The organism is Pantoea sp. SJZ147 (genome assembly GCF_007828605.1).
GTDB classification, from domain to species: Bacteria; Pseudomonadota; Gammaproteobacteria; order Enterobacterales; family Enterobacteriaceae; genus Pantoea; species Pantoea allii.
The window spans coordinates 288,358-519,043 of record NZ_VIVB01000001.1 but is presented as its reverse complement, the minus strand read 5'-3'; the positions used below and the strand labels follow the sequence as shown (position 1 = coordinate 519,043).

Genomic DNA, 230,686 nt, shown 5'->3' with positions numbered 1-230,686 from the left:
CTGATGCGCAGTCACCTGAATTAAGATGTCGAAGTGGTTGTTTTCTGATCACTCCTTTTAATGTCGCTTATGCTGCCGCCGGTGGGCGTTTATCCACAGGGTTAGGTGCCGGATATGCACCCGGGCTGTGGACAACAGAGAACAAGGATGTTGCTGTGCGCCGCTTTATTCCGCCTCTCGCGGGAGAAGGCAGAAAACCCGGTCCGTGCGGTCTGCGGCCGTTGCCGTGCCTTCACTTTAGCCCGACCACTGCGTGATCAAGAGATCGCTTCGCTCGCCTCCTCCCCCGTTCGCACTCCCTCCACGGGGCTTACTCCCGTCGCGCTTCCGCTCAGTCTTCGCGTCATCGCGTGCATAATCACGGCTCCGCTCGATTGCGCTGCGGCCTCGTCGTCGCTCCTGATCACTCCGCTTTTCGTCGGGCTGTCATTCAGGCACGGCACAGGCCGTATCTGTCATCCCCTTAAGCGAGGCGTTTGTATGCAGGAAATGAATCAAGCCCGTTTCGTCGACGGGGACGCACGAATGCGCTTTTTACCCATGCTGTTTTCCAGCGACTTTTTGCGCTCAGAACTCAACGTTTATCACTAGGCAGAACGCTTTCTGGAAGGTTACAACGGCGGTTTCTGGGAGTTTGTGCAGTTACCCAATGGCGGAGGATTCATGCAGTCGCCTGGCGATGAGTACCGTTTCCGTAACCCTGAAAACTGGACGGATATGATCGTTTCAGCGGAGGTGGCGGGCATCATTCTGACTGCACTGGTGCTTAATCACCGTAGCTGGATGCACAGCCACCATGATCAGGAAGAACTCTGCGCCCACTTTTGTGAACGTTACGAGCAACTGATGGCGTATGCAGATACGCACACCGAGGGCGGCGCGCTGTTCCGCGCACTGGACTGATTGATCAGGGGCGGTGAGACCGTCCCTTACAGGAGAAAAAAACATGCATGGCAACGTAAATGAAGTCTGCGCCTGGCTGCTGGAAAACTATATCCCTGGGTGCACCCTGACCGTTCTGGTGTGGACAATCGAAGATGTGGAAGTCTGCAGCGAAGAAATGGGCATTACCGAACAAGAGTCTGTCGAGGTGCTCAGACGCATCTCACTGGATGAAAACTACATTGAGCACGGTATCAACGGACAGACCGTATGGGAGCATCTCAGTAATATTCGGGCGATGATGCATCAGGTACGCGAAGTCAGCTTTGATGCACGAAGCCTTCAGACGCTGGCCGAAGCAGCAGGGCGTTTAGTCCAGACCGGAGGAGAAGACGACCCCAGTACGATTTTGCAGGCTGTTGCTCAGGCGAGAATGGCACTGAACAGATAAGAAGAAAAATGAAACTGTCACCGCAGAACCGCGGCATCCTTTGCCAGTACAAAGCCCTGATAAACGAGCGCAGCCGTTTCTGTGGTCAGAGAGAACTCAGGACGGAAGAGATCATAGATGAAATCTGCCATTACATGACCTGTCAGTGTGCCGTATATATTAGCGGCCACTTTATTTTGCAGAGCGGCAAAGGTTAATCAGTAACGTTCAGGCGGTTGCGGCCCGCCTGTCAGCCTGCCAAAACCTGCGCCTTCGGCGGCGGAACGGCAGGGCGCGCGCCTGACGGCGCGATCACCGCACCGCCTCTGATAACGGTATTCTTCCGTGGTGCTTTTACCGCCATTCATTCCAGTTTTTTTGTCGTGGTGCGTGACCGGAATAGCCGGTTATGCGGGCGTGCTGTCGGCTGTCATGCTCCGCACAGAGCCGTCTCGCCGTCTCTGCCCGGGCCCGTTCCGGGGCAGCGGGTTTCCATCCTGACGCAACACCTTTCGCTTGCAGCAGCCGTCCTGGCCGCGCCGCGCAGTCGCGCCGTTTGCGGCGCTCCACGCACCCCGCCAGTACACACGGCGGGATGTAAGGGGCAACGCCGTTTCCGGGGCGCCTGTGTTTACACTGATCGGCCAGTAAACGTTCCCGCGTAATATTGAATATTTTTGACGAATTGAAGTTAGAACTGTTAATTTTCATATTGCATACATCTGTGCTGTTTCGTGCGGTTTTGCTGTTTGTTGCGTTATTACGCATGCGTGATTATTGAATTGAGCGAGTCATCAGCAAACGTGGATAAATACCGCAATCATGCCCGGCTTTCGTGAAGCGTATTTCTGGCTCAGCATGTACGGTGAATGTCGCAAAAAACACGGAGGCGGGTAACCATTTCATATTTATCAATTTTCATGTGTTTGCGTAAAATACGACGTGCTGTGTCTGTGCATAAAAATACCTTCTCAGGCATCCCGTGCAAGATAAGTTGTTACAGACGCGCACTATGCGCTTTGAGCATGTTGCCAGTACCTGTATGAGGTTATTTAAATTCCACTTAAGACACATATTCAACAAGCCACTTTTAGAGTTTCTCTTTCATCACACCTCGCGCAAGATTTTATCTTGCATTTTTATTTATTTAAAACATTGGAGTACAGGAACTGGTCGAAATGGAAGTTCAGAACGAGGCGACACACTGTGAGATAAATTTCTCGTCAATGGTCAATGAGCTTGTCGGATTCGGTCTGATGGTAAAGAAACATCAGGGTGAGAGCAGTAAGTTTGACACTGAGGGGTTTAACCGTGACCTCATACGTAAAGTTTCAGGAACAAGTATTTTAATGGCAATGGCCTAAGAAATCTACCTGAATATGCGCGGAGAAAAAAACGAAGAGGCGCTGGAGACAATTCTGGACAGAAATCTGTCAGAGGTTAATGATGCAAAAGACAAGGCGTCAACTAAACATTTCCTGCAAGAAGAGTGAATTAAAATTATCTTCACCGCCTATATCAGACGGTGTAATTTTCAGTAATCAGGTAAACCTTTTACAGGAAGGATGACTAAACATGTTGATCCTTTTTCAATAACTGATCTTATCCTGATATTGCCATGTAACGATTTAATATAGCTTTATGATGGTCAGGCCCAGTTCCAATCCCTGCAGTGTATCTTCCTTTACTCCCTGATTAAAAGGCCAGAAAAGTAAATCTAATTTCTTTATATCAAAACCCTGACTTGTATCGCTAACACGTATGAATAGAGTGTTGTTTAATAATTTTATATTTAAGTTAATAACGCCTTTGTTTATTTTTTTATTCGCATTATCAATGAGGTTGTGCACGATAGATATGAGATTTACTTCTCGGAAATTATTTGACTTTCGCCATTGGTAACTCTTACCAATAACTTATTCCTATTTCCTTCGTTAAAATCACCCTTTCACCAATAGTGGGGGGATTTCAATCGTTCCTGAAGATACTTCTCCGGTATCAATGATTTTAAAAACAGCATCCAGCATTGCCGGTACATCCTGACGAATCATAGAAATATTATGCCCAAGCAGTGATACAAACGGATCCCAGTCAAAACAGCCCAATGGCGGTTGTTTTTTGTTAATCAGTCCACGCTGCGCCAGCCAACCTACCACGCCTTCGAGAGAGATAGTTGAATTAATAAAGATACCCGGCAGGTGAATTTCACTATTATCAAAAGCATCTTCCAGGGTCAGGGCAATGTTGCCGAGAGAATAGCCTCTTACCAGCAGGTTTTCTTCCGGCACGCAGAGTCCATGGGCTGCATGAGCATCAATAAACCCCCTGAGACGCTCAGCAGTATTATGATCTTTTTTACGCCCCCCAATAAAGTACAGGGGTGATGTTGTACCGTAACGGGCAGTACTCTGAGCCAGAATGGTTTCAGTTAATTTTTTTGCGCCAGTATAATTATCAGAGATAATCGACGGAGCCAGTGTCCCGGGTAAGTCGAGATTAATTACAGGCACTCCTGCCTGCTGACAAAGCCCGGTGATTTTGTCCGGAAAGGTCGCCCCGGTAGCCACAATCCAGTCCACCTGCCACGAAAGCATAACCCGGGCTGCTTCCAGCTCCAGTTCTGGATCCCTGCGAGTACAGGTAATAATCGGCAGCATATTGCGCTCTCGTGCCATTTCTTCAAAGCGCTCGGCTATCGAACCAAAGTAGCGGTTATCGTACCTGGGAACCAGCATACCAATAACGTTGGATTTTTGGCTACGAAGCAGGCTTGCCTGCCGATTCAGCGCATAGCCCTGCTCTTCGGCAATTTTTTTTACCCTGTCCGCCAGTGATTTACTGATCCGCCGTTTTTCCCAGCTCCCGTTCAAAATTGCGCTCACGGCACTAGCCGATACGCCGGTAAGTTTCGCCAGATCATAGATAGTCGTTTTCTTGATTTTTTCTGTTCGTGTCACAAATCCAACCCCATTTTTTTGAAGACTCTTGCCCACTTTTTTTTAAAGTGATACCACAGCTTCATCGGTTGAGCGAGTAAAAAACAGTACGCCCCCGGTTTTTGCACCCTTAATGGGCGTACAGAAACCTGATTTTTGACATATAAAAGGATTATAAAATGACCTCATCAAATTCATCCATTACTACTTCCCTTGAAGGTAAGGTGGCTGCCATTACCGGTGCAGCTTCCGGCATCGGTCTGGCCTGTGCAAAAACATTGCTGGCCGCAGGTGCAAAAGTTGTTCTCATCGATCGCGACGGCGAAAAGCTGAGCAAGCTGGTTACTGAACTGGGCGACAACGCATTTGCCCTGCAGGTTGATTTAATGAAACCGGAGCAGATTGACAATATGCTTTCCGACATTATTAACCTGACTGGGCGTCTGGATATTTTCCATGCCAATGCAGGGGCCTATGTTGGCGGACCCGTAGCGGAAGGCGATCCTGATGTCTGGGATCGGGTGCTCTGTCTGAACATTAATGCTGCTTTCCGTTGCGTCCGCGCAGTCCTGCCTGAAATGATCAAACAAAAATCTGGTGACATCATCTTTACCAGTTCTATTGCCGGCGTTGTTCCTGTTATCTGGGAACCTATTTATGCCGCATCTAAATTTGCCGTGCAGGCGTTTGTGCACACCACGCGTCGTCAGGTTGCACAGTACGGCGTTCGTGTCGGGGCGGTGCTGCCGGGTCCTGTGGTAACGGCTCTGCTTGATGACTGGCCGAAAGCCAAAATGGACGAAGCACTAGCTAATGGCAGCCTGATGCAACCAACTGAAGTTGCAGAATCCGTATTGTTTATGGTGACACGCTCTAAAGGAGTCACCGTACGCGATTTAGTCATTCTGCCAAACAGTGTCGACCTCTGAGCCAGGCATAGCCGGCAAACAGCAACAATTTTTTCAGGTGAAGAAAGTATGAATAACGAGAATAAAGCGGTTATTGGCATCGATGTCGGTTCAGGTAGCGTTCGTGCAGGCATCTTCGATTTGGAGGGCAGGCTACTGACGCATGCTGTTCAGAAAATTAATGTCTTTCGCCGTTCAGGCAACCGCGTGGAGCAGTCCAGCACAGAAATCTGGCAGGCGATTTGCCATTGCGTCAGACAATCCCTTGAAACGACCGGAATACGCGCTGAAAACGTGGCAGGACTGGGTTTTGATGCGACCTGCTCTCTGGTTGTGGTCGGTGAAAATGGCCGCCCACTCGCCACCAGTGCTGACGGTAATGCCGATCAAAATGTCATCGTATGGATGGATCACCGGGCGACCCGGCAGGCAGAAAGAATCAATGCCACCCAACATTCTGTACTGAAATATGTGGGGGGGAAAATTTCACCGGAGATGGAAACACCCAAAATTCTCTGGCTGAAAGAAAATCGCCGCGAGGTTTACGATAACGCCTGGCAATTTTTCGACCTGGCAGACTATCTGACCTGGCGCGCTACAGGCGATCTGACGCGCTCCATTTGTACCGTCACCTGCAAATGGACATGGCTTGCCCATGAAAACCGATGGGACCCTGACTACTTCCGTACGATTGGACTGGGCGATTTGGCTGATGAAGATTTCAGACGTATCGGCCAAAAAATGTCCGCGCCAGGTATGCCTTGTGGTGATGGTCTGACTGAAGACGCGGCCCGTGAAATGGGACTGTTGGTCGGTACTCCGGTTGCCATTGGCATGATTGATGCGCATGCGGGAGGGATCGGTACGGTCGGCGTTGCTGGCGGGGCATTAAGCAATCTGGCCTATGTCTTCGGTACCTCTTCCTGCACCATGACCAGCACCCGGGAGGCGGTTGCCGTACCAGGCGTGTGGGGGCCTTACTACTCTGCAATGGTTCCCGGTTACTGGCTGAATGAAGGTGGTCAAAGCTCTGCGGGGGCAGCAATAGATCAACTAGTGGCGATGCACCCTATAGGGGCTAAAGCAACGGAAATGGCCGCGAAAGCAGGCATATCATTACCGGTATTTCTCGCCAATCTGGCGCAGGAGAAATCTGTGACGACTTCTGCTGCCGTTGAGCTGGCTGAAGGCATTTATGTTGTGCCTGAATTTCTGGGAAATCGCGCGCCGTTCGCCGACCCACATGCCCGCGCCATCATTGCCGGACTGGGGATGGAACGCGATCTGGATAGTCTGGTTGCGCTTTATGTCGCCGGCCTTTGTGGTATCGGCTATGGCCTGCGCCAGATCGTCGATACACAAGAAGCACAGGGCATAAAAACGGACAGCATCGTCATTAGCGGCGGGGCTGGACGTCATCCACTGGTGCGTCAGATTCTGGCAGATGCATGCGAATTACCGGTCATCTCAACCACGTGCAGCGAACCCGTTCTGCTTGGTTCTGCCATTCTGGGGGCCGTGGCAGCAAATATTGCACCATCCGTCGTAAGTGCGATGAAACAATTTACTCATAAAGATCAGTCTTATTTGGTAAGCGAAACGTACCGCGCAACCCATCAGCGTCGCTATGAAAAGTACCAGCGCTTACAGCAAACGGCCAGAATGCTTCAGACGTCATAATCAGTAATGACATCCTTATAACATCAGGGGCCGGAATAAACGGGACCCCTGCACCCTACAAACAGAGGTTATTATGTCCTAAAGTAATAAACAGTGGATGGGGTTACAAAATTGAATCGCCACGGATAATCTAGACACTTTCGAGTCGTTGGTAATACTGGTTTTCATATTCTGCCGGCGACATCTGATCGCCAGAACCATGCCGACGCTTACTGTTATAAAACATTTCGTAGTATTCAAAAATATTGCTGCGGGCTTCTTCCCGCGTTCCGTAGATCTTTTTCTTTATCCGTTCACGCTTCAGCAACTGGAAAAAGCTTTCTGCAACCGCATTATCATGGCAATTACCGCGATGGCTCATGCTGCTTTCCAGGCCGTGTGATTTCAGGAACGATTGTGTACTGACTGCCCTGACCCGAGCGAACCAGCACCTGTTTTTGGGGATTACGCCGCCATACAGCCATCAGCAATGCGTTCAGGACAATGTCCTTTGTCATCCGGGGTTGCATTGACCAGCCGATAATTTTGCGTGAGAACAGATCAACAACCACGGCAAGATACAGCCAGCCTTCGTGAGTCCTGATATAGGTTATGTCCGTTACGCAACGCTCATCCGGAGTACCCGGATTGAACTGTCGCTGGAGCCTGTTGGGCGACACGATACTGGCCTCGCTTTTACGTGCCTGCGGGCTTCGGTATCCGACCTGAGCTTTTATCCCGGCAGGTTTCATAAGTCGCCAGACTTTGTTGACTCCGCAATGTTGCCCGCTGTCCCGCACATCCAGGTGGATCTTGCGATAAACACAGACGCATCCCGATTCCAGCCAGAACTGTTTGATCTGTCCTGTCAGTCTCAGGTCTACCTGATAGCGTTGTGAATGCAGTTGCTGAAGCCAAGCGTAAAAGCCACTTGGATGAACATCCAGCAACCGACAGAGCAGGCGAACAGGCCAGCTACCGGTGTTGTCACGGATAAAGACGTACCTCAGTCGGACAGCTTTGCGAAGTACGTCGTGGTTTTTTTAATATGTCCCGTTCGTCGGTAACCTGCTTCAGTTCTTTCTGGAGACGGCGGATCCCGGCCTGAGCATCTGACGGTTCTTTATTAGTGGATGAGTCCGGAACATACTTCTTTATCCAGGCGTAAAGGCTGTGAGTGGTGATATCGAGACGTGTTGCAACGCTGGAAACAGAATGACCACTATCGACAACCTGTTTGACTGCTTCAATTTTAAACTCTTCGGGATAACGCTTACCACTCATGGGCACCTCTCTTTAAGCCATCTTAAATGACTCTGAGGTGTCTGTTAAACCTGTGGCGATTTATTGTGCCTCAATAGCATCAGGTCGATAACCCATTTCGTTCAAACGGGTACTGCCTGTGGTTCGTGTTGCATGTGGGCTATACGTTCCGCTCCAGCCGAGGTTTTTCAGTAGCTGGCGCAGTGAGTGCGGTGTCATCGGGCCACGCGGGTTATCTCGCCCCGGGAAGATATGCTGTTGATGCCCGGTTAATCCCTGTAGTGTTCTGAGCATGTTGACCGCTTGTGAGAGAAGGGGAATAACATGTTCTCTGCGAGCTTTCATGCGCGCAGCCGGAATGGTCCACAGTGCATTACCAAGATCGAATTCTGCCCATTCAACCTCGGTGGCTTCGGCTGGTCGCGCCAGCGTCCACCACATAAGCCACATGCAATAGTTAACCTGATACGAGCCACGTCTGTTATCAAAACAGCTTAATAGCTTCCCGATTTGCTGAGGATTTAGTGCCTGTTTGTGCTGTGTCTTATTAGCCGGAAGGGCCTTGCGCACAGGCCATACGGGATCGCTATCAGCTTTAAGCGTCGCGACTGCCAACTCAAAAACTGATGAAATGGTGCGACGGGCTTCAGCGGCAACAGTCGGTGCTCCTCGTTTAGCCGTTTCCTGAAGTATTTTTAGAATGTGGTGCGGGGTTATTTCCCTGACAGGGAGCTTACCGATTGCGGGGAAAACCACACGTTCAAGCATATCCAGTCGCCGCGTTTCGGTGATTTCGGCCCAGTCTTTCATCTGTAACCATTCTTTAGCAATAAGCTCAAAGGTATTGGATGCCTCGTTGTCCTTGCGGGTCTTATCTAACTGACGAGCCGAGTGTCAGGCTAACTCCATCTGCGACTTGCTTACGCGCTTGCTCGCATTTCTCGCGGGCTTCTGCAAGTTTGACCGTCGGGTATTCACCCAGCGCAAACATGCTGTATTTACCGTTGAGTTTACACCGATAACGCCATGCCTTTTTGCCATTGGGTTTCACTTCAAAGTGAAGGCCATTAATTTCATTGAGCCGATAGCGGCCTGGCAGTGCGGCAGTGCGTATCAGTGAGCATAGCGGGGCCTTGTTTATTTCTTATGCCGTTATTGGACCCACGTAAAATGAGATGGAAGAATGTTGTACTCATCCATGTACTCATATTTGAATGCGATGTTACGAGATGAATTGGGATCTTATGAAATGAAAAATCCACGCAACGGCGTGGATTTAAGGGTATTTGCGATGTTTATGAGATTCAATAAAACCTCATAAGGCAATAAGGGCGATTTTTAGACGTTAAACAGTGATTTTTGTGTTATGTTATTGATTTTTATGTATTATTTATTTAAGATAATTTTTTGTACTCATAATTGTACTCATTTTAAAGTCGGCTCGCATTCGTAATGCGAGGGTCGTAGGTTCGACTCCTATTATCGGCACCATTAAATCAATGGGTTACGAAATTATCTTTCATAAAATATTCCCATTTTTCTCTGGCGTACTTATTTAGCACGGTATAGCTCCTTACCATCATCCCCCATATGAAAGCATTAGCCTTTGACCGTTGGCTGAAATGTTGATGTTGCATATAGTGGTTGCCTGTCTGTTGATCATGAGATCGTTGATGCCAAAGATAACCCAAAAACAAAAGGTAGAGTTGACCAGGTGGTTTAAACCGGGCAACTATCTGGCGCTGAAAGACCTGACCCTCTGGGAACTGTACTATGAATTCGTTCTTAGGCGTGAAATGCATGAACGATATCAGGAAGCGGCTGAGTCCCCGGATGCTGAGTGGTTGCTGCCAGATGTGAACAAGAGTCAGGAAAAGCTGATTTTTGGTGGTAACCCGATACTTATCAAAAATGTCAATTTCATTGAGTCAGAGGATTTACTTGATGATTTTCATGTAAAACCGCTTACAGTTAAGCGGGTAAATTTGTTGATACGCAATATCAAAAAAGTGGCGGGTGTGCAATCCGACAAGCACAATAGCCTGGCACCAGAACAAACAGACATGCTTGAAATGTCATTTACTCGATTTAATCTGGAAAGTTTAACAAAAGGGGCTGAAAAATCAGCCAACACTGGTCGTGAGATTAATCCTGCGCTTAAAAACATGTGGGAACGCCGGATAAAGAAGGCCAGGGAACAGATCTACCTGCAAATCGATTTAGGAGCCTCAACGGATAACCAGATCATAGGTTCAATCACTCATTTGCTGCCACAATGGCGAAAGGTGATGGAAGTAGAATCACCAAAGCTCCCTTCCTATGGTTTTGGTGAAGTTATGATCCAAAAGCTGATCAACTTCAACGTGATCCCAATGCTTGACCTGATGTATTTTGCGAAGCGCAATGGCTTCAAGTATAGCGATAAGGACATAGAGCAACTCTTGTATCCCTGGGGAGTAGAAAATCCTCGTGACTATGTCCAAATCCGGGAAACCGACAGGCCGATGGCTGAAAGAGCGCTACTGGATGAATTTGATAACCTGTTTACGGCATTTATGTATAAAAAAACAGGACACACACACAAAACTATCAACGAAATCCTGCATGATATAGCTGTACAACAGGCAGCAGCCAGAGGCGACTCATCTACCACTATTGATTAAAAAAATCAAGGGATCGGCCAAAAAAACCATCCCTTGTAAACACACTAATCCCCCCATTCCACGGAAAATCTTTTTTGTCACGTCACAATTTTTAAACACTTCAAAACCGTAAACTTCTCCTCATCAACACAGCACAGGAGAAAAATATAATGAACAAAAACTGCACAACATTAATTCGCTTGCCAGAAGTAATAAAAAGAACAGGCGTAAGCAGGACAACGATTTACCGGTTGATAAATAAAAAAGCGTTTCCACTTCCAGTAAAAATAAGTGAGAAGACAATCGCCTTTGTTGAAAGTGAAGTGAATGACTGGATTGAAAACCTGATTAATTCTTCACGCAATAAAGCAGCATAATTTAAATTAACATAAAAATAAAAGAGGTATCTATGAGTACATTAATTAAAAAAGCAACAAGAGAAATGGATAAACTGGACTGGGGTTATTTGGATATACTAGCAGAGTACTTATACACTCCGCACTGGATTGCCGATTTCGACGATAAAAAGAGCAAGTTTTACAATATAATCATAATCTATCGTGATCTTGATCGATTTGGTCAGGAATCACTGAAAAGTTATCTGGCGTATAGAAAAAACAAAATCATTTCAGAGCGTTAATAATATAACAGCAGAATTTAAAAATGGTGAGTAAACGCCATATGGCTGGCGTTTGCCTGAAATAAACAATGGGAGAAACAAAGATGAAAACATTTTATATAAGAAGCTTATGTTTTAAAATTGAAGTAAATGTTTTAGATGAGTTTTATGAAGAGGAACTAAGACATGCAGTGAGACGGGGTTTGGATAAATGGGTTACGGATACAGGGATCTGGAAACGGACAAACAAACAGAAAAAAGCGTCTGACAAAATAACTTTGCAGGATTATTTAAATAAATATGCGATCAAGGAATCGCATGTTAACGCAGTAGAGATTAAAGTAAAGATCATTTGGGATATGCCGTGGGCTAGGCAATAATGTGGAACAGCCCGAGATGGCCTTTCTCACGCTTTCTATACCCAAAAGTACTATTGTATCTACTTCCCTAGCCATTTTAGTGTGGTTTTTAGAAAACATTAGATACGTCACTTCGAAGTGCACCTTATAAAGGGCGCACTTTTTCACTATTAAAAATTATTTATTATGTGATCAGCCAAGTTATCATATTCATCAGCCATTTCATTCATAAGATCTATTTGATTAACTGCCCATTGCCCTCTGCCACGAAGAGCATTCGTTGGTCTGACCCGAGACAGATAGCGAATAGGTATATTTTGGATAATACTATCAGGAGCCATAACGTTGAGATCCTCAATCTTTCCAACTGGCTCATAATCAGAAAAATCTGGAACAGCTTCGTAAGATGAAATTCGTGAAAGCTGAGGGATCATATTTTCTTCAATAGCTCTTCTTATTGAGCGATGATGGACAGCATCGGCACCAACCTCTTGTTTGATACCATTCTGCTTTCTTGTGTCGAAACCATTGAATATCCAGCCACCAAATTTAGGCATTCCTTTGTGGGACACAACATTATCGCGAGGATTACCAGTTAGATACCTTTCCTTACCCTGTTCCCAATCACGTATGAATGATGGCAACATCTCTCCAATAAGCCCTACACAATATGAAGAGAATAAATCAGGTGTGCATGGAACTAAGAAGTAATCCGAACAGTACAATGATGATCTGACAAGAGTATTAAATGAAGGGGGTAAATCTATTAGGACATAATCATAATCGATTTCATTTTCTTCTGATGCTTTCTTAGTGATCAATTCTGGCAAGATAAAACGATATAAGCCTGCACCACTTATAACATCAGTACCTACGTTTAAAATATCGGAAAAGGTGTTGAGCCAAAAATCGCCAGGAACAATATGTAAGATACCTGCATCTGTCTTAGTCTTTGGCTCAGTTGTATATACTTCACCTATAGTATTTTGTTGTATGTAAGGTAATGCAAATGCTTTAACTGTTTTACCAAAAGGGAAATCATCAGAAGCTACTAACAACTCAGAAAACTCTTCATCTCCAATACATGCAATCGAGAGATTACATTGAGGGTCAAAGTCTATTAATAAAACACTTTTTCCTTTATCTGCTAGTGATACAGCAAGATTCCAAATTATAGTTGTTTTACCAACGCCACCTTTGTTATTAAAAACTGATATGGTTTTTGCCATTTGTAGTCCTTATTTTCATTTCAATGAATTTCTACAGAAAATTTTAATTAATGAAAATCAGTCTCTGACATGTATATGTAAAAATCGAATATTTTCTAGACTAGCACAAAGCATATGGTTATTCATTAAATTTTTGGTCGATTGGAATCACTCATAAGCAAAAGTAAATTGTGCAAACTCAGAGCATCATACGTCCTGCCGATCCAACTTCCGCTTCGCTTAAAGCGATCGGTCAGCCTCAACAATCGTCAGGAGTGTAGTATACCGCTTTGTAGTTTGTTATTGGCTGATTATACTTAGAATCTGCCAATTATCAAAAAGCTCTACCAGAACCGCTTCCAGCGCTGCTGGTTGCAACATACTGGACAGGTAAAGCTCCTCCGTTCCGGTTTTGCCTGTAAGGTCTTCTCGAACTGCTACCATGACAGTGCTAAGGATCTGGTCTTTACATGACAGTAGTTTTTCTTTGTCTAAAAAGTGAAACTGACGACCGGAGAAAATCATTCTCAAGTAGTTTAGATAATTATTCTGAAACTGGTCATGGCTGATGCCATTAACCGAGTGATAACGAATAAGTGATTTTGTTATGACGTTGGCTATACCGTCTTCGTCGGTATGAATGTTTAGTATTTCGTTTATTTCATTTTTTAGCATTTTTATCTCCATTTTTTATTTTTATTTCTTCGATAAATCTGGCTCTGTCTCCATTAAACACCACCGCAGGATTGATATAGTAAATGTACTTTGATTTGCTTGGCGCTATGATCTGCTTCTCTATAAGTTCTTTTATTCCACGATAAAAAACAGGATTGGATAAGTTGAAATCACACTGACTTGCTATATCTTTTGCTGTTTCAAAATTCATATAAATCTGATCTTTACCAATCGCGTCTGAAATGGAAAAGAGAAATATGTAAAATAGCTTATTACCTGTCAGAGACAGATCAAAGAGAACACGGATTTTGGAAATGAAAAGCTTAACGAACTTCTCTTTATCAACTTCCTGTATAGAGTGAATGACACTTTCGTATCGTTCTCCCTCTGGTGATTCAAATTTTTCTCCACGAGCTACTGTTCTTCTTTTATCTTTCGTCTGGATCTCAATGCCGTTTTGCAATATAAATGGGTTCTTATCATAGGTGTTGTTATTCATCATAGTTCCTTTTTTGTTATTATAATATACATATATAACTATGGTTTTTGAAATGTCAAATATATTTTGAAGTGTTTTCTTCATTTTAATGATCAGGAATGAAGAGAAATACAACAAACCCGAAGAGAAAAAGAACAAACCCGAAGAAAGATCTACAAACCCGAAGAAAAATCAACAAACATGAAGAAGATTAATTTTTAATGCGTTGTTTTATATGAATATTTTTATCTTAAGAAGTATAAGAAATATAAGATCTAAGAGGACAACAGGAATCCTGTGTGATCTTAATATCGCCACAATGAGGTTCCGACTGGAATAAGTTTACTTAAACTGGACATCCCGCCAGTTTTTATTTATCAGGAAAACGTTTTCCTTAATTTTTTTATTAAACCCCTACACAACATGAGGTCGTGCCTGTGGGGGTCATGGTAGTTGAAGATCTTCTTTTATCCAGTAACAGAAGACAACAACAGAGCATTTGCTTCTTTGCCTTTTAGGGGCAACCAGCAATGCCTGTATGGGTTGTATGAGTAAAATAATAGTTTTACTGAGCTACATGCTCGCTTGCTCGCACTACGCAAAAATTAAAACCTTGGATAAATGGCTGGTCTTGATTGAGCTAATGCGCTCAATCGCTAAAACCTGGCTCTCGCCCTTTTTATTTAAATTGTGAGAACGTTTTTCTTCACCTGATAAAGTGATTTAGTTCATTTTTATAGTCAGAAATGAAGAAAAGTCTTCACGCGATGAAGAAAATGGTTTCAACAAAAAATCCATGCTATTTAAGTCGTCAGTGCGCGTGAGCGCATAGCGGTTTTGCTGACAGCAGGAAGCAAAAACAAGACAGCTTTCTTTATCAAAGGGTTTTGATTTTAAAGCAGTATATGAGCAAGAGAATGTGCTGCATAGAAAAACTAATTAAATAACAAACCATCAGTCCCTGGTCTGCTGGTTGCCCCTAAAAGGCAAATAAGCAGAGTCCAGGGTTTTGTGTTCTGAAAAGAGAGGTAATGAATATGAACCCCAATGAAACGGCGCAACAGCCGTGTTGGGTTACTTAAAACAAAAGAAAACCATCTTGTTTTTCACTTTATAAAATCAATAAAGAACATCTCTCGCTTCACTCTATATTAATAATGAAGAAGAAAACTGCTCTCAGGCCGCTTTAAATAAGGATCGTTACTGTCAGGTCTTGCAGATTAAACTGTCAGGATCAGTAATGTAATCTGTCATTATTTATTGTTTCCTGACAGATCGAAAATGAACTGTCAAAAACATTGCTATTGTTAGCATTTAAAGTATCGATAAAAAGAACTTGAATTGTCAGAAATAAATTTGATTTTGACACTTGACATATTTTATTATGTTTGCAATACATAACTAACCATCCGAATAAAAATAAAAAAGGTAGAAAAAATGAATGATTTTAATATTTCAGTAATAAAAGAAAAAGAAGATTCAAAGTTAAGAAAATCAAGAAGAGGATTGCCAAGATACAAAAGAAATCCATTCTTGCAAAACACCAGTAATAATACGAAGAGTGGATCACGAAGGATCACAACTGGTAAAGATAGATTGCTAGTTATTAATGAAAATACCGGAGAACAGTTAGCAGGTGCTGGCTTCTTTCAATGGCAGGAAGTGGATAAAACACAATTTTTAAAACTATACATAAACGGAGTAAAAGCGTTAACTGAACTTACCGGAGCCGGAACTAAGGTGTTTGAAATTTTGTATAGAACGGTTCAGGAGTTCAAAGATACGGACAGAGTTTTCCTTGCTTATGAACTTGTAGATCAAGACATAGTGAAGATTTCGGAGTCAACGTATTACCGAGGAATGAAAGAGCTTGTTAACAAAAGTTTTATTGCTGAAACAACTGTTCAGAACTCTTACTTTATTAATCCTGATTTCATATTTAATGGTGATCGTCTGTCATTCGTTAAATCATATATTTTAACAAAATCACCCTCGATAAAAGAATTAAAGTAGAATGATGGCTTCACTAAGATAACGAAATATTTGCTATTTGGATTGCAATTGATTGGCTTCGCGAGACTAACGTCTGTCTAAATCCTCAGTTAGTTTCTAGTACTGATGAGGCTGAACAAAGAGCAGTGAAAATTTTAATACAGCCTGCTACAATACATGATTACGCGCAGGCTGTCTGGATAAATTTCAGAAGTCTAAAAAATCATCATTTTCAAGATAATAGTTTAGAGCATCAATAAAATCCTGGTTACTGGCAGAAGGTTTTTGTTCAATTACTGATAAGATTACATCAGCAAATTGCTCACCAGAATAAATATATGATAAACCTCTGCTAGATGCATCTTGCGGATAGACTTCATTATCATTTTCATCTACCTGTGGATAACCGGAAGCCAAATATTCTTTGTCTCCGAATAACTCTCCATCTGCACCATAAATGCAAAAGTTATCATCTTCGCAACGAGTTTTGACCATGATGTCAATTATATCGTTCAATTTAATATGATTACCTTTAATCGACATAGTATCCTCTTTATATTTAGGTCTTAGCTACAAATTTTTCTACCAGTAGGACCATCAAGTTTTCCTTGTCGTCCAGGTTTTCCACCACCCCAAATATCACGTCCACCTTTACCAGTTGGATGATATAAAGCATGATTAGATCTATGATCTGCTCTGTCGACCAGAGTTAGTCTGTTTATATCTTCATGGTGATGCCATGTTAATCCCGAAGGGCTTCTGCTCATATCCCCATCTTTAAGCCAGTCATTCAGTTTTGGATATCTGTTAAGCATATCTTGTCGAAATTCCGGATTCGCCTCCATTTTTTGAACGAAATCTACATTAGCCCTGTTGAACTGGACTGCATCACTGGAATATCGATATTGAGGATCAAGTGAATAATCATGAAAAATATGATATTCACCATTATTTGGCCTATTAGCTAACCCTAACGGATCAATCCAACCCAGAGGATTAGGTGCATACTGATAAAGATTCCAGCCTCCCAGCAATCCTATCGGGTCCTGTACCGTAAACCGCCCAACCTGCGGATCGTAATACCGGAACAGATTATAGTGCAGTCCCGTTTCATTGTCAGCGTACTGCCCGGCATAGCGCAGAGGCTGATGAGCAAGGGCAGTTTGTTGCGTGAATCGGTGGAAACCTTCCGTCTGCCGGGTAACCTCACCAAAGCTCCCGTAATGACCGCTCCACCGAAGCTGTCCCTGTTCATCAGTAATATCCAGCGGTGCACCGTTCAGATCTGTACTGAACCAGAGAATATCTCCGCTATTTTCGTCACACAAGTGGTCAATACGCGCCAGCGGGCTGTATGTTTCGTTCGGGTCGTAAATATATGTCTGGCACTGTCCGTTCTGCTGCTGTTCCTGCAACAGTCGTAAGCGCTGCCAGAGGAAGCGGATTTCCGTGGTGCCGTGTTGTGTGGTAATCGTTTTGCGGGTGCGTCTCCCCAGCACGTCATAGTGGTAGCGTGCCGTAAACCGGCCTTCCGGGCCGGTGCCGTCTGCCTGTATCAACCGGTTTTCTGCGTCGTACTGGTAGTGCTGCTGATACAGGCCACTTCGGCGAAAGACCAGGTTACCCCACCAGTCGTATTTCATAAACAGGTTCTGCCAGTGCGTGAGACGGTTATCCGCGTGTGGCAGGGCAGGGAGGTCATTATCCGGCAGCAGGTTATCCGCAGCGTCGTAGCGGAACGTTCGGGTGCTGTGACCCGGACGGGCTTCGTAGTGCCTGAGAAGACGACCTTCCTCATCATAGCCATAAATTGTGTTGCCACGGAGGGTGTCACTGACGTCTGACAGTTCTCCCCGCCCGGTGTAGTTGAAGGCGCGTTCGAAGATTGTCTGTTCCGGCAGGTCGGGTGTGAAGCTGCGTTGCCGGGTACGTCTGCCCAGACTGTCATACTGGCGGGTCTGTTCACGGGTTCCCTGAGTGCGGGCCACCTCCCTGTGAAGGCGGTCGCGTGTAAATTCGGAGATGATTTGCTGACCGAAGCGGATGGCGCTGACGTGGCCGGAACCGTAATGCAGCCAGCTTATCTGCTGGCCGCCGGGCAGGGTCAGCGCAGTGAGATTACCCAGAACGTCATACGCAGAATGTAGTTCACCGTTGACTCCCTTTTCAGCGAGCAGGTTTCCTGCCGCGTCAAAGGTAAACTGAATTTCATCTTCTTCAATTCCCAGCGCCATGCCATCGGCGGTTGGCTTGCGAGTCAGGCCGGTAAGCTGCCCGCTGTTTTTACGCTGGTAATGGTACTGAGCATCGCGGGTAGTACGTGTGGTCAGCAGGCCGCTGCTGTCATAGCTGAACTGCTGAGCGCGTCGCGGGATGCCGCCATCGTCGTCAGGCCTGCCGCTTTCCATAAGCGTGGTGAGCAGTCCACGCGTGTTCCATTGCATCTGCCGGCAGGTGTCGTCCGGGCGGGTTTCGCTCAGTAGATGGCCTGTCGGGTCATAAGTAAAACGGTACTCGCCACCGTTGCCGTTTTCTAGACGCAGCAAATTGCCTCTCGGGTCATGGTGCCAGCGGCGGGTTCGTCCCGTGCGGTCGGTAACGCTTTCTGGCAGTCCAAGCGCGGAATACTGCCAGCGAACCTCACTTTCCAGCGGGTCTCGCCAGGCCGCAAGTTGCCCGTGCTCGTTCCATCGTAACGTTTCATTACTGCCATCTGCCCGAATTACGGCGGTAAGCTGGCCTGCATCGTTCCATTCGCGGCGTGTGAGGTTGCCTTCTGCGTCCTCACTGGTGATAAGCTGACCGAACCGGTCATACGTAAAGCGGGTCACGCTGCCGGAGCAGTCAGTGCGTTGCGTCAGCAATCCCTGACGGTTCCATTCCAGCATCACGTCACCGCCCCTCGCATCGGTGATGCGATCCGATAGCGTTTCTTCGTCGTCAGGGTAGTGATACGTGGTGGTGTGATTCAGTGCATCGGTTTCCGACAGCAGGCGACCGTTCAGGTCATACACAGACTGAGTGGCTGTTGAATCCGGGAAAACCGTGCGCGCGATGCGATCAGTGTTTCTGAACCAGTAGTACTCAGTGGTGCGTCCTGCCGGGTCAGTTTCTGACGTGAGGCGGCCATAACGGTCCCACTGACTGCGCCGCATGGCTCCATCGGGTAGAATAATGTCGCACAACTCGCCATCACGACAGACGAAGCCGGTCTGGCGACCGTCATAATCTGTGAAACGTGCAACATTGTCATCGTCGTCAAGCAGCCAGTGTGCCTGTGCGCCATCTTCGCGGGTAGCGCGGCGGGTGCCGTTTTCAAAATCGTAATCAAAAGTAAGCTGCTCACCCGCGCTGTTGCGGTAAGCCAGCACGCGGGGCAGTCCGTCAAGGCTCTGCCAGAGATACTCGTTCAGCAGACCGTTGCTGTCCTCATGGCTGCGCAGTAAATCCGTACCGTCCCCGTCGTCATACCAGCTGAAACGGCGGCGTAACTGACCGCCACGTCCGGTGACGCTAATCAGCCGGGCCTTGTCATCATAATCGTAGCTGACCAGACAAATCTCATCGTCCAGCCAGGCTCCGGCAAGGCGAACCTGTCCGCTGACGGTCTGATAACGGCAGACCACGCGCTGTCCGGCGCTGTCGGTGAGCGCATGCAGCATGTGGTCGTCGTTCCAGCCAAAAAGAATATCGTTACCACAGGGTTCGGTGAGTCGCAGCGGCAGGGAAGGGGAATCGTCCCGCAGGGATGAGTAATGCCAGCGTTCGCCACCGATGTCATACACTGACCAGGTATCATCCTGATGGTGTTCCAGCCAGCGTTTTTCTGTTTCGCAGAAGGTACGCTTCCCTTTCGGCACGAGAGGAAATGACACGTAATCGCCGGACGGTGCACGCCACACCAGCCCGTCCTGGTATTTTTCCAGTCGCGTTTCCCAGAAAAGTGACCAGCCACGGCCCAGTACGCTGTCGCCGGGATTGCCACTGCGCCAGTAACGCTGCCAGACAACCGGCAGACGGGACGGTAATACAAAGTCCAGATCGTTATCACCGGACAGGAATTTCTGCCCACTGACGATATCAACCGGGCGGGCGATGATGCCCACGGCGGCGGCGCTGGTCATCAGCACGCCAGCGCGGCAGGCGACGCGGGCCAGTTTGTTGATACCCGGGATTTTACTGAACAGTCTTCCCAGCGCACCGACTTTGCCTGCCGCTCCGCCCGCTCCACCAAGCAGTCCGGCAAATAACAGCGTCAGGTCAGAGGCTTTATAGAGCCATTCCGGGACTTCTGACTGTATTGGCAGTGTCTGTTGCGGCTCACCGCCGATAATCACATCTGCGGAACCGGTCATGACCTTTCCACCACAGGTGGTCTGATCGCCGAGACGGGCAGCAGGCAGGCCATTGATGTACACGCGTGAGGAGCCTTCGGCCATCTGCTGTGAGCCAGCATCTTTAGCGCATTCCACCATGCTGTCGGTGGCAAGGGCGGCAGGTCTGCCATTAATGAACACGTTGTGAGAGCCGGTGGCGATAATGCCTTCCTTCTCCATACTGGCGGCCCCGGCATCCGCAATGCTGTCCCTGGCCTTCGTTGCCAGTTCGCCCGTAAAATACCCCACCGCCAGGCTGGCTCCGACCAGAAGCACACCAATGCCCAGGCATGATGCACCGATACCGGCAATCATCAATGCCCCGGCGGCGATACCCCCTGCTGCGGCAATCAGTCCACCGACAATCGTTCCGGCAATCATCCCTGCCAGCGCATGAGAATGGCCGATATCATCACCCACGCGTGCCGCTTCGAACATAACAACGTTCCTTAATTGTCAGGTGTTAAAAGAAAAGCTGGCAAGCAGCGCATGGAACTGTTGACTGTCTCCGTCCGTCAGTATCGCGGTGCAAAACACAGTGAACACCAGAATATGGTTTGCAGACGTGTTAAATACCGCCTGTTGCTGGAAGACCCGTTTACCGTCACGCAGATAGCTTGCATGCACACATTCACCCTGCAAGAGGTTATTGCCGAGCACAGCAGGCACCCGTTTAGTTTGCTTCCAGTCTTTCAGATGCTTCTGCATCAGCGTTAACTGCCGGTCAATATAACCTGACAGCGTCTCGCCATCATTCATCGAATCGCGGGAGATGTTAAAGGCTGGCGTGTTCTCACCGGGCAGGGTAAAGACATTTACGGTGCGATCCTGATAGTGGTCAGGAAGGGTGATGTGGCCTTCGGTAAAAACGCAGAGTGGGAGATTATCAGACATTGAGCAGCTTCCATATGCATCAGGACGGTTTAAGTGTGCCACAGGGCCAGGCAGCTTGCTATACAGAGGTTTCATTTACTTACCAAAGGTAAATGTTCTGAGATAAGTATCGGTTCAGCAACAGGCTGATTCAGCCGATGCCCGCTTTCGGAGTGCAAAAGCAGTCAATTAATCACACATTTCATTAACTTATTGATCTGTAATATCGATCGATATTAACCTTTTTAATAGGTGATAACGATTAATAACTCTCTATCGATCGGTGATTAATTGTCTAAATCGATCGATATATTAATTTTGATAGCCTTTAACTATTATAAGTTATGTTTTTGATCGATAAAAACGATATGACAGGCCCTTTGTTCAGATCAATTATATCAATTACTTAGAGTTAATCTGGCGAGGAAAAGAGCATGTCAGAATGTCCATTTTGCGGTACAGAAGTCCAGGGGCATGTATCAGTGTGCAGGGGATGTGGTGCGGAAAGAGTAAAAGGTTATGTCAGCCAGCAGACTATGAAGGGGCTGGTAGTTGGTGGAACGATTATTGGCATTCCTGCGGGATTTGTCATGGCCTATCTCACCAAATCCACCCCAGTAATGGTGATAACTTTGCTCGCGTTAATGCTTGGCCCCTTACTGATTCTGAAATTTAAAACCAAAGATAAAGTCAGTTGGGTTCGTCCGACCGCACGTTAATGGCTTTGCCAACATCAGGGAAAAACACCACCACTCACTGTTCTGAATGAAAATATCAGTTCAGTGAGTTTTTTATAATCCTTTTCAGGCTACTTGAAATGAATAAAACGATCACCGCTTTGTTAGCATCTGCCGCTTTTACGCTCGCAGGTTGTCAACAGTTAAACGATGCAACAGGGAAAGTAGGGCAATCGATCAACTCGTCCTTATCTTCTCTGGGCAATGCGTTAAGTCCTTCCGGTAGTAAAGGTACTACAACAACAGCAGATAACCTTCCTGTTAACACCGTCAGCGGTCTGGGTGCTATCTGTCGCGATTATGAAGCAAATGCTATGGCCGGAAAGAAGAACTGGATTGGTAAGAAAGTCAGCATCAGCAATGCCACTGTTCTGGAAGCTCAGGAAGCTTACGACACGATGAAATACCTAGGTGCGCAGAGAGACCATAAAACTTACGCCATCATCTTCCAGACGCCTGATACAAACTACTGCGGTGGGGCTGTGCTGTTGTCTTACTATGCGGGTCAGGATGACGATATCCTGAAAATCAGGAAAGGACAGAAGATCACGATTACTGGCATTGTATACGATATTGGCGATAGGACATTTAACACGCATAATAACGGCAACATGGCAGGGAAAGTAATCAAGATGCGTGATGGTGTTGTGCGTTAACCTATGATCATTCTATATAAATGCCTTCATTGGGAAGGCTTTTATATGAGGTATGAACTATCGTTCTGACATTTTATTGATAAGCGTTAGTAGTGGTATATAAAATAGTATGGAGATAATAAAAAACGCCAGTTGGATAACATATGCACTTAGTGGTATTTTCAGCACTAGCTGAAAACTTGCATAAAACACAATTGAAAGGATTGATAAAACAAAAACAATCACCTGAAATAATTGGAAGTTGCCATCTTTCTTTTTTGATTCACTAATTAACAATGTTTTTCCAAGTAATTGGCAGTACATGATTGATGTTGCAAGAGAATAGTCAGGTAATTTTAACATATCACTAATATTGTTTTGCATGAATTTTATGACAAAAAGCACTAAAAAAGGCAATAGTACAAATAATGCATCTGCAATGGCACTTGAATAAATAGACTTATTCATTTGATAAATCCATCACAGCTTGCTCAACATTTCCCTGATGAATTACATTTAACACTTTAATAATTTCATCCTTGAAGATGACCATACCGTTAGTACTTTTAACAATTCTTTTTGTCACAATATCGACGAGTAATGCATCACCCGGCCAAAATTGTACATGGTGGTTCCTCCACTTACTAAGCCATGCTTCATCTAAAATTTTAGCACTTACAGGTTTTGATTTTCTCTTAACACTAAGGAAATCCCACTGAGCATTTCCAACATAGTCCGGGCGTCTTATTATTAATAAATCCTTTGAAGGAAACTCAATGATCTTATCATCAAATAATTCGTCTACACTCTTTGGAAATCGAAAGGATTTACTTACTGAACAAAATTTATCGTTTATCCCAAATTCAGTACTATCAGTTGTTGAGAGTTTCTGTGTCCCTTCATAAATCAGTTTTAAACTTTTTGCAATTTCATAATTACTGGCATCACATCCACAGATAGTATCATCGTTAGCAGGGATATTTTGATAAACATTCGCTGAGAAATTTTTTATATCTTCTTGAGTATTTATTTGTCCAATAGTTGATATGGAATTTTCCAATCCTTTAAAAATACCATCCCAGATGCGGAATATATTAAGAAGCTTTTTTTTGTCTGTTATCTTGTGGGTAATATCAGCAATAAGAGAACCTTCTCTTGTTTCCTCTAAACCCGATTCAATGATTAATTCCTCATCGAATCCTTTAATGAATGCTTCATATAATCCGTTAAATCCTCTGACATAGAAGCTCATGGCTTCGAACACCCTTTCTGGATTTTCCATGAGTGTTTTGTCGAAGTCTATCTTGATTGAATATTTTGATGTCATAAGTGAGCCTCAGCCTAAATCACGAAATATTAATTAACATCTAATGTCAAAGGTGAAATTTGTATATTTATGCGCAAAAAGTTTAAGACGTAAACTCTCCTGCTAACAACTCGGCCTGCTTCAAAACTGTTTCCGTAGCCAGCAATGACATATCAGGCGGATAGCCATATTTTTTGAGCAGACGTTTTACCACCACGCGAATTTTCGCTCTTGCCGCTTCTTTCACTGTCCAGTCCAGACTAACATTGTTGCGGATAGCCTCCGTCAGAACGACTGCCAGTTCTCGTAGTTTTTCCTTTTGCATCAGCTCACGAGCGCTGTCGTTATCCGCAACAGCAGAATAGAAGGCGTATTCGTAGGTACTTAGATTTAACTGGCTGGCAAGGCTGTCGAATTCTTGGATAGTCTTGGCAAGCTTGATAAGTTCATCGATCACTTCCGCAGCGGTCAGTACTTTGTTCTGGTAGCCATTGATTGCAGAGGTCAGCATATCAATCAGTTTTTTCCCTTGTGTGATACTCTGGTTCGAGCGAACCTTGATCTCATCAGCAAGCAACTTTTTAAGCGTTTCCAAAGCAATATTTCTATGCTGATAATCCTTCATTTCCTGGAGAAATTCATCAGAGAGCACAGAGATATCCGGCTTCTGTATTCCCGCTGCGTCAAAGATATCAACTACTTTATCTGTGACCAGTGCCTGATCGATAGTCTGTTTTACCCGCACTTCCAGACTGTCATTATGTTCCTCTTCTGAGCCGTCTGGGTTTTCAGTGAATTTATTCAGGCGAGCCTTCACTGCCTGAAAGAATGCGACTTCGGGGGCTGCTTCCATAGCTTTATCATGCGGCGTCGCCAGCGCAAATGCCTGGGACATGGCAGCAACAGCGGCAAGGAAACGCATTTTACCCTTGCCATTATCCAGCCCTAAAATGTGGTTTTCTGATTCAAGGATAATCGTCAGGCGCTGTGAAGTCGTTGCAGTAAAGTAGGCTTTGTAATCGTAGCCATGCATCATGCCTTCCAGAATTTCCAGTTTTTCCTGCATGAGCGTCACGGCTTCTTCCTGAACCTCAGCTGGATCACCCCGTCCTCCGGCATCGGAGTAGAACGACAGGGCTTCTTTTAAATCAGAAGCGATACCGAGATAGTCAACCACCAGACCACCGATTTTATCCTTGTAAACCCGGTTGACGCGGGCAATGGCCTGCATCAGATTATGGCCCTTCATCGGTTTGTCGATATACAGGGTATGCATACTTGGCGCATCAAAACCGGTCAGCCACATATCACGCACTATCACCAGTTTCAGCTTGTCGTCGTCCTCTTTCATTCGGTTAGCCAGAACCTGACGTTCTTTTTTTGTGGTGTGGTGTTTAGCGATTTCTGGCCCATCAGCAGCGGAAGAGGTCATGACGACTTTAATCACACCATCATTTAGATCATCGCTGTGCCACTCAGGTTTAAGGGCCACGATTTCCTTATACAATTCAGCGGCAATACGGCGGGACATGGATACAATCATACCCTTGCCATGATCGGCATTGGACTTTAAGCGTTGTTCGAAGTGCTGGACCATATCCGCCGCAATCGCTTTAATACGTTTTGAACTGCCAATCAGACCTTCGATTCTGGCCCATTTAGAACGTTCTTTCTGGGTAAGTGTCAGCTCGTCCTCATTAAACTCGTCGTCAAACTCTTCGATAAGCTGTCGACCTTCATCACTGATGGCAATTTTCGCTAAGCGGCTTTCATAGAAGATACGCACGGTGGCACCATCTTCTACGGCCTGTGACATATCGTAGATATCGACATAGTTACCAAAAACAGCAGGTGTGTTAACGTCCGTTTTTTCTATGGGGGTTCCGGTAAAACCCAGATAGGTCGCATGGGGTAAGGCATCACGCATATATTTGGCAAAGCCATAAACGGTGCGTTTACCCGTAACGTTGCCTTCGCTGTCTTTGACGTCAATTTCTTTGGCGCTGAATCCATACTGTGAGCGGTGGGCTTCATCAGCGATAACGACAATATTGGTTCTGCCTGACAGCAACTCATAGATATTGCTGCCATCATCAGGCTGGAATTTTTGAATAGTGGTAAACACCACGCCACCAGAGGCTACCCGCAAATATTCTTTGAGTTCCTCTCTGTTATCGGCCTGTTTGGGTGTCTGACGCAGTAGCTGGGTAGCGGAAGAAAACGTACCGAATAGCTGATCATCCAGATCATTGCGGTCAGTGATCACAACGATGGTCGGATTATCCAGAGCCAGCACAATCTTCCCGGTATAAAACACCATCGAAAGCGATTTACCGGACCCCTGGGTATGCCAGACTACGCCTGCTTTGCGATCTCCGGTTTTTTGTGCATTAACGAGATCTTTACTGTTACGTCCCTGTTGGCGGACTGCCACTTCGGCAGAGGGGGAGTCTGCATTTACCGCCGATGCACGAATAGTGGAAAGTACTGCTGCATTGACCGCGTAGTACTGGTGATAAGCCGCCATTTTTTTAACTGTACGGATACTGATAATCCCTTTGTTGTCTTCATGTTTGCTGGCTTCAAACACGATAAAGTGGCGTATCATATCCAGCAGCGTTACAGGATTAAGCAACCCTTGTAATAAAACTTCGAGCTGTGGCTGGGTACTGGTTGCTTGCGTTTTACCATTCGCGGTTTTCCATGTCATATAACGACTGAAATCAGCCGAAACTGTCCCCGCTTTGGCTTCCAGTCCGTCAGAAACCACATTAAAGGCATTGTACGTAAACAGGCCGGGAATCTGGTTCTGATAGGTTTTAATCTGGTTATAAGCGCCCGATACCGTAGCGTTTTCATCCGTTGCGTTTTTGAGTTCAATAACAACAAGCGGCAATCCATTAATAAACAGAATAATATCAGGGCGGCGGTTATGACGGTCTTCCCGGATGGTTATCTGGTTTGCCACCAGAAATTCGTTATTGGCTGGATCGTTAAAATCAATTAACCAGGCCAGTTCGCCCTGGGTATTACCGTCTTTGCTGACTTCGATATTGATTCCTTCGGTCAACAGACGGTGAAACGCCAGATTGTTTGCCATTATTTCAGGTGAACTGATTTGCATCACCTGTTTTAGAGCTTCCTCACACTTCTGTTTACTAAGGTGAGGATTCAGGCGTTGCAGGGCAGTCCGCACTGTATCTTCAAGGATAACCTGCTGATAGCTTCGTAATGGATTGATTCCACTAGGTTCAATGTCCGGGCCGTAAACATATTCATAGCCCAAACCTTGCAGGTGCTCAATTGCCATTACTTCAATATCGGATTCGGTCATCTTTGCCATGCGTACTGTCCTTATTGCCGCTTAATTATTTTATGCTACTGACGCGATTGCTTCTTCTGCATACTGAACCCGTACTTCACCACTCATCAGTTTGGGAAGAAGGGTACCGCGGAGATTTTCTAAATTTTTAATTTTATGAACATTAAAGTTTATTCTTCTCACCTGTATAGAAACGATTTTCTCAAAATCATTGAGTTTATCGTCTGGGGGTAAAGAGATCGGATAGTTTGCTAGTGAAGTCCAGTCAATGCGCGGCATTCTTGTGCCACCTGATGCTATGTTTGAAAATTCAATTACTTCATCTTGGAAAAATGCAAATAAACAAAAACACTGTAAATTATGATTTTTAGGTCTGATTACTAATATGTCTGTCGAGCAAATACCATCAAACGGGGCTGTACACACCTTATGAAAATAAGGACGTAACTTGCCGAACAAAATATCGCCAGTTGAAAACTTTGACTTATTGCTGTCTACATCACTTCCATTACCATTTTTCAGTAGAGCAATATTGCGGCGATCAATGTGTTCTAAGCCTACATACAGAGCTTCGGAAGAAATGTTCTGTTTGGTGACATTCTCTCTTACGTTGGAAGCAATACTGCTTAATGTTCCTTCCACCCAATCGTCTTGTGCTTCCTTAATAAACCACTGCCTAAACAGGGCGTTAGCCATAGATTCCAGCGTTTTATTCTGGCGATGAAGCAGGTCTATTTTGTTATCAAGAGAGGACAGCACAGATGCGATGGCTTTTTGCTCTATTACTGAAGGCACAAATAAATTTAAGTTTTCAAGCATGCTCTTAGTGAGAGCATTTCTAGTTCCACCAATTTCAGATAAGGATAACAACTCATCCTTAATTGAGATAAGGCTATATTTTAAGAATAAAGAGTCCAGGTGTTTTGGGTTGGCTCGGATAATGGCAACGTGTTGGTTTACTCTTGCTGGTAGCCATTCCTTGGGGGCACTACAACACCTTGTTACACTATCGCCTGTTATATTCAATAAAACATCTTGTGGTTCGACAATAACATTTCTTAATGCATGCGCTTGTTCTTCATCTATGAAAGCAAGTCCATTATTGGTAAAGCTGAAATCTAAAACATTTTGACTGCGAATTAAAGAAACACCAGTTTCTTTATAAGCACCACTTCCTCCAGTAGGAGTAGAACCACTACCAATTTTGACTGTTATTTCTTTCAGGGGGAGTTTCCGCCACTCACTCATAACACCACCTTCGCCAGATTATCAGTGATAGCTTTATTCAGACGTGCTTCTTCTTCCAGTTGTGCTTCAAACTCAGCTTTAAGAACCGTAAAACGTTCTTTAAAGTCAAAATCGTCTTCTTCGTCAGCAAGACCAACATAACGGCCCGGAGTAAGCACATAATCAAGTCGAGAGACTTCGTTGATATCGACAGATGCACAGAAACCAGCGACGTCTTCATAGTCGCCATTTTTATTACGCCAGTTATGGTAGGTGTCAGCAATAGTTTTGATATCTTCGTCAGAAAGCACTTTGCTACGACGGTTGATTAAATGACCAAGATTACGGGCATCAATAAACAGAATTTCTTTGCTGCGATCACGATACTGGCTGCTATTTTCACGATCACGACGCATAAACCATAATGCGGCAGGGATCTGGGTGTTCAGGAACAGTTTTGCAGGTAGGTTAACGATACAATCAATGACATTTGCATCTTTAACCAGCGCCGCACGGATATCACCTTCTCCAGAACTTTTCGAAGTCAAAGCCCCTTTTGCCAGCACCACGCCAGCCTGACCTTTTGGCGACAGGTGATAAAGAAAATGTTGCATCCAGGCAAAGTTAGCATTACCCGCAGGTGGAATACCATGTTGCCAGCGGGCATCCCCACGAAGTTGTTCGCCTGACCAGTCGGAAACGTTAAACGGTGGGTTAGCAATGATATAATCGGATTTTAAATCTTTATGGGCATCGTTAAGGAATGAACCTTCATTATTCCAGCGAACGTGTTCTGAGTTAATGCCACGAATTGCCAGGTTCATTTTTGCCAGACGCCAGGTGGTCTGGTTGGACTCCTGACCGTAAATAGAGATATCGTCGATATTGCCCTGATGAGCTTCAACAAATTTTTCTGACTGAACGAACATACCACCGGATCCACAGCAGGGGTCAAAGACACGTCCTTTGTAGGGTTCCAGCATGTTAACCAGCAGGCTTACAATGGATTTCGGTGTATAGAACTGACCGCCTTGCTTACCTTCTGCCAGTGCAAACTCACCAAGGAAGTATTCAAACACATGGCCTAAAACGTCAGCAGAACGCGCTTTGGCATCACCTAGTGCAATGTTGCCAATGAGATCAATCAGTTCGCCCAGCACTGTGGCATCAAGATTCTGGCGAGCATAGACTTTCGGCAACACACCTTTTAGCTGTGGGTTACCCGCTTCGATAAGCTCCATAGCATCGTCTACCAACTTACCGATTTCGGGGAGCTTGGCCTTAGATATCAGGTAACTCCATCGCGCCAGTTCAGGAACAAAGAACACATTATAAGCAGTGTATTCGTCTTTATCTTCCGGGTCGGCTCCCGCGTATTCGCCTTTCCCATCTTTTAGCAATTCGTAATGCGATTCAAAAGAATCTGAAATATATTTGAGGAAAATCAGGCCTAGTACGACATGCTTGTACTCGGCGGCATCAATGTTCTTACGCAGCTTGTCAGCCGCTTTCCACAGGATGACCTCTAACGGGTCTGTTTTGATTTGTTTGGGTTTTCTAGCCATTACGGTCATTTTCCAGATACGGACGATTGATCTATTTTGCCTTAAAGTTCCTGTTGTTACGAGCTTATCAAAGGATTATTAATCACTTTGAATTGATTGTTTTGATTAAAAATTATTCATATTTGCGCTTGCCCAAACCAAAACGAAGTTTTGGCAGCGTGAAACCATTTGATTTTGTGGAAACTTTCTTTTCCTTTGGTAAAGGTGGAAAGGAAATTGCTTCGCTTGTTTTGTCTGGCTTTTGTTTTTTCTCAGGCTCGTGGTTGTAGTTAGCGCCCGGAGGTACGGAAACGTCTGCTGATTTACTTGTAGCCCCCATCGACACCCACTGACTGCGGGTTATCTTCAATTTCGTAACAGGGTCAACCATGATCTCATTCAGCGAAGTATCCGTTAGGATTTTTGCGTCTTGCAGCGGATCGATAAAGCCCAGCGTGGCTACGGTAGTGATAGCTGGTTCTGGTACGGCTTTTTGAACAGGGTGCTTAACCAACACACTCATAAAGGTTTTGATAAAATCATACAGCGTGTGCAAATTGATCTTACGCTTACGTCTCAACAGAGTTGGTTTTGCTGTTTTTGGCGCAACACCATAGTAAAGGGACATATCCCTTTGCTTCGCTTGGACAGGCTTGAAGCGACGTTTTCTTTCGGGAACAACCAGCTCAGGTAGATGAGCAGATTCTGGCGAACGCTGTATCGGATGTTGTGGTGCTGGTTTCGCTTTTAGAGCTTCAATATGGAAGGTGTTGAGGTTAACGAGCATGAGATGACCTACATCACTATTAAACAACTGCCTGAAATCGTTAGCAGCTTGTTTGGTCTGTGCTGCCTGCACCTGTTCTGCGGCACGTAACGCTTTGGCTCTTTTGGTGTGCCATGATTTGCGGTCTATCCTGGTAAGCGCGGGGCGGTTAAGTTCAATGGCCTTAGCCAGTTGTTCATTAGCGATATCCTGTCTTCCTGTTTCCTTTGCTGCTTTCGCAAGAGCAATGGCTTCTTCACGCTGTGCAGCAAGGGAACGGTGATCCATGCGATTCGCAGAACCAGTACGTTCAAGCGCACGGTTAGACATTCTGGACCATGACGCTCGCCACTCGTCCATTAAATCATGCTCGTTCCAGCTTCTGTTCTTGTTGCCAAAACCTTGTGGTGTTATCTCACGCAAAGTAAGCATGACATGAGCATGGGGATTATGACCGTCAAGGTCATGGAAAGAGATATCGGCAATCATGCCCTTACTGACAAAATTACGTTTGCAGTAGTTTTTAACCAACGCGATTTTGGCAACGTTATCCAGTTCAACAGGAATAGCGATATCAAAATAACGTGAGAGCTGGGCGTCTTTCCTTTTTTCAACTTTTTCGATTTCATTCCACAACACAGCAGAGTTTTCAATAAAATTAAAAGGTGTGTGTTCTGGTGCAAGAATACAATGGTGGAACAGATCAGAACGATATGAATAATCGTACACGTCTCCTGTTCTCATGTCTTCTATTCTTTCTCTTGCGTTATATGCGGCAAGATAACAGGACGATTTTCCTGCGGATCTTTTTAGCATACTAAATGATAAATGAAATATTGTCATACTACAAAAATACTCCTTGCTATTTTTAATTTGTTTTAAGGTGTTGACCTTTGCTGCTTTTAGTTTTTCGCAAGAAAAACGCTGGTTTTGACTTTAAGGCCCCCGCCAGGCCCACACGTTGCGAAGCAATGTATAAGTGGGCATTGTATTTATTTTTTATTCAGCTAATCGCCGAATAACAATAAAACAATGGTCAGGTTTTTCTCTGGATTTAAGCGCCGAAAGAAGAGGCGCGTAAGTTTGGCGTAAAGGGATATAAATCGAAGAAGGGATGTTTCCTTATTGCTTACATTAATAATATAACCCGGTGTTTAATGTTTGTAAAATTTGCCAAATAAAAAAGATGTGATAATTGTTTTATTTAGGTTAAAACAACAATAGAGGTTGAAATGAATAAAATGATAAATGTGATTAACAATGAGAATGGAGATGGCGATCTGGAAACAAAATGGTTTCTGATTGATTACTGCGATAACAACGAAAGTATACGCATCAGATTAAAAGAAGACGCTGTAAGAGAATCTTTTACTGCTATCCACAGCGAGTATAAACCTCAACTGTTGGAAGCCAGCGAGCAAACCCGTTTCAGAACCCTGTCAGGACGATATGGTAACGCGGTTTCTTCTTTGAAAAGAAGCATCATGCAGGAGCTGATTATTATCATAACCGGGATTTTCCTGAATTATTTCAGTATCGACAGTACATATGCTACCGCCAGAGATGTTATCAGGCAGTTATTTGGCCTATCGGTTAAGCGAGAGGTGGTTTTATCATCCTTTGCATCAGGTGGAAGACAGGCAGACAGGAAAAGCGGGTGGTTCAGTATGCAAAAACACGAAAAATCAATGTTGTCCGACTGTTTTAATGGCGTGATTAATTCCGGACAACAATATGAAGCCATAAAAAGCCGCTTGGACGAGCTTGTTGCAGCCACTAAACGATAATACAAAACAAAAAGATATATCCCTTTGCTTTATTGATAGATGAATTGCTTAATAAGGAAGTTTATATAAAATTGAAGACTTCATTCATTGAATGGTTGATTGAAGCAAAAAATAATATTGCCGGGTCTTGATGCAATTTTTAACACCTGGTGATGTAATTTAATATTACAGGAGAAATTTAATGGAAAGAAAAGATTTACGTCAGCTAATTGCGTCAGCCCAACTGGAACTAAACAGATTAAGTACAAAAGAAAAAGCATTGGCACGAAAAGAAACAACACACAGAAAAATTGTATTAGGTGGAGAGGTGGCAAAGTATATGGGGCTGGATATCGATCATGATGTTTTAGTTGGTTTTCTTCTGACTTTCGCCAGTTCGACAGAAGTACAACGAAAAACCTGGTTAAGTAACGGGACCAGAGCCAGAGGAAATGAGAATCTGAGAAAAGAACAAAAAAATAAAAATTACATAAAAAAACCGGATCGTGAAGAAAATGATACTAAGGTACATCATGAATCGGAAAGTGTTTTACAACCTGATACAATGATAAAAAATACTGAGAAGTATAAAACAATGCAGCTTAATAACACTTTTTTCGCAATGCTTGAAAAGAAACTGACAGGGAAGAAAAACCAAAATGAATGAACTGACAACAGACGATATAGAAAGTAACGATGAGGTCATCGCGGCAGCAACAGACCACATGGCTTTTTTTCTGTTCTCTATTCTTTCAGATTGTTATCCGGAAATTGCGACATCTGAATTTGAAAAAATCTTCAATGATGAGTTTAAAGTGGACATTGAAAATTTCATTAAAAATTACAGAAAAAACATTGGAAGCAGAATGACGATGGCGAGTAAAGATATCGCTCAGGTTTATTCTAATCAGAGATTTTTTGAAAAACTATCAAGAGCACTTGAACAATGTAAAAAAGATAAGGGAGCTTTAACTACCAGAAATCAGGTACATACTGTTAAGTTTTAGCCTTTGATATAACGCTGAGCAGACTAAAACTTGTTTTTGGCTGTGAAGGGTTGGACAAACCCACCGGGTGCGGCAGTAACTTATATTGTATTTTGCATTGAAGAGGAATATATAATTCCTAGTGTGGGGGGTAATGTATATTATTTTTACTTCACTGTTTAGTACCTTTTTTCAAAAGTGCCTTCTAATTGGATGGTCTAATAATCGGTTTTCACATATGAGAAGGATAAATAAATGGAAATAATTAGCCCTCGACAAAGCCATTCATTTTCTTTTAGCACATAGCGGAGTATGAATAGCGATTTTTATCTGTATGATTTACTGAATGCAATAAGTACTAATCGTATTCTGCTACCCACTCGTCCAGCTTATCTGCCCATTCCTGCATCATCGCTTTTCGTTCATCAATGTAAGTTGCATGATTGTACGTGCGGCGAACATTGTTTGCATCAGCGTGCGCTAACTGAGCTTCGATAGCATCAGGTCGATAGCCCATCTCGTTTAAACGTGTACTACCCGTAGTTCTGGTGGCATGAGGGCTGTAAGTTCCACTCCAACTGAGGCTTTTGAGTAGCTGACGCAGAGAGTGCGATGTCATTGGGCCTAGCGGGTTATCCCTGCCCGGAAAAATATGCTGTCGGTGCCCGGTTAATCCTTGTAGTGTTTTGAGCATGTTGACGGCTTGGGAGGGAAGGGGAATAACATGTTTCCTGCGAGCTTTCATGCGCGTTGCCGGAATGATCCATAGTGCATTGTCAAGATCGAATTCTTCCCATTCTGCCTCGGTGACTTCGGCTGGTCGCGCCAATGTCCACCACATTAGCCACATGCAATAGTTAACCTGATATGAGCCGCGACTGTTATCAAAACTGCTTAATAGCTTACCGATTTGCTTCGTATTCAATGCTTGTTTGTGCTGTGTCTTATTCGCGGGAAGCGCCTTGCGCACAGACCAGACAGGATCACTATCAGCTCTAAGCGTTGCCACTGCTAACTCGAAAACCGATGATATGGTACGTCGAGCTTCTGCGGCAACAGTTGGTGCGCCGCGTTTGGCAGTTTCCTGAAGAATTTTAAGAATGTGGTGTGAGTTGATTTCTCTGACAGGAAGCTTACCGATTGAGGGAAATACCACACGTTCAAGCATATCCAGTCGGCGAGTTTTAGTTATTTCTGCCCAGTCTTTCATCTGTAACCATTCTTTGGCGACTAGCTCAAATGTGTTTAATGCATCATTGACCTTGCGGATCTTATCTAACTGACGAGCCTGTGCCGGGTTGATTCCATCTACAACTTGCTTTCTCGCTTGCTCGCATTTCACTCGTGCTTCGGCGAGCTTTACTGCTGGATACTCACCCAACGCAAACATGCTTGATTTACCGTTGAGTTTAAATCGATAACGCCATGCTTTTTTGCCGCTGGGTTTCACTTCCAGGTAGAGACCGTTGAAGTCGTTGAGTCGATAGAGTTTTTCTTTCGGCCTGGCAGTGCGGCATTGCGTATCAGTGAGCATAGCGGATCCATGTCTATTTACTAGATTATCATTGTACTCACCTAAAATGATAATGGAAACGATTTGTACTCATCTATGTACTCATTTTAGAATGCGCTTTCATGGAATAACATGGGACAATATGGAATGAAAAATCCACGCAATAGCGTGGATTTTAAGGGATTAGGTGGTTTTCATGGGATGTTATGACACCTCATGAGACGACACATTTTATTTAGACGTTAAACAAAAAGTTCATCACGTCGCCATCTTTAACAATGTACTCTTTCCCTTCTGAGCGCATTTTTCCAGCTTCTTTCGCACCTTGCTCGCCCTTATAGGCAATAAAGTCTTCAAACGCGATAGTCTGCGCGCGAATAAAGCCTTTCTCGAAGTCGGTGTGGATTTTACCGGCCGCCTGCGGCGCGGTGGCACCGACAGGGATAGTCCATGCGCGAACTTCTTTCACGCCAGCGGTGAAATAGGTTTGCAGGTTCAGCAGGGAATAACCGGCGCGAATCACGCGGTTCAGACCTGGCTCTTCGATGCCCAGCTCGGCCATAAACTCATCGCGATCTTCATCTTCCAGCTCGGCGATGTCGGACTCCACGGCGGCACAAACCGGCACGACCACTGAGCCTTCTTTCTCGGCGATTTCGCGCACTTTATCCAGGTACGGGTTATTCTCAAAACCGTCTTCGTTGACGTTGGCGATATACATGGTCGGCTTCAGCGTCAGAAAGCTCAGGTAGCGCAGGGCGGCTTTGTCTTCTTCCGTCAGATCCAGCGCACGCAGCATGCCAGCGTTTTCTAAATGCGGCAGGCATTTTTCCAGGGCGGCCTGTTCAGCCTTGGCGTCTTTGTCGCCGCCTTTGGCTTTTTTCTGTACGCGCTGTAAAGCACGTTCACAGGTATCCAGATCCGCCAGCGCCAGCTCGGTATTGATGGTCTCAATATCATCCGCCGGATCGACCTTATTATTTACGTGAATAATATTGTCGTTTTCAAAGCAGCGCACCACGTGACCAATCGCTTCGGTCTCACGGATGTTGGTCAGGAACTGGTTGCCCAGGCCTTCACCTTTGGATGCGCCTTTCACCAGACCGGCAATATCAACGAATTCCATGGTGGTCGGAACGACACGCTGCGGCTTAACGATCTCAGACAGCTGATCCAGACGCAGGTCTGGCATAGGGACGACGCCAGTGTTGGGTTCAATTGTGCAGAAGGGGAAGTTAGCCGCTTCAATACCCGCTTTCGTCAGCGCGTTGAAAAGAGTGGATTTACCGACATTTGGCAGGCCCACGATACCGCATTTGAATCCCATGGTTTAGTACCCTTTATAGCTGGATGGGCAGAGCCATTAGGCAGGCTCCACCGGAAACGTAAGATAATTTTCGCGCATTATACACAGATTCGCGACAATCTGGGCGATTAGACAGGCTTAAAGGCATGCAGGCGGTTCATCGCCTTGATGCGATCTTCTTTTAGCCACAGTTCGGTGCAGCGCGCGGCCTCATCAATGGCATCATCAATCAGTTTTTGCTCGCTGGCCGGGGGCTTGCCCAACACAAAACCGGTCACTTTATTTCGATCGCCAGGATGGCCGATGCCAATGCGCAGGCGATGAAAGTTGTTGTTGTTGCCGAGCTTGCTGATGATGTCTTTCAGGCCGTTGTGACCGCCATGACCGCCGCCTTGTTTGAATTTTGCAATGCCCGGTGGCAGATCGAGTTCATCATGGGCCACTAAAATTTCCTCGGGCGCAATGCGATAGAAGGTCGCCATGGCCGCCACGGCTTTGCCACTCAGGTTCATAAAGGTGGTCGGGACCAGCAAGCGCACGTCTTCACCGGCTAAAGCCAGTCGTGCAGTGTAGCCATAAAATTTGGCTTCTTCTTTTAACGACTGATTGTGACGCTCAGCCAGCAAATCCAGATACCAGGCACCCGCGTTGTGGCGCGTGGCGGCATATTCAGCGCCGGGATTCGCCAGGCCCACAATCAGTTTTATGCTGCTCACAAGGAATATCCTGCTGTTATAACCAAAGGGCGATAGTTTACTGTGCCGGGACGCGGATCACAAAGACTGTGCCAGAGAATTTATTAGTGTCAGTGATTAATTATTTTTCATCTAAATCAATAAGCTGGAATAACGTGTTGGTCACAAATCATCTGGTCTTTATGTGATTAAGTTCACAAATTAGCCTGACGGCATTGCCTACACTATCAGCAGTTTAACATTGTGTGCGCTCATCCGACCGCACACACAGGAGGTGAAAGATGAAACGTCATCACTCACGCATGGCAGGTAATGCCCTGATGGTCATAGGTTTATTGACCATGATTCTCGGCGTCGGTTTTTCGATTGTTAACCAACTGCCGTCGCTTAATCTGCCGCAGATACTTGCTCAAAGTGCAATGTTCGGCATTTTCTTTGGCGCACTACTGTGGCTGGTGGGTGCCTGTATCAGCGGTCGTGAAAAAGTCGAAGATCGCTATTACTGGGTCCGTCATTACGGCGATAAACGCTGCCGCCGAACCCATCATTCGTCACATTAGATTTTCTGACATAAGCTGGTAAGGTTCTGTTCGGTTTCTGCCTTTGGCTTTGGCGCGGTAAAGTGCTTTATCCGCCAGAGCCATCAGCTCGCCAAAATCAATATAACGCTCATCGGCGGTGGCAAAACCAATACTGACCGAATAGTCGATCTGACCAGGACGCGAAAGCTGAATGGTATGGCGCACCGCTTCGCACCAGTCTCTGGCCGGTTCAAAAGGTAAGGGCAGCAGCGCGGCAAACTCCTCACCGCCCAGTCGGGCAAAGTGACCTTCCTGTGGCAACATCCCTGAAACCCTCTGACAAAAATCAATTAATACCTGATCCCCTTGCTGATGCCCGTAGCGATCATTAATCCCTTTGAAATGATCAAGATCGAATAAGACGACCGTTAGTGCCTTATTTTGTTTCAGGCACTGCCGGGTCATATTATCCGCGCCAGAAAACAGCGCACGACGATTCCAGATATTGGTCAGCGGATCGTGAAGTGAGGCATTTTTTAATGCATTACGCGTGCGTTCATTCACCATCGCCAGAATGATCACGGTAAAGCCAATCACAAAGAGCATCGATTCGATAATCACATAGACCGAAAAATCAGAACCGCTGATCGCCCCCTGTAATCCAATGGGACGGGCGTTATCCAGAAATAAGCGGGCGACATGAAAAATCAGATGGGTCCAGAGCAATAATTGTGCAGGCCAGAAGGTGGCATCCATATCGCGGCGTGCCAGCCAGAGTAAGTAAATGAATGTAGCGGTGTAAGCGATACAGAGCAGGCAGAGCACCAGAACACGCAGGGATAAGCTGTCATAGAAGGCCGGGATCAGGCAGAGCAGTGACCATAAGGCTGCTCCAGCCAGGCCAGCCATCCCCGGTGATTTACCGCAAAATGTCCGAAAGGCGCTGAGTAATCCGCCGTAAGCCAGCATGACCAGCACATTGCTCACGGCCACCGGTAAGAAATGGTATCCCTGACTGCGCAGGCTACTGAGGAAAAAGGCGATCAGCGTTAGCACGATGGCGGCACAGACATAGCCCAGAATACGGTCATAGTGTGAACCGACCCAGGCAAAGACCATAATCAGACTCATAAACCCCAGTACGTAGAGTTCGCAAATAAATAACGTAAAGACGTCGAGGTTCATAGTGGACGGAGATCGCAATAAAAAGTGCGGGCAAATTACCACTCAACGTAAAAAGGCAAAAGGCCAGATAACATAATTTTAGCGAAAGAGTTTTTCGTAGTGAGCGTGACAATAACAGAGGTGACTCATAACGAAAATTTCTGTAAATCAAGCAGCTTTGTCGGAGGGGAACGGCGAGGGAAAAAGAAAAGGCCGGGCATGATGCCCGGCCTGCGAAGATTAATGTTCGAACATAGCCGAAATGGACTCTTCGTTACTGATGCGGCGAATGGCTTCGGCCAGCATACCTGACAGGGTCAGGGTACGAACGTTTGGCAGCGACTTCATCTCTTCAGATAACGGAATGGTGTCACACACGATAACCTGATCGATCACAGATTTACGCAGGTTTTCCACCGCATTGCCGGAGAAGATAGGATGCGTAGCGTAAGCGAAGACGCGCTTGGCACCGCGCTCTTTTAACGCTTCCGCGGCTTTGCACAGTGTGCCGCCGGTGTCGATCATGTCGTCGACCAGCACACAGTCACGGCCAGCAACGTCACCAATGATATGCATCACCTGAGAAACGTTCGCCCGTGGGCGACGCTTATCAATAATCGCCATATCGGTGTCGTTGAGCAGTTTGGCAATGGCGCGGGCGCGCACCACGCCGCCAATGTCCGGAGACACAACAATCGGGTTTTCCAGACCGATCTGTAACATATCTTCCAGCAGAATCGGGCTGCCGAATACGTTATCAACCGGGACGTCGAAGAAGCCCTGGATTTGCTCCGCGTGCAGGTCAACCGTCAGAACACGGTCAACGCCAACGCTGGAAAGGAAGTCAGCCACCACTTTGGCCGTGATAGGTACACGGGCAGAACGCACGCGGCGGTCCTGACGGGCATAGCCAAAGTAGGGGATAACAGCGGTAATACGACCAGCTGAAGCACGACGCAGCGCGTCGACCATCACGACCAGTTCCATCAAATTATCATTGGTGGGAGCACAGGTGGACTGGATGATGAAAATATCACCACCGCGTACATTTTCATTAATCTGTACGCTTACTTCGCCATCACTGAAACGACCAACGGCGGCGTCTCCCAGGCTGGTGTAAAGGCGGTTGGCAATACGTTGTGCTAGTTCCGGGGTGGCGTTACCAGCAAAAAGCTTCATATCAGGCACGAGAAGAACCTCAGGCTTTGCGTCCAGAGAATGAACGTCATGACAGTAACCGGCGAATACTGTCGTGAACGTTCACACGGGTATGTGAGTGCGAAACGTGCTGTGTCTGGAACGGGGTGACACAGTCACGCTATCGCTAATCGCCTTGCAGAGTGCGCTGTAACGGCGAGACGTTAAGGCCTCGGGCTACAAAACCGCGCACCCATGGTGGGGCAAGCTCCAGCACCTGGCGAGCAGCATGCTCGGTGTCGAATTCAGCAAACACACAAGCACCTGTACCCGTCAGGCGCGACGGCGCGTATTCTAGCAGCCATGAAACAAGCTCATCAACCTCACGAAAACGTTTTCTTACTACTGATTCGCAATCATTGATGAACGGAGCCTGTAAAAGTGCCGATAAAGTGCGCACGGGCGTGTCACGGGTGAGCGCCGGGTCATTAAAGACCAGCGGTGTTGCCACGCTAACGCCTGGATGTGCAACAAGATACCATTTTTCCGCAGGCAATGCTGGAGAAAGCACCTCACCGACGCCTTCGGCAAAGGCGGCATAGCCTTTCACAAAAACCGGCACGTCGGCACCCAGTTTCACGCCTATTTGCGCCAGCGCCTCGGGTGAAAAACCCGTTTGCCACAGGTGGTTCAGCGCCACCAGTACGGTAGCGGCGTTGGATGAGCCGCCGCCGAGCCCGCCGCCCATGGGGAGACGCTTTTCAATGGCAATGCGCGCACCGGCCCGGGCAGGCAGGCTGCCATTTTCGCGCGCCGCCGCCTTAAGCATCTCTGCCGCACGCACAATCAAATTCTGCGCATCCGGCACGCCTGGCACCGGCGTCAGTAACCTGATGTTGTCGCTCTGGTCGGGCGTGATGTCCAGGCTGTCGCCATAATCCAGAAACTGAAACAGGGTTTGTAGATTATGGTAACCATCTGGCCGACGCCCGGTGATGTACAAAAAAAGATTCAGTTTTGCCGGAGCAGGCCAGGTGGTGATCATTTCAGCGTCCAGTTATCCATGCGTAATTTAATACGTTGATCGCCTTCTTTTAATTCCAGGCTGGCGGGCAGCGGTGGGTTGACCTTGTTGTCATAGTCAGCAATGGTCACCTGCCAGTTCTGGCCGTCATGCTTATAGTTCAGACTGCGCAGCTGATACTGCTCGTTGAGCTGATAATCGGTCGCATCGCCCGGCAGGCCCATCATCCACTGGCGCAGGTTGGTCAGCGGGATATCCATACCGGTCAGCTGCGAGATCATCTTCTGCGCATCGTTGCTGACATAACGTTTGCCTTTATTGTCCACAATCTGCACCACCGAACCCTGAGCATCCAGCTGAAGCTCGGTGCTGCCTAATGGGTTCGTTAACAGCAGGCGATAGCGATCGGCTGCGGTCTGCTGCCAGTTAAAGCGGGCATAAACTTTCTGTTTATCCGACAGATAGGCGAACGCGCCGCGCGTCTGATACTGCGTGACGTGGCTGACGGCTTGCTGATGCTGTTGCCACTGCGGCGCGGTGACGCTTGGGCCAGGGCCTTGTGGTTTATTGATGCTACAGGCAGCCAGCAGAACGCTGGCAAGGGGTAAAAGGCGCAACAGGTTGCGTGTAGAAGTCAGCATCAAGTGGTCATCTCCTCGGACACATTTTTAATTGATAACAGGTAACGCTAACCATCCGCGTTTTAACCGTCAATGCTGTTATACGGCAAAAACGCTATGATCGGCTTAATCTTATTACAGTCATAGCCTTTGTATGGCTTTTCTTGATCTGCTGCATCTTGTAGAATGCGCTTCACAAAAACCTGACATTTATTGGGACAACCCAACTAAAACGCTATGACGCTGCTCGCACTCGGAATCAATCACAAAACTGCACCCATTGCTCTGCGCGAACGCGTTGCGTTCGGGCCGGAGTCGCTGGAGCAGGCCTTAAACAGCCTGTTATCTCAGCCTATGGTGCAGAGTGGCGTCGTGCTATCTACCTGTAACCGAACCGAGCTGTACCTGAGTGTAGAGCAACAGGTCGATCTCCAGGAGCGTCTGGTGCGCTGGCTGTGCGAATATCATCAGCTTGATGAAGCGGATGTGCGTAACAGCCTTTACTGGCATCAGGATAATGAGGCGGTGAGCCACCTGATGCGCGTTGCCAGCGGGCTGGACTCCCTGGTGTTAGGTGAGCCTCAGATTCTGGGCCAGGTGAAAAAAGCCTTTGCCGACTCGCAGCGCGGCCATGCGCTCAGCAGCGAGCTGGAACGCATGTTCCAGAAAACGTTCTCCGTTGCCAAACGCGTCCGTACCGAAACCGATATTGGCGCGAACGCCGTGTCTGTAGCTTTTGCCGCCTGTACGCTGGCGCGTCAAATCTTTGAATCGCTGTCCACGGTAAACGTGTTGCTGGTTGGCGCGGGAGAAACCATTGAGCTGGTGGCCCGTCATCTGAGCCAGCATCAGGTGAAAAAGCTGATCATCGCGAACCGTACCCGTGAACGGGCGGAAGTGCTGGCAAATGAAGTGGGCGCCGAAGTGATCAGTCTGGCCGATATCGATTCCCGTCTGGCCGACGCCGATATTGTGATTACCTCTACCTCCAGCCCGTTACCCATTATTGGTAAAGGGATGATGGAACGTGCGCTGAAAGCGCGCCGTAATCAGCCGATGCTGCTGGTCGATATTGCGGTTCCACGCGATGTGGAGCCGGAAGTGGGCAAGTTAGCCAACGCCTATCTCTACAGCGTCGATGACCTGCAGGCCATCATTGAGCAAAACCTCGCCCAGCGTAAAGCCGCTGCGGTGCAGGCAGAAAGCATTGTCGTGCAGGAATGCAGTGATTTTATGGCATGGCTGCGTTCGCAAGGCGCGGTCAACACCATTCGCGAGTATCGCTCTCAGGCAGAGGATATTCGCGCAGAGCTGGAAGGCCGTGCGTTACAGGCGCTACAGCAGGGTGCCGACCCGCAAAAAGTGATGCAGGAACTGGCCCATAAGCTGACCAATCGTTTAATTCATGCACCAACCAAATCTCTTCAGCAGGCCGCCCGCGACGGCGATAGCGAACGCCTGCAGATTTTACGCGACAGCCTGGGTCTCGATTAGGCACACTGCTGTCGTCATCTGTTACGGGAATCCCACAGTTAAATGAAAACCTCTATTGTTGCTAAACTGGAAGCGCTGCAGGAGCGCCACGAAGAAGTGGAAGCGATGCTGGGCGATGCCGGCGTGATTGCCGATCAGGACCGCTTTCGTGCTTTGTCGCGTGAATATGCTCAGTTGACCGATGTCACGCGCTGTTTCCGCGAGTGGCAGCAGAACCAGCAAGATATCGAAACCGCTAAAATGTTGCTCGACGATCCAGAGATGCGCGATATGGCGCAGGAAGAGCTGCTGGAAGCGCGCGAAAAAAGCGAATTGCTGGAGCAACAACTGCAGCTGTTACTGCTGCCGAAAGATCCCGACGATGAGCGCGACTGCTTTGTGGAAGTGCGCGCCGGTACCGGCGGCGATGAAGCGGCCATTTTTGCCGGTGATTTATTCCGCATGTACAGCCGTTACGCCGAAGCACGCCGCTGGCGGGTAGAAATCGTCAGTGCCAATGAGGGCGAACACGGCGGCTACAAAGAAGTGATCGCCCGCGTGATTGGCGACGGTGCCTATGGTCGGCTGAAGTTTGAGTCAGGCGGACACCGTGTTCAGCGTGTACCGGAAACCGAATCCCAGGGCCGTATCCACACCTCCGCCTGTACGGTGGCGGTGATGCCAGAACTGCCGGAAGCCGAGCTGCCGGAAATCAATCCGTCGGATTTAAAAATCGACACCTTCCGCTCCTCAGGTGCCGGTGGTCAGCACGTTAACACCACCGACTCCGCGATCCGTATTACCCACCTGCCAACCGGTATCGTGGTGGAGTGCCAGGACGAACGTTCCCAGCATAAAAACAAAGCCAAAGCCTTGTCCGTGCTGGGCGCACGTATTCATGCGGCTGAAATGGCAAAACGTCACGAAGTCGAAGCCAGCACGCGCCGTAATCTGCTCGGCAGCGGCGATCGTTCCGACCGTATTCGCACCTACAACTTCCCCCAGGGCCGCGTAACCGACCATCGTATCAACCTGACGATCTACCGTCTGGACGAAATCATGGAAGGCAAGCTGGACAGTCTGATTGAGCCTATCGTGCAGGAATATCAGGCTGACCAACTGGCAGCGTTGGCCGGTCAGGATTAATGGATATCCGTCACTGGCTCAAGCAGGCGGTCGCCACCTTATGCGGGGGCGACAGTCCGAAACGAGACGCCGAGATCCTGCTGGGGTTTGTCACCGGCAAATCCCGCAGCTGGCTGGTGGCCTTTGATGAAACCCTGCTCACGGATGCCCAGTTGCAACAGCTAGAGGTTCTGCTGGCGCGTCGCGCCCGGGGCGAACCCATTGCCCATCTGGTGGGCGAACGGGAGTTCTGGTCGCTGCCGCTAAAGGTGAACGACGCCACGCTGATCCCACGGCCCGACACGGAAATACTGGTGGAACAGGCGCTGGCGCATCTGCCCGCGTCACCTTCGCGGGTGCTGGATCTTGGCACCGGAAGCGGGGCGATTGCCCTGGCGATCGCCAGTGAACGTCCGGATTGTGACATTATTGGCATCGATCGCATTCCTGCGGCGGTAGAACTGGCAAAACGCAATGCCGATTATCTGGCCATCCCTAACGCCACTTTTTTACACAGCCACTGGTTTGCGCAGCTCACGCCTGACCGATTCGACCTGATCGTCAGTAATCCTCCCTATATCGACGCCAACGATCGTCATCTTAACGAGGGCGATGTGCGCTTCGAACCGCGCAGCGCTTTGGTGGCGGACGAGGCGGGCATGGCGGATTTACGGCTGCTAATTGAACAGGCGGTCAACTGGCTGCAGCCTGGCGGTTGGCTGCTGCTTGAGCACGGCTGGCAACAGGATGAAGCCGTGCGTCAGCTGATGCAACAGCACCATTATCTGTCCGTGGCGACGGCGAAGGATTATGGCGGTCATCCCCGGGTCACGTTTGGGCAGGCAGCCTCCGGTCCGGCTTAAGCGCGCGACTGAATACTGAAGAACAACATGGATGAACGATGTTTGCTTACTATCCGCTAATTAAGAATCTGCACCTGCTGACCGTGGCAGTCACCATTTCACTTTTTTTGCTGCGTTTTTACTGGCAACGCGTGGGCTCTGCCATGCTGCAACAGCGCTGGGTGCGCATTCTTCCCCATATTAATGACACGCTGTTGCTCCTGAGCGGCGCATCGCTGGTGATGATCACCCATTTCTATCCGTTTTCGCCTCAGGGAAGCTGGCTGACTGAGAAGCTGTTAGGCGTTATTATCTATATTGCCCTTGGGTCGGTGGCATTAAGTCGCCGCCCTCGTTCTGACCGCACCCGCTGGATCGCCTTTATCGTGGCATTGATTGCGCTGGTGACGATCATTAAGCTGGCACTGAGTAAAATGCCGTTACTGGGGATAGTATGAGCTCCACCGAACAACTTGATTACAGTGAGACGCCGCTGTGTGAGGCAGTGATTGGTGCCACGATGGCCATCCGCACTGACTTTCCGGCGCTGTCGGTTGAAGCACAGTTAGCTGCGTTAGTGGCGGAAGCCCGTGACTACGTCAGTCAGGAACAGGATGCCGATTTAAAGCTCGAAAAGCTGCTGGAGCTGTTTTACAAACAGTGGAAATTTGGCGGAGCCAGCGGGGTTTATAACCTGTCAGATGCACTCTGGCTGGATAAGGTCCTGAAAACCCGTCAGGGCACGGCCGTGTCGCTGGGCGTGATTTTGCTGCATATCGCGGCTGAACTCGAATTGCCCCTGATGCCGGTTATTTTCCCGACCCAGTTGATTCTGCGTGCCGACTGGCTCGACGGGGATAAATGGCTGATTAATCCCTTTAACGGGGACACGCTGGACACGCACACGCTGGAAGTGTGGCTAAAAGGCAATATCAGTCCGCTGGCGCGTCTGTATGATGACGATCTGGACGAAGCCAAAACCGAGAGCGTCATGCGCAAGATGCTGGATACGCTGAAAGCGGCGCTGATGGAAGAGAAGCAGATGGAACTGGCGCTAAACGTCAGCCAGGTGTTACTGCGGATTGATCCAGATGATCCCTATGAGATTCGCGACCGTGGTTTAATTTACGCTCAGCTTGAGTGCGAGCATATCGCGTTAAATGACTTAACCTACTTCGTTGAACAGTGTCCTGAAGACCCGGTCAGCGAGATGATCAAAGTTCAGATTCACGCAATCGAACAAAAACGCGTGACGCTGCATTAAGCGTCACCCCAGATAAGGAAAGGGCATGACACAGAAAGTCGTCAGTATCGGTGATATCAAGGTCGCAAACGATCTGCCATTTGTTCTCTTCGGCGGCATGAACGTACTGGAATCCTACGATCTCGCCATGCGCATCTGCGAGCACTATGTAAAAGTGACCGACAAACTCGGCATTCCTTACGTGTTCAAAGCGTCTTTTGACAAAGCTAACCGTTCCTCTATTCACTCTTACCGTGGTCCTGGCCTGGAAGAGGGCATGAAGATTTTCCAGGCGCTGAAGCAGGCGTTTGGCGTGAAAATCATCACGGACGTTCATGAAGCAGCGCAGGCGCAGCCCGTTGCTGATGTGGTTGATGTGATTCAGCTGCCAGCCTTCCTGGCGCGTCAGACCGATTTGGTTGAGGCGATGGCGAAAACCGGTGCGGTCATTAACGTGAAGAAGCCACAGTTTGTCAGCCCGAGCCAGATGGGCAACATCGTCGATAAGTTTGCCGAAGGCGGAAATGACAAAGTGATTCTGTGCGATCGCGGCAGTAACTTTGGCTATGACAATCTGGTTGTGGATATGCTGGGCTTTAACGTAATGAAGAACGTGACTCAGAATTCGCCGGTCATTTTCGACGTAACGCACGCGCTGCAAACCCGCGATCCCTTCGGTGCCGCCTCCGGTGGTCGCCGTGCTCAGGTGGCCGAACTGGCCCGTGCCGGTATGGCTGTGGGGATTGCAGGCTTGTTTATCGAAGCCCACCCGGAACCGAACAGTGCCAAGTGTGATGGCCCATCGGCGCTGCCACTGGATAAGCTGGAGCCTTTCCTGGTGCAGATGAAAGCCATTGATGATTTGGTCAAGAGCTTCCCGGCGCTCGACACCAGCAACTAAGCGACCGGCTGATAACAAAAAAGAGCGAAAATTCGCTCTTTTTTTTCGTCGCAGGTCAGCGGGTTACAGCATGATTGTCATCAGGTAACCGATAAACAGGGCCAGATGGGCCGCGCCGTTCAGGACATTGGTTCGGCCAGTCGAGAAGCTGAGCTGACACAGAATCAGTGACGCAATCATAATCACCATCTGCGGTGGCTCCAGGCCAAACACCAACTCTTGTCCGGTCAGGGTTGCGATGATCGAGACGGCAGGTACGGTGAGTGAAATGGTCGCCAGCACCGAGCCAAAGAACAGGTTCATGGCGCGCTGGACCTGGTTCATCAACACGGCTCTGATCGCCCCCAGTCCTTCTGGTGACAGAATCAATAACGCCACCAGAAAGCCGGTAAACTGCTTAGGCGCGTTCATCTCGCTCAGTAAATGCTCCAGCGGGTTGGCATTCATCTTGGTCACGGCAATGACCGCAATCAGATGGATAATCAACCAGATAGCGTGCCAGACGCTGCTGTGGGCAGAAGGTTTACCGTGATGGGGATCGCCATCATCGCTTTCATCTTCATGCTCATATACAAACAGGCTCTGATGGGTTTTGGTCTGGATTAACAAGAAAACGCCATACATTGCAGCGGAGATCGCGGCAATCAGCAGTGCCTGGGCCGTCGTGAAGTTCCCTCCGGGTAACGCATTCGGGAACACCAGCACCAGGATGGCCAGCGGAAAAATGGCAATCAGGTACTGTTTTACCCCGGCCAGATTCACGTACTGCGTAGCAAACTTATTCCCGCCCAGCAGTAGCGCAAAGCCGACCAGACCACCGGTCACGATCATGATGATGGAATAAAGCGTATCGCGCATCAGGGCGGGCGCGGCATCACCGGTTGCCATCAGCGCCGAGATTAAGCTGACTTCAAGAATGACCACCGACAGGCTGAGAATCAGCGAGCCATAGGGTTCACCGAGACGATGCGCCAGAACATCTGCATGGCGCACCACGCTGAAGGCGCTGCTAAGAATCGCCACCAGCGCGAGTAAGTTAATACCAACCACGATGGGCAGTGAGGTTTGTGCATTAAAAAAATAGAGTATGCCAAGGGCAATAAGGGGAAGTATCAGTGAAAACTCTTTGTGACGTGTTTTTTCATGTGAAGGCATTCACCATCCTCTCTGCTGAATAAAAGGGGTAATTCATTTACCCACCATTACATTGAAACTTATAGGTTACGCAGTTTAACTTTTCAATCGCACCTAATGTAAAAATTTACCGCTTTTTACTTTTAAAGGGATTTTGCCTGAAAGGCGGATAACTTTATCTTATTGGGGATTTTATTTACTAAATCAGTAACAAACATCAAGCGGCTGCGGCATTATCCTGGATTTTATCAAGATAAAAGTTCAGGGAAGGTTGTCGTTAAGCTGCCATTGAAGGCGAAACCCGTAAAGGCGGTAATAAGTGCGGGTTTGCATTTTCACTCATCTACGCCAGGCTTATAAATTCGCTTGTTAACTGAGGAGACATGATGCCTTACGCTAACCGAAACGACCTTCCCGAGAGTGTGAAAAACGTTTTGCCTGCACATGCTCAGGACATCTATCAGCAGGCTTTTAACCACGCCTGGACAGAGTACAAGCATCCCGATGACCGTCGCGGTGATGAATCCCGTGAAGAGGTGGCGCACAAGGTGGCCTGGTCGGCGGTAAAACATCAATACCAGAAAGGCGATGATGATAAATGGCATCCTAAAAAGTAGTGCCCAGCGCCATTATCACGCGAACGTCAGGTCACTCCGCGTCGTCCTGTAGTCTTTCCCATGGACGGGAAGGCATTTTTCTGTCTCGGTGCGTGCAGGTATTTACGGCTTTATTTCACGCCGAAACGGTCATTTAACGCAACAACCTTGCTCGTTAATCTGGCTATATACGGTCATTAGCGGGTAACCCTTTTTACGTTATTTTTCATCCGCTAAGCCATTCAGACGGCGCGCAAGCAACCTGTAATAACGGGCTGTTACATCTCCTGTTTTTTTAAAATATCCTTTTGGTGTGCAATTAACCTTTCTGTTAATACCGCAATATAGGCAAATTTTTACTTTCTACTCCGACTCTTTCTTGCAACTGATTGTGTTAATAATTAATGTCAGTTTAATGAACAGAGCGTAAATTAGTGAATGTTGAACATAACAGAGCAGAGGAGCCACTTACACAGGACGTGGTGAAAGTCGAGGAGGTCGCATTGCTAACCCGGGAATTCTTATTAAAAGCGGATTGTAAAACATCATTTGGTGATATTGAGGAGACACTCCTGTGGAGTTGTGAACAGCGCGCGGCATCGCTGGCGGCAACCCTGGCCTGTCGGCCCGATCACAGCCCGGTATGGATCTTCGGCTACGGTTCTCTGATGTGGAACCCGGTTTTTGAAGCTGATGAAGTTGCGTCGGCGTCGCTGGACGGCTGGCATCGCGCCTTTTGCTTACGCCTGACTGCCGGGCGCGGCACGGCTTCGCATCCGGGACGTATGCTGGCGTTGAAAGAGGGCGGTATTACCCGTGGGCTGGCGTTTCGCCTGCCGGAAGAACGTCTGCACGACGAACTGGAACTGCTGTGGAAACGTGAAATGATCACCGGGTGCTATTTGCCTACCTGGTGTGAGCTGACGCTGGAAGACGGACGTCGCGTTTCTGCCCTGGTGTTTATTATGGACCCCCGCCATCCGCTGTATGAGGATGATACCTGTCCGCAGGCGGTTGCGCCGTTAATTGCTGCGGCGACCGGGCCGCTGGGTTCAAATGCCCAGTATCTCTTCTCGCTGGAAGAAGAGCTGACCAAACGCGGAATGGAAGAGGACGATCTGATCCGCCTGGCGCATCAGGTACGTGCGCTGCAACAAGACTGGCTGAAGCAGGCCTGAACCATGCACCGATCCAGGCTGGCACCGAATTAATTGGTGGGATTAATCAGCCAGGTGCCGGGTTTATCAATCAGAAGTGACTGACTGCGAAGCCGGTTCCCGGCCCGCACGTCAATACGGTACTGACCGGCGGCCAGATTCAACACCGCAAAACCGTTGCTGCTGGCATGTACCGCAACGGGCTGACCGTTCAGCACCACCTGTTCGTCGCTGGTGAGCTTAAGATAGACCATCGCCAGACCGGCGGGTACCGTGCCGGTAGCCGGTAACGCATGGCTCTTATCAACGAGCGAAGCAGCAGGCGTACGCGTATTCTCAATCCAGACTACTACCGCCACCGCAATCATCGCGACGCCAGCCAGCGCGAGTAATCCCGGCGACAGGCGACGTACGTTGCGTCCGGTTAACGGCTCGGCCATCGTCGCACCGTGATTCATCGCTAACACGACCGGTGGCACGGTCTCGGCTGACGCGGCGTCGCTGATAGACTGCTCATCATTACGCTGTTGCAGGCTGTTCACCACCGCCTCAACGTCGCTGACGGGCAAATCAATCAGCGCGGCAAACTCATCAATGTTCTGCGGGCGATCGTGGGGCTTCATCGTCAGCGCGCAGTCAATCGCGTGCAGCAGCGGCAGCGAGTAGCCCTGCGGTTTACGTGCCACCAGCGGTTGGTAATTATCTTCAATGCAGCGCACCACGCTGACCGGCGGCGGAGAGCCTGTAATCAACGTATGCAACACGGCGCCCAGCGCATAAATGTCCGTCCACGGACCCTGTTCACTTTCGCCTTCTTCACTGTACTGCTCAATGGGCGCAAAACCCGGTTTGAGCATGATTTCAGTTTCGTCGGAAAGGTTGCCAATCTCTTTACGGGCGGAGCCAAAGTCGAGCAGCACCGGCAGCTGATTTTCCTGAATCTGGATGTTATCCAGCGAGATATCCCGATGCAGGTAGCCCGCCTGATGAATGGTGTTGATAGCGCCTAACAGCGGCGGCAGCAGACGACGTATCCAGGCTTCTGAAATCGCCTCATGGCTGGTGACCTGCCACTCTTTTAACGTCATGCCGTTGTAGTAGAGCGTGCCCATGTAGGCAGTGCCGTTCTGTTCCCAGAAGCGCAGGACGTGAAGTAAACCAGGATGGTTAAAACGCGCCAACAGTCGGGCTTCCTGAATAAAGCTGTTCAGGCCCGCGTTAAACAGCTTTTGAAACCGTTCACCGCGCAGCGCCAGTGATAAGTCTTCGGTTCTTACCGCCAGCGACACCGGCATGTACTCTTTAATCGCAATCGTGCGTTCGAGTTGGTGATCCCATGCACGGTAGACAATGCCGAAACCGCCGCCGCCAATCACCTCTTTAATTTCGAACTCGTTAAAACGATATCCGTCAGGCAAGGCATTCGGTATTGTTTTCTGACTGTCATTTGCCGACATAATAGACTCTCTGAACGGGGCCTGCTTGTCAGGCTACGCGGTAATTAATGGATGTTACGCCATGCACCTTCAGCAGGATCGACCCGATCCGCGCGTAAGGCGTCGACAAGTAACACATTCACTTTTTGCGACGATGTCATACCGGTCGCCCAGCGGCTGCGCAGAGCAGTAATGCGCGAGGTCAGCGCGCTGGCATTCTGCTGTGCCGCCGTTTTATCGGCTTTGATCAATAAGGTTCCGTCAAAACGCCACAGATGCTGCTGTACATCAAAGGGCAAGACCATCCAGCTGTCTGGCGCATCGGAACGGGCCAGAATCATGCGCTGGTTATTGACGTCCACAATTTGCAGATGCTGGTCGGATAGCGTCAGGTTGGCAATGGGATAGCCCTGATAAAAGCTGATCGCAAGCGTCTGTGGTTGCGCGCCACCGCTCAGGGTTATGTCACTTTTACCTTCCAGCCAGCCCTCGGCGGAGCACTGCTGTTTACCAATATCAGGCACAAACATAGCCAGCCCACGCGCGTCCCAGGCCGTGCGAAAACGACAGCCGTTTGGTAAGGCGAAATGCTGCAGCGGCGTGCCGTCTGCCGGACGCGACAGGCTGGGCGAGACCGCACTCTGTGCCGGGGCAGTGGCTTTGGCATCGGTATTCACAATCAGTCGCCAGTTCTGCAATTTGCTGGCGCTGCCGCTGGCCAGCACGTTGCCCTCGCTATTGGTCATTTGCCAGGGTAGCACGTCCAGATCGTTACACTGATTGGCTAACAGCGTGCCCACGCGCGGCAAAAACGTTTTTAAAACCTCAGCATCCTGGCCTTTACCCGACACAATACGCAGCGGCAGCGTTTCCTGGCACCACTCATCCGGCGTTTTGCCCGCAACGTTGTCGATATACACTTCCAGTTCAAGACTGGGTGAATACACCACGCGATAATTTTCCGCCTGCGCAGTAAAGGCCATAAACAACGTGGCTATAGCGGGCAACCACAATTTCATAGAATTCCTTTAATCAATAACCTGATGGCAGAAAACGCGCGGAATCGGCCAGCGTATAGAGCAGGGTGGCATCTTGCGGCTCACCAATCCATACGGCCAGTGCGCTAAGGTTGTCTTTCTTTACGTCGCGGCTCACCGCCTGTTCCATTAACATCAGCCACTCGTCACAGGCATTCACCATGCGCAGCGCCTGCTCCATTTCCGTGGTGGTCAGGTTGAGCCAGAAACCGTCGCTACAGACTAAAAACGCATCGCCATCTTCCAGCATGATTTCGTCAGAGAAGCTCACCGGATGGGCAGGTTCTATGCCGAGCGCATTATAGAGTAAATTACTGTTAATTCCGGTATTTTCATAGCCCGCATCGCTTAACTTTTGCGCCAGACTGTGGTCACGCGTGACCTCATTCAGCACCCCGTGACGGAAGTGATAAACCCTGCTGTCACCCGCGTGCGCCCACCATGCGCGCTGTCGCGTACGGTCGATAAACAGGCCTGCCAGCGTGGTGCACATGGTGGAAAAATTCGGATTATTACCCTGGGCTATTTCAAGTAATGATCGGCACTTTTCAACCGCCTGACGGGTAAGGGCTGGCGTCACCTGGTCGCAGGTGAGTAATTGTTCAATCAGAACATCGCACACCAGTTGCGCCGCCTGGTCGCCACCGGGCAAGCCAGCCACGCCGTCGCACACCACAAAGCAGGCTTTGCGTTCATCCAAAATGACGCCGGTTCGATCCTGATTCTCGGCGCGCAGCCCCTGCTGATACTGACTGGCAAAGGCGATATTCATGCGTCATCCGTGCGCGTCTGTGAGTCTTTGTACTGATTCACTTCCATGTCATAGGCATGAAGAAAGGCTTCCCCAAACAGCGTGTGAAAATCGTCTTCGATTTCCCCGGCGGTACGCTGGTAGCGGCGGGTAAAATAGTCCCACAGGGCAGCTTTTTTAAAGGGGGAAAAGGGGGGTTTCGACACCGCGCCGTCCGCGCGTGCCTGTTCTTCCAGCCCCTGAGGATTAAACGACTGCAGCATCGCGGCGATAATCGCGCGTATCCCGGCAATCATGCCCAACTGATGCGCCTGCAGATCGACCAACGCATCGCGCACGGCCTGTTCGGGCTGCATAAAGCCCGGCATCTGGCTTTGATACATCTGCATCAAGACGGTTTTGCCTGAGGGGAGAATTTTGAAGGGATTGTTGGCCTCGTTCAGGATCATCGTCATTTCGGCTTTGACGCCACGTTTCAGAATGGAACGCGACGACAGCAGGGCAACCGTACCTTGAGAAAACAGGCTTAGCATCCGGCCTGTAGTGCGCATTTGCTCTTCGCTGATTACCGTATTGTGGCCGTTTTTCAGCCCCATTCCGTCCAGCAGCGCCGCCACCAGCTTGTCCTGATCCAGCCCGGCGGCAAAAGGCGCATGAAAAGTTTCGCTAACCTGGGGATCGATCGCCAGCCTGGCGTCGCCGCGACGCTCAGGACGCTTCGGTACAGGCTCTTCCGTGACTTCCTCCACCTCCGCATGCTCGGGAATATCCAGCGGATTGCTACGCGTGGCGGCATGGGAAAAAAACGCCAGAGGATCGCTGTTCACGCCGTGGTACGCCGGATCGCGCACGTCGATGGCGTAGTCACCAATGCGCAGTGCGTCACCGTGCTTGAGGTGCACCTGCATGCCGCGCTTAAGCGGCACACCGTTGTGTTCGACAGGCGTAACGCTGCCCTGATTGGTCAAACGGCATTCGCCTTCGCCTGACAGGTGCACCAGCGCCTGCAGACGCGAAATAGAACGGGCTTCATCCGGTAACACCAGGTCGTTATCCTGGCTGCGGCCAATGGTGCCGCCCGGCGGATGAAAGGTGACGGTTTTCACCGGAATATCAGACGTGCATTGTACGATGGTAAATTGCATGAGTTATCCCGTCATGGAGGACAGTAGCAACGCCTCACTCAAACATCGGTGGATAGAGGCCATTGCGTCCCGGCTGTGCACCTGCCGCCGGATTAAACAGTAATGAGAACAGTTCCGCTGTGAGGTTGCCGCTATGCTTGTGTGTGGCATGAACGAAACCGTCACTGCGATTGCTCCACCAGTAACTAATGTGTTGCTGAGGGTCGAAACGTTCGGCGACTTCCTGCCAGCTCAGGGTGCAAGGCAAATCGTGGAAACCGATTACATCCATAATATCGGAGTGCTGCTGTACCGGGATCATCAGCGGCGTCAGCGCCTGAATCTGCTGCTCCAGCTGGGCCGGCGTAAGGCGCTGCGTCACGGCGTTCAGCAGCGTGGCACCCAGTTCCTGAAACCAGTCGCCAGAGATGGTCAGCTGCGCCGGATGCCACTGGGCCAGGGGAAAGCTCAGCAGCGCCAGAAGCGGCCAGGCGCGTCCTACCCGATCGCAGGAGGGCAGCAGACAACCCATCTGCACCTGATTGCGGGTTGGGGTGATCGGTAATACGAAATTCCATACCGGCGCGCGTAAAAAGTCGGCATTCACCGCACCGTCCTGGTGATGCCAGTGCACCAGGCCTTGCTGAAACCAGTGGTTCCAGGGGGCAATAAGTTGCTCGGTTAACCGATGATGCAAAAAGTCCCCCGTCGAGGGCAATTTGCCGTACCAGCCAGGGGCCAGAGATGCAGGCATGTTCACCTCGCCATTATGGGTTATGCGTCGTCAGGCGCTGTGCTTTACGGGGCGCGACGGCCAGCAGGGTATTTCTGTCACCTGCATGGTTTAAATTATCAGCCAGCTTGCCCAACATCAGCGCGTTATCGCGCGCATAAGGCGAAGACTGAATTTGCTGATCCAGCAACTGACTCAAATGCCAGTCCAGCTGCTGCAAATCACGGGCGCTGACCTTGTCCGGTAACGAACGCTGCAGATTCTGCAGCAGCCAGGCGCGGAGAAATTCCCCATCATAATTTCGTGGCTGGTACAGCATCTGATAGGCCCGCAGCGCGTTACGGCTGTATTCGTTATCATCACCTGGGTCGTTACGCAGCAGGTTGGTGATCTGCTGAGCAACGCGCGGCAGTAATAAAGACTTAAGCGCATTTTGATAAAGCGCCCAGGCCGCATCGCTGACCTGATTTCCCCGGTATAACCCCGCTCGCATAGTAAACGGCGGATTATCGAGAGAAAACTGGTCGGACACAGGCAACTTCACCAGGTTATTCAGAAAGGGTAGCAGATCAAAAATATTATCAGCAGGCTGATGTATCACCTGCTGACTTTGTTGTGAGATAACCGGCATTCGCGCCGAAACCTGCTGCAGATAATGTTGGTTTTGATAGTAGCTCACCAACCATAACCCACTCATGATCACCAGCGCACCGGCCAGCATGCCGTAGCCAATCCAGTGTAAAAGCTGATTACGGTATTCCCAGCGGCGGTTGCTGCCCGCCAGGCCGCTCTCTTTAAACACCAGATTACTCAGCAGATCGCGAATAAAAAAGCTCTGGCCTTTATTGCCGGGAATGGGGCTGTTGCGGTTAACGCGATCCCAGGCGGCAATAGAATGGGAACCGGCCTGGCGCAGCTGCAGTTTGCGGCTCAACTCGCCCATGACACGGTCAAAAGGTAATCCTTCCTGAGTGCCGCTGGTAAAAAACAGGCCGCGCGGATTCCAGGCAACGGTGTCAGCACGCTGAGAAAACACGATATCCAGATATTCGCTGAGCAGCGGGCGCAGAGACGAGAACTCCTGCGGAAACAGGAAACACTCTGCCCGCTCATTCAGATCGCGCTCGTGGGTCATCTGATCGGCCAGCTGTAACTGCAGCTTCTGGGCTAACTGCGTAAACTGCAGGTCAAAATGCGGATGCCAGTCCTGCTTATTCGGCTTGCCGGCGTCCCAGGGGAAGGTGAACCCCCAGATAGCATCGCGTCGGGCTTTATCCAGCGTGCCGAAGTAGCTCATGAAGCCTTTCAGCAGGTCGGTTTTGGTCAGCATGATATACACGGGGAAGTGAATGCCAGTGTGCTGATGCAGTTCGGTCAGGCGTTCGCGCAGGGCGTTGGCCTGCTCAAAACGCGCCTCGGCCGAATCGCTCAGCAAATCCGCCACGCTGATGGTCATGATGACGCCATTAATCGGCTGCCGGGCACGATAGCGTTTCAGCAAATTAATAAAGCTCTGCCACTCACTGGCGTCGCGGGCGCGCTGGCTTTCCTGAAGCGCATAGCGCCCGGCGGTATCGATCAGTACGGCACTGTCGGTAAACCACCAGTCGCAATGACGTGTGCCGCCGACGCCGCGCACCGCCTCGTGACCAAAGGTATCGGTAAGAGGGAACTTCAGTCCGGCATTCAGCAGCGCGGTGGTTTTACCGGCACCGGGCGCGCCAATCATCAGATACCAGGGCAACTGGTAGAGATAGTTGGCGTTGATGCGTGCCCACAGGCTGCCCTGACGGCGACCAAAATGGGTGCGTTTCAGGCGCATGGCCGCGTCGCTGAAACGCTGGCTCAGCAGCGCTTCAGTCGCCTGACGCTCGGCGGGATCGTCGCTTTCTACGACCTGCAGCCGATCCAGAAGACGGCTGTTATACCAGGCACGGTAAACCGCAGGGATCAGCTGAAGCACGATCCAAAGCAGATAAAGGATGCTCACCGCGATCTCGCGGTGCAGGGCAGGCTCAAGCGGACGGGTTTCATCCCACGCAATAAGCGGCCCCAGCATCCACAACAGGCAACTCAGTGCCGTGACGCCAATAAAGCTCCACAGCAGCCGATGCGTTAAAAATAAGCGAAATGAAGCGCGCATCAGTGTGTTCCTTGGTGAGTGCTCAGTGTTTCAGGGGCGGCAAACAGCGTGATTTCAACCCGTCGGTTACGGGTTCGGTTTTCGCTGCTGTCGTTGGGCAGCAGGGGATCGCTGTCACCGCGTCCTTCCGAGCGGATCACATGCGCATCGGCAAGCTGAACCTGCAGCAGCTGGCTGACGGCACGCGCCCGGGCAAAAGAAAATTCATAGCTGGAGGCAAAACGGCTGCCGTCCACGGGTTTATCATCGGTAAACACCGACACCAGAATCGTGCCCTTAACATCTTTCATCGCGCTGGAGACCCGCGCCAGAATGGCCCGGCCCACCGGGTTGATCACCGTGCCTTGCTCGGCAAACAGCTTGTCCGCAGGAATAATGACCTTGCTGCCAAAGGCACCGTCACTGACTTCCAGTTGACCGGCGGCGATCACATCATTGAGCCGCTGGCGCAAATCGAGCAGGGCCTGAGGCGAAGAAGGGCGGCGATTTACCGTGATTTGCGGCAACGGCATGTTATACAGGCTGCGCAGCAGCGGCTCGGCCGCATTGCCCAGCCGCCAGTTTAGCCCGCTGTAAATCAGGCAGCCAATCAGGGCGACGAGCATTGCACAGGCCCAGAGCGGCACCATCGGACGTGCAAGCGTGCTGACCAGCGGATGCACCTGCACCAGCGGAGGGGAATCGGTGCTCTGCTGGGCGCGGGTTTCATCGATGAGGACTTTTAACCGTGCCCGCAGGCTGTCGCACTGTGCCCGGCCTTTTTCACTGCCCCGGTAGCGACCTTCGTAACCTAATAACAGGCAGTAATGAATGATTTCCAGCAGCCAGAGATGCTGCTGCGGGCTTTGCGAGATACGGGACAGCAGCTGAAAGAATTTTTCACCGCCCCAGCTTTCATTGTGAAACGTAACCAGCATGCCGTTTCCAGACCAGACGCCGCGCGTGCCCCAGGGCGTTTGCGCGGCGGCCTCATCCAGAGCGCTGCAGATGCAGTAACGCGCACCAATGATCATTTCAAACGGCAGGCCCGCCTGCTTACAGCGTTGCTCAAATACCCGCACCTCATCCATCAGCGACTGACGTAAACCCGCCGGGTCATCATGAGTCGCGGCCTGACGAATTTGCACCACCGCATTCAGCAGTGGCGCGGCAGCGTTAAGTAAAAGATTTTCTGTACCCGAGGTCGTAACCTCTCGCGGTGATGATTCCACGCTCATTACTGTGTGTTTTTCCCGCGACAGGTAGCGTTTCTGGCAGAGTGCCCAGCACGGCAGGTGTTAAATTTCATTAGTTCAGAATCCAGGTCGCCGTCGCGGTATTACGGCAGGCTTTGCTGTCGCCCCCGACGTCAACGCACACTTGTTTTGTTTTCCGCGGACGCGGACTGTCATTGCGTAAGGTGTCATCGTAACGATGCGTTTCCACGCCCGCCTTTAACGGCACGTAACCGGTTAACATCCCGTCCGGTTTATCGGCAATGGCCAGCCAGTGGTTCTCGACGCTGCCGAGGACCTCAAAAGGTTTTCCAGCCTCAAGATAACGGACGACCTTGCCGCCGTAGTCAGGTTGGGTCATCACCGACGCGTTATACAGGGCGCGCCAGGTTTGATTAACGGGCGTAAAGGTTGTCGGGGCAGCTACCGCATGGCGGTGTACCAGCTTCACGCCTTGAATATCACTGGTGACCAGCGTGTCATCATTCACCGAGGGCGGTGGCGTTTTGCAGCCGGACAATAACAGTCCAACTGACAGGATAAACGCTAAATTATTTTTCACCATTTTCCTCACGATATTATCAATATACCTGCATGTTGTTCATCAGAACACGACCGTTCACCTTCACAGGGGAAGCGCAAAAGGGTAGGCAAGCCGGTAAGATAAACGGGCAAATGACATTCATTCTGTACCGCGCTCAGTCTACCTAAGACTTTTGAGAATTCAAACCATTGCACCCAATGATATAGCATGGTAAAGCGCGTTCATCATCTTCTTATCCCACCGCCCTGATGCGCCGGTTCCGCCGCCCCTGAATCGCAGAGAAAGCGGACGCTGTCAGGGCCGCCTGACAAGCCGGTTGCATAATGTCACATTCAGATGACAGGCAAAAAAAGAGTAAGCGTTCTTAACGACTTAATGGCACGCAATGCCTGGCCGGTGATGAATACGGTCATTGTTTACGCGTCACAATCTTTAGGGACGGTGAACCGGAAGCGGCATGGCTTTTGCTTTATTCTTTTTTTGCATTGAGAGAGATGAGCAATGGATGACGCACTGAGCTGGTTGCAGGCCTCACGGCAAAGCGATATCGCCAGTCTGGAGCGACTTCGCCAGACCGGTAAATTAATTACCACGGTGAGTGAATTAGTCCATCAGCTACAGCGCGAACGTGGTGCCAGCAACCTGTGGATTTGCTCACAGGGGCGGCTGTATGGCGAGGAGCGTGAGGCGAGTGAACAGGATGTCAGCCGCAGTCAGCTTGCCTTTTGTCAGGCATTACCCAGGGCGGAGGCACAGCCGGGATACAGCCGGTTCTGCAACCTGATAGCCGCCGCCTTGCAGGCACTGGCAGAATTGCCCGCGCTGCGCCAGCAGATCGCTGGTCTGAAGATTACCCACGCGCAGGCCATGATGGCGTTTAGCCCTGTTATCCGAAGTTTGCTCAATCTGGTCTTTGAAGCCGCCGACACATCCAGCCACCCGGAAATTACCCGGGCACTCATTGCCCTGTTTAGCTTTATGCAGGGCAAGGAGTTGACCGGACAGGAGCGGGCACAGGGAGCCGCCGGATTTGCGGCCGGGCAGTTTAGTGCCGAACAGCGCAGTACGATGGTGGCATTAATCGAAGCGCAGGAACAAAACTTCAAAACCTTTCAGCAGTTTGCGGATGAGGCGGTGCTTCTCAGCTGGCAGCCTCTGGCCCAGCCAGGTCGGGAAATCGAACGGCTACGGCGCATCGCCTGCACCGATGGCAGACGCGACGACAGCGGTGCACTGCACTGGTTCTCACTGCTTTCGGAGCGCCTCGATCAGATGAAGTCGCTGGAGGATCAACTCTCTGCCGTGCTGATGTCGCGCTGCCGTGACGCTATCGCCCTGGCACAGCATCAGGCCGGTGAACCCTTAAGTGTGGCGCAGTCAGGCTGCAATTTTACCCTCTATGTCTCAGGCGCAGACTGGCTGGAGAATCAGCCTGCTGCCCTCAACAGCGAGGGGCTCGCTCCCCAGCTCGGGCGATCGTTACTGTCGTTGATTGGTGAACAGTCCCAACGCCTGCAGCGCCAGGCTAACGAGCTGGCCGCGATGCGCGCCACGCTGGAAGAGCGCAAGTTACTCGACCAGGCTAAAAACTGGTTAATGCAGCAGCACGGCCTGAGCGAAGAAAACGCATGGCAAATGCTGCGCAAAAGCGCGATGGACCAGAACAAACGCTTACCGGAAATCGCCCAGGCGATCGTAACGGTTGCCGCCACGGTGAAGCGCTAACCCGAAAGTGTTAGCTGCACAACGCTTGTGCGTGATCTGCGTCACTACCGTGCAAAAACGGTTAAAAAACCATCGCGCAGGCCCGCGCAAGGCTGTTTGACCGCACTCCTCACTCTGGCACGCGGTTTGCTTTACCTTAATGAGTATGTGTATTTGCTTTGCCAACGGCGGTAGAGCGAGTGCTTTGGATAAAGGCGTCCATCCCTCTGTGAGAGCAGTGGGGAGGACGCCTTTTTTTTATCTCTTCAGGGTGGCAAAGATGAGCAAATCGCCAGTTTCACTTTCTCGTCGTCAACTGCTGTTATCCGGCGCAGCCGTCGGTGGACTCTGGCTATTGCCGGGATTGCGCAACGCAGTGTGGGCGGCGGGTTCCGATGCCCCAGAAAAACCGACCGTGCGCGTCGGCTTTATTCCCCTCACCGACTGTGCGCCGGTGGTGATGGCCTCGGTTAAAGGGTTTGACAAGAAATATGGTCTGACGCTGCAGGCCAGCAAAGAAGCCAGTTGGGCGGCAGTGCGCGACAAACTCACCTCGGGTGAGCTGGATGCCGCACACGTGCTCTACAGTCTGATCTATGGCCTGCAACTGGGCGTTGCCGGTCCCCAGCATGATATGGCGAACCTGATGACGTTGAACAACAACGGTCAGGCCATCTCTCTGTCGAACCAGCTTAAAGCCCAGCAGGTAACCGACGGTGCAAGCCTGAAAAAGGCCATCGACGGCCAGGCGAAAGGCAGCTTCACCTTCGCCCATACCTTTCCCACCAGCACTCACGCCATGTGGCTCTATTACTGGCTGGCCAATGCCGGAATCAACCCCTTTGACGATGTGCGCACCGTCGTGGTGCCGCCGCCGCAAATGGTGATGAATATGAAGATTGGCAACATGAGCGGCTTCTGTGTCGGCGAGCCGTGGAACCAACGCGCCATCAGCGACAATATCGGCTTTACTGCCGCCACCAGCCAGCAGATTTGGCCGGATCACCCTGAAAAAATCCTGGGCACCCGCGCTGAGTGGGTCAACGCCAACCCGAATACGGCCCGTGCGCTCACTGCCGCGGTGCTGGAGGCTGCCCGCTGGATCGATGCCTCGGACGATAACCGCCGTGAAACGGCCCAGGTGCTGGCCGGGCGGGCCTGGATCAACACCAAACCCGAAACGCTGGAAGGACGCATGTTGGGTCAGTACGAAAACGGGCTGGGTCAAAAATGGCAGGACCCCCACGCCATGCGCTTTTTCCACGACGGCAGCGTCAGCTTTCCTTATCTCTCTGATGGCATGTGGTTCCTGACTCAACTGAAGCGCTGGGGGATGGTGAACAACGATCCGGATTACCTGGCGGTCGCGAAGCAGATCAACCGTATTGATATCTACAAACAGGCTGCCAGCGCGGTCGGCAACGTCACGCTGCCCGGCAGCGACATGCGCAGCAGCACCTTAATCGATGGCAAAGTATGGGATGGCAGCGATCCAGCCGCCTACGCTGCCAGCTTCGCTATTAAACGTTAAGAGAGGCCGTGATGAAAACCCAGACTCGTCCACTGGCGCAGCCGGTAACCGCGCCCAGCCAGGCAACGGTAGTTCCCCTTCAGGTTACGCCTAAAAAAGTACGACCGCCTGCGCGCTTACGTCCGCTGTTACAGCGTGCGATTCCGGTGCTGTGCGGCGTTCTGCTCCTGCTTCTGGTGTGGCAGATCGCCGCGCTGTACAGCCAGGGCTTTCCCGGGCCTTACGCCACCTGGGAGGCGGCTAAAATTCTGTTCGCCGATCCCTTTTATAACAACGGCCCCAACGATCAGGGCATCGGCTGGAACGTCCTGGCCTCGCTGCAACGTGTGGCTGTTGGATTTGGTCTGGCGGCGCTGGTGGGCATTCCCGCTGGCTTTCTGCTGGGTCGCTTCACCTTTGTCGCGCGGATGTTCAATCCCATCATCGCCTTGCTGCGCCCGGTCAGCCCGCTGGCCTGGTTGCCTATCGGCCTGCTGCTGTTCCAGCGCGCGGAACCGGCCTCAAGCTGGACCATTTTTATCTGTTCGATCTGGCCGATGATCATCAACACCGCTGAAGGCGTGCAGCGCATCCCGCAGGATTACCTCAACGTGGCGCGCGTGCTGCAGCTCTCCGAATGGACCGTTATGCGCCGCATCCTGTTTCCTGCCGTGTTGCCTGCCGTGCTTACCGGCGTGCGCCTCTCCATTGGTATTGCCTGGCTGGTGATTGTTGCGGCCGAGATGCTGACCGGTGGTCTGGGGATTGGCTTCTGGATCTGGAACGAATGGAACAATCTGAACGTGGAAAACATCCTGATTGCCATTCTGCTGATTGGTGTGGTTGGCCTGCTGCTTGAGCAGGGACTGATGCTGCTGGCGCGTCGTTTTAGCTGGGATAAATAAGGAGAACACCATGCAACCTATCATTCGCGTACAGCAGGTCAGCCAGCGTTTTACTACCTCCGGCGGGGATTTCCTGGCGCTCGATAACGTCAGTTTCGATATCCATCAGGGGGAAACCCTGAGCCTGATCGGTCATTCCGGCTGCGGTAAATCAACCCTGCTGAACCTGATTGCGGGCTTAACCCGACCCACCAGCGGCGTGCTGCTGTGTGATAACCGTGAAGTGACCGGCCCTGGCCCTGAGCGGGCGGTGGTGTTTCAGAACCACTCTCTGCTGCCGTGGCTGACGGCGTTTCAGAACGTGGAGCTGGCGGTGCAGCAGGTCTTCAAAGGCAAGATGCACAAGGCGGAGATGCACGACTGGATCGAGCATAACCTGAACCGGGTGCAAATGAGCCATGCCATGCACAAGCGCCCCGGTGAGATCTCCGGCGGGATGAAGCAGCGCGTCGGCATCGCCCGCGCCCTGGCAATGAAGCCGCGCGTTTTATTACTCGACGAGCCTTTCGGTGCACTGGATGCCTTAACGCGCGCGCACCTGCAGGACAGTGTGATGCGTATACAGCAGGAGTTGAATACCACCATCGTACTGATTACCCACGACGTGGATGAAGCGGTGCTGTTGTCCGATCGGGTGCTGATGATGACCAATGGCCCGGCCGCCCAGGTTGGCGACATCCTTAAGGTCGATCTGGCGCGACCGCGTTCGCGGGTGGCGCTGGCAGAGGATGCGCGTTATCACCAGCTGCGCCAGAAAGTGCTGCATTTTCTCTACGAAAAACAGACGTCGGCGGCGTAAGGATTACACCATGAGACAACGGCTGCTGGTGGTCGGTAATGGGATGGCGGGCATGCACACGGTGGAAACGCTGTTGCAGCTGGCACCGACGCGTTATGACATTACGGTCATTGGCCGTGAACCGCAGGGTAACTATAACCGGGTGCTGTTGTCGCCGCTGCTGGCCGGCGAAAAAACCGTTGAGCAAATCCTGATTCACGGCCCTGACTGGTACGCACGCCATGGCATTCGCTTACTGACCGGAGAAACAGCGGAGCAGGTCGATGTGGCTGGACGCACCTTGCGGACTCAGCAGCGCCTGCTGCACTGGGATCGTTTGATTCTGGCGACCGGATCGCAGCCGCGCATGCCGCAGGTAGCAGGTATCGATCTGCCTCACGTCACGGCTTTCCGCACGCTGGAGGATGTGGATGCACTGCTGGCCGGCAGCGGTTCGGTCGTGGTAGCCGGTGGCGGATTTCTGGGCATTGAGGCCGCGGCAGCGCTTCGGGCACAGGGACGCCAGGTGACGCTGGTGCATCGTCAGTCGCGTTTACTGGACAGGCAACTGGATGCCAGGGCGGGAGAATTACTGCTGGCTCAGCTCAGCGCGCGCGGTATCCGCTGTGAGCTGAATAGCAGTATCGCCGCAATTGGCCCGCAGTCCGTGCTGCTTAACGATGGGCGTCAACTGGCAGCGCAACAGGTCGTTATCGCGATTGGCGTGCAGCCAGAAACCGCGCTGGCCCGGGCATCGGGCATTCCCTGCCAGCACGGCATCCTGGTGGACCGGCAGTTACGCAGCGCGCACGCCGGTATTTATGCGGTAGGCGAATGTTGTGAAATCAGCGGAGAAACCTTTGGTCTGGTTGCGCCTTGTCTGGCGCAGGCAGAGGTACTGGCAGCGCAGCTGGCCGGTTGTCCGCAGGCCGATTTCTACAGCGAAGCCACCGGCACGCGTCTCAAGGTCAGCGGCATTTCGCTGTTCAGCGCGGGCGATATTCGTGAAGCCCCGTCAATCACCAGTTTCGATCCGCTTTCCGGACACTATCGACGTCTTTTTCTGCAGCACGGACGGCTGAATGGGGTGCTGTTGTATGGCGACAGCCAGCAGGGTGCCGCGTTGCTTAACACACTGCATAACGCCAGGCAGGTCTCAATGAATACCTTGTTTGGCCTTGATGAACCTGAAACGCAGCCGCAGGCTGCAGGAAACTCCGCGATGAATCACTCTAAACCTGTATTAGCCGTCGTGGGCCACGGCATGGTCAGTCACCATTTTCTGGAACAGCTGGTGGCGCGTGGCCTGCATCAGCATTATCACATCGTGGTGTACGGTGAAGAGCGCCATTCGGCCTACGATCGGGTGCACCTTTCTGAATACTTCACCGGCAAAAATGCCGCGCAGCTCTCGCTGGTCGCTGAGGACTTTTTTGCCCAACACGACATTGAACTGCGCAGCGGTTGCCGGGTCGAGGCGATCGATCGGCAACAGCGCAGCCTGCGCGACAGCGACGGCAAAGCACTGTGCTGGGACAAACTGGTGCTGGCGACCGGCTCACGGGCGTTTGTGCCACCGGTGCCGGGGCATGAGGGCGAGCGCTGCTTTGTTTACCGCACGCTGGACGATCTGGATGCGATCGCGGCCTGTGCCGACAAAAGTCAGCGCGGTGTGGTCATCGGCGGCGGCCTGCTGGGGCTGGAAGCGGCCAACGCGCTGAAACAGCTGGGGCTGGAAACCCATGTGGTTGAGTTTGCGCCACGCCTGATGGCGGTGCAGCTGGACGAGGGCGGCGCGCTGATGCTGCGGCAGAAAATTGACGCACTGGGCGTGACGGTTCACACCTCGAAGCAGACCGAACAGATTGAGACCCAGCCAGACGGGAGCCTGGTGCTACGCTTTGCCGATGGCGGCGAACTGGCGACCGATCTGGTGCTGTTCTCGGCGGGCATCCGGCCGCGTGATGAGCTGGCCCGTAGTGCCGGGATCGGTGTTGGCCCGCGCGGCGGCATTGAGATCAATGACGTCTGCCAGACCAGCGGCGATGACATTTATGCCATCGGTGAATGTGCCCTGTGGAACGGACAGATTTTTGGTCTGGTGGCGCCGGGCTATCAGATGGCGCGCGTGCTGGCCGGGCATCTGGCGGACGAGCCGGCCCGGTTCAGCGGTGCCGATATGAGCACCAAACTGAAGCTGCTGGGCGTGGATGTCGCCTCCTTTGGTGATGCGCACGGCAAAACGGCAGGCAGCCTGAGCTACCACTGGGCCGATGGTCCGAAGGGCATTTACAAGAAAATCGTGGTCAGCGCCGACAGCAAACTGCTGCTGGGCGGGGTGCTGGTCGGCGACAGCAGCGACTATGCCACGCTGCTGCAAATGATGTTAAACGCCATGCCGCTGCCGGATTCCCCGGAAGGGTTGATTCTGCCTGCGCTGAACGGCGCTCCGGTCAAAGGGCTGGGCGTGGCCACGCTGCCCGACAGCGCCCAGGTCTGCTCCTGCCACAATGTGAGCAAAGGCGATATCTGCAGCGCGGTGCAGAGCGGCTGTGGCGATATGGCCAGCATTAAAAGCTGCACGAAAGCCGCAACGGGCTGTGGGGGCTGTTCGGCATTAGTGAAGCAGGTGATGGAGTTCCAGTTGGAAAACCTGGGCGTTGAGGTGAAAAAAGATATCTGCGAACACTTCGCCTATTCACGTCAGGCGCTTTACCACCTGATCCGCATCAATGAAATCAAAACCTTTGATGACCTGCTGGCGAGCCACGGACGTGGCTGTGGTTGCGAGATCTGTAAACCGCTGGTTGGGTCGCTGCTGGCCTCGTGCTGGAATGATTATTTACTGAAACCGGCCCATCTGCCGCTTCAGGATACCAACGATCGTTACTTCGCCAATATCCAGAAAGATGGCACCTATTCGGTCGTGCCGCGCGTACCAGGTGGTGAGATCACCCCACAGGGGCTGATCGCCATTGGCGAAGTGGCGGCGCGTTACGATCTCTACACCAAAATCACCGGCGGTCAGCGTATCGATCTGTTTGGCGCACGGCTGGATCAACTGCCCGACATCTGGGAAACCCTGCTGGCGGCGGGTTTTGAAACCGGCCATGCCTACGGGAAATCGCTGCGCACGGTAAAATCCTGCGTGGGCTCCACCTGGTGTCGCTATGGCGTGCAGGATTCGACGGCCTTCGCCATCGCGCTGGAGAACCGTTATAAGGGCCTGCGCGCACCGCATAAAATCAAGATGGCCGTCTCGGGTTGTACCCGCGAATGTGCCGAAGCGCAGAGCAAAGACATTGGGGTGATCGCCACGGAAAAGGGCTGGAATCTGTATGTTTGCGGCAATGGCGGCATGAAGCCGCGCCATGCGGAGCTGTTTGCCAGCGATCTGGATGATGAAACCCTGATCCAGTATGTCGATCGCATTCTGATGTTCTACGTGCGGACGGCAGATCGTTTGCAGCGCACCAGCGTCTGGATGGATAACATGGAAGGTGGACTGGATTACCTGCGCGACGTGGTGATCAACGACAGCCTCGGTATCGCGGCGCAGCTGGAGCAGGAGATGCAGCAGGTCGTGGACACCTACCAGTGTGAATGGCAGACCACGCTGGCTGAACCCTCGCGGCGGGCGCTGTTTACCGCGACGGTGAACAGCGATCACCCGGATGAAACGCTGCACTATGCCCGCGTACGCGGGCAGCGTCAGCCGCATACGGCGACCGGCATTCCGCTGATGCATCTGCCCGCTGACCCCTGGAGCGCGGTGTGTTCCCTGGAGGCGATCCCCGCCGGTGCGGGAATCGGTGCACGGCTTGGCAGCGTCCGTATTGCGCTGTTCCGTTTTGGCAACGACTGTTACGCACTGGAAGATCGCGAGCCAGGCAGCGATGCCAGCGTCCTGTCCCGTGGCATCCTTGGCGATGTGGCGGGTGAACCTGTGGTCATTTCACCGATCTACAAACAGCGCGTGCGCCTGCGCGATGGACAAAGTCTGGATAACCCGCAGCACCAGCTGCGTTGCTGGCCGGTGAAACTTGAAGCCGGTCAGGTCTGGGTCGCCAACCGTCCACTGAACCTCATGGCGCAGGCTTCATGAAAACCACCTGTGCCTATTGCGGCGTGGGCTGTGGCGTCGAGGTGACACTGAATCACAGCGAATCTGCACAGGTGAGTGGCGATCCGTTGCATCCGGCCAATCTCGGGCGGCTGTGCGTTAAAGGGGCGGCGCTGGGGGAAACCCTGACCCGGACAGGACGCTTACTGCATCCCCAAATTAACCAACAGACGGTCAGCATGGCGGCAGCGCTGGATGCCGCCGCCGATGGACTCCGGCAGATTATTGCGGAGCATGGCCCAGAGGCGGTGGCTTTTTACGGCTCAGGCCAGCTGCTCACGGAAGATTACTATGTGGCGAACAAGCTGATGAAAGGCTTTCTTGGCGTCGCAAATATCGACACCAACTCGCGACTGTGTATGGCTTCTGCGGTGGTGGGCTACAAGCGCGCGCTCGGAGCGGATGCGGTGCCGTGCTGTTATGAGGATCTGGATCAGGCCGATGCGATCGTCATGGTCGGCTCTAACGCAGCCTGGGCACATCCGGTGATTTTTCAGCGCCTGAAACAGGCAAAACAGCAACGGCCTGAGATGCAGGTGGTGGTGATCGATCCCCGTCGCACCGCCAGCTGTGACATCGCTGATGTCCACCTGCCGCTGCGCCCGGGCAGCGATCCGGCGCTGTTTTCGGGCTTACTGCACTGGCTGGCGCAGCATCAGGGAATAGATGCGACGATGTTGCCACATCTGGACGGCGTTGAAACCACCCTGCAGGCCGCCAGCCAGTGGGGCATTGCCGAGGTCGCTGAACACTGTGATCTGACCGAGGAGCAGGTGGTGGCCTTTTATCAGCTGTTTGCCCGGCGTGACCGTGTCCTGACGTTGTGGTGCATGGGCATCAACCAGTCACAGAGCGGCAGTGACAATAACAATGCGATAATTAATGCGCATCTTCTCAGCGGAAAAATAGGCCGTCCCGGCTGTGGGCCATTTTCACTCACCGGCCAGCCCAATGCGATGGGCGGACGTGAAGTGGGCGGCTTAGCCAACCAGCTGGCGGCGCACATGAGCTTTAACGAAGCGGACTGCGATCGTTTACAGCGTTTCTGGAACAGCCCGACCATGGCGCGCCAGCCCGGACTGACCGCGGTGGCGCTGTTTGACGCGATTGAGCGAGGTGAGGTGAAAGCCGTCTGGATCATGGGAACCAATCCGGCGGTGTCAATGCCGGAAGGCAACCGCGTGGCGCGGGCGCTGGCCAACTGTCCGCTGGTGATCGTCTCCGACGTGCTGGCGCAAACGGATACCACAGCCTTTGCCCATATTCTGTTACCCGCCCAGGGCTGGGGCGAAAAAAACGGCACCGTGACCAATTCTGAACGACGTATTTCCCGCCAGCGCGCATTTGTTGCACCCGCCGGGGAGGCCAAACCCGACTGGTGGCTGCTGGCGCAGGTGGCGCAGCGGCTTGGCTTCGCCCAGGCATTTAACTGGACCCATCCGGCAGCGATCTTCCGCGAGCACGCGGCGCTGTCCGGCTTTGAGAACCACGGCGAACGCGCCTTCGACATCAGCGGCCTGGCGCAGCTCAGCGATGCCGAGTGGGATGCGCTGACGCCTGTTCAGTGGCCGATCAATGCTCAACATCCGCAAGGCTGTGCCCGGCTGTTCAGCGACCGGCGTTTTTATCATGCCGATGGCAAGGCACGGCTGCTGCCACCGGCCACGCCGTCGCCGTTGGTGCGCAATGCCCGTTATCCCTTACTGATGAACACGGGGCGCATACGCGATCAGTGGCACACCATGACGCGCACCGGGCTGGTGCCTCGCCTGATGCAGCACTGTGACGAGCCTTTTGCCGCCTTGCATCCCGAAGAGGCGCGCCGTTATGGCTTGTCTGCCGGGGCGCTGGCGCGCGTGCAGTCAGAATGGGGATGGATGGTGGTGCGCGTGACGCTGGACAGCGGCCTACGGCGCGGTGAACTCTTTGTGCCGATGCACTGGAACCGCCAGTTCAGCCTGCAAGGCAATGTCGGTGGCGTCGTCGCATCGACCCGCTGTCCGGTTTCGGCCCAGCCTGCCTTTAAACAAACGGCAGTGCGCATCCAGCCGTTAGTAACCTGCTGGCAGGGCTGGCTCTGGCAGCACGACAGTACCGCGCCCGCCGCACTGCGCTACTGGGCGCGTACGCCGTACGCCGGTTCGCAACGTTTTGTGGTGGCCGGAGAGGCCACGCCGCAGCGCTGGCTGGCGTCTCAGTTCAACCTTGAAGGCTATCAGTTGCAAACTGCCAGCGGGGGCGATCATAGCTACCGGCTGCTGGCATGGCGCGAGGGCGAGCTGCAACTGGCATTTTATGCCGATCGGCATTTACCCGAGGTAGATCACGATCTGGTTGCCCTGGCCTTTCGTCAGGCCCCCGCGGACGCGGCTGAACGTCATGCCTTACTGGCGGGGCAGGCGGCGCAGAGCCCTGCGACTGGCCGCCTTATCTGTAGCTGTTTTGGCATAGGCGAACAAACGATATTGCATGCCATTAGCCAGGGTTGCCACAGCACCCAGGCACTGGGCAAAACGCTCCAGTGCGGCACCAACTGCGGCTCCTGCTTGCCGGAGCTAAAACACCTTCTGCTTTCCGTCTCTGTCCCGGAGGAATTATGACGCTGGCAATACACGCTTTAGATAAACTGCTGGCGCCTGAGAAAGCGTCCAGCGCAGGACGCGTCTGGTTAGTGGGTGCCGGACCGGGGGATGTCGATCTGCTCACGGTGAAGGCGCTACGTTTGCTGCACCGTGCTGAAGTGGTGGTCTATGATCGCCTGGTCAGTGAGGCGGTCATGGCAGAAGTGCCAGACAGCGCGCTTTGCATTGACGTCGGCAAACGGCCCGGTCATCACGGCCTGAAACAGGCACAGATCAATCAACTATTAGTCGATCTGGCCACCAGCGGGCGCAACATCGTTCGACTGAAGGGCGGCGATCCCTTTATTTTTGGTCGCGGTGGTGAAGAGATGGTGAGCCTGCAGCAGGCCAACATTGTCTGCGAAGTGGTGCCTGGTATCACCGCCGCCGTGGGGTGCGCCGCCGCAAGCGGGATTCCGCTTACGCATCGGGATTGTGCCCAGTCACTGCGCTTTATCACCGGACACGGGCGCAGCGGAGAGCCTCAACTGGATGCCGCCGCACTTTCAGCCACTAACCAGACGCTGGTGTTTTACATGGGGCTGAGCTGGAGCAGCGTGATTAGCGCCCGGTTGTGTGAGTACGGTCGCAGGGAGGATACGCCGGTAGCGATTATTGAAAACGGCACGCGCCAGGATCAGCGGGTGCTGATCACCACGCTGGCAGGGCTGCCGGAGACCATTGCGCAGCAACAACCGGTTTCCCCCTCATTGCTGATCGTTGGCGATGTCGTCCGCTACTACCGTGCCGATCTGCTTGCCCAACACTGTACAGAGGCGGCTATCCGCCAGGCGTAATAGCCAGGTTGTGGCCGGATGCGCGGTGACATCAGGGGGCGCGGCGAGCGGGTAGCGGGGCGACCAGAACCTTCACGCCCAGCGCTTCAAACGCGCTGATGTGGGCCTGACTGATCCCGCTGTCGGTAATCAGGTAGTGAATATGGCTCCAGTCGCAGGGCAGCGCAAACATCGACACTTTATCAATCTTACTGGAGTCGGCCACCACGTAGACGGTACTGGCGGATTTGATCATCGCCATTTTCACTTTGATATCGGTTTCGCTGGGAAAGCTCAGGCCGAGACGTGGCGAGATACAGGCGGTGGCGAGAAACAGCTTCTCCGACAGCACATTCTCAAAGAAGCTGGCGGCCTTGTCACCGGAGGTCGAAAGCGTCGGAAATTTAAACGTACCGCCCGTCAGCAGCACATTGATCCCTGGCTCGCCGCCCAGCTTCAGGGCGATATTCACGGCGGTCGTCACCACCGATAAACGCCGGATATGGCTGATGGCATCGGCGATAGCCGTGGTGGTGGTGCCGGAATCGAAAATCACCGTATCACCGTTTTCGATATGCTGGGCTGCCAGGCGTCCAATCGCGTCTTTTTCTTCCATATGCGTCTGACGTTCCAGCTGCAGCAGGCCGGTATTCTGCTTGCCCGTCATCAGGGTCGCGCCGCCGTGATAACGCTGCACAAAACCCTGCTTTTGCAGCATTCGCAGGTCGGTGCGCAGCGTGGCTTCGGTCAGTCCGAACGTCTTTGTCAGCGCTTTCACCGTCACCGTTCCGTCTTCCCGAATCATCTCCAGGATCTTTTCACGGCGCTGTTGCATTTCAGCTAACTGCTCAGTTTTGCTTTTCAATCGAAACGCTCCCTCTTTTAATCGCATCGGGCTTATGGCGATAACGCGTTGTCGCAGAGTTTAACCCGCAGGTTTCGCCTTTGCGAGTCGGCAAATAAAGATGTTAATTTTCGTTCGAAAGCGTATATGCGTCACTTTTCATGACTTTTGCATCCGCTACAGCAGTGCAATCCCTCTCTTTCTACCCGTTAGCAACCGCGATCACGCGCTTTTAACCGAATGACGCCGTCAGACAGGCAGTGTTGCGAAATTTGATCTTAGCCACATTAACCATCAATTCGATAGCTTATATTTTTGTTCGAAAATGAGTGCGGCAAATAAAATACCAAAGAGGACAGGCGGATGAGCGGTGAATATGACGTTAACCTGCGCTATGGCGTAGATACCACAATGAACCTGAGCGGCAAAGTGGCCGTGGTAACGGGCGGGCTGGGCGGTATCGCCATGGCCAGTAATCAGATGCTGCTGGAGAAAGGGGCGAGCCTGGCGCTGCTTTATCCGCCCTTTGAAGCGGATAAGGTCGACAGTGCGCGCGCAGCCCTGGCCGGACAGGTGCAGTTTATTTGCTGCGATGTAACCGATCCTGCCGACGTTGAGCAGGCTTTCGATGCCATTGTTGAACACTATGGTCATCTCGACATTCTGGTGAACTGTGCCGGCTACGTGATGCTTCAGCCGGTGCTGGAAACCGATTTTGCCGAATGGCAAAAACAGATCGCCGTGAACCTGACCGGGCCGTTTCTCTGCTCACAGGCCGCGGGCAAACGTATGGTCAACGCCGGAAACGGCGGCAAAATCATTAATATCGCCTCACAGGCGGCGTCCATCGCCATCGACAACCACGTTGCTTACACCTCTGCCAAAGCCGGTTTGCTGGGCATGACCAAAGTGATGGCGAAAGAGTTCGCCCCGCACCGGATTAACGTTAATACCCTGTCGCCCACCGTGGTGCTCACCCCCATGGGCGAAAAAGCCTGGCGCGGCGAGAAGGGCACCGAAATGAAAAAATTGATCCCTTTAGGTCGCTTTGCCTATACCGACGAGATTGCCGCTGCCGTGCTGTTTTTTGCCAGCAACGGCAGCGACATGATTACCGGTGCCGATCTGATGATCGACGGTGGCTTTACCATCTGGTAAGGCCACCGCCAGGCGCCCGTTTCCCCCTGCCATAACGACAATAGCGAGACACACCATGAAAAAAACGACGTTGCTCTGCACCACGCTTGCCGCCTGTTTGTTTTCTCACACCGCGCTGGCGGTTGAAAAAGGCACCATCATGATTTTGGTTAACTCACTGGATAACCCCTATTACGCCTCCGAGGCGAAGGGCGCAAATATGAAAGCTCAGGAACTGGGCTACAAGACCTCGGTGCTCTCTCACGGGGAAGACGTGAAGAAGCAAAATGAACTGATTGATGCGGCTATTGGCAAAAAAGTGCAGGGCATTATCCTGGACAACGCGGACTCCACGGCCAGCGTGGCAGCCATCCAAAAAGCCAAACAGGCCGGTATTCCAGTGGTGCTGATCAACCGTGAAATTCCGGTGGACGATGTGGCGCTGGAGCAAATTACCCACAATAACTTCCAGGCCGGTTCTGATGTGGCCAACGTGTTTGTCGAGAAGATGGGGGAAAAAGGGAAATACGCCGAGCTGACCTGCAACCTCGCGGACAACAACTGCGTCACCCGTTCAAAATCCTTTCACCAGGTGCTGGAACAGTATCCCGATATGCAGAGCGTTGCGCGCCAGGATGCCAAAGGCACACTCATCGATGGCAAGCGCATTATGGACAGTATTCTGCAGGCTCACCCGGATGTGAAAGGGGTTATCTGCGGTAACGGCCCCGTGGCGCTAGGCGCGATTGCCGCCCTGAAAGCGGCCGGACGCAACGACGTGGTAGTAGTGGGAATTGATGGCAGCAACGATGAACGCGATGCGGTACAGGCCGGAACGTTAAAAGCCACCGTGATGTTACAGGCGCAGGCGATCGCGGCTCAGGGGGTGACAGACCTGGATAACTATATCCAGAAAGGCACGAAACCGGAGAAACAGCGCGTGATGTTTCGCGGCATTCTGATCACACAGGAAAATGCAAAAAACGTACAGGACTTTAACTACAAGTCGTAATCCATCGTTGTCGCGCCCGTACTGACGGGCGCCAGGGAGAATGTCATGTACAACCGACTCTGGCTGATACCGATCGTGATGGCGCTCGGTGGCTGTCGCATTGTGTCGCAGCAGGAACTGGCGGATCTTAAGAACCCACCCAATCCCCATATGGCCCATATCAATCAACTCTGGCAGCAGACGTTAGTGCCACAAATCGTCGCGCAGGCGAAACCGCTGAGTGAGTTCACACAGCGCCTGCAGTCAGAGAAGGATCTGGACAGCGCCTGTCGCGCGCTGGGCTATCGGGCGCAGAGCGAGAATCCCTGCATATTTAGCGTCAGCGTGAGCGGGGAAGTCACCGCGCTGGATACCACCTCGCGCAACGGCAAAATGAAAATTAAAGACGCATCAGGTGACACTGTCACGGTTCAGGTTGGGCCGATCATTCGCGGAACGGCATTGCGGGATGCCTACAAAGGGGCCAGCTATCAGGACTTTAACGATCAGGTGCTGTTCAGCGACTTTGGCAAAGCCATCAATCAGCAGGCGGTCACCATGATGCACAACGCCGGGGTAAAACCCGGTGACCGGGTTAACGTGGTGGGCGTTTTTAGCAGCTGGGATATCCCGCATACGCTGCCCGATATCACGCCAGCCCACATCACGCGTCAGTAAGGAGTTGATCATGCAGGTTACTGAGCAGCAAGACGACGTCATTATTGAGACGCGGGGCCTGTCGCGGGTCTATCCGGGCGTAACCGCCCTTGATCAGGTTAACTATCGGGTTTATCGCAACAAGGTCAATGTGCTCATCGGGGAAAACGGCGCCGGTAAATCCACCATGATGAAGATGCTGGCAGGGGTGGAAAGTCCGTCGTCTGGCGACATTTTGCTGGATGGCAAACCTGTCAGGCTGCATTCCACCCAACAGGCCGAAAAACTGGGCATCAGCATCATCTTTCAGGAGCTGAACCTGTTCCCGAATATGAATGTGATGGACAACATCTTTATCGCCAACGAGTTCTTCCAGCGCGGCGTTATCAACGAAAAGTATCAGTATCAGCTGGCAAAAGCCTTGCTGGAACGGCTGGAGCTGGACGTCGATCCCTATGCTGCGCTGGATGCGTTGGGCATTGGTCATCAACAGTTGGTCGAGATTGCCCGCGCGCTGTCGAAAGATACACGCGTGCTGATTATGGATGAGCCGACCAGCGCCCTGAGTCAGTCAGAGGTCAAAGTGCTGTTCAACGTCATTGAACAGCTCAAGCGACGCGGCGTCACCATCATCTATATCTCGCATCGGCTGGAGGAGCTGATGGAGATTGGCGACCACATTACGATTTTCCGGGATGGCCGTTTTATCGCCGCGCGTGAAGTGCGCGACGTCAGCGTGCCCTGGATCATTGCGCAAATGGTCGGGGACAAGAAAAAACATTTTGACTATCAACCCGCTCCTCAGGGCGACAGGGTGCTGCAGGTGGATGACCTGACTGCACTGCATCAAAACGGCGGCTACCGGCTCAACGCGGTGAGTTTTAGCCTGCACAAGGGGGAAGTGATAGGGATTTATGGCCTGCTGGGGGCCGGGCGAACCGAGCTGTTTAAGGGACTTACAGGATTACTGCCTTGTCAGAGCGGGGATATCCAGTTAAGCGGTCAGCGGTTGGACAACTGCAGTTTTCAGCAGCGCCTTAAGCGCGGTATCACCTTGGTGCCCGAGGATCGTAAAGGTGAAGGCGTTATCGAACTGATGTCGATCACCGCTAACATGACGCTCTCCAGTCTCAGCCTGCGCGGCTTTCGACGCGCGCTGGGCATCGTGCATCCTGACAAAGAGCGGCAGCGTGTGAATGAAATGATTCAGCACCTGGCGATTAAAGTCAGCGACAGCGAGTTACCCATCAGTGCGTTAAGCGGCGGAAACCAGCAGAAAGTGGTACTGGGAAAAGCCTTGATGACCGGGCCAAAGGTGGTGCTGTTGGATGAGCCTACCCGCGGCATTGATGTGGGTGCCAAGACCGATGTTTATCACCTGATTGGCAAACTGGCGCAGCAGGGGCTGGCGGTGATGTTTTCTTCGTCGGAACTGGATGAGGTCATGGCGCTTGCTGACCGGATTCTGGTGATGGCCGATGGTCGCATTACTGCCGATCTGCCCCGTGCCGATGCAACGCGCGAAAAACTGATTAGCGCGTCCACCCCGCAAGCCTGAGGTTGCTGGAGAATAAGATGAACCAAAAATATCTGCTGTACATGTACTTACTCAAGGCGCGCACCTTTATTGCGCTGCTGATCGTGGTCGGCTTTTTTAGCGTAATGGTGCCTAATTTTCTTACGCCGTCGAACCTGCTGATTATGACCCAGCATGTGGCGATTACCGGGCTGCTGGCAATTGGTATGACGCTGGTGATCCTGACCGGTGGCATCGACCTGTCGGTCGGGGCCGTTGCCGGGATCTGTGGCATGGTGGCGGGTGCCTTACTCACTGTGGGCGTGCCGCTGTGGGGCGGGGATCGACTGTTTCTTAACGTGCCGGAAGTGATTCTCGTCGTGGCGCTGTTCGGGATGCTGGTCGGCATGGTTAACGGCGCGATGATTACCCGGCTTGGCGTAGCACCTTTTATCTGCACACTGGGCATGATGTATGTCGCCCGCGGCGCGGCGCTGCTGTTTAACGATGGTGCGACCTACGCCAATCTGGTGGGCATTCCGGCGCTGGGCAATACCGGCTTCTCGTTACTGGGTTCTGGCACCGTGCTCGGGGTGTTTATTCCCATCTGGCTGATGATTGGCTTTTTACTTCTTGGCCTGTACCTGACGCGTAAAACGCCGCTTGGGCGCTATATCTATGCCACCGGCGGTAATGAGTCGGCAGCGCGGCTGGCGGGCGTGCCCATTATCAAAGTGAAAGTGTTTGTTTATGCCTTTTCCGGGCTGTGCGCGGGATTAGTGGGGTTGGTGGTGGCTTCTCAGTTACAGACCGCGCATCCCATGACGGGCAACATGTTTGAGATGGACGCCATCGGTGCCACGGTGCTCGGCGGAACGGCGCTGGCCGGGGGACGCGGTCGGGTATCAGGTTCCATTATCGGTGCCTTCGTTATCGTTTTTCTGGCCGATGGCATGGTGATGATGGGCGTCAGTGATTTCTGGCAGATGGTGATCAAGGGCGTGGTGATTGTGACCGCCGTGGTGATTGACCAGTTCCAGCAGCGTTTACAAAGCAAAGTGATATTACTGCGCCGTCATGAAAAAAAGCAGCCAGTGACGCCGCAAGCTGACATCCGTCATGGATAACAGGAGAGAACAATGACACGAGATTTCAATGGAAAAACGGTGGTGATCACCGGTGCCTGCCGCGGTATCGGCGCAGGCATTGCTGCCCGCTTTGCCCACGAGGGTGCAAACCTGGTGATGTTGTCCAATTCCGAACGCGTATTTGCCACCGCCGACAGTCTGCGTCCCCTTGCCGCCTCGATTTTGGCCCTGCAGGTGGATGTAACCGACGAAGGCGAAGTGCAGCAGGTGTATCAGCAGGCATTTGAGCGCTTTGGCCGGATCGACGTCTCCATTCAAAATGCAGGCGTGATTACCATTGATACGGTCGACAACATGCCCAAAAGCGATTTCGAACGCGTGCTGGCTGTGAACACCACGGGTGTCTGGCTGTGCTGTCGTGAAGCCGCCAAATACATGGTGCAGCAAAACGGCGGCAGCCTGATTAATACCTCTTCAGGCCAGGGGCGCAAAGGCTTTATCTATACGCCGCACTATGCTGCCAGCAAGATGGGGGTGATTGGCATTACGCAAAGTCTGGCGCTGGAGCTGGCTCGCTGGAATATTACGGTCAATGCGTTTTGCCCTGGCATCATTGAAAGTGAAATGTGGGATTACAACGATCGCGTCTGGGGCGAAATTCTCAGCACGGAGCATAAAGCCTACGCTAAAGGCGAGCTGATGGCGGAGTGGGTGGAGAACATTCCTCTTAAGCGGGCCGGGCAACCTCAGGACGTCGCAGGGCTGGTGGCTTTTCTCGCATCGGATGATGCGCGTTACATTACCGGGCAAACCGTGAATGTGGATGGCGGGCTGATATTTTCCTAAAACCGGGACGCCACCGGCCCGCTGTGCACAGGGTCGGTGGCTGCCTTCAGCACAAATATCGAGTCAAGTCATGAATCTGGGTCACATTATGCTAAAATAATCAGCGCTGGTTTTGTTTTTCTTTCAGAAAACCACCTGATGATTTTTCTGCCCGGACGTAATGATTTGATGCTTAAACCTGTGACTTTCTTTCTGGCTTCACTGACCACGCTTGCAGCGCTGCCTGCCGGTGCGCTGCAAACGGACAACCAGGTACCAGAAACCCCCTTTGGCGATCCCGCGCGCTTTCAACATTCACTGGACGACCTTCCTTCTTTGGGCAACGTCGAAGATAACAACGAATGGAGCGAAAGGCTGGCGAAGGCGGCCAAAAGTATCGCGGAAGCCAGCGAAAGCAGCAGTGATTTAACCCTGGGCGAGCAGGCCGGGCAGTGGGCTTTTGAACGACTGCGCGATGAAGTGGCTACGCGGGTTGAGAATGAAGGCCAGTCTTTACTGTCACCTTATGGCAACGCCGAGTTCAACTTAAACGTCGATATGGACGGTAACTTTGAGGGCACCGGCGGCAATCTGTTTAGCCCGCTCGCCGACAGAAATCACTCTCTGACGTTCAGTCAGCTCGGGCTTCATGACTCCGTTGAAGGTGTGGTAGGCAATGCGGGGCTGGGTCAGCGCTGGGACGCGGGCAACTGGTTGGTGGGATATAACGGTTTTATCGATCGCAGTTTTCGCAGTGGACTTCAGCGTGCGTCAGTCGGCACCGAGGCCTGGAGCAGCAATCTGCGGTTGTCTGCTAACTACTATCATCCGCTGTCGGGATGGCGTAATCGCGGTGACAGCCAGCAATATCGCATGGCCGAAGGCTACGACATCACCAGCCAAAGCTATTTGCCGTTTTACCGTCAACTGGGTGTGTCATTCAGTTATCAGCAATACCTTGGCGAAAAGGTTGACCTGTTTAACAGCGGCAATCGCTACCATAATCCGGCCGCGCTTTCGCTTGGGCTGTCTTATACGCCGGTGCCACTGGTGACCTTCTCGGCCAGCCATAAAACCAGCAGTGCCGGTGAGAGCCAGGACCAGCTTGGCCTGAAACTTAACTATCGCTTTGGTGTGGCGCTGAGCAAGCAGTTGGATGCCAACAACGTGGCCGAAGTGCGTTCGTTGCGCGGCAGTCGCTACGACACCGTTACGCGTAGCCAAAACCCGGTGATGGCTTACCGGCAGCGTAAGACGTTATCGGTTTTCCTGGCGACGCCACCCTGGCAGCTCAATCCTGGCGAAAGCGTACCGCTTAAGCTTCAGCTGCGCGCCAGTAACGCGATTAAGTCGCTTAGCTGGCAAGGGGACACTCAGGCGCTGAGCCTGACATCGCCGCCAAATAATAATGCGACCGACGGCTGGAGCGTGATTGTTCCGCCCTGGGACAGCACGCCAGGTGCCAGCAATGAGTACCGTTTGTCGGTCACGGTGGAAGACAGTAAACAGCAACGCGTAACGTCAAACTGGATCACCCTGCAAGTTAAACCGCCTTTGTCGATGGATGAACCGCCTGGCGGAACAATGTCGTCCTCCACCAGCGGGCTGAGCTTCACGGAATAACGGCAAAATAAAGTGTGATTTGCGTCATGCTTTTTTCGCTGGACACTACGCACTAGCCTTCACAGAAGCGGCAAAAACACGGCCTGTCTGCATAACAAGATTCGTCATCTACCCGATCTCTGGGTTATCCGCCTGTTGCCTTGGCACCTGACCTGCACCTGATGACGCCACAGGAAGCGAGGTTTATTTCCTGCTTGTTTTGTCGCTGGCTACGCAGGCAGACGACCGGGGATGCCGTTTGGGGATAAAATCACCCTCTGCCGATGGAACAATCTGCATCGATATTGAAATCTACCTGCGTGAAAGGCGTGAAAGGCGTGAAAGGCGTGAAAGGCGTGAAAGGCGTGAAAGGCGTGAAAGGCGTGAAAGGCGTGAAAGGCGTGAAAGGTGGGGGAGCGGGCCGATGCAGCCGAATCGCTTTTATCGATTGCCGCTGATATACCGTGTTCTAAAGAAAAACGGCCCGTCAGACACAGGCCGGGCCGTTGAACAATGAGGGAAAGCGATTAGAACTGGTAAGTCAGGCCCACTGCCGTGATGTCATCTGTCGCCAGACCCAACGGATTATTTTTCTTAAGCAGGTTGATACGGTATTCACCGTACACTGACATGTTTTTGTTAAAGTAGTAAGTCGCACCTACAGAAGAGTATTTATACAGGTCGGCATCACCGATCCCTTCAATATCTTTGCCTTTAGAGGTCACATAACTTACAGAAGGGCGCAAGCCATTCAGGAACTGATACTGTGCAACAAATTCCATATTCTGCGCTTTGTTGGCAAAGCCAGTAGCACTTGTTGGCATTGGTGTGGCGTTAAGCGTTTCACCGTACATCGCCGCCAGATAAATCTGGTTGGCATCATACTTAACAGACGTTGCCCATACCTGACCTTTGTCGCCGCGACCGAAGGTGGCTGCGTTTTGTGCCTGAGTACGTTGCAGGCTGGCGTAAGCACCAGCAAAACTCAGACCAAAATCAAAGTCATAAGAGGTAGACAGCGCATAACCATCGCCATTCGCACGACTGACTTGCAGACCCGCATTGTTGGTCGTGGTGCGATCGTTCTTGCCTTCGTACTGCGCCGCGATGTTCCAGCCTTTGACCAGACCAAAGAAGTCTTTGTTGCGCCACGTCAGCACACCACCTGAGCGAGCAGTCAGGAAGGCGTCGTTGTAGGCAGAATCACCGCCCCACACCGGCAACATATCGGTATAGCTTAATGCGTCATAGACCAGACCGTAGTTACGGCCGTAGTCCAGTGAACCCAGCTCGCCATATTTCAGACCGGCATAACCCAAACGGGTTTTGTTGCCAGTATTTGCATCCGCACCTTCAGAGTTTTTCAGGCTGTACTGGTACTGCCAGAAACCGTAACCCGTGAGTTTATCGGTAATGGCGGTTTCGCCTTTAAAACCGATACGGGCATAGGAATTGATATCGCCGTTATTTGACTGGTCGTCAGAAAAGAAGTGCGAAACGTTAACCTTGCCCTGTAAATCCAGCTTATTCCCGTCTTTATTATAAATCTGTGCGGCCTGAGCAGTAGACAGACCGATCAGTAACGGCATTAATGCCGCCACTAATGTGCGCTTCATCATTTATTATTTACCCTGTGGTTATATTATTATTTCCCCTCTTTTGGGGTGAAAAGAAAATGACACAAATTGTTAATTCAGCCTAGCGCAATAAGTGTAACTAAATGTGTATGCAAGGGAACTAAATCTCAATAAAGCCAATTCGGCGGCCATGGTGCGCCTGTCAGTGTTTTTTCTTATGACCCCGTTAGCAATGTAAAGGATAAAAAGGCATATAAAACAGGGGATTGTTGATTTCATCGGGAAGGGATAAAGCAATATGGCAAAAAAATGATAACACCAGCCATCTTGCTTGAATAATAAACGCATTTTGTATGATAAATAAACAATAAAGATTTTTCATCTAATCATTAGCGCGCTTATTAATAATTTATTCAGCGCTAAATAATTTATTAACGTTCTGATGATAACCCGGGAAACAATATTAATGGCTTCGCATAAGTATATTTAAACAAATAAAGAGAGCATATTTTAATCACCCGCCAGTAATAACCTGGGTTATTACTCGGCTTATTGCTTTTACTTTTCTACGGATATTGATCACAGCCTGCACTACACACAGGCAACTGCCCCATTTTGAGGCGGTTTCTGCACGTTTTTGAGCAGATAATTTATCAGCGATCACAAAAGCGATATTTCATCCCGCCATTGCATAATTCTGCTTTAAAAAGCTCTGCTATCGGCCCCCGCTAAGATGATTATTCACTATTTATGCAAATAAAGTGAATGATGGCCTTTTGTAACCTATTGATATTTCGTCAGGCAATCCGTTTTATGCATTTTAGTCCTTGGCTGGCACGCTATCTGCAAACTAGAGTAGGGCCAGATTCATTACATTTTTAACAATTAACAAACAATTACGTTACCCGCTGGGGAACAGGAGAAGGGTTATGTCACTGCAGGTTTCGCGTCATGATTTTGATCAATGGATGATGCCCGTTTATGCACCCGCGAGTTTCGTACCGGTACGTGCTGAGGGATCTACCGTCTGGGATCAGCAGGGGAAAGACTATATCGACTTCGCTGGCGGCATTGCGGTCAACGCTCTCGGGCATGCGCATCCGGCGCTCCAGCAGGTGCTTCAGGATCAGGCCTCACGGCTGTGGCACACCGGCAACGGTTATACGAATGAACCCGTTTTACGCCTGGCCAAACAGCTGATTGATGCCACCTTTGCCGATCGGGTTTTCTTTTGTAACTCCGGTGCCGAGGCCAACGAAGCGGCGCTTAAGCTGGCCCGCAAGGTGGCACACGACAGGGTTGGAATGCATAAAAGCGGCATCGTGGCGTTTAAGAATGCCTTTCATGGGCGCACCCTGTTTACGGTTTCTGCAGGCGGTCAGCCAGCCTATTCCAAAGATTTTGCGCCGCTGCCTGCTGACATTCAGCATGCCACATTTAATGACCTTGCCTCTGCGGCTGCCCTGATTAACGACAGCACCTGCGCCGTGATTGTTGAGCCGATCCAGGGGGAAGGGGGCGTTGTGCCGGCTGAACCCGCGTTCCTGCGTGGGTTGCGTGAGTTGTGTGATAAACATCAGGCGTTGCTCATTTTTGACGAAGTGCAGAGCGGCGTGGGACGCACCGGCGCGCTGTACGCTTATATGCACTATGGCGTAACGCCAGACGTGCTAACCAGCGCCAAGGCACTGGGCGGTGGCTTCCCTATTGGTGCCATGCTGACGCGAGAAGATCTGGCTCAGGTGATGGGCGTAGGCTCTCATGGCACCACCTATGGCGGCAATCCGCTGGCGGGTGCGGTGGCCGGAAAAGTCATGGAACTGATTAACCGGCCTGAAGTGATGGACGGCGTCGCGCAGCGTCATGCCTGGATTGTGGCGGCACTGGACGACCTCAATCAACGCCTGCACCTGTTTAAAGAGGTTCGCGGGTTGGGCTTACTGATTGGTGCCGTGCTCAGCGACGACTTTGCCGGTAAAGCGAAACAGATCAATCTCGCGGCTGCCGAGCAGGGCGTTATGGTGCTGATTGCTGGTGCTAACGTGGTGCGCTTCGCGCCTGCACTGAACATCAGCGAACAGGAAGTGAAGACCGGTATGGCACGCTTTGCCCAGGCCTGTGAACACCTGCTACAGGGAAACGCATCATGATGGTGATCCGTCCGGTTGAGCGGGACGATCTCAGCCAGCTGATGGAACTGGCGGCCAAAACGGGTGGAGGATTGACCTCGTTGCCGGTTGACAGCGCCACCTTACAGGCACGAATCGAACGCTCGCTACAAACCTGGCAGGGCACGTTGCCGCGTGCCGAGCAGGGCTATGTGTTTGTGCTGGCCGACAGTCACGATAATCGCGCGGTGGGGATTTGCGCCATTGAGGTGGCGGTTGGGCTTCAGGAACCCTGGTATAACTTTCGCGTGGGGACGCAGGTGCACGCCTCGAAAGAGCTGAACGTTTACGCCGCCTTACCGACCTTATCCCTAAGTAACGATCATACTGGCAGCAGCGAACTCTGCACGTTGTTCCTGGATGCCGACTACCGCGATGGCAAAAACGGTTACCTGTTGTCGAAGTCACGTTTTCTGTTTATGGCGAATTTCCGCGAACACTTTATGGCGCGGGTGGTCGCCGAAATGCGCGGCGTGAGTGATGAGCAGGGACACTCACCGTTTTGGGACAGCGTAGGCATCCACTTCTTCTCTATGGAATTCCGCAAAGCCGATTTTCTCAGTGGCACCGGGCAAAAAGCCTTTATTGCCGAACTGATGCCAAAACATCCGCTTTATCTGCACTATCTCACGCCGGAAGCGCAGGCCGTGATCGGTCAGGTACATCCTAAAACTGCACCCGCGCGTACGGTGCTGGAAGCCGAAGGCTTTCGCTATCGCCAGTATATCGACATCTTTGATGGCGGCCCGACGCTGGAGTGCGATATCGATGACATTCGTGCAGTACGCGAGAGCCGGTTGCTTACCGTACAAAAAGGCGATGTACAGCAGGATGCGCCGCTCTGTTTAGTGGCGAATACCGATTATCACCAGTTTCGCGTGGCACTTTTACCGGTCGATCCGACCGCGCAACGTATTCAGCTCAATGATGAACAACTGCAGGCATTACAGTGCCAGCCGGGCGACAGCCTGCGCGTGGTCACGCTGTGCAGTGAGGAGAAAAAAGCATGACGCACCTTATCAACGGACACTGGATCAACGGCGAGTCAGGGCGCTTTACAAAACAGGACCCGGTGAGTGGCGACCTGCTGTGGCAAGGGTTAGCCGCCTCGTCAGAGCAGGTAAGCGCGGCCTGTCAGGCGGCGCGGGCGGCGTTTCCGGCATGGGCACGACAGCCTTTTACCGCGCGTCAGGTCATTGTGGAACGCTTTGCGGCACAACTTGAGGCGCACAAAACGGCGCTGGCTGACATCATCGCCCAGGAAACGGGAAAACCACGCTGGGAAGCCCTGACGGAAGTCACGGCGATGATCAATAAAATCGCCATTTCAGTGAAAGCTTACCATCAGCGCACCGGTGAACAGCAGCAGGGTGAGAGCGCCCTGCGCCACCGTCCTCATGGCGTGCTGGCGGTCTTTGGCCCCTATAACTTTCCGGGGCATTTGCCCAACGGGCATATCGTACCTGCCTTACTGGCCGGGAATTGCGTGGTGTTTAAACCGAGTGAACTGACGCCAGCTACCGCAGAGAAAACCCTGCAGCTGTGGCTGGCGGCGGGCGTGCCTGCCGGTGTCATTGGGCTGCTTCAGGGCGGTCGTGAAACCGGTCAGGCACTGGCGGCGGAACCGGACATCGACGGACTGCTGTTTACCGGCAGCGCGCACACCGGTTATCAGTTACATCGTCAGTTTGCCGGGCAACCGGAAAAAATGCTGGCGCTGGAGATGGGCGGCAACAATGCCTTGATCGTTGAGGACCCTGCGGACACGGATGGTGCAGTACATATTGCCATTCAGTCGGCATTTATTACGGCAGGTCAGCGCTGTACCTGCGCCCGCCGTCTGCTGGTGCGGCGAGGTGCGGCGGGCGATGCTTTTCTGCAACGTCTGGTCGAGGTGGCCGCCCGGCTGCAGCCCGGCGCCTGGAATGCCGATCCGCAACCCTTTATGGGCAGTGTGATTTCCTGCGCCGCTGCCGAAAAGATTTATGCCGAATGGCAGCAGCGCGTGGCGATGGGCGGCAAGGTGCTGCTGGAGATGCGCTGGCCCGATCGTCAACAGGCGTTGTTAACGCCGGGGATTATCGACCTGACCGAGGTAGACAATGTGCCCGATGAAGAGGTGTTCGGGCCGTTGCTGGGCGTGATTCGTTATGACGATTATCCGCAGGCCATTCGTCTGGCCAACCAGACACACTATGGGCTGTCATGCGGGTTGATTTCGCCGTCTCGCGCGCAGTTTGAACAACTGCTGCTGGAAGCGCGTGCCGGGATCGTGAACTGGAATAAGCCCCTGACGGGCGCTGCCAGCACGGCACCCTTCGGCGGTATCGGTGCATCGGGTAACCATCGTGCCAGTGCCTGGTATGCGGCCGATTACTGCGCCTGGCCGATGGCTTCGCTGGAATCGTCTCAGCTTACCTTGCCTGATGTTTTGTCACCGGGCCTGGACTTTTCGCCGCAAGGAGCGCGTTCATGAAAGCCATTGAAGCGAATTTCGACGGGCTGGTCGGGCTGACGCACCATTATGCGGGGCTGTCGTTTGGTAATGAAGCCTCGACGCGCAACCAGCGGCAGCCCTCAAATCCACGCCTGGCGGCAAAGCAGGGCTTGCTGAAAATGAAAGCCCTGGCGGATATGGGCTTTGTTCAGGGCGTGATCCCGCCTCATGAGCGGCCCAATATCGCGGTACTGCGCCAGTTGGGGTTTAGCGGCAGCGATGCGCAGGTACTGGAAAAAGCCGGAAGAACCGCACCCGCACTGTTGTCAGCGGCCAGCTCGGCCTCGGCGATGTGGGTGGCTAACGCCGCCACGGTTTCGCCTTCTGCCGATAGCGCCGACCACCGCGTTCATCTCACCGTGGCGAATCTCAATAATAAATTTCACCGTGCAATTGAAGCGCCCGAAACGGCGGCATTGTTGCGGGCGATATTTCGCGATCCCCATCACTTCACCGTCCATGAGGCGCTGCCCCAGGTGGCCATGTTCGGCGACGAGGGTGCCGCTAATCATAACCGCCTTGGCGGGGACTATGGCGATGCCGGAATACAGTTGTTTATCTACGGTCGTGATAACTCGTCTGGCGCGGCCCCGCAGCGCTATCCTGCGCGGCAAACCCGTGAGGCCAGCGAAGCCGTCGCACGTTTACACCAGCTTGCGCCTGACCAGGTGATTTTCGCTCAGCAAAACCCCCTGGTCATCGATCAGGGGGTTTTTCACAATGATGTGATTGCGGTCAGCAATCAGCAGATGCTGTTCTGCCATCAGCAGGCCTTTGTCGATCAGCCCGGGTTGCTGAACCGTCTTCGTGAACGTGTTCCGGGCTTTGTCGCCCTTGAAGTGCCCAGCGCACGTGTTTCCGTTCAGGATGCGGTCAATACTTACCTGTTTAACAGTCAGCTTCTTACCCGTGCCGACGGCAGTATGATGCTGGTGCTGCCTGAAGAGTCACGCCAGCATCAGGGCGTTTGGGATTATCTGCGTGAGCAGGTGGAAAGCGAGGGACCCTTACAGTCATTACAGGTGTTTGATCTGCGTGAAAGTATGCATAATGGCGGTGGCCCTGCCTGCCTGCGTCTGCGCGTGGTATTAACGCCAGATGAGCAACGGGCCGTTAACCCTGCGGTACTGATGAACGATCGCCTGTTTACTTCGCTAAATCAGTGGGTCGATCGCCACTACCGTGACAGATTAACGCAAGACGATTTAGGCGATCCGCAATTGCTGCAAGAAGGGCGGGTTGCCCTTGATGAATTGACCAGGCTGCTAGACTTAGGAAATGTGTATGCATTTCAACAGTGAAGCAGGCGTTGCCATGAGGGCTGCCTGCTTCCGGTCTTAGGAGGAACGATGCAGGACTTTTTACAGCAGACGCTGTCTGGTGACGCACCGCGTATGCGTAGAGGTGAGACAGCGCATCTTCGCTGGCAGTGGTTGTATCACGGTATTCTGCTCATGGAGCCAAAGACGCCTGTGAAACAGGCGTTGGTACTTTCGGCAGGGATTCACGGTAATGAAACCGCCCCGGTGGAAATCCTTAACCAGCTTATTACGCCTTTACTTCAGGGCGAAAAGCCACTTCAGCAGCGAATGCTGGTGGTATTAGGTAATCCTTCAGCGCTGCGTGCGGGAAAACGCTATGTGGGATATGACATCAACCGGCTGTTTGGCGGTCGCTGGCAGCAGATTGACGACGGTGATGAAGCGCGCCGGGTTCTCCGTCTGGAACAGATGCTGGAGAACTTCTGGCAACTGGGTGAGTGCGATGAAACCCGCTGGCACCTGGATATGCACACGGCGCTGCGCGGCTCTTACCACACGCGTTTTGGCGTAATGCCGCTGAATGATCGGCCATGGCCAGAGCCCTTTTTGCACTGGCTGGCGGTTGCCGGGCTTGAGGCGCTGGTCTTTCACCGTTCGCCCGCGGGCACCTTTACCCATTTTAGCTGTGAACACTTTGGTGCAGCCAGCTGTACCCTGGAGCTGGGTCAGGCGCGACCTTTTGGCGAAAACGATTTGACGCAGTTCAGCGCTGTCTCTCAGGCACTGGCAGCATTGCTGTATGGCGAGCCCTTGCCGGAAGCGCAATCTGTTCCGCGTCGCTATCGGGTCAGTCAGCAGATCACCCGCCACAGTGAAAAGTTTCAGCTTCATATGAGCGACGACACGAAGAACTTTACCGCCTTTCCGCAGGGCGCTTTGCTAGCGGAAGACGGGGAAAGGCGCTATTTCGTGCAGCAGGCGCGGGAATATGTGTTGTTCCCCAATCCCCGTGTGGCTCTGGGGTTGCGGGCTGGACTCATGCTGATTGAAGAGAGTGAGCAAACCCAGGCTTTGCCCCTTTGACGTTATCGATACAAAATAGCGGAAGACACCTTCCGCTTTACTGCTAAAGGCATTACAATTCTCCACGATTTATCCGAAATCTCCTGATTATTCATACTCTTTTTCAATTTCTGACGCCTTTCTTCTTAATCCCTCCATGATTGCCTGAATTGTGGCTTTTGCGCTTTCACGCTTTTACTCTCGCTCGCAGTAATTGACGTTCAACGTCGTATGCTTGTTTCCGAAGACGCGACAGAGTGCTGTCGTTACGAAACTGAACAAGTGAATAAAAAGGACACTGTTATGCGTAAATTAACTTCTCTGTTACTGGCTTCAACTCTGGCATTCGGCGCGGCAACGGTTGTTCATGCTGAAGCCGATAATCTGACACCACCACCGGCAGGCACGGAAAAGCCGATGCATAAACCGATGCGTCACGGTATGGATATGATGTTTGGCGGGCTGAATCTGACACCAGACCAGAAAACCAAAATGCACGAAATTATGAAAGAGCGCCGCGATGAAATGCAGCGCCCGTCACAGGATGAACGTCGTGCAACGCACGCCATCATCGCCTCTGACAGCTTCGACAAAGCCCAGGCTGAAGCTCAGGCAGATAAAATGACCGCGAATGCCAAAGCCAACGCGGTGACCATGATGGAAACCCAAAATAAACTGTATAACGTGCTGACGCCGGAGCAGAAAAAACAGTACAACGCGAATTTTGAAAAGCACCTGACTGAAAAACGTCCGATGCACGGCAAGATGGCGCCTGCACCTGCACCCGCTCAATAAGCCGCACGTTAATCAGTAAAGACGGTTGAAGACCGCCGACCTTGTCCACCTTGCGTGGGCAGTGTCGGCGGTTTTTTTTATTCTACAGGGGAATAATGGGGTAATGGCCAGACAATACCGGACTGCAGAGAATTTTGTAGCCGTCGTGATCGAACCCGCCTTTGCCACGTTTAAGGGACTTTGCCTCATCCATCGTTTGCACAGAACCCAGATAGAACCAGTGATCGATAACGTGGATTTGCGTCAGGTGTTTACCTTCTTCCACCAGTGCCACCGCACCTTGCCATGGCCAGCAGAATACCCGGACGTTTTCCAGCGCGGCGAGCAGTCGGTCCTGATGATCGCTCACAGGTTCCTTGCCACAGCAGGCACCGGCACAGCGGCGCAGGGCAGAGCGAAAGCAGCCCCGGTTAGCACTCAACGCTTCCAGCCCTAACAAGCCGTGGCACAGCTGATATTCATCGGCAAGCTGCTTAAGACGTTCCAGCGCGGCAAAACGGCTGCGGTAAAGACCAAACAGATTCGGCGACTGGCTAAAATCGACGTCACGGGCATACACCACTTCCGGTTTACCCTCTGCGGTAATTTGCAGAGAACAAAGCTGACGATTTTTGCGCAGGCGTTTATTAAACAGGGGCTGCTGCGTTTTGATCATTTGCGCTTCCAGCAGCAGCGCACCGAGATCGCCTGCTGTGGGAATCCAGCTGACGCGCCGCGACTGGCGTAACATTTTTGCTTCATCGGGTGTACGAAAATGGGACATCACGCGCGAACGCAGATTAACGCTTTTGCCGATGTAAAGCGGCAAGGTATCGCTGTCGCCATGAAAAGTATAAACGCCGGGCTGATTTGGCAGGCCTTCGAGCCATTCACGCAAATGTTCCGGGTATTCATAAATGGTTGCCGCGTCAAATTCGAGGCGATGGGTGGCTGCACGTCTGACCAAAACGGACTCCTGTACTGGTTGTCCATACAGTGTAACAGGCAGGGTAAAGGTTCGCCAGTCAGAGATTCATCAACGCCTTGTCGCCAGCCAGCAAATCAGAGAGCCAGCGGTGATCATAGCAACGCCTTGCCAGAAGCTTATCGGTGGCGTCAGCCCCAGCCATAGCGAGGCAAGCAACGCCGAGAGCACCGGCGTGAAATAAGATGCCGCCGCCAACAGCGTCAGGTTGCCATGCTGGATGCCGTAATTCCAGGCAGAGTAGGCAACCGCCGTTGACGCGCCCATAAACAGCACTTCTGCTGCAGCGGTCACGCTAAATTGCAGCGTTTCATGCTGCGTGAACAACGCGAATTTGAGCCATAGCGCCAGGGCCGTCACCATAAAAAACAGGGTGACGCCGTTGCTGCCGCGAGCATAGCGGCGCGTGATGTTGTTGTAGAGCGCCCACGCAATCGCCGCGATAAACGCCAGCAGGTAGGCTGTTGGATTGCTGGCAATATTCTGCGCCATCTGACCTGTCACATTCCCGTTAGCGCCTTTCATCACCCAGATAATACCGCTGAGTGAAAGCAGCAGTCCGGGCCACAGCCACAGGCGAAAACGCTGCTGGTTAAACGGAATCGCCAGCACGATTGTCAGGCAGGGCCAAAGATAGTTGATCATCCCCATCTCCAGCGACTGGTGACGATCGCGGGCAAGGCCGACCGCCAGCGCCAGGCAAATTTCATACCCGACAAACAGCACGCCGCCTGTAAGCAGATAGCGGCCCGGCATGTTACGTGGGTTGGGAACGCCGCGTGTGAGGCACAGCAAAACAGCCGTGGTGGAGTAAATAAGAGCGGCACCACCAGTCGGGCCAAACGCCTCGCTGACGCTGCGCAGCAGGCCGATAGTGGTGCTCCAGAGCAAGATCGCGCTCAGACCGACTAAGGTCGCGCGTGGTAAGTTAGCAGGCATGGAAACTCAATGTCTAAAAGGGCCGCCAGCGGGCAGCGAGCGCGAAATATGCTAACGGTAAGCCTGTACCCTGTCCATCAGGTATTCCGTCTGGGTAGAGGCAGAGTTTGCTGTAATGGGCTGTGTGCTGAGCAACGTTTTTCCCTCAACGCACCTCATGAAAGGCCTGATCATCAGGTTGCTTAACGCCCTTTACCGACCGCAATCCAACCTGTCAGGGCTTTACCTCTGTTGACGAGCCTCGCAAGCTTATCAGCCACGCGTAGGCAAAGGGGGATGCCCACAGTATTACGTCTTATGGCATTCCACCCACATGCGGTGGAACAGAGTGAAGTGTTAAGGATTAGTTAGCGATTTATTGCAGTGAGTAAGGATGTGTTTTTTTATACATTATTATAATGATAAGTTGTTGTTTTTTAAAAAATTCATCAACCTTAAATGCTTGATAAACAATGCTTGTTTTTGGCGCTGTTATCACATTTTTATGTCGATAGTTAAGGTCTGCGTCTGAAATTTTCAGACGAATTAACTTTTTAATAAGAACCAGGTGAAAAATATGACTATAACACAGCGGCTTTTACTGACCTTTTCCCTTCTTTGCATGGCGCTGATAGCCATGGTTATCGTGGCGGTTTCCGTAGCGGACGGTTTTCAGTACCGTTTCCAGTATGTGCAGGAAAATACCATTCCTTCTATTACTGATATCGCCAAAATGGTTGACGGTAGCAATGCCATTATCATCGCGCTCTATCATCATCAGAGCATGACCGATCCCGCTAAGCAGATGCAAATTGAGAAAGAAATCAAGGGCGTCTTAAACCATATTTCGATGCTCAACCAGAATTACCTTAAGAATGATATTTCCAGTGAGGAAGATCGACAGATGACCGAAAAGGCATTTGTCACCATTAAAAAGATTGAGGCGGATCTGCCTGCTTTTCTCACGGCCTCACGCGCACAGAACGACGCGATTTCTTTGTCGATGCTACAGGGTAATAGCGGTATTGGTGCGCTAACACGACAGCTGATTGACGATTATCAGAAACAGCTGCAACTGAATGTGGATATTGGTAATCAACTTCGTAAAGAGAATGACAGCACCTATCGTCATACTTTACTCATTCTGATTGCCGGTTCTGTTTCAGCCATATTGCTGTTAGGCTTTTTTACGCTTAAAACAATTTTTGCTATTCGTCGTCAGCTCAACACCATGCGCCACACAATGGAAACCGCGAGCGAAAATCTGGATCTGACATTACGTGCAGATGACTCTCGCGGAGATGAAATCGGTCTGACGGCAAAGGCATTTAATCATTTGGTGGAAAATGTTGCACTGTCCCTCAGCGCAGTAGAAAGCGCGGCTCAGTCGGTCAGTACGGCTTCCGCACAGATTTCTGCAGGCAACGAAGATCTCTCATCTCGTACGGAAGAGCAGGCTGCCTCCCTGGAGCAGACGGCTGCAAGCATGTCTGAGTTGAGTGAAACAGTGCGTCAGACGGCAGAAAATACGCGACTTGCCAGCCAGCTTGCCCAAAACGCGCGTGATATATCTGAAGACAGTGCGTCACGCGTGAAGGCGATGCTGATGACCATAGGTGATATCCGGACGAGCTCGACAAAAATTACTGATATCATTGCGTTGATTGAAGGTATTGCATTCCAGACCAATATCCTGGCGCTTAACGCGGCGGTTGAAGCGGCGCGGGCAGGTGAACAAGGGCGCGGTTTTGCCGTGGTAGCTGGCGAGGTGCGCAACCTGGCTCAGCGATCGTCTTCTTCTGCCAGGGAGATCAAAGCGCTTATTGAAGCTTCTATGCTCCATGTAGAAGCTGGCTCGAACCAGGCCGAGGGCGTGGGTAATAATATTACGCGCATGACAGACGCGGTCCGTCAGGTGACCGATTTGGTCGATGAGATTTCGGTTGCTGCAAACGAACAGTCGCAGGGAATTAATCAGGTGCACCTGGCCGTAAACCAGATGGATGATGTGACGCAGCAAAATGCCTCTCTGGTTGAAGAAGCATCTTCTGCATCCCGTTCATTAATGGATCAGGCCTCAACCCTTAACCAGTTGGTTGCGACCTTCACGCTCGCCAAAACGCAGCACCAGGCACCGATCCAAAGCAGCATGATCGGACGTGCAGACCGTATTCAGATGCCTGTCCGCAGCCCGATGGAAGCGGCGGGTGAAGCTGACTGGCAGCGTTTTTGATCGGGGGACGTATCACGCAGTCGCGCCCGGCCACTGAGCTGACCGGGCGCGATGTTAAAGCCGGATAAAGGCTATAGCGTGTTATTTCCAAAAGTCGTCGAAAACAGTGATAGGCGGACGACGCTTATGCTCGGTTTTCAGATACCAGCCTTCAATAATCTTCGCGCTGTCCGGCGCGATGGTTTTGCCTTCCAGATAGTCATCGATCATATCGTAGGTGACACCCAGCGCGACTTCATCCTGCAGGCCAGGGCGATCATCTTCCAGGTCGGCCGTGGGTTTCTTCAGATAAAGATGTTCAGGGCAGCCCAGCGTTTTCAGTAACTGTTTCCCCTGACGTTTATTCAGGCGGAAGATAGGGTTAATGTCACTGCCGCCATCACCATATTTGGTGAAGAAGCCGGTTACCGCTTCTGCGCCGTGGTCGGTACCGACCACCACACCTTTGGACATACCGGCAATGCTGTACTGGGCTTTCATCCGTTCGCGGGCTTTTTCATTACCGCGCACGAAATCGGACAGCACGATCCCCGCTTCTTTCAGCGCCCGCTCGCTGGCCAGGACCGCTTCTTTGATATTGACCACCAGCGAACGATCCGGCTGGATAAAGGCCAGAGCGTCCTGACAATCCTGCTCATCTGCCTGTACGCCGTAAGGTAAACGCACCGCGATAAAGGTGTAGTCGTTATCGCCTGTTTCCTGCCGAAGCTCCGTTATCGCCATCTGAGCCAGCTTGCCGGTCAGGGTGGAATCTTGTCCGCCGCTGATACCGAGTACCAACGCCTTAAGGCCGCTGTGGCGCGTTAAGTAGGCTTTAAGGAAATCAACGCTGGTACGGATCTCCTGGTGTGGATCGATAGTTGGCTTAACGCCAAGTGCGGTAATGATTTCCTGCTGCAGTGACATCAACATCTCCTTAAGTCTGTAGCCCGTTGGCACAATACAAAGCATGTTTTAAAGCTAACGCGCATCCCGGGAAACAACAAGCCAAAGCGGCTGCTGTTTTTATTGAGACGGGCAGAATCAGACGCTTTTTACTTCGGCTGCGGGTTTTTTCGCCAGAACGGTAAACGTCAGTATAGCCAGCATGTAGCAGCCAAAAATCGTCAGCGTCATACTGATTACTGATGTCCCGCCAATGCCCGTTACCGGCACGGCAATAGCGCCCAGGGTAAAGCCGGTGACGCCAATCACCGCCGAGGCGCTGCCAGCGCGCTGTCCCTGACTTTGCATCGCCAGCGACGACGCCGTCGTGGCAATCACCCCGTTACTGGCAATGGTAAAGAACAGGGCGAGTAGCACCAACGGCAGAGGCGCATGGCTGAGCCCGGCAATCAGCAACGCACTCGATGCGACACAGGCCAGCGTCAGACCGCCTTTCAATACGCGGTACTCTCCCCACAGTGGGCAGAGCCGGGCGCTGGTCTGTGAGGCGATGATTAATCCAATACCGTTTGCGGCAAAGCAGAAGCTGAACGCCTGCGGAGACAAGCCGTAAAGTTGTTGCAACACAAAGGGTGAGGCACCGATGTAGGCAAACATGCCAGACATCATCAGCCCCTGTGTGAGGCAAAATCCCATAAAAGGGCGATGGGTAATAACCTGACCCAGCGCAGCATAGGCTGAAAATACAGAGCCCTGACTACGACGTTCGGCAGGAAGGCTTTCATGCAGCTTCCAGCGCGCCAGCAGGATAAGTAAAACGGCGATACAGCTCAATACCACAAAAATACCGCGCCAGTTCAGCACGGCCATAAGTGCGCCACCTAATACTGGTGCGCCGATAGGGGCCAGGCCGTTGACCAGCATCAGCAGGGCAAAAAAACGGGTAAGTTCATGGCCGCTGTACATGTCACGCGCCACGGCCCGCGACAGGACGGCGCCACCTGCGCCCGCTAATCCCTGAAACAGGCGGGCCAGTAACAGTTGGTGAATGTCCTGTGCCAGGGCGCAGCCTATCGAGGCGATAAACAGCAGCACCAGGGATAAGGTTAGCGGGCGCAGTCGACCAAATTTGTCGCTCATTGGCCCGAAAAACAGCTGTCCGGCACCCAATCCGAGTAGCCCGGCAGTCAGGCTGAGCTGAGCCGTTGAGGTCGAGGTCTGAAGATCCTGCGCCAGTTGCGGCAGTGCGGGCAGGTACAGGTCAATACAGAGCGGCCCCAGGGCAGCCAGTAATCCCAGGGTGATGGCGTAAACCCGTCGGTTTGGTGATGAAAGCGTCATTAATCCTCTGGAACCAGAATGCTTATTGGTGACAACGTCACTTGTGTTGTTCGCCCGCCTTGAAACGCGGGCCATTAGCCATTAAGGCAGGCCGGTCAGCGCCACTATTCGCCTGAATAACCGCTGCGTTAAGGCCAGTGCGGCGCATTTTATCAAATCTTTCAGGGCAGATTGAGTTTAAGTACGTCATTAACTTGAAAAAAACCGTTTTATGTTCCAGGCTTCTCAGCACATGGACAAAAAAACGAGGAACAACAAGATGAATAAAGTGATGGGATGTATCGCTGCAGCGCTGACGCTGGCTGCGCTCTCTGGTTGTACGACTTACGATCGTGCGGAAAGCTTCGTGACTAAGCCTGTGGTTAAGGATGTCAAAAAAGGCATGACTCGCGAACAGGTTCGTCAGATTGCTGGCCCTGCAGCCACTGAAATTACGATGGTGCATGCACGTGGTACCTGCCAGAGCTACGTCATTGGCGAGCGTGAAGGCAAGCCACAGACTTACTTCGTTAGCTATAACGATACCGGTCGCGTGATGAACTATGGCTTCCAGAGCTGTGCTGAGTACGATACTGACCCGCAGGTTAAGCAGTAACTACCCGCTTTAACAAGAAACGGCTCGCCATCAGGCGAGCCGTTTTTTTATGCCTATAATCCCGCCGGACGAGGGACTTCAATATAGCTGCCGTTAATTTCCCGCTGATAATAATGACCGTCCTGCACGTAGAAACGCCTGCCGTTAAAATCCAGAACCCGCATGCCGCTTTCATAGGTTTGCACGGGCGGTTCCACCACCACGTATTCTTCCCCGTGACGCTGATAATAACTGCCGTTAAGCAGGTAGTAAGTTAATCCACCGATCAACACCGCCGTCGCGGCCAGTGGCAAAACGTGGAAGTGGTCGGGACCGTGCCAGCGCGGTGCCGGGCCATGCCAGCCTGGGCCGGGTCGCCAGTGCGGGCCAGGTCCCCAGTCACCGGGACGACCAAAAGCGTGAGCTGGCGCAACTATCGCTAACGCCAGTAATGAGGCGATAACCGTTTTCATGAGTGTTCTCCTGCAGTTATTACCTGCAGAATTCTCTTTTTGCCGCATAAAGACAAGCAGAAATACCCTGTATTATTGCCCGTTTACCACGCTTAACGTTTTCTTAACGGCACCACGATAATCAAGAAGAAATATGGAGAAGATAAGACAGAAAGAGGGGGAAAGACCTGGCGGCTGGCGCCAGGTCTGCAGTGATTAACTGTGTTCTAATTCACCGTGTTCGCTGCGTTCTAAAACGCGTTTATTGGTCAGGCCCAACCAGCGGCTGGTCAGGGAACCTGCGGTCATGGAACCATTGACGTTCAGCGCTGTTCTGCCCATATCAATCAGGGGCTCAATGGAGATCAACAGTGCCACCAGAGTAACCGGCAGCCCCATTGCGGGCAGCACAATCAGGGCGGCAAAGGTCGCACCGCCGCCGACACCGGCCACGCCTGCGGAACTCAACGTCACAATGCCGACCAGTGTGGCAATCCACAGCGGATCAAAAGGGTTAATGCCGACCGTTGGGGCCACCATCACTGCCAGCATGGTCGGATAAAGACCGGCACAGCCGTTCTGTCCAATAGTGGCACCAAACGAGGCCGAGAAGCTGGCAATCGATTCGGGCACGCCAAGACGGCGAGTCTGGGCTTCAACATTCAGCGGAATGCTGGCGGCGCTGGAGCGACTGGTAAAGGCGAAGGTCAGTACCGGCCAGACCTTGCGGAAAAACCGCATAGGATTGATGCCGTTGACCGATAAGAGCAGGGCATGAACCACAAACATGATGGTCAGTCCTAAGTAGGACGCCACCACAAAGCTGCCCAGCTTAATGATGTCCTGTAGGTTAGAACCGGCCACCACTTTAGTCATCAGCGCCAGCACACCATAAGGTGTCAGTTTCATAATCAGGCGCACCAGCTTCATCACCCACGACTGCAGGGTATCGATAGCGGTCAGGACGCGCTGGCCTTTAACCTCATCGTCTTTATGGAGCTGCAGGGCAGCGACGCCAAGGAAGGCGGCGAAAATGACCACGCTGATGATCGAGGTCGGGCTGGCCCCGGTTAAATCAGCAAAAGGATTCTTAGGAATAAACGACAGGATTAATTGCGGCACGGTCAGATCGGCGACTTTACCGACGTAGTTACTCTGAATCGCGCTCAGGCGAGCGGTTTCCTGCGCGCCCTGTACCAGGCCGGTGGCGTTAAGATGAAACAAACCGGTTACGAAAACGCCGACCAGGGCGGAAATGGCCGTCGTAAACAGCAGTACGCCAATAGTCAGAAAACTGATTTTCCCCAGCGAAGAGGCATTGTGCAGACGGGCCACGGCGCTGAGTATGGATACAAACACCAGCGGCATCACAATCATCTGCAGCAGTTGTACATAGCCGTTACCCACGATGTTGAACCAGCTAATTGAGGTTTTAACGATATCGCTGTTGCCGCCGTAAATCAGCTGTAGTGCCAGACCAAAAAGCACACCCAGCACTAAACCTGTCAGCACTTTTTTTGACAGGCTCCAGTTTGCGCGGCTCATGCGTGACAATAAAAGCAGCAGCACGACAAATGCTACGACGTTAAGCGTAAGAGGAATATCCATAGCAACTCCGAAGTTATGCAGCATTCCCTGGTAGGAGAGCGGCAAAGATAGTGATCGTAAAGATACGTATTCGGAAATGGTAACAGTTAGAAATGGCGCAATCTTATATCCAAATGGAATAGCTTATAACCGGGACTGTTTTGCTCCCGGCTTAGCGTTCTGATTGCGCAGAGATGAGACGACTGACGCCGTTTTGCAGCGTATCAAATACCTGGGCCGGCCAGCCATTTTCGCCAAACGACGGCATCCCCAGCGGGAACCATAAGGCGTAACCAATCAGGCAAAGACAAAGCGTACGCTCCAGCTGATTGCCTTTCTGACTGTTAAGCACTGGCAGGCGAAAACGCCAGCGGCAGGGCCAGAGAAGGGGAACGCCGGCGGGGGTGAGCATATCAGCCACAATATGGCTCAGATAACCGAGTGTCATGCCCTGCAACACATCCGCCGGGACAGGCCAGCTTTTCGGCACGTTGATCTGGAACAACCACAGGCTGGCTGCCACGGCAAGCAGGCTGTGGGTAAATCCGCGATGGCCAAACACCCGCGCAATAGGGTGCGACAGCCAGCGCAGCCGCTGTCCTAACAGGGATTTAGGATGGTCGATATCGGGAAGCAGGCAGGTCAGTAGCGTGGCCGGAATCAAATGCCACCAGTCGGCATGCGCCATCACTGGGGTAAGTTCGGCCCGTTTAGCGAAAATAGCGCTGGCAATAGCAAAAAAGATATGGCCCTCGGCCGTCATGATAAAACCTGGCTGCAAGAAAAACTGTCGATGCATCCAGTATAGGGATTTATCCAGTAAATGAGAACCCGTGACGCTGTAACGAAGCGTTAATTTTTTAAGGTTGTGCAACAGGTTAAAGCGTAGCCACAATTAACCCAGCAAATGCGCGCGCGTCAGTTGTGTCAGGCTGCTCAGTTTAACATCGGCCAGCGACCAGCGGGCATCGTCCTGATGCGCGGCAGCCGGGACGACAATCGCGCGCATGCGCGCCGCTTTGCTCGCGACCATTCCGTTGACAGAGTCTTCCAGGGCAACGCAGTGAAGCGGATCGATTCGCAACGCGTCGGCAGCATGTAAATACACTTGCGGATGCGGCTTACTGTAGGGCAGATTCTCCGCCGATGACAGCACGTCAAAATAGTGGCGCAGGTTGAACATTTCCAGCACGCCTTCCAGCATAAACAGTGGCGAAGCCGAGACAAGGCCGATTTTCAGGCCGTGCTGTTTGCACAGTGTCAGTGCGGATTCAACGCCGGGTAGCAGCGGGCGCTGCGTGGCGATCAGTTCCATCGCACGGGCGATGATGCGCTGAGTCACTTCTTGCTGGCTCGGTCCTGACCAGGGCAGGGTTTCGTACCACATGCGCACGGTCTGGTCGATGCGCAGCCCCAGCGTATCGGGGAGCTCATGGCGGCGCGTCAGATCGAGATTCAGAGTTGAAAAGATATCCATTTCGGCTCTGTCCCAAAGCGGTTCCGAATCGATCAGCAATCCATCCATATCAAATAAAGCAGCATAAACAGGGCGGTGGTAAGGCATGAGGCTCTCCCGTAAACATGACAGCTTACTTTATCACGAACGGGGGAGGCTCGCTCAGGAGAGGCATTACGGGCGCAGCCCGCGCTTTTTTTTGGGAAAACGCCCTAAGGGCAGGTAGACTAGAGGCTAACAGGATTTTGGGTTCAGGAGATATCATGACCTATCAACAGGCTGGCCGCATTGCCATCCTTAAGCGTGTCGTCGGCTGGATAGTTTTTTTACTGGCGTTAGTATCCACAATAATCTCACTGCTGAGTTTTTTATTTAAGCACAGTGAAAAGAAGCCTGGCATTGATGCCGTTATGCTTGATTTTATTCATGTTATGGTCGACATGATTCGTTTTAATACGCCGTTCCTGAACGTTTTCTGGCATAACTCACCTGTGCCGGACTTTAACGGGCAGATGAATCTGGGATTCTGGCTTGTCTATATTTTGATCTTCGTCGGCCTGGCGCTGGAAGCTTCAGGTTCCCGCATGGGACGCCAGGCGCGCCACGTGCGGGAAGGCATTGAAGACCAGATGATTCTTGAACAGGCTAAGGGCAGTGAAGGGCGCACACGTCAGCAGTTAGAAGAGAAGGTGCGCGTACCTCGTCACACCATTTTCCTGCAGATTTTCCCGCTCTATATTCTGCCGGTGGTGATTGCCATCGCGGGATATTTCCTGCTTTCTCTGCTGGGTTTTCTGTAACCGGTCAGGCCGGTTTAGCCTGACCGGCCGCCAGTGCATCATCATCCAGTAGCTGACCTACGGCAAGCTGCGCGGCTCCCAGCCAGTTGCCGCCAAAGACGTTCGCCCGATTTAGCAGATAATAAAGCTGATAGACCGGCTGGCGCTGTGAGAAGCCATCCGGTAACGGCCAGGTCTGGTTATAACCGTCAAAGATTTCTCTGGGCAGATCGTTAAACCAGCTCAGCATGGCCAGGTCACATTCCCGATCTCCCCAGTAGCAGGCCGGATCAAAAATCCATGGCCCACTCTGGCTGGCTGCGCAATTGGTGGGCCACAGATCGCCATGGAGCAGAGAAGGTTGGGGATGATGTGATGCCAGCGTTCGCTGCACGCAGTCGACAATCAGATCGGTATCACCATACAGAATGCCTTTCTCTGCGGCGATTTGCAGCTGCCAGCCGATGCGCTGTTCTGCAAAAAAAGCAGACCAGCGCCGTAGCCAGCTGTTAGGTTGCGGCGTGGTCGTCAGGTTATTGTCAAAATCAAGACCGAACTGGGGCTGCTCGCTCCACTGATGCAGGCGCGCCAGCTGCTGTCCTAACTGATGTGCGCTGTGCGCGTCGAGAGGCTCAGGCTTGATGTACTCCAGCAGAATGAAACTGTAATCCCGATCGCTGCCGACGCCGTATACTTCCGGCACGCGGACGGTCTGCGTTCGGCGCAGCAGGGCGAGTTGATCGGCTTCCCAACTGAAAAGCGTCACCTTGTCGCGGCTGTTACATTTCACAAATACATCCTGGTCGCCATAGCGAATCAGCCAGGCAGGATGTACGTCCCCACCGGGAAGTTCAAGACGTTGGGTAATATCGGCATGACCAAATGGCTCGTTTAACAGACGACTAATGGCTGACCACATCGGGTTATCCTCTTTATTCGCTGCCTGAGTTCGATTGTAACCTGTAACCTCTCTCGAAAATCTGCGCTTGCGCACAGACTATTCTGGCGAACGGGCAGCGTCGCGCAGAAAATCTTCAAGCGTGGTCAACGTAACGTCGGGTTTCTGGCCCAGCGCGCTTTCGCCAGCGGCAATGGCTTGCTGTTCTAAATCTTCGTGTGTAAGCGTGGTGACGATGCCAAAACTGTTGGTGCCAAGCTCGTGGGGGTTCCCCTTATCATCCATCAACGTGGTAGAGAAGCCGCCTGATGTCAGCGCGCCGGTTAGTGTCAGAACGTCAGCGAGTCCGCTTTCCTGATAATGAAACGTGACGACATAGCGGTGTAAATCCCCGTTACTCATTTTGCACCTCGACATGGTTAAATAACACACAGCGTAGTACATGGCGAAAAAACAGGCGAATAATGAAGGAGATGAGCCTAAAAATCAGATCAATCTGTGCGCAAGTCACGGCGAGAGTGCGAAAGAAACCCAATGTAAATCTTGTAAATGAACAGATGCCATTTGGTAAAAATGGCTCTATAATGCGCGCCGAAATCAGGTTAACGCCCAGTGAATGCACGGCGTTACGCTAATGTATGCCGTTCTGAGCGAATTCATGTTTTTTTACAAAAGTTACCGTAAATTGCATTGATCGCATTGGGAAACCCTTCAGAATCTTCGTTTTTAAAACTGCCGCACGGATCACATTTAATGAAAGCCTTTAACAAGCTGTCTGCTGTTCTTTTGCTCTCTGCCGGAGCGTTTTGTCACCAGGCGCTGGCCGATAATGCTGTCTTTACCGCAATGGATGACCCATCCACGGCTAAAAAGCCTTTTGAAGGTTCTGCCTCTGCGGGTTACCTGGCACAAAGTGGTAACACCACCAGTTCATCATTGACCGCACAAAGCAATATGACCTGGTACACAGAATCAATGGCCTACAGCTTGTGGGGCAATGCCGCAAACACCTCTGCTAACGATGAGCGCTCTTCTGAAACCTATAACGTTGGCGCACGTTCCCGTTACAACATGAGCGCCTATGACTATCTGTTCGGTCAGGCGAGTTGGTTAAGCGACCGTTACAACGGCTATGATTCCCGTGATGTGCTGACCGCCGGTTATGGTCGTCAGATTCTGAATGGTCCGGTGCATTCGCTGCGTGCTGAATTCGGTCCGGGCGTACGTTACGATGATTACCGCGGCGGCGATCACAAAACCCAAGGCCTGGCCTACGGTGCGGTGAGCTACCAGTGGCAACTGACCGATACGACCAAGTTTATTCAGGGCGTATCTGTGCTGAGTTCACTGGGCGAAGATACCACGGTCAACTCAGAAACCGGTTTGCAGGTTGCCATCAACGATCACTTTGCCCTGAAACTGGCTTATAACGTGACCTGGAACAACAACCCACCGGCTTCTGCGCCAGACCGTACCGATACCCGAACCTCAGTCATGCTGTCCTACGCAATGTAATGCGCGTTCAGAATGGCTAATCAATCGCGGTCTGGCAGAGTGCCCGGCCGCTTTTTTTTGATCTCTCTGAGGGTTAGCGTAAAACGCATGGGTTTTGCTCGCGCCTGAAAACTGCTATTATCCGTACCGCATTACACTCCTGGCGACATTCCGACAATGTGGGTCTGATATACCGCCAGGTCAATAAAACTACTCAATTTTGTATGTAAGCTTTCGTGTGGCTTACCACTGCAACTAAGGACATTCTATGCCTGTAATTACGCTTCCTGATGGCAGTCAGCGTTCGTACGATCGCCCTGTCAGCGTTATGGACATCGCGCTTGATATTGGTCCCGGTCTGGCAAAAGCCTGTATCGCTGGACGGGTTAACGGTGAACTGGTTGATGCGGTTGATCCCATCACCGAAGACGCGTCTGTTGCCATTATCACAGCAAAAGACGAAGCGGGTCTTGAGATTATTCGCCACTCTTGCGCGCATCTGTTAGGCCATGCCATTAAGCAACTGTGGCCCGATACGAAAATGGCGATTGGTCCAGTTATCGACAACGGCTTCTATTATGACGTCGATATCGATCGTACCCTGACGCAGGAAGATATCGAGCTGCTGGAAAAACGCATGCATCAGTTGGCCGAGACCAACTACGATGTGGTGAAGAAAAAAGTCAGCTGGCAGGAAGCGCGTGATGTCTTTGCTGCGCGCGGTGAAGTCTATAAGACCACCATCCTGGATGAGAACATCAGTCATGATGATCGCCCAGGGCTCTATCATCATGAAGAATACGTCGATATGTGCCGTGGCCCGCACGTGCCGAATATGCGTTTCTGCCATCATTTCAAACTGCAGAAAATTTCGGGTGCTTACTGGCGCGGTGACAGCGATAACAAAATGCTGCAGCGTATCTACGGTACAGCATGGGCAGACAAGAAACAGTTGGCAGCTTACCTGCAGCGTCTGGAAGAGGCGGCGAAGCGCGACCATCGTAAGATTGGTAAGCAACTCGACCTTTACCATATGCAGGAAGAAGCGCCGGGCATGGTTTTCTGGCATAATGACGGCTGGACTATTTTCCGCGAGCTGGAAGTGTTCGTCCGTAGTAAGCTAAAAGAGTACCAGTATCAGGAAGTTAAAGGTCCTTTTATGATGGATCGCGTCCTGTGGGAAAAAACGGGTCACTGGGAAAACTACAAAGATGCGATGTTCACGACCTCATCTGAGAACCGTGAGTACTGCATCAAACCAATGAACTGCCCGGGGCACGTGCAAATTTTTAACCAGGGGTTAAAATCCTATCGCGATTTGCCGCTGCGTATGGCTGAGTTCGGTAGCTGCCACCGTAATGAACCCTCAGGTGCTTTGCACGGTCTGATGCGTGTTCGTGGCTTTACCCAGGATGATGCCCATATTTTCTGTACTGAAGACCAGCTGCGTACTGAAGTTAACAGCTGTATCCGCATGGTTTACGACATGTACAGCACCTTTGGCTTTGAAAAGATCGTGGTGAAACTGTCCACGCGTCCTGAAAAGCGCATCGGTTCTGATGAAACCTGGGATCGTGCAGAAGAAGACCTGGCTGCGGCGCTCAATGAAAACAACATTGAGTTTGAATATCAGCCGGGTGAGGGTGCGTTTTATGGCCCTAAAATTGAATTTACACTATACGATTGCCTTGACCGCGCCTGGCAGTGTGGAACAGTTCAGCTAGACTTTTCCCTGCCTAAACGCCTGGATGCTAGCTACGTGGGAGAAAACAACGATCGTCAGACCCCGGTGATGATTCACCGTGCGATTCTGGGATCGATGGAGCGCTTCATCGGTATTTTGACCGAAGAGTTCGCGGGTTTCTTCCCAAGCTGGCTGGCACCGATGCAGGCTGTGGTAATGAATATTACCGACGGTCAGGCAGAATATGTTGAGACTTTGACACGTAAATTGCAGAATGCTGGCATTCGTGTGAAAGCAGACTTGAGAAATGAGAAGATAGGCTTTAAAATCCGCGAGCACACATTACGTCGCGTCCCTTATATGTTGGTCTGCGGTGATAAAGAGGTGGAAGCTGGCAAAGTTGCCGTTCGCACCCGCCGTGGAAAAGACCTTGGGTCGATGGATGTCGATGTGTTTGTTGAGAAGTTGCAACAAGAGGTTCGCAGCCGAAATCTTCAACAATTGGAGGAATAAAGTATTAAAGGCGGAAAACGAGTACTACCTACGCGTCCGAACAAAATTAACAGTGAAATCCGCGCGACCGAAGTGCGCTTAACAGGCATGGATGGTGAGCCGATTGGCATTGTCACATTACGCGAAGCTTTGGAAAAAGCCGAGGAAGCGGGTGGCGACTTAGTCGAAATTAGCCCGAACGCCGAACCGCCGGTCTGCCGAATTATGGATTACGGCAAGTTCCTCTATGAAAAAAGCAAATCTTCTAAGGAACAGAAGAAGAAGCAAAAAGTTATTCAGGTTAAGGAAATCAAATTCCGTCCTGGAACCGATGATGGCGACTATCAGGTCAAACTACGCAACCTGATTCGCTTTCTGGAAGATGGCGATAAAGCCAAAATCACGCTCCGTTTCCGCGGTCGTGAGATGGCGCACCAGCAGATCGGTATGGAAGTGCTTAACCGCGTCCGTAAAGACCTGTGTGAAGATCTGGATTTGGCCATTGTCGAATCCTTCCCTTCGAAGATCGAAGGCCGCCAGATGATCATGGTGCTCGCTCCTAAGAAGAAACAGTAGGCATTCAAGTAGCAATGGCCGCGCAGCGCTTGCGTTGCGCGGTTTGTTGTTCGCCTGTCTGGGTCATGTTATCAACAATGCGAAGTGGATATTTTTTAAAATGCCAAAGATTAAAACTGTACGTGGCGCGGCTAAGCGCTTCAAGAAGACCGCTTCTGGCGGCTTCAAGCGTAAACACGCAAACCTGCGTCATATTCTGACTAAAAAATCTACTAAGCGTAAACGTCACCTGCGTCCGAAAGGCATGGTGTCTAAAGGCGATCTGGGTCTGGTTATCGCCTGCCTGCCGTACGCATAAGTAAATTTTTTAATTAATTCAGAATATTAAACAGGAGAGCTAAATGGCTCGTGTAAAACGTGGTGTAGTTGCTCGCGCACGTCACAAAAAAATCTTAAAACAAGCTAAAGGTTACTACGGTGCACGTTCACGTGTTTACCGCGTTGCCTTCCAGGCTGTTATCAAAGCTGGTCAGTATGCTTACCGCGACCGTCGTCAACGTAAGCGTCAGTTCCGTCAGCTGTGGATCGCGCGTATCAACGCAGCGGCGCGTCAGAACGGTATGTCTTACAGCCGTTTCATCAATGGTCTGAAAAAAGCAGCCATTGAAATTGACCGTAAAATCCTGGCCGACATCGCCGTATTCGATAAAGTGGCATTTACTGCACTGGTAGAAAAAGCGAAATCAGCGCTGGCGTAAGTCAGTTGAAAAAGGGAGCTTGCTCCCTTTTTTATTATCTGTAACCTGAGCAAAAGATTGACTTTTTCACCGCTGCGCATTTCAATAGTGCCGTTGAGAATCACGACAAGGTAACGCAAGCATGAATGCTGCTATTTTCCGTTTCTTTTTTTACTTTAGCGCCTGACAATCAGGGGCTTTTGCGCATAAGAAAAGAAACGAAAAATCGCGCTGAAAGCCTCCCACGTGGAGGCTTTTTTTGTTTTTGGCGCTGGCATATTGGACCGCCAGGTCCCAACACGTACTAACCAGCCTGACTGGAAAAAGAGGAAAACATGTCCCAACTAGCAGAACTGGTGGCGAACGCCACGGCGGCCATCGATGGGGCGACCGATATCGCCGCCCTTGACGCGGTGCGCGTCGAATATCTGGGGAAGAAAGGGCATCTGACACTGCAGATGACCACACTGCGCGAGCTGCCAGCGGAAGAGCGTCCTGCCGCAGGTGCCGTGATTAACGAAGCCAAACAGCAGGTAACGGAACGCCTGAACGCGCGTAAAGAAGAGATGGAGTCAGCGGTGCTCAACGCGCGTCTGGCGGCAGAAACCATCGATGTCTCCCTGCCGGGACGTCGTATCGAGAACGGCGGCCTGCATCCGGTTACCCGTACCATCGATCGTATTGAAACCTTTTTTGGCGAACTGGGCTTTGCGGTCGTTACGGGGCCGGAAATTGAAGACGATTATCATAACTTCGATGCACTCAATATCCCAGGCCATCACCCGGCGCGCGCCGATCATGACACCTTCTGGTTTGATGCCACGCGTCTGCTGCGTACCCAAACCTCTGGCGTGCAAATCCGTACCATGAAGAACCAGCAGCCACCGCTGCGCATTATTGCGCCGGGCCGAGTTTATCGTAACGACTACGATCAGACGCACACGCCGATGTTCCATCAAATGGAAGGCCTGATCGTTGATAAAAATATCAACTTCACCAACCTGAAGGGCACGCTACACGATTTCCTGAACAACTTCTTTGAGGAAGACTTGCAGATTCGTTTCCGTCCTTCCTATTTCCCGTTTACCGAACCGTCCGCGGAAGTGGATGTCATGGGTAAAAATGGCAAGTGGCTCGAAGTGCTGGGTTGCGGCATGGTGCATCCGAATGTCCTGCGTAATGTCGGTATCGATCCGGAAATCTATTCAGGCTTTGCCTTTGGCATGGGCATGGAGCGCCTGACCATGCTGCGCTACGGCGTGACCGATTTGCGCGCATTCTTCGAAAATGATTTACGTTTCCTCAAACAATTTAAGTAAGGGCAGGTTATCCAATGAAATTCAGTGAACTCTGGTTACGCGAATGGGTAAATCCCGCCCTTGACAGTGCAGCCTTATCTGAACAGATCACCATGGCCGGCCTGGAAGTGGACGGCGTTGAGCCGGTCGCGGGCGCGTTTCACGGTGTTGTGGTTGGCGAAGTCGTGGAGTGCGGTCAGCATCCTAATGCTGACAAACTGCGCGTGACCAAAATTAATACCGGCGGCGATCGTCTGCTGGATATCGTCTGCGGCGCACCAAACTGCCGTCAGGGCCTGAAAGTTGCGGTCGCCACCGTGGGTGCTGTGCTGCCGGGCGATTTTAAAATTAAAGCGGCCAAGCTGCGTGGCGAACCGTCGGAAGGCATGCTGTGTTCGTTCTCGGAGCTGGGTATTTCCGACGATCACAGTGGCATTATCGAATTGCCCGCCGATGCACCGGTTGGCACAGATATTCGTGACTACCTGCAGCTGGACGACAACACCATTGAAATCAGCGTCACGCCTAACCGCGCCGACTGCCTGGGAATTATTGGTATTGCCCGTGATGTGGCGGTACTGAACAGCCTGCCGCTTAACGCACCTGCCATTGAGCCGGTTGCGGCGACGATTTCTGATACTGTCCCGATCAATATAGAGGCGACCGCAGCCTGTCCACGTTATTTAGGCCGGGTCGTTAAAGGGATTAACGTTGCCGCTGCCACACCGCTGTGGATGAAAGAGAAACTGCGTCGTTGTGGTATTCGCTCTATCGATCCGGTGGTCGACATCACTAACTATGTATTGCTTGAGCTGGGCCAGCCCATGCACGCTTTCGATCTCGACCGCATTGACGGCGGAATCGTGGTACGCATGGCGAAAGACGGTGAAGCGCTGACGTTACTGGATGGCACCGCGGTTAAACTCAGCAGCGATACGCTGGTTATTGCCGATCACCAGAAAGCCCTGGCGATGGGCGGCATTTTCGGCGGTGAACATTCCGGTGTAAACGCGGAAACGCAAAATGTTTTACTGGAGAGCGCCTGGTTTGAACCCCTGGCGATTGCGGGCCGTGCTCGTCGCCATGGCTTACATACCGATGCCTCCCATCGCTACGAGCGCGGTGTGGATGCCGCGCTGCAGCATAAGGCGATGGAGCGCGCCACCCAGTTGCTGCTGACCATTTGCGGCGGTGAAGCGGGGCCGGTTATCGATCAGACGTCGGCGGACACGTTACCACAGCCCGCGACTATCACGCTGCGTCGTGAAAAGCTGGATCGGTTAATTGGTCATGTGGTCAGCGATGAGCAGGTAACCGACATTTTAACGCGCCTGGGCTGTCAGGTCAGCGTAGGTAACGGTGAATGGCGTGCAGTGGCACCGACCTGGCGCTTCGATATGGCTATCGAAGAAGACCTGGTGGAAGAGATTGCCCGTATTTATGGTTACAACAATATCCCGGATGTACCTGTCCATGCTGGCCTGGTGATGACGAAGCACCGTGAAGCGAATCTGTCGCTGAAGCGGGCGAAGATGCTGTTGGTAGACAAAGGTTATCAGGAAGCGATCACCTACAGCTTCGTGGACCCGAAAGTGCAGCAGTTGCTGCATCCGGGTGAAGAGGCACTGCTGCTGCCAAGCCCGATCTCCAGCGATATGTCCACGATGCGTCTGTCACTGTGGACCGGCTTACTCAGCGCGGTGGTGTATAACCAGAACCGTCAGCAGAGCCGCGTGCGCCTGTTTGAGAGCGGCCTGCGCTTTGTGCCTGATACGCAGGCGGATCTCGGTATTCGCCAGGATTTGATGCTGGCAGGCGTGCTGAGTGGCAACCGCTATGAAGAACATTGGGACCTGGCGCGCCAGACCGTTGACTTCTATGATTTGAAAGGCGATTTAGAGTCGCTGCTGGATTTAACCGGCAAGATGAATGCGATTAGCTTCCGCGCTGAAGCGAATCCGGCGTTGCATCCTGGACAAAGTGCGGCAATTTATTTACACGATGAACGAATCGGATTTATCGGAGTGGTTCATCCCGAACTTGAACGTAAGCTGGATCTCAACGGTCGTACCTTAGTCTTTGAACTGCTTTGGAATAAGGTCGCAGACCGCGTCCTGCCTGATGCGCAAGAGATTTCACGCTTCCCGGCAAACCGTCGTGATATCGCTGTTGTTGTGGCCGAAAACGTGCCTGCAGCAGATATCATCGCGGAGTGTAAGAAAGTTGGCGTAAATCAGGTAGTTGGCGTAAACTTGTTTGACGTGTACCGAGGTAAGGGTGTTTCCGAGGGCTATAAGAGCCTCGCAATCAGCCTGATTTTGCAGGATACCAGCCGGACACTCGAAGAAGAGGAGATTGCCGCGACGGTTGCCAAATGCGTTGCGGCATTAAAAGAGCGATTCCAGGCAACCTTGAGGGATTGAACCTATGGCGCTTACAAAAGCTGAGATGTCAGAATACCTGTTTGAAAAACTCGGGCTGAGCAAACGTGATGCAAAAGAGTTAGTGGAGTTGTTTTTCGAAGAGGTTCGCCGCGCTTTGGAAAATGGAGAACAGGTTAAACTGTCGGGGTTTGGTAATTTTGACCTGCGTGACAAAAACCAACGTCCAGGCAGAAACCCAAAAACGGGAGAGGATATTCCAATTACTGCGCGTCGCGTAGTGACATTCCGTCCAGGGCAGAAGCTTAAAAGTCGCGTTGAGAACGCCACACCAAAAGACAGTGACTGATCCCAGTGTTTTAAAAAGGCCGCGCAAGCGGCCTTTTTCATTTCTTTTTTTTGCAATCCTTTTACAATCAACCCTCTGTTATCCTGGCTAATCCGGCTTATGTCCCAGCTTGAACAACTTGCGCTTCAACGCGATCGTCGCAGCAGGACCTGGCTTTTGGGTCTGAGTGGCACGTTGCTTGTCTTATTTATGATCAGCCTGTGTGCGGGTGAAAGCTGGATAGGCCCATCCCAGTGGTTTAGCGACAGCGGCAGACTGTTCGTCGGTCAGCTTCGCCTGCCGCGCAGCCTTGCGGTCATACTGGTTGGCGCGGCGCTGGCGCTGAGCGGCGTTGTCATGCAGGCGCTGTTTACTAATCCCCTGGCCGAACCGGGGCTGCTTGGCGTCTCCAACGGCGCGGGCATTGGTCTGGTGGCGGCGGTGCTGTTTGGCGGCGGTTCACTCTGGAGCCTCAGCGTTTCGGCGATGGCCGGTGCGCTGGTGATCACGCTTATCCTGCTGCACTTTGCCCATCGTCACTTATCCGTCACGCGTTTGCTGCTTACTGGCGTGGCGCTGGGCATTATCTGCAGCGCCATCATGACCTGGGCGGTGTATTTCAGCAGCAGCCTCGACCTGCGACAGTTAATGTACTGGATGATGGGCGGCTTCAGCGGCATCGACTGGCGCTATGGCTGGATGATGCTGGCGCTGCTGCCGGTTATCCTGGCGTTAACCTCGGCGGCCAGGGTACTCAACCTGTTAGCGCTGGGGGAAACCTCAGCCCGCCAGTTGGGGCTGTCCCTGTTTTACTGGCGTAATTTACTGGTATTAGCGATGGGCTGGCTGGTCGGGGTCAGCGTTGCCCTTGCCGGGGCAATCGGCTTTGTCGGTCTGGTGATTCCCCATCTGCTGCGGCTGGCAGGTCTGAACGATCACCGTGCCTTGTTGCCAGCCTCCGCGCTGGCAGGAGCCAGCGTGTTGCTTGGCGCCGATATTATTGCCCGCCTGGCGCTGGCTTCTGCCGAGTTACCTATCGGTGTCGTCACGGCAACCCTGGGCGCACCGCTGTTTATCGTACTGTTAGTCAAATCGTCGCGTCAGCTTTAGCTGGCATACTTGCATTAACCACAGGAACTCCGTATGAGCATTTATCAAACTGAACTGGTTACACTGGATGGTGAAAAAACCTCGCTGTCATCCTGGCAGGGACAGGTGCTGCTGGTCGTTAACGTGGCCTCTAAGTGCGGCTTAACGCCACAATATGAAGCGCTGGAAAACATTCATAAAGCCTGGCATGAGCAGGGCTTCAGCGTGCTGGGTTTCCCCTGCAACCAGTTTCTGGAGCAGGAGCCGGGCAGTAGTGAAGAGATCAAAACCTTTTGCAGCACCACGTATGGTGTGACCTTTGCGATGTTCGAAAAGTGTGACGTCAATGGTGAGCATCGTCACCCACTTTATGCGCAGCTGGTGGCGGCAAAACCTGAGGCGGTTCGCCCGGAAGAGAGTGGTTTTTATGAGCGCATGGAAAGTAAAGGACGTGCGCCCAAAGTCCCAGGCGATATCCTGTGGAACTTCGAAAAATTCCTGATTGGTCGGGATGGCAGTGTCATTCAGCGTTTCTCTCCGGACATGTCACCAGAAGATCCGATTATTCTCGAAACCATCAAGCAGGCACTGGCAAAATAAATGTTGCTGAGCCTGGAAAATGCAGCCGTTCCCGGACGGCTGCAACCGGTAACTGGCACCCTGCAGGCCGGGCAGTGGGTGCATCTGGTCGGGCCGAATGGCGCAGGGAAGAGCACTTTGCTCTCTGCGCTGGCCGGACTGGAACCCGTTACCGGCAAGGCGACGCTCCTGCATAACCCGCTGTCCAGTTGGAAAGGCCCGGCGCTGGCCAGGGTGCGCAGCTGGCTGCCCCAGCAACAGTTGCCCCCGGGACAGATGCCGGTTTATCACTATCTTCGCCTGCATCTCCCGTCTCCCGCTTTACCTCACGACGCTCGGTTAGCCTCAATACTGTCGCGGCTGCAACTGGATGACAAATTAACCTGGCCATTGACCCGGCTCTCCGGTGGAGAGTGGCAGCGGGTGCGGATTGCTGCGGTCATGATGCAAATCGATCCGCAGATCAACGCCCATGGTCAGTTGCTGATCCTGGATGAACCCATGACGGCGCTGGATATTGCGCAGCAGAAAGCGGTCGATGATCTGATTGGTGAACTCTGCCAGGCTGGCGTTTGCGTGGTCGCCAGCAGCCACGACCTTAACCACAGTTTATGGCACGCAACGCAGGTTTGGTTGTTACATCAGGGCCAGGTGGTATTACAGGGTGAGCCAGCAGACGTCCTTCGTCCGGAACAGCTTTCGCCCCTGTATGGCATTCCGTTCCGCCAGTTAATGTTAGACGGTCGGCCTCTGCTAACTGTTTTGCCCTGATACTTGCCACCTGGCGCGCTTTGCCGCTACAGTAATTTGGTTATTATTTATTAAGGATGAGCTGTGATGCGCACGGGGTTGCTGTTATTCGTTTTGCTGTTGGTGGGCTGTAGCCATCATGCGCCGCCCATTAATGGTCGCCTCTCTGACTCCATCACTGTAATAGCGCAACTTAACGATCAACTGGGTAACTGGCGAGGAACGCCTTACCGTTATGGCGGGATGAGCCGCGGTGGCGTGGACTGCTCTGGCTTTGTTTACCTGACATTCCGCGATAAGTTTGATCTGCAACTCCCACGCACCACCGCGGCACAAAGCGACATTGGGACGCGCATCAGCAAAGATGACCTCTTGCCCGGTGACCTGGTGTTCTTCAAAACCGGCAGCGGCGAGAATGGCTTGCACGTAGGCATTTATGATACGGATAACGCGTTCATTCATGCCTCCACCAGCCAGGGGGTGATTCGCTCTTCGCTGGATAATGTCTACTGGCGAAAAGTATTTTGGCAGGCGCGCCGCATCTAATTTTCTGCCTGCAAGCCCAGCAGATTTGTAGGGGTTAAATCAGAAAAATAGCGGACCTGAAAAATTATTACTCATTCGGATTTAACTTACTCTTTTTATTTATACCGCCGGACCTAAGAATGTTTTTCATCGTTAACAAAATTATTTGGGAATTTATTTGGCTTAAGGTTTATTTTTTTAGCCTAACGATAATGAAGCGATAAAAATATCCATCTCATCAGTCCTTTGCTACTATTGCCAGCCTGTTTTTAATCATATACGATGCACTATCGCCACATATTCTGGCTGTAAAATGAAAATTCACCTATCTGCCGACTATCAGTCGGAAATTTGGTTTTATGCCGCCTGCTCTCAGGAAGGGCACTTAACCGCTATTGAGCTGGCTACACAGTTCGTGCATGAGAGTGCGCCGATCACGTTGCCGCAGGACGTCCTGTTGCCTCAGCTCGATGAAACACAGCGCCTGCGCCTGCTGCAGCGTCAGATTTCCCTGCTGGAAAAGCACCAGACGTTTTTCGAAAGCCATCACCTACTGGCTTTTATGCCTGTGGATGAAGGCATGGCGAACACCCTTCTTGAAAGTGAGTTTCTGACCCGTAAAATAAAACAGCTTCCTTTTTTAAGGCTCGATATCAGCGAAACGTTTCTCTCGCTAAATTTGGGAAAAAATAATCCATTAATCGCGGCATTAAATCGTGAGTTTAAATTGTCCTTGTCCCACTTTGGCGCAGGGAAATCATCGACAACAGCGGTTTACGATAATCTGTTTAGCTGCATCAGGCTGGATAAACACTTTATTCACGCACTTTCTAAACGTGCTTCTTTTTTACCATTTATGCAAAGCATCATCGATAATTTCCGGCCCCATTGTGATCGGATGATTATTTGCGGTGTGGATGATGAAATGTTACTGGATAAGGTGAGTCAACTCAGCAATGTCCATCTCCAGGGGACACTGTTTCCGGTCGTAAAATCAGACGCCTTCGAGACCTTAATCTACTCCGAACAATTCCTGCACACGCCCTGATACCCGCACGACTGTCGCCTGTCCAATCCTGGCCATCAACGCTACACTGTGGGTTTTATCACACGATACCCGGTGTCGTTGGGGAGAAATAATGGTCTTTGACAATAGCTGGTTCCGTGAGCTTCCGGGCAGCTACACCGCGTTACATCCTACGCCGCTTGCAGGCGGTCGACTGTTGTACCACAACGCAGCCCTGGCGAATGAGATGGCGCTGGACAGCGATCTTTTTGCCGGGCAGGGGCATGGCGTTTGGTATGGTGCCGCGCTGTTGCCTGGCATGCAACCGCTGGCTCAGGTTTACAGCGGGCATCAGTTTGGCGTCTGGGCAGGTCAACTGGGCGATGGCCGCGGTATGTTACTGGGTGAACAATACCTGGACGACGGCCGCCGGCTCGACTGGCATCTGAAAGGCGCAGGGCTGACGCCGTATTCACGAATGGGCGATGGCCGGGCTGTTGTACGGTCAACGGTGCGCGAGTTTCTGGCTTCTGAGGCGCTGCATCATCTGGGCATTCCTACCACGCGCGCGCTGAGCGTTGCCATCAGCGATGAACCTGTTTACCGCGAAACCGCCGAACGCGGCGCGATGTTGATGCGCATTGCACCAGGCCATCTACGCTTTGGTCATTTTGAGCACTTCTTCTATAGCCAGCAACCTGAACAGGTCAGGCAGCTGGCGGACTATGCCATTCGTCATCACTGGCCGCACCTGGTCGACGAGGCCGATCGTTATCAACTGTGGTTTTCCGATATTGTGCTGCGCACCGCACGGCTGATTGCCCAGTGGCAAAGCGTGGGCTTCGCCCACGGTGTGATGAATACCGATAATATGTCGATCCTCGGTCTGACCATCGACTACGGTCCTTACGGATTCCTGGATGACTACCAGCCAGACTACATCTGCAATCACAGCGATTATCAAGGGCGCTACAGCTTCGAAAATCAGCCGATGATTGGCTTGTGGAATCTTAATCGTCTGGCCCATGCGTTGTCAGGGTTGCTGACGACTGAACAGCTCCGGCAGGCGCTGAGCGGTTATGAAAATGAGCTGATGCGCGAATGGGGAGAGCGGATGCGGGCAAAACTGGGCTTGCTGACAGCAGATGCCGGCGATAATGACATTCTGACCGGTTTGCTCGGCCTGATGAGTCAGGAACGCAGCGATTATACGCTGACGTTTCGTTTGTTGAGTGAGACCCAGCAGGCTGAGAGCCGTTCGCCGCTGCGAGATGAATTCATCGATCGTCCCGCCTTTGACCGTTGGTATCAGCATTACCGTAACCGCTTATTGCAGGAGCAGATCGGCGATGCTGAACGGCAGCAGGCGATGAAAGCGGCCAATCCCGCCGTGGTGCTGCGTAACTATCTTGCTCAACAGGCCATAGACGAGGCGGAACAGGGCGAAAGCGGGGCGCTGGCGCGTTTACATCAGGCGCTTCAACAGCCTTTTAGTGACGCGACGGCCGCTGAATATCGTCAACGGCCGCCGGACTGGGGCAAAACGCTGGAGGTAAGCTGCTCCAGCTGATTTACAGACGGTGAGAAACGGCGTCCGCTAACAGCGCGAGCACGTCTTCGCTGTCTTGCCAGTTCAGGCAGGGATCGGTGATCGACTGGCCGTAGGTCAGGGGTTCACCGCTCACCACTTTCTGATTGCCTTCCTCGATAAAACTCTCAATCATCACGCCGGCGACCGCACGCGAACCGCTTTTAATCTGTTCGGCGACGTCGATGGCGACGTCACGCTGGCGGCGATGTTGCTTCAGGCAGTTGCCGTGGCTGAAATCGATGACCAACTGTGGCGACAGACCGAATTCATTTAAACAGGCAGCGGCGTCGGCTACGTCGCTGGCATGATAGTTGGGCTGCTTACCGCCTCGTAAGATGACATGGCCATGCGGGTTACCGCTGGTCTGGTAAATGGTCATCTGGCCTTCCTTATCCGGCGACAGAAACATATGGCTGGCACGGGATGCACGAATGGCATCCACGGCGATACGCACGTTTCCATCCGTACCGTTTTTAAAACCGACCGGGCAGGAGAGCGCCGACGCCATTTCACGGTGGATCTGGCTTTCTGTGGTGCGTGCACCAATGGCGCCCCAGCTAATCAGGTCGGCAATAAACTGGCCGATCACCATATCCAGGAATTCGGTGGCGGTCGGCAAGCCCAGCGCGTTGATATCAATCAGAAGCTTGCGGGCAATACTGATGCCGCGATTCACATCAAAGCTGCCGTCCAGGTCGGGATCGGATATCAGGCCTTTCCAGCCGACCACCGTACGCGGTTTTTCGAAATAGGTGCGCATCACGATTTCCAGCCGATCCTGATAACGTTCACGTAGGGCAACTAAACGCTGAGCGTAGTCCAGCGCGGCGACCGGATCATGCAGGGAGCAGGGGCCGATGACGACCAGTAAACGGGGATCGTCGCCTGTGAGGATGCGGGCAATACGTTTGCGTGCGGCGGTGATGTTGTCGGCCATGGCAGATGAAAGCGGATGTTCTGCTGCCAGACTGGCAGGGGAAATCAGGCTGCCAATGCGCGCCGTGCGCAGTTCGTCAGTTTTATTCATGTTGTTCTCTAAGCTTTGTCTTCGCAGCGGTGAAATACCGGGAAGTGATGATGGTCACAATAAACCATTAGCCTGTGAATTCAAGCCACAACGTGACAATGCACGGTAAAATTGCGGCAGCGGCGCGTTACAGCTCCGCCGCCTGGGGATCATTAATACATGCGGCGCGTCAGGCCCATAATGTCGAGGATTTTGGTGGCGATCTCTTCTACGGAATAATTGGTACTGTTGAGATAGCGAATCTGGTGAGTGCGAAACAGCGCTTCGACTTCGCCCACTTCGAGCCGACACTGGCGCAGAGAAGCATAACGGGTATTTTCCGCACGTTCCTGTCGGATAGCCGCCAGGCGTTCCGGGTCGATTGTCAGGCCAAACAGTTTGTGTTGATGCTGACGCAGGGCGGGGGGCAATTTCAGATTATCCATGTCGTCGGCGATAAACGGATAGTTAGCAGCACGGATACCAAACTGCATCGCCAGATACAGGCTGGTTGGCGTTTTGCCACAGCGGGAAACGCCAATCAGGATCACCTGCGCATCTTCCAGGCCGCGCAGAGAGATGCCGTCATCGTGCGCCAGGGTGTAATCGATCGCCGCGATACGGGCGTCATATTTACCCAGATTGCTGGCATCAAGCCCGTGCGTTCGGTGCGCGACCGGTGCCGGTGACAGGCCCAGCTCCTGCTGAAGTGGAGCGACCAGCGCCTGGACAATGTCCTGACAAAAGCCTTCACTCTGAACAATGATGTCGCGTACTTCAGGCGTCACAATGGAAAAAAATACCAACGGGCGCACGCCACTTTGCTGGTAAAGCGCATTGATTTGCGCCTTAACGGCCTGCGCACGCTGCACGTTTTCAACAAACGGCAGGGTGACGCTGGTGGTATTTACCGGAAACTGAGATAACACGGCGTGGCCCAGCACTTCGGCTGTAATTGCTGTGCCGTCGGAAATGTAGAAAACGCTTCTGTCAGTGGTCATGAGTCGTGCCTCGGGCAGAGAAGTCGTGATAAGAATTGGATGATTCAGTCAATATAACCATGCCTTCAGGCGCAAGTGTAGCTCTCTCATTCTGTGCCAGCCGCTTTTCCCTTTTCGCCCTAAGGCTATCCCTGTTCCTGCCTGCATATTTCCTCACCTGGTAGCCTTTGGCGATAAACACGGGCGGCGTGTGTTGCGCAACAACAAAAGCGGCATACGCGACGGTAAAAATAATAAGTGATTTATTATCAATATGTTATTGAGAAACGATTGCTTTGCGCAACGTTGCAAAAAACCAGGCGCAATTCTGAAACTGCCTCAGAGAATCTGCTTTAACGATTCAACAGATCGTGTTTCGTCAGACGTTATGCCAGGCTGAATGTGTTAATAGCAGGATTTTCCATGTGCCCATTCATTAATAAAGGATCAGTTCAATGTCCAATAAAGGCGAACAGCCCTTAGTACTTTGGTACAACCAGCTTGGCATGCATGATGTTGATCGGGTGGGGGGCAAAAATGCCTCTCTGGGTGAGATGATTACCAATTTGTCATCTTTAGGTGTGTCAGTACCGAATGGTTTTGCCACCACTTCCTGGGCCTTTAATCAGTTTCTTGAGCAGAGCGGTCTGAACCAGCGTATCTATGCTTTGCTGGATGACACCAATATTGATGATGTTGATCAACTGGCGAAAGCGGGTAAACAAATACGCCAGTGGGTAGTCGAAACCCCATTCCAGCCTGAACTCGAAGCCGCCATTCTTTCGGCGTATGACCAACTCTCTGCGGATGATGCAGACGCGTCCTTCGCCGTGCGTTCATCCGCCACCGCTGAAGATATGCCTGATGCGTCCTTCGCTGGACAGCAGGAAACCTTCCTGAACGTGCAGGGCATTGAGTCAGTCATGGTAGCGGTCAAACACGTTTATGCCTCGCTGTTTAATGACCGTGCCATCTCTTACCGCGTCCATCAGGGCTACGATCATCGTGGCGTGGCGCTGTCGGCGGGGATTCAGCGCATGGTGCGCTCTGACCTGGCCTCATCCGGTGTGATGTTCACCATTGATACGGAATCAGGCTTTGATCAGGTGGTGTTTATTACCGCCGCGCTGGGCCTGGGCGAAATGGTGGTGCAGGGAGCGGTGAATCCGGACGAGTTTTATGTGCACAAGCCGACGCTGGCCGCGAAACGTCCTGCCATCGTGCGTCGCAACATGGGCTCGAAAAAAGTGCGGATGGTTTACGCCGACTCGCGGGAGCATGGCGAGCAGGTGCGCATCGAAGACGTTGCGGAAGCCGAGCGCGACCGTTTCTGTCTGAGCGATGCCGAAGTTGAGGCGCTGGCCCATCAGGCGGTGCTGATTGAGCAACACTACAAACGTCCGATGGATATCGAGTGGGCTAAAGACGGCCATACCGGCAAGCTGTTTATCGTCCAGGCGCGCCCTGAAACTGTGCGTTCCAATGGTCAGGTGATGGAGCGTTACAGCCTGCAAGGGCAGGGTAATGTGGTGATTGAAGGCCGCGCTATCGGCCACCGTATTGGTGCTGGTCCGGTTAAGGTCATTCATGATATCAGCGAGATGAACCGCATTGAAAAAGGGGACGTGCTGGTAACGGATATGACCGATCCCGACTGGGAACCGATCATGAAAAAGGCCTCAGCCATTGTGACCAATCGCGGCGGCCGTACCTGTCATGCTGCGATTATCGCGCGTGAGCTGGGTATTCCAGCGGTGGTGGGATGCGGCGATGCCACTGAGCGCCTCAAAGAAGGCCACAACGTCACCGTTTCCTGTGCAGAAGGCGATACTGGCTATGTCTATGACGAACTGCTCGACTTCGATGTCACCAGTTCGCAGGTCGATACCATGCCGGATTTGCCGCTTAAGATCATGATGAACGTGGGTAACCCGGATCGCGCCTTTGATTTCGCCTGCCTGCCTAACGAAGGTGTCGGGCTGGCGCGTCTGGAATTTATCATCAACCGCATGATTGGCGTGCACCCCAAAGCGTTACTGGAGTTTGATCAGCAAACTCCCGAGTTGCAGAAGCAAATTCGTCAGTTGATGAAAGGCTTCGACGATCCGGTTGAGTTCTACATTGCTCGCCTGACCGAAGGGATCGCGACGCTGGGCGCGGCTTTCGCACCAAAACGGGTGATTGTGCGCCTGTCGGATTTTAAAACTAATGAATACGCCAATCTGGTGGGGGGGGAACGTTACGAACCGGAAGAAGAGAACCCGATGCTGGGATTCCGTGGCGCGGGCCGTTACGTGTCCGAAAGCTTCCGCGACTGTTTTGCGCTGGAGTGCGAAGCGGTGAAGCGGGTACGAAACGAGATGGGACTGACCAACGTCGAGATCATGGTGCCGTTTGTACGTACGGTCGATCAGGCTCAGGCGGTGGTGGAGGAGTTAGGTCGCCAGGGGCTGAAGCGCGGAGAGAACGGGCTTAAGGTCATTATGATGTGTGAAATACCGTCGAATGCGCTGTTGGCCGAGCAGTTCTTACAACACTTTGACGGTTTCTCCATTGGATCTAATGACATGACTCAGCTGGCGCTGGGGCTGGATCGCGATTCCGGGGTCGTCTCAGCTTTGTTTGATGAACGGAATGAGGCGGTAAAAGCGTTGCTGTCCATGGCGATTCAGGCGGCGAAAAAACAGGGGAAATACGTTGGGATATGTGGTCAGGGACCTTCCGACCATCAGGATTTTGCTGCCTGGTTAATGGAGCAGGGCATTGACAGCCTGTCACTGAATCCGGATACCGTTGTTGAAACCTGGTTAAGCCTGGCGGCCCTGAACAAAACCGCCTGAGGTTATTGGTAAGATTATTGCCTGAAGGCCAGCGAATGCTGGCCTTTTTGGTTTCACTTTTCGACAGGCAAAAAAAAGCCCATCACAGGGGATGGGCAAAGACTACACACAGCAATTCTTTACGCTACTCAGGGGAAATTAGGGTGTTTAGAAACCAGTAAGTTGATTTCCAACATAGGAAATATGTTATTCACACGGCACGCTGGCGTCTTTAAGAATCCTCTTATTAGTTTAAAGGAAATAATATTTTGACGACTGGCTAGAGCGTTTCGGACCGTTATTATGTTTAGAAAGTAATCATTTTAGCGTGAGGAATGGGCCAGTGACGTGAAATATGCGTTTTATCTTAAAATCCGCTAATGAAAAAATGGCTGGCGATATCTTAATCAGCCAGCCAACTTAACGACTACTAATCATATAAAATCAAGAATCAGGGCTGTTCTTCGGATGATTCCTTTGCGACCCGCAGGGGATCGGCGCTCGGGGCGGGCACTTCATGCATCCAGACGGAGACCAGTCGATAAGAAACGGCCAGCACAACCGGTCCAATAAACAGGCCAATCATACCGAAGGCGATTAATCCCCCGATGACGCCGGACAGAATCAAAATCAGGGGGAGATCCGCGCCCATGCGAATCAGCACCGGACGCAGAATGTTATCCAGCGTACCGACCACGCAACTCCAGATCAGCAGTACCGTGCCCCAGGTGGTATCTCCACTCCAGTAGAGGTAAATAATGGCGGGAACCAGCACCAGCAGAGGACCGATTTGCACCAGGCAACAGAGAATCATCAACACGGTCAGTAGGGTGGCATAGGGGATGCCAGAGACTGCCAGCCCGATGCCGCCCAGAACGCCCTGTACCAGCGCGGTAACGACCACGCCCAGCGCGACGGCGCGTACGGCCTGTCCGGCCAGCAAAACCGCGGCATCACCCCGTCTGCCCGCCATGCGCCAGGCAAAATGACGGATACCCAGCGCGGCTTGCTCACCGCGCCAGTACAGCAGCACGCTGAACAGCAGCATCACGGCCAGATGAATCATAAAGCGGCCAAAGTGTCCGGCCTGCGCAACAAAGAAGCCGGTGGTGCGGCCCACATAGGGCTGCAGTTTTGCCATGATGGCCGCGCCGCCGCCCGCCACCAGTTTTTGGTAACTGGCATACAGCTTCTCGCCCACCATGGGAATATCGTTAAGCCAGCTCAGGGTTGGCAACATATGTCCCTGGGTTGCCCAGGCGATAACCGGTGCGCTGTTATCGATCAGGCTGTTAACCAGCAGGGCAACCGGAATAATAAACAACAGCAGCAGCAGAATGGTCATAACAATCACCGCCAGAAAGCGCTGTCCCCAGAGCAGCCGCTGAATTTTCAGCATCAGTGGCCAGGTGGCGATGACCACCATGCTTGCCCAGGCAAAGCCCAATATGAACGGCTGAACCACCCATAAACAGGCGGCGATTAAGAGTAAAATGAACATCAACGTGAATAACATCTGGGGAAGATCTATCTGCCGTTCCAGGCTTTTCATCTTAGGCATTACCTCATTGGAATCCGTCAACTCAGGGGATAACGGTGCCCCATAATCATGAGCCATTTCATGGCGTTTATACAGGCTTGTAAATAAATGGTTTCAGCTTCCCCTGAAAAAACGACAGCGCCGTTGGAAATGTGATAAAACTGAGGCGTAAAGCAAGATACAGACGCAAACCTACCCAACATCTTTGGTCACATAATAATGATCCCACAGATTTCTCAGGCACCGGGTCTTATCCAACGGGTGCTGACATTTCTTGAAACCCTCAAAGCGCAGGGTTTCACCGGCGATACCGCCACCAGTTACGCCGACAGACTTTCACTTTCCACTGACAACAGCATCTATCAGCTCCTGCCCGATGCGGTGCTTTTCCCGCGTTCCACGGCAGATGTTGCCCTGATAGCCCGGCTTGCGGGTGAAGCACCCTTTTCAGGCCTGGTCTTTACCCCGCGCGGCGGTGGCACCGGCACCAACGGCCAGTCGCTGAATCAGGGCATTATTGTCGACATGTCGCGCCACATGAACCGCATCCTGGAGATCAATACCGAACAGGGATGGGTACGCGTTGAAGCCGGCGTGGTAAAAGACCAGCTTAATGCTTACCTGAAACCTTTTGGCTTCTTCTTTTCGCCAGAGTTATCGACCAGTAACCGAGCCACGCTCGGCGGGATGATTAACACCGATGCATCCGGTCAGGGTTCGCTGGTCTACGGCAAAACCTCTGACCATGTTTTGGGCCTGCGGGCCGTGCTGCTCGGCGGGGATATTCTGGATACCCGACCGGTACCCACCGCGCTGGCAGAGCATCTGGCGCAAACGCCAACCCCCGAAGGCCGGATTTATCAGCAGGTACTGACTCGTTGCCGTGAACATCGCGAACTGATTCTGGAAAAGTTTCCCAAACTTAACCGTTTCCTGACCGGTTACGATCTGCGCCATGTGTTTAGCGATGATATGCAGACCTTTGACCTGACGCGGCTGTTATGTGGCGCGGAAGGGACACTGGCGTTTATCACTGAAGCCCGTCTGGATATTACGCCTCTGCCCAAGGTGCGGCGCATCGTCAATATCAAGTATGACGCTTTCGATTCCGCGCTTCGTAACGCGCCGCTGATGGTAGAAGCCCAGGCGCTGTCGGTAGAAACGGTTGACTCCAAAGTCCTGAATCTGGCGCGGGAAGACATTGTCTGGCATTCCGTTCGCGAGCTGATTACGGATATTCCGGATAAAGAGATGCTGGGGCTGAATATTGTGGAGTTTGCCGGAGATGATGCCCCGCAGATCGATCGGCAAATGACGCAGCTTTGTGCCCGTCTGGATACCTTAATGGCAGCGCAGCAGGGCGGCGTTATCGGCTACCAGCTCTGTGACGATCTTGATGGGATCGAGCGCATCTACAACATGCGTAAAAAAGCCGTGGGCTTACTTGGCAATGCCAAAGGGCGTGCCAAGCCGATCCCGTTTGTTGAAGACACGGCCGTTCCACCTGAACATCTTGCCGATTATATCGTCGAGTTCCGTGCGCTTCTGGACAGCCATGGCCTGAGTTATGGCATGTTTGGTCATGTGGATGCCGGCGTGCTTCACGTCCGCCCGGCACTGGATATGTGCGATCCTCATCAGGAAATGATGATGAAGCAAATTTCCGATGAGGTAGTTGCCTTAACCGCACGCTATGGTGGCCTGCTTTGGGGCGAACATGGCAAGGGCTTCCGCGCACAGTACAGCCCGGCCTTTTTTGGTGAAACGCTGTTTAATGAGCTGCGCCGCATTAAAGCCGCCTTCGATCCCGATAACCGACTTAATCCCGGCAAGATTTGTACACCGTTCGACAGCGATGCGGCAATGATGCAGGTCGATGCGACCAAGCGTGGCAGCTACGATCGCCAGATTCCCCTTCAGGTGCGTGAAACCTGGCGTGGTGCGCTGGAGTGTAATGGCAACGGGCTATGCTTTAATTTTGATGCCCGCAGCCCGATGTGCCCCTCCATGAAAATCACCCGTAACCGCATTCACTCGCCCAAAGGGCGCGCGACCTTAACGCGGGAATGGCTGCGTTTACTGGCGGAGCAGGGGGTTGATCCGCTGATGCTGGAGAAAAAGCTGCCGGAAAATACCCTGTCGCTCCGCGCGCTGATAAGCAGAATGCGCAATACCTGGTATGCGAACAAAGGGGAATATGACTTTTCACATGAGGTGAAGGAGGCGATGTCAGGTTGCCTGGCCTGTAAAGCCTGTTCCACCCAGTGCCCGATTAAGATTGACGTCCCGGATTTTCGTTCCCGCTTTTTACAGCTCTACCATACGCGCTATCTGCGCCCGCTCAGCGACCATCTGGTCGCAGCGGTCGAAAGCTATGCGCCACTCATGGCAAAAGCGCCGGGCGTGTTTAACTTTTTTCTGAAGCAGCCCTGGGCCTCTTCCTTCAGTAAAACGCACATCGGCATGGTCGACTTGCCGTTACTGTCATCGCCGACGCTCAAGCAGCAGTTGAGCGGGCACCCGGCCATGAATATGACGCTGGAGCAGCTTGAAGCGCTCAGTGACACGCAGCGAGCCAAAAAAGTGCTGGTGGTGCAGGACCCCTTTACCAGTTTCTATGAAGCCAGGCTGGTGCACGATTTTATTACGCTGATTGAAAAACTGGATTATCAGCCGGTTCTGCTGCCGTTCACGCCTAACGGCAAAGCGCAGCACGTGAAAGGCTTTTTACAACGCTTTGCCCGCACGGCCAGTAAAACTGCCGATTTCCTGAATCGCGTGGCAAAGCTGGGGATGCCGATGGTGGGGATCGATCCGGCAACGGTGCTGTGTTACCGCGACGAGTATCGTCAGACGCTGGGCGAGGCCCGCGGTGACTTCACTGTGTTGCTGGTGCATGAGTGGCTGCAGCATGCGCTGCAGGAACGTGAGGTACAGGTCACCGGCGGGGAATCATGGTATCTGTTTGCCCACTGCACGGAGGTCACGGCCCTTCCGGCAACGCCCGGTCAGTGGCAAGCGATTTTCTCGCGCTTCGGCGCAAAGCTCGAAAATATTAACGTGGGCTGCTGCGGAATGGCTGGCACCTATGGTCACGAAAGCCAGAATCTGGAGAATTCGCTGGGGATTTATGCGCTGTCATGGCATCCACAGTTGCAAAAACTCCCGCGTCAACGCTGTCTGGCAACCGGTTTTTCCTGCCGCAGTCAGGTCAAACGGGTAGAGGGCAACGGGATGCGTCATCCGCTTCAGGCACTGCTTGAATTAGTGTAAAACGGGTAGGCGACGCCGATCGCAGGTTGGATTAGAATATCCAGCCTGCGTGGCGGACAAATTCACGCTGCAACAGGGTGGCCTGTTCCCATTCACCGCAGCGGGCAAGCTGGTGGCAAAGCTGAGTCAGAGACAGCCTTGCCAGTTGGTAAGCCTGAAGACGAAACAGGCGATCGCGGTCGGGGTTTTGCATTTCGTCCACCAGTCGGTGGTGAAGTTTGCCCATCGCATGCAGATAACTCTGGTCATCGCCATTTAGCTGGCAGATCTCTGCCATATCCCGGCAGGTATCATTAAACTGACGCAGTTGCTGAAGGGTACATTCAGCCCGGTTAAGTTTGGCCTGAGCCAGGTAGAAGTCGACGGTGAGATCGCGTACCGAAAATCGGTATTCATCAAGTTTATGCTGAAGCCAGGCGGAAACGGATAACGACATAACGCGCCTCAATATTGAATGATAATGATTATCATATTCATCCATAGCGGGATTGCAATCACCCGGGAAGAAATTTTTTTCGATTTATCTCACCTGTCGGTATAATCGGAAATAACAATCTGTTTACAATGCAGAAAGGCGTAACCTATCAATAAGGGCGTTATCCTAAAGTGGTTATTTAAAAATTCACGAATTATTAACAGGTTACAGCACCGTATTTCGTCCAGCGCTTGCCTCTGCAAGCCTGCCTGAAACGACTATGCTTAATAAATGCGCTGTCAAAAACAGCACCTTATGATTATCCCTGCAAAACAAGAGGTTGAAGTGATTTGTCAGATCACTACCATAGGGGGATAGCCTGAAAAGGTCCGGACTCAAGAGGTATCAACATGTCATCCGTGAATGCAGACTCTTTCTCACCCGACGATTATGTGTGGAAAGGGTTAACGCTGACTGAAACCGCAGCGAAACAAATTCTAAATCTGGCCGCAGAAAACCCAGAAGTCAAGGGCCTGCGTTTAGCAATTAAACAATCCGGCTGTGCCGGTTTTGGTTATGTGATGGATCTGGTGAAGCAGCCAGAAGATGATGATCTGCAGTTTTCCTACTACGGCGCAACGCTGTTTGTGCCGCTTCAGGCAATGCCATTTATCGATGGCACCGAAGTGGACTATGTCCGCGAAGGCCTGAATCAGATTTTTAAATTCAATAACCCTAAAGCTCAGCACGCCTGCGGGTGCGGTGAAAGCTTTGGCGTCGAGTAAGTGAAATATGTCACGACACAGCGAAACATCTGACGATGTACAAATGTGGGAAGGTAAGCTCAATTACAAAGAGGGCTTCTTTACCCAATTGCAAACCGAAGAATTTGCCAACGGCATCAATGAAGATGTGGTGCGGGCAATTTCGGCTAAGCGTAACGAGCCAGAGTGGATGCTGGAGTTTCGTCTTAAAGCCTTTCGTGCCTGGCTGGAAATGGATGAGCCACACTGGCTGAAAGCCCATTACGAAAAGCTTGATTATCAGGATTACAGCTACTATTCCGCGCCATCGTGCGGAAACTGCGATGACACCTGCGCGTCCGAACCCGGCGCGACTCAGGCATCCGGTAGCGCACCTGCCAGTGATTATCTGACGCAGGAAGTTGAGAACGCGTTTAATCAGTTAGGCGTTCCGGTACGTGAAGGCAAAGAAGTGGCGGTTGACGCCATTTTTGACTCCGTCTCCGTGTCGACCACCTATCGTGGCAAGCTGGCAGAGCAGGGGATTATCTTCTGTTCGTTTGGCGAAGCCATCCACGATCATCCCGAACTGGTGAAAAAGTATCTGGGTACCGTGGTGCCACCCAACGACAACTTCTTTGCTGCACTGAACTCTGCCGTGGCGTCTGACGGTACCTTCGTCTACATCCCGAAAGGGGTGCGTTGCCCGATGGAGCTGTCGACCTATTTCCGTATCAACGCCGCGAAAACCGGTCAGTTTGAACGTACGATTCTGATTGCAGATGAAGACAGCTACGTCAGCTATATCGAAGGCTGCTCTGCGCCCGTGCGTGATACTTACCAGCTTCATGCGGCGGTGGTCGAGGTCATTATTCATAAGAACGCGGAAGTAAAATATTCCACCGTTCAGAACTGGTTCCCGGGTGGCGAAGGCGAGGGCGGTATTCTCAACTTCGTGACCAAGCGCGCGCTTTGCGAAGGTGACTACAGCAAAATGTCATGGACCCAGTCGGAAACCGGCTCGGCCATTACCTGGAAATACCCAAGCTGTATTCTGCGTGGCGATAACTCGGTGGGCGAATTTTACTCGGTGGCACTGACCAGCGGCCGCCAGCAGGCGGACACCGGTACCAAGATGATCCACATCGGCAAAAACACCAGGTCGACCATCATCTCTAAAGGTATCTCAGCCGGGAAAAGCCAGAACACCTACCGTGGCCTGGTGAAAATCATGCCCACGGCAACCAACGCACGTAACTTTACCCAGTGTGATTCCATGCTGATTGGCCCGGATTGCGGTGCGCATACGTTCCCGTATGTTGAAACCCGTAACAATACCGCCCAGCTGGAGCACGAAGCGACCACCTCACGTATCGGCGAAGATCAGATGTTCTACTGTCTGCAACGTGGCATCAGTGAAGAAGATGCTATCTCAATGATCGTGAACGGTTTCTGTAAAGACGTATTCTCTGAGCTGCCGCTGGAATTTGCAGTGGAAGCACAAAAACTGTTAGCCATCAGCCTTGAGCACAGTGTGGGCTGATTGACGCCGTCACACGCGTTGCCGGAAGCAATGTGAAGGAATAAGCATGTTAAGTATCAAAGATTTACAGGTTAGCGTTGAAGACAAAGCGATTTTACGTGGTCTGAACCTTGAGATTAAACCCGGTGAAGTTCACGCCATCATGGGACCTAACGGTTCCGGTAAAAGTACGCTGTCTGCGACCTTAGCCGGCCGTGAAGACTATGAAGTGACCGGCGGTTCAGTCACCTTTAAGGGCAAAGACCTGCTGGAGCTGGAACCTGAGGAACGTGCAGGCGAAGGCATCTTTATGGCTTTCCAGTACCCGGTTGAAATTCCCGGCGTCAGCAACCAGTTTTTCCTGCAGACCTCCGTGAATGCGGTGCGCAAATATCGTCAGCAGGACGAGCTGGATCGCTTTGATTTCCAGGACTTCATTGAAGAAAAAATTGATCTGCTGCAGATGCCAGAAGATTTGCTGACGCGTTCCGTTAACGTTGGCTTCTCCGGTGGTGAGAAAAAGCGTAACGATATCCTGCAGATGGCCGCACTGGAACCCGATCTGTGCATTCTCGATGAAACCGACTCTGGTCTGGACATTGATGCCCTGAAAATCGTGGCCAACGGCGTAAACAGCCTGCGCAACGAAAAGCGTGCATTCATTATCGTGACGCACTACCAGCGTATTCTGGATTACATCAAGCCTGACTTCGTGCACGTGCTGTATCAGGGCAAAATCATAAAATCTGGCGACTTCTCGCTGGTGAAACAGTTGGAGGAGCAGGGCTATGGCTGGCTTACCGACGAAGAGTGATTCTGCGCTGCAACAGTGGCACCACCTGTTTGAATCACGCGGTGAAATGCGTTCAATGCAGGCTCAGCAACACTGGCAGCAGCTAATGCGTTTGGGTTTGCCCACCCGCAAACATGAAAACTGGAAATACACCCCGCTGGATGGCCTGCTGGCGCAGCACTTCGTGTTGCCCGACGCGCATGAACTCAGCGCCTCGCAGGTTGACGAACTGGCCCTGGCGCTGGATGCGATCCGTCTGGTGTTTGTTGACGGTAAATTCCAGCCTGCGCTGAGTACGCGTGATACTGAACTGTTTGAGATTCAGCACAGCGTAGCGGCCGAACGTCGTGATTTGCCTGCGGCTGTTCAGCCAGAAATTTTCCTGCATCTGACCGAAAGCCTGGCTGAAGAAGTGACCTGTATTCGCCTGGCGCGCGGAAAGGCGGCAGCACGTCCGCTATATCTGCTGCACATCACCAGCGGCAAAGACGATGGCATGAATACCGTGCATCATCGTCACCATCTGCAACTGGAAGAGAGCGCTGAAGCTGAAGTGATCGAGCACTTTGTGACGCTGAACGACAGCGCGCATTTTACCGGTGCCCGTTTTACGTTTGCCGTCGCGGACAATGCCAGGCTCAAGCACACCAAGCTGGCCTTTGAAAGCACCAAAAGCTATCACTTTGCCCATAACGACATCGTCATTAATCGTGATGCGCAAGTCACCAGTACCAGCTTCTTACTGGGTGCCGGCTTAAGCCGTCACAATACCAGTACGCAGCTCAATGGTGAAAATACTCAGCTGTCCCTGAACAGCCTGGTGCTGCCGGTGAATCAGGAAGTGGCGGATACTCGCACCTATCTTGAACACAACAAAGGCCACTGCCTGAGTCGTCAGATGCACAAAACCATCGTGCGTGATAAAGGGCGTGCCGTATTTAACGGCCACATCAAAGTGGCTCAACATGCACTGAAAACAGACGGACAGATGACCAATAACAACCTGTTATTAGGCCGTCTGGCGGAAGTCGACACCAAACCGCAGCTGGAAATTTATGCGGATGATGTGAAGTGCAGCCACGGCGCGACCGTGGGCCGTATTGATGACGAACAGATGTTCTATCTGCGCTCGCGCGGTATTGATCAGGACGCGGCGCAAACCATGATCATTCATGCCTTTGCTGCCGAGTTGACCGAAACGCTGGAAAACCCGGTGCTGCGACAGGCTGTGCTGCAGCGCATTGCGCAGCGCTTTCCAGGAGACGACTCATGATGCACTTCGATCTCGAGCGTATCAGGGCGGATTTCCCCGTTCTGAAGCGTGAGGTCAACGGTCATCCGCTGGCCTACCTTGACAGCGCGGCCAGCGCACAGCGCCCTTTGTCGGTCATCAATGCCGAAAGTCATTTTTACCAGCACGGCTATGCGGCCGTGCACCGTGGTATCCATACGCTCAGCCAGCAGGCGACCAGCGACATGGAAAACGTTCGCGAACAGGCGGCACGTTTTCTCAATGCATCGTCGTCGGAAGAGATCGTCTTTGTAAAGGGTACGACGGAAGGCATCAACCTGGTCGCGAACAGCTGGGGCGGCAGTCAGCTCCAGCCCGGTGATAATCTGATCATCACCCAGATGGAACACCACGCGAATATCGTGCCCTGGCAGATGGTGGCAGAGCGCTGTGGAGCAGAGATCCGGGTACTGCCGCTCACTGACAACGGTGAGCTGGCCCTGGCGCAACTGGCTGGATTAATTGACAGCCGGACCCGGCTGCTGGCGGTTACGCACGTTTCAAACGTGCTGGGCACCGTAAACCCGGTTAAAGCTATCGTTGCGCAGGCGAAGGCCGCTGGTCTGGTTACGCTCATTGATGGCGCTCAGGCCGTGATGCATGACAAGGTCGACGTGCAGGATATCGACTGCGACTTCTATGTCTTCTCCGCCCATAAGCTCTATGGCCCAAATGGTATTGGCGTGCTTTATGGTCGTAAGGCCCTTCTGGATGCGATGCCACCCTGGGAAGGCGGGGGATCGATGATTGGTGAAGTGCTGCTGCCCACCGGCACCACCTGGAATACCGCGCCCTGGCGTTTTGAAGCCGGTACGCCAAACACCGGCGGAATCATCGGGCTGGGTGCGGCGCTGGACTACGTGCAGGCGCTGGGTCTGGATACCATCCATCAGCGCGAAACGGCCCTGATGAACTATGCCCTTGATAAACTCTCATCCGTGCCTGATATTCAGATATACGGTCCGCAGCAGCGCGCAGGCGTGATTGCCTTTAACCTTGGCAAACACCACGCGTTTGACGTCGGCAGCTTCCTTGATCAGTACGGTATTGCGATTCGTACCGGACATCATTGTGCTATGCCGCTACTGCGCCACTATCAGGTCCCGGCGATGTGCCGCGCGTCGTTCACCTTTTATAACAGTGAAGAAGAGGTCGATCGCCTGGCGGCTGGGTTGACGCGTATTCATCGTCTGCTGGGCGGTTGAGCAGAGTAAACGGAGTGATTAATGGCGACGTTGCCAGAAAAAGAGAAACTGGTGCGCAACTTCAATCGTTGCGCCAACTGGGAAGAGAAGTATCTGTACATCATTGAGTTGGGTGCCAAACTCCCGGAATCATCTGAAACACTGCACCAGCCTGAACATGCCATTACCGGCTGTCAGAGCCAGGTGTGGATCAAAATGACGCCGCAGGCAGATGGCACCATCGGCTTTGAAGGTGACAGTGATGCAGCTATTGTTAAGGGATTGATAGCTATCGTATTTAGTCTCTATCAAAATCTGCAACCCGCTGAGATCGTGGCACTGGATGTTCGCCACTGGTTCGGCGAACTGGCCCTTGTTCAGCACCTTACGCCAACGCGTTCGCAGGGGCTGGAAGCGATGATTAAGGCAATTCGCCATACCGCTCAGAACCTCAGCTAAGATACACTCCAAAGACGCCATCCGGCGTCTTTTTACTATCTGACGAGAAAACCGCATGAAACCTGCTTTGTGTTTAGCCGGTGCATTGCTGCTGACCTGTTTTGGGCTCTCTGCACCCGTTTTTGCCACGGAATACCCGTTACCGCCACCTGACAGTCGCCTGATAGGTGAAAATGTCCTGACGCAGGTGCCGGATAACAAACGCCCGCTGGAAGACGTTGCTGCGCGCTACCAGGTGGGCTTGCTGGGGATGTTAGAAGCGAATCCCGGCACCGATCCCTGGTTACCGAAGCCGGGCACCCAACTCACCGTTCCGCTACAAATGATTTTGCCGGATACGCCGCGCGAAGGCATCGTGGTTAACATGGCCGAACTGCGTTTGTACTACTATCCGAAAGGCGAAAACAAAGTCATCGTGTATCCCATTGGCATTGGCCAGTTAGGGATAATGACGCCCATCATGGTGACCAGTATCAGTCAGAAAATCCCCAATCCCACCTGGACGCCAACGGCGAATATCCGCAAGCGTTACGCCAAAGAGGGCATCACGCTGCCCGCCGTGTTCCCGGCTGGCCCGGATAACCCTATGGGGCTGCATGCGCTGCGTATGGCCCGTGGTACGGGGCAGTACCTTATCCACGGCACCAACGCGAACTTTGGTATCGGTATGCGCGTGAGTTCAGGATGCATTCGCTTACGTACTGAGGATATCGAGGCGCTCTATAATGCAGTGCCAGTTGGCACGCGGGTACAAATTATCAATCAGCCAGTGAAATACAGCGTTGAACCCGATGGTAAACGTTATGTCGAGGTGCATCAACCGCTGTCGCACAGTGAGAAAGATGATCCGCAAACCGCGCCAATCGCGCTCAGTGGTGGCTTCAGGACGTTTATGAAAAGCGAGCAGAGTGACGGGGCATTGATCAAAGCCACCCTGATGCGTCGCTCAGGGATGCCTGTACTGGTAAGTGCGGGAGAGCCGGTGCAGAATGAGGCTGCGGTCTTATCGTCGCCCTGAGACGGCTGGAGAGGGGAGCGCGCGAGCCTTGACCGCTGAATAGCAGGCAAAAAAAATGGTGCCACAAGGGCACCATTTTTAAAACCAGAACTCTTACTTACGGTAAGAGTGAGCCTGGTTGTCCAGACGCTGGTTAGCGCGAGCTGCGTCGTCTTTAGCAGCCTGAACGTCAGAACGCACTGCGTTCACGTCGTTGCTCAGCTGGTCAACTTTAGCGTTCAGAGTCTGAACGTCTGAAGACAGCTGGTCGATTTTAGCGTTGCTTGAGCAACCAGCCAGCAGAGTTGAACCCAGAATTACCGCGCCCAGTACCAGTTTAGTACGATTCATTATTTATACCCTCTAGATTGAGTTAATCTCCATGTAGCGTTACAAGTATTACACAAAGCTTTTTAACTTGAGAATAATTTTTTGATAAGAACATGCTTAAACATGATCGTTCGCTCAAAGAAACAGCGAATTGAAGAGGAACGTAAAAAAATTTAGCTAAAACAGAGAGATTTAATCGGATTAACCTTAATTTTAAGGGCATTTTTATTGTGACTTTAGGCTGAGGTTTTCCAGAATCGCAATTGTTTAGCCAATAAAAAAGCGCCTTTTAAGGCGCTTTTTAAAAAAGAGGCGTTAAATGCGCTATTACAGAACGTGCACCGACGCCGTATTGGTGGTTCCGCTTGGGACCAGCGCACCGGAAACCAGCACCACAACATCACCTTTCTGAGCGAAACCGCTTTCCAGCGCCGCTTGTTTACCCAGATGATAGAAATCATCGGTAGAGGCGATTTCGCTGACCATACGTGTCTCAATACCTTTGCTCAGAATCAACTGGCGGGCGGTGGTGGCATTAGTCGTCAATGCCAGGATGGTTGCGTTCGGGAAGTACTTACGCACGGCCTTGGCTGATTTACCGCCTTCCGTTGCGACGACAATCAGGGGCGCTTCCAGTTTTTCCGCTGTCTCAACGGCACCACGGCAGACAGCTTCAGTAATGCGCAGCTTACGGCTGTCATTCTGACCGTCGATACGCGGCTTCATCACACGATCGGTGCGTTCACAGATAGTGGCCATAATCGTTACCGATTCCAGCGGATAGCGACCTTTAGCACTCTCTCCGGAAAGCATAACGGCATCAGTACCATCAAGGATGGCGTTAGCCACGTCGCCGGCTTCAGCGCGGGTTGGACGTGGGTTCTTAATCATCGAATCCAACATCTGTGTCGCGGTGATCACGACTTTACGGGCCTTATTACATTTTTTGATCATCATCTTCTGCGCGAAGATCACTTCTTCAACCGGGATTTCCACGCCCAGATCGCCACGCGCAACCATGATGCCGTCAGAGGCTTCGAGGATTTCATCGAAGTTATTCAGGCCTTCCTGGTTTTCAATCTTAGAGATGATTTGAATGTGTTCGCCGCCGTGCTGCTTCAGGTGCTCACGGATTTCCAGCACGTCTGAACGTTTACGGATGAACGACGCCGCGACAAAATCAACGCCTTGCTCGCAACCAAAAATCAGGTCGCGTTTGTCTTTTTCCGCCAGTGCAGGCAACTGAATAGAAACGCCAGGCAGGTTAACGCCTTTATTTTCGCCCAGATCGCCGTTGTTGAGGACTTCACAGACGACGCTGTTCTCAGTGACTTCGGTGACCTGCATGCCGATCAGACCATCATCGACCAGCACGGTGTTACCGATTTTGAGATCGTTGGCAAAACCTGAGTAGGTAACGGCAACGCGCTCGCTGTTACCAATCACGCTCTGGTCGGTAGTAAAGGTAAAGGTTTGACCGGCTTTCAGGGACACATCGTTGCCACCTTCCAGCTTCATGGTACGGATTTCCGGGCCTTTCGTATCCAACAGAATAGCTGCAGGAATACCGGTTTTTTTCGTCACGGCACGCATGTTAGTAATACGCTGGCCGTGTTCTGCATAGTCACCGTGAGAGAAGTTAAGACGCATAACGTTCATGCCTGCTTCAAGCAGCTGGGTCAGCATCTCTTCGGATTCGGTTTTTGGGCCGATAGTACAAACGATCTTAGTCTTTTTCATGACGGGTTATCTGTAAGTTGTGATGGATGAGAAACAGGATTTCGATGACAGCGCACCGAAATGAGAACTCTGGTTGAAAGCGATAAGGGCGGTACAAGATAAGAATAGGTGACGAAGGCCAGGCGTGCAGGGAAGTTGCGTGGTTAGCCGGGTTAACCACCGTGACGTTGTTGCGCAAACAATCTTAGTTATCGTCATAAGCACGTAGTCGCTGAAACCTTTCAAGTAAACAACGCCGCCAGTATAATCACTAAGTATGCGAAAACCAATCGAAAAACAGTCACTAAAGGTAATGTAAATCAAGAAAGGGGTTGTTGCGCAAAAGAAGAAAGGACGTAAAAGAGTGGTGCGCTCTAATGGACTCGAACCATCGACCCCCACCATGTCAAGGTGGTGCTCTAACCAACTGAGCTAAGAGCGCATATCAAATTTGGTGCGTCCGAGTGGACTCGAACCACCGACCCCCACCATGTCAAGGTGGTGCTCTAACCAACTGAGCTACGGACGCACTTGGTGCGCTCTAATGGACTCGAACCATCGACCCCCACCATGTCAAGGTGGTGCTCTAACCAACTGAGCTAAGAGCGCAACATGCTGTCAGGGCGACAGCGGGGACGAATATTAACGGCAGCGTAAGAGGCTGGCAAGGAGAAAAATACAAATTTGCCAATGAATGAACATCATCTGCACGATGCGCCGTTTTTTTGAACGTAACGGGCCTTTTCCGGCCCGTTCAGTCAGTTAGCGAGACGCGCGTGTCAGGATCAACGCCGCAGGTAATTGCTGTAAACGTCGTACCCGCCACAGCATCATCACGGCGGCCGAGGTCAGGCCAACGATAAACCCGCACCAGAACCCCGCCGGCCCCATGCGCGGGACAACCCAGTCGGTCAACGCCAGGATGTAACCCGACGGCAGACCCAGCAGCCAGTAGGCAATAAAGGTGATAAAGAAAATCGAACGGGTATCTTTATAGCCACGTAAAATCCCGCTGCCAATGACCTGAATAGAATCTGAAATCTGATAAATGGCCGCCAGCAGCATGAGTTGCGCAGCCAGCGTCACCACGGCGGGATTGTCGTTGTAAAGCAGGGCGATTTGATGGCGAAACGTCACGGTAAAGATCGCCGTGATTACCGCCATGCCGACACCGACGCCTTGCGCGGTCCAGGCCGCCACGCGCGCCTGCTCTGTCGAACCCTGACCCAGACGATAACCCACGCGAATGGTGGCGGCCACGCCCAACGACAGCGGCAGAACAAACATCAGCGAGCTAAAGTTCAGGGCAATCTGGTGCCCGGCAACATTAACAATGCCCAGCGGCGATACTAACAGCGCCACCACAGCAAACAGGGTCACTTCAAAAAACAGCGCCAGGGCGACCGGCAAACCTAACCCTGTAAGACGTTGCAGGATAGCGCGTGAGGGTGCCGACCAGCGGCTCTCCACGCGGATGTCCCGCATGCTGCGCATCCGCCGTACCCAAAAGCGCATACAGAAAAACATCGCCCAGTAGACCGAAGCGGTTGCTACGCCACAGCCCACGCCGCCCAGTGCCGGCATGCCGAAGTGACCGTAGATAAAGATATAGTTCAGCGGGATATTCAGCATCAGCCCAAGAAAACCCAGCACCATAGCGGGTTTGGTTTTGGATAGCCCTTCGCACTGGTTACGCATGACCTGGAAAAACAGGTAACCCGGCGCACCAAACAGCAGGGCATGCAGATAGCCTTCGGCTTTCTCCGCCAGTAGCGGATCGATGTCATGCATGGAGCGGATAAAATACCCGGCGTTCCAGAGCACCAGCATGATGAGCAGCGAGAGGAAAAACGCCAGCCAAAAGCCCTGACGAAGCTGTTCAGCGATTCGCTCGCGGCGACCTGAACCATTGAGTTGCGCAATGGTGGGCGTCAATGCCAGTAAAACACCATGACCAAACAGGATGGCGGGAAGCCAAATGGACGTGCCAACAGCGACGGCGGCCATATCCGTGGCGCTGACTGCGCCGGCCATAATGGTATCTACAAATCCCATCGCGGTTTGCGCCACCTGAGCCAGGATAACGGGGATCGCGAGGGCCAGCAATTGACGCGCTTCTGTTAAATACTTCTGCACGTAAACACCTGACTTGTCTGATTAATAAAGAAATGAGGAATGCTTCAGCGGAAGCAAGCCCTAGTGTAACTGGCGCGACTGATTTCTCCAATCTTTGTCACGCAATGCGGTTTCATCCTTTGTGGCCTGTCACTCAGGCTGTTGAAACCTAACACTTAAGCAGGGCTGTGGTAAACTGACACAAACTTCGCAGAGGCAAAGACTATGTTTACCGGTATTGTGCAGGGCACCGCAGAAATCGTGTCCATTGAAGATAAAGGTCTGTTCCGTACTCACGTTGTGAGACTTCCCGCCGAACTGCTGCCGGGCTTAGCGTTGGGCGCATCCGTCGCCCATAACGGCTGCTGTCTGACCGTAACCGACATTAATGGCGATCGGGTTAGTTTTGATCTGATTAAAGAAACATTGCGCGTGACCAATCTTGGCGACCTGGGTCAGGGCGATGTGGTGAATATCGAGCGTGCGGCTAAATTTAGCGATGAAATCGGGGGACACCTGATGTCCGGTCATATCATGACCACGGCCGAAATCTGCAAAATTATCCGTTCTGAAAACAACCGTGAAATCTGGTTTAAAATCCAGGATGCCGCGCAGATGAAGTACATCCTGCACAAGGGATTTGTGGGCATTGATGGCATCAGCCTGACCGTGGGTGATGTGACGAAAACCAAATTCTGCGTTCATTTGATCCCCGAGACACTGGAGCGAACAACGCTGGGTGCCAAAACCTTCGGCGACCGGGTCAATATCGAAATCGATCCTCATACCCAGGCGATAGTCGATACGGTTGAACGTGTTCTGGCGCAGCGTGAAAACGCCGCAGTGAAGGCGCTGGCCGATCAGGCCGATCAGCCCGACGAGGAACGGGATGAATAGCAGCCGCTAAGCCGTTTGCGACATACGGCCAGTGACCCGATGATGAACTGTCAAAAGCCGTCTTTCGGGACGGCTAACTTATGGATGAGCCAACCATAAGGCGGTGCCGGGAGACGGAAACTTTACCGCCGCCCGGCAGCGGTTTGTCGTCGCCGTCGTCCTGAACGCGATGGACGAGGCACCCGGTAAACCGATCAACAGGTATGACCGGGCCGCTCGCGGCACCTGCCCACAACTTCACCGCAACAACCTCACCGCGTTCGCCGCAGTCCGCCTTTATCGGTCCTAGCGGGCAACACGCAATCCGCCCTCGACGCCACGACTAAACACGATCTGCCAGAGCTGAATCTCGCGCGCGCGAAACGCCCCCGCGCAGGCGTTCAGGTAATACGAGAACATCCGCCGGAAACGTTCTTCATAGCGTTCAGCCAGCGCTGGCCAGGCACGCTGGAAACGTTCATGCCAGGCCATCAGGGTTGTATCGTAGTCGACGCCAAAGTTATGCCAGTCTTCCATGATAAAATGCGGTTCGCTGACGTCGGCGATATGGCGCAAAGAAGGCAGGCAGCCGTTAGGGAAAATATACTTCCCGATCCACGGGTCAACATGCATATCGGTTTTGATCGCGCCAATCGTGTGCAGCAGGAAGATGCCGTCAGGTTTAAGGTTGCGATCGACCGTTGCAAAATAGGTGGGATAATTTTTCGGGCCGACATGTTCGAACATGCCCACCGACACGATGCGGTCAAACTGTTGATTTAAATCCCGATAATCCTGCAGCAGGATGGTAACATCCAACCCTTCACAGCGCTGTTGCGCCAGCTTTTGCTGCTCTGCAGAAATGGTCACGCCCTGTACGCTGACGCCATAATTCTTCGCCGCAAAGGCCGCCAGACCGCCCCAGCCACAGCCAATATCCAGCAGCGTCATACCGGGTTTCAACGCCAGCTTGCGGCAAATCATATCCAGTTTTGCTTCCTGCGCCGCTTCAAGCGTGGTGGCGTCTTTCCAGTAGCCGCAGGAATATTGCATGTAGGGATCGAGCATCACGGTAAAAAGATCGTTACCAAGGTCATAATGGGCTTTGCCCACCTGCCAGGCACGTTTTTTTGACTGCAGGTTAATCAGACGCGCCAGCGCAATGCGGGCGATATCCTGGATGTGATGGGGGAGTTGTTCATCCAGTTTATGTTTCAGCGCCCGATGAAAAAACATATCCAGCCGTTCGCACTCCCACCAGCCATCCATATAACTCTCGCCCAGCCCGAGAGAGCCTTTTTGCAGGACGCGTTTGAAAAAATCGGGATGTTTAACCTGAATATCCCACGGACGAGAACCGTTAATGTCGATATCTGCTTTTTGCAGTAACTCATGAACGATGCGGTACCAATGGTTTCGTTCAATATCCACTTCTGCTAAACATGATGAACTCATAGCCACTCCATCACCAGAACTGTCAGAACCTGAGGAAGAGCAGGAGCCGTTTCTCAGGGTTATGAGAAAAGTCACAGATGACGCCTTGCGCCAGACAACAAAAGAGTACAGAGAAATGACATCAAGCCGATGTCCGCAGAGGGCATTGCCCACACCGACACCGTCACAGCAACGACGCTGCGATTCACTATTTTATTATGATGATACTGCGAGTCAGGGCCCGGCACAGGAGGCGCTGGCGGGCCCATCACGTGTTGATCACTGCGACGACAGAAAGTCGTTGCCTCAGTGATTATCCTGGCAGGGATGCGCTGCGGAGGCAATATCAGTTTGTGCGCAGACGCGACGCTGGAACTGATAGCCCATCAGCGCCAGTATAATCGTTATCGCCATAATGAGCGTGGTGGTCAACAGCGCGTGGCTCAGTCCCGCCGATACGGCCAGGCTGGCGACAAAACACAGGCCAAGCTGCAATGTGTTTTGCAGGGCGGCGGCTTTGCCAGTGGCATGCGGGAACGGGAGAAGGGCACTGGACACCACGATGGGATAAATCGCGCCATTAGCCAGTGCCATGCCGCAAAACGGCACCAGCAAAGCGGCCAGCGAAACGCTGCCTGAGAGTGCGACGGCGAACAGCGCCAGCACGCTCAGGCTGTAGACGAGCAGCAGCCACGGCAGTAGCTGAGCGCCGTTAAAACGGTTAAGCAGTGCGCGGCAGCCAAAACCACCGATTAAAAAGGCAATCGTCTGCGGGATGTAACTTAAGCCAATATCGGCGGGCGACAGGCCAATATCCGCCAGGATAAACGGCGATCCGGTCAGCCAGGCAAAAAAACTGGCGGAACAGGCAGAATAGATCAGCACGTTGCCGCTATAGACGCGTGAACGTAGCAGCGTGATAAACCCGGGCTGTGAGGGTGTTGCACGGCTTGTTTTTTGCACCGAAGGCAGGCGCAGCGTAATTATAATCAGGGCTGCCGCGATAAAGGTCAGCACAACGAAAATCGAACGCCAGTGAAAATGGCCAATCAGCCAGGCACCCAGCAAAGGGGCCAACGCAGGAGACAACGCGACCAGCGGCATAATGGTGGCAAAGACTTTATTGGCACGGGACGGAGGATAGCGATCGACCACCAGTGCCTGCCAACTGACGGCGGCCGCGCACACGCCAATGGCCTGGATAAAGCGCAGCACCAGCATCAGCACCACATCCTCCACCCACAGCATCCCTGCGCAACCCAGGGCAAACAAGCTCAGACCGGCAAGCAATACCGGCTTACGCCCAATACGGTCAGACAGCGGGCCCCATACCAGTTGACCGCAGGCAAAACCCGCCAGAAACAGGCTCATGCTGGCGCTGATCATACCCGCTGAGGTGTTGAAACTTTGCTGCATAGCCCCGAAGGCAGGCAGATACATGTCGGTCGCCAGAAAGCCCAGCATACTGAGCACGGCAAGATAGGGAATGAATCCTTTTGAAGCTGACATCTGATTCTCTTTTTTGCAGGATAAACGCGGGGGAGTGTAAAAGCTGTACTTCATGCTGTGAAACGGTAAAATTTGCCTGTTGCTGTTAAAAAATTTGAAGGCAGAATATGTGGTCTGAATATGCGCTTGAAGTGGTCGATGCCGTCGCGCGCGGTGGCAGTTTCAGTGCCGCCGCACAGGAGTTGCACCGTGTGCCTTCTGCTATCAGCTATACCGTCCGTCAGCTTGAAACCTGGCTGGCCGTGCCGCTGTTTGAACGTCAGCATCGTGAGGTGGTTTTAACCCCTGCGGGGGAACATTTTGTGCGCGAAGGGCGCAGCGTCATCAAAAAAATGGATGCCACCCGGCGACAGTGTCAGCAGTTAGCCAATGGCTGGCGTGGTCAGATAGGCATAGCCGTGGACTGTATTGTCAAACCGCAGCGGACCCGGCAATTTGTCAGGGATTTCTATCGCCACTTTCCCGATATGGAGCTGCACATCAGTTATGAAGTATTTAACGGTGTCTGGGATGCGTTGGCAGACGGACGGGTCGATGTGGCGATAGGGGCAACGCAGGCTATTCCGGTAGGCGGTCGGTTTGCGTTTCGCGATATGGGCACCCTGAACTGGCGCTGTATTGTCGCGCGACAGCATCCGTTAACTCAGGTGAGCAGACTGGATGATGATGCGTTGCGCAACTGGCCGTCGCTGGTGCTGGAAGACACCTCGCGTGCTTTACCGCGCCGCATGACCTGGGCGCTGGATAATCAACGTCGGCTGGTGGTGCCTGAATGGCAGACCGGGCTGGACTGCGTCCGTGCCGGACTCTGCGTGGCGATGGTGCCCGGGCATTTAGCCCGTCCGCTGCTGGATAGCGGCGAGGTGAGCGAACTTGCCTTGCCTCAGGCTTTTCCTGAAAGCCCTTGCTGCGTCAGCTGGGCGGAAGATCGCGCATCACCGGCATTGGGCTGGCTTCTCAATTACCTGGGTGATGCGCAAACGCTAAATCAGGAGTGGTTAAGCGAGGATTAACGGCGGTAATCGCGGTAAGGGCCATAGCCCACAGAGCGTCGCTCAATCAGCGTCGGGTGGACTTCGATAGTTTGTGACTCTTCGCGCTTGCTGGTGATGCGGTCCAGCAGCATCTCCAGCGCTTTCTCGCCTAACTGCGCTTTGGGCTGATGTACGGTTGTCAGTGCGGGCGTGAAGTAGCGCGCATTGCGCACGTTGTCGTAACCAATCACCGAAATATCCTGGGGAACGCGCAGGCCCATTTCATCTGCCGCACAGATAGCGCCCATGGCCATAATATCGCCTCCGCAGAAGACGGCACTGGGCCGTTGTTTTTGCGACAGGATTTGCTGCATAGCCTGATAACCGGATTCTGGTTCAAAGTCACCCTGCACAATCCATTCTGAACGGGGCTGAATACCAGCTTCTTCCAGCGCCTTAAGGAAACCCGCATGACGACCGCCGCCGGTATTACGCTCCATCTGCCCCGGAATCGCGCCAATGTCACGATGCCCGCGCTCAATCAAATAGCGACCGGCCAGGTAGCCGCCCTGAAAAGCGTTATCCAGTACGGTATCGGTAAAGTCGGCACGTGATTCGCCCCAGTCCATGACCACCATAGGAATATTGCGGTTGGCTTCCAGCATTTGCAGCAAATCATCCGGATACTCTGAACACATCACCAGCAGCCCATCAACGCGTTTTTGCGCCATCATCGACAGATAGGCGCGCTGTTTTTGCAGGTCGTTATGCGCGTTACCCAGAATCAGGGTATAGCCTTTTTCAAAGCAGTGATTCTCAACGGCTTCAATAATTTCGGCGAAGTAGGGCGCTTCGCTGGACGTCGCTAACAAGCCCAGCGTTTTGGTGTGATTCACCTTCAGGCTGCGTGCCACGGCGCTTGGCGAATAATGTAATTCCCGAATCGCTTCCCATACTGCTTCGCGAGTATTTTCCGCAACAAAGCGGGTTTTATTAATCACGTGAGAAACGGTTGTGGTGGATACACCTGCGCGTTTCGCCACATCTTTAATTGTTGCCATGAAAATCAAACTCCCGGGCTTACCTAACATGTTGATAAGCATGTTGTTAAACGTTTGCGTCAGCGGACGGTTATTTCTGCAAAAAAAGCGTTTTTCTGGCCGGTAATGGGATATCGGGGCAGGAAATAACGTCTGAAAAAAGTGCTGGTGCAACCGATGTTGCGCGCTGTTGCGCAACAAAGGGGGGATTCTAACAAGGCTGCACGGATAAAACGAGATTTTTACCCGCGCGTATGGGAAAATCCCTTAACCCTACAAAACGCATGGCTAAGGAGTTGTGATGAGTACCGATTTGAAACTGTCATTAATGACAACGGCAGCAGCACTGTTGATGATTATCGCGTTTAGCTTTACCGCTATTCTGAACTAATAAAAAAAGCCGGGAAGGTTTCCCTTTCCCGGCTTTTTAAATAATGACGTTTAGCGAACGGTTTTTGGCGTCATAACCCGACGCGCACCAATGTAGTGGCGCTGCCAATAATCTTCGCTTAACGCACTGATTTGAATATCTTTACCGGTACGCGGTGACTGAATAAATTTACCGTTGCCCAGGTAAACCCCAACGTGATCGGCGGTGCCTCGTCCATTAATGCGGAAGAACACCAGATCGCCTTTCTCCAGCGCTTCACGATTCACCGGCGCAGCATCACGCAGATGATACATTTCGTTAGCGGTACGAGGGATTTTAAACTTCACGACATCTTTGTATGCGTACCAGACCAGGCCGCTGCAATCAAAACCGGTATGGGGTGATTTACCGCCCCACTGATAGCGCTTACCCAGTTGGCCCATCAGCTTCGCCATCGCGGTTTCACGCGCTTTTTGATAACGCTGGCGGTGTGCATTGCTCATTTTGATGGTGCCGGTCTCTTTGCTATCGGCACTGGCCACTTTCACCGCGCGCTGATGACCGTAACGTTTTTTACTGGTGGCGTTGGCCGCGACTTTCTTCGTTAGCGCCTTACGTGAACTCGCTGTTTTGGTGAGGGTTTTATGAGAGGGAACCGTGTGAGTGGCATTTTTACTGGTTTTAAGTGTTTTACTGGCTTTTTGCACTGTAGAGGGACGGCTCTTTTTCGCCGAGGCTTTAACCGTGCGTCGTTTGCGCCGCTCATCTTCGCGCGCACTTTTTTTCTCTACCTTATGCAAGCTGGCCTTAACCGGCGCCTGCGGTGATGCCGCGGCGACATTAAAGAACAGTTGCGCAAAAGCCAGAATAAGAAGCGTAATAATTGAACGCATAGTCCGTTTACTGGTTAAGCTGTCAGATCCAACAGGTGTCTGACAAGGGTAAGAAAAATCTGATCAAGGATCAGTGCCGAAGACATTCTAGTCCAGTTTTTTTTAAAACAGTAAGTCCTTTTTTTATTAATTAATGACTTGGGTAAAAATCAGGCATAAATAAGCAATTTCAGTAGCTTAAGTCAGCAAAATTATTGCAAATTATTAATGAGTTCATTCCGGCTATCATTCTTGTCCCGGGAGTAAACCTCCAGCAGACTTAACAAACATGGCGATTTACCCCTGGCCGGCACAAAATCTCGTTTTCAGTCCTGGAGGGAAGTCGCTACAATAAAGAAACACGAAGTGACGAATTAAGGAAGGCAATAATGAGTACTGTAGAAAAAATTCAGCGCCAGATCGCAGAAAACCCGATCCTGCTGTACATGAAAGGTTCGCCGAAACTGCCAAGCTGCGGTTTCTCTGCTCAGGCGGTTCAGGCGCTGTCTGCCTGTGGTGAGCGCTTCGCTTACGTGGATATTCTGCAGAACCCGGATATTCGCGCAGAGCTGCCAAAATTTGCCAACTGGCCAACCTTTCCGCAGTTGTGGGTGGATGGTGAACTGGTCGGCGGCTGCGACATTATTGTTGAGATGTTCCAGCGCGGCGAACTGCAGCCGCTGGTGAAAGAAACCGCTGAGAAGTTTAAAGAAGCGGAATAACAAAAAAGGCCGACATCGTCGGCCTTTTCTTTTGACTGGATTTTACTCCGCCGTCTCTTTCCCTTCCGTTGCCTCTTCAGCGATGGCCAATGGCCAGCCACCTAAACGCTTCCAGCGGTTTACCAGTTCGCAAAACAGCGTAGCCGTCTGCTGCGTATCATAAAGGGCAGAGTGCGCCTGACTGCTGTCAAATTCCATTCCCGCTGCTTTACAGGCTTTCGCCAGTACCGTCTGACCTAACACCAGTCCGCTTAACGCTGCGGTATCAAAGGTGGCAAAAGGGTGAAACGGGTTACGTTTCAGGCTGGCACGCTCGGCCGCGGCATTAATAAAATTAAGATCAAAAGTCGCATTGTGCGCCACCATAATCGCGCGGTTGCAATCGTTGTCTTTAATGCCTTTGCGCACCATCTTAAAAATGGCGTGCAGCGCATCGTATTCACTTACCGCACCCCGCAATGGATTGCTGGGATCAATGCCCGTAAAGGCGAGCGCTTCCGGATGCAGCAGGGAGCCGACAAAAGGTTCAACGTGAAAATGCAGTGTCTGGTCGTGATGAAGCCAACCCTCGTCATCCATTTTCAGCGTAATGGCGGCGACTTCCAGCAGCGCATCGGTTTGCGCATTAAAGCCCGCCGTTTCCACATCGATAACCACGGGATAGAAACCACGAAAGCGTTGATTAAGTGCGTTGGGGGAAGACGATTCAGACATCAGGATCTCATTGCAGAAAAAGGGCAACGCGTAGTATGCCAAAAAAGCGCACCGTCTGCAGCAGGTAGAGAGAGGGGAAACGAGAATCAGCCCGCGTGGCGCGGGCTGATATTGTACGGCTTAACTTCTGAGGCCGTGTCCAGCATGTTTATTTTCGATCAGTTCGATTTTATAACCATCTGGATCTTCAACGAAGGCAATCACTGTGGTGCCGCCTTTAACCGGGCCGGCTTCACGCGTGACGTTACCGCCGTCTTTACGGATGCGCTCGCAGGTGGCGGCAACATCGTCAACGCCCAGTGCAATATGGCCATAGGCATTGCCGAGGTCATAGCTGTCAACGCCCCAGTTATAGGTCAGCTCAATGACGGCACCTTCGCTCTCTTCGGTGTAGCCAACAAACGCCAGGGTATATTTATATTCAGCGTTTTCGCTTTGACGCAGCAGGCGCATGCCCAGCACACGAGTGTAGAAATCAATGGAGCGTTGCAAATCGCCAACGCGCAGCATGGTGTGAAGTAAACGCATAGCTTCCTCTTTTAAAAACGTCATTCCCGGATGACACAACTACTAAGTATAGCGACGATAACCGCGAAAGAATAACCGCAGCCGTGAGAACCTCTCACGGCTGCCTGCATGTTACAGGGCAGGATAATCAGTATAGCCTTCTGCGCCGCCGCCGTAGAATGACTCTGGACGTTGTGGATTGAGCGGGGCATCTTTTTGTAACCGCTGCGCCAGATCCGGGTTCGCAATATAGTCACGACCAAAGGCAACGGCATCGATCAAGCCACGGCTGATAAGGTCATCGGCTTTTTCGACAGTATAAGCGCCTGCGCCAATGATCACGCCAGGGAAGGTGTCACGCACTTTCTGACGGAACGCATCGCTGTAAGGTGTACCACCTGCCCAGTCAGGTTCTGACATGTGCAGATAAGCGATGTTGCGTTTAGCCAGCTCAGCGATATACCACAGCGCATCTTCTTCTTCGTTCGGGCCGTTATCCAGATTCTGGAAGCTGCCCACAGGGGAGACGCGGATACCTACGCGGTCTGCTGACCAGTTGGCAATCGCGGCATCAACCACTTCCAGCGCAAAACGTCCGCGTTTTTCAACGCTGCCGCCGTATTCATCGGTGCGCAGATTAGATGACGGAGACAGGAACTGGTGCATCAGATAGCCATGGGCTGAGTGCAGCTCCAGCATGTCAAAGTCCGCTTCGCGGGCATTGGCGGCAGCCTGACCGAAATCGGCCACGATCTGCTGAATTTCGCTGATGCTCAGTTCGCGCGGGGTTGACGTATCTTCACGATAAACGCTGCCGTCTTCAGCACGCAGTGAGGTACGGGTGCCTGCCGGAATCGCCGAAGGGGCAACCGGTGCTTTGCCTTCTGGCTGCACGCTGTTATGCGAAATACGGCCGGTGTGCCACAGCTGCACGGCACTGTGTCCGCCTGCCTGATGGATACCTTCATTGATGGCTTTCCACGCGGCGATTTGCTGCTGCGTGTGCAAGCCTGGTGCGCCCGCATAGCCTTTGGCCTGGAAAGAGATCTGTGTTGCTTCGGTAATAATTAAGCCAGCACCTGCGCGTTGACGGTAGTATTCAGCCATCAGCGGAGTAGGGATATCTCCTGGCTCAATGCTGCGTAAGCGCGTCAGTGGTGCCATAAATACACGGTTAGGAACGGTAATTGCGCCCACTTTTAACGGACGAAACAACTGCGTACTCGCCATAACAACTCCTTTCAAGTAGACCGGTCGTCTACAAACTGTGGTTTTTTATACCAGCGGATTTTTCAGCCACTGTTCGAGGGTAATAAATGCAAGCCTCATGGGCTGTGCTTTACGGGAAAGCTTGCTCTGCAAACTGGCGCCGAGCCACAACACATAGAGCAGTTCAGCCAGTTGCTCGGGTGGATGAGGCAATTGCAATCCTTCATCCTGCTGTGCCAGTTTGAGCGCACGCGCATACGCGGCAATAACATGACTGGCACCTTGCTGCAGGGCCATGCGCATGGGCTCAGACAGGTCACACACTTCGGCTGACAGTTTTACACTCAGACAACCGACGATATGCCCCTGTTGTTCAAAGACTTCAAGCGCATGCCTGAAATGGCCCAGCAATCGTTCACTGACCTTACCCACGGGGTGAGACAGTTGCTGCTCAACCTCATGCAGGTAGCGGATAAAGTAGCGCTCCAGCAGGGCGACGCCAAAGGCTTCTTTAGACTGGAAATAGTAATAAAACGATCCCTTCGGGATAGCCGCCTGAGTCAGCAACTGGTTCAGGCCCATGGCGGTAAACCCGCGCTGCAGGCAAAGCGATTCGCCTGTAGCCAGCAAGTGTTCCCGTGTCTCATTACGTTGTGGCATCTTATTCATGGGCTTTATCCTGGTAGACCAATCGGTCTAATGCAAATCTTAATCGCGTCGCAGGCACAGAGTGCTAAATCATCACGGACGGGAAGTGAATAAATGGCGCGTGCGGTGATTATTTCTTGCACAAATGCATCAGTCTGTCTTCAATAGAAGGATTAACGTTTGAGTGGGAGCAGTCGTGGCAGAGCAGCTAGAGTTTTTTCCGGTGCCCAGTCCATGCCGGAGTATTTGTCAGACAGATACACGCGGCTACTGTGTGGGGTGCCTGCGCAGCCGTGATGAGCGTTTTAACTGGATGCGCTACACCGACAGCCAAAAGCGCGAGGTGCTGCGTCTCTGCCATCAGCGCCGCCTGCGCCTGCTGCGTCAACAGCATAAAGACGAGCCTCAGGAACCGCAGCAACCTACCTTGTTCTGACCCCTGCGCGATTTCCGTTATACTCCCTAACCAGCCGCTTTTTGTGCCACAGGGAGAACACCATGTTACAACCGCAAGCCATTGCTCCGCAGGGACCCGACTTTTCACCGCTCATTATGGGCTATTGGCGTCTGATGGAGTGGGGCATGACGCCTCAGCAGCTGGTGGGATTTATTGAACACCATCTTTCACTGGGGATTTCCACGGTCGATCATGCCGATATTTATGGTGACTACCGCTGTGAGGCGGCGTTTGGCGAAGCGTTAAAATGCGCGCCGGCTTTGCGCCATCAGCTGCAAATCGTCACCAAATGCGGCATTGCAACCCGGGCTAAACCAGAACATCAGATTGGTCATTACGTGACGGACACCGCGCACATTCTTGCCAGCGCCGAACGTTCACTTCGCTATTTCAACACCGACCATATCGATCTGTTACTGATTCATCGCCCCGATCCGCTCATGGACGCCGACGAGGTCGCTGAGGCATTTCAGCAACTGCGCCAGGCCGGCAAGGTACTGCACTTCGGTGTATCCAATTTTACGCCTGCACAGTTCGCGCTGTTACAGTCGCGGCTGCCCTTTAGCCTGGTGACTAACCAACTTGAAATTTCCCCCGTTCAGCAAAACGTCCTGCTGGATGGATCGCTGGACCACTGCCAGCAGCATCGCCTGCGCCCGATGGCCTGGTCATGTCTGGGCGGCGGCCGTCTGTTTAGCGATCCCCATTTCCAGCCTTTGCGCGACGAACTGGCGCAAATCCGCGAGGAGACAGGCGCATCCAGCCTGGAACAGGTGGTGTATGCGTGGGTTATGCGCTTACCGAGTAAACCTTTACCTATTATTGGATCGGGCAAGGCACATCGCGTCACCGAAGCGGCAGGCGCCGCCGATCTGTCGCTCAGTCGCCAGCAGTGGTTCCGCATCCGTAAAGCTGCCCTGGGCTATGACGTACCCTGAGCGTAAACATTCGTCAATTTGCGGCAATCTTTGCAGGACGGGGCCAGGCTTAAGCTGAAACCCAAAGCAGAAAGGAGCCACAATGAAAGGTAAAGCCATCGCGTTATTAACGCTGTTAACCTGCGGCGCAGCTCAGGCCGCGAGTGAAGAGGTGACGATTCATGACGTGTCGCCGCAGGGGATCGGCAAATCCGTGGGGACGGTGAAGATCGAAGAAACGAAGTATGGTTTAACGTTTACGCCCATGCTGACAGGGCTCAAACCGGGCATTCACGGCTTCCATGTTCATGCCAAAGGCAGCTGTGAACCCGGTGAGTCAGAGGGGAAAACGGTAGCCGCAGGGGCTGCGGGGGGCCATCTGGACCCGGAAAATACCGGTAAACACCTCGGGCCTTACGGTGAAGGGCATTTGGGCGATCTGCCTGCTCTCTATGTCGATGAGCAGGGCAAGGCAAGCTACCCCGTGCTGGCACCACGCATCAAAACCCTCAGTGAGGTGAAAGGCAAAGCGCTGATGATCCATGTCGGTGGCGATAATCATGCAGATCATCCGAAACCGCTTGGCGGCGGCGGTGCCCGGTTTGCCTGTGGCGTTATCTGACGGGCCAGTCTGGCGGCGCAGGTGGCCGCCAGCAATGCTTTTCGCTTGTTGAACATTTGTTGTAGCATCATCGCCTTATTCCCCCCTATGATACTGATTCCCGTCATAAAGCCTGACAACCTGAGGAGCAGGACAGATGAAATGGAAGGGCGCATGGTTACTGTGCTTGCTGCTGGCAGGATGCGATAAACCGAATGATACGCAGTTGGTCACCGAAACCGGCCGTGAACTTCAGCGCACCATTGATACCAATCCTGCGCGCATTCGGTGTGAACACATCGCGAGAGGGCGTGAGCGGTTGAGTCGGGATGTGATGCAAAAACTTCAAGACGCGCATTGCCAGAATGTTCTGCGTAGCGCCACTGAGACCAATTTCACGGATACCACTATCTATCATCATAATGCGGTGATGATTTGTGGGGGGATCACCGGGAAAAGCTTTACCGGCACCTTTATTTCGCGGCGCTTTATTTTCTCTCCTGACGAAAAAGCACTGGTTATTGAGCCCGTATCAGAGGCGGATAAAACCCGGTTTGAAGGACAAAAAACCGTGCAGCAGCTGCAGGATGATTTTAACCGGCAGCATCAGCAGTATTGCCAGTAATCAGTCGGGAATCGCCTGCTTCAGTTGATCCAGCGAACAGCGTAATCGCCACAGCAATCCCGCAAGCGTGCCGGCTTCGCGGGTATTTTCCCGCAGAGTTTCCTCGATCATCGTCTGTAGCGCGTCCAGCGCCGCATCCAGTTGCAGGTGCTGCACACCGCGGAGGCTCATCACGTGCTGCAGATCCTGCATCGCGCGCACGCGGCAGGCATTCAGTCTCGATGACCCGGTTTGCCAGTCGCGCAGTTGCCAGACGAGATGTGAACAGTTGAGCAGGACCACGCCCCAGCGCAGTAACCAGACGCGCGCCGTTTCATCCCGACTGCTGCTGAGTTGACCAATCTTATGATAGATCAGTGACTCGAAGCGGTTTTCGCTCAGGTGAGGTCGGGGACGAAGCTGATCCAGAAACGCCATACGTAAAGACTGAATATGCCGTCGGCTACGGCGGCTGTCTGAACTGGGCCGAAGTATCTGAAACGCCAGCCAGGCCAGCAGCACGCCACATACTTTGGCGATATTACCGTCAAAAAACGTTTGGTAATCCCAGTCGGGTGGGTTGGTGACGGCCAGAAACGATCCCAGGAAAACAATAAACTGGCCCCACATGGCGGCCCGCTGTTTCTGTTGCACCCGAAACAGTTGCAGAGTCAACAGCAGCGGAAATAAGATCGCCAGCAGCTGCCACAGCTGATCAAACTGCACCATAAGACCGAATTTAAAAACAAAGCTAAACGCAAACAGCCACAGCAGCGTTTTCAGTAATAATGTGATGCTGCCCGTGGGCGAGGGCGCCGAGGCGTAAAGCACACAGGCAATTGCCGTAAAGGTCAATGCCGACGCGCCAGAGGACCATTGCGTCGTCATCCAGAATGCGCAGCCCGCAACCACCACAGTAAAGGTGCGCAGTGCACTCCAGCCCGCTTCCGCACTGTCGCTTTCACTGGCGAGCGCCGACACGGCGGGTGGCTGAAAGCGCCTCTCCCCATCGGCGTGCTCCAGCAACCGTATCCAGCGTAATACGTTGAGATACATCCAGCAGAAATAGCGCAGCCGCTGACAAAAAGCGCGCTGCCGATAGTCGCCGTCACCGGCTGGCGTAATGGTGCGGAGCAGTGCTGCCAGGCGGTACTTATTACAGTCTGGTTTCGCCAGCTCACGTGTGAGGCTCTCTAACGCCACAAACACCGTCTCAGGCGCGTCGGGCCAGTTCAGCAGCATACGACGCAGGCTGGACAGTACGCTGGTCAACCGTAGCTGTTGATGGAGGATGTAATTCAGCACGTTATTTTGGCGGCGAAAGCGGTAATGACTCCAGAAGGCCTGAATGCGTAATAAATTCATGGTGAGGATCTGCCCAATCACCGCTTCATGTGCCGTGCGTATCCCGTCATTGCGGGTGTCCTGCAGCAGCAGCGTGGCGTGCTCCAACAGGCGAGTGTGCATCTGTTTTAGCGCGTTGATTAACGCATCGCCGTCAGAAGTGCTGGGCAAGAGCATCATCATAAAGCCCGCGCACAGCAGCCCGGAAATCACTTCGCACACCCGAGCCTGCGCGATGTCCCACAGGCTGGCGATATCGGTGAGATTGACGCAGCCGAAGGCAATAATCGCCGCGGTATAACCTGCCAGCGAAAAACCGTACGCCACGTTATTCTGGTAGTGGTTTGCCACCCAGGTACACAGCGCCAGCCAGCCGGCAATGTAAAAGGCGAACAGCCAGGGCTCATTCAACGTATGGCCCGCAATCAACAGGGCAGCCGTCGCACCCAACACACTGCCCACAATGCGGCCCAGACTTTTACTGATCACACCGCCGATGGTCGGAAAGCTGACAACGGCTGCCGAGGTCATGGCCCAGTAAGGCTCATCCAGATTCAGGCCATAGGCAATGCTCAGGGCAAGACACATCGCGCTGGCATTACGAAGGGCATAGCGCCATTGATTGCGATCCGCCTTCACCCAGGGCAGGTTTCCCCAGGCCAGTCCATTGAGATTCATGGCTGTATCGTAATCGTGCAGGTCGTGCCAGCGATTAAACGCGCGTGATCGGGAAGTGCGGTGAGGCGAATGCGAACAGGGACACGCTGCGCCAGGCGCACCCAGGGCACGTTAGGTTTGATATCCGGCAGTAAACCGTTATCCGCCTCCAGGCTTTGATCGTAAATAGCCCGCCCCACGCTTTCGACCTGGCCGGGCAACTGCATACCACTGCTGTACAGTACCACCTGGGCAGCGGCGCCGGGATGAATATGGCGCAACTTGGTCTCTTCAAAGTAGCCCACGACATAATAAGAATGGCTGTCGACAAGGGCAAAGAGCGGCGTGCCCGCGCTGGCGTAGTTACCGGGTCGCAGGGTCAGATTACTTATCCAACCGTCAGTGGGGGCAGTAACGATGGTTTGCTGCACATTCCACTGCGCCTGATCCCGCTGTGCCTGCGCGGCTTTCACGCTGGCCAGCGCCGCATCCGCATTCAGGCGAGCCACATCCAGATCTTCGCCAGAAATCGTATTGCGCGGCAGTTTACTTCGTCTGCTGAATTCATGTTGGGCTTTGGCGAAGTCGGCTTTTGCCTGGCTGAGTTGCGCATCGGCTTTGTTCAGTTCGATCTGCCACGGCACCGGGTCCAGTGTGAATAAGGTGTCTCCCTGATGGACAAACTGGTTATCCGCCACCTTTAGCGCAACGATGCGCCCTGATATCTGTGGTGTGATATCCACCAATTCGGCACGGACTTTTCCATCCCGTGTCCAGGGTGACTGCATGTAGTAATTCCAGGCCCACCAGGCGCTGAGCAACGCAATGGTGAAAACAATCAGCGTAGAGAAGTATTTTAATCCGGAAAATGTCATCTTTTTCATCCGTGATCCATCAGCCAGAGTGAGCCAGTTACGCACAGCACGAACAGGGAGAGATCAAACAGTGTGGGATGCCAGACTTCGCCGGAGGCGAGCCAGCCGCGCAGCACTGGGTGAAGCAGCAACCAGAGAAAAAAACCGGCCAGCACCGCTTTAAACAGGGGAGGGAAGTAAAGTGACGCCCCGAAAATCAGTTCCGTGAGCGGGTGAACAGTAAGAAATCCGTGGTTGATGATATCCATTATGGTGGTGCATCCTGGAACCGGATGGTGAAATATTTTCAGCCGAAACTGTTCACTTAGTTATTTGTAATTTAACCTTCAAGCTTGCAAAATACTATACAATGCCGCTTGATAGCTAGCATACTAAATTATAAGGAGATAACATGGATACCCCTCTCGGAACGGACCTGTCCAGACTGGTACGCATCTGGCGCGCACTGATAGATCAGCGCCTGAAACCGCTCGACCTGACTCAAACGCACTGGGTCACACTGCACAATATCCATCAGCTTCCCCCTGAGCAGTCACAAATTCAGTTAGCCAAAGCCATTGGCATCGAGCAACCTTCGCTGGTCAGAACCTTAGATCAACTGGAAGAAAAGGGGTTAATTACCCGCACCACCTGTGCGCACGATCGCCGTGCCAAACGCATCAAACTGACGCAGCAGGCAGAGCCGGTTATTCAGCAGGTTGAAGACGTGATTGATATTACCCGGGATGACATCCTCTCCGGTATCAGCCGCGATGAAATCAATCAGATGGTGTCGCTGATTGCACGCCTTGAGAAGAATATCCTCGAGCTACAGAACAAAGAGAAATAACACCGACGCGCAGTGCGGCAGCACTGGCGTCGGTAGGTTACTGCGTTAGCGTGGAGAAACGGTAACCTGGCTGCCGTCAGTCGCCATTGCCACACGTTGTCCGACGGAGTAACGACTGGCCGCCTGTTTCTGCACCACCATGATGGTATTGCCGTCATCCTTGCGGATTTCCAGCTCGACACCATCAGATTTATTCATCGCACCTTGTACGCCCTGACCTGCAACGCCACCCAGCACCGCACCGCCGGCCGTTGCCAGACTGCGTCCTGCGCCACCGCCGATGGTGTTGCCTAAGAAGCCACCCAGCACCGCACCGCCGATTGCGCCGATGATGTTACTGTCATCGCCGCCCTGAATTTTAACCGGACGCACGGACACCAACGTACCGTATGAAACACTCTGAACCTGTTTGGCTTCACTGGCGCTGTAGGTATCGCCCGACAACGTATCGGTATTGCTACAACCTGCAAGCATTACACCAGTCAAAGCGACCACAATTACACGCTTAATCATTTGAAAACTCCTTTATTCAAGAATGCGCCATATCTCTCGCGAAATCCTGTAAACAGTATAAGACATAAAGCTGGATAGTTGACCTTTGTCGGAACAAAACATGGCTGACGCCAGCATAGACCGTTAAAATTTAACAATGATTCAATCGATAACAGAAAAAGTTCAAAGGCGTTAACTGACAGGCAATTAATTGATTAAAAACAAATTAATCATGGATTTAGCGGGGAGAGTTTGTCAGGCTTATACCCGCATAATAACATTTTCACCACAACGAAAGGAAAGGCTATGAAATCAGGACGCTACATCGGCGTGATGTCGGGTACCAGCCTTGATGGTGTGGATGTGGTGCTGGCAGCTATCGACGAAAATATGGTGGCGCAGCAGGCAAGCTACTGCCATCCCATGCCGCCTGATTTGCGTCAGGCGATTCTGGCGATATGTCAGGGGCAAACCCTGACGTTGTCACAATTAGGGCAACTTGATACGCGACTGGGGCAGTTGTTTGCTGAAGCGGTACTGACCCTGATGCAGCGTGAATCTCTTGAGGTGGGCGATATCGTGGCCATTGGCTGCCACGGTCAGACGGTGTGGCATGAGCCGCAGAGCGCGGCACCGAATACGCTCCAGATCGGTGACCACAATCAGATTGTTGCCGCGACCGGTATCACGGTGGTGGGGGACTTCAGGCGGCGAGACATGGCGCTGGGTGGACAGGGTGCCCCGCTGGTGCCGGCTTTCCATCAGGCCTTGCTGATGGATGCCACTGAACGTCGCATGGTGCTGAATATAGGCGGTATCGCCAATCTCTCTTTGCTGATCCCGGGACAGCCTGTTCGGGGGTTTGATACCGGGCCGGGCAATATGCTGCTTGATGCCTGGATCTGGCGCAATCAGGGTAAAGCCTATGATAAAGATGCCCAGTGGGCACGCAGTGGCCACGTCAGTCATGCTCTGTTAGAGGCTTTACTGCGTGAGCCCTGGTTAGCCTTGCCGCCGCCAAAAAGTACCGGGCGGGAGCTGTTTAATCTGGGTTGGCTGGAACAACACCTGCGCCATTTCCCCGGCATCGCCGCACAGGACGTCCAGGCCACGCTCAACGAGTTTACTGCCATCAGCATTGCGCAACAGGTACAGCTCAATGACGGGTGCGATCGTTTACTGGTCTGTGGGGGCGGCAGCCGCAATCCATTACTGATGTCACGTCTGGCGGCGCATCTTGCCGGTACCGAGGTGACCACGACCGATTCGGCTGGCATTAACGGTGATGATATGGAAGCCCTGGCTTTTGCCTGGCTGGCATTTCGCACTCTGTCGGGCCTGCCTGGGAATTTGCCGGCGGTCACCGGGGCACGAGCCAAAAGCGTTATCGGCGCAATCTATCCCGCCAATCCGTTATATACGCGCTAAAAGAAAGGGGACAGAAGCTGTCCCCTTGAAAGACGTGGACGTAGCGGCTCAGGCCACCCCGGGAAGATGCGTCAGATTACGCACGCCCGTGATGACGGTTGCCACGATGGTTTCCCGACGTGTAATGACTTCGACCTGGTAGTATTTGCTGCGATAGGCAATTGAATAGATAACCGGATGGTATTTATTGCCCTCACCATAGCGAGACATATGGGCTTCAAGCGCGCGCGAGGCGGCTACGATATGGACGGGTTCTTTATCACCGCGGATGATTTGCTTCATTCAGTCCCTCAAATGCTGTACCTGTGGGGCGCGCCTGAACACTGCGCGTTGCATCGGTCTTTAACACTGAACATCTGACTGCTTAACATCATCGTTAATTAAAAAAACAGCGTGCACGTTAAATATTGCAGAGCAATGACACAATCTGAAACGTGCTACTCATATTTAGCAGCACGTTTTATTTCCGGCAAGGGAAACGCAAAATTTATTACGTTTTCGTGCTAAGCCTTATTTAAGCTCTGGCCAGGCGACGGCAGAGACGCCGTTTAACTTAGGCCAGGAAAAAAGAAACCCCTGGAACTGTGAAATGCCGGCCGCTTCCAGCCACATCCACTCTTCAGGTTGTTCAATCCCTTCTGCAATGACGCTAATTTCCAGAGACGAACAACAGGCTAAAATAGCGTGCACAATCGCCTGCTTCGGCCCGCTCTTGTGCACGTTACTGATAATGCTGCGGTCGATTTTTATTTTATCGGGTTGAATCTGCGTCAGTAATGACAACCCGGCATAGCCCGCGCCAAAATCATCCAGCGCAACGCTAATACCGGCGGCTTTAAGCTGTTTTAGCGCGGCGGCAAATTCATCAAGGCGCGAGATGATTTCATTTTCGGTGAACTCAACCACAATTTGTTCGGGCACCAGATCCTGGGCATGAATTTCCGCCAGCAAAAAAGCGACTGCATCGGGCACCACGACCAACGACATTGGCAGCAGGTTAACTGACAGCATGATACCGTCGACGCCCAGTGCTTTTGCCTGGGCAAAGGCGGTGCGCTTAGAGTGCAAATCGTTGCGGTAGATATCCTCGGGTGCAAGGCGCGAAAAATAATGCTGTTGTGTTTCCCCCTGACGGCCGCGCAGCAGGGCTTCAAGGGAAACGATTTTACGGGCAAAGGGATCAATGATCGCCTGAAAGGCAAAATTTACGCCCTCCTGATCGATCATTGCCGCATCACCTTCGCGTGTTTCCGCATCATCCTGAATAAAATCCCAGCTGTCCGCAGAGGGAATTTCAAAATAATTTTCTTTCTCTCGCGCCTCAACAAACGTGCGTAAGAACTTAAGCGCCCGATCTTCGTACGTCAGTTGATATTTAGTCGTGCCTTTTTCCAGCACGGCATTGAGCACTGTGGTTTTATCGTATTCCCGCAGGTCAAACAGCTCCATGCCCACGTTACCAAAACGACGAGAAGGGGCGTAATCACGCATTAATTCCACAATATTATGATGGCTGGAATCGCGGCAAATACGCTCATAAACCGCCAGGACATCCGCTTCAGGCCCTTCAAGCACCTGAAAAAAATGGGTACCGTTAAATAGTAAAATACCGGTCACGCTGGATGACTCATTTATTTTGTTAGCTTTAGTGACTAATCCTTCCAGCATCTTAAGCGGAACGTGGTCAGCGATGTGACTGCGATAGATAATTGTAGACAGCATAAAGTCTTCCAGATTCTTGTTTTTTTACCGCACACATTGCCAGAGCGTTTATCAGGCAAAGCCTGATCCTGCTGTCATATCATCGCAAAATGTGTCTGTGCCATGCTCTTCACCAGCACTGCACCAGGGGGCACTTACCTGTGATGTTCCGTTGTCACAGAAGAGTTAACGCGATCGATCCATGGGGTGGATAACAGACCGGGTCGGCGGTAAACAGATTTTTTATTATTCTGTTCTTTACCAGCGTGTTACGCATAGTTTCTATTATATCAGTAGTTCAGCCGTTAGGTATTGAATAGTAGTATCTTTTTTGAATTTTATCGCCCACTAATAAATCCGGCTGGCGCAGTCTGCGATCAGGTTATCTGGCGTAATCAAATTATCCCTCCGGCCTTACGTCCTTCGTCGGGCAGAAAATAGCAGCGTGTTGATTTGATATGTTTTTTTAAGCGGTATGCACAGTGACGGGTTTAAACGCAATGATTAAAGGATCAGACCTGATTTGGCGAACAATGCCATTTCCTGAAACCCGATGCTCATAAGAAGTTAACCTATGCGAAACCGCCCACTGCGAATAAATCTCAAAACCACGGTTTTATAATTATCTCTGTAGTTTTAGGGATAATTCTCAGCTAAGGTCAACAACGCTACATTATTAAATTAAATCGTAATTAACTCTTTTTCTACCTCATTGGCACAGCGACCACCAGGGGCAATCTTATGCTTAAATCAAGCTACTATTATGTCTGTCCTTATACCCGAGGCGGATGGATAATTCATAAAGAAGGTTGTATTCATCTGGATAACGGCCGTGGACGTGAATTTATTGGTTCGCTGTATACCCGTCAGCAAGCCTTAACGGTGGCCAAAATTCATCATCCCGACGTCATCCTGTGTACCGCCTGCCTGAGCCCGTACGTGTGCCCCAGTGCTGGCAGAAGTCTGGCAGCACGTAGCCGTGCCATGCCCATGCGTCATACGCCAAAGTCGTCCTGAACGGAGTATGCTGCGCCAGCGCTGAGCGTGCGTTTCATCTTGTCGGCACAAGGTGTCGGAAGGGCGTGAAAAATCGGGTCATGAAGGCGGGGCGTTCACTGCCGCGTTAAGAGCGAATAACCGCTAAACACGCATCGTATTAATAGTGCAGGGCACGCAGTGTAATAAAGCAGCTGCGAACAGCTGCTTTATTCATATTAAGCCTGTTTAGGCTGTCCGTTAGAAGCGGTCAGGCCACCATCAACCGGGAGATTAGCGCCTGTAATATAACGCGCGTCCTCACTGGCAATAAAGGCTATTGCATCAGCAATATCTTCAGGTTCACCCGCACGTCTTAACGGAATGCGATCGTAGAAGCGCTCAAGCAGCGCCTGATCGTTTTTCACGCCTTCGGTCAGATCGGTGAAAGTGAAGCCGGGACAAATTGCATTTACCCGCACGCCGTCAGCGCCGTAATCCATTGCCAGTGACCGGGTAAAGTTGGTGACTGCGCCTTTGGCGGCGTTGTACACGCTCATTCCCCAGTCGCCACCCAAACCGGATACCGATGAGATATTCACCACGTTGCCTTTGGATTTGAGCAGGGCGGGCATGAAGAAGTGAACGCAGTGGAATACGCCGTCGAGATCGACACTCATCAGCTTCTTCCAGTCGGCAGGTTCGATCTCATGGATGCGCCCCTGCACGATAATTCCGGCATTATTGACCAGCACGTCAACCCGGCCATATTTCTCTTCGACGCGGGCTGCCAGGGCTTTTACCTGATCGGCCTCGGCGACATCGCAGGCGGTAGCCAGATGACTGTCGCCAGGCAACTGCGCTAACACTTTTTGCAGCTTATCCTGATGACGTCCAACCAGTACGACAGAGGCGCCTTCCTGTGCAAAACGCCTGGCACTCGCTTCACCAATTCCTGAACCGGCTCCTGTCACTACAACGATTTTACCTGTAAATCTGGACATTTTGCCTCCTTAATGGCGTCGCTTGCTGTTATAACCCTGTTCAGCCTGGCAGCCCTGTGGCCCAGGTCAAGCGCAACGGGACCGGATGCGTATTGTTTAACCGCTAAGCGCCCGAATCGCGTTGCGCAGGACGCCGTTACGGCCTTCTGAACAGGGCCATGCTCCGGCCTTCCAGCTCAAAGTCCTTCTCTTTGGTGATCACCATTCCGTGTTTGCTCACATCGCTGGTGGTCAGCTCCAGTACCCATCCGCCTTCCCCAAACTGAGGAATACGGAAGGGGACGTTGCCTTCAAACGGGTTGATCAGCATGAGCACGTCATACCAGACACCGTCCTGATGTTGCAGGTCCGGGCGGCCGATATAGACACCGAGCGTTGAGCCTTCGTCCCACTGTTCCGCCTGCTGTAATCCACCACCGGCATTGAACCACTTAATTTCCATTCCATCGCGCCAGCTTTCACGTCGTAACAGCGGCTGGGTTTTACGCAGCGAGATGACGTGGCGCGTGAACTCACGCAAGGCTTCAGCGGAGGCGGGCAGGTTGTCCCAGTGAACCCATGAAATTTCACTGTCCTGACAGTAACCGTTGTTGTTTCCCATCTGGCTGCGACCAAACTCATCGCCCGCCAGCAGCATCGGTGTACCGTGCGAGAAAAATAACGTGGCAAGAAAGTTACGCTTCTGACGTTCACGAACCGCATTGATGCCCTCGTCGTCTGTGGGGCCTTCGGCACCATAGTTATACGAGCGGTTATCGTTGTGGCCGTCGTTGTTGTCCTCACCGTTATCGGCATTGTGCTTCTCGTTGTAGGACACCAGGTCGTTCAGCGTGAAGCCATCATGCGCGGTGATAAAGTTGACGCTGGCCCAGGGACGGCGTCCGCGCTGGTCATAGAGATCGCCGGAGCCAAGCAGGCGGGCAGCAAAGTCGGTTGAGACATTGTTCCCTTTCCAGTAATCGCGCACGGTATCGCGATACTGATCGTTCCATTCTGCCCAGCCCGGTGGGAAGCCGCCGACCTGATAACCGCCAGGGCCGATGTCCCAGGGCTCACCAATAAGTTTTAACCGGGAGAGCAACGGGTCCTGGGTGATGGCGTCGAAGAAGCCGCCACGTGGGTCGAAGCCTTCCGGTTCGCGGCCCAGAATGGTGCCAAGGTCGAAACGAAAACCGTCGATATGCATGGAGTCGGCCCAGTAACGCAGGGAATCTGTGACCATCTGCAACACGCGCGGATGAGAGGTATTCACGGTGTTTCCTGTGCCGGTGTCGTTGATGTAGTAACGATGCTGGTCCGGCAAGGTGCGGTAGTAAGAGAAGTTGTCGATGCCTTTAAAGGACAGGGTTGGGCCAAGCTCGTTGCCCTCGGCGGTGTGGTTGTAAACCACGTCAAGGATCACTTCGATGCCCGCATCATGAAAGGCGCGCACCATATCCCGGAAACCCTGAATGCCGCGCGGACCGAAATAGCGCGTCGCCGGGGCAAAAAAGTTCAGCGAATTATAGCCCCAGAAGTTTTTCAGCCCTTTATCCAGCAAGTGTTGGTCGTCTGGAAACCAGTGCACTGGCAACAGTTCAACCGAGGTAATGCCCAGGCTTTTGATATAGCCCACCGTCGATGAATGGCTCATCCCATCGTAAGTGCCGCGCATCTCCGGCGGCAGCGCCATGTTCATTTGGGTGAAGCCCTTCACATGGGTTTCATAAACGATCGTTTCGGACCAGGGAACCTGAGGGCGGTTTTGGTCCTGCCAGTCAAATTCATTCGGGTCAATCACGCGGCATTTCGGCGTGAAGGGCGCGCTGTCGCGATCGTCAAACGTCAGGTCTTTGTCTTCGTGGTACAGATCATAAGCGAAGTGCGCCTCGTTCCACGCAATATCCCCGGCCAGCTCGCGCGCATAGGGATCGACCAGTAATTTATTCGGGTTAAAACGATGACCGTTTTCCGGATCGTAAGGGCCATAAACGCGGTAGCCATACAGGGTGCCTGGCGGTAAACCGGGCACGTAACCATGCCAAACCTCATGGGTAAACTCAGGCAAATCCAGTCTGGCTATCTCATTTTTTCCGCTTGGGTCGTAAAGACACAGTTCTACGCGTTCTGCGTGGGCAGAAAACAGCGCGAAATTTACCCCTTTACCATCGAAGTTTGCCCCAAGCTGTAGACTCGATCCCGACGTGATTTCAAAACGATGATTTGACATCTATCCCTCTCAATTAACGAACCCAGTTACGGCGTTTCAGTCCATGTACTGACCTGCTTTCAGCAAGCGAATAATGCCAGTGCCCAGTAATTATTTAACGTTTCAAGCGTAATGCGATCGGTCAGGGTGATTTCCTGGCCACTTAACACATCACGGTAACGGCGATGTGCCAGTTCGTCAGGCAACACAATCTCTGTGGCGGCCCAGCGCGCCGACGGGGGCGTTTCCAGGTTTTGCTGTGGGTTAAACATCAGCCGGGAGGTGATCACGATAACAGCGTCATTGCCGCGCGTACGGGCAAAGGCCAGTAGCCTGTCCGAATGCGCGCCCTGTGCCGTCAGCGGCAGGTAAGCGCCTCGGGCGAACAGTTCAGGCCGATCCCGACGGGCATTCAGTAGCGCAAACGTCGCTTGCTGGTTAACCTGTCCCTGAAGCCAGCCATCAAGCGTAGCGGGCAGGGCGGTCGTCGCAGCCGCTAACATCTGTTGGAGGGCGGCATAATCAGGCTCGCGACGGTTGTCAGGATCGACCAGGCTGAAGTCCAGTGCTTCGCTTCCCTGATAAATATCCGGCACGCCAGGCGCGGTCAGCTTGATGACTCTCTGGCTCAGGCTGTTTATCAGCCCGGTCTGGATAAAGGGCTGCAACGCCTCGACGAAATCCTGCAGAAAAGCCTGATTAGTCGGTGAAAGCAGATGACGCGCGTAGTCCAGCACCGCCTGCTCATAGGCCGCATTGTTCTCTGTCCAGTCAGTACGCAGCTTGGCTTCACGCAACGCTTTTTCCACATAGCCCGCAAAGCGCTCGGCTAAGGCATCCAGGCCCGCGCTATCCTGAGGGGCCAGGGTCGGTGGCCAGACGCCAGCCAGCGCCTGATACAGCATCCACTCCACGGACGCCTCCGGTGCAGGGCCATCCTCAAGGGTACGTACCGCCTGACGATTAAGCCCGCGCCAGCGTTCCACGCACGTCGCCCAGCGCTGAGGGGCTTCTGTCAGGGTATAAAGGCGGGCACGTGCGTCCTCGCCTCGCTTGGTGTCATGCGTCGAGCTGGCGGTAAGGGCATCCGGCTGGCGCGCAAGACGCGTTTGCATCTCATGGTGAAACTGTTGCGGGTCAAACTGCTGCTGCAAGGGTTCTGCGCCGACTTCATTAAGCGCCAGCGCCCGGTTCTGTCGGTAGAACAGCGTGTCCTCGATGGATTTCGCCATCAGTGGGCCGGTGAGCTGCTGGAAACGGGTACGGAAGCTGTCCGCCAGCCCGGTGACCTTAGCGTCAACGTTGCCCTGCATAATCTGTAGCAGGAAATCGATCGTGCGACTGTCCGGTGCCTGTGCTGACGCCTTCACGTTGCTGGCGATATCCTGTAGCCGTTGCAGGTCATCTGCGGGCAGGCCGTGCGCATTACCGTAGGTGCGGTAAACCGGAAAGGCCACCAGCAGCTCACGCAGTGCGGCGCGCAGCTGATCCGGGTTAACCGTCATCTGTTCACCTGCGGCAATAGCGGTAGCCAGATCCATCAGGCGCGAAAATTCACCCGCAAAGTTGCGGTCTGCCATCAGGCATTTCGCTTTGCGGAGTTCGTCTGCCATCTGGACAGCGTTGCCACTGACGCTCTCATAGGCCTGGCGGAGCGCGTCGAGATGATGGTTATCAACCAGGACATGGGACAGCGCGGCGATAAACTCGTAGCCGGTGGTGCCCGAAATCGGCCAGTCGGCGGGGATCTGTTCTCCCTCACCCAGGATTTTCTCGACGGTGATATAACATGCCGCACCGGCCTCGTGGCGTAGCTGTTCAAGGTATCCTTTTGGATCGGCCAGCCCGTCAACGTGATCGACACGCAGGCCGTCAACCGCGCCGCTGTGCACCAGTTCCAGAATAAGCCGGTGCGCATCCCTGAACACTGCCGGATCTTCGACCCGCACACCGACCAGGCCAGTGACCTCAAAGAAACGGCGGTAGGAGAGATCCTGGGCGGCATCGCGCCACGACATCAGTCGCCAGGGTTGCTGTTGGTGCAGGGCCGCCAGCTCGGCTTTGCTGCGAAGCTGGAGAACCGCCTCTTCACGTCCCTGCCAGCTTTCCGGGGTCAGGGGATAGTAGCTCTCAAAATAGGCCAGTGCCGGTTTGCCGGTTTGCGGATCGCGTTTGACGGCGAGGTCTCCGTTTTCCAGCACGGTGTCGAGATCATCGCCCAGAAACGGCAGCGTCAAACGGCGTGACCAGTCGATATCAAAATAGTGGGCATAGCGACTGTTTTGGCCGTGCTCCAGCACGTCGTACCACCAGCCGTTTTCCAGCGATGCCGCCATGTGGTTGGGAACGATATCAATGATGAATCCCATACCGGCCTGTTTCAACGCCTGCGCCAGACGATCAAACCCCGCGCGGCCACCAATGGCCGGATCGATCTGATTCACGTCGGTCACGTCATACCCGTGGGTGGATTCACGGGTCGCGGTAAAGACCGGCGAGGCATAAAGATGACTGATGCCGATGTGTTTCAGATAAGGAATCAGCGCCGCTGCGCGGTCAAAGGTCATGCTATTTCGGAACTGAATACGGTAGGTCGCGGTTGGAATACTCATTTATGCTCTCCGGCAGCCAGACGAACAATCATTGCGTTTGGCGGCAGATTGTCTGCCGGTTGCGGCCAGGCAAAAAGGGTTTCACCCGGCATCTCTGGCAGGGGACGATCCTGTTCACCGATATTCAATGCCACAGAGAGGGTTCCGGCTGGGAACGTCCAGCTTACGGCAACGAATCCCTCTGCGGTTTCCAGCACCTTCCCGCTATGCCCGCCCGCCGTTGCCAGCAGCGGCACAATGTACTGCTGCCGGATGGCCAGAAGCGAACGGGTCAGCTTCAGCCAACGTTTTCCTTCTTCACTTTCCAGCTTGCGCCAGTCCAGTTTTGATCGGGTAAAGGTCGCTTCGTCATTGGGATCGGGAACGCTTTCACCTTCATGGCCCGCGTGTCCTTCAAACTCTCTCGCCCGGCCTTCGCGCACCGCTTTGGCCAGATCGCCATGGAAATCGGTAAAGAACAGGAAAGGATGGGTTTCGCCGTACTCCTCCCCCATAAACAGCAAAGGGATGTGAGGCGACAGCAGGAGCGTGGCCAGCAGCACCTGGGTACGTTCGGCCCCGGCCAGTGAAATCAGCCGTTCTCCCTGCGCGCGATTGCCGACCTGATCGTGATTCTGGATAAAGTCCACAAAGGCCACCGGTGGTTGACCGGTACTGTCAACGCCGCGCTTTTCGCCGGACTGCACGGAGACCTCGCCCTGATAGACAAAGCCCTCAGCCAGCGCGCGCGCCACGCGTTTCTCTGGCTGTTCGGCAAAATCCTGGTAATAAGCATGCGTTTCGCCCGTGGCAAACACATGAACGGCATTGTGAAAATCATCATTCCATTCCCCGGTAAACAGCGGGGCGGAGCCATCTTCTGCTCTGGGATGCAGAAAGATAACGTTGCGACAGTCTTCGGTGGTGAGGTGAATCTGGCGATCGGGAATATCGGCACGAATGCGTTCGGCAATGTCCGTCAAAACATGCTTGTCTGAAATGTCTTCAATCTGATCGATGGCGTCAAAGCGCAAGCCGTCAAGATGGTACTCCTGCAGCCAGTAGAGCGGGGCTTCAGCGATATAACGCCGCACCGCATCCACATCATAAGCAATACCTGCGCCCCACGGCGTCATCCGGTCTTTATGAAAGAAGTCAGGCGACAGCAACGGCAGATAGTTACCATCCGGGCCAAAGTGGTTAAGCACAATATCCAGTACCACCGCAATGCCATAACCGTGGGCTGCATCAATAAACGCCTTAAAATCGTCAGGCGTACCGTACGCGGCGTGAGGTGCGTAAAGCAGCACGCCATCGTAACCCCAACCACGTTGACCGCCGAACTGAGAGACGGGCAGCACTTCAATCATGGTGATGCCGGTTTCAGCCAGGTAAGGCAGTTTCTTTATCGCGGCCTGGAAGGTTCCTTCTTCGGTGAAGGTGCCCATATGCATTTCATAGACCACGCTTTCCTGCCACGGACGGCCTTGCCAGTTGGTGTTCTGCCAATGATAGTGACCAGGATCGATGACCAGAGAAGGGCCGTTGACGTCGTCTTGCTGCGCGCGTGAAGCCGGATCGGGAATCACCGTGCCATCGTTCAGCACGAAATTATAGGCTGCTCCCGCCTGTACACCGCTGACCTGCTGCTCAAACCAGCCGTCTTCGGCTGGCGTCATCGCGATATCATTACCGGAAAGTCTTAATGTGACCTGCTGTTGACCCGTCGCCCACACGCGGAAACGCACCGTACCATCAGCCAGAAATTCACTTCCCCAACTCTTAAAAAAAGATGTAGATCCCATTCCGTTGCCTCGTTAACCAGAAAGTACGCAATAAACATCCTCGCGCTATCGTTAAGCCGATGAGGCGAGTTCAAAGGTATGTCAGCGAGATTCAGCGCCCAGGAGGTCGGTGCGCCTTAACAGCCTCAACCAGCGCCATTATTCAGAAAATGTTATGTGTAATACCGCTTCAGGCACCCGGCAGCGCCTGCTTCACACGACTCTCAACAAGTAATCATAGACTACGCTGCGGCATTTACGGTCGCGGTGCACAATGAACACCACACCTTTTTTCCCTTCTACATGACAGGGTTGTCCGATCCCCCCGACATCCTTCTGCTGCTGTCTGCGGTAAATCAGATAAAGACCAGGGCTTTTGCAGAAAAAAACCGCTGAAAGCAGCGGTTTTGCAGGGAAAACAGAAAGGGCAGGTGTGACACTTGCGCACCCCGTGCTCCAGCCACCCCGATCGGAATGGCTGGAACCAGGATCAGGCCGGAATGGTCTGTGCTTTTTGACTGCGCGACCAGACGCGATGTTCTGCCATGGCGGCGGTAAAATCATTCATCAGCGCAATTTCAGCATTATCGGCTTCCACAATGCCTTCTTCTTGCTGGTTTTCATCCAGATCAAACTGCGCTTTAAAGCGACGTGCGTCGCCACTCAGGCCGATGACTTTCAGATGCTTGTAGGCTTCCAGCAGGAAGTAGCGCGCGTCACCGCTTTTCAGCAGCGCGTCAACGTTACCATCGGGTACCATTACGGCATCGAAGGTCAGTGAAGGGAGACCGTTGAACGTCGCATCGATGGGTAACAGAGAACCGTCGTCGGCGCTGACCTGGCCCATATGCGCCGCCAGCAGTTTGGTATGCACGCCTGCGGCTTTCAGGTGCTGCAGGATGTGCAACACGTCCTCGGCCTTCACGCCTTCGCTCAACAGCAGCGCCACCTGACGACCTTTGATGTCACCATCCGGAATCGCATACAGGCTCAGGCTGTCATCTTTCTGCAGACCATTCACGTCTTTTGGCGCAGCGGTATTCAGCTGTTCGTCGCTAAGGCCAATACCCAGATTGGCTGCCACACCTTGCGCCAGTTTGACATCAATGCGCAGCAGATGGTCAAGCACGCGCTCGCGAATATAAGGACGGGCGACTTTACTCAGCTCGAAAGAGTACGCGCCAATGATGTGCTGCTGTTCAATCTCGGTCTGACTGTTCCAGAACAGGCGAGGTTGAGAATAATATTCGCCAAAGGATGGACTGCGCTCACGGACTTTATGCCCCTCAACACGTTCCTGATAGCTCTCGAAACCACCACCTTTTGCCGCAGGCGGTGTTTCGCGAGGCCAGTTATCGTTAATTGAGTTGGGCTCATAGTTGGCCGGATTGGTGTCAATATCCATCCGGTGCATGCCCTGGCGCTGGAAGTTGTGATATGGACAAACCGGGCGGTTAATCGGGATCTCATGGAAGTTAGGACCACCGAGGCGACTGATTTGCGTATCGGTGTAGGAGAACAGTCGGCCCTGAAGCAGAGGATCGTTGGAAAAGTCGAGCCCAGGTACGATATGGCCCGGGTGGAACGCAACCTGCTCTGTTTCTGCAAAGAAGTTATCCGGATTGCGATTCAGCACCATTTTACCGACCCGCACGACAGGGACCAGCGCTTCAGGAATCAGCTTGGTGGCATCCAGAATATCGAAGTCGAACTTGAACTCATCCTCTTCCGGGATCAGCTGCAGGCCAAGCTCGAATTCCGGAAAGTCACCCGCTTCAATCGCTTCCCACAGATCGCGACGGTGGAAGTCCGGATCGCGCCCGGTCAGCTTCTGCGATTCGTCCCACAGCAGCGACGCTTTACCTGCCAGTGGTTTCCAGTGGAAGCGAACAAACGTGGCTTTGCCTTCATCGTTAATCAGGCGGAAGGTGTGAATACCAAAGCCTTCCATTGTGCGATAGCTGCGCGGAATACCGCGGTCAGACATTGCCCAGATCACGTTGTGCAGGGTTTCAGGTTGTAGCGACACATAATCCCAAAAGGTGTCATGAGCACTTTGGCCCTGTGGAATTTCATTGTGTGGCTCGGGTTTCACCGCATGCACAAAGTCGGGGAATTTGTGGGCGTCCTGAATAAAAAACACCGGCGTGTTATTACCCACTAAGTCGAAAACGCCTTCATCGGTGTAGAACTTGGTGGCAAAGCCACGGATATCACGCACCGTATCCGCTGAACCCGCGCCGCCCTGAACCGTGGAGAAGCGCACAAACACCGGCGTAATCTGCTCTGGCTCGCTCAGGAAATGAGCTTTGGTCACGTCCTTCATTGAGCAGTAAGGTTGGAAATAGCCGTGTGCCGCCGAGCCTCGCGCATGAACGATGCGTTCCGGAATTCGCTCATGGTCAAAATGGGTGATTTTCTCCCGCATGATGAAATCTTCAAGCAGCGTCGGCCCACGCGCACCAGCGCGTAACGAGTTCTGATCGTCTGCAATACGGGTGCCCTGATTGGTGGTAAGCGGGCTGCCCGTTCCATCTTTACGGTTCGCTGCTAACTGATCGAGTTTGCTGCTGTGAGTATCGGGGGCTTTAAGGCTGCCTGGTGCCGTGGGTTTCTTACCCGGCGGTGTCGGTTCGGCTGGTGGCTGATGTGAACCATCTTTAGGAGCCAGTGAGCCCAGTCCGGGCTGTGATGATTCCGGGCCGGTCGTGGGGGCCCGATGACTCAGGGGATTATTCTTTTTTTCATTCGACATAACACATTGCTCCAGCTTTTTTTTACTACTTGAGGTGCCAGTAAATATAGAACAACTTAATTAATAAGCTTATAAATATTGCGCTTAATCGTTGCGGTTAAATAAAGAGCAGGCGATATTTCTCCTGTTTTTAGTGATTTTCAATCAGCGAAAAAATAATTTAATAGCGAAACTAAATGCTTATTTTAAGCGCGACGGCAATGTGGTATCTCTATCTTATTCAATGGGTTATTTTTTATTTCCCTTTGCTGTCGCCTGGGTGATTACAGCCAGTTGTTTTTTATAACCCAGGTATTTTCTGAAAATCGTTCCGCTCAGGTTTATTACGTTTTGCTAAAAATAAGCGACGTTTTTCTCTCTCACGCTACGCTTATTATCCTCAAAGCGAAGCGGAAATAAGCGACGATGGATAAGGCGTAAAAAGCATTACTGGAAAGGGTGAACGGGAATAAAAATGCAGGGGTGAGAGGGGATAAAAATCGCCAGTCCATGGCGTACTACCTCCTTAAGGCGCCTTACTCAGAACTACTTAGAAGTGCGACGGCTTTTTTTGCCTCCTTTCCGACCGGCCTCCCTGGCTCTTTCAGGATCATTTTTGAAATTACCTCCGCTGGCTTTGCCTCCTGCACTGCCAGCTTCACTGGCTCGGTCTGGATCGTTGGCAAAATTACCGGCACCACCTCTGTATTTCTGTTGTGTCATAGACAAGACCTCATATCAGGGTTCCTTAGATAAGAAGGACTAGCTAGTCACAGCGCTAAGTTTAGTTCTGATACGAAATTATGCCACCCTGAAACCCATTATTCGGTGACGAGATGTTGCGGTTATTACTTGTAAAATCAGGGGATAAGCTGTGCGCGCCGGGCAAGCGGGTCAGGTAGAGCACTTTGCCGTTATACGCGACCCGTTACAACAAAGGTATTAATCAGGGATTATTCATAAAGTTAGCGTTTAACTTATTGATAGTGCTGGCCTTAATGGCGATTTTAAAATTAGCTGTTACACTTTCTGGATACTGTTCAGGAGTGTTTATGAAATTAGGCTTTGCATGTAAGTATTTAAACGAAGAGGGCAAGCAGTATTTCCCCTTTCGCGCGACCACGCGAACCCGTTTTCTCAGCCTGGATGAGGCGCAACGTACGGCGCTCATTTATGAGATTTCGAAGACCAATTTGCAGAACCTGTATTTAACGCTGGAAGCCATTGCCGTACTCCCGGACGCGTTAAGAATGATGCGGATTGGCAGCGATTTACTGCCCTTGTATACCGTACCTGAAGCAAAGCCGTTATTTGCGGCGTTTCTGCCTGAGCTGTATCCGTTGTTTGCCCGCTGCGGTGAGCTGGCGCGGGCGCACCATATCCGGCTGTCATTCCATCCGGGACAGTACAGCGTGCTGGCGTCGGACAATCCTGATGTCGTTTCACGCGCCTTAGAGGATGTGGAATACCATGCGTTGTGCGCCTGTTTGATGGGGTACGGCAAAACCTTTCAGGACTTTAAAATCAACATTCATATGAATGGCAAACTCGGGTTTGACGGGTTTAAACAGGCGTTTCAGCGCCTCAGTCCTGAAGCGCGCTTGATGCTGACGGTAGAAAACGACGAAATTTCGTGTTCACTGGACGATGTGTTGCAGGCAGGGGCGCTGTGTCCGGTGGTGCTGGATATCCATCATCACTGGGTCAAAGAGAACCAGTTTATCCGGGCGGACGATGCACGTATTGCGCGGATTGTTGATTCCTGGCGCGGCGTCCGCCCGGTGCTGCATTACTCCATTTCGCAAGAGGGGATTATCCCCACCGAGGGCTTTCCGGATCAGCACGCCCTGACCGTGCCGAAAACAAAGCTTCGTGCCCATTCCGATTACTATTTCAATCCCACGCTCAACGCCTGGGCATTGTCATTCAGCGATTTCGACATCATGTGTGAGGTGAAAATGAAAAACCTGGCGCGTGAGCAGCTGTACGATTGGGGACGGCGTCAAAACCTGATCGCCTGAGGCGCGCAGGCAAAAAAAAGCCCCTGAATCAGGGGCAAATTTTTAGGGAAGGTAAAGCATCCTTGCTAAGTAGCGTGTCATCATCACAACAAAATTAAAAACGAACGTCGCCCGGCTTACGCTGAAGAACGCTCTCCAGAGCCTGACGATAGATATCCTGTTTGGTCGCGTCGGTTTCACTTTCCAGTTTATGGATCAAACCCAGTAACATATCTTTTTCAGAAACGTGCGCTTTAAAAGAAGCGAGTTCTGACCAGGTCTCTGCAATCACATCTTTTTCGCTGGTGAAAGTGTCACCCGCATTCATGAAATATTCAGAAATCTGAGACTCAGTATTCGTTGTCGTTTGCATGGTAGCCTCAAAATCGGAAGAAGACGTTTTCCTGCCCGTGGCGAAGAAAATTTTGCATCTGAAGGTGGAAATCCACTCACCTTCAGATGCGGTGCAAGGCACCTTTCGTTACAAGTGATTTAACATCACGGCGTAAAGTTATACAAAAAAACTAACTTTGTACAATTTTTTGCGAAGAAAAACTGCTGGTCGGATGAGTTCCTGGCCGAGGATGCGCTGCTTTCTGCTACTGTTTTTGATATTTAATTATGATTTATAAAGTTTTTTTCTGGTGTTGCATGCGCCTGTTTTTTTCGTTCGGTTGTACAAGGCTGCGCAAACTTGTACAGCGTAAGCTGTATAATTCTGGTCAGGAACGCACGAAAAAGTCCCGGCCTGGGCAGGGCACGCATCGGGTTGGGAGCCTTTAAGCCGGCTGCGACTGTCCTGTGGGCGACCGCAACGTCGACATCACCGCATGACGGCCCGCGGGCAGCGTATGACCATTTTCCGGATAACGGTGCCCCGGCAGAGAATAGCAACCGATGGTCAGCGGCGCATGAACGCTCGACCGGTCAGGCCCGCATTTTTGCGTCCTGTGGTCATAAAGCAGGCTTTGTGGGCGGCGGTGCAATAATTCACTTCCTTCTGTACCCGCAGGGCGTTAAGGTTTACGCCTCTTGGATCAGAAGGAAATGATAATGGTTAACGACTATTTCTCGCTGTCGCCTGCGGGTATGACGCAGGAACAGCATAAACGTACGGTCGCGGTTGCGGCGGCACTGGCAGTGGCAAAAGAGTCAGTCAGCGCCTCAACGTCAGCAAATGGCTCGAAAGCGGCCTGGGATCTGCAAGCGGTGGCAAACGAAATTGCCAATCTGGCCGATGCGATTCAGGATGCGCTGGAGTCTGACAGCGACGTATAACGGTAAGATTGCGCTGTCTGATCGGGCAGCGCGACGGTAAAAAGCACGCTCACGCTCAATAACAAGGCTGTCTGTTTCATCCTCCGCCTCCTGCGCAGCCCGCTTTCCCACCATATCCCACTACGCAGCGCTATACAGCCTGTCATCCCGGTAACGTCACCAACACCGCTTGCCGGTTTTACGCAGCCATCAGGCTTTGACGGCACCGATAGCGTTATCGCTCAGAGCGCTGCTGAGAGAAATAAGCCAGCAGACGGGTCATCTTTTGCTGGGGTGAGGTATAAGTCTCGTCAGTGACTTTACCTGTCCAGCGATCATCTGCTTCAGGATGAGGTCCGGTTAACACCACCGTCCCTTTTCCGTAGGCATAACGCGCCATCGCCACATCACCATTACGATAAAAGGCCACAGGGGTAAAACCGTCCTGCGGCTTATGGCCGACAAGATAAGGGCCATCCTGATAATAGAATGTCTCTTGTCTGCCATTCCACTTAACAGGAATCGTGTAATCACCCTCATCGGCGATCTGCGATCCCGGACGTCCTGCTTCGGAATCAAGCGGCGAGGCGATCAGCCCCAGCCAGTTACTGTCCGCCAGATAAGCACCCATGCACAGACCGAGGTAACCTTTACCATCGCGGACAAAATCGCGTAGGGCTTTTGCCCCCTCATCCCCCAGGGCTTCATAGGCCGCTGGAATATCCTGGCCTCCGCCAGGCTGGATATAAAGATCAACCTGACGCAGGTTCTGAGCATTCAGTGTTTGTTTTTCGTTTTCGCCAATATAAGAAATGCTGAGCGGCATCGCGACGCCGTGTAGCGCTTTCATCACCATTTCTGAACAACCTTCACAGCCAGCCGCACCACGATAAATGGCGATTCTCAGTGGATGATTGTCCGCCAGGCTAAAGCCGGACGTGAGGCTCAAGGCAAGTAGCATCGCGGTTAACATCCCACGAGGATAGCGGACACGTTGTAATGCGTTAAAAACCGGGCGCATGATGCATTTCCTGTCATAGCGAGAAAGAACGCTTCCGTTGCGGCACCCACGGCGCGGCATAAGAAGAGAAGGTCAGCGCAGGCAGACTGGCTGGACGCGATAAAAATAGCGCATTTCAGTGCCCTTGAGCAACTGCTCAATTTTGGGTGACGATCATTCCTTGCCAACCCTTTCCCCGCAGAGAGCGTCCAGCAGACCGCCGCCTTTGATGCCGTTGTTTCCTGAACTGCCCGCTTACTGGCCGTTATTGGCTATAACCCGAAGCGATGATTTTCGCTGCGCCCGCCAGAACCGCTTTGCGCGAAGCGGCATGTGGGTCGGGCTGGGTGTAATAGGTGACCAATACCAGCGGTGCATGGTGCGGTGGCCAGATAACGGCGATATCGTTGGTGGTGCCGTAATCGCCGCTGCCGGTTTTATCCGCAACTGTCCAGTCAGCGGGCAGGCCGGCACGTAGGCTGTTCGCCCCTGTGGTGTTGCCTTTCATCCAGTCGCTCAGTTGCTGTCGTTGCGCCGGTGCCAGCGCACTGCCCAGCACCAGTTTTTGCAGGCTTTGCATCATGGCAGCAGGCGATGTCGTATCGCGTTTATCACCCGGGATGGCGGTATTCAGATCCGGTTCTTTGCGATCGAGCCGAAAGGTGGTATCGCCAATGCTGCGCGCAAAACGGGTCACCTTCTTCGGACCGCCCAGCCGCGTCAGCAGTTTGTTCATCGCCACATTGTCACTGTATTGCAGCGCAGCCGCGCTGAGTTCAGCCACCGTCATTGTGGCACCGACGTGTTTTTCAGTTATCGGGTTGTAATTAACCAGATCGGTTTTGTGGATCGCGACGTTTTCATTAAGCAATCCGCTCGCGGTTTCACTCTTTTTCAGGATGGCCGCAACGGCGAAAACTTTGCTGGTGCTGCAGAGCGGAAAACGCGTGTTGCCACGATAGGTAAAAACGGCGCCATCGGCGGTGTCCGTCACTGCCACTCCCAGCCTTCCGCCTGCGGTCTGTTCCAACTGTTGGATATCGCGTTGCAACGCGGCGTCATCAAAGCTGGCCTGTGCGGCAAGCGGGGTCGCGAGCGCCAGCAGGATAACGGCCGGGCGTGCGCGTTGTGTGAATAGATTAATCATATAAAACCTCATCTGATAAATGTCCGCATCGCTGAGTGCCGTCTGCGGCCGGGAAGTGCATGGCGGTTTACCGCATCATTGCGCGGCAGGATGCAATAAGAAACAGACTGGCTGCCCCTCAATAAACTTATGTCGCTTTAAACGGCGTGACGCGTCAGGCCATTCAGCCCTGCAGCACGCTATTCCTCTATTTTGTTAAATCACGAGGGAGATGGTAGGGGATTTCAAAATGTCGACAAGCGAGATAATTTGAGTGGAGACTAAAGAATTTCTGGGGGTAAACGTGAAAAATGATGTACCGCTTAACGCGCTTCGGGCTTTCGAAGCCTCCGCCCGCCACCTGAATTTTACCCACGCGGGGCTGGAGCTGTTTGTCTCTCAGGCCGCCGTCAGCCAGCAGGTCAGGCTGCTGGAAGAACGACTGGGCGTCGTATTATTCCGTCGATTGCCGCGTGGTCTGGAGATGACGGATGAGTCGCGACTACTGTTTGCGGAGGTGTCAGCGGCCTTCACGCAGCTCGAAAGCGCCTGGCGTCGCTTTGAAGGCGGAGAATACCGCGAGGTGATGACGATCGCCTGTGTGGGTACCTTTGCGCTGGGCTGGCTGTTACCCCGGCTTGAGGTGTTTCGTCAGCAGCACCCGGCGCTGGAGCTGAATGTGCGCACTAACAATAACGTGGTCAGCCTGGCGGGTGAAGGCGTGGACTATGCGATTCGGTTTGGCGCGGGTGCCTGGCCCGCCACACACAATGAGCGGCTGTTTACGGCACCGCTGACGGTGCTCTGTCGCCCGGACATCGCCAGCCGTCTGCAGCAGCCTGCCTGTTTGTTGCGGGAAAACCTGTTACGTTCCTATCGGGCTGATGAGTGGGACAGCTGGTTTACGGCGGCGGGAATGGCACCGCCCAGGATCACCGGCCCGGTATTTGACTCGTCACGTTTAATGGTTGAAGCCGCGATCCAGACCGGCGCTGTTGCTCTGGTGCCGGCGTGCATGTTTCAGCGTGAGCTGGATGCTGGCACGCTGGCCCGTCCTTTTACGCTTGAGATCGATGTCGGTGGCTACTGGTTAACCTGGCTCCGCTCAAAGAAGATGACGCCCTCGATGGAAATATTCCGTGAATGGATAGTGCAGCAGGCAAAAGGCGGTCATGAAGAGCCGGATAAGCCCGATGCAGGTGGCGCGCCTTAATGCTAAACGCCATCTGAGCAGCAGCATCGTGCTCAGGCGGCAAGGCGGCGCTGTATTCACTCATCGTGCAGAGAAAAAGCGTTAACGGCTACCCGCTATGACGGATGTAAAAAATAGCCTGTTCGGGATGATTCATTTCATCAGACTATCGCTGTGTGGAAGCCTGCGGTGTTCAGTTTTTTCAGTTTCGTCACGCCCTCTGTTATTAAGAAACCAGATAATAAACTCACTGTTATTTTTGACGCCAAGCTTTTTCATTACGCGTTGTTTAATATAATATGCAGCGTGTACAGGGAGTGCCATCCAGCTTGCTATCTGTTTCATATCCATTCCCGTCATAAAAAACCACGTTAATGAAATCTCATCGACCGTTAAACAAACCTTCTGTCCGTCGTTATTTTTTATTTCCATGCTGTGCTCCTTTTCAATATACAGCTGTCTGATCAGGGCTCATCATAGCGCTGGGATGAAGTAATGGCATTTCACGTATTCTTTGCTTATCTTAAGTCTTTAATCTTCATTTAAATCAATTGATTATTCTTGTTTTCCGATCTGATCTGCCTGAGAAAGGTCAGGTTAAGCGAAGAACATATAACGCATCATATCGCCGCTGCATCAGATATCGTGGGGCCTGTTGAGCCCCGTGTGATATACAGACTACTCTGCGATTGCTTTTTATCGCGTTGGATCGAATGCGTGGCTGATCCTTACGGCAATAAATACCTGCGCTTCTGGTGTTAATCCTGTTGGACAGATAACACCATTTGAATTTTGCGCAATAAACTTCTCTTTGGCTCGTTATGTATTCTGCGGCTTCTGTATTTGAATAAACAGGTAAGGCTAAGGGAAGGGGAGGTAAAACGTAACGATTCCCGAACGGGTTTATATTATGTTATCGCCAGGGATTCAGGGCTATATATTTCAGAAAACAGGCGTGACAGGTAATTTAAATCCAGCCAGTAACAAAGAACTGAAAACAACCGGGTGAGTCGTCAACAGAACCGCCTTATGTCTTGTTTTGCGCAGTACAGAACGTCAGCCAGAGTCGTGTAAACCCGCTGTGTACTTCTGCAGGACGATGGCAAAAAAGGGAGCCACCGATGAAAAAATGCCAGGCGTGCAGAAGGCAACAGGTGAAAGCATAACCTGAATGCACAATCGTTAAGCGGCTGCGTAAAACCGACACCGTTTCGCTGTAACAAAATCTTCATCCACATCAACCGCTTCATATAAACCTCTGCCGTTTCACTTGATCAAACCCATCGATCGCGATTACTGTAAATATATACAGTTATTTTGAAGGGGAGGTGAGTATGGAATTTATCAGGCCAGCAAAAGTCAGTGCGCTGTTACCGCTGCCACTGTTTATGGAGCGGGTGCCATGTGGTTTTCCGTCACCGGCTCAGGACTATGTTGAGCAACGTCTTGATTTGAACAAGCTCATCGTTCAGCACCCCAGTTCGACCTACTTTGTACGCGTAAGCGGAGAGTCGATGACCGGCGCAGGCATCAACGACGGCGATATGCTGGTGGTGGACAGCGCACTAAGAGCCTCGCATGGCGATATCGTGGTGGCGTCCGTGGACGGAGAATTTACCGTTAAGCGTCTTCAGCTTCAGCCCTGCCTGCAACTGATGCCGATGAACCGGCAGTTTAAACCGATTGCGATTAGCACGGAGGATGCGCTGGAAGTGTTTGGCGTGGTGACCTATGTGATCAAGTCGGTTTATTAATCATGTTTGCGCTGGTGGATGTGAACAATTTTTATGCCTCCTGTGAGACGGTGTTTCGCCCCGATCTCAAAGGAAAGCCCATCATTGTGCTGTCTAACAACGACGGCTGTGTGATTGCGCGTAATGCAGAGGCAAAAGCGCTGGGCATTACCATGGCTGTGCCGTTCTTCAAAATGAGAGAGATTATTGCCCGCCACAACGTACAGGTCTTTAGCTCCAACTACGCGCTTTATGCGGATATGAGCACCAGAGTAATGACGTTGCTGGAGGAAATGGCCCCGTCGGTTGAAATCTACTCGATTGACGAGGCTTTTCTGGATTTAACGGGCGTCAGCCATTGCATGTCGCTCGACACGTTGGGCCACGAGATCAAAACCCGGATAAAAAAAGAAGTTCATCTCAACGTCTGTGTCGGCATAGCCCCCACCAAGACGCTGGCGAAGCTGGCGAATTTTGCCGCTAAAAAATGGGCAAACTACACCAAGGGTGTTGTCGATCTGTCCGATCCTGTGCGTCGGCAAAAACTGCTGGTGAAGGTGCCCGTTGCGGATGTCTGGGGCGTAGGTCGACGGCTCAGCCAGCGGCTTGAGGAAATGGGCATAACCTCGGCCGCGGACCTGGCGCGTCAGCGCCCCAGCCTGATTCGTAAGAACTTCAGCGTGGTGCTGGAGCGCACGGTCAGAGAATTATGTGGCGAACCCTGTCAGGATTTAGAGGCGCTCGAACCCACCAAACAACAGATCATGTGTTCACGTTCCTTCAGCAGCCGCCTCTCAGACTATGCCCAGGTGCGTGAGGCGGTCTGTACCTATGCCGAACGTGCCGCCGAAAAACTGCGTAAAGAAAACCAGTACTGCAGACAAATCGGGGTATTTCTGCGCACCAGTCCGCATGCACCCGGCGAAAATTTTTACGGTAATCAGGCGACAGGGCAACTCCTGACGCCGTCCCACGATACGCGCGATATTATTCGGGTGGCGACCGAGATGCTCGACTATATCTGGATAGAAGGACACCGCTATATCAAGGCCGGCATAGTCCTGAGCGATTTCTTCGATCATGGCGTGACGCAGTTGGATATGTTCGATGAGCGTTCGGTTAACCCAGGCCGTAACGATCTGATGCAGGTGATCGATCGGATTCATAAGGAGGGCAAAGGAAAGATGTGGTTTGCCGGGCAGGGCACGGAAAAACGCTGGGCCATGAAGCGCGAGATGTTGTCGCCTTGTTACACCACAAGGTATTCAGACCTCCTTGTCGTAAAATAACCTTTTACATCATCATATTATGATTTTTCATGACGTAAGGTGCACACGGATGCCCGATCAGTCATTTGTGGGAATCCAGTTTGTCCTCAACATAATCTTGTATCTGAAAAAGTGCGGGTAGCATGAAACCAGTACGCAGACGTCAATGCTCGCGGCTCACCCGGATCTTGCACACCTCAATCCGAAGATTCTCTTTGAACTGAGCCACCGGCTTCATTTTTTTTTAGGTGAAGGTTCCGCGTTTTACCTGAAAGAAGGACTGTTCCGGTAATGCCTGTTAGCGCGATAAGCGAACTCATCCCAGCAAAAGCAACCATCAGTCCCCCAGCTGCGAGCAGCCCGGAAAGAAGGCCAGAAAGGGCTTCAGCAGTGTTTGCCAGTGTAGAGAACGTGCCGAATGTCTTACCTGTATTCTCCGCCGGGGACAACGTCTGTATAACTGTCACAAGCGCAATATCTACAAAGGCACCGCTGATCCCAAGTATAAATGCGAGAGGAAGAAGAAAATTAAAGGAATACAGAGCGGTAAGTGACATTACAAATAAAAGCATACCGTACAAGAACCAGTACCGCATTACTCTCTCGGGTGAAGCCTGCTTTAAAAACCGACCATAGATAAGTCCACCAGTGATCGTGCCTGCGGCCATGAGAGAAAAGATCCAACTGGTTATCAGTTCCCCCTGTCCGTGACTGACTGTCATCGCAGGAATTATAAAACGCAGAACCGATCCGGTGAACAGGATGCAGACGGAAGAGCACAGTATGGTGATAAATAGCCCACGGGTGTCATAATAAAGGCCCTGAATACAGGACCAGGTTTCCTTATAAACATTTTTGATCCTGAAAGCCGATATTTTTACCGCTACAGTTTCAGAAAATGTGAAGAGGAAAATAATCGATACAGCATAGGTCAAGGTGTTAAAGAGCAGGACCCATGATTTATCCGAGAATGTGAGTATGAAGGAACAAATAAGAGGGCCTGCCACCGAAGCCGTTTCTTCGGCTACCTGCGATATACCATTAGCACCGGCAAGCCTTGATGCATCAACGGTTCTGGGCACAGCGGTCTGATAGCTTGGCTGGAAGATACTGCGGCCAATGGTTGTCAGCACAGAAGCCACGATAAGGACGGTGATACTGACCGAACCATTCAGGCTGCATATGAAAAGAAGAAGCGACACAATGAGACGCAGCCATTCGCTGAGTAAGAGGTTATGTTTAAGGCGATAATTATCTGCCATCCAGCCTCCAACCGGGCCGAAGAACAGAAAGGGAATAAACCGGAAAAAGTAAACGAAACCGGTAAGCAGATAATCATGATGTGTGCTCTCCAGCACGATAAATACGAAAACCACTTCGTATGCATAATCGCCTGTCTTTGACATAAAAAGCGAGGCGAGAAGGGTTCGGAAATTCTTAATCTTCAGCCAGTTCATGACAGTCCATTCCCATACTGAAACGCGAAGCGCCCAGCGCAGAAACGCCCTCCGCCAGTTCGGTAATTCTGACGTTCCTGAGTGCGCCATTTGAGCTGGTACGGGCGATAAAGGATGAAGCAAAGTTGAGCGCGATCCCCATACCGATACACATATGCATCCCGGTTCCGAAAGAAAGTGGTTTCTCTTTTCGACCCGGAATGAACTGGAAAGGCTCATCAAAAAACCCGGCATCGAAATTAGCCAGCGCGGTATAGAACATAACCCTGTCACCCTTTCGTAGATTCAGCCCTCTGAAGCTCAGATCCTGAGAAATCACTCTTCCTACGGAGAGAACGGGGCTGTAAAAACGCGAGGCCTCAACCACTATGTCGCGGACATTATCTGCATTTACTCTCAGACTGAAGTGAGATATGGCCCAGAGCGTGGCCATAATGAGCTGCATGGTCGTCTGATGCGCAGCAATATAGGCGATAGCTCTGTCTGACGCCTGAACATCGGTGCAGGGATCACTGCCAGAAGTCATGCCTCTGCAGGCTTCAAAAACGGCCATAAAGGAATGCGCAATGTCGACAAAATGTTCCTTTCCCTTTACTCTGCCGTCGAAAAGCATACCCACATTATACGCATGATCCGACAAGTGGCGGGCAGGTTCTAACCCGACAAGCATGGCCGCAAGCGTGTTATTGAGGTTGATAAGATCATGCTCATCAAGGTATTTCTTTTCCCTGATCTGCAAAAGTGACCTTTCTATCATCTCGTCGCAGGGCAATTTTTTGAAATTTTGATGAATAAGCCGGACCACATCACTTTTACAATCGTCCCGAAAAATCAGTGACTGATTAATAAGTAACATAAAACGTTCAATGATCGCCTTTTCTTGCTGAAATATGCTGAGGGGAACAAGCATTCTGTTCTTGGTAACATAATGACTGTTCAGCAGTTCTGAACAGCCAGCATAATCATAAATAACCCAGTGTTAATGATCTTTCAGCGATTTCATATATGATAAAAAATTAATAAAAGTTAACTTTGCATTTACACTATTGTGATAATGGTCACAAAAAAACTTAATGAAAATTATCTATTAATTCGTTGGTTTTGATTGGAAAAATATATCTGAAATATTTCGCCTAAAAAAATAATAATATTTATAGCTATTTAATCACAGGGTGAAATTACTTAAACATATATCACCCTGATGTCTTGATGCTGGCATTAAAATTTTTTAGCATGGCTACAGCTTCATTACCCGGCATCGAAAACTGCACTCGGTGACGCGCCGTTACGTCAAGTGCGAAAACTTTCGTATATCCCTCTGTCAATTTCAGGCTTTTGTGGCCCATCAGGCTCTGTAGCGGCTTCAGCGGAATCCCCGCATAAAGCATGTGCATGTAGCTGTGCCGGAAGGTGTGCGGCGTCACAGGAACGGAGAAAGTCACACCGCCTTCCGTTGCGGCCGCTACTGCACAAAGGGATGGGATAGCGTCAGGGTGAAATCTGCACGGATCAGGGCAAATGCTTCATTAATACGTGCCCGGTGTTCCACATCGTGGTCAGCAGTCATCTATCAAACTATGCCCAGGTGCGTGAGCCGGTCTGTACCTGGGCCGAACGTGCCGCCGAAAAACTGCGTAAAGAAAATCAGTGCTGCAGATAAATCGGGGGACGTCTGCGCACCATCCGCATCAGCGATTTTCCCGTGGTGAAATGATGGAACCTGCCAGGTTGAGATCGAGGTTGAGGGCAGGGCAGACAACGGAATGCTCTCATAAAGGGTTCGTTTTGTGCTGGCGCGCTGCTTAAACCTGACTTTCTGGTCTAGGATGAAACAGGTATTCATTCGCCCTTAAGGAGAACATTGTCATGTCAGAACTTAGTAAATCTCCGGTGGCAGATCAGGCTGAACATAATGCCTTTTTCCCATCAGCCTACTCTCTTGACCAGTTCACCAGCCCTAAATCCGATCTGAGCGATGCCGGGTACGCGCAACCGCACACCGGGAATAAAAAAATTCTGGTCATCTGTGCCGACGAACGCTATCTGCCGTTGGATAACGACACGCTGTTTTCAACCGGGAATCACCCGATTGAAACGTTGCTGCCTATGTACCACCTGTATCAGGCCGGCTTTCAGTTTGACGTTGCCACGCTGTCTGGACAAATGGTGAAGTTTGAACACTGGGCAATGCCACAACAGGATGAAGTGGTTGTGGGATTTTATAACCACTGTCTGTCGCTGTTCCGTTCGCCTTTGACGTTAAGTGACGTTGTAACCTCACTCACGCCCCATTCCGACTATGCCGGTGTGTTTATTCCGGGCGGGCACGGTGCATTGATTGGACTGCCCGAAAGTGAAGCGGTGGCAGAGGTTATCCGCTGGACGCTGGCAAACGATCGCCATCTGATTTCGCTGTGCCATGGCCCGGCGGCGTTCCTGGCGCTGGACAAAGGTGAAAATCCCCTTAACGGCTATGCAATCTGCGCGTTCCCGGACTCAGCCGATAAGCAAACCCCCGATATGGGTTATATGCCAGGGCACCTGACCTGGTATTTTGGCGAGAAGCTCCAGGCGATGGGATTAACGCTGGTTAACAGTGATATCAAAGGTACCGTGCATAAAGATCGCCGCGTACTGACCGGTGACAGCCCGTTTGCCGCGAATGCCTTAGGTAAACTGGCCGCAGAGGAATTGTTAAACGCTAACCGCTAAAAGCTAAAAGGTTCGTACCCCTGTCCCGCGCCCGGCGTGGTCCAGGCCAGGCTTCTGCATTCGGGCCGGGATTCGGGGTGTACTTGTGATCCACGACTGAGATACAATCACCCGCGCATATCGTTTTCGGCCGAGCCGAAGATGCCGCCTTTCAAATTGGTCGTCATGAACAGCCAAATCTCTACAGCGTATCAACACAAAGAACGAGGTCGGCCCAGAGAGTTCAATATGGAACAGGCTCTGGACCAGGCGATGATTGTGTTTCGGCAAAAGGGATATCATGCCGCATCGCTAGCCGATTTGGGTAAAGCAATGAACCTCTCTGTGGGAAGTATCTATAAAGCTTTCCAGGATAAGCGCTCCTTGTTTCTACTGGTCTTTCAGCGCTATATCGCCGTTCGAAATGAGGATTTGCGCGGGCGACTGGCCCGATTTTCTACCGGCCGCGCGAAGTTAACCGAGCTGTTACAGTTTTATCTGGATTCCTCCCGGGCGACAGAAGGGCGAACAGGTTGTCTGGTGGTAGGCAGCGCTATTGAGTTACAGGTGCTGGACGCAGAGCTGTCGCAGCTGGTTGCGCAGGTCATCAACCGTAACAAGCAATTTTTGATGGCGCTATTGCAGGAAGGGCAGCACGATGGCTCGATCCCAGCCAGTCTGGATGTTGAGACGGCAGCAGGGCTGATTTTGCGCATCGCATTTGGTATGCGCGTCACGGGCAAGGTCGCCGATGTAACCGATGAGCAAGCGACTATTGCGCTGGCCCTGAAAATACTGGATTAACATTTGTCTATTTAGGAAGCGAATGTTTCCTAAATTTTGACACAACGCTGACCGTGACTGCACAACATGCGGCGCGTTGACTGGGCGGCCGAACACACGCCGTCGCGATAAATTGATGATATTAAATGAAAAGTTAGGTTCGAGGAAAAGGCGTGAAACAAGACAGGACAGAGATCGGTGAAGAGATACACGCGCTGTTAGGCAGGATTGTGTCAGGTATTCTCCAGCCCGGAGAAACGGTGACAGTACAGGAAATTATTAGCGCCCTGCATCAGCAAAGTGTTCTAACGGAGTGTGAAAAAACCAGGCTGACCTGTGAACAGGCTATCCGCATCCTGGCGCATAAACTTCACTAGCGGATAGCAATGACGGGCAGGACGTTTCCTGCATAACAGTAACAGCAACAGCAGTAACAGCAGCTATGCCGCGACTGCTCTGACAAAGACCAACCCGCCTGAATAACGGCAGCCCGTTGCCGTATCACCGCCCAAAGAGCAATCCAATCAGTTCACGACACAGACGCTCTTCTTCCTCACTTGCCGACAGCTCAAGGCGGCGCAGCAGCTTAGTGCAGATAGCTTTACGATTCACGTTCTGGCCTGCACGTAAAATATCAACCACGATCTGCCCCAGCATTTCTTGCTGTGAAGGCAGGCTGGCCGCAGCAAAATAACGGGAGATATCGTCGGCGCTCTGAGGTAGGCGATGGTTGTGTTGCATAGGTGCTCTCGCAGTGGTCCAAAAATAGTCAGTTGAAAGTTGCGTAAAGTTATACAATAAAATAAAACTTGTACAGCTATTTCGGTGGAAAATTGTGCGGGAGTTAACAGGATGCAAGTGAAGTACGTCAAAGCAGGTGATCGGCAACAAAACGCGCCAGAAGCGGATGATGATTGCGCGGACGCAGAGCGCGCCCGCGCAGAGGGATAACCGACTGACCTGTTGAGTTAATGCTCGGTCAAATTGGCGGGCACCTGGCCGGTAACAACCATCCAACTGAGTTCTGCCCGTTCCCGTGTCGCGACGTTAATAAAGCTTTTCAGCCATTTACGGGCATCTGCAATCTGAATAACCCGCTCGTCGTCGATTTCATTGTCCGCCATGATGCTTAGCTGACGGATCAACGAAACCACAGTTATCTCCTCATCCTGTAGTGCCAGGTTCACCGCAGCTTCACCAATAATCTTATGACCGGTAGCTTCATCGTGAAAATACATATGCAACTCCTGAGTGAGTGAGAATGTCGTCGACCCAGTAATTAGTTTAGTAAAAGAAATGCATAACGAAAGTGTTATTTCATTAGGTGTTACCTATCAAATAAACCTGCATAAAAAGTGAACTTTGCGATAAGCAGGCTAACCTCCTCAAAAGGAAGGGAAAAACACATATAAAGCGGTTTTACGCGAAAAGATTGAAGTGATTAAACCACTAGATATGTATTTATTGGCCTGAAATTAAGATAGGTACTTGACGAAAATGGACTGATATCGCGCCATTATTATGACTTTTTCAGCGGAATAACAGCGATACCGCGGCGAGAAAAGGGCCAATAACATCAAGAAATATCACGCGGGTGATTAAAAAAGCGCTCTGTCTGATACGGGAGCCAGGGTAACGGGCTTCACACAGCGGCAGGGCGGCCTGTGCAACAGCTTACCTTTATCTGTGCCGCACAAAATCCTGCAAACAATAAATGGATTTGCGATTGTCGCCTGTGGATTAACGGTTAAAACAGAAGGTCTTTAAGAAAGGGGCAGGGCAGATGGGAAATAAAAATGCCGCCCTGGGTGGGCGGCAATCATATTAGTGGGGTACTTCAGAGACAGCTTTCACGTCTGTTTTATTAATCTGCTGTTTCACACCGTTAGCATCGGTGTAACCCAGTAAACCGGCATCCGATTCAGACGGTTTGCCATCGCTAATAATGGTACGGCCATCGTTAGTATGAATAGCATAACTGGTACGTGTGCAACCGGTTAATGCGGCCATGCCGATCAAAACTGCCAGCGGTAAAATCAGAGTCTTCTTCATATTATTCACCTTATATCCATGATGGAATTAATTAGTTATTAAGTTCACTCATATTGCTGATCTGATCGCGATTGATTTGTTCGGTTTTGCCTGTCTGTGCGTCGCGATAGGAAACCAGTCCGGTATCGCTGTCAATTTGAGGCTTACCATCGGTCACTATGGTGCGGCCGTCTGAAGTCTTAATGGATTGATTTGAAGAGCAACCCACTAATGTTGCCAGTGAAAGGGCAAGCAAAACGGCAGCTGAGAAGGATTTAGTATGCATTTCATCTCCTTGAAGTGGACCTTGAATTAAACAGCATAGTCGCTTTTGAGATTTTTGCAGGCGTAAAAGCGAAACAGCGCAAATTACCGGATGGAAAGCGCGAATCGCTAAATCAGTTCAATAACGAACCATGTTTCTCAGAAAATTCACATTTATCCCCTGTAGTTAGGTATTTTACCTGACGCCCTATAACCTCGTTTGCAGGTTAACTCCAAAAAAGGAATCGATAATGAAATGGCAAACGGGTGCAGTTGCAGCGTTATTAATGGGCTCAGTCAGTGCGTATGCAGCAGAATCAACCAGTATGAAAAATCCACTGAGTGTTCATGTATTAAACCTGGAATCTGGCACGCCAACCCCAGGTATTTCCGTTGACCTCGAACATAAAGAGCAGGGCAAATGGGTAAAACTCGCCTCGGGTGTCACCGATAAAAACGGCAGAATTAGCGCACTGTTTCCAGATGACAAGAAAGTTGAAACAGGAGATTACAAAGTCGTCTTTAAAACAGGCGATTATTATCAGAAAGTGCAGCACAAGTCATTTTTTCCGGAAATTCCGGTGATATTCCATATGGACAGTAGCGAGCCGCATTACCATATTCCGTTACTGCTGAGTCCTTACGGCTATTCCACCTATCGCGGTAATTAACAGCGCCCGGCAGCGCCCTGATAACCTCCGCTGCCGGCACGTTTTACCTCATCTCGCGTCAGCAACACGCGCTGTCTGACCGCTTAACCGCAGCCCTGCTTGTATGGTCATAAAGCCTGTTTAGACGGACTCATTGAATAACGATCAGAAGCGATATGTCACCAGCAGGCTTCCGGTGGGCGATGTTTTTCGTTGCACAATCGGGCTATTGCGCGCATCCCCCGTCAACTGCGTAACGCCTGCTGCGGCAACCACGCCCCAGTCCTCATTGAACTTATGTGTCCAGTCAAGATTCATCGACCAGGCGTAAACTCCCGCTCCGGCATCATATCGGGTAAACCTTGATGCGGCTGATTGGGATGCACTGACTCCGTAGTAAGTCTGCATGTATTTGTCCGTCCCCCAACTGCCGGTCAGTGCCAGCGTTACGGTATTATTCGGTGAGGTATAAAGCGGGCTATTAATGCCAAAATGCAGTGCCGCGCCATTGTTTCGTTCAGAAAATGGCACTTCAGCCTGCAATTGCAAATTGAGCCAGTCGGCCACCCCGTATCCCAGGCCAAACACACCGAGAGCCGAGCCTTTGACGTCGCCCATACCACGCAAATAGTCGCTGCCGTCGCTCAGCGAGTCGCTGTCCACGTCGTGATCCTTCCGGCCTGCGCGATAGCTCAGCGCAGCGTTGTAATCGAATTTGCCGATGTTATTGCCGTAACCGATGCCCCGCGTGGAGCTGGCAAAGAAACCATTTGCCATTGTGTAATCCAGCACCATGGCGGTCGTGACGCGGCTTTTATCCGAACCAGAATAGCGTGGCGTCACGTTCGCGCCGCCTCCCAGAGTCAACGCGTTGTCCTGATTCTGTGCTGCCGCCAGTATCGGGGTTGCCAGTAACGCCAGGACGGTGCCCGGCAACATTTTTTTCAGGCTGCGCCCCGGGAGTGAAAAGGGGAACTTATGACGCAGTATGTTATTTCTCATTAAAGAAGTCCTCGTGGATTCAAATGATTACGATACAAGCGGGTTGTAAACGCCAGAACGCGCATTTTGCAGGCGCCCGCTAAAGTTCTCATGAGCCCAAAATGAAGAAAGGGTGAAGCAACCACAGAGGCGGCAAAGCTGATAGATTTCCTGATACCGTTTTTTTCTTCAGACGTTCTTCATTCACTGTTGATACCGTAACCATTGTGAAAATACTCCTAATCGAAGACGACCTGGATCTCGGCAACGGCGTACGTATTGCCCTTGTAGATCAAGGATTTGATGTTATATGGGTTCGCCGCAAAGAGGATGCACTGCATCAGCTTGATGTCTGCGTGCCTGAACTTGTGTTGCTCGACCTCGGATTACCCGACGGCGATGGCATGAGCCTGATGGCGTACTTGCGTCAGCAGCTCAAGGGTATTCCCGTCATCATCCTGACGGCGCGAGGCACACTGCACGATCGCCTTTGCGGGCTGGACGCGGGTGCAGACGACTATCTCGTCAAACCATTTGTTCTCGCCGAGTTGTTGGCGAGGGTGAGAGCGCTTGCGCGCCGCAGTTATGGTTTTCAGAACGAGGCGATAGAACTTCGCGGATTATCGCTTTATGTGCCCACACGACGCGTGACCGTGAATGCACAGCATATTGAGTTGACGGCAAGTGAATACGCACTGCTTGAAACGTTGATGTTGCGCACTGACCGCGTGCTTACTCGCAGTTTTCTGGAAGAAAGGATCTTCGGCGCAAAAGAAAATATGAGTAATGCGCTCGATGTGCATATGGGGAATTTGCGTCGCAAAATCGGCGACGGCTATGTGCGAACGGTGAGGGGCGTTGGGTATGTCATTGATACCGTACCCATTCAGAAGGGGGCAGGTTGATGCGAAATGTCTGGCGCCTTCTGAGAACCCCAACCTTCGTACGGCGAATTATGGTAGCGCAAATGCTATTGCTCACCCTGCTCTGGTGTCTTTTTCTGACTTACGTTTTGTGGGAGGACTTGCGTAGCCCGCCAATATTAACGGGCAGCAAGACGTACGAAACCATTTTTACTGTGGTTAAGAATATGGACGATCGCCCGCAGGCGCGAACGCATGTGCTGGCTGCATTAAGTAAGGCAGTGCGGGAAAATTATGGCGGCGGTGAAGATCCAAAACTCTCAATCAGCCTTATCGTACGCAAGAATAAAGAGATAGTTTATGCCTCTGATGGTGCGCCAGCCGGCGTGATAAACAGCCGTTATGGAAAAATTGAGCGTGTTGAGAGTGCTGGTCGCGCCTGGACCAGCCGTACCTTAAAGTCCGGGAACGCCGACACAGAGGTCACGCTTATCACCCCTGCTGGAGGCTGGAATTTCTTTATCTACCTGAACTCGCGCGGCTACTACGTGATGCCGCTGCTGGTATGCATTCCGTTTCTTTTGTTTCCTGCGTGGCTGTCAATCCGCATTGCCATGCGCCCATGGAATAAGGTGGTAAATGAAGTGTCCTTACGCACGCCGGACGATCTCTCGCCCTTAAAAGCAGTGCCAAAGCACAGGGAGCTTCGCCAGATGGTTGACGCTGTTAATGGGTTTCTTGCCAGAGTGCGGGAAAGCACTGAACGGGAACGCGTTTTCATTGCCGATGCCGCTCACGAGCTGCGTACCCCCCTGGCGGCGATGCGAATCAATGTTGAGGCGTTGCAGTCTTATGTGAGCAGTGACAGCCAAAAAGAGTTGCTTGCAGGCATTATTCGCAGCAACAGCCGTGCGGCTCGTCTGGTCAATCAGTTGCTGCTGATGATGCACAGCGAAGCGCGCATTGACACGGTTATGGAGCCTTTGCAGATGACAACGCTCATACAAGAACGCATGGCCGGGCTGGCACCGCTCGCGGCGGAACGCAGGATTGAACTTGAATTCTACGCCGAAGAGGAAATCTGGGTGACTGGCGTCAGGGAGCGGTTGATGTCGCTTATCGATAACATAGTTGAAAATGCAGTGAAGTACAGCCCTGGGGGCGGGAGGGTTGAGGTGGAGTTACGATCCTTAGACCAATCCACGCAGTTGCGTGTTTCAGATGCAGGGCCTGGCATTCCCGTTGAATTGAGGGAGCGCGTATTCGACAGATTTTTTCGTGATCCCAATCAGATGCAAAGCGGAAGTGGGCTGGGGCTTGCCATCGTCAAAGCCGTTGCGCAGCAACACAACAGCAGCGTACGCCTCAGTACGTCGGAAGAAGGTGGGCTGATGGTTTCGGTTAATTTCCCGAATCACAAATCCGCCTGAAAGCAAACACCATCTTGATCCGCGCCGGCGCAAGGCATTTACCTGAATGATGGAGTTAAAAGTGAAATACGTTGCTCTGACAAGTCTGTTATTTTCGCTCTCACTCAGCGGGTGTGCTATTACCGTCAGCGAACTAAAAAGCAGCCAATCCTCTTTTGACGGCAGTTTCGTGAGCAAGGCAGGGTCATCTGATACTTATCGAACCATAAGGCTCATGGCAAGGCAGTGCCTCGAATATGAGGCATATTCAGGAAATCCGGTAATCGTATTAAGCGAGTTTGATGGTGAGCGCAAAAAAGGGGAGATTAATCAGAAGTTCCTTTCACAGGGACTGTTGATTAACAACACGCTAATTGAGATCGAAAGCCCTAATGGTGACCACGCGCAGGTCAGCCTGTATACAACCAAGAACCTCTTGAGCACGGGTATCCGGTCGCCAAAGATAAGTGATATCAAGCGCTGGGCTGACGGCGATAAAACGTGCTAGCGCGACACTGTGAAGCATCCCTGTGATATGACTTGCGCCGTATTGATTAACACACCGCAATGTTAACTAATACCTTCATCAGAGGTGAGAGCCACTGCGAACGTCCGCTCCTCGCTCGTAGCGGCCGTTGAGGCCCAAAGGTCCGCTCCGTGCCAGAAACGGAAGTTGATAATGGAGCTCGAACGCAAACCTTATACGACAAATCTTTTGAAATTGCTCCTGAGGCCTGTATATTTAAACAGTACTTTATTTGAAAAGGATATTTTAGATGAATAACATTGTCGAAGGGGTAAATTTAGAGGTTTGCGCTAATCCTCACGCTGCACAATTACTTGCGATTGAAGAAGGCCTTAATGATTTTAACGATTTAATGACGGGGATGAGTGACCGTCAGCCATTGGCTATATTAATAAAATCAAATACAAACGGTGAAGTACTGGGGGGCATGCAGGGGCGCTCTTCGTTAGGACTACTTTTTATAGATCTTTTCTATCTGCCACCAGAGTTGCGGAAGATGGGGATTGGTACAGAAATCCTTTCCCGCTTTGAGGAGGAAGGCAGAAAAAGGGGCTGTACTGCTGCATTCTTATACACAATTAGCTTTCAGGCCCCTGATTTCTATAAGAAGCACGGTTGGGAAGAGTTCGGGCGTATTGAGTGCAAACCTGAAGGAACAAGCCGTATCTTTATGAAAAAATCCTTATAAAAGGTCTGCTGTCCGCTCTCAGCGGACTTTTAGCACTTGCCGTCCGCTTTGTGCCAAACGCGGACATTGCCGAAGAAGGATATGTGGAAATAAATAGCAAAAAGATAAAACGATTATTGGCTCTCAATTTCTTGATCGGTTAGTCCCAATTTTTCCGGTACGATATCTTTGAATATTGCTATCAACTCAGGATCCATAAAAAGGTATTCGTCAGAGATATTGAGCACATGTAGAGGCTTGAATGCGATGATCCTGCCATATTGGGCCACTAAGCGGTTTTTGTGCTTCTGTTCCATCACACAGACAACATCAGCCCATTGAAGCAATTCGGCAGAGACTCTTTTTTTTGCATCCCGGCTAGTCCCAGCGGAAAGTACGGCAAGGCATGGATAACGGCGGAACACCTGTTCCGCCGTGGGGCTTCGCCATTGATTACGACTGCATATAAAAAGTACGTTCATCAGAATAGTGGTACTCTTCCAGGCCTCTCAAGGCAAGCTGTTGGTTAGTAATACGTGGATACTCAAGCCCCAGTTGTGCTGCACGCAACAATTTATCCGACCGCGTGTAAAGCATCTTCCAGTTTTTTTCGCCACGGAAGTTTAATAAGATCTTGCGGATATCACGAGACTTGTTACGTCGCTTCTGTGCATTGCGCCAAGCTCTAGTACGTTTAGTTTCCATTGTTCCACTCTCTCTGATTAATCGGGTGAGCAGCCGCGATAATACGGGGAGAACAAACTGGAGAAATATAGCTTTTTACGGAGAAAATTTATAGTCCGGATTATGGTGAATCATTGCTCTGCTCCCCGTTAATTGACACAGAGCAGGGTAAGCAATGTCCGCTCTTCGCTCACAGCGGACATTCATCACCTGTAATCACTTCACGTCTTTAAACACTCTCCTTGGCTGAGATTAAACACAACTGCTCACCCGGCAGGGCGGCGGTGCTTTCACCCCTGTTCTTCCTCATTCTGCCGACTTGTTTAAAAACTTTTGCTGATGCCCAGGCTATCATCGGTTAAATTGCCCTGAGAGGCCGGAGCGCGCGCAAGGCGCTATCCGGTGCAAGGTCAAAAACACCTAACAAAGCAGAAGGCCCCATTACCTGCTTTCCTTACAGGAGAATCGCTGATGTTAAAAGGACTCACCGTTGCCGCCGTGGTCATGCTGTCGGGCTGCAGCCTGATGCACAAGGCTCCACCAGCACCAGAAACGTTGCATTACCGCTGTGGCACATTGCCCCTTACCGTCACCCTGGATAATGCCAAACAGCAGGTCAGCTTTATTATGGATGGCAAGCCGCTGACGCTGACGCAAACGGTTTCTGCGTCCGGCGCACGGTATAGCGACGGTAACTACGTTTTCTGGTCTAAAGGGAACGGCGCGTTCATTGAGCGTAATGATAAGATCGTTGTAAACGATTGCGAATTGCAACCGGCCAGTTAACGTTTACCGGAGTGAGTGTGCATCATGAGTGACAGTGACATGCTACAAACTATTGCCCATCTGCGCCGTGAATACACACGGGGTGGGCTACGTCGCAAAGATTTACCCGATAATCCGCTGGCGCTGTTCGAAAGCTGGCTAAAGCAGGCCTGCGAGGCGCAACTGCCTGATCCCACCGCCATGACAGTGGCCACGGTGGACGAGCATGGACAGCCTTATCAACGCATTGTGCTGTTAAAACATTTCGATGAGCAGGGCATGGTGTTTTACACCAATCTGGGCAGTCGCAAAGCACAGCAGCTTGGTCATAATCCGCGTATTTCGCTTCATTTTCCCTGGTACTTCCTTGAGCGACAGGTGATGGTTTTAGGCGAGGTCGAGAAGCTGTCGCCGCTGGAGGTATTAAAGTATTTCAGCAGCCGTCCGCGTGACAGTCAGATCGGTGCCTGGGTTTCCAAACAGTCAAGCCGGATTTCTGCCCGTGGCGTGCTGGAAGGCAAGTTTCTGGAGCTGAAGCAAAAATTCCAGCAGGGTGATGTACCGCTACCCAGTTTCTGGGGCGGTTATCGGGTGAAATTTAGCACTATGGAATTCTGGCAGGGGGGCGAACATCGTCTTCACGATCGTTTCCTTTATCAGCGGGATCACGACGGCTGGAAAATTGACCGACTCGCCCCCTAAAACTGCGCTTTCCCCCTCATCAGCGCTGGCACAGAAGGCGTCAGCGCTTTATGCTATAGCCCTTAATTTTTTCCTTCCGCAACTCAGCGGAAAGCTGTGTACCAGCATAGGTGCAGCCTGATCAATTTGGAGTCAGTGATGACCAGCAGTAACCTGATACAACAATTGCAAGAGAGGGGCCTGATCGCCCAGGTGACGGATGAAGACGCGTTAGTCGAGAAACTGGCGCAAGGGCCAATTTCGCTCTATTGCGGCTTTGACCCCACTGCTGACAGCTTGCATTTGGGCCATCTGGTACCGCTACTCTGCCTTAAACGTTTTCAGGATGCCGGGCACAAACCGGTTGCGCTGGTAGGCGGCGCAACGGGGTTGATTGGCGATCCCAGTTTTAAAGCCGCAGAGCGTAAACTCAATACCAGCGAAACCGTGGGTGAGTGGGTAGAAAAGATTCGCAGCCAGGTCGCACCTTTCCTGGACTTTGACTGCGGGGCCAACAGCGCGATTGCCGCCAACAACTATGACTGGTTTGGCAATATGAACGTGCTGACCTTTCTGCGCGACATCGGTAAACACTTCTCTGTTAACCAGATGATCAACAAGGAAGCGGTTAAACAGCGCCTGAACCGTGACGATCAGGGCATCTCGTTCACCGAATTCTCCTACAACCTGTTGCAGGGTTACGACTTCGCCTGTCTGAACGAGCTGCATGGCGTCTCCTTGCAGATCGGTGGTTCTGACCAGTGGGGTAACATCACCTCCGGTATCGATCTGACGCGTCGTCTGCACCAGAATCAGGTGTTTGGTCTGACCGTCCCGCTGATCACCAAATCGGACGGCACGAAGTTCGGTAAAACCGAAGGCGGCGCGGTCTGGCTGGATGCGAAGAAAACCAGTCCATATAAGTTCTACCAGTTCTGGATCAACACCGCCGATGCGGATGTTTACCGCTTCCTGAAATTCTTCACTTTCCTGAGCATCGACGAGATTAATGCCCTGGAAGAAGAAGATAAAAACAGCGGAACCGCGCCGCGCGCACAGTATGTGCTGGCCGAGCAGGTCACGCGCCTGGTGCATGGAGAAGACGGCCTGGCGGCGGCAAAACGTATTACCGAGAGCCTGTTCTCTGGCGCGTTAAGCGACATGACAGAGGCCGACTTTGAACAGCTGGCCCAGGACGGTATGCCGACCATCACGCTGAGTGCCGAGGACGATCTGCAACAGGCGCTGGTCAACGCTGAGCTGGTGCCTTCACGCGGTCAGGCGCGCACTATGATTGGGTCGAATGCCGTGTCGCTGAATGGCGAAAAGCAGTCTGATGCCGAATACCGTTTTAGCGACAGCGATAAGCTGTTTAACCGCTTTACGCTGCTGCGTCGCGGTAAAAAACATTATTGCCTGATTAACTGGCAGTAACCTTTCAGGGCCGGTTTCCGGCCCTTTTTTATGGCAAGGCACTACAGGGCAAAAAAGTGAAAAACGTTTTAGCAATTCAGTCGCACGTGGTGTTTGGTCACGCGGGTAACGCGGCGGCAGAGTTCCCGATGCGCCGTATGGGTGTGAACGTCTGGCCGCTGAATACCGTGCAGTTTTCTAACCATACGCAATATGGACACTGGACCGGTACTGTTATGCCGGCCACGCATTTAACCGACATTGTTAAAGGCATCGCCGATATTGACCGCCTGAAAACCTGTGATGCGGTATTAAGCGGTTATCTGGGATCGGCCGAGCAAGGCGAAAAGATTCTGGAAATTGTGCGTCAGGTGAAAGTCGCGAATCCGGAAGCCTGGTATTTTTGCGACCCGGTGATGGGGCACCCGGAGAAAGGCTGTATCGTCGCGCCCGGTGTAGCCGAGTTCCACTGCAAGATGGCGTTACCCGCCAGCGATATCATCGCGCCGAACCTGCTGGAGCTGGAAATGCTCAGCGAACGCACCGTAACCAGCGTGGAATCGGCCGTAGACGCGGCACGTATGCTGATAAGTCAGGGGCCGAAAGTGGTGCTGATTAAGCATCTGGCGCGCGCAGGACGCCGCAGTGACCGTTTTGAGATGCTGCTGGTTACCGCCGATGAAGCCTGGCACATCAGCCGTCCGCTGGTGGATTTTGGCGTACGTCAGCCGGTGGGCGTGGGCGATTTAACCAGCGGCTTATTGCTGGTCGATCTGCTGCACGGGCTATCGCTACAGGCTGCACTGGAACACGTGACGGCGGCGGTCTATGAAGTGATGCTGAAAACGCATGAAATGGGTGAGTATGAACTGCAGCTGGTTGCCGCGCAGGACGCCATCGCCCGACCGACGCACGCTTTCCCGGCTGAGAAGCTGTGAAGCTGTAAAGCAAAGGGCCGGTAAGGCCCTTTGCTTATTAGTTAAGTCCTTCCGCTTTAAGCGCGGCCTGTACCGACGGCCGCTCTGCAACGCGTTCAAACCAGCGTTGCAGGTGATCCAGTGCTGCCAGGTCCAGACTCAGGGCTTTCGCCCAGCGGGTCACCACATATAAATAAGCATCCGCGACGCTGAAATGCACGCCCATCAGCCACTGTTTGTCTTCGAGTTCACCGTTCACCCAGGCAAATTTCGCTTCCAGCTGGCGACGTACCAGGGCTTTGTACTCCTCTGGCGCATCGTTGCGGAACAGCGGAGAGAAGCTCTTGTGTAACTCGCTGCCGATATAGCCGAGCCACTCAATCGTATGGTAGCGGGTCAGGCTTCCCACCGGCGCCAGCAGGTGACGGTCGGGCTTGAGATCGGCCAGATACTGCACAATGGCCCCGCCTTCGGTCAACACATTGCCATCACTCAGTTGCAGTGCCGGCACCTGGCCTTTGGGATTAATCTGGCGAAAATCTTCACCGCGTTCGGTGAGCTTAGTTTGCAGATCGACATTAACCTGGGTGAAGTCCAGACCACATTCACGCATAACGATATGCGGTGAAAGGGAACAGGCACCAGCTTTACAAAACAGTTTCATAACGAGGTCACCATATTGCGAATCGTGTTTGCATAGTAATCGCCTGACGCGGAATTGCCAGTAATAAGAATGCGGCGTTCACTGGAAATTGACCGGCGACAAAAACAAAAAAACCGGGCCAGGCCCGGTTTTGATGAAAAGGCATAAGGTCATCAGACTTTGTCGGCTGCCGTATCCTGCGTCATATGATTCAGCAGCGGCGCGGTTATCATCATCAGCACGGCAATGACCGCGGTAGCAATACCAATCTCCTGGAACACTTTGCCGTAGGTGGCCAGAGAGATCAGCGGGTCGGTAACGTTTTCAGGGACCGCCATCAGATTAGCGACTTTACCGGCAATCACTGCTGCGCCAGCCGTCGTCAGGAACCATGAGCCCATAATAAAGCCCATCAGACGCTGAGGAACCAGCTGCGCCACCATCGCCAGGCCCAGACCGGAAATCATCAGTTCACCAATGCTCTGCAGACCATAGCTGAGAATTAACCAGTTAACGGACACGATACCCGCGTCGCTGGCAAACTTCGCGCCAACCGGTAACACCAGGAAGGCCGCCGAACACAGCACCATACCGATGGCGAACTTATGTGGCATGGGCAGTTTATCGCCCAGCTTGTTATAGACTGCGGCCAGAATCGGGCTGGCAAGCATAATCCAGAACGGGTTCAGCGCCTGGAATTGCTCAGGGGCAAAGGTGATGCCAAAAATGGTGTGCTCAACGTTGCGAATGGCAAAGAAGTTAAGCGACGTTGGCATCTGCATATAGAGGACGAAGAACACGATGGCTTCTACCATCAGCAGGAAGGCCACAATCATACGACGGCGCGCTGCACCATGCAGGGCAAAGGCTTCTTTGGCAAAGATGACAAAGATGCCCAGCGCGATCAGGCCCAACAGCACACGGGCGATCGACTGATGATGCAGCATCCAGTTTGCCAGGGCGATCAGGACCACAATCCCCACCAGGGTCATCAGCAGTTTGCCGAACTGAAGTGGCGCAAAGTCTGGTTTGGAGCCGAAGTCTTTCACCAGGCGTTTACAGAACAGGAAGTTAAGCAGCGTAATGACCAAGCCAACCACCGACAGCGAAAACGCCACGTTGTAGCCATATTTCTCTGCTAACCATGGGGTCAGCATCATTGAAAACAGCGAGCCGATGTTGATGGACATATAAAACATGGTGAATGCACCATCAATGCGCGGGTCGTCTTTGTCATAACACGTAGAGAGCAGCGAAGAGGGGTTAGCTTTAAATAAGCCACTTCCGACGGCAATGGTCGCCATACCAATATACACCACGCTGACGTTGTGGCCCGAGAAGGCCACCAGCGCGTAACCTATTGCCAGCACCAGCACGCCCAACACGATAACGCGTTTGGTGCCCAGAACTTTATCGCCCAGCCAGCCGCCGATGGCGACCAGACCATAAACCAGGGCGCTAAAGGAGGAGAACAGGGTGATAGAGTCGGACTCTGACATCCCCAGTTGCCTGACCAGGTAAACCGCCATGATGGCCTGCAGGCCGTAATAACCAAAACGTTCCCATAATTCGATCGTAAAGATCAGATAAAACGCTTTAGGCTGTTTAAATGCATTAAGGCTGACCGCCTCGTCGGTGTGTTTGTTTGCAGTTGACACTTGTACCTCTGTTATTTCATATCCTGTGTCGCGACAGGAATTAAGTCCGCGCCATGTGATCGGACCATGGGCCAGATTTTTATTAGATGGGAAAAACGGCGACTAATTTGGCTGAATAAAGGCGACAGGGCAAGCCTTTTCTACCTTCTGCGGGAAACCGGTTATCTGGCGTTAAAACCTAAATAAATATTATTAATTAGCATTTTGTTATGATTTAAGTCGATTTAACAAAATAACATCGCAACCTGGTGGTTATCAGAGCGTTAATAATGATATTAACTGCTGAAAGACCGTTGCGCCGAGCTTTACATCGAAATGTGATATTTCATCAGGATAATCTGGCTAAAATGCAGGTTCTGAAGCCGATTTGATGAAATAGTCTGCGGATTATGGCGGAAATGACCGGCAAAGGCGTGAAAATGTTGATTAAGGTCACATTTATCAATGTTAATTCATAGAGAGAAAAAAGGTTTCCAGCGGAAATAATGCCTGTGAAGCTTCACTAATCCTGTCTGAACAGGGCGCGAAAGTATCCGAATGCTCGACAGAAAATTAAGCTTAACGTAGCATCATTATTTCCTTAACAAGGATTTCGCTATGCCGTTACCTTTACGTCTCGCGCTGGTGGGCGACTACCGCCCAGAAGCCGTTGCACATCAGGCCATTCCTCTGGCGCTTGCCCGTGCCGCTGACTCTCTCGCTATCGATATTGACCCGCAGTGGGTTCCTACGCCTGAGCTGGGCGACTTATCCGCCATCAGGCAAAGCGATGCCGTCTGGCTGGTACCGGGCAGTCCGTATAAAAATGATGAAGGCGTATACAGCATGCTGCGCAGCATGCGGGAAAGCGGCAAACCTTTTCTGGGCTCCTGTGGCGGTTTCCAGTATGCCGTTATCGACTATGCGCGCAACGTACTTGGCTGGCACGATGCAAATCATGCCGAAACCCATGATGAAGGGCGGATGGTCATTGCGCCGTTAAGTTGCTCTCTGGTGGAACAGCGCGGTGAGGTCACTTTTGCACCTGATTCGCGTATTGCCAGGGCCTACGGGGAATTATCCAGTGACGAAGGATATCACTGTAACTTTGGCGTTAACCCGGCATTCATCGCGGCGCTGGAAGGCAGAAACCTGCGGATTACGGCCTGGGATCTGGACGGTGATGTGCGCGGCATAGAACTGACCGATCATCCTTTTTATGTCGCCACGCTGTTCCAGTCTGAGCGCGCCGCATTACAGGACAAGGATTCCCCGTTGGTGATTGCCTGGATGCAGGCGGCGCTGAAGCAGCGTTAGGTCAAAAAGCAAAAAGCCTGTGTCTCCACAGGCTTCTCTCAGTCGGGGCCGTTTATCAGGCAGGATATCGGCCTATTCGACTTTATCAGGATACTCGCACAGGTCTTCAATCAGGCAGGACCCACAGCGCGGCTTACGGGCGACGCAGGTATAACGACCGTGCAGAATCAACCAGTGATGACAGTCAACTTTGAACGCCTTCGGCACCACCTTCAACAGCTTTTCTTCAACCTGTTCGACGTTTTTGCCGGGGGCAAAATTCGTTCGGTTGCAGACGCGGAAAATATGCGTATCCACGGCGATGGTGGGCCAGCCAAAGGCAGTATTAAGCACCACGTTTGCCGTTTTACGGCCCACGCCGGGCAGCGCCTCCAGCGCGGCACGGTCTTCTGGTACGTTACCGCCGTGTTGTTCCAGCAGAATGCGGCAGGTCTTAATCACATTCTCTGCTTTGCTGTTAAACAGGCCGATAGTTTTGATGTATTCCTTAACGCCATCCACGCCCAGCGCCAGCATCGCGGCGGGCGTATTGGCGACCGGGTAGAGCTTTGCGGTGGCTTTATTGACGCTGACGTCAGTCGCCTGAGCTGAGAGCAGTACCGCAATCAGCAATTCAAACGGCGAGCTAAACTGCAACTCGGTCGTCGGATGGGGATTAGCCTGCTGCAGACGGCTGAGAATCTCTGTACGTTTTGTCTGGTTCACACGGCGCTTCCGGTCGTGCCTTGCGGTGCGGCAAGGGCCTGCTCTTCAGCACGGCGCAGCGCCCGCTGCTTCATTTTCTGATCGATCAGGTATTTACCCGCCAGCATCATGCCCAGACCAATAAATGCGCCGGGCGGTAACATGGCCAACAGCATCGGCGAATTAAAGTGGATCACTTCGATGCGCAACACTTTGGCCCACGGGCCTAAAAGCTGGTCCGCGCCGTTAAACAATGTACCGCTGCCAATAATTTCCCGAAGGGAACCTAATACCACCATCGCGCAGGTCGCGCCCATGCCAATGGCAAAACCATCAAGCGCGGCAAGGGGAATACTGCTTTTCGACGCGACAGCCTCGGCCCGTCCCACCACGATACAGTTCGTTACGATCAGCGGAATAAAAATGCCGAGCGACTGGTACAGGCCGTAAGCATAAGCATTGATCAGCATCTGAACACAGCTCACCACGGACGCAATGATCATCACGTAGATAGGGATACGAATTTCCGATGGCACCCAACGGCGCGAGGCGGAAATAAAACTGTTGGTCAGGGTCAGCACCAGCGTGGTCGCCAGACCAAGCCCTAGCGCATTGGTGGCGGTGGCGGTCACCGCCAGCAGCGGACACAGGCCCAGCAACTGAACCAGCGCCGAGTTGTTTTTCCATAGCCCGCCTACCAGCAGGTTTTTAGCTTCACTCATTTGCGTCTCCACACTCGGGTAACGAAGAGAGTTTTCCCTTAAGGGTTTCAATTAACAATGCCGTCCGTTTGGTGGCATTGACGACGGCACGGGGTGTAATCGTGGCACCGGTAAACTGATCAAATTCGCCGCCATCTTTTTTCACGGCAAACGCTTTATCGTCCGGGCCCGTCACCACTTTGCCATTAAAACTGTTGATCCAGTCAGAAATACGCAGCTCTATTTTATCGCCCAGGCCTGGCGTTTCATGATGTTCAATCACGCGCACGCCCAGGACCTTGCCGTTAAAGTCCGCCCCGACCAGCATCTGGATAGCACCAGAGTAACCATCGGGTGCCGTTGTTTCCAGAGCGGCAGCGACAGGCTGATTGCCTTTACGCGCCAGGTACAGATGATGAGGGCTGGCATTCCCCAGCGCCGCATCAGTGACAACGTAACATTCCTGCTGAATGTGGTTATCATACATATCGGTTGGCACCACCTGATCCAGCAGATTTTTTTGCTGTAACTGCGTCTGGTGCTCAACGGTGGGCTTGGTAACCGTATTCACAATGGCAGTGACGCCGGTCGTGATGGCGGCGAACAGCGCCAGCGTCACGCCATTTTTGCGTATCGTGTCCAGCATCATTTAATCCTTTTGATGGCCGTAAACACGCGGCTGAGTGTAATAGTCAATCAGCGGTACGCATATATTAGCCAGCAATACGGCGAAAGCAACGCCGTCCGGGTAACCGCCGAAGCTACGAATTAGCCAGATGAGCAATCCGATCAGGGCACCGTAGATCAAACGACCACGATCGGTCGTCGATGCGGTGACCGGATCGGTCGCAATGAAAAACGCCCCGAGCATCGTCGCACCGGAAAACAGGTGAATCATCGGGCTGTTCAGTGAGGCGGGCGAAAACAGCCAGCCCAGCGTCGCGCAGAAGGCGAGAGACAGCAAGATGGCGGCCGGGATATGCCAGCGAATGGCGTTTTTCCACAGCAGGAACAGGCCGCCAACCAGGTAACCCAGGTTAATCCACTGCCAGCCGAGACCCGCGAGCACGCCGCTGTAAATAGGCTGAGAAAGCAGTTGCTCTGTGCTGTGTCCGGCGCGCAGGCCGGTTTTAAACGTATCGAGCGGTGTCGCCTGACTCACGCCGTCGGCCCCGAGCTGCAGCTGCTGTAGGGTGTCGCCCGCCAGGGTATGACCGGTAAAGATCATATTCAGCGAATCCAGCATCCCCGGTTTGATCATCTGCAGCGATTCCGGCGGCATCCAACTGGTCATCTGCACCGGAAACGAAATCAGTAATACCACATAACCCACCATCGCCGGGTTAAAGGGGTTTTGTCCCAGTCCGCCGTACAGCTGTTTGGCGATCACAATGGCAAAGATCGTACCGATGACCACCAGCCACCAAGGGGCCAAAGAGGGGATGCTTATCCCCAACAGAATCGCCGTCAGCAAGGCTGAGTTATCGGCCAGATTCGCGGCAACTGGCGTTTTGCGCAGACGCAGTATTGCCGCCTCGGTGAGCAATGCGGTCAGCGAGGCCAGAATGACCTGCAACAGGGTGCCAACACCAAAGAAATAACACTGTGCCGCAAAGCCCGGCAGGGCAGCCAACACAACCAGCATCATGATGTTGCCGGTGCTGCGACGGTTATGGGTATAAGGTGAACTTGCTATACGGAAAGCCATTTATTCCTCAGGTGTCAATGTCGATTGCGCTTTACGCGCTTTGGCACGTTCGATGGCTGCCGCAATAGCGGCTTTGCGCGCATCCGTGGGGTGCTCAAGTTCAGGTGCCTGTTCGGCTTCGGCATTCGCATTATTGGCTTGTTCTTGTGCCATTTCTGCCTGCTCGACGTCCTGGTGCGCCTCCGTAGCCGCCAGTGCTGCATCCCGCGAGGCGGCCTCTGCCCGGGCAAGTGCGGCAGCGGCTTTTTTGGCTTTCGCACGTTCAACGGCGGCGGCGACTGCCGCTTTACGTGGGTCCTCTTCCGTCGTCGGGGCGTCCTGCGCCGCATCAGCACTGTCCGCCCCAGCAGCAGCCTGCGCGGCTTTTCTGGCTTTGGCACGTTCAACGGCGGCGGCGACAGCCGCTTTGCGCGGATCTTCTTCCGTCGGGGCGTCCTGCGCCGCATCAGCACTGTCCGCAGCAGCAGCCTGAGCGGCTTTTCTGGCTTTGGCACGTTCAACGGCGGCGGCGACCGCCGCTTTGCGCGGATCTTCTTCCGTCGGGGCGTCCTGCGCCACGTCAATACTGTCAGCAGCAGCAGCAGCCTGCGCGGCTTTTCTGGCTTTGGCGCGTTCAACGGCGGCGGCGACCGCTGCTTTGCGCGGATCTTCTTCCGTCGGGGCGTCCTGCGCTACGTCAGCACTGTCCGTAGCAGCAGCCTGCGCGGCTTTTCTGGCTTTGGCGCGTTCAACGGCGGCAGCGACTGCTGCTTTGCGCGGATCTTCTTCCGTCGGGGCGTCCTGCGCTACGTCAGCACTGTCCGCAGCAGCAGCCTGAGCGGCTTTTTTGGCTTTGGCGCGTTCAACGGCGGCGGCGACTGCCGCTTTGCGCGGATCTTGTTCCGTCGGGGCGTCCTGCGCTACGTCAGCACTGTCCGTAGCAGCAGCCTGCGCGGCTTTTTTGGCTTTGGCGCGTTCGACTGCGGCGGCGACTGCCGCTTTGCGTGGATCTTCCGCCACCTCTTCGGTGGATTCTGGCGCATCAGGCACGGCTGATTTTTTTGCTTTAGCACGCGCAATAGCGGCTTCAACAGCCGCTTTACGCGGATCGGTGGCCTGACGGCTCAGCGCCTGAGTTTCTGCCTGCGCCTCGGCCTGGCGTAAACGTGCCTGAGCGTGGCGAGCCTCGGCGACGGCCTCTTCACTTTCAACACCTTGTTGCGCTTTGGCGCGCGCTTTCGCCGCAGCCAGTTCGCCACTGTCGCTACGGGCCACGCGCTGTTTCGCTTCAGCATGGCGCGCTTCACGCGCTTGTTTTTCCCGTTCCAGTCGGGCCTGACGCGCTTCAAATCGCGCTTTGGCTTCAAGTGTGCGTTTGGCTTCCAGGTCGATAGCCCGCAGCTCGGCTTTTTCCTGACGATAATACTGGACCAGCGGGATATTGCTGGGACAGACATAGGCGCAGGCACCGCACTCAATACAGTCATCAATGTGATGCGCACGGGCTTTATCGTGATCGCCGCCCTTGCTGTACCAGTAAAGTTGCTGCGGCAGCAGTTTAGCCGGGCACGCGTCAGCACAGGCAGAGCAACGGATACAGGATTGCTCCTGTTCGTCATTGCCCATTTCGGTGCTGGACGGGGCCAGAATGCAGTTGGTGATTTTTACGACCGGCACATCCAGTGATGGCAGGGTAAAGCCCATCAGCGGGCCACCCATAATAACCATCTGGCGTGGCGAGGGATGAAAACCGACCTGATGTAACAGATGACTGATGGGCGTGCCTAAGCGGCTCCAGACGTTACGCGGCTGGGCAATCGCCTCACCGGTCAGGGTGACTACGCGCTCGGTAATGGGCTCGCCATTGATAATGGCGCGTTTTACCGCCCAGGCCGTCCCGACGTTTTGCATCAGCACGCCGATATCAGTAGAGCGTCCGCCATGCGGAACTTCCTTACCGGTAAGAATTTTGGTGAGCTGCTTGGCACCGCCAGACGGATACTTGGTGGGGATAACGCGAATCTGCAGATCGCGCTCGCCACCCAGCGCCTGTTTCAGTGCGGCGATAGCTTCAGGCTTGTTATCTTCGATGCCAATTAACACCCGTTCTGCCTGTAATACCCAGGCCAGAATACGGCTGCCTTCCAGCACTTCGGCTGCGTAGTCCTGCATCAGACGATCGTCAGCGGTGATATAGGGTTCGCACTCCGCCGCATTGATAATCAGGGTGTTAACGCCGCGCAAGCCGCCTTTCAGTTTGGTGGCGGTCGGGAAGCCCGCGCCGCCCAGGCCCGCGATGCCGGCGTCATGAATGCGTTTCAGGATAGCGGCACGTTCGTGCTGGCGATAGTCCGGCAACGGTTCCAGCGAGATCCAACGGTCTTCACCATCAGGCGTCAGGAAAATGCACAGTTCAGACAGGCCAGACGGGTGAGCCGTCATGTGCGGGCCAATCGCTTCAATCACGCCAGAGGTTGGCGCGTGCACCGGTAGCATTCTGCCCTGGCCAAACGTCAGCGCCTTACCACGCAGCACCTTATCGCCCGGCGAGACACCGATCTCACCTTCATGACCAATATGCTGCTTAAGCGGAATAATAAACCGGTGCGGCAGCGGCAATTCGGCAAGCGGCGTGCCGTTGGACTGGGTTTTCATTTCCGGCGGATGAATGCCGCCCTGAAAATCCCAGACCTTATCTTTTTTGAAAAAATTGAGCAGATTAAGCATGACTCTCTACCGGGATCACCCGAACAGGAATGGCTTCAAGATCCCATTTCCAGTTGGCCGTGGTGGTGGCAACCGGACGCATCTCAATACAGTCGGTAGGACAGGGCGCCACACAAAGGTCGCAGCCCGTACAGACATCACTCAGCACGGTGTGCATGGCGCGCGTTGCGCCGACGATGGCATCAACCGGACAGGCCTGAATACATTTGGTGCAGCCAATGCAGTTTGCTTCATCAATCCACGCCACGGTACGCACGGGCGCTTTGGCGTCTTCGTCACCGTCAATCGGTTGGGGTTCCACATTGAGCAGCGCCGCCAGCTTCAGCATGGTCTGTTCGCCGCCGGGCGCACATTTATTAATGGCTTCACCGTTATTTCCCACCGCGTCAGCATAGGGACGACAGCCGGGATAACCACACTGACCGCACTGGCTCTGCGGAAGAATGGCGTCAATTTGTTCGACAATCGGATCTTCTTCCACCTCAAAGCGTCGCGAGGCGTAACCCAGCAGCGCGCCAAAGACCAGGCTCAGGGCGCTCAATACAGCAACAGCTATCCAAATCGCACTCATCAGAATTTCACCAGACCGGTAAAGCCCATAAAGGCCAGTGCCATCAGACCCGCGGTGATCAGCGCAATGGAGTTTCCTTTGAACGGCGCGGGGACGTTCGCCAGCACCAGACGCTCACGCATACCGGCAAACAGCACCATAACCAGTGAGAAACCCAGCGACGCGCTGAATCCATACAGCGCCGCCTGCAAAAAGGTATGGTTGAGATTAACGCTCAGCAACGGCACGCCCAGCACGGCACAGTTGGTGGTAATCAGGGGCAGGAAAATACCCAGCAGTCGATAGAGCGACGGGCTGGTTTTACGCACCACCATTTCGGTGAACTGCACGACCACGGCGATCACCAGGATATAGGCCATGGTCCGCAGATACACTAAGTCCAGCGGCACCAGAATAAGGTGGTTCACCAGCCATGCACAAATGGAGGCCAGTGTGATAACAAATGTGGTGGCGAGGCCCATGCCAATGGCCGTTTCCAGCTTTTTGGAAACGCCCATAAAGGGACACAGGCCGAGAAACTTCACTAACACGAAGTTATTCACCAGCACAGTACCAACAAAAAGGAGGAGATAATCGGTCATTTTTTCGCCTGATTGCCACAAAGCGGCTTATTATCATTGATAACGCGTTGTATCACAACTGTGACACAACATTGCCTGCGGGCAACCGCACTCAGGATTAAACTTTTGACGATAATCAGGGCATCACCGCTGGATAAACGTCGCTTTAACCCGTTCCGAGCGCTTGAAATAGGGCACAAAAACCGCCGCTGCCGCGAGTGAAAGCAGTAGCGTCTGCAAGGCGCGGGCGTCAGACACCGGCGTAAAAGCAAAGGTCTTTATGGCCAGCAGAACGGTAATCAGCAGCCAGACGATATAGTGGCGCGGCAGCCGGTAAGAGCGTTTGAAGAATATCCAGACGACCCACATGCTGTAAGCCCACAGCAGCGTCGCGGTAAACAGCGAAATGGCCCAGTAGCTGGTGACAAGTGAACTGTGGTTAAACAGGGTGGCGCGCCATTGCGCATCAAACAGCGGCGTCAGATACATCGCCATGACCAGCGCCGTGGTCAGCAGCGTCATTAACAACCATGCCAGCGGCAGCAAAAGCCAGCCACCAATACGTGGTGCGGCATCCTGTGTGTTCATTGCGGTTAATCCTGTCTCAACGTTGGAAGCGGCTCAGAATAGCATGTTAAGACCGAAGGGAACCAATATGACGATGTATCAATAAACGTCATTCACGGCAGTATCAGACGACGTAGCGCCATACCGACTTAGGCACGCAGCCCAGATCAAACAGACGACCACCGGACACCAGCTCTGCACGTCGATGATCGGCGGCACGGTACATATTGATGATGTCGATATCGTCAGAAAGCGAATAATTCAGATGGTCATACAGTTTTTCAAGACTATCGAGGTTGTTCACTTTGCGAAATTTTAAAAGATAATCGTGCGCAGTCATTTTTGTCATAACGAATGAGGGTGAAAGAATGCCAAGTATAGGGAGACACCGGACTGTGTCCAGCGCCAGGGCGTAAAAAAAGCCAAAATCAGACAATCGTGAGAGATTGCTCGCTAAACAACAGTTTTAACGACTTTAGTCCTGAGTAACAGGCGTTGCCGTTATCGGGTCAGGCGTTAAACAGATGTTATGCCTGTTACGCTAAAGAGACCAGGTAACCTTTTATCTGTTTATATGCACAAATCCGCTGTTGTTAATACCGGTTTGCGTGACCTGAAGAAGATAAAGACACTAAACCCTCAACAAACGCTTATAGCGGAATCGTTTCATTCGATATACAGGCCTGCCTGGCGATGTGCTGGAAATCACAGAATACACTTTTTGTGGGCGAATAAATGCCATAACTCATTATGTACGCCTCCCTGTAATCGTTTTCAACTGCGTCACACTTAAGCGATTCTGTTTATTACATTTATTTAGCATGTGTTGAAAAAATAAACAGGCGTTTTGTCCATAATGCCTCGCCAGATTTGCCGCCACCAAGAGCGTAACTCCTTTAAATAGCTCGATTTTGTGAAGCGTGTCGCCCTAATTCAGCGTTTTTTACGTCAGTCTTTACAGGCACTTTACCCTATACAGCAAACGCCCTTCAGAGGAATAAAAACTATGTGGAAACGTTTACTCCTGACCACGCTGGTCAGCGCCGCATTAAGTGGCTCAGTGTTAGCGTCGGAAATGACGGTGGGATTCTCGCAGGTAGGTTCAGAATCCGGCTGGCGCTCGGCTGAAACCAACGTGGCAAAAAGCGAAGCAAAAAAACGCGGCATTAATTTGAAAATTGCCGATGGACAACAGAAACAAGAGAACCAAATCAAAGCCGTACGTTCTTTTATTGCTCAGGGCGTTGATGCCATCTTTATCGCACCTGTCGTTCAGACAGGCTGGGAACCGGTGTTGGAAGAAGCAAAAGACGCCAAAATTCCGGTTTACCTTCTGGACCGCGCCATTGTTGTTAAAGACAACTCGCTGTATCAGGCTGTGGTAACGGCGGATAACGTGCTGGAAGGCAAACTTATCGGTGACTGGCTGGTTAAGACCGTGGGCGACAAGAAGTGTAACGTCGTAGAGCTGCAGGGCACCGTGGGTGCCAGCGTTGCCATCGATCGTAAGAAAGGCTTTGCTGAAGCGATCAGCGGTCATCCGAATATCAAGGTCATTCGTTCTCAGTCTGGCGACTTTACCCGCAGTAAAGGGAAAGAAGTCATGGAAAGCTTCATCAAAGCAGAGAATAACGGCAAAAACATTTGCATGGTTTATGCCCATAACGATGACATGGCCATCGGTGCTATCCAGGCAATTAAAGAAGCCGGTCTGAAGCCGGGTAAAGATATCCTTACCGGTTCCATTGACGGTGTGCCAGACATCTATAAAGCCATGCTGGCAGGCGAAGCCAATGCCAACGTGGAGTTAACGCCAAATATGGCTGGCCCGGCATTTGATGCACTGGAAAAATTCAAAAAAGACGGCACCTTACCGCCAAAAATTATCAGAACAGAATCAAAACTCTTTTTACCTGCTGACGCGCAGGCAGAGTTAGATAAGAAAAAGAACATGGGTTACTAAGCCGCAGGCCGCCCTTCGGGGCGGCTTTCTATGATGTAGTGCGGAGTTGACAGCATGACCACACACGACGAACACCCTCTTTTAGCCATCAGCGGCGTCAGCAAAGGCTTCCCCGGCGTGAAAGCGCTGGATGATGTCTCACTCAGCCTGCGCAAAGGCGAAATCATGGCGCTGCTGGGTGAAAACGGCGCAGGAAAATCCACACTGATTAAAGTCCTGACCGGCGTATATACCCGGGACAGCGGCACGATCACGTTAAACGGTCAGTCGATTTCGCCGCGCAGCACCGCCGAAGCCCAAGAGATCGGTATCGGGACGGTCTATCAGGAAGTTAATCTGCTGCCGAACATGTCGGTGGCTGACAACCTGTATATCGGTCGGGAACCGCGCCGTTTCGGCATGATTGACCGTAAGCGCATGGTTCGCGATGCCGATGCCCTGATGCGCAATTACGGTTTTGCCCTGGATGTCACCCGACCTCTCGGTCACTATTCGGTCGCGATGCAGCAGATCATCGCCATCTGCCGGGCCGTCGATCTCTCTGCGCAGGTCCTGATTCTGGACGAGCCCACCGCCAGTCTGGATGCCAGTGAAGTTGAAATGCTTTTTACCCTCATGACGCAGCTAAAGAATCGCGGCATGAGCCTGATATTTGTGACGCATTTTCTGGATCAGGTTTACCGCATTACCGACCGCATCACCGTCCTGCGCAATGGTAAATTCATCGCCACGCATGACACAGCAACCCTGCCGCAGATTGAGCTGGTAAAGTTGATGATTGGCCGAGAGCTGATGGCCACCGCATTGCAACGGCAGGGCAGTACGCTGCGCAGCAATCAGCCTGTGGTGTCGTTTGAAGACTACGGCAAAAAGGGCACTATCGAGCCCTTCAACCTGCAGGTCAGACCTGGCGAAGTGGTAGGGCTGGCCGGATTGTTGGGGTCCGGTCGCACGGAGACGGCAGAAGTCCTGTTTGGTATTCGTCGCGCCGATCGCGGTACGGCAAAAATCAAAGGGAAGGTTGAACATATTCGCACGCCTGCACAGGCTTCTCGCCTTGGCATGGGGTTCTGCCCGGAAGACCGTAAGACAGACGGCATCATCGGCGCAGCCTCGGTGCGTGAAAATATCATTCTGGCATTACAGGCGCAGCGCGGCTGGTTACGTCCGATTAAAAAGCGGGAACAGCAGGCCATTGCCGAGCGCTTTATTAAAAGTCTGGGTATTCGCACACCGCACGCTGAGCAACCTGTGGAGCTGTTATCCGGCGGTAATCAGCAAAAAGTCCTGCTGTCACGCTGGCTGGTGACGAAACCGCAGTTTCTGATCCTGGATGAGCCGACGCGCGGGATTGACGTGGGCGCCCATGCGGAAATTATCCGCTTGATAGAATCCTTATGTGCCGATGGCCTGGCATTGTTGGTGATTTCCTCGGAGCTGGAGGAGCTGGTGGGCTACGCCGATCGCGTATTGATCATGCGTGACCTGAAACAGGTGGCTGAGATTCCACTGGAGCAGCTTTCTGTGGCGGCAATCGTTAACGCTATTGCTGATGGAGGTACGCAGCATGCTTGAATCCCCGGTCACCGCGACCAAACCTCAACGTCGCAAGTTCAGGCTGCCGCCCGGTATGCCACAGATCATTGCGCTGTTACTGGTGCTGATCGTCGACAGCCTGGTCGCGAACAACTTCTTTGCCATTCACTTACAGGACGGTCGGCTGTTTGGTAGCCCGATCGACATTATCAACCGTGCAGCGCCTGTTGCGTTACTGGCTATTGGCATGACGCTGGTCATCGCCACTGGTGGCATCGACCTGTCGGTCGGCGCCGTGATGGCGATTGCCGGAGCGACCGCCGCCACCTTGACCGTCGCCGGGCACGGCGTGCCGTTTATCATTATGGTCACGCTGGCCAGCGGGCTGGCGTGCGGCATATGGAACGGCATTCTGGTGGCATTACTGCGTATTCAGCCTTTTGTCGCCACGCTGATTTTAATGGTGGCCGGACGCGGTATTGCTCAGCTTATCACTCAAGGGCAAATCGTGACCTTTAACAACGACAGCCTGGGCTGGTTTGGCAATGGTTCACTCTGGTTATTACCGGTGCCGGTGTGGATTACCGTGGCGGTGGCGCTGCTGGTCTGGCTGCTGGCGCGCAAAACGGCGCTGGGGCTGTTTATTGAGGCCGTGGGCATCAACTTGCGCGCCGCACGTAATGCCGGGGTGAATGGCTGGCTGGTGGTGATGTCCACCTACGCCATCAGCGGGCTCTGCGCAGCGGTAGCCGGCCTGATTGTGGCGGCGGATATTCGCGGTGCGGATGCCAATAATGCCGGATTGTGGCTGGAACTGGATGCGATTCTGGCCGTCGTGATTGGCGGGGCATCGCTGATGGGCGGTCGGTTTAATATCGCACTGTCACTGATTGGCGCGTTGATTATCCAGTCGATGAATACCGGTATTTTACTGTCTGGCTTTCCGCCAGAGCTGAATCAGGTGGTGAAGGCGATAGTCGTGATGTGCGTCCTGTTGCTGCAATCCCCGCGCTTTATTGCGATGTTTAAACGGAGACGTCCATCATGATTAAACGTCATCTGCCTTTAATGATCACACTGCTGGTGTTTGTGATGGGCTATTTGTTTTGCCTGAGCCAGTTTCCCGGCTTTGCCTCAACCCGGGTGATCTGTAACATTTTGACGGATAACGCTTTCCTCGGCATCATCGCTGTTGGAATGACCTTTGTGATTCTGTCGGGCGGAATCGATCTGTCGGTGGGGGCCGTCATCGCGTTTTCTGGCGTGTTTCTGGCAAAGGTTATCGGCGATTATCACCTCAATCCGGTCCTGGCGTTCGCCCTGGTCCTGAGTATGGGGGCGATGTTTGGTGCCATGATGGGCTGGCTGATCGATGCGCTGAAAATTCCCGCGTTTATTATCACCCTGGCGGGGATGTTCTTTCTGCGCGGCTGCAGCTACCTGGTGTCTGAGAACTCGATTCCCATCGATCATCCGCTTTACGCCACGCTGTCCAGCATGGCATGGAAGGTTCCTGGCGGCGGGCGGCTCAGTCTGCTGGCGCTGATCATGCTGCTGGTGGTCGCCGGAGGCATTATTCTGGCGCACCGTACCCGCTTTGGTAATCAGGTTTATGCGATTGGCGGCAGCCTGACCTCCGCGCAACTCATGGGCGTTTCAACCCGCGCCACCACCATCAAGATCTACATGCTGTCGACCACCTTAGCGACGCTGGCGGGCATTGTTTTTTCCATCTATACCTCGGCGGGCTATGCTCTGGCAGGGTTGGGCGTAGAACTGGATGCGATTGCGTCCGTCGTGATCGGCGGTACCTTACTGTCCGGCGGCGTGGGCACGGTACTGGGCACGTTGTTTGGCGTGTTAATCCAGGGGCTTATCCAAACCTGGATCAACTTCGACGGCACGCTCAGTTCCTGGTGGACCAAGATTGCTATCGGCATTTTGTTGTTTGCGTTTATCGCGTTACAGCGCCTGCTGACGGTAATTTGGGATCGTCAACGGAACGCGCCGGTGAAACGGCTGATTCAATAAGCTAAGGGCGGCGCTGATGCGCCGCTTTTTTGAGTAGCAGGTGGCGCAACCCATAATCGGTAATGGTAGGTGAGAGAGCGTGAGTGAATAAGCATTGCCTCAACAGGGATTATTCATCGTGCGGGTGCATGCGTTGTATCACATCATGCCAGCCTGCATGCTTTCTCAATCACGGATAAAGCATGTCCATTCCCTCTGCGTTATGTCGGTTTATTATTGCTAGCAGGTCATAACGCATTTGCAATGAATGCCTGTCCTGTACGTATTTGGCCTGTTTCAGAAGACGTTAACGACGGCCCGCCTCTTTTTTCACGGCAGAATAAGGTTAATGATGGAGAAGAGGGTGCCAGCGGTATAACTGCGTCACCGGATTGCCAGTCTGGCAAGCGCTGGATTTACGCCTTTATCAGCGCGATGTCGCTGATTAGCGAGAGTAAGAGGGTGACGTTTAGCCGTGAAACGCTTTGTTTTTTCCAGGCAGTGCTAATATCTTTGAAATAATGATGGCAAATAACAGAGACCTGCTGTGGGAATGAATAAAACCTATAAACCCTCGTTAAAAGGGCTTCTGTGCCTGCATTCTGTTGGTTGCATAGTCATTACTGCACTCATGCTGATATTGGTGGTGGGCGTTGTTCTTAAGGTTCTGACTGAAAAAAGAATCATTGAATCTAACACCGCCTATGCCCGTAAGCTTGCTGATATGACCGACAGTACATTCAGAACGGCACAAAAAGAGCTTGCATACAGTGCCACTCAGATTAAACGTTTTGAAGACAAACAGGCACTACAGCAAGAAGCTGACAGATTAAGACTGCAATCGGATATGTTCAGTTCAGTCGTGATGCTAACGCCAGACGGTTACGTTGCGGCATCCTCTCCACCAGGTTTACTGCCTGTTGGTACGTCTTTGAATGTTGCCCCTGAGCAGTTGATGGCGGTAAAAAAGGGGGCGTTCGTATCAGAACCCTTTACACCTTCCACAGGTAACTATCTCATTTTTTTGTCGAACCCGATCTATTCCTCTTCGGGGGCGTATCTGGGTTATATTGCAGGATCTATCTACCTGAAAAGAAAAAGTATTTTAAGCCGCCTCATGAGCCATCATTTTTACACTGATAAAACAACGATCAGCATTGTTTCAGATACTGGAGAAGTCATTTATTCACCTGATGAGATGCTTACAGGAAAAAACAATCCTTTGGCTACCAGCCTGACGACGCGGCTGAATCAGGCCAGCAGCGGTGGATTAAAGACAACGTTAGAACAACGCGACTGCCTGTTAGGCTATTCAGACGTTATCAAAACCAACTGGCACGTATTCGTATGCGTTTCGCCTGACGTGGTCAGCACGACACTCACGCTTATCGCTAAAGATGTGTTGGTTTATGGACTGGTGATAGCATTGCTATTGGTCGGTGTGAGCATCTTTGTTTCCACGCAGATTTCCAAACCGCTCGAAAGACTCGCTGGCCTGACCCGGTCTACTACAACGAAGGATTTGCCTCCCAAAATCAAGGGTATAAAAACGTGGTATAAAGAATCTGACCGGCTGAAAAAATCTTTTTTGGCTTATTCGAACACAATTAATAAAACGTTGGCCATATTACGTGATGATGCAATAACCGATCATCTGACCAAACTGTATAACCGACGTGGATTTGAGCAACTTACCGCGCCTTACCTCTCTGCTAAAAACGAACATAGTCTTGCCTCTTTCGATATCGATTACTTTAAGCGCATTAATGATCACTATGGGCATGATATCGGTGATAAAACGTTAGTGGCCGTCGCGATGTTTTTAAAAAAAGGCTGCCGCACTAACGATATTGTTTGTCGGTTTGGTGGCGAAGAATTTGTTGTTTTCTTTCCGAATACACAAATCTCAGAGGCTGAATCTATTGCAAATCGTATCCGTGAACATATCGCATGTGCGCAATTTAGCGAAGTAGGAAAAATGACAATATCAGCTGGCGTGGAGAGTTTAGCTCACCATAACAACGATATTGAGGAAACATTGCTTTCCGTTGACCAATGGTTGTACCAGGCAAAGCATGAGGGGCGAAACAGAGTTGTTTCTGCCAGAAGTAAACTGATTTCGTCGTAAAAAATGCACTGCACGACGTCAAGATTATCAACATTGAGATCTCAGCGTCGTGCAGTGGACAAGGGTGAAAAATCGTTAAAAAAGCTAACTACTTCTTTCACAGACGAAAAGTGGCGTAGTCTCAGAGTAAAAAAGCCAGGCTTTATCACCGTAAGGCCTGATTTTCAGCAGCAGAGGCTTCCCTTTTTCAATAAAGAAATCAGGTAGCCATTTTCTTTGATCCTGAACGCTCATGGTCATTTGTGGCGAGTTGATGACCAAATCTGAGTTAAGGTGATAATAATAGCCCTGTTCTCGATAGGAGAAAGATATGGTTTTACTTAAATAACCATCGCCTTTATTTTTTTCATGAAGCGTACCCGAGAGAGCCAGTATCCCTTTGCCATTCTGGATGTTTTGAGAAATGAATAAATTTAGCGTGCTATCTTGCCACTGATAAGAAATATCCGCTTTACACGATATACGGTGTTCCCGGTTTCCACTAAATGGATACAATAAAAGAGCGATAAAGCATAGCCCTGTCAGAACCAGAATTTTATTCATCATTGAAATTCTTAACATAATAATGAGAGAGACAGTTTGCTCGAATTGTAGCGTGCAAGGGGTGCTGGCATTGAAAGTAAGAGAGTCTGTCAGCATTTTTAAAAGATGTCATATAGATATATTGACTGTCTTTACAATTGATATCCAAATCATCCACGCGTTTTTTTAACTCAGCGCTATTGAGCCAGGCGTCTGAGTTATTAAAAATCACGCAGCCTTTATAGTCCATGCTGTGAGCGAAAACGGGCTCTGCCGATTGCGGTTCGACTTTGATAAAAATAAAAATACAGCAAAAAGAAACGAAAGTGATGGCGGTAAAAAACACATTTTTAAAAGAGAGTCGTGCTAACAACATTTCTGTTTTGGGTAACCATGGCGAGTGATCACGTTGACGAGTTGAGGGTAAAACCGTCTTATGATCTTTATCATCTTCGACATCTGCGTGCTGTAACACGGCTGGAGATGCTCCCTCGTGGGATTCTGTGTTTTCTTCTGACGAAAGAGGTTCATAATTTTTCTCACTCAAGACAGCTGCTGAAGAGGCTGTAACGGTATTTTCTTTCATCACCACGGTTTGTGGTGACAGGATAAAACCACGCCGGGGCATCGTTCGAATGATGTCTTCCTGCAGTCCGGCTTTACTCAGTGCGCGCCTGAGGCTGGATATATTCTGATAGAGGGACGTAGAGGTCGGCTCCATGCCAAAACGACGCCATGCATAGTCAAAAAACTGTTGATGAGTGACTAACTCACCGACATTTTCAATGAGCAACTCGAAGCATAGTGATGCTGAAGCACTAATGATCGCCGGATTGCCTCTGCCAGTAATTCTTTTTTTCTCGGGTTCAAAAACCAGAAAGTGATTAAGTGTAATCTTTCGGCTCAAAGTGCTCTCCATCTGTACCAAAAGAAATGGACATGAATACCCATCTATTGAAAGGAATTAATAGATAAAAATTTGTTATCTGAATCGACATCAGCATAGTGCTGAATAATTTCCAAATCAAATTAAATAAAAGAGTTTTATTTGCATGCCTTTGTCTTTTTTAATTTAAGTGGAATATAAAATACATGATTTAAGTTGTAAGCAATTGATTTTATTGTTTATAATTTTAAATTTAATTTAATAAAAAATAGTAATGTTTTTAGAGGGAACCTGAAGCGGGTTTAGGCTTCTTATGTAGCCCGCTGTCGCACGCGAAAGACAGCAGATAACGATGTTAAAACGCGCAATTAACTTCTCAAAAATTTCTCTAATAGTAATTATATACATTCTCATTTGCCCTGTCAGTCAGGCGTTCTGGTCAACGGCAGGTGTCAGATTCATTTGAACTCTCATTGGTTTACGCGCTTGCTGCCGTTCACTGCATCATTCAAAATAGACGTTGTTGTCAGCATACGCACTCATATGAAAAACACACATACATACGTCTTTTAATAAGCCGTCAGCGCTATCCACATCAGAGGTAGGCGTAGCTGCATGTGCGCAATCCTCAGGTCGCGCAGACAGACATCATGCGACCAGGGGGGTTGGGCGAGGATAAAATCTGCAAGAAAATAATGTGCAGGGTTGTTAAACCAACCAGATTAAGCCCAGATTGCAGACTGAGCGGAACGAATACACCCTCCATTTTCAAAGAACCTCTACCTCAATGATACTCATCGTCACTGAAGCCTGAGATCACGCATCAGCCGTTGTTTAAGTAAATCACGCGAGAATTCCAGGTGGGCATCACAGAATCTTACGTTGCTTCGTTTAACGTTAAGGTATTGCATTTCAATGGGGCGTTGATGATGTTTTTAACTGCCCTCACTTACCTGTGTCATTCTGTATTTATCCATACCTGCGACATTATGGCTTAGCAACGCATCGTAGATATCATGTAATCAATATCCCGCTGTAACAAACACCACTCTCATCGACCTGACAGAATGTCTGTCGTTTCCTGATCTCCTGACGTTAAGTATCGAAAGTGCGCAACCCAAGCCTCTGGCCCAATGTTCTAAGAGCGTCACGGTTTGCACAGCACTTTCTTTTTCAAACATATTGCTGATTTAACGGGGAGGTAGGATAAAACGGTAAGTTTTTCTGGTACGACTATCTAACTAAAAGATATGGCTGTGAGTCAATGTAAACCAGGAATGAACTAAAGGAATGAAAATGGTCAGGAATGAAACATCTTAAGTAATGCATTCAGGTCGAGTGACCAACGACAACGTCAGGCTGAACGTTTGTCTATTTTAAACGTGATTAGTAGGGCAATGAAACAGCGTCAATCAGATGTGACGGCATGGCGTTGTGTGTACTGACGCTTCGACACAGAAAAAAGTATGAAAAGGGACTGGAAAGGGCAGGCTAATCCGGCAGGTGTCCATTGCAATCTTTAAAAGACGAGTTTTCACTCAGTGATAAGTAAATATTGGGAGTTGATGTGTATGTTCTTTTCTGAATTTATTTATAAATCAATCAAAAAAAATATTGCTTTAAATGTGGCATAGAGTATATGTCTATCTTATTGATTTTTAACAATAAAAAACAAAAGATTATTTTATAAAAAAAGAGATTAATTCATATGGCGATTTCAATGTTTAACGTTATATTTCTCACCGCATTAAGCCTGAGCGGCTTGTGTCGATTTTTTATACAGAGATAAGGAAGAATAACGTGTCTTTTAATAAAACAGTATTAGCGTTGAGTTTCACCACCAGTGTATTATTTTGCCATTCAGCCATGGCGGGAACCGACATTAATGTTCATGGCATCATTGCGCCGAACGCCTGTACAGCAAGTGTTGTAGGCGGTGAGGCTCTTGACTGGGGGATTACTCAGCACAAAGATCTTAATCAAACCGCGGTCAATACCTTTGCAGCGAAACAAGTGACATTACAGGTAAGTTGTCCCTCAGCGCAGAAAGTGGCATTCTGGGCGACCGACCCCAATGAAAGCAGTGCTATGGTGGGTGTGAATACCAATAACAGAAGTGGGCATGCAGATAGTACGCGTATTTTTGGTTTAGGGATGGATCCGGTAACGGGAAATAAATTGGGGAATTTTACCATCAGCCCTGTTTCATCAACGGTAGACGGCGTGACCAATACGACCTCTTTCGGTTACCAGAATAGTGGTTCGCACAGTGGTACTGCGTTTGGTCGTGTGTTAAATGCCGATTGGAGTTATAAGAAAACGGAAGACTGGACACCATGGGATGAAACGACCAGTGCACCAGCCTCAGGGAAAGATATTTCATGGGTGTTTGACATCGAACCGCAATTAAACGCCGGAAATATGATAACGAATGCGCAACAGGTTGACTGGCAGGGTACTGCACAGATTAACGTACGTTATTTTTAATTTATTTTTTTTGAGAGCGACAGCAGGCATCTCCCTATGAGGTGCCTGATTTTGACATGCAAAAAATATATTATGTTGTTACTGTTATTTTCTTTTTAATTTTTACAGCACCAGTGCGGAGTGAAACGCTACATTTTGATTCTAATTTGATGGCTGCGAATGGTATCACTTCTGCGCAGCTTGATAATGCACTTAATCAGCATGTAATGCCAGAGCGAGAAACGGAATCTGATATTTACATCAATGGAAAATATATTTTATCAGGAAGGGTTTTTTCGGTTAAAAATGCAGCGGTTTATTCAGAAGACATAAAATCAAAAGCAGGAATAAAAGCGTTAGCATGGTCGCCCTACAAAGCCAGAAATGGCAGTAAATATTTTTATCTGGATAAACAGATTCAGGCTAAATTTGATCGGGCTAATAATACCTTACGGTTATTAGTCCCTGTAAAATATCTGATTAATCCAGAGGGGAAGCAAAGGTTGAGTGGCGGGAACGGGGCATTTATAAATTACAATACCTATGCCTATCGCTTTTCAGGAGGAGAAACCTCCCTCAACAGTATCAATACAGATTATGAAGCCGGAATTAATATGAACAATACGATTATTCGCTCACATGGTTACTACAGTTCCTTTAGCAGCCGTAACGCACGTACGGCGGTTAACACGATACGTGATGGCTATATTGAGCGAGACTATCAAAATGTTCGCGTCCGCGCAGGACGAACAATCGTTAGCGATGGTGGGTTTGGCACTGGCTATATTGATGGTGCCATCATCTCCTCCGCCAACGGCAACGCGACGGCATTTGTGAACTTTAATTATGAAGCTGCAGAAACGCTGACTGTCGAGTTCTGGCAAAATAACTTGCTTCTCTGGAAACAAATCATTCAGAAAGGCCATGCGGAACTGCGTAATATTCCGGTAGCTGGCTTTAGTGATGACGTCAGGGTATTGGTTAAGCGAGACGGGCAGATCGTTGACTCGCGCATCATCTCACGCGCGCAAATCACCTCTGACCAGGATGGTAACGCGGGCTATTATGCTTTTACGGGACGTACCGTTAGCGGCAGCAGAAGCACGGTAAGCGGCGCCGGTTTCTCCAGAACGCTAAATTCAATCTTCGCCCCATCGGTCGCTATGGTCACTGCGTCAGGCTATCGCGGGCTTACGGTCAGCAATACGGCTTTCGAAAAAGATTTTCGCTTTCGCTCCAGCCTGACAAGCGTACAAAATGAGAAAAACCAGAAGGGCCTGAGTTTGGATGTTTCAGGCAGCTATAAAAATACCAGCCTTAATTTTAGTCGTAACAGCCGGCATTTTAGCTATATTGGCCAGGCACGACTCGGGAATTACAATGCACAGCGGAGCAGCATTGGTTTAACGCAGACGCAGCAGTTTTCCTATGGCGTGACAGGAAGTATCTCGTTAACACATTATCGTTTCTACGATGCGCCTGGTTTCAATTCATTGTCAGGCAGTCTGAACTTACCTGTGGGAAAAGCTTCGTTGGGCGTAGGTGTCTCCTACATGTCTTTAAGCCCCGGACAAACGCAAAAAGATAAGATCAGCCTCAATCTTTTCTTGAGCCTTCCACTAAGTTTCAACAAACACAGCGCTAACTGGCGAAGTCAGTATTACACGTACGGTAACAGAGCGCGCCTGTCGAATTCGCTCAGTGCGCCGGTATCTAAAAACTATACCGTGACTGCCAGCCAGATGCGTACGTCGGGCGCGGGTCGGTCAGAAAGCTACTCGCTGGATAATGCCGTCATTACACCTTACACCACTGCGGATGTCTCGCTCTCCCAGGGACGAGATGCCGGAGGCGTATCGCAGACCACCGCGGCATATTTATCCGGTGCTGTTGCCATTAGTAAAGAAGGCGTTATTTTCTCACCAAACCGTATTGGCAATACCTGGGCGGTGGTCGACACAGGCGTCCATCATTATCTTGATGTCGCCTCATTACAAAGTAGTGCGGTCACCAATCATGATGGAAAAGCCATAATTACGCCTGTCGCTGAAGGACGAAATGATTTTATTCGCGTTAGCCCGGAAGGTCTGCCATCAGGTGTAATCATTAAAAACAACGTCAGAGATTTTTCAGCTGTTCGCGGATCGGTGCCGTTCTTTAAATTTGGCATAGCGGATAACCGTTCAGTGCTGTTGAAATGGAGCCACAAACCTTCTGACATTCATCAGAGTGATCTTTTTTATGACGGTTCTGGAAAATTAATTGCCCGTTTCATCGACAAAGATATTCTTTTAATCGATGAAAAAGATATCGGAAAGCTGGAATCAGAAGGTATGTCGTCACCTACGCATTTAAATATGCAATGTAAACTTTCATCTCGTCGTCTGAATCAACAGGAGAGTATTAAAAATGTTATTTTCAACTGCCATGCTTCGTAACGTTTCTATGAGTGTTTTCATATTTACAGGTCTTATTCATGATGCCAGTGCCGAAATTCTACCTTCATCATCAGCGGTGTTGATCGAGTCAGGTAAGCAGGAGTCGACTATTGATATTAAGAATAATGGCGATAAAAGTGTGCTGCTTTACAGCAAAATCCGGCGTCTACCAGACGATAATCTTGCCGGTGGCACACTGTATACTGAACCTCAGGCTATTGTAATAGGTCCGGGCGACATCCAGAGCATTCGGGTAATTTACCGTACCAATACGCCGGATGTAAAAGAGCATATCGCGCGCGTCGTATTTACAGGATTACCACCTAAGGATGAGGTCAGCGATGGAAAGGTGAAAATTCTCATTGGGCAAGATCTGCCGGTCGTAGTTAACGTCAGAAAAGATATCGAGCAAAAAGATATGTGGCAGCGCGTACAATATCAGTTAGTCCGCGGCGATCTCTGTATAAGTAATCCCAGCGCTAAAGTGTTCCGTTTCTCACCTTTGGTTAATACAGATGAAGGCGGATCGAAAATCACTTTTACGAAGCCTTATGTTCTTCCGCAGGAGACGTTGTGCGCTACACCTTCTCATCCACTTTCAAAGGGTATGCATCTGAGCATCACCAGCGTCAGTGATTATAATTATCAGTTAAAAACAAATAAAGTCACCCTGTAGTTTATTGCAGGCGCGCCTTTGAGGTTTACTGATTCGCTATGGAGATAACATGTGCTTAGGGTTATCGGGAAACATGGAGAAAATGTTTTTTTAACGGACAAAGAAATTGCCGTAATAGGGTTTTACATGACCGGAATGAAATTACAGCAGATTGCGTGCCGGACAGGCATGGATGTGCTGAAAATTCGTTACCACAAACGCAGGGTGATGCGTAAATTAGGTGTGAAAAACAATAAGGAACTTATTCTCTGGTTCATCGCCAACCGTCCCTCTTTTAGTCTTGAGGAGAGGGAGGGTTAGTGCAAAACGAGGATTCATCCAATTAATGACCAACGGGTGTACGTGGTTTGAATATTTTGGCGAACGCTCTCGGCACTGTGCCGGCGATATGCCTTCCTCTCCGCAATGTGAGTGGGCAGGTGCAGGGAAGGTTTATGGCGTTGGAGGCGGTGCTGGCAAAACGTTGCGAGGAAAAGGGGGCTTTTGGCCGCTGTAGGGGGGAAAGATATTGCCGGAGGATTCTGCGCCTTTCTGTAACTGGCGGGGATGAGTTACAGACAGGCGCAGATAATACCCTTTCTGGTTGTGTAACGTCCTAAAATTGTTATCTCAATGTTCTGAGCTGAACGCTTTATTGAATATAAAAATAGCGAGAGGCTAATAAAAAACAGTACATCCGATATTCTGAGAATGGAAATCTGTTCTGTGTGGCTTCGTGCTTAGGGTTTCTATCAATTAGACGCGGCGTTTTTAGAAATTATGATGCCGGGTTGAGGGGGGCATGTTAATCCGGTACGTACAATCCGGAATTATCTTAGCTAGTCGTTCACTGAATGCCACCAGGTTAGGGAAGGTGGCATTTTTATATGGCGTTGGGATGATGAATGACAGGTTGGGATTTGAAGTTGATTGTTAATTAAATATTTTTTTGGTTATTTGTGGAGAGATAAAAAATTATTGCTCCAGTGGAGGGGTTGTGACTTTTATGGATAATGCAAAACGTTGTCTGACATTTACTGAAAATGAAGTAGCGGTTACCTGGTTTTTTATGACCGGGATGACAGTAAGGCAAATAGCCGAATGGATGAATCTGCCGGAGAAAGCAGTCAGTTATTATAAACGGAGAGTGATGAAAAAAATCGGCGTGAAGAATGATAATGAATTCATTATGTGGTTTTTGGAAAACAGGCTTTCTTATCAGAGGAGCGAGATTGAATTTTCTATCCTCCGTCAGAATAAAAGAGCGATCAGGATAAAGTAAATGTTGCAAAAAGATTTAATTGATATGGGAATTAAAAAGAATGCAAGATGCATCCTTACCAGCCTGTTTTTACTGTTATCACTTACAGGTTGTAGCCATAGCATTTCGTCAAAAGCAAACAGGCAAGACTATACGCTGAGCCATGATTATTCTTCACTCGCCCAAAACGAACGTATTCGTTTCCTGGTTTTTCATTACACGGCCGCTGATAACGCAACATCGTTAAAACTTCTTACAGGTAATAATGTCAGCGCCCATTACCTTATTCCTGAGTCGCCTGACAATACAGCAGATAAACCCCTCATCTATCAACTGGTCCATGGAGATAAGCGCGCCTGGCACGCCGGTGTCAGTAACTGGAATGGGCGTGTCAATCTCAATGATTCTTCTATCGGTATTGAGATTGTTAATCGTGGTTTTTCAGAAAATATGTTGGGACATAAAACCTGGTATCCCTACGATGAAAAACAAATCAAGGCGCTTGTCGCGTTGTCCAGGCGCATTATCCAGCGTTATAATATTACCCCTGATAACGTAGTCGGTCATAGTGATATCGCCCCCCTGCGAAAACAAGACCCCGGTAAGCTGTTTCCCTGGAAACAACTGGCTGCTCAGGGGATCGGGGCCTGGCCGGAAGCAGAGAAAATAAAAAAATATCTCAACGGTCGTCTGCCAACCGCACCTGTGAATGTTCATAAAATGCAGGTGCTACTTAAAACCTATGGATATGATGCTATTCCAAAAACGGGTGTGCTGGACGAGGAGACTATAAAAACCATTCAGGCGTTTCAAATGCACTTCAGACCGGCGCTTGATAACGGCATACCTGATGCGGAAACAGAGGCAATTGCTCAGGCGCTTAACGAACAGTATCGCCCAAAGGCCATTGATTGAAGGGATCATCAACTCAAGGCCAGGCAGCGACTTTGAGCATCGGGCTGTTACGCATGCCAATAACGCAGAGGCGGTTTGCTGGGTGGGCGGCTAACGGGCAAACGTTATGTTTAGGCTGACTCCTTATAAGGGCTCCAGTCAGTTTGTTAACGGAGCCAGACGGCGATTCATATCGCAATTTTCCCGTGTTGGCTGTTGTGGATTTAACACCTGGTAAGGCATGTGGCGCGTTTCTCCTGTACTCGGCTTTGCCTTAAATACGTCAATCTGACGGGTTGAGGGCAGGAGCCAGTGCGATTGTTCGTTTTCACGCCCGACATGCTTGCAAGCGATGCGCGTTCACCTGTCAGGCTTGCCTGCACCATCACATTTTCCAATGACGCGTCATCTTGTAACTTCTCAACTCGCATGACAGTATCGTTGCATGTATATACATGTACTACCGTTTACGCATCCATCCGTTCAACAATAGGTCTCAACGCACCGCGTATGCTGTGTTCCAGTGAGGAAACTATGCCAGCTGAATCACCTGCAGCAGATTATTCAGGCGCAGAGAAACCGCGCCTGTCAGAAACCCGTTCGATTGATTACATCCCGCCGCGCGAACGTCACGGGCAGCCTTTCAGCCAGTTTACCCTCTGGTTTGGCGGTAATCTGCAAATCACCGCCATTGTCACGGGCGCGCTGGCTGTGGTTCTGGGCGGCGATGTGGTGTGGTCGCTGGTTGGGCTGCTGGTCGGCCAAATCATCGGGGCGGGCATCATGTCGTTACATGCCATTCAGGGCCCGCGCCTGGGGTTACCGCAGATGATCACCAGCCGCATGCAGTTTGGTGTATTCGGTGCGGTCATTCCCCTGGTGCTGGTCTGTATAATGTACGTCGGCTTTTCTGCCAGTGGTACGGTGCTGGCGGGACAGGCGCTGGCGAAGCTTATTCACGTCAGCAACGCGACCGGAATGGTGGTGTTTAGCGCCCTTATTGTGGTGATTGCGGTGCTGGGCTATCGTGTGATTCATCAACTGGGGAAACTGGCGAGCGTGATCGGCGTCCTGGCCTTTGCCTATTTGTTCATCACGCTGCTCTCCACTCACGACTTATCGGCGGTATGGCAGAATCGCCATTTTACGCTGGCTAACTTTCTGCTGGCGATCTCGCTGTCTTCCTCCTGGCAAATTGCGTTTTGCCCCTATGTCTCTGACTATTCGCGCTATCTTCCCGCCGATGTTTCCGCAAGGACGCTGTTCTGCTCGGTGTTCTTTGGCAGCATGACCGGCACCCAGGCATCAATGACCCTGGGCGTGATCGTTGCCGCGATCGCCGGTAAGGCATTTTCAGGCAATGAGGTTGGCTATATTGTGAGCTTAGGCAGCACGGCGACGATGGCGATGGTGATCTATTTTGCGATCTGCTTTGGGAAAATCACCTTTACCACCCTGAATGCCTACGGCAGCTTTATGTCTCTGACGACAATTGTATCGGGCTTCCGCCAGCAAACTTCGCTCAGTCGGGGGGCACGCGTTCTGTTTGTGGTCCTGATGGTCACCGTTGCCTGCATCATTGCACTGCTCAGTGAACCGGCCTTCCTGAAATCCTTCACGCATTTCCTGCTGTTCCTGCTGGCCTTCTTTGTCCCCTGGAGCGCGATAAGCCTGACTGATTTCTATCTCATCACGAAAGGCAAAGTGGATGTCCCGGCACTGTCAACGCCAGACGGACGCTATGGCCGCTGGAACTGGGCCGGTATCACGGTCTACTGCCTGGGGGTGATGGTGCAGTTGCCCTTTATCGATAACCCGCTACATCATGGTTCTCTTACCTGGGTTTTTGCCGGCAATGACATCTCGTGGATTATTGGCTGGTTGGTGACGGCACTGCTATGGCTGATCGCCAGCCGATGGGATCGTCGGGGTAAACTGGCACATTCAATCTACCCGGCTGAATAACAGGGTTAGGGCCGCCGGGCAGGGCGGCGGTTACTGATCGCTACGGGTTAATGCGACCTGCATTTCCCTGACCAGCCACTCCCGCAGTGCCGCCACGTCAGGTCGATCCGCCATATCTTTCATCGTCACCAGATAGTAATTCGCGCCCGGTAAGCATGACCCGAATAACGTCACCAGCATGTTACGTTTAATCAGATCCTCCGCCAGCAGCTTGCTGGCAATGACCACGCCTTGCCCCGCAACCGCTGCCTGCAGTGCGTGCGTTTCATCACTGAAATAGAGACCTTTGCTGATGTTCAAACTGGACGGCCCATAGCGACGTTTCCAGTGCAGCCAGTCCGGTGATTCTGCCGGAACATGGCGGTTTTCGACGTGGAAAAGCGTGACGCCGAGAAGATCGCCGGGCGTATTCAACGCCAGCGACGGGCTGGCTAGCGCCACAAACCAATCCTTGTACAGCAAAGTATTGTGCAGCTCATCTTCCGGGGCTTCGCGATAGCGGATCGCCACGTCCACGGTGCGCTGGGTTAAATCGACTTTTTCAACGCTGGTGTGCAGATGTAAGTCAATGTGCGGAAATTGCGCCTTGAAATCCGCCAGGCGCGGAACCAGCCAGTTGGTCAGAAAATTGGACGTGGTGGTAATGGTTAACGTCGGCGGCCGTCTTGCCCGGTCAATCTTACTGACCGAGGTTTCTAAGGCTGTAAAGGCGGACTGAGTGCCCGCATACAGCAGCTTACCGGCTTCCGTCAGCTTAACGCCCTGAGCATTGCGTTCAAATACCCGACATTCAAGCGTCGATTCAATCAAACGTATCTGGTGGCTGACGGCTGTCGCGCTCACGTTCAGCGTTATCGCGGCTTGCTTAAAGCTCAGGGCTGACGCGACGGAATGAAACGCGCGCAGCGCACCAAGCGGCGGTAAACGGGATGGCTTCATGATGAGTTATTTTCACCTATGGCTGAAAACTATGACTTTGATTCCCTTGCAGCACAGACCGTAAGCTTAATTCATTACTCAGCCACGATGAATTTAATTTTATGTCATCTGTTATTACTGCGAGGCTTGCTATGGCGATTTTCACTTTACCTGAATCAGATTCTGTTACTGAAGAGAGAAGAAACATCACGTCTGGTATCCTGTTAAGTCTCCTGGTCGCTGAGCTGGTACTGATTTTCAGCTTTGCCATGACGCAAGGTTTTATTGCTGGGGGGATGGGGCTAAGCTCGCTGCTGGCTTCATTCTTCTTTGGCACTATGCTGGCCAGGCTGGGCATCATGAAACGTCAGCAGGTTGTCACTCGTCTTTGCTATGGGTTTCTCCTGGCTGCCTGTGGTTTAGTCTTACTTATAATCGCCTTTCAAAACCCTCACAATGCCTGCCTGCTGCTGCCTGGTGTGGGTTTATCCGGGCTTGGACAAGGCTGGGTGGCTGAACCCTTGAAGCGCCACTGGAAGGAGATTCGCCCCAGTGGTTTACGGGTGTCAGTTATGGTGCTGGCAATGATCTTCAGCAGTGTGATTATCCTTCTCGCCAGACACTGGGGCGGGTTTACGGGGGCGACTGGGCTTTTAACAGACCTGGCATTGCTGGGTGGGTTGTACTGTAAAATTATTCAGCAAACCGGTATTTCGCGGTAGGTACGAGAGCGTTATCACTCGGTTTGCACGTCTTTGCATAGGGCGCTGGTGGCCGTTACGCTGATTTGTGTCTGCAACTGAGCAGTCAGCGGTCCGCGTATCTGGAAGTCAGCGCGAGATCCCAAGACGAATGGATACGTTATTAGCCAGTAAGAGCGTATCTTCTTGTCAACGCGCCTCCACTTCTCGCTCAAAACTGCCGGCGACAACCCCCGATCGCTGAATGACGCATTCAGACATATCGGCTGTTCAACTTAAATGTTTTTCAGTACAGGCGCTCAGCGAGTTCAGTCAGACCGACTGTTTGTACAGGAAGGTCCACAGAAAATTAGCGTCAGGCAATAAAACGACGCTGAAACAATTGTACTGTTAATATTGCTGCACAATTAATGGGATCGTAACTTCTCAATTGCACTGTCGCTTAGGTTGAGTACTGATTTAACGCTAGTGTTTATCCTGTCAATAATGGCCTGCCGTGGGCCAAGATGCCATTCTTCACTGTTATAAAAAGATTCCTGAGAAGATTTTAGAGACGAGAGACTGTCATAAGCTCTGATTAGATAGTAAGCGTCGTCGTCATGAGCTGAGTTACCAAAAGAAACAATATCCATACCCGCTGAACGGTGAAGTGGAGCGCTTTCTTCTGTCATGATTCTGTGGAAGTCTTTCCCGGTACCGGGTTTGAGGGTGTACAGCAAAAATTCGACTGCTTTCATCATCAATATCCTTTTTTCATCATGGTGAACGATTACTTTGTAAAGCAGTGGAACCTGACAGAATGGACGTGATGTTCAGACTGACATCGCGCCATTACTTAGCAATGCCCAAACGAATTCACAGTGCCAGGCCCGAAGACGGCAACTGGCTTACTTCAGATCAAGGGATTGAATAACAGCAGCCACTTCAGCAATATCACTCGCAGACAGGGGAAGGAGAGGTCGGGGCAGGCAGTCAACCTCGGTCAGCCCCAGCACGCCCGCCGCCGCTGCCATAACACGGATGCTGCCTCCGTGTTTGCGAAACAGCGCCCATAGCGGATTAAGGCGCTCGCCGAGCTGCGTAACCCGCTCGTGCTCTCCGCGTGCTGCTGCGTCGGTGATTTCTTTTGCCGCATGCGGGAACAGGCCGCCGCAGACGGAGTACCACACGTCACAGCCTGCGTTGAGTCCTGCCGCCGCACTGGCGTCGCCGCTAATGCCAACCGTTACCTCTGCAGGCAGTTTTTCCTTCAGGCGTTGGACGCGTGCCAGCGCCTCCTCCGGCGAGGCCGGTACGCCCGGGATTTTAACGGATTGAATGCCAGGCAGCCTGGCGATACGCCCGTGCAATTCGTCAGAGAACGTAAAGCGCGTTGTACCTGGATTATCATAGATGCAGACCGGCACTGAAGTGTGCTGCGTCAGGGTCTCAAACAAGCCAAAAACCTCATTGTCCGTCAGCGTCTGGTACGAAACTGGCGGCAGCAGCAGCGCATCTGCTCCGGCCGCCTGCGCGTCATCGGTCAGCCGCATTACCTCATCGGTGCTGACGGCACCCACGCAAACCATCACCGGAATCGTGCCCGCATATGACTTTGCAATGCCAGCTATCCGGCTACGCGCCTGGCGCGTCAGGTAGGCATAACTGCCTGTTGATCCCAGAACGCCAATCGAGTCGACGCGGGCCGACGTAATGCGTTCAAGAAGGCGGACAAATCCACGTTCGTCAAAACCATTGCACGTAACAGGAGTAAGTGGAAAAGCGCTCAAACCGTGAAACATAGGTTATTCCTCCAGAATAAAGATAAGTTTGCTGCTATCCGACATCCCATTTCTCAGCGCGCCCACGCGCTCACCGTCATGGTAAAAACCAGTGTTTCATCGCCTGCGAAGGCATATTAACTTTTTGTTCACTGGTCATTATCGTGATTTAAAACGGTCATTACAGGATTATTTTATGTTCCCCGCCCATCCGTCAATCAGCCCTGACGTTGCACGTCTCGCGCCGGGCTTCCGTGCATTGAGTCTCAGTGTGCTGCTCCAATAACAAATCCCCGTGTGGGAGAAGATGCACTGCGCAAAGCCTGCGCGGACGTGGTTGTGTAAACTGCGGCCGGGCAGATAACCTGCGTATCCGCGTCTCGCGCAAAGGGTTGTTGGAAGATGAAAGCGCTTTCCTGTCAGGACGAGGCGCACGCAGGTAAATGCGCCAACGAACCCGTCTCCTCCCTCCGTCACGGCCTGTTTCGGCCTGGCACCTACACTGTATTTTTATAAAACAATGTGGATGTCTGTCTAAAGTGCAAGGCATACAGCGCATTGCACGTCATATTGGTCGCCAATTTTTAACCTGTCGCACACACAAACACCTGGCCGTTGACCACGGATTCATCACCTGTAACGAGAAAACGCACACGCCAGGTTGGAATGCCGATATTCTGCGTGTTCTCCGAAAAGGTCAGCTATAAATAACGATTTCAGTAGGTTGCTCTGGTTTTCTTAGTCAAATATCCGTTTCTTTTGAAGGTTTTTAACTGTCCGACACGGCAGCGGGTCAAATTTTTCATAAACTGATGTACGTAATCATGTAATCCTCAGATAACCGAGAGAACAACGGTTACTGATTTTAGTGACTTGTCTGGCAACTGAATGTTGTCGGTGGAATGGAAGGGAATATGATGTCTTTGATTTTTGGTGAGTTATCGGGTGCGCCAGCCTGGGTACCTGCAGTATTACTCGTTATTCTCTCATTAATAGTGGGGTTTCTTGCTCGATTTATTCTTCTCAGGTTTATCCGTTACTGGCAAAGTCGCGACAGAAAGTTATTCAAATCCCTTGAAAAGCACCTTCGTGGGTCACTGTTTCTTTTTATCCCTTTAGTGTTAATCAATATCGGGGTGAATTATATCAATATCCCCCCGCAATCCCTTAATTTCATAACGGCTACCGCCAATATATTTATTATTTTATCCGTCTGCTCTATTTTGATTCGATTGACGAATGTCGCACAGGATATGCTTTTTATACGCTATGACATTAATCTTTCAAATAACCTTCGTGCCCGTAAAATTCGCACGCAGTTAATCTATGTAAAAAAAGTGGCAATCGTCATCCTTGTGTCATTCTGTTTGTCGATGATTCTGCTCAGTTTTCCAGGCGTGCGTAAATTCGGCACGACAATTCTGGCCGGTGCCGGGGTAGCAGGGATCATCATTGGTTTTGCCCTGCAGAAGTCGCTGGTCAACCTGTTCGCTGGCATCCAGATCGCCTTTACGCAACCAATAAAAATTGACGATGCCGTGGTCGTTGAAAAAGAATGGGGATGGATTGAGGAGATAAATCTGACCTATGTTGTTGTGCGTATCTGGGATCTACGCCGACTGGTGCTGCCCATTACCTATTTTACAGAAAACGCCTTCCAGAACTGGACGCGTAATAACGCACAAATATTAGGATCGGTGTTTCTTTATGTGGATTACTCCATGCCGTTGGAGCCGCTCCGCAGACATTTTGAAAAAGTGCTGAGCGAAACAAAACTCTGGGATCAACAGACCCAGGTGCTTCAGGTGACCGATACGACCGAAAGAACCATGACCATCAGGTTATTGATGACGGCCCAGAATTCCCCCACAG

213 protein-coding genes, 3 tRNA genes, 1 other RNA gene, 3 pseudogenes and 1 other annotated feature (1 of these 221 cut by a window edge) are annotated in these 230,686 nt (G+C 51.9%); of the genes and pseudogenes, 115 read left to right on the top strand and 105 right to left on the bottom strand.

Features of this window, described 5'->3' with window-relative positions; all coding sequences use genetic code 11:
• Positions 1-603: 603 nt before the first annotated feature.
• Genes FBY13_RS02460 through FBY13_RS23625 form a run of 3 tightly spaced genes read left to right on the top strand, consistent with a single transcriptional unit; the run spans position 604 to position 1,530 of the window.
• Positions 604-903, top strand: coding sequence for an antirestriction protein (locus FBY13_RS02460; protein WP_255474408.1), 300 nt, complete (start codon positions 604-606; stop codon positions 901-903).
• A gap of 43 nt (positions 904-946) precedes the next feature.
• Positions 947-1,333 (top strand): DUF1380 family protein, encoded by a 387-nt coding sequence (locus FBY13_RS02455; protein ID WP_063879289.1) that lies wholly within the window; start codon positions 947-949, stop codon positions 1,331-1,333.
• An 8-nt stretch (positions 1,334-1,341) separates the two neighbouring features.
• A complete protein-coding gene (locus FBY13_RS23625; RefSeq protein WP_074181010.1) occupies positions 1,342-1,530 on the top strand; it encodes a hypothetical protein in 189 nt (62 codons plus the stop codon).
• 1,410 nt (positions 1,531-2,940) lie between these two features.
• On the opposite strand, the gene FBY13_RS23865 is transcribed toward FBY13_RS23625, so the two are convergent.
• Positions 2,941-3,171, bottom strand: a complete 231-nt coding sequence (locus tag FBY13_RS23865) for an ATP-binding protein (protein ID WP_082875185.1) — start codon at positions 3,169-3,171, stop codon at positions 2,941-2,943.
• Positions 3,172-3,252: 81 nt separating this feature from the next.
• Positions 3,253-4,269, bottom strand: a complete 1,017-nt coding sequence (locus FBY13_RS02430; RefSeq protein ID WP_145393381.1) for a LacI family DNA-binding transcriptional regulator — start codon at positions 4,267-4,269, stop codon at positions 3,253-3,255.
• Between the two features lie 158 nt (positions 4,270-4,427).
• Between FBY13_RS02430 and FBY13_RS02425 the strand changes: the two genes are divergently transcribed.
• Both FBY13_RS02425 and FBY13_RS02420 read left to right on the top strand, forming a co-directional pair.
• Complete coding sequence (locus FBY13_RS02425) at positions 4,428-5,177, top strand: SDR family oxidoreductase (RefSeq protein ID WP_063879291.1); 750 nt, start codon at positions 4,428-4,430, stop codon at positions 5,175-5,177.
• A gap of 48 nt (positions 5,178-5,225) precedes the next feature.
• A complete protein-coding gene (locus tag FBY13_RS02420) occupies positions 5,226-6,836 on the top strand; it encodes an FGGY-family carbohydrate kinase (protein ID WP_063879292.1) in 1,611 nt (536 codons plus the stop codon).
• A 130-nt stretch (positions 6,837-6,966) separates the two neighbouring features.
• Here the strand turns inward: FBY13_RS02420 and FBY13_RS02415 are convergent.
• Positions 6,967-8,099, bottom strand: a pseudogene (locus tag FBY13_RS02415) (IS3 family transposase).
• Positions 8,100-8,162: 63 nt separating this feature from the next.
• A pseudogene (locus FBY13_RS02410) lies at positions 8,163-9,202 on the bottom strand (tyrosine-type recombinase/integrase); the annotation flags it as partial.
• A gap of 549 nt (positions 9,203-9,751) precedes the next feature.
• Here FBY13_RS02410 and FBY13_RS02405 point away from each other — a divergent pair.
• From FBY13_RS02405 to FBY13_RS02390, 4 genes are all read left to right on the top strand, one after another.
• Positions 9,752-10,741, top strand: coding sequence for a DUF6387 family protein (locus FBY13_RS02405; protein WP_145393380.1), 990 nt, complete (start codon positions 9,752-9,754; stop codon positions 10,739-10,741).
• A gap of 149 nt (positions 10,742-10,890) precedes the next feature.
• Complete coding sequence (locus tag FBY13_RS02400) at positions 10,891-11,097, top strand: AlpA family transcriptional regulator (RefSeq protein WP_145393379.1); 207 nt, start codon at positions 10,891-10,893, stop codon at positions 11,095-11,097.
• A gap of 32 nt (positions 11,098-11,129) precedes the next feature.
• Complete coding sequence (locus FBY13_RS02395) at positions 11,130-11,360, top strand: hypothetical protein (RefSeq protein ID WP_127353487.1); 231 nt, start codon at positions 11,130-11,132, stop codon at positions 11,358-11,360.
• A gap of 83 nt (positions 11,361-11,443) precedes the next feature.
• The gene (locus tag FBY13_RS02390; protein ID WP_145393378.1) at positions 11,444-11,719 is read left to right on the top strand and encodes a hypothetical protein; all 276 of its coding nucleotides are present in this window, start codon (positions 11,444-11,446) and stop codon (positions 11,717-11,719) included.
• Positions 11,720-11,868: 149 nt separating this feature from the next.
• Here the strand turns inward: FBY13_RS02390 and FBY13_RS02385 are convergent, their stop codons facing one another.
• The 3 genes from FBY13_RS02385 to FBY13_RS02375 form a co-directional block, all read right to left on the bottom strand.
• A complete protein-coding gene (locus FBY13_RS02385) occupies positions 11,869-12,927 on the bottom strand; it encodes a ParA family protein (RefSeq protein WP_145393377.1) in 1,059 nt (352 codons plus the stop codon).
• A 279-nt stretch (positions 12,928-13,206) separates the two neighbouring features.
• A complete protein-coding gene (locus tag FBY13_RS02380; protein ID WP_145393376.1) occupies positions 13,207-13,581 on the bottom strand; it encodes a hypothetical protein in 375 nt (124 codons plus the stop codon).
• A complete protein-coding gene (locus tag FBY13_RS02375) occupies positions 13,568-14,083 on the bottom strand; it encodes a replication/maintenance protein RepL (RefSeq protein WP_145393375.1) in 516 nt (171 codons plus the stop codon). Before FBY13_RS02375 ends, FBY13_RS02380 begins: the two co-directional genes overlap by 14 nt.
• Positions 14,084-15,496: 1,413 nt before the next feature.
• Here FBY13_RS02375 and FBY13_RS02370 point away from each other — a divergent pair.
• On the top strand, positions 15,497-16,072 hold the full coding sequence (locus FBY13_RS02370) for a replication/maintenance protein RepL (RefSeq protein WP_145393374.1): 576 nt from the start codon (positions 15,497-15,499) through the stop codon (positions 16,070-16,072).
• A 186-nt stretch (positions 16,073-16,258) separates the two neighbouring features.
• Here the strand turns inward: FBY13_RS02370 and FBY13_RS02365 are convergent, their stop codons facing one another.
• Genes FBY13_RS02365 through FBY13_RS02355 form a run of 3 tightly spaced genes read right to left on the bottom strand, consistent with a single transcriptional unit; the run spans position 16,259 to position 21,321 of the window.
• Positions 16,259-16,594, bottom strand: a complete 336-nt coding sequence (locus FBY13_RS02365) for a hypothetical protein (protein ID WP_072628443.1) — start codon at positions 16,592-16,594, stop codon at positions 16,259-16,261.
• 23 nt (positions 16,595-16,617) lie between these two features.
• A complete protein-coding gene (locus FBY13_RS02360) occupies positions 16,618-20,865 on the bottom strand; it encodes an RHS repeat-associated core domain-containing protein (protein WP_145393373.1) in 4,248 nt (1,415 codons plus the stop codon).
• Positions 20,866-20,883: 18 nt separating this feature from the next.
• Positions 20,884-21,321: a DcrB-related protein gene (locus FBY13_RS02355; protein ID WP_145393372.1), complete on the bottom strand. Its 438-nt coding sequence runs from the start codon at positions 21,319-21,321 to the stop codon at positions 20,884-20,886.
• Between the two features lie 413 nt (positions 21,322-21,734).
• On the opposite strand from FBY13_RS02355, the gene FBY13_RS02350 reads away from it, so the two are divergent.
• Together FBY13_RS02350 and FBY13_RS02345 are read left to right on the top strand one after the other, a co-directional pair.
• Entirely contained in the window at positions 21,735-22,019 is a 285-nt protein-coding gene (locus FBY13_RS02350; RefSeq protein WP_145393371.1) for a hypothetical protein, read from the top strand.
• A 98-nt stretch (positions 22,020-22,117) separates the two neighbouring features.
• Positions 22,118-22,693 (top strand): hypothetical protein, encoded by a 576-nt coding sequence (locus tag FBY13_RS02345; RefSeq protein ID WP_145393370.1) that lies wholly within the window; start codon positions 22,118-22,120, stop codon positions 22,691-22,693.
• Positions 22,694-22,750: 57 nt separating this feature from the next.
• Here the strand turns inward: FBY13_RS02345 and FBY13_RS02340 are convergent, their stop codons facing one another.
• The 6 genes from FBY13_RS02340 to mobQ form a co-directional block, all read right to left on the bottom strand.
• On the bottom strand, positions 22,751-23,140 hold the full coding sequence (locus tag FBY13_RS02340; RefSeq protein ID WP_145393369.1) for a hypothetical protein: 390 nt from the start codon (positions 23,138-23,140) through the stop codon (positions 22,751-22,753).
• Entirely contained in the window at positions 23,133-23,954 is an 822-nt protein-coding gene (locus FBY13_RS02335) for a hypothetical protein (RefSeq protein ID WP_255474407.1), read from the bottom strand. The genes FBY13_RS02340 and FBY13_RS02335 overlap by 8 nt, the downstream gene beginning before the upstream one ends.
• 127 nt (positions 23,955-24,081) lie before the next feature.
• Positions 24,082-27,321, bottom strand: a complete 3,240-nt coding sequence (locus FBY13_RS02330) for a type I restriction endonuclease subunit R (protein WP_145393367.1) — start codon at positions 27,319-27,321, stop codon at positions 24,082-24,084.
• 30 nt (positions 27,322-27,351) lie between these two features.
• On the bottom strand, positions 27,352-28,548 hold the full coding sequence (locus FBY13_RS02325; protein ID WP_145393366.1) for a restriction endonuclease subunit S: 1,197 nt from the start codon (positions 28,546-28,548) through the stop codon (positions 27,352-27,354).
• Positions 28,545-30,092: a class I SAM-dependent DNA methyltransferase gene (locus tag FBY13_RS02320; protein WP_145393365.1), complete on the bottom strand. Its 1,548-nt coding sequence runs from the start codon at positions 30,090-30,092 to the stop codon at positions 28,545-28,547. Before FBY13_RS02320 ends, FBY13_RS02325 begins: the two co-directional genes overlap by 4 nt.
• A 112-nt stretch (positions 30,093-30,204) precedes the next feature.
• The gene (mobQ, locus tag FBY13_RS02315) at positions 30,205-31,680 is read right to left on the bottom strand and encodes a MobQ family relaxase (RefSeq protein WP_145393364.1); all 1,476 of its coding nucleotides are present in this window, start codon (positions 31,678-31,680) and stop codon (positions 30,205-30,207) included.
• 389 nt (positions 31,681-32,069) lie between these two features.
• Here mobQ and FBY13_RS02310 point away from each other — a divergent pair, with 389 nt between their 5' ends.
• The 3 genes from FBY13_RS02310 (at position 32,070) to FBY13_RS02300 (ending at position 33,610) form a co-directional block, all read left to right on the top strand.
• The gene (locus tag FBY13_RS02310; RefSeq protein WP_145393363.1) at positions 32,070-32,624 is read left to right on the top strand and encodes a hypothetical protein; all 555 of its coding nucleotides are present in this window, start codon (positions 32,070-32,072) and stop codon (positions 32,622-32,624) included.
• A 181-nt stretch (positions 32,625-32,805) separates the two neighbouring features.
• The gene (traD, locus tag FBY13_RS02305; RefSeq protein WP_145393362.1) at positions 32,806-33,270 is read left to right on the top strand and encodes a conjugal transfer protein TraD; all 465 of its coding nucleotides are present in this window, start codon (positions 32,806-32,808) and stop codon (positions 33,268-33,270) included.
• Positions 33,263-33,610, top strand: coding sequence for a hypothetical protein (locus tag FBY13_RS02300; RefSeq protein ID WP_145393361.1), 348 nt, complete (start codon positions 33,263-33,265; stop codon positions 33,608-33,610). The genes traD and FBY13_RS02300 overlap by 8 nt, the downstream gene beginning before the upstream one ends.
• A gap of 337 nt (positions 33,611-33,947) precedes the next feature.
• Here FBY13_RS02300 and FBY13_RS02295 read toward each other — a convergent pair whose 3' ends face one another.
• From FBY13_RS02295 to pth, 3 genes are all read right to left on the bottom strand, one after another.
• Positions 33,948-35,123: an integrase arm-type DNA-binding domain-containing protein gene (locus tag FBY13_RS02295; RefSeq protein ID WP_145393360.1), complete on the bottom strand. Its 1,176-nt coding sequence runs from the start codon at positions 35,121-35,123 to the stop codon at positions 33,948-33,950.
• Positions 35,124-35,337: 214 nt separating this feature from the next.
• Positions 35,338-36,429 carry a redox-regulated ATPase YchF gene (ychF, locus tag FBY13_RS02290; protein WP_063879316.1) on the bottom strand — a complete coding sequence of 364 codons (1,092 nt, stop codon included), beginning with the start codon at positions 36,427-36,429 and terminating at the stop codon, positions 35,338-35,340.
• Between the two features lie 107 nt (positions 36,430-36,536).
• The gene (pth, locus tag FBY13_RS02285) at positions 36,537-37,124 is read right to left on the bottom strand and encodes an aminoacyl-tRNA hydrolase (protein ID WP_014606001.1); all 588 of its coding nucleotides are present in this window, start codon (positions 37,122-37,124) and stop codon (positions 36,537-36,539) included.
• Positions 37,125-37,384: 260 nt separating this feature from the next.
• On the opposite strand from pth, the gene ychH reads away from it, so the two are divergent.
• Positions 37,385-37,663, top strand: a complete 279-nt coding sequence (gene ychH / locus FBY13_RS02280; protein WP_109716204.1) for a stress-induced protein YchH — start codon at positions 37,385-37,387, stop codon at positions 37,661-37,663.
• Here the strand turns inward: ychH and FBY13_RS02275 are convergent.
• From FBY13_RS02275 to lolB, 4 genes are all read right to left on the bottom strand, one after another.
• Positions 37,655-38,809 (bottom strand): diguanylate cyclase, encoded by a 1,155-nt coding sequence (locus FBY13_RS02275; protein WP_145393359.1) that lies wholly within the window; start codon positions 38,807-38,809, stop codon positions 37,655-37,657. The two genes, ychH and FBY13_RS02275, sit on opposite strands and share 9 nt — an antisense overlap.
• Positions 38,810-39,028: 219 nt before the next feature.
• Positions 39,029-39,976 (bottom strand): ribose-phosphate diphosphokinase, encoded by a 948-nt coding sequence (gene prs, locus FBY13_RS02270; RefSeq protein WP_006118899.1) that lies wholly within the window; start codon positions 39,974-39,976, stop codon positions 39,029-39,031.
• Between the two features lie 136 nt (positions 39,977-40,112).
• Entirely contained in the window at positions 40,113-40,970 is an 858-nt protein-coding gene (ispE, locus tag FBY13_RS02265) for a 4-(cytidine 5'-diphospho)-2-C-methyl-D-erythritol kinase (RefSeq protein WP_145393358.1), read from the bottom strand.
• Positions 40,967-41,590: a lipoprotein insertase outer membrane protein LolB gene (gene lolB / locus FBY13_RS02260; protein WP_063879320.1), complete on the bottom strand. Its 624-nt coding sequence runs from the start codon at positions 41,588-41,590 to the stop codon at positions 40,967-40,969. Before lolB ends, ispE begins: the two co-directional genes overlap by 4 nt.
• 216 nt (positions 41,591-41,806) lie before the next feature.
• On the opposite strand from lolB, the gene hemA reads away from it, so the two are divergent.
• The 6 genes from hemA to kdsA are packed head-to-tail and all read left to right on the top strand — an operon-like array spanning position 41,807 to position 47,153.
• Positions 41,807-43,063 (top strand): glutamyl-tRNA reductase, encoded by a 1,257-nt coding sequence (gene hemA, locus FBY13_RS02255; protein WP_063879321.1) that lies wholly within the window; start codon positions 41,807-41,809, stop codon positions 43,061-43,063.
• Positions 43,064-43,105: 42 nt separating this feature from the next.
• Positions 43,106-44,188 (top strand): peptide chain release factor 1, encoded by a 1,083-nt coding sequence (prfA, locus tag FBY13_RS02250; protein WP_145393357.1) that lies wholly within the window; start codon positions 43,106-43,108, stop codon positions 44,186-44,188.
• Positions 44,188-45,030: a peptide chain release factor N(5)-glutamine methyltransferase gene (gene prmC, locus FBY13_RS02245; RefSeq protein WP_145393356.1), complete on the top strand. Its 843-nt coding sequence runs from the start codon at positions 44,188-44,190 to the stop codon at positions 45,028-45,030. Before prfA ends, prmC begins: the two co-directional genes overlap by 1 nt.
• Positions 45,031-45,068: 38 nt before the next feature.
• Positions 45,069-45,467: a SirB2 family protein gene (locus FBY13_RS02240; protein ID WP_063879324.1), complete on the top strand. Its 399-nt coding sequence runs from the start codon at positions 45,069-45,071 to the stop codon at positions 45,465-45,467.
• Complete coding sequence (sirB1, locus tag FBY13_RS02235; protein WP_063879325.1) at positions 45,464-46,273, top strand: invasion regulator SirB1; 810 nt, start codon at positions 45,464-45,466, stop codon at positions 46,271-46,273. The genes FBY13_RS02240 and sirB1 overlap by 4 nt, the downstream gene beginning before the upstream one ends.
• Before the next feature lie 25 nt (positions 46,274-46,298).
• Positions 46,299-47,153 (top strand): 3-deoxy-8-phosphooctulonate synthase, encoded by an 855-nt coding sequence (gene kdsA / locus FBY13_RS02230; protein ID WP_096012478.1) that lies wholly within the window; start codon positions 46,299-46,301, stop codon positions 47,151-47,153.
• A gap of 63 nt (positions 47,154-47,216) precedes the next feature.
• Here the strand turns inward: kdsA and chaA are convergent, their stop codons facing one another.
• Positions 47,217-48,308 carry a sodium-potassium/proton antiporter ChaA gene (gene chaA / locus FBY13_RS02225; RefSeq protein WP_063879327.1) on the bottom strand — a complete coding sequence of 364 codons (1,092 nt, stop codon included), beginning with the start codon at positions 48,306-48,308 and terminating at the stop codon, positions 47,217-47,219.
• A 365-nt stretch (positions 48,309-48,673) separates the two neighbouring features.
• On the opposite strand from chaA, the gene chaB reads away from it, so the two are divergent.
• A complete protein-coding gene (chaB, locus tag FBY13_RS02220; RefSeq protein WP_063879328.1) occupies positions 48,674-48,904 on the top strand; it encodes a putative cation transport regulator ChaB in 231 nt (76 codons plus the stop codon).
• A 482-nt stretch (positions 48,905-49,386) separates the two neighbouring features.
• A complete protein-coding gene (locus FBY13_RS02215; protein ID WP_164484284.1) occupies positions 49,387-50,061 on the top strand; it encodes a gamma-glutamylcyclotransferase in 675 nt (224 codons plus the stop codon).
• Positions 50,062-50,090: 29 nt separating this feature from the next.
• On the opposite strand, the gene FBY13_RS02210 is transcribed toward FBY13_RS02215, so the two are convergent.
• From FBY13_RS02210 to FBY13_RS02175, 8 genes are all read right to left on the bottom strand, one after another.
• The gene (locus tag FBY13_RS02210) at positions 50,091-51,497 is read right to left on the bottom strand and encodes a serine/threonine-protein kinase (RefSeq protein ID WP_109716210.1); all 1,407 of its coding nucleotides are present in this window, start codon (positions 51,495-51,497) and stop codon (positions 50,091-50,093) included.
• 44 nt (positions 51,498-51,541) lie between these two features.
• Complete coding sequence (locus FBY13_RS02205) at positions 51,542-52,495, bottom strand: hypothetical protein (RefSeq protein WP_109716211.1); 954 nt, start codon at positions 52,493-52,495, stop codon at positions 51,542-51,544.
• Between the two features lie 13 nt (positions 52,496-52,508).
• A complete protein-coding gene (locus FBY13_RS02200; protein WP_145393355.1) occupies positions 52,509-53,285 on the bottom strand; it encodes a PP2C family serine/threonine-protein phosphatase in 777 nt (258 codons plus the stop codon).
• Complete coding sequence (gene tagH, locus FBY13_RS02195; RefSeq protein ID WP_145393354.1) at positions 53,282-54,409, bottom strand: type VI secretion system-associated FHA domain protein TagH; 1,128 nt, start codon at positions 54,407-54,409, stop codon at positions 53,282-53,284. Before tagH ends, FBY13_RS02200 begins: the two co-directional genes overlap by 4 nt.
• 34 nt (positions 54,410-54,443) lie before the next feature.
• Positions 54,444-55,142, bottom strand: coding sequence for a type VI secretion system-associated protein TagF (gene tagF / locus FBY13_RS02190; protein WP_145393353.1), 699 nt, complete (start codon positions 55,140-55,142; stop codon positions 54,444-54,446).
• Between the two features lie 13 nt (positions 55,143-55,155).
• Positions 55,156-57,264 (bottom strand): type VI secretion system membrane subunit TssM, encoded by a 2,109-nt coding sequence (gene tssM / locus FBY13_RS02185; protein ID WP_145393352.1) that lies wholly within the window; start codon positions 57,262-57,264, stop codon positions 55,156-55,158.
• Complete coding sequence (gene icmH / locus FBY13_RS02180; protein WP_063879336.1) at positions 57,264-58,481, bottom strand: type IVB secretion system protein IcmH/DotU; 1,218 nt, start codon at positions 58,479-58,481, stop codon at positions 57,264-57,266. Before icmH ends, tssM begins: the two co-directional genes overlap by 1 nt.
• Before the next feature lie 70 nt (positions 58,482-58,551).
• Entirely contained in the window at positions 58,552-59,043 is a 492-nt protein-coding gene (locus FBY13_RS02175; RefSeq protein WP_145393351.1) for an SH3 domain-containing protein, read from the bottom strand.
• A 480-nt stretch (positions 59,044-59,523) separates the two neighbouring features.
• Between FBY13_RS02175 and FBY13_RS02170 the strand changes: the two genes are divergently transcribed.
• The 7 genes from FBY13_RS02170 to cobA all read left to right on the top strand — a co-directional run bounded on the left by FBY13_RS02170 (position 59,524) and on the right by cobA (position 71,460).
• A complete protein-coding gene (locus FBY13_RS02170) occupies positions 59,524-60,747 on the top strand; it encodes a nitrate regulatory protein (RefSeq protein ID WP_096012485.1) in 1,224 nt (407 codons plus the stop codon).
• Positions 60,748-61,006: 259 nt separating this feature from the next.
• Positions 61,007-62,257, top strand: coding sequence for a CmpA/NrtA family ABC transporter substrate-binding protein (locus FBY13_RS02165; protein WP_145393350.1), 1,251 nt, complete (start codon positions 61,007-61,009; stop codon positions 62,255-62,257).
• Positions 62,258-62,268: 11 nt separating this feature from the next.
• Positions 62,269-63,141, top strand: coding sequence for a nitrate ABC transporter permease (gene ntrB, locus FBY13_RS02160; protein WP_063879340.1), 873 nt, complete (start codon positions 62,269-62,271; stop codon positions 63,139-63,141).
• 10 nt (positions 63,142-63,151) lie between these two features.
• Positions 63,152-63,940 (top strand): ABC transporter ATP-binding protein, encoded by a 789-nt coding sequence (locus FBY13_RS02155; protein ID WP_063879341.1) that lies wholly within the window; start codon positions 63,152-63,154, stop codon positions 63,938-63,940.
• Between the two features lie 10 nt (positions 63,941-63,950).
• Positions 63,951-68,024: a nitrite reductase large subunit NirB gene (nirB, locus tag FBY13_RS02150; protein ID WP_145393349.1), complete on the top strand. Its 4,074-nt coding sequence runs from the start codon at positions 63,951-63,953 to the stop codon at positions 68,022-68,024.
• Complete coding sequence (locus tag FBY13_RS02145) at positions 68,021-70,642, top strand: nitrate reductase (RefSeq protein WP_145393348.1); 2,622 nt, start codon at positions 68,021-68,023, stop codon at positions 70,640-70,642. Before nirB ends, FBY13_RS02145 begins: the two co-directional genes overlap by 4 nt.
• The gene (gene cobA / locus FBY13_RS02140) at positions 70,639-71,460 is read left to right on the top strand and encodes a uroporphyrinogen-III C-methyltransferase (protein WP_096012489.1); all 822 of its coding nucleotides are present in this window, start codon (positions 70,639-70,641) and stop codon (positions 71,458-71,460) included. The genes FBY13_RS02145 and cobA overlap by 4 nt, the downstream gene beginning before the upstream one ends.
• A 31-nt stretch (positions 71,461-71,491) precedes the next feature.
• On the opposite strand, the gene FBY13_RS02135 is transcribed toward cobA, so the two are convergent.
• Complete coding sequence (locus FBY13_RS02135) at positions 71,492-72,304, bottom strand: DeoR/GlpR family DNA-binding transcription regulator (protein ID WP_063879344.1); 813 nt, start codon at positions 72,302-72,304, stop codon at positions 71,492-71,494.
• A 342-nt stretch (positions 72,305-72,646) separates the two neighbouring features.
• Between FBY13_RS02135 and FBY13_RS02130 the strand changes: the two genes are divergently transcribed.
• From FBY13_RS02130 to FBY13_RS23370, 8 genes are all read left to right on the top strand, one after another.
• Positions 72,647-73,441, top strand: coding sequence for a GolD/DthD family dehydrogenase (locus FBY13_RS02130; RefSeq protein WP_063879345.1), 795 nt, complete (start codon positions 72,647-72,649; stop codon positions 73,439-73,441).
• A gap of 55 nt (positions 73,442-73,496) precedes the next feature.
• Positions 73,497-74,432: a D-ribose ABC transporter substrate-binding protein gene (locus FBY13_RS02125; RefSeq protein WP_145393347.1), complete on the top strand. Its 936-nt coding sequence runs from the start codon at positions 73,497-73,499 to the stop codon at positions 74,430-74,432.
• A 45-nt stretch (positions 74,433-74,477) separates the two neighbouring features.
• Positions 74,478-75,089: a DUF2291 family protein gene (locus tag FBY13_RS02120; protein ID WP_109716221.1), complete on the top strand. Its 612-nt coding sequence runs from the start codon at positions 74,478-74,480 to the stop codon at positions 75,087-75,089.
• Positions 75,090-75,099: 10 nt separating this feature from the next.
• On the top strand, positions 75,100-76,626 hold the full coding sequence (locus FBY13_RS02115; protein WP_145393346.1) for a sugar ABC transporter ATP-binding protein: 1,527 nt from the start codon (positions 75,100-75,102) through the stop codon (positions 76,624-76,626).
• Positions 76,627-76,643: 17 nt separating this feature from the next.
• Positions 76,644-77,711 (top strand): ABC transporter permease, encoded by a 1,068-nt coding sequence (locus FBY13_RS02110; RefSeq protein ID WP_096012491.1) that lies wholly within the window; start codon positions 76,644-76,646, stop codon positions 77,709-77,711.
• A 12-nt stretch (positions 77,712-77,723) separates the two neighbouring features.
• On the top strand, positions 77,724-78,518 hold the full coding sequence (locus FBY13_RS02105) for an SDR family oxidoreductase (protein ID WP_145393345.1): 795 nt from the start codon (positions 77,724-77,726) through the stop codon (positions 78,516-78,518).
• A 138-nt stretch (positions 78,519-78,656) separates the two neighbouring features.
• Positions 78,657-80,120, top strand: a complete 1,464-nt coding sequence (locus FBY13_RS02100) for a YchO/YchP family invasin (RefSeq protein WP_145393344.1) — start codon at positions 78,657-78,659, stop codon at positions 80,118-80,120.
• A gap of 284 nt (positions 80,121-80,404) precedes the next feature.
• Positions 80,405-80,557: a hypothetical protein gene (locus FBY13_RS23370; protein ID WP_186440775.1), complete on the top strand. Its 153-nt coding sequence runs from the start codon at positions 80,405-80,407 to the stop codon at positions 80,555-80,557.
• A 69-nt stretch (positions 80,558-80,626) separates the two neighbouring features.
• Here the strand turns inward: FBY13_RS23370 and FBY13_RS02090 are convergent, their stop codons facing one another.
• Positions 80,627-81,718, bottom strand: coding sequence for a porin (locus tag FBY13_RS02090; RefSeq protein WP_096012494.1), 1,092 nt, complete (start codon positions 81,716-81,718; stop codon positions 80,627-80,629).
• A gap of 887 nt (positions 81,719-82,605) precedes the next feature.
• On the opposite strand from FBY13_RS02090, the gene FBY13_RS02085 reads away from it, so the two are divergent.
• From FBY13_RS02085 to spy, 6 genes are all read left to right on the top strand, one after another.
• Entirely contained in the window at positions 82,606-83,826 is a 1,221-nt protein-coding gene (locus FBY13_RS02085) for an aspartate aminotransferase family protein (RefSeq protein ID WP_109716227.1), read from the top strand.
• Complete coding sequence (astA, locus tag FBY13_RS02080; protein ID WP_109716228.1) at positions 83,823-84,854, top strand: arginine N-succinyltransferase; 1,032 nt, start codon at positions 83,823-83,825, stop codon at positions 84,852-84,854. The genes FBY13_RS02085 and astA overlap by 4 nt, the downstream gene beginning before the upstream one ends.
• Positions 84,851-86,320, top strand: a complete 1,470-nt coding sequence (gene astD / locus FBY13_RS02075; RefSeq protein ID WP_145393342.1) for a succinylglutamate-semialdehyde dehydrogenase — start codon at positions 84,851-84,853, stop codon at positions 86,318-86,320. Before astA ends, astD begins: the two co-directional genes overlap by 4 nt.
• The gene (gene astB, locus FBY13_RS02070) at positions 86,317-87,642 is read left to right on the top strand and encodes an N-succinylarginine dihydrolase (protein WP_145393341.1); all 1,326 of its coding nucleotides are present in this window, start codon (positions 86,317-86,319) and stop codon (positions 87,640-87,642) included. The genes astD and astB overlap by 4 nt, the downstream gene beginning before the upstream one ends.
• Before the next feature lie 48 nt (positions 87,643-87,690).
• Complete coding sequence (gene astE / locus FBY13_RS02065) at positions 87,691-88,686, top strand: succinylglutamate desuccinylase (RefSeq protein WP_145393340.1); 996 nt, start codon at positions 87,691-87,693, stop codon at positions 88,684-88,686.
• A 282-nt stretch (positions 88,687-88,968) separates the two neighbouring features.
• Complete coding sequence (gene spy, locus FBY13_RS02060) at positions 88,969-89,460, top strand: ATP-independent periplasmic protein-refolding chaperone Spy (RefSeq protein WP_063879358.1); 492 nt, start codon at positions 88,969-88,971, stop codon at positions 89,458-89,460.
• 82 nt (positions 89,461-89,542) lie between these two features.
• On the opposite strand, the gene cho is transcribed toward spy, so the two are convergent.
• Together cho and yddG are read right to left on the bottom strand one after the other, a co-directional pair.
• Positions 89,543-90,406 (bottom strand): excinuclease Cho, encoded by an 864-nt coding sequence (gene cho / locus FBY13_RS02055; protein ID WP_063879359.1) that lies wholly within the window; start codon positions 90,404-90,406, stop codon positions 89,543-89,545.
• Between the two features lie 69 nt (positions 90,407-90,475).
• A complete protein-coding gene (yddG, locus tag FBY13_RS02050) occupies positions 90,476-91,363 on the bottom strand; it encodes an aromatic amino acid DMT transporter YddG (protein ID WP_145393339.1) in 888 nt (295 codons plus the stop codon).
• Positions 91,364-91,919: 556 nt separating this feature from the next.
• Between yddG and FBY13_RS02045 the strand changes: the two genes are divergently transcribed.
• Positions 91,920-93,575: a methyl-accepting chemotaxis protein gene (locus FBY13_RS02045; protein ID WP_145393338.1), complete on the top strand. Its 1,656-nt coding sequence runs from the start codon at positions 91,920-91,922 to the stop codon at positions 93,573-93,575.
• Positions 93,576-93,656: 81 nt separating this feature from the next.
• Here the strand turns inward: FBY13_RS02045 and nadE are convergent, their stop codons facing one another.
• Positions 93,657-94,481: an ammonia-dependent NAD(+) synthetase gene (gene nadE, locus FBY13_RS02040; protein ID WP_109716234.1), complete on the bottom strand. Its 825-nt coding sequence runs from the start codon at positions 94,479-94,481 to the stop codon at positions 93,657-93,659.
• 117 nt (positions 94,482-94,598) lie between these two features.
• The gene (locus tag FBY13_RS02035) at positions 94,599-95,801 is read right to left on the bottom strand and encodes a multidrug effflux MFS transporter (RefSeq protein WP_096012503.1); all 1,203 of its coding nucleotides are present in this window, start codon (positions 95,799-95,801) and stop codon (positions 94,599-94,601) included.
• Positions 95,802-96,060: 259 nt separating this feature from the next.
• Between FBY13_RS02035 and osmE the strand changes: the two genes are divergently transcribed.
• Positions 96,061-96,396 carry an osmotically-inducible lipoprotein OsmE gene (osmE, locus tag FBY13_RS02030; protein WP_096012504.1) on the top strand — a complete coding sequence of 112 codons (336 nt, stop codon included), beginning with the start codon at positions 96,061-96,063 and terminating at the stop codon, positions 96,394-96,396.
• Positions 96,397-96,449: 53 nt separating this feature from the next.
• Here osmE and FBY13_RS02025 read toward each other — a convergent pair whose 3' ends face one another.
• From FBY13_RS02025 to hxpB, 4 genes are all read right to left on the bottom strand, one after another.
• Positions 96,450-96,848, bottom strand: coding sequence for a DUF6515 family protein (locus FBY13_RS02025; protein WP_096012505.1), 399 nt, complete (start codon positions 96,846-96,848; stop codon positions 96,450-96,452).
• 195 nt (positions 96,849-97,043) lie between these two features.
• On the bottom strand, positions 97,044-98,435 hold the full coding sequence (locus FBY13_RS02020) for an L-cystine transporter (RefSeq protein ID WP_096012506.1): 1,392 nt from the start codon (positions 98,433-98,435) through the stop codon (positions 97,044-97,046).
• A gap of 151 nt (positions 98,436-98,586) precedes the next feature.
• Positions 98,587-99,177 (bottom strand): metal-dependent hydrolase, encoded by a 591-nt coding sequence (locus tag FBY13_RS02015; protein WP_145393337.1) that lies wholly within the window; start codon positions 99,175-99,177, stop codon positions 98,587-98,589.
• A gap of 132 nt (positions 99,178-99,309) precedes the next feature.
• Positions 99,310-99,978 (bottom strand): hexitol phosphatase HxpB, encoded by a 669-nt coding sequence (gene hxpB, locus FBY13_RS02010; protein WP_145393336.1) that lies wholly within the window; start codon positions 99,976-99,978, stop codon positions 99,310-99,312.
• A gap of 155 nt (positions 99,979-100,133) precedes the next feature.
• On the opposite strand from hxpB, the gene FBY13_RS02005 reads away from it, so the two are divergent.
• The gene (locus FBY13_RS02005; protein WP_096012507.1) at positions 100,134-100,670 is read left to right on the top strand and encodes a YniB family protein; all 537 of its coding nucleotides are present in this window, start codon (positions 100,134-100,136) and stop codon (positions 100,668-100,670) included.
• 4 nt (positions 100,671-100,674) lie between these two features.
• Here the strand turns inward: FBY13_RS02005 and FBY13_RS02000 are convergent, their stop codons facing one another.
• Both FBY13_RS02000 and ghoS read right to left on the bottom strand, forming a co-directional pair.
• A complete protein-coding gene (locus FBY13_RS02000; RefSeq protein ID WP_096012508.1) occupies positions 100,675-101,568 on the bottom strand; it encodes a fructosamine kinase family protein in 894 nt (297 codons plus the stop codon).
• Between the two features lie 78 nt (positions 101,569-101,646).
• Positions 101,647-101,949, bottom strand: a complete 303-nt coding sequence (gene ghoS, locus FBY13_RS01995; RefSeq protein WP_145393335.1) for a type V toxin-antitoxin system endoribonuclease antitoxin GhoS — start codon at positions 101,947-101,949, stop codon at positions 101,647-101,649.
• A 351-nt stretch (positions 101,950-102,300) separates the two neighbouring features.
• Here ghoS and FBY13_RS01990 point away from each other — a divergent pair, with 351 nt between their 5' ends.
• From FBY13_RS01990 to FBY13_RS01915, 15 genes are all read left to right on the top strand, one after another.
• Positions 102,301-103,062 carry a YdiY family protein gene (locus FBY13_RS01990; RefSeq protein ID WP_096012510.1) on the top strand — a complete coding sequence of 254 codons (762 nt, stop codon included), beginning with the start codon at positions 102,301-102,303 and terminating at the stop codon, positions 103,060-103,062.
• A 247-nt stretch (positions 103,063-103,309) separates the two neighbouring features.
• A complete protein-coding gene (gene thrS / locus FBY13_RS01985; protein WP_145393334.1) occupies positions 103,310-105,238 on the top strand; it encodes a threonine--tRNA ligase in 1,929 nt (642 codons plus the stop codon).
• Between the two features lie 3 nt (positions 105,239-105,241).
• Complete coding sequence (infC, locus tag FBY13_RS01980; RefSeq protein ID WP_033732471.1) at positions 105,242-105,793, top strand: translation initiation factor IF-3; 552 nt, start codon at positions 105,242-105,244, stop codon at positions 105,791-105,793.
• Positions 105,794-105,893: 100 nt separating this feature from the next.
• Complete coding sequence (gene rpmI / locus FBY13_RS01975; protein WP_004157374.1) at positions 105,894-106,091, top strand: 50S ribosomal protein L35; 198 nt, start codon at positions 105,894-105,896, stop codon at positions 106,089-106,091.
• A gap of 43 nt (positions 106,092-106,134) precedes the next feature.
• Positions 106,135-106,491 carry a 50S ribosomal protein L20 gene (rplT, locus tag FBY13_RS01970; RefSeq protein WP_006118956.1) on the top strand — a complete coding sequence of 119 codons (357 nt, stop codon included), beginning with the start codon at positions 106,135-106,137 and terminating at the stop codon, positions 106,489-106,491.
• 116 nt (positions 106,492-106,607) lie between these two features.
• Positions 106,608-106,733 (top strand) — a sequence feature (Phe leader region).
• The gene (pheM, locus tag FBY13_RS23365) at positions 106,613-106,657 is read left to right on the top strand and encodes a pheST operon leader peptide PheM (protein WP_106120997.1); all 45 of its coding nucleotides are present in this window, start codon (positions 106,613-106,615) and stop codon (positions 106,655-106,657) included. It overlaps the preceding feature by 45 nt.
• Before the next feature lie 72 nt (positions 106,734-106,805).
• Positions 106,806-107,789 carry a phenylalanine--tRNA ligase subunit alpha gene (gene pheS, locus FBY13_RS01955; protein ID WP_063879373.1) on the top strand — a complete coding sequence of 328 codons (984 nt, stop codon included), beginning with the start codon at positions 106,806-106,808 and terminating at the stop codon, positions 107,787-107,789.
• A gap of 14 nt (positions 107,790-107,803) precedes the next feature.
• Positions 107,804-110,191: a phenylalanine--tRNA ligase subunit beta gene (gene pheT / locus FBY13_RS01950; protein ID WP_145393333.1), complete on the top strand. Its 2,388-nt coding sequence runs from the start codon at positions 107,804-107,806 to the stop codon at positions 110,189-110,191.
• A gap of 4 nt (positions 110,192-110,195) precedes the next feature.
• Positions 110,196-110,498 (top strand): integration host factor subunit alpha, encoded by a 303-nt coding sequence (gene ihfA / locus FBY13_RS01945; protein ID WP_006118960.1) that lies wholly within the window; start codon positions 110,196-110,198, stop codon positions 110,496-110,498.
• 99 nt (positions 110,499-110,597) lie between these two features.
• Positions 110,598-111,587 (top strand): vitamin B12 ABC transporter permease BtuC, encoded by a 990-nt coding sequence (gene btuC, locus FBY13_RS01940; RefSeq protein ID WP_145393332.1) that lies wholly within the window; start codon positions 110,598-110,600, stop codon positions 111,585-111,587.
• Between the two features lie 33 nt (positions 111,588-111,620).
• Positions 111,621-112,166, top strand: a complete 546-nt coding sequence (locus FBY13_RS01935; RefSeq protein WP_145393331.1) for a glutathione peroxidase — start codon at positions 111,621-111,623, stop codon at positions 112,164-112,166.
• On the top strand, positions 112,167-112,916 hold the full coding sequence (btuD, locus tag FBY13_RS01930) for a vitamin B12 ABC transporter ATP-binding protein BtuD (RefSeq protein WP_145393330.1): 750 nt from the start codon (positions 112,167-112,169) through the stop codon (positions 112,914-112,916).
• A 66-nt stretch (positions 112,917-112,982) separates the two neighbouring features.
• Positions 112,983-113,441: an NlpC/P60 family protein gene (locus FBY13_RS01925; protein WP_063879378.1), complete on the top strand. Its 459-nt coding sequence runs from the start codon at positions 112,983-112,985 to the stop codon at positions 113,439-113,441.
• Between the two features lie 292 nt (positions 113,442-113,733).
• Positions 113,734-114,468 (top strand): EAL domain-containing protein, encoded by a 735-nt coding sequence (locus FBY13_RS01920; RefSeq protein WP_145393329.1) that lies wholly within the window; start codon positions 113,734-113,736, stop codon positions 114,466-114,468.
• Between the two features lie 91 nt (positions 114,469-114,559).
• Positions 114,560-115,996 (top strand): protein adenylyltransferase SelO, encoded by a 1,437-nt coding sequence (locus FBY13_RS01915; protein ID WP_109716241.1) that lies wholly within the window; start codon positions 114,560-114,562, stop codon positions 115,994-115,996.
• Between the two features lies 1 nt (position 115,997).
• Here the strand turns inward: FBY13_RS01915 and FBY13_RS01910 are convergent, their stop codons facing one another.
• Positions 115,998-117,044, bottom strand: coding sequence for a 3-deoxy-7-phosphoheptulonate synthase (locus FBY13_RS01910; protein ID WP_145393328.1), 1,047 nt, complete (start codon positions 117,042-117,044; stop codon positions 115,998-116,000).
• Positions 117,045-117,196: 152 nt separating this feature from the next.
• Entirely contained in the window at positions 117,197-118,024 is an 828-nt protein-coding gene (locus FBY13_RS01905; protein ID WP_063879382.1) for a pyruvate, water dikinase regulatory protein, read from the bottom strand.
• A gap of 434 nt (positions 118,025-118,458) precedes the next feature.
• Here FBY13_RS01905 and ppsA point away from each other — a divergent pair, with 434 nt between their 5' ends.
• Positions 118,459-120,843 carry a phosphoenolpyruvate synthase gene (gene ppsA, locus FBY13_RS01900; protein ID WP_109716242.1) on the top strand — a complete coding sequence of 795 codons (2,385 nt, stop codon included), beginning with the start codon at positions 118,459-118,461 and terminating at the stop codon, positions 120,841-120,843.
• A 67-nt stretch (positions 120,844-120,910) separates the two neighbouring features.
• Here ppsA and rprA read toward each other — a convergent pair.
• Positions 120,911-121,019, bottom strand: an RNA gene (gene rprA / locus FBY13_RS01895) — antisense sRNA RprA.
• A gap of 254 nt (positions 121,020-121,273) precedes the next feature.
• The gene (ydiK, locus tag FBY13_RS01890; RefSeq protein ID WP_109716243.1) at positions 121,274-122,374 is read right to left on the bottom strand and encodes an AI-2E family transporter YdiK; all 1,101 of its coding nucleotides are present in this window, start codon (positions 122,372-122,374) and stop codon (positions 121,274-121,276) included.
• 207 nt (positions 122,375-122,581) lie between these two features.
• On the opposite strand from ydiK, the gene FBY13_RS01885 reads away from it, so the two are divergent.
• Positions 122,582-125,635: an FAD-binding and (Fe-S)-binding domain-containing protein gene (locus tag FBY13_RS01885; protein ID WP_145393327.1), complete on the top strand. Its 3,054-nt coding sequence runs from the start codon at positions 122,582-122,584 to the stop codon at positions 125,633-125,635.
• A 31-nt stretch (positions 125,636-125,666) separates the two neighbouring features.
• Here the strand turns inward: FBY13_RS01885 and FBY13_RS01880 are convergent, their stop codons facing one another.
• Positions 125,667-126,071: a hypothetical protein gene (locus FBY13_RS01880; RefSeq protein ID WP_145393326.1), complete on the bottom strand. Its 405-nt coding sequence runs from the start codon at positions 126,069-126,071 to the stop codon at positions 125,667-125,669.
• Between the two features lie 389 nt (positions 126,072-126,460).
• On the opposite strand from FBY13_RS01880, the gene sufA reads away from it, so the two are divergent.
• From sufA to FBY13_RS01845, 7 genes are read left to right on the top strand one after another with little or no spacing between them, the layout of a single operon-like run.
• Positions 126,461-126,835 (top strand): Fe-S cluster assembly scaffold SufA, encoded by a 375-nt coding sequence (gene sufA, locus FBY13_RS01875; RefSeq protein ID WP_063879386.1) that lies wholly within the window; start codon positions 126,461-126,463, stop codon positions 126,833-126,835.
• A 7-nt stretch (positions 126,836-126,842) separates the two neighbouring features.
• Positions 126,843-128,336: a Fe-S cluster assembly protein SufB gene (sufB, locus tag FBY13_RS01870; RefSeq protein WP_145393325.1), complete on the top strand. Its 1,494-nt coding sequence runs from the start codon at positions 126,843-126,845 to the stop codon at positions 128,334-128,336.
• Positions 128,337-128,382: 46 nt separating this feature from the next.
• Positions 128,383-129,129, top strand: a complete 747-nt coding sequence (gene sufC, locus FBY13_RS01865) for a Fe-S cluster assembly ATPase SufC (protein WP_063879388.1) — start codon at positions 128,383-128,385, stop codon at positions 129,127-129,129.
• Entirely contained in the window at positions 129,104-130,381 is a 1,278-nt protein-coding gene (gene sufD, locus FBY13_RS01860) for a Fe-S cluster assembly protein SufD (protein WP_145393324.1), read from the top strand. Before sufC ends, sufD begins: the two co-directional genes overlap by 26 nt.
• Positions 130,381-131,604 (top strand): cysteine desulfurase SufS, encoded by a 1,224-nt coding sequence (gene sufS / locus FBY13_RS01855; protein WP_063881165.1) that lies wholly within the window; start codon positions 130,381-130,383, stop codon positions 131,602-131,604. Before sufD ends, sufS begins: the two co-directional genes overlap by 1 nt.
• 21 nt (positions 131,605-131,625) lie before the next feature.
• Positions 131,626-132,042 carry a cysteine desulfuration protein SufE gene (sufE, locus tag FBY13_RS01850; RefSeq protein ID WP_063879390.1) on the top strand — a complete coding sequence of 139 codons (417 nt, stop codon included), beginning with the start codon at positions 131,626-131,628 and terminating at the stop codon, positions 132,040-132,042.
• A gap of 55 nt (positions 132,043-132,097) precedes the next feature.
• The gene (locus FBY13_RS01845) at positions 132,098-133,060 is read left to right on the top strand and encodes a L,D-transpeptidase family protein (protein ID WP_145393323.1); all 963 of its coding nucleotides are present in this window, start codon (positions 132,098-132,100) and stop codon (positions 133,058-133,060) included.
• A 93-nt stretch (positions 133,061-133,153) separates the two neighbouring features.
• On the opposite strand, the gene FBY13_RS01840 is transcribed toward FBY13_RS01845, so the two are convergent.
• From FBY13_RS01840 to FBY13_RS01815, 6 genes are all read right to left on the bottom strand, one after another.
• Positions 133,154-133,390: a major outer membrane lipoprotein gene (locus FBY13_RS01840; RefSeq protein WP_006118977.1), complete on the bottom strand. Its 237-nt coding sequence runs from the start codon at positions 133,388-133,390 to the stop codon at positions 133,154-133,156.
• A 306-nt stretch (positions 133,391-133,696) separates the two neighbouring features.
• A complete protein-coding gene (pykF, locus tag FBY13_RS01835) occupies positions 133,697-135,109 on the bottom strand; it encodes a pyruvate kinase PykF (RefSeq protein ID WP_063879392.1) in 1,413 nt (470 codons plus the stop codon).
• Positions 135,110-135,453: 344 nt separating this feature from the next.
• Positions 135,454-135,530 (bottom strand) — tRNA-Val (locus FBY13_RS01830).
• Between the two features lie 10 nt (positions 135,531-135,540).
• Positions 135,541-135,617, bottom strand: a tRNA-Val gene (locus FBY13_RS01825).
• 3 nt (positions 135,618-135,620) lie between these two features.
• A tRNA-Val gene (locus FBY13_RS01820) sits at positions 135,621-135,697 on the bottom strand.
• A 153-nt stretch (positions 135,698-135,850) separates the two neighbouring features.
• On the bottom strand, positions 135,851-137,224 hold the full coding sequence (locus tag FBY13_RS01815) for an MATE family efflux transporter (protein ID WP_063879393.1): 1,374 nt from the start codon (positions 137,222-137,224) through the stop codon (positions 135,851-135,853).
• Positions 137,225-137,428: 204 nt separating this feature from the next.
• On the opposite strand from FBY13_RS01815, the gene FBY13_RS01810 reads away from it, so the two are divergent.
• Positions 137,429-138,100 carry a riboflavin synthase subunit alpha gene (locus FBY13_RS01810; RefSeq protein ID WP_145393322.1) on the top strand — a complete coding sequence of 224 codons (672 nt, stop codon included), beginning with the start codon at positions 137,429-137,431 and terminating at the stop codon, positions 138,098-138,100.
• A 285-nt stretch (positions 138,101-138,385) separates the two neighbouring features.
• On the opposite strand, the gene cfa is transcribed toward FBY13_RS01810, so the two are convergent.
• Positions 138,386-139,534 carry a cyclopropane fatty acyl phospholipid synthase gene (gene cfa, locus FBY13_RS01805; protein ID WP_145393321.1) on the bottom strand — a complete coding sequence of 383 codons (1,149 nt, stop codon included), beginning with the start codon at positions 139,532-139,534 and terminating at the stop codon, positions 138,386-138,388.
• A gap of 285 nt (positions 139,535-139,819) precedes the next feature.
• Positions 139,820-141,022: a purine nucleoside transporter PunC gene (gene punC / locus FBY13_RS01800; RefSeq protein ID WP_145393320.1), complete on the bottom strand. Its 1,203-nt coding sequence runs from the start codon at positions 141,020-141,022 to the stop codon at positions 139,820-139,822.
• 107 nt (positions 141,023-141,129) lie between these two features.
• On the opposite strand from punC, the gene punR reads away from it, so the two are divergent.
• Positions 141,130-142,035 carry a DNA-binding transcriptional activator PunR gene (punR, locus tag FBY13_RS01795; protein WP_063879396.1) on the top strand — a complete coding sequence of 302 codons (906 nt, stop codon included), beginning with the start codon at positions 141,130-141,132 and terminating at the stop codon, positions 142,033-142,035.
• Here punR and purR read toward each other — a convergent pair.
• Positions 142,032-143,057, bottom strand: coding sequence for an HTH-type transcriptional repressor PurR (gene purR / locus FBY13_RS01790; protein ID WP_063881167.1), 1,026 nt, complete (start codon positions 143,055-143,057; stop codon positions 142,032-142,034). The genes punR and purR overlap by 4 nt on opposite strands.
• Positions 143,058-143,337: 280 nt before the next feature.
• Here purR and FBY13_RS01785 point away from each other — a divergent pair, with 280 nt between their 5' ends.
• Positions 143,338-143,427: a YnhF family membrane protein gene (locus tag FBY13_RS01785; RefSeq protein WP_019105306.1), complete on the top strand. Its 90-nt coding sequence runs from the start codon at positions 143,338-143,340 to the stop codon at positions 143,425-143,427.
• Between the two features lie 50 nt (positions 143,428-143,477).
• Here the strand turns inward: FBY13_RS01785 and FBY13_RS01780 are convergent, their stop codons facing one another.
• On the bottom strand, positions 143,478-144,299 hold the full coding sequence (locus FBY13_RS01780; protein WP_145393319.1) for a C40 family peptidase: 822 nt from the start codon (positions 144,297-144,299) through the stop codon (positions 143,478-143,480).
• 365 nt (positions 144,300-144,664) lie between these two features.
• On the opposite strand from FBY13_RS01780, the gene FBY13_RS01775 reads away from it, so the two are divergent.
• Positions 144,665-145,000: a Grx4 family monothiol glutaredoxin gene (locus tag FBY13_RS01775; RefSeq protein WP_172823923.1), complete on the top strand. Its 336-nt coding sequence runs from the start codon at positions 144,665-144,667 to the stop codon at positions 144,998-145,000.
• A gap of 42 nt (positions 145,001-145,042) precedes the next feature.
• Here FBY13_RS01775 and rnt read toward each other — a convergent pair whose 3' ends face one another.
• The 4 genes from rnt to FBY13_RS01755 all read right to left on the bottom strand — a co-directional run bounded on the left by rnt (position 145,043) and on the right by FBY13_RS01755 (position 148,099).
• On the bottom strand, positions 145,043-145,714 hold the full coding sequence (gene rnt, locus FBY13_RS01770; RefSeq protein WP_096012656.1) for a ribonuclease T: 672 nt from the start codon (positions 145,712-145,714) through the stop codon (positions 145,043-145,045).
• 120 nt (positions 145,715-145,834) lie between these two features.
• A complete protein-coding gene (gloA, locus tag FBY13_RS01765; protein ID WP_063879400.1) occupies positions 145,835-146,242 on the bottom strand; it encodes a lactoylglutathione lyase in 408 nt (135 codons plus the stop codon).
• A 111-nt stretch (positions 146,243-146,353) separates the two neighbouring features.
• A complete protein-coding gene (locus FBY13_RS01760) occupies positions 146,354-147,451 on the bottom strand; it encodes an alkene reductase (protein ID WP_063879401.1) in 1,098 nt (365 codons plus the stop codon).
• Between the two features lie 45 nt (positions 147,452-147,496).
• Positions 147,497-148,099 (bottom strand): TetR/AcrR family transcriptional regulator, encoded by a 603-nt coding sequence (locus tag FBY13_RS01755; protein WP_145393318.1) that lies wholly within the window; start codon positions 148,097-148,099, stop codon positions 147,497-147,499.
• A gap of 175 nt (positions 148,100-148,274) precedes the next feature.
• On the opposite strand from FBY13_RS01755, the gene FBY13_RS01750 reads away from it, so the two are divergent.
• The 4 genes from FBY13_RS01750 (at position 148,275) to FBY13_RS01735 (ending at position 150,678) form a co-directional block, all read left to right on the top strand.
• Positions 148,275-148,514, top strand: a complete 240-nt coding sequence (locus FBY13_RS01750; RefSeq protein ID WP_096012659.1) for a DUF1289 domain-containing protein — start codon at positions 148,275-148,277, stop codon at positions 148,512-148,514.
• A gap of 62 nt (positions 148,515-148,576) precedes the next feature.
• A complete protein-coding gene (locus FBY13_RS01745; RefSeq protein ID WP_145393317.1) occupies positions 148,577-149,473 on the top strand; it encodes an aldo/keto reductase family oxidoreductase in 897 nt (298 codons plus the stop codon).
• Positions 149,474-149,555: 82 nt separating this feature from the next.
• On the top strand, positions 149,556-150,074 hold the full coding sequence (gene sodC / locus FBY13_RS01740) for a superoxide dismutase family protein (protein ID WP_145393316.1): 519 nt from the start codon (positions 149,556-149,558) through the stop codon (positions 150,072-150,074).
• Between the two features lie 136 nt (positions 150,075-150,210).
• Positions 150,211-150,678: a hypothetical protein gene (locus tag FBY13_RS01735; protein WP_063879405.1), complete on the top strand. Its 468-nt coding sequence runs from the start codon at positions 150,211-150,213 to the stop codon at positions 150,676-150,678.
• Here the strand turns inward: FBY13_RS01735 and FBY13_RS01730 are convergent, their stop codons facing one another.
• The 3 genes from FBY13_RS01730 to FBY13_RS01720 are packed head-to-tail and all read right to left on the bottom strand — an operon-like array spanning position 150,679 to position 153,781.
• Positions 150,679-152,679 (bottom strand): FUSC family protein, encoded by a 2,001-nt coding sequence (locus FBY13_RS01730; RefSeq protein ID WP_145393315.1) that lies wholly within the window; start codon positions 152,677-152,679, stop codon positions 150,679-150,681. It abuts the gene before it with no gap.
• On the bottom strand, positions 152,676-153,533 hold the full coding sequence (locus FBY13_RS01725) for an HlyD family secretion protein (RefSeq protein WP_222430262.1): 858 nt from the start codon (positions 153,531-153,533) through the stop codon (positions 152,676-152,678). Before FBY13_RS01725 ends, FBY13_RS01730 begins: the two co-directional genes overlap by 4 nt.
• Positions 153,534-153,538: 5 nt before the next feature.
• A complete protein-coding gene (locus FBY13_RS01720; RefSeq protein WP_145393313.1) occupies positions 153,539-153,781 on the bottom strand; it encodes a DUF1656 domain-containing protein in 243 nt (80 codons plus the stop codon).
• Positions 153,782-153,924: 143 nt separating this feature from the next.
• Here FBY13_RS01720 and slyA point away from each other — a divergent pair, with 143 nt between their 5' ends.
• Positions 153,925-154,362 carry a transcriptional regulator SlyA gene (gene slyA / locus FBY13_RS01715; RefSeq protein WP_145393312.1) on the top strand — a complete coding sequence of 146 codons (438 nt, stop codon included), beginning with the start codon at positions 153,925-153,927 and terminating at the stop codon, positions 154,360-154,362.
• A gap of 45 nt (positions 154,363-154,407) precedes the next feature.
• On the opposite strand, the gene FBY13_RS01710 is transcribed toward slyA, so the two are convergent.
• Entirely contained in the window at positions 154,408-154,875 is a 468-nt protein-coding gene (locus FBY13_RS01710) for a glycine zipper 2TM domain-containing protein (RefSeq protein WP_063879410.1), read from the bottom strand.
• A 285-nt stretch (positions 154,876-155,160) separates the two neighbouring features.
• On the opposite strand from FBY13_RS01710, the gene anmK reads away from it, so the two are divergent.
• Positions 155,161-156,282, top strand: a complete 1,122-nt coding sequence (anmK, locus tag FBY13_RS01705) for an anhydro-N-acetylmuramic acid kinase (RefSeq protein WP_109716253.1) — start codon at positions 155,161-155,163, stop codon at positions 156,280-156,282.
• Between the two features lie 48 nt (positions 156,283-156,330).
• Here the strand turns inward: anmK and FBY13_RS01700 are convergent, their stop codons facing one another.
• Together FBY13_RS01700 and FBY13_RS01695 are read right to left on the bottom strand one after the other, a co-directional pair.
• Entirely contained in the window at positions 156,331-156,564 is a 234-nt protein-coding gene (locus FBY13_RS01700) for a DUF4060 family protein (protein ID WP_063879412.1), read from the bottom strand.
• 228 nt (positions 156,565-156,792) lie between these two features.
• A complete protein-coding gene (locus FBY13_RS01695) occupies positions 156,793-158,004 on the bottom strand; it encodes a diguanylate phosphodiesterase (RefSeq protein ID WP_145393311.1) in 1,212 nt (403 codons plus the stop codon).
• A gap of 720 nt (positions 158,005-158,724) precedes the next feature.
• On the opposite strand from FBY13_RS01695, the gene FBY13_RS01690 reads away from it, so the two are divergent.
• Positions 158,725-159,000, top strand: coding sequence for a hypothetical protein (locus FBY13_RS01690; RefSeq protein WP_063879414.1), 276 nt, complete (start codon positions 158,725-158,727; stop codon positions 158,998-159,000).
• Positions 159,001-159,197: 197 nt separating this feature from the next.
• On the opposite strand, the gene FBY13_RS01685 is transcribed toward FBY13_RS01690, so the two are convergent.
• From FBY13_RS01685 to FBY13_RS01660, 6 genes are all read right to left on the bottom strand, one after another.
• Positions 159,198-159,962 carry an SDR family NAD(P)-dependent oxidoreductase gene (locus tag FBY13_RS01685; RefSeq protein WP_063879415.1) on the bottom strand — a complete coding sequence of 255 codons (765 nt, stop codon included), beginning with the start codon at positions 159,960-159,962 and terminating at the stop codon, positions 159,198-159,200.
• A 136-nt stretch (positions 159,963-160,098) separates the two neighbouring features.
• Positions 160,099-162,171 (bottom strand): glycogen debranching protein GlgX, encoded by a 2,073-nt coding sequence (gene glgX, locus FBY13_RS01680; protein WP_145393310.1) that lies wholly within the window; start codon positions 162,169-162,171, stop codon positions 160,099-160,101.
• A gap of 59 nt (positions 162,172-162,230) precedes the next feature.
• Positions 162,231-164,762 carry a malto-oligosyltrehalose synthase gene (gene treY, locus FBY13_RS01675; protein WP_145393309.1) on the bottom strand — a complete coding sequence of 844 codons (2,532 nt, stop codon included), beginning with the start codon at positions 164,760-164,762 and terminating at the stop codon, positions 162,231-162,233.
• Complete coding sequence (gene treZ / locus FBY13_RS01670) at positions 164,759-166,546, bottom strand: malto-oligosyltrehalose trehalohydrolase (protein WP_145393308.1); 1,788 nt, start codon at positions 166,544-166,546, stop codon at positions 164,759-164,761. The genes treY and treZ overlap by 4 nt, the downstream gene beginning before the upstream one ends.
• A gap of 469 nt (positions 166,547-167,015) precedes the next feature.
• On the bottom strand, positions 167,016-169,280 hold the full coding sequence (gene katE, locus FBY13_RS01665) for a catalase HPII (RefSeq protein WP_145393307.1): 2,265 nt from the start codon (positions 169,278-169,280) through the stop codon (positions 167,016-167,018).
• A 525-nt stretch (positions 169,281-169,805) separates the two neighbouring features.
• Positions 169,806-169,982, bottom strand: a complete 177-nt coding sequence (locus FBY13_RS01660; RefSeq protein ID WP_074181015.1) for a general stress protein — start codon at positions 169,980-169,982, stop codon at positions 169,806-169,808.
• A gap of 329 nt (positions 169,983-170,311) precedes the next feature.
• On the opposite strand from FBY13_RS01660, the gene FBY13_RS01655 reads away from it, so the two are divergent.
• Entirely contained in the window at positions 170,312-171,280 is a 969-nt protein-coding gene (locus FBY13_RS01655; protein WP_063879420.1) for a UV damage endonuclease UvsE, read from the top strand.
• A gap of 94 nt (positions 171,281-171,374) precedes the next feature.
• Here FBY13_RS01655 and FBY13_RS01650 read toward each other — a convergent pair whose 3' ends face one another.
• Entirely contained in the window at positions 171,375-171,632 is a 258-nt protein-coding gene (locus FBY13_RS01650) for a biofilm development regulator YmgB/AriR family protein (protein ID WP_063879421.1), read from the bottom strand.
• A gap of 680 nt (positions 171,633-172,312) precedes the next feature.
• Between FBY13_RS01650 and FBY13_RS01645 the strand changes: the two genes are divergently transcribed.
• A complete protein-coding gene (locus tag FBY13_RS01645) occupies positions 172,313-172,537 on the top strand; it encodes a hypothetical protein (RefSeq protein ID WP_145393306.1) in 225 nt (74 codons plus the stop codon).
• A 214-nt stretch (positions 172,538-172,751) separates the two neighbouring features.
• On the opposite strand, the gene FBY13_RS01640 is transcribed toward FBY13_RS01645, so the two are convergent.
• Complete coding sequence (locus FBY13_RS01640) at positions 172,752-173,537, bottom strand: BPL-N domain-containing protein (protein ID WP_145393305.1); 786 nt, start codon at positions 173,535-173,537, stop codon at positions 172,752-172,754.
• 244 nt (positions 173,538-173,781) lie between these two features.
• Positions 173,782-174,663, bottom strand: coding sequence for a class A beta-lactamase (gene bla, locus FBY13_RS01635; RefSeq protein WP_145393304.1), 882 nt, complete (start codon positions 174,661-174,663; stop codon positions 173,782-173,784).
• A 283-nt stretch (positions 174,664-174,946) separates the two neighbouring features.
• Here bla and FBY13_RS01630 point away from each other — a divergent pair, with 283 nt between their 5' ends.
• On the top strand, positions 174,947-175,855 hold the full coding sequence (locus FBY13_RS01630) for a LysR family transcriptional regulator (RefSeq protein ID WP_145393303.1): 909 nt from the start codon (positions 174,947-174,949) through the stop codon (positions 175,853-175,855).
• 132 nt (positions 175,856-175,987) lie between these two features.
• Here the strand turns inward: FBY13_RS01630 and FBY13_RS23360 are convergent, their stop codons facing one another.
• Positions 175,988-176,266: a hypothetical protein gene (locus tag FBY13_RS23360; protein ID WP_255474405.1), complete on the bottom strand. Its 279-nt coding sequence runs from the start codon at positions 176,264-176,266 to the stop codon at positions 175,988-175,990.
• Between the two features lie 902 nt (positions 176,267-177,168).
• On the opposite strand from FBY13_RS23360, the gene umuD reads away from it, so the two are divergent.
• Positions 177,169-177,588, top strand: coding sequence for a translesion error-prone DNA polymerase V autoproteolytic subunit (gene umuD / locus FBY13_RS01620; RefSeq protein WP_063879427.1), 420 nt, complete (start codon positions 177,169-177,171; stop codon positions 177,586-177,588).
• A gap of 2 nt (positions 177,589-177,590) precedes the next feature.
• Entirely contained in the window at positions 177,591-178,856 is a 1,266-nt protein-coding gene (umuC, locus tag FBY13_RS01615) for a translesion error-prone DNA polymerase V subunit UmuC (protein ID WP_145393302.1), read from the top strand.
• 176 nt (positions 178,857-179,032) lie between these two features.
• Here umuC and FBY13_RS01610 read toward each other — a convergent pair whose 3' ends face one another.
• The 3 genes and pseudogenes from FBY13_RS01610 to FBY13_RS01600 form a co-directional block, all read right to left on the bottom strand.
• Positions 179,033-180,292, bottom strand: coding sequence for an MFS transporter (locus tag FBY13_RS01610; RefSeq protein ID WP_145393301.1), 1,260 nt, complete (start codon positions 180,290-180,292; stop codon positions 179,033-179,035).
• Positions 180,273-181,202 (bottom strand): cytochrome P450, encoded by a 930-nt coding sequence (locus tag FBY13_RS01605; protein ID WP_145393300.1) that lies wholly within the window; start codon positions 181,200-181,202, stop codon positions 180,273-180,275. The genes FBY13_RS01610 and FBY13_RS01605 overlap by 20 nt, the downstream gene beginning before the upstream one ends.
• A gap of 283 nt (positions 181,203-181,485) precedes the next feature.
• A pseudogene (locus tag FBY13_RS01600) lies at positions 181,486-181,761 on the bottom strand (tyrosine-type recombinase/integrase); the annotation flags it as partial.
• Between the two features lie 397 nt (positions 181,762-182,158).
• Here FBY13_RS01600 and hchA point away from each other — a divergent pair.
• The 3 genes from hchA to FBY13_RS01585 all read left to right on the top strand — a co-directional run bounded on the left by hchA (position 182,159) and on the right by FBY13_RS01585 (position 184,143).
• Positions 182,159-183,004: a glyoxalase III HchA gene (gene hchA / locus FBY13_RS01595; RefSeq protein ID WP_096012636.1), complete on the top strand. Its 846-nt coding sequence runs from the start codon at positions 182,159-182,161 to the stop codon at positions 183,002-183,004.
• 141 nt (positions 183,005-183,145) lie between these two features.
• Positions 183,146-183,787: a TetR/AcrR family transcriptional regulator gene (locus tag FBY13_RS01590; protein ID WP_145393299.1), complete on the top strand. Its 642-nt coding sequence runs from the start codon at positions 183,146-183,148 to the stop codon at positions 183,785-183,787.
• Positions 183,788-183,939: 152 nt separating this feature from the next.
• Complete coding sequence (locus FBY13_RS01585) at positions 183,940-184,143, top strand: hypothetical protein (protein WP_096012634.1); 204 nt, start codon at positions 183,940-183,942, stop codon at positions 184,141-184,143.
• A gap of 124 nt (positions 184,144-184,267) precedes the next feature.
• On the opposite strand, the gene ycgZ is transcribed toward FBY13_RS01585, so the two are convergent.
• The 4 genes from ycgZ to FBY13_RS01565 all read right to left on the bottom strand — a co-directional run bounded on the left by ycgZ (position 184,268) and on the right by FBY13_RS01565 (position 186,083).
• Complete coding sequence (ycgZ, locus tag FBY13_RS01580; RefSeq protein WP_063879432.1) at positions 184,268-184,507, bottom strand: regulatory protein YcgZ; 240 nt, start codon at positions 184,505-184,507, stop codon at positions 184,268-184,270.
• Positions 184,508-184,734: 227 nt separating this feature from the next.
• On the bottom strand, positions 184,735-185,004 hold the full coding sequence (locus FBY13_RS01575) for a hypothetical protein (protein WP_063879433.1): 270 nt from the start codon (positions 185,002-185,004) through the stop codon (positions 184,735-184,737).
• Positions 185,005-185,590: 586 nt separating this feature from the next.
• Positions 185,591-185,818: a YgdI/YgdR family lipoprotein gene (locus FBY13_RS01570; RefSeq protein ID WP_063879434.1), complete on the bottom strand. Its 228-nt coding sequence runs from the start codon at positions 185,816-185,818 to the stop codon at positions 185,591-185,593.
• 31 nt (positions 185,819-185,849) lie between these two features.
• Complete coding sequence (locus tag FBY13_RS01565; RefSeq protein WP_063879435.1) at positions 185,850-186,083, bottom strand: YgdI/YgdR family lipoprotein; 234 nt, start codon at positions 186,081-186,083, stop codon at positions 185,850-185,852.
• Positions 186,084-186,312: 229 nt separating this feature from the next.
• Here FBY13_RS01565 and uraH point away from each other — a divergent pair, with 229 nt between their 5' ends.
• Complete coding sequence (uraH, locus tag FBY13_RS01560) at positions 186,313-186,732, top strand: hydroxyisourate hydrolase (RefSeq protein WP_063879436.1); 420 nt, start codon at positions 186,313-186,315, stop codon at positions 186,730-186,732.
• A 144-nt stretch (positions 186,733-186,876) separates the two neighbouring features.
• On the opposite strand, the gene FBY13_RS01555 is transcribed toward uraH, so the two are convergent.
• Positions 186,877-187,713: a MipA/OmpV family protein gene (locus FBY13_RS01555; RefSeq protein WP_145393298.1), complete on the bottom strand. Its 837-nt coding sequence runs from the start codon at positions 187,711-187,713 to the stop codon at positions 186,877-186,879.
• A gap of 206 nt (positions 187,714-187,919) precedes the next feature.
• Between FBY13_RS01555 and FBY13_RS01550 the strand changes: the two genes are divergently transcribed.
• The 4 genes from FBY13_RS01550 (at position 187,920) to FBY13_RS01535 (ending at position 191,178) form a co-directional block, all read left to right on the top strand.
• On the top strand, positions 187,920-188,597 hold the full coding sequence (locus tag FBY13_RS01550; protein WP_145393297.1) for a response regulator transcription factor: 678 nt from the start codon (positions 187,920-187,922) through the stop codon (positions 188,595-188,597).
• A complete protein-coding gene (locus FBY13_RS01545; protein WP_145393410.1) occupies positions 188,597-189,985 on the top strand; it encodes a HAMP domain-containing sensor histidine kinase in 1,389 nt (462 codons plus the stop codon). Before FBY13_RS01550 ends, FBY13_RS01545 begins: the two co-directional genes overlap by 1 nt.
• A 49-nt stretch (positions 189,986-190,034) precedes the next feature.
• Positions 190,035-190,472: a hypothetical protein gene (locus FBY13_RS01540; protein WP_370513126.1), complete on the top strand. Its 438-nt coding sequence runs from the start codon at positions 190,035-190,037 to the stop codon at positions 190,470-190,472.
• 268 nt (positions 190,473-190,740) lie between these two features.
• A complete protein-coding gene (locus tag FBY13_RS01535) occupies positions 190,741-191,178 on the top strand; it encodes a GNAT family N-acetyltransferase (RefSeq protein ID WP_145393296.1) in 438 nt (145 codons plus the stop codon).
• A 113-nt stretch (positions 191,179-191,291) separates the two neighbouring features.
• Here FBY13_RS01535 and FBY13_RS01530 read toward each other — a convergent pair whose 3' ends face one another.
• Together FBY13_RS01530 and FBY13_RS01525 are read right to left on the bottom strand one after the other, a co-directional pair.
• A complete protein-coding gene (locus tag FBY13_RS01530) occupies positions 191,292-191,639 on the bottom strand; it encodes a low molecular weight protein tyrosine phosphatase family protein (protein WP_145393295.1) in 348 nt (115 codons plus the stop codon).
• Positions 191,611-191,862 carry a hypothetical protein gene (locus FBY13_RS01525; RefSeq protein WP_145393294.1) on the bottom strand — a complete coding sequence of 84 codons (252 nt, stop codon included), beginning with the start codon at positions 191,860-191,862 and terminating at the stop codon, positions 191,611-191,613. The genes FBY13_RS01530 and FBY13_RS01525 overlap by 29 nt, the downstream gene beginning before the upstream one ends.
• Positions 191,863-192,312: 450 nt before the next feature.
• Between FBY13_RS01525 and FBY13_RS01520 the strand changes: the two genes are divergently transcribed.
• The 4 genes from FBY13_RS01520 (at position 192,313) to pdxY (ending at position 195,638) form a co-directional block, all read left to right on the top strand.
• Positions 192,313-192,627, top strand: a complete 315-nt coding sequence (locus FBY13_RS01520; RefSeq protein WP_063879446.1) for an MliC family protein — start codon at positions 192,313-192,315, stop codon at positions 192,625-192,627.
• Between the two features lie 24 nt (positions 192,628-192,651).
• The gene (gene pdxH / locus FBY13_RS01515) at positions 192,652-193,308 is read left to right on the top strand and encodes a pyridoxamine 5'-phosphate oxidase (protein WP_145393293.1); all 657 of its coding nucleotides are present in this window, start codon (positions 192,652-192,654) and stop codon (positions 193,306-193,308) included.
• A 138-nt stretch (positions 193,309-193,446) separates the two neighbouring features.
• The gene (tyrS, locus tag FBY13_RS01510) at positions 193,447-194,721 is read left to right on the top strand and encodes a tyrosine--tRNA ligase (RefSeq protein ID WP_096012622.1); all 1,275 of its coding nucleotides are present in this window, start codon (positions 193,447-193,449) and stop codon (positions 194,719-194,721) included.
• Positions 194,722-194,777: 56 nt separating this feature from the next.
• Positions 194,778-195,638: a pyridoxal kinase PdxY gene (pdxY, locus tag FBY13_RS01505; RefSeq protein WP_063879449.1), complete on the top strand. Its 861-nt coding sequence runs from the start codon at positions 194,778-194,780 to the stop codon at positions 195,636-195,638.
• A 37-nt stretch (positions 195,639-195,675) separates the two neighbouring features.
• Here the strand turns inward: pdxY and gstA are convergent, their stop codons facing one another.
• Entirely contained in the window at positions 195,676-196,281 is a 606-nt protein-coding gene (gstA, locus tag FBY13_RS01500) for a glutathione transferase GstA (RefSeq protein WP_063879450.1), read from the bottom strand.
• Positions 196,282-196,433: 152 nt separating this feature from the next.
• Positions 196,434-197,918, bottom strand: coding sequence for a dipeptide/tripeptide permease DtpA (dtpA, locus tag FBY13_RS01495; RefSeq protein WP_145393292.1), 1,485 nt, complete (start codon positions 197,916-197,918; stop codon positions 196,434-196,436).
• A gap of 597 nt (positions 197,919-198,515) precedes the next feature.
• Between dtpA and FBY13_RS01490 the strand changes: the two genes are divergently transcribed.
• Positions 198,516-199,214 (top strand): CTP synthase, encoded by a 699-nt coding sequence (locus FBY13_RS01490; protein ID WP_145393291.1) that lies wholly within the window; start codon positions 198,516-198,518, stop codon positions 199,212-199,214.
• A 72-nt stretch (positions 199,215-199,286) separates the two neighbouring features.
• Here the strand turns inward: FBY13_RS01490 and nth are convergent, their stop codons facing one another.
• From nth to ydgT, 9 genes are all read right to left on the bottom strand, one after another.
• Positions 199,287-199,919: an endonuclease III gene (nth, locus tag FBY13_RS01485; protein WP_063879453.1), complete on the bottom strand. Its 633-nt coding sequence runs from the start codon at positions 199,917-199,919 to the stop codon at positions 199,287-199,289.
• Positions 199,916-200,620, bottom strand: a complete 705-nt coding sequence (locus FBY13_RS01480) for an electron transport complex subunit E (RefSeq protein ID WP_145393290.1) — start codon at positions 200,618-200,620, stop codon at positions 199,916-199,918. Before FBY13_RS01480 ends, nth begins: the two co-directional genes overlap by 4 nt.
• On the bottom strand, positions 200,613-201,245 hold the full coding sequence (rsxG, locus tag FBY13_RS01475; protein WP_063881170.1) for an electron transport complex subunit RsxG: 633 nt from the start codon (positions 201,243-201,245) through the stop codon (positions 200,613-200,615). The genes FBY13_RS01480 and rsxG overlap by 8 nt, the downstream gene beginning before the upstream one ends.
• A gap of 3 nt (positions 201,246-201,248) precedes the next feature.
• The gene (gene rsxD, locus FBY13_RS01470; protein WP_145393289.1) at positions 201,249-202,307 is read right to left on the bottom strand and encodes an electron transport complex subunit RsxD; all 1,059 of its coding nucleotides are present in this window, start codon (positions 202,305-202,307) and stop codon (positions 201,249-201,251) included.
• Entirely contained in the window at positions 202,308-205,013 is a 2,706-nt protein-coding gene (gene rsxC / locus FBY13_RS01465; protein ID WP_145393288.1) for an electron transport complex subunit RsxC, read from the bottom strand.
• Positions 205,006-205,584, bottom strand: coding sequence for an electron transport complex subunit RsxB (gene rsxB, locus FBY13_RS01460; protein ID WP_063879457.1), 579 nt, complete (start codon positions 205,582-205,584; stop codon positions 205,006-205,008). Before rsxB ends, rsxC begins: the two co-directional genes overlap by 8 nt.
• Positions 205,584-206,165: an electron transport complex subunit RsxA gene (gene rsxA, locus FBY13_RS01455; RefSeq protein ID WP_013025663.1), complete on the bottom strand. Its 582-nt coding sequence runs from the start codon at positions 206,163-206,165 to the stop codon at positions 205,584-205,586. The genes rsxB and rsxA overlap by 1 nt, the downstream gene beginning before the upstream one ends.
• 123 nt (positions 206,166-206,288) lie before the next feature.
• Positions 206,289-206,732: a DUF2569 domain-containing protein gene (locus tag FBY13_RS01445; protein WP_096012618.1), complete on the bottom strand. Its 444-nt coding sequence runs from the start codon at positions 206,730-206,732 to the stop codon at positions 206,289-206,291.
• Between the two features lie 103 nt (positions 206,733-206,835).
• Positions 206,836-207,051 (bottom strand): transcription modulator YdgT, encoded by a 216-nt coding sequence (ydgT, locus tag FBY13_RS01440; protein ID WP_063879459.1) that lies wholly within the window; start codon positions 207,049-207,051, stop codon positions 206,836-206,838.
• Between the two features lie 666 nt (positions 207,052-207,717).
• Between ydgT and ytfQ the strand changes: the two genes are divergently transcribed.
• From ytfQ to FBY13_RS01415, 5 genes are all read left to right on the top strand, one after another.
• Positions 207,718-208,674 carry a galactofuranose ABC transporter, galactofuranose-binding protein YtfQ gene (gene ytfQ, locus FBY13_RS01435; RefSeq protein ID WP_145393287.1) on the top strand — a complete coding sequence of 319 codons (957 nt, stop codon included), beginning with the start codon at positions 207,718-207,720 and terminating at the stop codon, positions 208,672-208,674.
• A 54-nt stretch (positions 208,675-208,728) separates the two neighbouring features.
• Positions 208,729-210,249 carry a sugar ABC transporter ATP-binding protein gene (locus FBY13_RS01430; RefSeq protein WP_096012617.1) on the top strand — a complete coding sequence of 507 codons (1,521 nt, stop codon included), beginning with the start codon at positions 208,729-208,731 and terminating at the stop codon, positions 210,247-210,249.
• Positions 210,242-211,258, top strand: a complete 1,017-nt coding sequence (ytfT, locus tag FBY13_RS01425; RefSeq protein WP_145393286.1) for a galactofuranose ABC transporter, ATP-binding protein YtfT — start codon at positions 210,242-210,244, stop codon at positions 211,256-211,258. The genes FBY13_RS01430 and ytfT overlap by 8 nt, the downstream gene beginning before the upstream one ends.
• A complete protein-coding gene (yjfF, locus tag FBY13_RS01420; protein ID WP_096012615.1) occupies positions 211,255-212,241 on the top strand; it encodes a galactofuranose ABC transporter, permease protein YjfF in 987 nt (328 codons plus the stop codon). Before ytfT ends, yjfF begins: the two co-directional genes overlap by 4 nt.
• Before the next feature lie 526 nt (positions 212,242-212,767).
• Positions 212,768-214,348 carry a sensor domain-containing diguanylate cyclase gene (locus FBY13_RS01415; RefSeq protein WP_145393285.1) on the top strand — a complete coding sequence of 527 codons (1,581 nt, stop codon included), beginning with the start codon at positions 212,768-212,770 and terminating at the stop codon, positions 214,346-214,348.
• 84 nt (positions 214,349-214,432) lie between these two features.
• On the opposite strand, the gene FBY13_RS01410 is transcribed toward FBY13_RS01415, so the two are convergent.
• Together FBY13_RS01410 and FBY13_RS01405 are read right to left on the bottom strand one after the other, a co-directional pair.
• A complete protein-coding gene (locus FBY13_RS01410; protein WP_063879465.1) occupies positions 214,433-214,891 on the bottom strand; it encodes a hypothetical protein in 459 nt (152 codons plus the stop codon).
• Positions 214,884-215,789, bottom strand: a complete 906-nt coding sequence (locus FBY13_RS01405; RefSeq protein ID WP_370513125.1) for a transcriptional regulator — start codon at positions 215,787-215,789, stop codon at positions 214,884-214,886. The genes FBY13_RS01410 and FBY13_RS01405 overlap by 8 nt, the downstream gene beginning before the upstream one ends.
• A 1,767-nt stretch (positions 215,790-217,556) precedes the next feature.
• Here FBY13_RS01405 and FBY13_RS01400 point away from each other — a divergent pair.
• From FBY13_RS01400 to FBY13_RS01370, 7 genes are all read left to right on the top strand, one after another.
• Positions 217,557-218,243 (top strand): DUF1120 domain-containing protein, encoded by a 687-nt coding sequence (locus FBY13_RS01400; protein WP_241536584.1) that lies wholly within the window; start codon positions 217,557-217,559, stop codon positions 218,241-218,243.
• 56 nt (positions 218,244-218,299) lie between these two features.
• Positions 218,300-220,660, top strand: a complete 2,361-nt coding sequence (locus FBY13_RS01395) for a fimbrial biogenesis outer membrane usher protein (protein WP_145393284.1) — start codon at positions 218,300-218,302, stop codon at positions 220,658-220,660.
• Entirely contained in the window at positions 220,632-221,336 is a 705-nt protein-coding gene (locus FBY13_RS01390; RefSeq protein ID WP_013025675.1) for a fimbria/pilus periplasmic chaperone, read from the top strand. The genes FBY13_RS01395 and FBY13_RS01390 overlap by 29 nt, the downstream gene beginning before the upstream one ends.
• A gap of 51 nt (positions 221,337-221,387) precedes the next feature.
• Positions 221,388-221,636: a helix-turn-helix domain-containing protein gene (locus FBY13_RS01385; protein WP_013025676.1), complete on the top strand. Its 249-nt coding sequence runs from the start codon at positions 221,388-221,390 to the stop codon at positions 221,634-221,636.
• A 685-nt stretch (positions 221,637-222,321) separates the two neighbouring features.
• Entirely contained in the window at positions 222,322-222,597 is a 276-nt protein-coding gene (locus FBY13_RS01380; protein ID WP_029568750.1) for a helix-turn-helix transcriptional regulator, read from the top strand.
• Entirely contained in the window at positions 222,598-223,491 is an 894-nt protein-coding gene (locus tag FBY13_RS01375) for an N-acetylmuramoyl-L-alanine amidase (RefSeq protein WP_145393283.1), read from the top strand.
• 513 nt (positions 223,492-224,004) lie between these two features.
• Positions 224,005-225,435 (top strand): cytosine permease, encoded by a 1,431-nt coding sequence (locus FBY13_RS01370; RefSeq protein WP_145393282.1) that lies wholly within the window; start codon positions 224,005-224,007, stop codon positions 225,433-225,435.
• Between the two features lie 30 nt (positions 225,436-225,465).
• On the opposite strand, the gene FBY13_RS01365 is transcribed toward FBY13_RS01370, so the two are convergent.
• Positions 225,466-226,374: a LysR substrate-binding domain-containing protein gene (locus FBY13_RS01365; RefSeq protein WP_145393281.1), complete on the bottom strand. Its 909-nt coding sequence runs from the start codon at positions 226,372-226,374 to the stop codon at positions 225,466-225,468.
• A gap of 131 nt (positions 226,375-226,505) precedes the next feature.
• On the opposite strand from FBY13_RS01365, the gene FBY13_RS01360 reads away from it, so the two are divergent.
• Complete coding sequence (locus FBY13_RS01360; RefSeq protein ID WP_145393280.1) at positions 226,506-227,075, top strand: hypothetical protein; 570 nt, start codon at positions 226,506-226,508, stop codon at positions 227,073-227,075.
• A gap of 386 nt (positions 227,076-227,461) precedes the next feature.
• Here FBY13_RS01360 and FBY13_RS01355 read toward each other — a convergent pair whose 3' ends face one another.
• Complete coding sequence (locus tag FBY13_RS01355; RefSeq protein ID WP_063879472.1) at positions 227,462-227,791, bottom strand: NIPSNAP family protein; 330 nt, start codon at positions 227,789-227,791, stop codon at positions 227,462-227,464.
• Positions 227,792-227,941: 150 nt separating this feature from the next.
• Complete coding sequence (locus FBY13_RS01350; RefSeq protein ID WP_145393279.1) at positions 227,942-228,835, bottom strand: dihydrodipicolinate synthase family protein; 894 nt, start codon at positions 228,833-228,835, stop codon at positions 227,942-227,944.
• Between the two features lie 896 nt (positions 228,836-229,731).
• On the opposite strand from FBY13_RS01350, the gene FBY13_RS01345 reads away from it, so the two are divergent.
• Positions 229,732-230,686, top strand: the 5' portion of a protein-coding gene (locus tag FBY13_RS01345; protein WP_186440774.1) for a mechanosensitive ion channel family protein. 131 nt of this gene lie beyond the right edge of the window; only the first 955 of its 1,086 coding nucleotides appear in the window; the start codon lies at positions 229,732-229,734; its stop codon lies off the right edge, out of view.

Coding starts and splice junctions, on each gene's coding strand:
- astA (WP_109716228.1), top strand. CDS start 83,823: ATGATGGTGATCCGTCCGGTTGAGCGGGACGATCTCAGCCAGCTGATG.
- FBY13_RS01645 (WP_145393306.1), top strand. CDS start 172,313: ATGGTTAACGACTATTTCTCGCTGTCGCCTGCGGGTATGACGCAGGAA.
- FBY13_RS01915 (WP_109716241.1), top strand. CDS start 114,560: ATGGTCTTTGACAATAGCTGGTTCCGTGAGCTTCCGGGCAGCTACACC.
- FBY13_RS01405 (WP_370513125.1), bottom strand. CDS start 215,789: ATGGAGAGCACTTTGAGCCGAAAGATTACACTTAATCACTTTCTGGTT.
- FBY13_RS23625 (WP_074181010.1), top strand. CDS start 1,342: ATGAAACTGTCACCGCAGAACCGCGGCATCCTTTGCCAGTACAAAGCC.
- FBY13_RS01490 (WP_145393291.1), top strand. CDS start 198,516: ATGCCGTTACCTTTACGTCTCGCGCTGGTGGGCGACTACCGCCCAGAA.
- FBY13_RS02390 (WP_145393378.1), top strand. CDS start 11,444: ATGAAAACATTTTATATAAGAAGCTTATGTTTTAAAATTGAAGTAAAT.
- FBY13_RS01720 (WP_145393313.1), bottom strand. CDS start 153,781: ATGGATATCATCAACCACGGATTTCTTACTGTTCACCCGCTCACGGAA.
- FBY13_RS02385 (WP_145393377.1), bottom strand. CDS start 12,927: ATGGCAAAAACCATATCAGTTTTTAATAACAAAGGTGGCGTTGGTAAA.
- punC (WP_145393320.1), bottom strand. CDS start 141,022: ATGTCAGCTTCAAAAGGATTCATTCCCTATCTTGCCGTGCTCAGTATG.
- FBY13_RS01810 (WP_145393322.1), top strand. CDS start 137,429: ATGTTTACCGGTATTGTGCAGGGCACCGCAGAAATCGTGTCCATTGAA.
- gstA (WP_063879450.1), bottom strand. CDS start 196,281: ATGAAACTGTTTTGTAAAGCTGGTGCCTGTTCCCTTTCACCGCATATC.
- pheT (WP_145393333.1), top strand. CDS start 107,804: ATGAAATTCAGTGAACTCTGGTTACGCGAATGGGTAAATCCCGCCCTT.
- FBY13_RS01910 (WP_145393328.1), bottom strand. CDS start 117,044: ATGAATAAAACTGACGAACTGCGCACGGCGCGCATTGGCAGCCTGATT.
- rsxD (WP_145393289.1), bottom strand. CDS start 202,307: ATGGCTTTCCGTATAGCAAGTTCACCTTATACCCATAACCGTCGCAGC.
- spy (WP_063879358.1), top strand. CDS start 88,969: ATGCGTAAATTAACTTCTCTGTTACTGGCTTCAACTCTGGCATTCGGC.
- FBY13_RS01390 (WP_013025675.1), top strand. CDS start 220,632: ATGTTATTTTCAACTGCCATGCTTCGTAACGTTTCTATGAGTGTTTTC.
- FBY13_RS01365 (WP_145393281.1), bottom strand. CDS start 226,374: ATGAAGCCATCCCGTTTACCGCCGCTTGGTGCGCTGCGCGCGTTTCAT.
- ydgT (WP_063879459.1), bottom strand. CDS start 207,051: ATGACTGCGCACGATTATCTTTTAAAATTTCGCAAAGTGAACAACCTC.
- FBY13_RS01480 (WP_145393290.1), bottom strand. CDS start 200,620: ATGAGTGAAGCTAAAAACCTGCTGGTAGGCGGGCTATGGAAAAACAAC.
- astD (WP_145393342.1), top strand. CDS start 84,851: ATGACGCACCTTATCAACGGACACTGGATCAACGGCGAGTCAGGGCGC.
- nadE (WP_109716234.1), bottom strand. CDS start 94,481: ATGTCACTGCAGCAGGAAATCATTACCGCACTTGGCGTTAAGCCAACT.
- btuC (WP_145393332.1), top strand. CDS start 110,598: ATGTCCCAGCTTGAACAACTTGCGCTTCAACGCGATCGTCGCAGCAGG.
- glgX (WP_145393310.1), bottom strand. CDS start 162,171: ATGTCAAATCATCGTTTTGAAATCACGTCGGGATCGAGTCTACAGCTT.
- FBY13_RS01370 (WP_145393282.1), top strand. CDS start 224,005: ATGCCAGCTGAATCACCTGCAGCAGATTATTCAGGCGCAGAGAAACCG.
- nirB (WP_145393349.1), top strand. CDS start 63,951: ATGAGACAACGGCTGCTGGTGGTCGGTAATGGGATGGCGGGCATGCAC.
- sufE (WP_063879390.1), top strand. CDS start 131,626: ATGGCGACGTTGCCAGAAAAAGAGAAACTGGTGCGCAACTTCAATCGT.
- FBY13_RS01350 (WP_145393279.1), bottom strand. CDS start 228,835: ATGTTTCACGGTTTGAGCGCTTTTCCACTTACTCCTGTTACGTGCAAT.
- sufA (WP_063879386.1), top strand. CDS start 126,461: ATGTCATCCGTGAATGCAGACTCTTTCTCACCCGACGATTATGTGTGG.
- ntrB (WP_063879340.1), top strand. CDS start 62,269: ATGAAAACCCAGACTCGTCCACTGGCGCAGCCGGTAACCGCGCCCAGC.
- rpmI (WP_004157374.1), top strand. CDS start 105,894: ATGCCAAAGATTAAAACTGTACGTGGCGCGGCTAAGCGCTTCAAGAAG.
- tagF (WP_145393353.1), bottom strand. CDS start 55,142: ATGCCTGCATCTCTGGCCCCTGGCTGGTACGGCAAATTGCCCTCGACG.
- FBY13_RS02165 (WP_145393350.1), top strand. CDS start 61,007: ATGAGCAAATCGCCAGTTTCACTTTCTCGTCGTCAACTGCTGTTATCC.
- FBY13_RS01725 (WP_222430262.1), bottom strand. CDS start 153,533: ATGACATTTTCCGGATTAAAATACTTCTCTACGCTGATTGTTTTCACC.
- FBY13_RS02340 (WP_145393369.1), bottom strand. CDS start 23,140: ATGAATAAGTCTATTTATTCAAGTGCCATTGCAGATGCATTATTTGTA.
- sufS (WP_063881165.1), top strand. CDS start 130,381: ATGCACTTCGATCTCGAGCGTATCAGGGCGGATTTCCCCGTTCTGAAG.
- FBY13_RS02130 (WP_063879345.1), top strand. CDS start 72,647: ATGAGCGGTGAATATGACGTTAACCTGCGCTATGGCGTAGATACCACA.
- chaB (WP_063879328.1), top strand. CDS start 48,674: ATGCCTTACGCTAACCGAAACGACCTTCCCGAGAGTGTGAAAAACGTT.
- FBY13_RS02110 (WP_096012491.1), top strand. CDS start 76,644: ATGAACCAAAAATATCTGCTGTACATGTACTTACTCAAGGCGCGCACC.
- FBY13_RS01530 (WP_145393295.1), bottom strand. CDS start 191,639: ATGAACGTACTTTTTATATGCAGTCGTAATCAATGGCGAAGCCCCACG.
- FBY13_RS02345 (WP_145393370.1), top strand. CDS start 22,118: ATGAATAAAACGATCACCGCTTTGTTAGCATCTGCCGCTTTTACGCTC.
- osmE (WP_096012504.1), top strand. CDS start 96,061: ATGAATAAAGTGATGGGATGTATCGCTGCAGCGCTGACGCTGGCTGCG.
- FBY13_RS01760 (WP_063879401.1), bottom strand. CDS start 147,451: ATGGCGAGTACGCAGTTGTTTCGTCCGTTAAAAGTGGGCGCAATTACC.
- lolB (WP_063879320.1), bottom strand. CDS start 41,590: ATGCTGACTTCTACACGCAACCTGTTGCGCCTTTTACCCCTTGCCAGC.
- sufC (WP_063879388.1), top strand. CDS start 128,383: ATGTTAAGTATCAAAGATTTACAGGTTAGCGTTGAAGACAAAGCGATT.
- tagH (WP_145393354.1), bottom strand. CDS start 54,409: ATGCAATTTACCATCGTACAATGCACGTCTGATATTCCGGTGAAAACC.
- FBY13_RS02085 (WP_109716227.1), top strand. CDS start 82,606: ATGTCACTGCAGGTTTCGCGTCATGATTTTGATCAATGGATGATGCCC.
- katE (WP_145393307.1), bottom strand. CDS start 169,280: ATGTCGAATGAAAAAAAGAATAATCCCCTGAGTCATCGGGCCCCCACG.
- FBY13_RS02115 (WP_145393346.1), top strand. CDS start 75,100: ATGCAGGTTACTGAGCAGCAAGACGACGTCATTATTGAGACGCGGGGC.
- FBY13_RS02035 (WP_096012503.1), bottom strand. CDS start 95,801: ATGACGCTTTCATCACCAAACCGACGGGTTTACGCCATCACCCTGGGA.
- FBY13_RS01885 (WP_145393327.1), top strand. CDS start 122,582: ATGATCCCACAGATTTCTCAGGCACCGGGTCTTATCCAACGGGTGCTG.
- FBY13_RS02020 (WP_096012506.1), bottom strand. CDS start 98,435: ATGGATATTCCTCTTACGCTTAACGTCGTAGCATTTGTCGTGCTGCTG.
- FBY13_RS01690 (WP_063879414.1), top strand. CDS start 158,725: ATGCTTAAATCAAGCTACTATTATGTCTGTCCTTATACCCGAGGCGGA.
- FBY13_RS02310 (WP_145393363.1), top strand. CDS start 32,070: ATGAATAAAATGATAAATGTGATTAACAATGAGAATGGAGATGGCGAT.
- FBY13_RS01380 (WP_029568750.1), top strand. CDS start 222,322: ATGGATAATGCAAAACGTTGTCTGACATTTACTGAAAATGAAGTAGCG.
- FBY13_RS02005 (WP_096012507.1), top strand. CDS start 100,134: ATGACCTATCAACAGGCTGGCCGCATTGCCATCCTTAAGCGTGTCGTC.
- FBY13_RS02330 (WP_145393367.1), bottom strand. CDS start 27,321: ATGGCAAAGATGACCGAATCCGATATTGAAGTAATGGCAATTGAGCAC.
- FBY13_RS01925 (WP_063879378.1), top strand. CDS start 112,983: ATGCGCACGGGGTTGCTGTTATTCGTTTTGCTGTTGGTGGGCTGTAGC.
- FBY13_RS02120 (WP_109716221.1), top strand. CDS start 74,478: ATGTACAACCGACTCTGGCTGATACCGATCGTGATGGCGCTCGGTGGC.
- FBY13_RS23360 (WP_255474405.1), bottom strand. CDS start 176,266: ATGGAAATAAAAAATAACGACGGACAGAAGGTTTGTTTAACGGTCGAT.
- chaA (WP_063879327.1), bottom strand. CDS start 48,308: ATGCCTTCACATGAAAAAACACGTCACAAAGAGTTTTCACTGATACTT.
- bla (WP_145393304.1), bottom strand. CDS start 174,663: ATGATTAATCTATTCACACAACGCGCACGCCCGGCCGTTATCCTGCTG.
- tyrS (WP_096012622.1), top strand. CDS start 193,447: ATGACCAGCAGTAACCTGATACAACAATTGCAAGAGAGGGGCCTGATC.
- sufB (WP_145393325.1), top strand. CDS start 126,843: ATGTCACGACACAGCGAAACATCTGACGATGTACAAATGTGGGAAGGT.
- FBY13_RS01745 (WP_145393317.1), top strand. CDS start 148,577: ATGTTACAACCGCAAGCCATTGCTCCGCAGGGACCCGACTTTTCACCG.
- FBY13_RS01540 (WP_370513126.1), top strand. CDS start 190,035: ATGGAGTTAAAAGTGAAATACGTTGCTCTGACAAGTCTGTTATTTTCG.
- sodC (WP_145393316.1), top strand. CDS start 149,556: ATGAAAGGTAAAGCCATCGCGTTATTAACGCTGTTAACCTGCGGCGCA.
- anmK (WP_109716253.1), top strand. CDS start 155,161: ATGAAATCAGGACGCTACATCGGCGTGATGTCGGGTACCAGCCTTGAT.
- rsxA (WP_013025663.1), bottom strand. CDS start 206,165: ATGACCGATTATCTCCTCCTTTTTGTTGGTACTGTGCTGGTGAATAAC.
- FBY13_RS01640 (WP_145393305.1), bottom strand. CDS start 173,537: ATGCGCCCGGTTTTTAACGCATTACAACGTGTCCGCTATCCTCGTGGG.
- FBY13_RS02405 (WP_145393380.1), top strand. CDS start 9,752: ATGCCAAAGATAACCCAAAAACAAAAGGTAGAGTTGACCAGGTGGTTT.
- FBY13_RS01685 (WP_063879415.1), bottom strand. CDS start 159,962: ATGTCCAGATTTACAGGTAAAATCGTTGTAGTGACAGGAGCCGGTTCA.
- umuC (WP_145393302.1), top strand. CDS start 177,591: ATGTTTGCGCTGGTGGATGTGAACAATTTTTATGCCTCCTGTGAGACG.
- FBY13_RS01375 (WP_145393283.1), top strand. CDS start 222,598: ATGTTGCAAAAAGATTTAATTGATATGGGAATTAAAAAGAATGCAAGA.
- ytfQ (WP_145393287.1), top strand. CDS start 207,718: ATGTGGAAACGTTTACTCCTGACCACGCTGGTCAGCGCCGCATTAAGT.
- FBY13_RS02335 (WP_255474407.1), bottom strand. CDS start 23,954: ATGGAAAATCCAGAAAGGGTGTTCGAAGCCATGAGCTTCTATGTCAGA.
- FBY13_RS02395 (WP_127353487.1), top strand. CDS start 11,130: ATGAGTACATTAATTAAAAAAGCAACAAGAGAAATGGATAAACTGGAC.
- FBY13_RS02295 (WP_145393360.1), bottom strand. CDS start 35,123: ATGCTCACTGATACGCAATGCCGCACTGCCAGGCCGAAAGAAAAACTC.
- rsxG (WP_063881170.1), bottom strand. CDS start 201,245: ATGCTGGACACGATACGCAAAAATGGCGTGACGCTGGCGCTGTTCGCC.
- rsxB (WP_063879457.1), bottom strand. CDS start 205,584: ATGAGTGCGATTTGGATAGCTGTTGCTGTATTGAGCGCCCTGAGCCTG.
- FBY13_RS02300 (WP_145393361.1), top strand. CDS start 33,263: ATGAATGAACTGACAACAGACGATATAGAAAGTAACGATGAGGTCATC.
- FBY13_RS01555 (WP_145393298.1), bottom strand. CDS start 187,713: ATGAGAAATAACATACTGCGTCATAAGTTCCCCTTTTCACTCCCGGGG.
- FBY13_RS02145 (WP_145393348.1), top strand. CDS start 68,021: ATGAAAACCACCTGTGCCTATTGCGGCGTGGGCTGTGGCGTCGAGGTG.
- pykF (WP_063879392.1), bottom strand. CDS start 135,109: ATGAAAAAGACTAAGATCGTTTGTACTATCGGCCCAAAAACCGAATCC.
- FBY13_RS01395 (WP_145393284.1), top strand. CDS start 218,300: ATGCAAAAAATATATTATGTTGTTACTGTTATTTTCTTTTTAATTTTT.
- FBY13_RS02205 (WP_109716211.1), bottom strand. CDS start 52,495: ATGAAATTGTGGTTGCCCGCTATAGCCACGTTGTTTATGGCCTTTACT.
- prmC (WP_145393356.1), top strand. CDS start 44,188: ATGGATATCCGTCACTGGCTCAAGCAGGCGGTCGCCACCTTATGCGGG.
- FBY13_RS02365 (WP_072628443.1), bottom strand. CDS start 16,594: ATGTCGATTAAAGGTAATCATATTAAATTGAACGATATAATTGACATC.
- FBY13_RS01570 (WP_063879434.1), bottom strand. CDS start 185,818: ATGAAGAAGACTCTGATTTTACCGCTGGCAGTTTTGATCGGCATGGCC.
- FBY13_RS01610 (WP_145393301.1), bottom strand. CDS start 180,292: ATGAACTGGCTGAAGATTAAGAATTTCCGAACCCTTCTCGCCTCGCTT.
- ppsA (WP_109716242.1), top strand. CDS start 118,459: ATGTCCAATAAAGGCGAACAGCCCTTAGTACTTTGGTACAACCAGCTT.
- FBY13_RS02210 (WP_109716210.1), bottom strand. CDS start 51,497: ATGTCGGCAAATGACAGTCAGAAAACAATACCGAATGCCTTGCCTGAC.
- FBY13_RS02455 (WP_063879289.1), top strand. CDS start 947: ATGCATGGCAACGTAAATGAAGTCTGCGCCTGGCTGCTGGAAAACTAT.
- FBY13_RS01700 (WP_063879412.1), bottom strand. CDS start 156,564: ATGAAGCAAATCATCCGCGGTGATAAAGAACCCGTCCATATCGTAGCC.
- FBY13_RS02320 (WP_145393365.1), bottom strand. CDS start 30,092: ATGGCTAGAAAACCCAAACAAATCAAAACAGACCCGTTAGAGGTCATC.
- cfa (WP_145393321.1), bottom strand. CDS start 139,534: ATGAGTTCATCATGTTTAGCAGAAGTGGATATTGAACGAAACCATTGG.
- traD (WP_145393362.1), top strand. CDS start 32,806: ATGGAAAGAAAAGATTTACGTCAGCTAATTGCGTCAGCCCAACTGGAA.
- FBY13_RS01445 (WP_096012618.1), bottom strand. CDS start 206,732: ATGAACACACAGGATGCCGCACCACGTATTGGTGGCTGGCTTTTGCTG.
- FBY13_RS01735 (WP_063879405.1), top strand. CDS start 150,211: ATGAAATGGAAGGGCGCATGGTTACTGTGCTTGCTGCTGGCAGGATGC.
- FBY13_RS01920 (WP_145393329.1), top strand. CDS start 113,734: ATGAAAATTCACCTATCTGCCGACTATCAGTCGGAAATTTGGTTTTAT.
- ychH (WP_109716204.1), top strand. CDS start 37,385: ATGAAACGTCATCACTCACGCATGGCAGGTAATGCCCTGATGGTCATA.
- FBY13_RS02350 (WP_145393371.1), top strand. CDS start 21,735: ATGTCAGAATGTCCATTTTGCGGTACAGAAGTCCAGGGGCATGTATCA.
- FBY13_RS01590 (WP_145393299.1), top strand. CDS start 183,146: ATGCCGCCTTTCAAATTGGTCGTCATGAACAGCCAAATCTCTACAGCG.
- FBY13_RS01660 (WP_074181015.1), bottom strand. CDS start 169,982: ATGACACAACAGAAATACAGAGGTGGTGCCGGTAATTTTGCCAACGAT.
- ihfA (WP_006118960.1), top strand. CDS start 110,196: ATGGCGCTTACAAAAGCTGAGATGTCAGAATACCTGTTTGAAAAACTC.
- hemA (WP_063879321.1), top strand. CDS start 41,807: ATGACGCTGCTCGCACTCGGAATCAATCACAAAACTGCACCCATTGCT.
- FBY13_RS02000 (WP_096012508.1), bottom strand. CDS start 101,568: ATGTGGTCAGCCATTAGTCGTCTGTTAAACGAGCCATTTGGTCATGCC.
- FBY13_RS01935 (WP_145393331.1), top strand. CDS start 111,621: ATGAGCATTTATCAAACTGAACTGGTTACACTGGATGGTGAAAAAACC.
- rplT (WP_006118956.1), top strand. CDS start 106,135: ATGGCTCGTGTAAAACGTGGTGTAGTTGCTCGCGCACGTCACAAAAAA.
- FBY13_RS02325 (WP_145393366.1), bottom strand. CDS start 28,548: ATGAGTGAGTGGCGGAAACTCCCCCTGAAAGAAATAACAGTCAAAATT.
- FBY13_RS02170 (WP_096012485.1), top strand. CDS start 59,524: ATGGATGACGCACTGAGCTGGTTGCAGGCCTCACGGCAAAGCGATATC.
- ychF (WP_063879316.1), bottom strand. CDS start 36,429: ATGGGATTCAAATGCGGTATCGTGGGCCTGCCAAATGTCGGTAAATCC.
- FBY13_RS02355 (WP_145393372.1), bottom strand. CDS start 21,321: ATGTCTGATAATCTCCCACTCTGCGTTTTTACCGAAGGCCACATCACC.
- FBY13_RS01840 (WP_006118977.1), bottom strand. CDS start 133,390: ATGAATCGTACTAAACTGGTACTGGGCGCGGTAATTCTGGGTTCAACT.
- FBY13_RS02015 (WP_145393337.1), bottom strand. CDS start 99,177: ATGACGGCCGAGGGCCATATCTTTTTTGCTATTGCCAGCGCTATTTTC.
- gloA (WP_063879400.1), bottom strand. CDS start 146,242: ATGCGTTTACTTCACACCATGCTGCGCGTTGGCGATTTGCAACGCTCC.
- FBY13_RS01755 (WP_145393318.1), bottom strand. CDS start 148,099: ATGAATAAGATGCCACAACGTAATGAGACACGGGAACACTTGCTGGCT.
- ghoS (WP_145393335.1), bottom strand. CDS start 101,949: ATGAGTAACGGGGATTTACACCGCTATGTCGTCACGTTTCATTATCAG.
- FBY13_RS01780 (WP_145393319.1), bottom strand. CDS start 144,299: ATGCGTTCAATTATTACGCTTCTTATTCTGGCTTTTGCGCAACTGTTC.
- FBY13_RS02240 (WP_063879324.1), top strand. CDS start 45,069: ATGTTTGCTTACTATCCGCTAATTAAGAATCTGCACCTGCTGACCGTG.
- FBY13_RS01565 (WP_063879435.1), bottom strand. CDS start 186,083: ATGCATACTAAATCCTTCTCAGCTGCCGTTTTGCTTGCCCTTTCACTG.
- FBY13_RS01655 (WP_063879420.1), top strand. CDS start 170,312: ATGAAATTAGGCTTTGCATGTAAGTATTTAAACGAAGAGGGCAAGCAG.
- FBY13_RS02100 (WP_145393344.1), top strand. CDS start 78,657: ATGATTTTTCTGCCCGGACGTAATGATTTGATGCTTAAACCTGTGACT.
- FBY13_RS02090 (WP_096012494.1), bottom strand. CDS start 81,718: ATGATGAAGCGCACATTAGTGGCGGCATTAATGCCGTTACTGATCGGT.
- FBY13_RS01905 (WP_063879382.1), bottom strand. CDS start 118,024: ATGACCACTGACAGAAGCGTTTTCTACATTTCCGACGGCACAGCAATT.
- FBY13_RS01695 (WP_145393311.1), bottom strand. CDS start 158,004: ATGCTGTCTACAATTATCTATCGCAGTCACATCGCTGACCACGTTCCG.
- treY (WP_145393309.1), bottom strand. CDS start 164,762: ATGAGTATTCCAACCGCGACCTACCGTATTCAGTTCCGAAATAGCATG.
- FBY13_RS02200 (WP_145393355.1), bottom strand. CDS start 53,285: ATGAATATCGCCTTTGCCAGTCAGTATCAGCAGGGGCTGCGCGCCGAG.
- sirB1 (WP_063879325.1), top strand. CDS start 45,464: ATGAGCTCCACCGAACAACTTGATTACAGTGAGACGCCGCTGTGTGAG.
- rsxC (WP_145393288.1), bottom strand. CDS start 205,013: ATGCTTAATCTGCTCAATTTTTTCAAAAAAGATAAGGTCTGGGATTTT.
- ytfT (WP_145393286.1), top strand. CDS start 210,242: ATGCTTGAATCCCCGGTCACCGCGACCAAACCTCAACGTCGCAAGTTC.
- FBY13_RS01430 (WP_096012617.1), top strand. CDS start 208,729: ATGACCACACACGACGAACACCCTCTTTTAGCCATCAGCGGCGTCAGC.
- btuD (WP_145393330.1), top strand. CDS start 112,167: ATGTTGCTGAGCCTGGAAAATGCAGCCGTTCCCGGACGGCTGCAACCG.
- rnt (WP_096012656.1), bottom strand. CDS start 145,714: ATGTCTGAATCGTCTTCCCCCAACGCACTTAATCAACGCTTTCGTGGT.
- FBY13_RS02370 (WP_145393374.1), top strand. CDS start 15,497: ATGAATGATTTTAATATTTCAGTAATAAAAGAAAAAGAAGATTCAAAG.
- slyA (WP_145393312.1), top strand. CDS start 153,925: ATGGATACCCCTCTCGGAACGGACCTGTCCAGACTGGTACGCATCTGG.
- FBY13_RS02175 (WP_145393351.1), bottom strand. CDS start 59,043: ATGGTGAAAAATAATTTAGCGTTTATCCTGTCAGTTGGACTGTTATTG.
- FBY13_RS01545 (WP_145393410.1), top strand. CDS start 188,597: ATGCGAAATGTCTGGCGCCTTCTGAGAACCCCAACCTTCGTACGGCGA.
- punR (WP_063879396.1), top strand. CDS start 141,130: ATGTGGTCTGAATATGCGCTTGAAGTGGTCGATGCCGTCGCGCGCGGT.
- uraH (WP_063879436.1), top strand. CDS start 186,313: ATGAAATGGCAAACGGGTGCAGTTGCAGCGTTATTAATGGGCTCAGTC.
- prfA (WP_145393357.1), top strand. CDS start 43,106: ATGAAAACCTCTATTGTTGCTAAACTGGAAGCGCTGCAGGAGCGCCAC.
- pheS (WP_063879373.1), top strand. CDS start 106,806: ATGTCCCAACTAGCAGAACTGGTGGCGAACGCCACGGCGGCCATCGAT.
- FBY13_RS01650 (WP_063879421.1), bottom strand. CDS start 171,632: ATGCAAACGACAACGAATACTGAGTCTCAGATTTCTGAATATTTCATG.
- FBY13_RS02380 (WP_145393376.1), bottom strand. CDS start 13,581: ATGCTAAAAAATGAAATAAACGAAATACTAAACATTCATACCGACGAA.
- FBY13_RS02375 (WP_145393375.1), bottom strand. CDS start 14,083: ATGATGAATAACAACACCTATGATAAGAACCCATTTATATTGCAAAAC.
- treZ (WP_145393308.1), bottom strand. CDS start 166,546: ATGGGATCTACATCTTTTTTTAAGAGTTGGGGAAGTGAATTTCTGGCT.
- FBY13_RS01410 (WP_063879465.1), bottom strand. CDS start 214,891: ATGAATAAAATTCTGGTTCTGACAGGGCTATGCTTTATCGCTCTTTTA.
- cobA (WP_096012489.1), top strand. CDS start 70,639: ATGACGCTGGCAATACACGCTTTAGATAAACTGCTGGCGCCTGAGAAA.
- hxpB (WP_145393336.1), bottom strand. CDS start 99,978: ATGCCTTACCACCGCCCTGTTTATGCTGCTTTATTTGATATGGATGGA.
- FBY13_RS01880 (WP_145393326.1), bottom strand. CDS start 126,071: ATGTCGTTATCCGTTTCCGCCTGGCTTCAGCATAAACTTGATGAATAC.
- FBY13_RS02400 (WP_145393379.1), top strand. CDS start 10,891: ATGAACAAAAACTGCACAACATTAATTCGCTTGCCAGAAGTAATAAAA.
- purR (WP_063881167.1), bottom strand. CDS start 143,057: ATGGCAACAATTAAAGATGTGGCGAAACGCGCAGGTGTATCCACCACA.
- FBY13_RS01605 (WP_145393300.1), bottom strand. CDS start 181,202: ATGCTTGTTCCCCTCAGCATATTTCAGCAAGAAAAGGCGATCATTGAA.
- FBY13_RS02125 (WP_145393347.1), top strand. CDS start 73,497: ATGAAAAAAACGACGTTGCTCTGCACCACGCTTGCCGCCTGTTTGTTT.
- FBY13_RS01845 (WP_145393323.1), top strand. CDS start 132,098: ATGAAACCTGCTTTGTGTTTAGCCGGTGCATTGCTGCTGACCTGTTTT.
- ydiK (WP_109716243.1), bottom strand. CDS start 122,374: ATGAAAAGCCTGGAACGGCAGATAGATCTTCCCCAGATGTTATTCACG.
- FBY13_RS01525 (WP_145393294.1), bottom strand. CDS start 191,862: ATGGAAACTAAACGTACTAGAGCTTGGCGCAATGCACAGAAGCGACGT.
- FBY13_RS01355 (WP_063879472.1), bottom strand. CDS start 227,791: ATGAAAGCAGTCGAATTTTTGCTGTACACCCTCAAACCCGGTACCGGG.
- FBY13_RS02025 (WP_096012505.1), bottom strand. CDS start 96,848: ATGAAAACGGTTATCGCCTCATTACTGGCGTTAGCGATAGTTGCGCCA.
- sufD (WP_145393324.1), top strand. CDS start 129,104: ATGGCTGGCTTACCGACGAAGAGTGATTCTGCGCTGCAACAGTGGCAC.
- FBY13_RS01360 (WP_145393280.1), top strand. CDS start 226,506: ATGGCGATTTTCACTTTACCTGAATCAGATTCTGTTACTGAAGAGAGA.
- FBY13_RS02155 (WP_063879341.1), top strand. CDS start 63,152: ATGCAACCTATCATTCGCGTACAGCAGGTCAGCCAGCGTTTTACTACC.
- yddG (WP_145393339.1), bottom strand. CDS start 91,363: ATGCCTGCTAACTTACCACGCGCGACCTTAGTCGGTCTGAGCGCGATC.
- FBY13_RS02420 (WP_063879292.1), top strand. CDS start 5,226: ATGAATAACGAGAATAAAGCGGTTATTGGCATCGATGTCGGTTCAGGT.
- tssM (WP_145393352.1), bottom strand. CDS start 57,264: ATGCGCGCTTCATTTCGCTTATTTTTAACGCATCGGCTGCTGTGGAGC.
- icmH (WP_063879336.1), bottom strand. CDS start 58,481: ATGAGCGTGGAATCATCACCGCGAGAGGTTACGACCTCGGGTACAGAA.
- thrS (WP_145393334.1), top strand. CDS start 103,310: ATGCCTGTAATTACGCTTCCTGATGGCAGTCAGCGTTCGTACGATCGC.
- FBY13_RS01535 (WP_145393296.1), top strand. CDS start 190,741: ATGAATAACATTGTCGAAGGGGTAAATTTAGAGGTTTGCGCTAATCCT.
- FBY13_RS01990 (WP_096012510.1), top strand. CDS start 102,301: ATGAAAGCCTTTAACAAGCTGTCTGCTGTTCTTTTGCTCTCTGCCGGA.
- astB (WP_145393341.1), top strand. CDS start 86,317: ATGAAAGCCATTGAAGCGAATTTCGACGGGCTGGTCGGGCTGACGCAC.
- FBY13_RS01785 (WP_019105306.1), top strand. CDS start 143,338: ATGAGTACCGATTTGAAACTGTCATTAATGACAACGGCAGCAGCACTG.
- ispE (WP_145393358.1), bottom strand. CDS start 40,970: ATGATCACCACCTGGCCTGCTCCGGCAAAACTGAATCTTTTTTTGTAC.
- FBY13_RS02275 (WP_145393359.1), bottom strand. CDS start 38,809: ATGAACCTCGACGTCTTTACGTTATTTATTTGCGAACTCTACGTACTG.
- yjfF (WP_096012615.1), top strand. CDS start 211,255: ATGATTAAACGTCATCTGCCTTTAATGATCACACTGCTGGTGTTTGTG.
- FBY13_RS01710 (WP_063879410.1), bottom strand. CDS start 154,875: ATGATTAAGCGTGTAATTGTGGTCGCTTTGACTGGTGTAATGCTTGCA.
- hchA (WP_096012636.1), top strand. CDS start 182,159: ATGTCAGAACTTAGTAAATCTCCGGTGGCAGATCAGGCTGAACATAAT.
- ycgZ (WP_063879432.1), bottom strand. CDS start 184,507: ATGCAACACAACCATCGCCTACCTCAGAGCGCCGACGATATCTCCCGT.
- FBY13_RS01730 (WP_145393315.1), bottom strand. CDS start 152,679: ATGAATCTCAATGGACTGGCCTGGGGAAACCTGCCCTGGGTGAAGGCG.
- FBY13_RS02360 (WP_145393373.1), bottom strand. CDS start 20,865: ATGTTCGAAGCGGCACGCGTGGGTGATGATATCGGCCATTCTCATGCG.
- FBY13_RS02425 (WP_063879291.1), top strand. CDS start 4,428: ATGACCTCATCAAATTCATCCATTACTACTTCCCTTGAAGGTAAGGTG.
- mobQ (WP_145393364.1), bottom strand. CDS start 31,680: ATGACAATATTTCATTTATCATTTAGTATGCTAAAAAGATCCGCAGGA.
- kdsA (WP_096012478.1), top strand. CDS start 46,299: ATGACACAGAAAGTCGTCAGTATCGGTGATATCAAGGTCGCAAACGAT.
- astE (WP_145393340.1), top strand. CDS start 87,691: ATGCAGGACTTTTTACAGCAGACGCTGTCTGGTGACGCACCGCGTATG.
- pdxH (WP_145393293.1), top strand. CDS start 192,652: ATGAGTGACAGTGACATGCTACAAACTATTGCCCATCTGCGCCGTGAA.
- FBY13_RS02045 (WP_145393338.1), top strand. CDS start 91,920: ATGACTATAACACAGCGGCTTTTACTGACCTTTTCCCTTCTTTGCATG.
- umuD (WP_063879427.1), top strand. CDS start 177,169: ATGGAATTTATCAGGCCAGCAAAAGTCAGTGCGCTGTTACCGCTGCCA.
- FBY13_RS01520 (WP_063879446.1), top strand. CDS start 192,313: ATGTTAAAAGGACTCACCGTTGCCGCCGTGGTCATGCTGTCGGGCTGC.
- FBY13_RS01575 (WP_063879433.1), bottom strand. CDS start 185,004: ATGTATTTTCACGATGAAGCTACCGGTCATAAGATTATTGGTGAAGCT.
- FBY13_RS02105 (WP_145393345.1), top strand. CDS start 77,724: ATGACACGAGATTTCAATGGAAAAACGGTGGTGATCACCGGTGCCTGC.